Annotated in this window: 200 protein-coding genes and 4 pseudogenes (1 of these 204 running past the window's edge); 99 read left to right on the top strand and 105 right to left on the bottom strand. The window is 73.7% G+C overall.

Features of this window, described 5'->3' with window-relative positions; translation table 11 throughout:
* Window positions 1–59 precede the first annotated feature (59 nt).
* Both IEY37_RS08420 and IEY37_RS08415 read right to left on the bottom strand, forming a co-directional pair.
* On the bottom strand, window positions 60–1,364 hold the full coding sequence (locus IEY37_RS08420) for an ABC transporter substrate-binding protein (RefSeq protein ID WP_229674195.1): 1,305 nt from the start codon (window positions 1,362–1,364) through the stop codon (window positions 60–62).
* A gap of 461 nt (window positions 1,365–1,825) precedes the next feature.
* A complete protein-coding gene (locus IEY37_RS08415) occupies window positions 1,826–3,151 on the bottom strand; it encodes a low temperature requirement protein A (RefSeq protein ID WP_188941091.1) in 1,326 nt (441 codons plus the stop codon).
* Window positions 3,152–3,257: 106 nt separating this feature from the next.
* On the opposite strand from IEY37_RS08415, the gene IEY37_RS08410 reads away from it, so the two are divergent.
* Entirely contained in the window at window positions 3,258–3,884 is a 627-nt protein-coding gene (locus tag IEY37_RS08410; RefSeq protein ID WP_188941090.1) for a TetR/AcrR family transcriptional regulator, read from the top strand.
* A gap of 30 nt (window positions 3,885–3,914) precedes the next feature.
* On the opposite strand, the gene IEY37_RS22790 is transcribed toward IEY37_RS08410, so the two are convergent.
* Both IEY37_RS22790 and IEY37_RS08400 read right to left on the bottom strand, forming a co-directional pair.
* Window positions 3,915–4,544 carry a DUF2218 domain-containing protein gene (locus IEY37_RS22790; RefSeq protein ID WP_373298300.1) on the bottom strand — a complete coding sequence of 210 codons (630 nt, stop codon included), beginning with the start codon at window positions 4,542–4,544 and terminating at the stop codon, window positions 3,915–3,917.
* Entirely contained in the window at window positions 4,453–5,571 is a 1,119-nt protein-coding gene (locus IEY37_RS08400) for a DMT family transporter (RefSeq protein ID WP_229674193.1), read from the bottom strand. Before IEY37_RS08400 ends, IEY37_RS22790 begins: the two co-directional genes overlap by 92 nt.
* A 40-nt stretch (window positions 5,572–5,611) precedes the next feature.
* Between IEY37_RS08400 and IEY37_RS08395 the strand changes: the two are divergent.
* Window positions 5,612–6,118: pseudogene (locus IEY37_RS08395) on the top strand (MarR family winged helix-turn-helix transcriptional regulator); the annotation flags it as partial.
* A gap of 61 nt (window positions 6,119–6,179) precedes the next feature.
* Here IEY37_RS08395 and IEY37_RS08390 read toward each other — a convergent pair.
* The 8 genes from IEY37_RS08390 to IEY37_RS08355 form a co-directional block, all read right to left on the bottom strand.
* Entirely contained in the window at window positions 6,180–7,184 is a 1,005-nt protein-coding gene (locus IEY37_RS08390; RefSeq protein ID WP_188941087.1) for a family 43 glycosylhydrolase, read from the bottom strand.
* A 1-nt stretch (window position 7,185) separates the two neighbouring features.
* Window positions 7,186–8,103: a carbohydrate ABC transporter permease gene (locus IEY37_RS08385; protein ID WP_188941086.1), complete on the bottom strand. Its 918-nt coding sequence runs from the start codon at window positions 8,101–8,103 to the stop codon at window positions 7,186–7,188.
* Window positions 8,100–9,047: a carbohydrate ABC transporter permease gene (locus IEY37_RS08380; RefSeq protein ID WP_229674191.1), complete on the bottom strand. Its 948-nt coding sequence runs from the start codon at window positions 9,045–9,047 to the stop codon at window positions 8,100–8,102. Before IEY37_RS08380 ends, IEY37_RS08385 begins: the two co-directional genes overlap by 4 nt.
* A gap of 110 nt (window positions 9,048–9,157) precedes the next feature.
* Window positions 9,158–10,459 (bottom strand): ABC transporter substrate-binding protein, encoded by a 1,302-nt coding sequence (locus IEY37_RS08375; protein WP_188941085.1) that lies wholly within the window; start codon window positions 10,457–10,459, stop codon window positions 9,158–9,160.
* A gap of 105 nt (window positions 10,460–10,564) precedes the next feature.
* Window positions 10,565–11,584 (bottom strand): LacI family DNA-binding transcriptional regulator, encoded by a 1,020-nt coding sequence (locus IEY37_RS08370; RefSeq protein ID WP_188941084.1) that lies wholly within the window; start codon window positions 11,582–11,584, stop codon window positions 10,565–10,567.
* Between the two features lie 251 nt (window positions 11,585–11,835).
* Entirely contained in the window at window positions 11,836–12,564 is a 729-nt protein-coding gene (locus IEY37_RS08365) for an SDR family oxidoreductase (protein WP_229674190.1), read from the bottom strand.
* A gap of 43 nt (window positions 12,565–12,607) precedes the next feature.
* Complete coding sequence (locus IEY37_RS08360) at window positions 12,608–13,342, bottom strand: SDR family oxidoreductase (protein ID WP_229674189.1); 735 nt, start codon at window positions 13,340–13,342, stop codon at window positions 12,608–12,610.
* Window positions 13,343–13,445: 103 nt separating this feature from the next.
* Window positions 13,446–14,225: a class II aldolase/adducin family protein gene (locus tag IEY37_RS08355; RefSeq protein ID WP_188941081.1), complete on the bottom strand. Its 780-nt coding sequence runs from the start codon at window positions 14,223–14,225 to the stop codon at window positions 13,446–13,448.
* 155 nt (window positions 14,226–14,380) lie between these two features.
* On the opposite strand from IEY37_RS08355, the gene IEY37_RS08350 reads away from it, so the two are divergent.
* The gene (locus IEY37_RS08350; protein ID WP_229674188.1) at window positions 14,381–15,364 is read left to right on the top strand and encodes an alpha/beta fold hydrolase; all 984 of its coding nucleotides are present in this window, start codon (window positions 14,381–14,383) and stop codon (window positions 15,362–15,364) included.
* Window positions 15,365–15,392: 28 nt separating this feature from the next.
* On the opposite strand, the gene IEY37_RS08345 is transcribed toward IEY37_RS08350, so the two are convergent.
* From IEY37_RS08345 to IEY37_RS08325, 5 genes are all read right to left on the bottom strand, one after another.
* Window positions 15,393–16,433 (bottom strand): DNA polymerase IV, encoded by a 1,041-nt coding sequence (locus tag IEY37_RS08345; RefSeq protein ID WP_188941495.1) that lies wholly within the window; start codon window positions 16,431–16,433, stop codon window positions 15,393–15,395.
* Window positions 16,434–16,773: 340 nt separating this feature from the next.
* Window positions 16,774–17,844: a Gfo/Idh/MocA family protein gene (locus tag IEY37_RS08340; protein WP_188941080.1), complete on the bottom strand. Its 1,071-nt coding sequence runs from the start codon at window positions 17,842–17,844 to the stop codon at window positions 16,774–16,776.
* Window positions 17,845–17,908: 64 nt separating this feature from the next.
* Entirely contained in the window at window positions 17,909–18,751 is an 843-nt protein-coding gene (locus IEY37_RS08335) for a GntR family transcriptional regulator (protein WP_229674186.1), read from the bottom strand.
* A 101-nt stretch (window positions 18,752–18,852) separates the two neighbouring features.
* Window positions 18,853–20,115: an MFS transporter gene (locus tag IEY37_RS08330; protein WP_268238000.1), complete on the bottom strand. Its 1,263-nt coding sequence runs from the start codon at window positions 20,113–20,115 to the stop codon at window positions 18,853–18,855.
* Between the two features lie 19 nt (window positions 20,116–20,134).
* Window positions 20,135–21,088 (bottom strand): zinc-binding dehydrogenase, encoded by a 954-nt coding sequence (locus tag IEY37_RS08325; protein ID WP_188941078.1) that lies wholly within the window; start codon window positions 21,086–21,088, stop codon window positions 20,135–20,137.
* 156 nt (window positions 21,089–21,244) lie between these two features.
* On the opposite strand from IEY37_RS08325, the gene IEY37_RS08320 reads away from it, so the two are divergent.
* The 17 genes from IEY37_RS08320 to IEY37_RS08240 are packed head-to-tail and all read left to right on the top strand — an operon-like array spanning window position 21,245 to window position 41,110.
* The gene (locus tag IEY37_RS08320; RefSeq protein ID WP_188941077.1) at window positions 21,245–22,312 is read left to right on the top strand and encodes a Gfo/Idh/MocA family protein; all 1,068 of its coding nucleotides are present in this window, start codon (window positions 21,245–21,247) and stop codon (window positions 22,310–22,312) included.
* A 30-nt stretch (window positions 22,313–22,342) separates the two neighbouring features.
* The gene (locus IEY37_RS08315) at window positions 22,343–23,320 is read left to right on the top strand and encodes an ABC transporter permease (RefSeq protein ID WP_188941076.1); all 978 of its coding nucleotides are present in this window, start codon (window positions 22,343–22,345) and stop codon (window positions 23,318–23,320) included.
* Between the two features lies 1 nt (window position 23,321).
* Window positions 23,322–25,382 (top strand): dipeptide/oligopeptide/nickel ABC transporter permease/ATP-binding protein, encoded by a 2,061-nt coding sequence (locus tag IEY37_RS08310; protein ID WP_188941075.1) that lies wholly within the window; start codon window positions 23,322–23,324, stop codon window positions 25,380–25,382.
* The gene (locus tag IEY37_RS08305) at window positions 25,379–26,548 is read left to right on the top strand and encodes an ABC transporter ATP-binding protein (RefSeq protein WP_188941074.1); all 1,170 of its coding nucleotides are present in this window, start codon (window positions 25,379–25,381) and stop codon (window positions 26,546–26,548) included. The genes IEY37_RS08310 and IEY37_RS08305 overlap by 4 nt, the downstream gene beginning before the upstream one ends.
* Window positions 26,545–28,218 carry an ABC transporter substrate-binding protein gene (locus IEY37_RS08300; RefSeq protein ID WP_188941073.1) on the top strand — a complete coding sequence of 558 codons (1,674 nt, stop codon included), beginning with the start codon at window positions 26,545–26,547 and terminating at the stop codon, window positions 28,216–28,218. The genes IEY37_RS08305 and IEY37_RS08300 overlap by 4 nt, the downstream gene beginning before the upstream one ends.
* Entirely contained in the window at window positions 28,218–28,910 is a 693-nt protein-coding gene (locus IEY37_RS08295; RefSeq protein ID WP_229674185.1) for a ThuA domain-containing protein, read from the top strand. The genes IEY37_RS08300 and IEY37_RS08295 overlap by 1 nt, the downstream gene beginning before the upstream one ends.
* Window positions 28,907–29,716, top strand: a complete 810-nt coding sequence (locus IEY37_RS08290) for a sugar phosphate isomerase/epimerase family protein (protein WP_229674184.1) — start codon at window positions 28,907–28,909, stop codon at window positions 29,714–29,716. The genes IEY37_RS08295 and IEY37_RS08290 overlap by 4 nt, the downstream gene beginning before the upstream one ends.
* 2 nt (window positions 29,717–29,718) lie before the next feature.
* Entirely contained in the window at window positions 29,719–30,690 is a 972-nt protein-coding gene (locus tag IEY37_RS08285; RefSeq protein WP_229674183.1) for an NAD-dependent epimerase/dehydratase family protein, read from the top strand.
* Window positions 30,687–32,651, top strand: a complete 1,965-nt coding sequence (locus IEY37_RS08280; protein ID WP_188941072.1) for a primary-amine oxidase — start codon at window positions 30,687–30,689, stop codon at window positions 32,649–32,651. Before IEY37_RS08285 ends, IEY37_RS08280 begins: the two co-directional genes overlap by 4 nt.
* The gene (locus IEY37_RS08275; RefSeq protein WP_188941071.1) at window positions 32,648–33,385 is read left to right on the top strand and encodes a sugar phosphate isomerase/epimerase family protein; all 738 of its coding nucleotides are present in this window, start codon (window positions 32,648–32,650) and stop codon (window positions 33,383–33,385) included. The genes IEY37_RS08280 and IEY37_RS08275 overlap by 4 nt, the downstream gene beginning before the upstream one ends.
* Complete coding sequence (locus tag IEY37_RS08270; protein WP_188941070.1) at window positions 33,382–34,497, top strand: Gfo/Idh/MocA family protein; 1,116 nt, start codon at window positions 33,382–33,384, stop codon at window positions 34,495–34,497. The genes IEY37_RS08275 and IEY37_RS08270 overlap by 4 nt, the downstream gene beginning before the upstream one ends.
* Window positions 34,494–35,555, top strand: a complete 1,062-nt coding sequence (locus IEY37_RS08265) for an SIS domain-containing protein (RefSeq protein ID WP_229674182.1) — start codon at window positions 34,494–34,496, stop codon at window positions 35,553–35,555. Before IEY37_RS08270 ends, IEY37_RS08265 begins: the two co-directional genes overlap by 4 nt.
* A complete protein-coding gene (locus tag IEY37_RS08260) occupies window positions 35,539–36,504 on the top strand; it encodes an N-acetylglucosamine kinase (protein ID WP_229674181.1) in 966 nt (321 codons plus the stop codon). Before IEY37_RS08265 ends, IEY37_RS08260 begins: the two co-directional genes overlap by 17 nt.
* Window positions 36,501–37,910 carry an aldehyde dehydrogenase family protein gene (locus tag IEY37_RS08255; protein WP_188941069.1) on the top strand — a complete coding sequence of 470 codons (1,410 nt, stop codon included), beginning with the start codon at window positions 36,501–36,503 and terminating at the stop codon, window positions 37,908–37,910. The genes IEY37_RS08260 and IEY37_RS08255 overlap by 4 nt, the downstream gene beginning before the upstream one ends.
* A 25-nt stretch (window positions 37,911–37,935) precedes the next feature.
* Window positions 37,936–39,093, top strand: a complete 1,158-nt coding sequence (locus IEY37_RS08250) for a Gfo/Idh/MocA family protein (protein ID WP_188941068.1) — start codon at window positions 37,936–37,938, stop codon at window positions 39,091–39,093.
* Window positions 39,090–40,265, top strand: a complete 1,176-nt coding sequence (locus IEY37_RS08245) for a dihydrodipicolinate synthase family protein (protein ID WP_188941067.1) — start codon at window positions 39,090–39,092, stop codon at window positions 40,263–40,265. The genes IEY37_RS08250 and IEY37_RS08245 overlap by 4 nt, the downstream gene beginning before the upstream one ends.
* Entirely contained in the window at window positions 40,262–41,110 is an 849-nt protein-coding gene (locus tag IEY37_RS08240; RefSeq protein ID WP_188941066.1) for a sugar phosphate isomerase/epimerase family protein, read from the top strand. The genes IEY37_RS08245 and IEY37_RS08240 overlap by 4 nt, the downstream gene beginning before the upstream one ends.
* Window positions 41,111–41,542: 432 nt before the next feature.
* Here IEY37_RS08240 and IEY37_RS08235 read toward each other — a convergent pair whose 3' ends face one another.
* Together IEY37_RS08235 and IEY37_RS08230 are read right to left on the bottom strand one after the other, a co-directional pair.
* Window positions 41,543–42,046: a hypothetical protein gene (locus tag IEY37_RS08235; protein ID WP_188941065.1), complete on the bottom strand. Its 504-nt coding sequence runs from the start codon at window positions 42,044–42,046 to the stop codon at window positions 41,543–41,545.
* 672 nt (window positions 42,047–42,718) lie between these two features.
* On the bottom strand, window positions 42,719–43,774 hold the full coding sequence (locus IEY37_RS08230) for a hypothetical protein (protein ID WP_188941064.1): 1,056 nt from the start codon (window positions 43,772–43,774) through the stop codon (window positions 42,719–42,721).
* 402 nt (window positions 43,775–44,176) lie between these two features.
* On the opposite strand from IEY37_RS08230, the gene IEY37_RS08225 reads away from it, so the two are divergent.
* Both IEY37_RS08225 and IEY37_RS08220 read left to right on the top strand, forming a co-directional pair.
* A complete protein-coding gene (locus tag IEY37_RS08225) occupies window positions 44,177–44,560 on the top strand; it encodes a nuclear transport factor 2 family protein (RefSeq protein WP_188941063.1) in 384 nt (127 codons plus the stop codon).
* Window positions 44,557–44,763 carry a hypothetical protein gene (locus IEY37_RS08220; protein WP_188941062.1) on the top strand — a complete coding sequence of 69 codons (207 nt, stop codon included), beginning with the start codon at window positions 44,557–44,559 and terminating at the stop codon, window positions 44,761–44,763. Before IEY37_RS08225 ends, IEY37_RS08220 begins: the two co-directional genes overlap by 4 nt.
* Before the next feature lie 118 nt (window positions 44,764–44,881).
* Here the strand turns inward: IEY37_RS08220 and IEY37_RS08215 are convergent, their stop codons facing one another.
* The gene (locus tag IEY37_RS08215; RefSeq protein WP_188941061.1) at window positions 44,882–45,370 is read right to left on the bottom strand and encodes an ester cyclase; all 489 of its coding nucleotides are present in this window, start codon (window positions 45,368–45,370) and stop codon (window positions 44,882–44,884) included.
* A gap of 103 nt (window positions 45,371–45,473) precedes the next feature.
* A complete protein-coding gene (locus IEY37_RS08210; protein WP_188941488.1) occupies window positions 45,474–45,680 on the bottom strand; it encodes a DUF4267 domain-containing protein in 207 nt (68 codons plus the stop codon).
* A gap of 287 nt (window positions 45,681–45,967) precedes the next feature.
* On the opposite strand from IEY37_RS08210, the gene IEY37_RS08205 reads away from it, so the two are divergent.
* From IEY37_RS08205 to IEY37_RS08180, 6 genes are all read left to right on the top strand, one after another.
* Window positions 45,968–47,236, top strand: a complete 1,269-nt coding sequence (locus IEY37_RS08205; protein WP_188941060.1) for an MFS transporter — start codon at window positions 45,968–45,970, stop codon at window positions 47,234–47,236.
* A 163-nt stretch (window positions 47,237–47,399) separates the two neighbouring features.
* Complete coding sequence (locus tag IEY37_RS08200; RefSeq protein WP_229674179.1) at window positions 47,400–48,425, top strand: methylenetetrahydrofolate reductase C-terminal domain-containing protein; 1,026 nt, start codon at window positions 47,400–47,402, stop codon at window positions 48,423–48,425.
* On the top strand, window positions 48,406–49,203 hold the full coding sequence (locus IEY37_RS08195) for a class I SAM-dependent methyltransferase (RefSeq protein WP_229674178.1): 798 nt from the start codon (window positions 48,406–48,408) through the stop codon (window positions 49,201–49,203). The genes IEY37_RS08200 and IEY37_RS08195 overlap by 20 nt, the downstream gene beginning before the upstream one ends.
* A gap of 263 nt (window positions 49,204–49,466) precedes the next feature.
* Window positions 49,467–49,985, top strand: coding sequence for a SigE family RNA polymerase sigma factor (locus IEY37_RS08190; RefSeq protein WP_188941059.1), 519 nt, complete (start codon window positions 49,467–49,469; stop codon window positions 49,983–49,985).
* Window positions 49,982–50,650: a hypothetical protein gene (locus tag IEY37_RS08185; RefSeq protein WP_188941058.1), complete on the top strand. Its 669-nt coding sequence runs from the start codon at window positions 49,982–49,984 to the stop codon at window positions 50,648–50,650. Before IEY37_RS08190 ends, IEY37_RS08185 begins: the two co-directional genes overlap by 4 nt.
* Window positions 50,651–50,715: 65 nt before the next feature.
* Complete coding sequence (locus tag IEY37_RS08180; protein WP_229674177.1) at window positions 50,716–51,156, top strand: VOC family protein; 441 nt, start codon at window positions 50,716–50,718, stop codon at window positions 51,154–51,156.
* Between the two features lie 50 nt (window positions 51,157–51,206).
* Here the strand turns inward: IEY37_RS08180 and IEY37_RS08175 are convergent, their stop codons facing one another.
* The 4 genes from IEY37_RS08175 to IEY37_RS08160 all read right to left on the bottom strand — a co-directional run bounded on the left by IEY37_RS08175 (window position 51,207) and on the right by IEY37_RS08160 (window position 54,242).
* The gene (locus IEY37_RS08175) at window positions 51,207–51,629 is read right to left on the bottom strand and encodes a GNAT family N-acetyltransferase (RefSeq protein ID WP_229674176.1); all 423 of its coding nucleotides are present in this window, start codon (window positions 51,627–51,629) and stop codon (window positions 51,207–51,209) included.
* Between the two features lie 90 nt (window positions 51,630–51,719).
* Window positions 51,720–52,316 carry a DinB family protein gene (locus tag IEY37_RS08170; RefSeq protein ID WP_188941056.1) on the bottom strand — a complete coding sequence of 199 codons (597 nt, stop codon included), beginning with the start codon at window positions 52,314–52,316 and terminating at the stop codon, window positions 51,720–51,722.
* Window positions 52,306–53,598, bottom strand: a complete 1,293-nt coding sequence (locus IEY37_RS08165; protein WP_188941055.1) for an MFS transporter — start codon at window positions 53,596–53,598, stop codon at window positions 52,306–52,308. Before IEY37_RS08165 ends, IEY37_RS08170 begins: the two co-directional genes overlap by 11 nt.
* Complete coding sequence (locus IEY37_RS08160) at window positions 53,595–54,242, bottom strand: ArsR/SmtB family transcription factor (RefSeq protein WP_188941054.1); 648 nt, start codon at window positions 54,240–54,242, stop codon at window positions 53,595–53,597. The genes IEY37_RS08165 and IEY37_RS08160 overlap by 4 nt, the downstream gene beginning before the upstream one ends.
* A gap of 809 nt (window positions 54,243–55,051) precedes the next feature.
* Here IEY37_RS08160 and IEY37_RS08155 point away from each other — a divergent pair.
* A complete protein-coding gene (locus IEY37_RS08155) occupies window positions 55,052–55,468 on the top strand; it encodes an ANTAR domain-containing protein (RefSeq protein ID WP_188941053.1) in 417 nt (138 codons plus the stop codon).
* Between the two features lie 21 nt (window positions 55,469–55,489).
* On the opposite strand, the gene IEY37_RS22015 is transcribed toward IEY37_RS08155, so the two are convergent.
* The 7 genes from IEY37_RS22015 to dnaA all read right to left on the bottom strand — a co-directional run bounded on the left by IEY37_RS22015 (window position 55,490) and on the right by dnaA (window position 66,612).
* A complete protein-coding gene (locus IEY37_RS22015) occupies window positions 55,490–56,035 on the bottom strand; it encodes a DUF3566 domain-containing protein (protein WP_229674175.1) in 546 nt (181 codons plus the stop codon).
* A complete protein-coding gene (gene gyrA, locus IEY37_RS08145; RefSeq protein WP_373298299.1) occupies window positions 56,032–58,575 on the bottom strand; it encodes a DNA gyrase subunit A in 2,544 nt (847 codons plus the stop codon). The genes IEY37_RS22015 and gyrA overlap by 4 nt, the downstream gene beginning before the upstream one ends.
* A 169-nt stretch (window positions 58,576–58,744) precedes the next feature.
* Window positions 58,745–60,778, bottom strand: a complete 2,034-nt coding sequence (gene gyrB / locus IEY37_RS08140; protein ID WP_229674174.1) for a DNA topoisomerase (ATP-hydrolyzing) subunit B — start codon at window positions 60,776–60,778, stop codon at window positions 58,745–58,747.
* A gap of 284 nt (window positions 60,779–61,062) precedes the next feature.
* Window positions 61,063–61,680 (bottom strand): DciA family protein, encoded by a 618-nt coding sequence (locus IEY37_RS08135; protein ID WP_188941051.1) that lies wholly within the window; start codon window positions 61,678–61,680, stop codon window positions 61,063–61,065.
* Window positions 61,677–62,804 carry a DNA replication/repair protein RecF gene (recF, locus tag IEY37_RS08130; protein ID WP_188941050.1) on the bottom strand — a complete coding sequence of 376 codons (1,128 nt, stop codon included), beginning with the start codon at window positions 62,802–62,804 and terminating at the stop codon, window positions 61,677–61,679. Before recF ends, IEY37_RS08135 begins: the two co-directional genes overlap by 4 nt.
* Window positions 62,805–62,837: 33 nt before the next feature.
* The gene (gene dnaN, locus IEY37_RS08125) at window positions 62,838–64,070 is read right to left on the bottom strand and encodes a DNA polymerase III subunit beta (protein WP_188941049.1); all 1,233 of its coding nucleotides are present in this window, start codon (window positions 64,068–64,070) and stop codon (window positions 62,838–62,840) included.
* A gap of 985 nt (window positions 64,071–65,055) precedes the next feature.
* The gene (gene dnaA, locus IEY37_RS08120; RefSeq protein WP_188941048.1) at window positions 65,056–66,612 is read right to left on the bottom strand and encodes a chromosomal replication initiator protein DnaA; all 1,557 of its coding nucleotides are present in this window, start codon (window positions 66,610–66,612) and stop codon (window positions 65,056–65,058) included.
* A 625-nt stretch (window positions 66,613–67,237) separates the two neighbouring features.
* Here dnaA and rpmH point away from each other — a divergent pair.
* The 8 genes and pseudogenes from rpmH (at window position 67,238) to IEY37_RS08080 (ending at window position 77,313) form a co-directional block, all read left to right on the top strand.
* Window positions 67,238–67,375 (top strand): 50S ribosomal protein L34, encoded by a 138-nt coding sequence (gene rpmH, locus IEY37_RS08115; RefSeq protein ID WP_010849920.1) that lies wholly within the window; start codon window positions 67,238–67,240, stop codon window positions 67,373–67,375.
* Window positions 67,376–67,403: 28 nt separating this feature from the next.
* On the top strand, window positions 67,404–67,787 hold the full coding sequence (gene rnpA, locus IEY37_RS08110) for a ribonuclease P protein component (protein ID WP_188941047.1): 384 nt from the start codon (window positions 67,404–67,406) through the stop codon (window positions 67,785–67,787).
* 50 nt (window positions 67,788–67,837) lie between these two features.
* Window positions 67,838–68,173: pseudogene (gene yidD / locus IEY37_RS22785) on the top strand (membrane protein insertion efficiency factor YidD); the annotation flags it as partial.
* Between the two features lie 92 nt (window positions 68,174–68,265).
* Window positions 68,266–69,447, top strand: a complete 1,182-nt coding sequence (gene yidC, locus IEY37_RS08100) for a membrane protein insertase YidC (RefSeq protein ID WP_188941046.1) — start codon at window positions 68,266–68,268, stop codon at window positions 69,445–69,447.
* A gap of 153 nt (window positions 69,448–69,600) precedes the next feature.
* Window positions 69,601–70,179, top strand: coding sequence for a Jag family protein (locus IEY37_RS08095; protein ID WP_188941045.1), 579 nt, complete (start codon window positions 69,601–69,603; stop codon window positions 70,177–70,179).
* Between the two features lie 11 nt (window positions 70,180–70,190).
* Window positions 70,191–70,937, top strand: coding sequence for a 16S rRNA (guanine(527)-N(7))-methyltransferase RsmG (gene rsmG / locus IEY37_RS08090; protein ID WP_188941044.1), 747 nt, complete (start codon window positions 70,191–70,193; stop codon window positions 70,935–70,937).
* A gap of 4,493 nt (window positions 70,938–75,430) precedes the next feature.
* Window positions 75,431–76,246, top strand: coding sequence for a ParA family protein (locus IEY37_RS08085; RefSeq protein WP_188941481.1), 816 nt, complete (start codon window positions 75,431–75,433; stop codon window positions 76,244–76,246).
* Window positions 76,243–77,313 (top strand): ParB/RepB/Spo0J family partition protein, encoded by a 1,071-nt coding sequence (locus tag IEY37_RS08080; RefSeq protein WP_188941043.1) that lies wholly within the window; start codon window positions 76,243–76,245, stop codon window positions 77,311–77,313. Before IEY37_RS08085 ends, IEY37_RS08080 begins: the two co-directional genes overlap by 4 nt.
* A 62-nt stretch (window positions 77,314–77,375) precedes the next feature.
* On the opposite strand, the gene IEY37_RS08075 is transcribed toward IEY37_RS08080, so the two are convergent.
* The 3 genes from IEY37_RS08075 to IEY37_RS08065 all read right to left on the bottom strand — a co-directional run bounded on the left by IEY37_RS08075 (window position 77,376) and on the right by IEY37_RS08065 (window position 82,149).
* A complete protein-coding gene (locus IEY37_RS08075) occupies window positions 77,376–78,212 on the bottom strand; it encodes an HAD family hydrolase (RefSeq protein ID WP_188941042.1) in 837 nt (278 codons plus the stop codon).
* On the bottom strand, window positions 78,209–80,881 hold the full coding sequence (locus IEY37_RS08070) for a phosphoribosyltransferase domain-containing protein (protein WP_188941041.1): 2,673 nt from the start codon (window positions 80,879–80,881) through the stop codon (window positions 78,209–78,211). The genes IEY37_RS08075 and IEY37_RS08070 overlap by 4 nt, the downstream gene beginning before the upstream one ends.
* Window positions 80,882–80,985: 104 nt before the next feature.
* Window positions 80,986–82,149 carry an HpcH/HpaI aldolase/citrate lyase family protein gene (locus tag IEY37_RS08065; protein WP_188941040.1) on the bottom strand — a complete coding sequence of 388 codons (1,164 nt, stop codon included), beginning with the start codon at window positions 82,147–82,149 and terminating at the stop codon, window positions 80,986–80,988.
* 404 nt (window positions 82,150–82,553) lie between these two features.
* Here IEY37_RS08065 and IEY37_RS08060 point away from each other — a divergent pair, with 404 nt between their 5' ends.
* Window positions 82,554–83,648, top strand: a complete 1,095-nt coding sequence (locus IEY37_RS08060) for an ATP-grasp domain-containing protein (RefSeq protein WP_188941039.1) — start codon at window positions 82,554–82,556, stop codon at window positions 83,646–83,648.
* On the opposite strand, the gene IEY37_RS08055 is transcribed toward IEY37_RS08060, so the two are convergent.
* Window positions 83,573–84,817 carry a hypothetical protein gene (locus tag IEY37_RS08055; protein WP_188941038.1) on the bottom strand — a complete coding sequence of 415 codons (1,245 nt, stop codon included), beginning with the start codon at window positions 84,815–84,817 and terminating at the stop codon, window positions 83,573–83,575. The genes IEY37_RS08060 and IEY37_RS08055 overlap by 76 nt on opposite strands.
* A gap of 154 nt (window positions 84,818–84,971) precedes the next feature.
* Here IEY37_RS08055 and IEY37_RS08050 point away from each other — a divergent pair, with 154 nt between their 5' ends.
* From IEY37_RS08050 to IEY37_RS08035, 4 genes are all read left to right on the top strand, one after another.
* A complete protein-coding gene (locus IEY37_RS08050; RefSeq protein ID WP_188941037.1) occupies window positions 84,972–85,364 on the top strand; it encodes a PPOX class F420-dependent oxidoreductase in 393 nt (130 codons plus the stop codon).
* 129 nt (window positions 85,365–85,493) lie between these two features.
* On the top strand, window positions 85,494–85,874 hold the full coding sequence (locus tag IEY37_RS08045; RefSeq protein WP_188941036.1) for a BatC protein: 381 nt from the start codon (window positions 85,494–85,496) through the stop codon (window positions 85,872–85,874).
* A 5-nt stretch (window positions 85,875–85,879) separates the two neighbouring features.
* On the top strand, window positions 85,880–87,190 hold the full coding sequence (locus IEY37_RS08040) for a cupin domain-containing protein (RefSeq protein WP_373298298.1): 1,311 nt from the start codon (window positions 85,880–85,882) through the stop codon (window positions 87,188–87,190).
* 26 nt (window positions 87,191–87,216) lie between these two features.
* Entirely contained in the window at window positions 87,217–88,125 is a 909-nt protein-coding gene (locus IEY37_RS08035; RefSeq protein ID WP_188941035.1) for a ferredoxin family protein, read from the top strand.
* Between the two features lie 67 nt (window positions 88,126–88,192).
* Here IEY37_RS08035 and IEY37_RS08030 read toward each other — a convergent pair whose 3' ends face one another.
* From IEY37_RS08030 to IEY37_RS08015, 4 genes are all read right to left on the bottom strand, one after another.
* Window positions 88,193–88,405, bottom strand: coding sequence for a hypothetical protein (locus tag IEY37_RS08030; RefSeq protein ID WP_188941034.1), 213 nt, complete (start codon window positions 88,403–88,405; stop codon window positions 88,193–88,195).
* Window positions 88,406–88,548: 143 nt separating this feature from the next.
* Window positions 88,549–88,848, bottom strand: coding sequence for a hypothetical protein (locus IEY37_RS08025; RefSeq protein ID WP_188941033.1), 300 nt, complete (start codon window positions 88,846–88,848; stop codon window positions 88,549–88,551).
* 293 nt (window positions 88,849–89,141) lie between these two features.
* Window positions 89,142–90,155: a phosphotransferase enzyme family protein gene (locus tag IEY37_RS08020; RefSeq protein ID WP_188941032.1), complete on the bottom strand. Its 1,014-nt coding sequence runs from the start codon at window positions 90,153–90,155 to the stop codon at window positions 89,142–89,144.
* Window positions 90,152–91,627, bottom strand: coding sequence for a DHA2 family efflux MFS transporter permease subunit (locus IEY37_RS08015; RefSeq protein ID WP_229674172.1), 1,476 nt, complete (start codon window positions 91,625–91,627; stop codon window positions 90,152–90,154). The genes IEY37_RS08020 and IEY37_RS08015 overlap by 4 nt, the downstream gene beginning before the upstream one ends.
* Before the next feature lie 230 nt (window positions 91,628–91,857).
* Between IEY37_RS08015 and IEY37_RS08010 the strand changes: the two genes are divergently transcribed.
* Together IEY37_RS08010 and IEY37_RS08005 are read left to right on the top strand one after the other, a co-directional pair.
* The gene (locus tag IEY37_RS08010; protein WP_188941031.1) at window positions 91,858–92,457 is read left to right on the top strand and encodes an NUDIX domain-containing protein; all 600 of its coding nucleotides are present in this window, start codon (window positions 91,858–91,860) and stop codon (window positions 92,455–92,457) included.
* 48 nt (window positions 92,458–92,505) lie between these two features.
* Entirely contained in the window at window positions 92,506–93,024 is a 519-nt protein-coding gene (locus tag IEY37_RS08005; protein WP_188941030.1) for a DUF6328 family protein, read from the top strand.
* Window positions 93,025–93,116: 92 nt separating this feature from the next.
* On the opposite strand, the gene IEY37_RS08000 is transcribed toward IEY37_RS08005, so the two are convergent.
* On the bottom strand, window positions 93,117–94,151 hold the full coding sequence (locus IEY37_RS08000; protein ID WP_188941029.1) for an aldo/keto reductase: 1,035 nt from the start codon (window positions 94,149–94,151) through the stop codon (window positions 93,117–93,119).
* Between the two features lie 111 nt (window positions 94,152–94,262).
* Here IEY37_RS08000 and IEY37_RS07995 point away from each other — a divergent pair, with 111 nt between their 5' ends.
* On the top strand, window positions 94,263–94,559 hold the full coding sequence (locus tag IEY37_RS07995) for a hypothetical protein (RefSeq protein ID WP_188941028.1): 297 nt from the start codon (window positions 94,263–94,265) through the stop codon (window positions 94,557–94,559).
* An 88-nt stretch (window positions 94,560–94,647) separates the two neighbouring features.
* Here IEY37_RS07995 and IEY37_RS07990 read toward each other — a convergent pair whose 3' ends face one another.
* Both IEY37_RS07990 and IEY37_RS07985 read right to left on the bottom strand, forming a co-directional pair.
* Window positions 94,648–95,376 carry a DUF72 domain-containing protein gene (locus tag IEY37_RS07990; protein WP_188941027.1) on the bottom strand — a complete coding sequence of 243 codons (729 nt, stop codon included), beginning with the start codon at window positions 95,374–95,376 and terminating at the stop codon, window positions 94,648–94,650.
* A 119-nt stretch (window positions 95,377–95,495) separates the two neighbouring features.
* Entirely contained in the window at window positions 95,496–96,674 is a 1,179-nt protein-coding gene (locus tag IEY37_RS07985) for a YihY/virulence factor BrkB family protein (RefSeq protein ID WP_373298272.1), read from the bottom strand.
* Between the two features lie 223 nt (window positions 96,675–96,897).
* Here IEY37_RS07985 and IEY37_RS07980 point away from each other — a divergent pair, with 223 nt between their 5' ends.
* Together IEY37_RS07980 and IEY37_RS07975 are read left to right on the top strand one after the other, a co-directional pair.
* Window positions 96,898–97,386, top strand: a complete 489-nt coding sequence (locus tag IEY37_RS07980; RefSeq protein WP_188941026.1) for a pyridoxamine 5'-phosphate oxidase family protein — start codon at window positions 96,898–96,900, stop codon at window positions 97,384–97,386.
* Between the two features lie 123 nt (window positions 97,387–97,509).
* A complete protein-coding gene (locus IEY37_RS07975) occupies window positions 97,510–98,403 on the top strand; it encodes a glucose 1-dehydrogenase (protein WP_308426368.1) in 894 nt (297 codons plus the stop codon).
* 22 nt (window positions 98,404–98,425) lie between these two features.
* On the opposite strand, the gene IEY37_RS07970 is transcribed toward IEY37_RS07975, so the two are convergent.
* Entirely contained in the window at window positions 98,426–100,294 is a 1,869-nt protein-coding gene (locus tag IEY37_RS07970; RefSeq protein ID WP_229674170.1) for a putative nucleotidyltransferase substrate binding domain-containing protein, read from the bottom strand.
* 181 nt (window positions 100,295–100,475) lie between these two features.
* Between IEY37_RS07970 and IEY37_RS07965 the strand changes: the two genes are divergently transcribed.
* Window positions 100,476–101,996: an amino acid permease gene (locus IEY37_RS07965; protein ID WP_229674168.1), complete on the top strand. Its 1,521-nt coding sequence runs from the start codon at window positions 100,476–100,478 to the stop codon at window positions 101,994–101,996.
* 127 nt (window positions 101,997–102,123) lie between these two features.
* Here the strand turns inward: IEY37_RS07965 and IEY37_RS07960 are convergent, their stop codons facing one another.
* The 4 genes from IEY37_RS07960 to IEY37_RS07945 form a co-directional block, all read right to left on the bottom strand.
* On the bottom strand, window positions 102,124–102,669 hold the full coding sequence (locus IEY37_RS07960) for a hypothetical protein (RefSeq protein WP_188941025.1): 546 nt from the start codon (window positions 102,667–102,669) through the stop codon (window positions 102,124–102,126).
* 184 nt (window positions 102,670–102,853) lie between these two features.
* Entirely contained in the window at window positions 102,854–103,690 is an 837-nt protein-coding gene (locus IEY37_RS07955; protein ID WP_373298297.1) for a carbohydrate ABC transporter permease, read from the bottom strand.
* A 118-nt stretch (window positions 103,691–103,808) separates the two neighbouring features.
* Window positions 103,809–104,786 (bottom strand): carbohydrate ABC transporter permease, encoded by a 978-nt coding sequence (locus IEY37_RS07950; RefSeq protein ID WP_188941023.1) that lies wholly within the window; start codon window positions 104,784–104,786, stop codon window positions 103,809–103,811.
* Entirely contained in the window at window positions 104,786–106,003 is a 1,218-nt protein-coding gene (locus IEY37_RS07945) for a type 2 periplasmic-binding domain-containing protein (RefSeq protein ID WP_188941022.1), read from the bottom strand. The genes IEY37_RS07950 and IEY37_RS07945 overlap by 1 nt, the downstream gene beginning before the upstream one ends.
* Between IEY37_RS07945 and IEY37_RS07940 the strand changes: the two genes are divergently transcribed.
* Window positions 106,002–106,316 (top strand): hypothetical protein, encoded by a 315-nt coding sequence (locus IEY37_RS07940; protein ID WP_188941021.1) that lies wholly within the window; start codon window positions 106,002–106,004, stop codon window positions 106,314–106,316. The two genes, IEY37_RS07945 and IEY37_RS07940, sit on opposite strands and share 2 nt — an antisense overlap.
* A gap of 167 nt (window positions 106,317–106,483) precedes the next feature.
* Here IEY37_RS07940 and IEY37_RS07935 read toward each other — a convergent pair whose 3' ends face one another.
* The 8 genes from IEY37_RS07935 to IEY37_RS07900 all read right to left on the bottom strand — a co-directional run bounded on the left by IEY37_RS07935 (window position 106,484) and on the right by IEY37_RS07900 (window position 114,525).
* Complete coding sequence (locus IEY37_RS07935; protein ID WP_188941020.1) at window positions 106,484–108,292, bottom strand: glycoside hydrolase family 15 protein; 1,809 nt, start codon at window positions 108,290–108,292, stop codon at window positions 106,484–106,486.
* A 61-nt stretch (window positions 108,293–108,353) separates the two neighbouring features.
* A complete protein-coding gene (locus IEY37_RS07930; RefSeq protein WP_188941019.1) occupies window positions 108,354–109,145 on the bottom strand; it encodes an SDR family NAD(P)-dependent oxidoreductase in 792 nt (263 codons plus the stop codon).
* A gap of 89 nt (window positions 109,146–109,234) precedes the next feature.
* The gene (locus IEY37_RS07925) at window positions 109,235–110,200 is read right to left on the bottom strand and encodes a TIGR03557 family F420-dependent LLM class oxidoreductase (RefSeq protein WP_188941018.1); all 966 of its coding nucleotides are present in this window, start codon (window positions 110,198–110,200) and stop codon (window positions 109,235–109,237) included.
* Between the two features lie 29 nt (window positions 110,201–110,229).
* The gene (locus IEY37_RS07920; RefSeq protein WP_229674166.1) at window positions 110,230–111,000 is read right to left on the bottom strand and encodes a glycosyltransferase family 2 protein; all 771 of its coding nucleotides are present in this window, start codon (window positions 110,998–111,000) and stop codon (window positions 110,230–110,232) included.
* Entirely contained in the window at window positions 110,997–112,469 is a 1,473-nt protein-coding gene (locus tag IEY37_RS07915) for a bifunctional PIG-L family deacetylase/class I SAM-dependent methyltransferase (protein WP_229674165.1), read from the bottom strand. Before IEY37_RS07915 ends, IEY37_RS07920 begins: the two co-directional genes overlap by 4 nt.
* Entirely contained in the window at window positions 112,463–113,440 is a 978-nt protein-coding gene (locus IEY37_RS07910; protein ID WP_188941017.1) for an acyl-CoA dehydrogenase family protein, read from the bottom strand. Before IEY37_RS07910 ends, IEY37_RS07915 begins: the two co-directional genes overlap by 7 nt.
* A 197-nt stretch (window positions 113,441–113,637) precedes the next feature.
* Window positions 113,638–114,204 carry a type 1 glutamine amidotransferase domain-containing protein gene (locus IEY37_RS07905; RefSeq protein WP_188941016.1) on the bottom strand — a complete coding sequence of 189 codons (567 nt, stop codon included), beginning with the start codon at window positions 114,202–114,204 and terminating at the stop codon, window positions 113,638–113,640.
* 120 nt (window positions 114,205–114,324) lie between these two features.
* Window positions 114,325–114,525 (bottom strand): hypothetical protein, encoded by a 201-nt coding sequence (locus IEY37_RS07900; RefSeq protein ID WP_188941015.1) that lies wholly within the window; start codon window positions 114,523–114,525, stop codon window positions 114,325–114,327.
* Between the two features lie 278 nt (window positions 114,526–114,803).
* Here IEY37_RS07900 and IEY37_RS07895 point away from each other — a divergent pair, with 278 nt between their 5' ends.
* Window positions 114,804–115,379, top strand: coding sequence for a TerD family protein (locus IEY37_RS07895; RefSeq protein WP_188941014.1), 576 nt, complete (start codon window positions 114,804–114,806; stop codon window positions 115,377–115,379).
* 638 nt (window positions 115,380–116,017) lie between these two features.
* Window positions 116,018–116,695 (top strand): TerD family protein, encoded by a 678-nt coding sequence (locus IEY37_RS07890; protein ID WP_188941013.1) that lies wholly within the window; start codon window positions 116,018–116,020, stop codon window positions 116,693–116,695.
* A gap of 250 nt (window positions 116,696–116,945) precedes the next feature.
* Here IEY37_RS07890 and IEY37_RS07885 read toward each other — a convergent pair whose 3' ends face one another.
* Window positions 116,946–117,893, bottom strand: a complete 948-nt coding sequence (locus IEY37_RS07885) for a D-alanine--D-alanine ligase family protein (protein WP_188941012.1) — start codon at window positions 117,891–117,893, stop codon at window positions 116,946–116,948.
* A 150-nt stretch (window positions 117,894–118,043) separates the two neighbouring features.
* A complete protein-coding gene (locus IEY37_RS07880; protein ID WP_188941011.1) occupies window positions 118,044–119,351 on the bottom strand; it encodes an aminotransferase-like domain-containing protein in 1,308 nt (435 codons plus the stop codon).
* Window positions 119,352–119,682: 331 nt separating this feature from the next.
* On the opposite strand from IEY37_RS07880, the gene IEY37_RS07875 reads away from it, so the two are divergent.
* The 3 genes from IEY37_RS07875 (at window position 119,683) to IEY37_RS07865 (ending at window position 122,416) form a co-directional block, all read left to right on the top strand.
* A complete protein-coding gene (locus IEY37_RS07875; RefSeq protein WP_188941010.1) occupies window positions 119,683–120,516 on the top strand; it encodes an MBL fold metallo-hydrolase in 834 nt (277 codons plus the stop codon).
* Window positions 120,517–120,613: 97 nt separating this feature from the next.
* Window positions 120,614–121,333 (top strand): GNAT family N-acetyltransferase, encoded by a 720-nt coding sequence (locus IEY37_RS07870; RefSeq protein ID WP_188941009.1) that lies wholly within the window; start codon window positions 120,614–120,616, stop codon window positions 121,331–121,333.
* Between the two features lie 57 nt (window positions 121,334–121,390).
* Window positions 121,391–122,416 carry a hypothetical protein gene (locus IEY37_RS07865; protein ID WP_229674163.1) on the top strand — a complete coding sequence of 342 codons (1,026 nt, stop codon included), beginning with the start codon at window positions 121,391–121,393 and terminating at the stop codon, window positions 122,414–122,416.
* Here the strand turns inward: IEY37_RS07865 and IEY37_RS07860 are convergent.
* Entirely contained in the window at window positions 122,332–123,303 is a 972-nt protein-coding gene (locus IEY37_RS07860; RefSeq protein ID WP_188941008.1) for a DUF1353 domain-containing protein, read from the bottom strand. The two genes, IEY37_RS07865 and IEY37_RS07860, sit on opposite strands and share 85 nt — an antisense overlap.
* A gap of 160 nt (window positions 123,304–123,463) precedes the next feature.
* Here IEY37_RS07860 and lon point away from each other — a divergent pair, with 160 nt between their 5' ends.
* Both lon and IEY37_RS07850 read left to right on the top strand, forming a co-directional pair.
* Window positions 123,464–125,860: an endopeptidase La gene (lon, locus tag IEY37_RS07855; protein WP_229674161.1), complete on the top strand. Its 2,397-nt coding sequence runs from the start codon at window positions 123,464–123,466 to the stop codon at window positions 125,858–125,860.
* 292 nt (window positions 125,861–126,152) lie between these two features.
* A complete protein-coding gene (locus IEY37_RS07850; protein ID WP_188941006.1) occupies window positions 126,153–127,565 on the top strand; it encodes a M17 family metallopeptidase in 1,413 nt (470 codons plus the stop codon).
* 22 nt (window positions 127,566–127,587) lie between these two features.
* Here the strand turns inward: IEY37_RS07850 and IEY37_RS07845 are convergent, their stop codons facing one another.
* The 11 genes from IEY37_RS07845 to IEY37_RS07795 form a co-directional block, all read right to left on the bottom strand.
* Complete coding sequence (locus IEY37_RS07845) at window positions 127,588–128,019, bottom strand: hypothetical protein (RefSeq protein WP_188941005.1); 432 nt, start codon at window positions 128,017–128,019, stop codon at window positions 127,588–127,590.
* Between the two features lie 128 nt (window positions 128,020–128,147).
* Window positions 128,148–129,107, bottom strand: coding sequence for a glycoside hydrolase family 88 protein (locus IEY37_RS07840; RefSeq protein ID WP_188941004.1), 960 nt, complete (start codon window positions 129,105–129,107; stop codon window positions 128,148–128,150).
* Window positions 129,108–129,129: 22 nt separating this feature from the next.
* On the bottom strand, window positions 129,130–130,407 hold the full coding sequence (locus IEY37_RS07835) for a glycoside hydrolase family 6 protein (RefSeq protein WP_188941003.1): 1,278 nt from the start codon (window positions 130,405–130,407) through the stop codon (window positions 129,130–129,132).
* 339 nt (window positions 130,408–130,746) lie between these two features.
* Window positions 130,747–131,922, bottom strand: a complete 1,176-nt coding sequence (locus tag IEY37_RS07830) for an N-acetylmuramoyl-L-alanine amidase (RefSeq protein WP_188941002.1) — start codon at window positions 131,920–131,922, stop codon at window positions 130,747–130,749.
* A gap of 338 nt (window positions 131,923–132,260) precedes the next feature.
* Window positions 132,261–132,584: a thioredoxin gene (trxA, locus tag IEY37_RS07825; RefSeq protein WP_188941001.1), complete on the bottom strand. Its 324-nt coding sequence runs from the start codon at window positions 132,582–132,584 to the stop codon at window positions 132,261–132,263.
* A gap of 91 nt (window positions 132,585–132,675) precedes the next feature.
* On the bottom strand, window positions 132,676–133,728 hold the full coding sequence (trxB, locus tag IEY37_RS07820) for a thioredoxin-disulfide reductase (protein ID WP_229674159.1): 1,053 nt from the start codon (window positions 133,726–133,728) through the stop codon (window positions 132,676–132,678).
* 259 nt (window positions 133,729–133,987) lie between these two features.
* Entirely contained in the window at window positions 133,988–135,013 is a 1,026-nt protein-coding gene (locus tag IEY37_RS07815; protein ID WP_188941000.1) for an RsmA family anti-sigma factor, read from the bottom strand.
* Window positions 135,010–135,702 (bottom strand): RNA polymerase sigma factor SigM, encoded by a 693-nt coding sequence (sigM, locus tag IEY37_RS07810; protein WP_188940999.1) that lies wholly within the window; start codon window positions 135,700–135,702, stop codon window positions 135,010–135,012. Before sigM ends, IEY37_RS07815 begins: the two co-directional genes overlap by 4 nt.
* 218 nt (window positions 135,703–135,920) lie before the next feature.
* Complete coding sequence (gene murJ / locus IEY37_RS07805) at window positions 135,921–140,057, bottom strand: murein biosynthesis integral membrane protein MurJ (RefSeq protein WP_188940998.1); 4,137 nt, start codon at window positions 140,055–140,057, stop codon at window positions 135,921–135,923.
* Window positions 140,054–142,960, bottom strand: a complete 2,907-nt coding sequence (locus IEY37_RS07800; RefSeq protein ID WP_188940997.1) for a DUF6049 family protein — start codon at window positions 142,958–142,960, stop codon at window positions 140,054–140,056. The genes murJ and IEY37_RS07800 overlap by 4 nt, the downstream gene beginning before the upstream one ends.
* The gene (locus tag IEY37_RS07795; protein ID WP_188940996.1) at window positions 142,957–143,421 is read right to left on the bottom strand and encodes an NUDIX hydrolase; all 465 of its coding nucleotides are present in this window, start codon (window positions 143,419–143,421) and stop codon (window positions 142,957–142,959) included. The genes IEY37_RS07800 and IEY37_RS07795 overlap by 4 nt, the downstream gene beginning before the upstream one ends.
* A 322-nt stretch (window positions 143,422–143,743) precedes the next feature.
* Here IEY37_RS07795 and IEY37_RS22010 point away from each other — a divergent pair, with 322 nt between their 5' ends.
* Both IEY37_RS22010 and IEY37_RS07785 read left to right on the top strand, forming a co-directional pair.
* Entirely contained in the window at window positions 143,744–145,321 is a 1,578-nt protein-coding gene (locus IEY37_RS22010; protein WP_229674157.1) for a tRNA nucleotidyltransferase/poly(A) polymerase-related protein, read from the top strand.
* 175 nt (window positions 145,322–145,496) lie between these two features.
* Window positions 145,497–146,315: a hypothetical protein gene (locus tag IEY37_RS07785; protein WP_188940995.1), complete on the top strand. Its 819-nt coding sequence runs from the start codon at window positions 145,497–145,499 to the stop codon at window positions 146,313–146,315.
* Window positions 146,316–146,475: 160 nt separating this feature from the next.
* Here IEY37_RS07785 and IEY37_RS07780 read toward each other — a convergent pair whose 3' ends face one another.
* The gene (locus tag IEY37_RS07780) at window positions 146,476–147,822 is read right to left on the bottom strand and encodes an MFS transporter (protein ID WP_188940994.1); all 1,347 of its coding nucleotides are present in this window, start codon (window positions 147,820–147,822) and stop codon (window positions 146,476–146,478) included.
* Between the two features lie 104 nt (window positions 147,823–147,926).
* Here IEY37_RS07780 and IEY37_RS07775 point away from each other — a divergent pair, with 104 nt between their 5' ends.
* The gene (locus IEY37_RS07775; RefSeq protein WP_229674156.1) at window positions 147,927–148,595 is read left to right on the top strand and encodes a YqgE/AlgH family protein; all 669 of its coding nucleotides are present in this window, start codon (window positions 147,927–147,929) and stop codon (window positions 148,593–148,595) included.
* 65 nt (window positions 148,596–148,660) lie between these two features.
* On the opposite strand, the gene IEY37_RS07770 is transcribed toward IEY37_RS07775, so the two are convergent.
* Window positions 148,661–149,128, bottom strand: a complete 468-nt coding sequence (locus tag IEY37_RS07770; protein ID WP_188940992.1) for an SdpI family protein — start codon at window positions 149,126–149,128, stop codon at window positions 148,661–148,663.
* A 167-nt stretch (window positions 149,129–149,295) separates the two neighbouring features.
* On the opposite strand from IEY37_RS07770, the gene leuS reads away from it, so the two are divergent.
* The 5 genes from leuS (at window position 149,296) to IEY37_RS07745 (ending at window position 155,130) form a co-directional block, all read left to right on the top strand.
* Window positions 149,296–152,307 carry a leucine--tRNA ligase gene (leuS, locus tag IEY37_RS07765; RefSeq protein ID WP_188940991.1) on the top strand — a complete coding sequence of 1,004 codons (3,012 nt, stop codon included), beginning with the start codon at window positions 149,296–149,298 and terminating at the stop codon, window positions 152,305–152,307.
* A gap of 49 nt (window positions 152,308–152,356) precedes the next feature.
* On the top strand, window positions 152,357–153,169 hold the full coding sequence (locus IEY37_RS07760) for a class I SAM-dependent methyltransferase (protein ID WP_188940990.1): 813 nt from the start codon (window positions 152,357–152,359) through the stop codon (window positions 153,167–153,169).
* Window positions 153,170–153,233: 64 nt separating this feature from the next.
* The gene (locus IEY37_RS07755) at window positions 153,234–154,052 is read left to right on the top strand and encodes a carbon-nitrogen hydrolase family protein (protein ID WP_188940989.1); all 819 of its coding nucleotides are present in this window, start codon (window positions 153,234–153,236) and stop codon (window positions 154,050–154,052) included.
* Between the two features lie 87 nt (window positions 154,053–154,139).
* Complete coding sequence (locus IEY37_RS07750; protein WP_188940988.1) at window positions 154,140–154,574, top strand: PGPGW domain-containing protein; 435 nt, start codon at window positions 154,140–154,142, stop codon at window positions 154,572–154,574.
* Between the two features lie 154 nt (window positions 154,575–154,728).
* Entirely contained in the window at window positions 154,729–155,130 is a 402-nt protein-coding gene (locus tag IEY37_RS07745) for a DUF5318 domain-containing protein (protein ID WP_188940987.1), read from the top strand.
* A 143-nt stretch (window positions 155,131–155,273) separates the two neighbouring features.
* Here the strand turns inward: IEY37_RS07745 and IEY37_RS07740 are convergent, their stop codons facing one another.
* Window positions 155,274–157,913, bottom strand: coding sequence for a protein kinase domain-containing protein (locus tag IEY37_RS07740; protein WP_188940986.1), 2,640 nt, complete (start codon window positions 157,911–157,913; stop codon window positions 155,274–155,276).
* Between the two features lie 71 nt (window positions 157,914–157,984).
* Window positions 157,985–159,463, bottom strand: a complete 1,479-nt coding sequence (locus IEY37_RS07735) for a peptide MFS transporter (protein ID WP_188940985.1) — start codon at window positions 159,461–159,463, stop codon at window positions 157,985–157,987.
* Window positions 159,464–159,639: 176 nt separating this feature from the next.
* Here IEY37_RS07735 and IEY37_RS07730 point away from each other — a divergent pair, with 176 nt between their 5' ends.
* Together IEY37_RS07730 and IEY37_RS07725 are read left to right on the top strand one after the other, a co-directional pair.
* Window positions 159,640–161,481 carry a glycosyltransferase family 87 protein gene (locus IEY37_RS07730; RefSeq protein ID WP_229674154.1) on the top strand — a complete coding sequence of 614 codons (1,842 nt, stop codon included), beginning with the start codon at window positions 159,640–159,642 and terminating at the stop codon, window positions 161,479–161,481.
* Between the two features lie 2 nt (window positions 161,482–161,483).
* Window positions 161,484–162,170 (top strand): YoaK family protein, encoded by a 687-nt coding sequence (locus tag IEY37_RS07725; protein WP_188940984.1) that lies wholly within the window; start codon window positions 161,484–161,486, stop codon window positions 162,168–162,170.
* A gap of 74 nt (window positions 162,171–162,244) precedes the next feature.
* Here the strand turns inward: IEY37_RS07725 and IEY37_RS07720 are convergent, their stop codons facing one another.
* A complete protein-coding gene (locus tag IEY37_RS07720) occupies window positions 162,245–162,730 on the bottom strand; it encodes a VOC family protein (RefSeq protein ID WP_188940983.1) in 486 nt (161 codons plus the stop codon).
* Window positions 162,731–162,894: 164 nt separating this feature from the next.
* On the opposite strand from IEY37_RS07720, the gene IEY37_RS07715 reads away from it, so the two are divergent.
* The 6 genes from IEY37_RS07715 (at window position 162,895) to rplI (ending at window position 166,364) form a co-directional block, all read left to right on the top strand.
* On the top strand, window positions 162,895–163,278 hold the full coding sequence (locus tag IEY37_RS07715; protein WP_188940982.1) for a DUF8129 domain-containing protein: 384 nt from the start codon (window positions 162,895–162,897) through the stop codon (window positions 163,276–163,278).
* Window positions 163,279–163,324: 46 nt separating this feature from the next.
* Window positions 163,325–164,539, top strand: coding sequence for a metal-dependent hydrolase family protein (locus IEY37_RS07710; RefSeq protein ID WP_188940981.1), 1,215 nt, complete (start codon window positions 163,325–163,327; stop codon window positions 164,537–164,539).
* Between the two features lie 164 nt (window positions 164,540–164,703).
* Complete coding sequence (rpsF, locus tag IEY37_RS07705; protein ID WP_188940980.1) at window positions 164,704–165,009, top strand: 30S ribosomal protein S6; 306 nt, start codon at window positions 164,704–164,706, stop codon at window positions 165,007–165,009.
* A gap of 4 nt (window positions 165,010–165,013) precedes the next feature.
* Window positions 165,014–165,535 (top strand): single-stranded DNA-binding protein, encoded by a 522-nt coding sequence (locus IEY37_RS07700; RefSeq protein WP_188940979.1) that lies wholly within the window; start codon window positions 165,014–165,016, stop codon window positions 165,533–165,535.
* A gap of 101 nt (window positions 165,536–165,636) precedes the next feature.
* Window positions 165,637–165,897 carry a 30S ribosomal protein S18 gene (gene rpsR, locus IEY37_RS07695; protein WP_188940978.1) on the top strand — a complete coding sequence of 87 codons (261 nt, stop codon included), beginning with the start codon at window positions 165,637–165,639 and terminating at the stop codon, window positions 165,895–165,897.
* A 14-nt stretch (window positions 165,898–165,911) separates the two neighbouring features.
* Window positions 165,912–166,364: a 50S ribosomal protein L9 gene (gene rplI / locus IEY37_RS07690; protein WP_188940977.1), complete on the top strand. Its 453-nt coding sequence runs from the start codon at window positions 165,912–165,914 to the stop codon at window positions 166,362–166,364.
* 76 nt (window positions 166,365–166,440) lie between these two features.
* On the opposite strand, the gene IEY37_RS07685 is transcribed toward rplI, so the two are convergent.
* The 4 genes and pseudogenes from IEY37_RS07685 to IEY37_RS07670 all read right to left on the bottom strand — a co-directional run bounded on the left by IEY37_RS07685 (window position 166,441) and on the right by IEY37_RS07670 (window position 170,445).
* Window positions 166,441–166,914, bottom strand: coding sequence for a universal stress protein (locus IEY37_RS07685; RefSeq protein ID WP_188940976.1), 474 nt, complete (start codon window positions 166,912–166,914; stop codon window positions 166,441–166,443).
* Window positions 166,911–167,378 (bottom strand): universal stress protein, encoded by a 468-nt coding sequence (locus IEY37_RS07680; protein WP_188940975.1) that lies wholly within the window; start codon window positions 167,376–167,378, stop codon window positions 166,911–166,913. Before IEY37_RS07680 ends, IEY37_RS07685 begins: the two co-directional genes overlap by 4 nt.
* A pseudogene (locus IEY37_RS07675) lies at window positions 167,375–168,875 on the bottom strand (amino acid permease). Before IEY37_RS07675 ends, IEY37_RS07680 begins: the two are co-directional and overlap by 4 nt.
* A 232-nt stretch (window positions 168,876–169,107) precedes the next feature.
* Entirely contained in the window at window positions 169,108–170,445 is a 1,338-nt protein-coding gene (locus tag IEY37_RS07670) for an MFS transporter (protein ID WP_188940974.1), read from the bottom strand.
* A gap of 600 nt (window positions 170,446–171,045) precedes the next feature.
* Here IEY37_RS07670 and dnaB point away from each other — a divergent pair.
* Window positions 171,046–172,434 carry a replicative DNA helicase gene (gene dnaB / locus IEY37_RS07665; protein WP_188940973.1) on the top strand — a complete coding sequence of 463 codons (1,389 nt, stop codon included), beginning with the start codon at window positions 171,046–171,048 and terminating at the stop codon, window positions 172,432–172,434.
* Window positions 172,435–172,518: 84 nt separating this feature from the next.
* On the opposite strand, the gene IEY37_RS07660 is transcribed toward dnaB, so the two are convergent.
* Together IEY37_RS07660 and IEY37_RS07655 are read right to left on the bottom strand one after the other, a co-directional pair.
* Entirely contained in the window at window positions 172,519–173,085 is a 567-nt protein-coding gene (locus IEY37_RS07660; RefSeq protein WP_188940972.1) for an NYN domain-containing protein, read from the bottom strand.
* A 97-nt stretch (window positions 173,086–173,182) separates the two neighbouring features.
* Window positions 173,183–174,010: a serine hydrolase domain-containing protein gene (locus IEY37_RS07655; RefSeq protein WP_229674148.1), complete on the bottom strand. Its 828-nt coding sequence runs from the start codon at window positions 174,008–174,010 to the stop codon at window positions 173,183–173,185.
* A gap of 72 nt (window positions 174,011–174,082) precedes the next feature.
* Between IEY37_RS07655 and IEY37_RS07650 the strand changes: the two genes are divergently transcribed.
* The 3 genes from IEY37_RS07650 to IEY37_RS07640 all read left to right on the top strand — a co-directional run bounded on the left by IEY37_RS07650 (window position 174,083) and on the right by IEY37_RS07640 (window position 176,831).
* Window positions 174,083–174,796 carry an SIMPL domain-containing protein gene (locus IEY37_RS07650; protein ID WP_188940971.1) on the top strand — a complete coding sequence of 238 codons (714 nt, stop codon included), beginning with the start codon at window positions 174,083–174,085 and terminating at the stop codon, window positions 174,794–174,796.
* A gap of 84 nt (window positions 174,797–174,880) precedes the next feature.
* The gene (locus IEY37_RS07645; RefSeq protein ID WP_188940970.1) at window positions 174,881–175,318 is read left to right on the top strand and encodes a VOC family protein; all 438 of its coding nucleotides are present in this window, start codon (window positions 174,881–174,883) and stop codon (window positions 175,316–175,318) included.
* Window positions 175,319–175,403: 85 nt separating this feature from the next.
* Window positions 175,404–176,831: a peptidoglycan-binding domain-containing protein gene (locus IEY37_RS07640; protein WP_188940969.1), complete on the top strand. Its 1,428-nt coding sequence runs from the start codon at window positions 175,404–175,406 to the stop codon at window positions 176,829–176,831.
* A gap of 39 nt (window positions 176,832–176,870) precedes the next feature.
* Here IEY37_RS07640 and IEY37_RS07635 read toward each other — a convergent pair whose 3' ends face one another.
* A complete protein-coding gene (locus IEY37_RS07635; RefSeq protein WP_188941469.1) occupies window positions 176,871–177,410 on the bottom strand; it encodes a TetR/AcrR family transcriptional regulator in 540 nt (179 codons plus the stop codon).
* Between the two features lie 86 nt (window positions 177,411–177,496).
* On the opposite strand from IEY37_RS07635, the gene IEY37_RS07630 reads away from it, so the two are divergent.
* On the top strand, window positions 177,497–178,402 hold the full coding sequence (locus IEY37_RS07630; RefSeq protein ID WP_188940968.1) for an aldo/keto reductase: 906 nt from the start codon (window positions 177,497–177,499) through the stop codon (window positions 178,400–178,402).
* Between the two features lie 217 nt (window positions 178,403–178,619).
* The gene (locus tag IEY37_RS07625; RefSeq protein ID WP_229674144.1) at window positions 178,620–179,585 is read left to right on the top strand and encodes an SIMPL domain-containing protein; all 966 of its coding nucleotides are present in this window, start codon (window positions 178,620–178,622) and stop codon (window positions 179,583–179,585) included.
* Window positions 179,586–179,651: 66 nt separating this feature from the next.
* On the opposite strand, the gene IEY37_RS07620 is transcribed toward IEY37_RS07625, so the two are convergent.
* The 3 genes from IEY37_RS07620 to pdxY form a co-directional block, all read right to left on the bottom strand.
* Entirely contained in the window at window positions 179,652–183,650 is a 3,999-nt protein-coding gene (locus IEY37_RS07620) for a S8 family serine peptidase (protein WP_188940967.1), read from the bottom strand.
* A gap of 139 nt (window positions 183,651–183,789) precedes the next feature.
* On the bottom strand, window positions 183,790–184,248 hold the full coding sequence (locus IEY37_RS07615) for an SRPBCC family protein (protein WP_188940966.1): 459 nt from the start codon (window positions 184,246–184,248) through the stop codon (window positions 183,790–183,792).
* Window positions 184,249–184,354: 106 nt separating this feature from the next.
* Window positions 184,355–185,215, bottom strand: a complete 861-nt coding sequence (gene pdxY, locus IEY37_RS07610; RefSeq protein WP_188940965.1) for a pyridoxal kinase PdxY — start codon at window positions 185,213–185,215, stop codon at window positions 184,355–184,357.
* A 189-nt stretch (window positions 185,216–185,404) separates the two neighbouring features.
* Here pdxY and deoC point away from each other — a divergent pair, with 189 nt between their 5' ends.
* Window positions 185,405–186,175, top strand: a complete 771-nt coding sequence (gene deoC, locus IEY37_RS07605) for a deoxyribose-phosphate aldolase (RefSeq protein WP_229674143.1) — start codon at window positions 185,405–185,407, stop codon at window positions 186,173–186,175.
* An 813-nt stretch (window positions 186,176–186,988) separates the two neighbouring features.
* Here the strand turns inward: deoC and IEY37_RS07600 are convergent.
* The gene (locus IEY37_RS07600) at window positions 186,989–187,279 is read right to left on the bottom strand and encodes a hypothetical protein (protein WP_229674141.1); all 291 of its coding nucleotides are present in this window, start codon (window positions 187,277–187,279) and stop codon (window positions 186,989–186,991) included.
* Between IEY37_RS07600 and IEY37_RS07595 the strand changes: the two genes are divergently transcribed.
* The 5 genes from IEY37_RS07595 (at window position 187,245) to xylB (ending at window position 193,381) form a co-directional block, all read left to right on the top strand.
* The gene (locus IEY37_RS07595; protein ID WP_229674139.1) at window positions 187,245–188,243 is read left to right on the top strand and encodes a sugar ABC transporter substrate-binding protein; all 999 of its coding nucleotides are present in this window, start codon (window positions 187,245–187,247) and stop codon (window positions 188,241–188,243) included. The two genes, IEY37_RS07600 and IEY37_RS07595, sit on opposite strands and share 35 nt — an antisense overlap.
* Before the next feature lie 215 nt (window positions 188,244–188,458).
* Window positions 188,459–189,244 carry an ATP-binding cassette domain-containing protein gene (locus IEY37_RS07590; protein WP_188940963.1) on the top strand — a complete coding sequence of 262 codons (786 nt, stop codon included), beginning with the start codon at window positions 188,459–188,461 and terminating at the stop codon, window positions 189,242–189,244.
* On the top strand, window positions 189,241–190,602 hold the full coding sequence (locus tag IEY37_RS07585) for a sugar ABC transporter permease (protein ID WP_188940962.1): 1,362 nt from the start codon (window positions 189,241–189,243) through the stop codon (window positions 190,600–190,602). The genes IEY37_RS07590 and IEY37_RS07585 overlap by 4 nt, the downstream gene beginning before the upstream one ends.
* Window positions 190,603–190,678: 76 nt before the next feature.
* Entirely contained in the window at window positions 190,679–191,923 is a 1,245-nt protein-coding gene (locus tag IEY37_RS07580; RefSeq protein ID WP_229674137.1) for an ROK family protein, read from the top strand.
* A 66-nt stretch (window positions 191,924–191,989) separates the two neighbouring features.
* On the top strand, window positions 191,990–193,381 hold the full coding sequence (xylB, locus tag IEY37_RS07575; RefSeq protein ID WP_188941466.1) for a xylulokinase: 1,392 nt from the start codon (window positions 191,990–191,992) through the stop codon (window positions 193,379–193,381).
* Between the two features lie 58 nt (window positions 193,382–193,439).
* On the opposite strand, the gene galK is transcribed toward xylB, so the two are convergent.
* The 6 genes from galK to IEY37_RS07545 all read right to left on the bottom strand — a co-directional run bounded on the left by galK (window position 193,440) and on the right by IEY37_RS07545 (window position 201,147).
* A complete protein-coding gene (galK, locus tag IEY37_RS07570; protein ID WP_188940960.1) occupies window positions 193,440–194,672 on the bottom strand; it encodes a galactokinase in 1,233 nt (410 codons plus the stop codon).
* Complete coding sequence (gene galE, locus IEY37_RS07565) at window positions 194,669–195,694, bottom strand: UDP-glucose 4-epimerase GalE (RefSeq protein WP_188940959.1); 1,026 nt, start codon at window positions 195,692–195,694, stop codon at window positions 194,669–194,671. The genes galK and galE overlap by 4 nt, the downstream gene beginning before the upstream one ends.
* Window positions 195,691–196,974 carry a galactose-1-phosphate uridylyltransferase gene (galT, locus tag IEY37_RS07560; RefSeq protein WP_229674129.1) on the bottom strand — a complete coding sequence of 428 codons (1,284 nt, stop codon included), beginning with the start codon at window positions 196,972–196,974 and terminating at the stop codon, window positions 195,691–195,693. Before galT ends, galE begins: the two co-directional genes overlap by 4 nt.
* A gap of 35 nt (window positions 196,975–197,009) precedes the next feature.
* Entirely contained in the window at window positions 197,010–197,891 is an 882-nt protein-coding gene (locus tag IEY37_RS07555; RefSeq protein ID WP_188940958.1) for a DeoR/GlpR family DNA-binding transcription regulator, read from the bottom strand.
* 102 nt (window positions 197,892–197,993) lie between these two features.
* A complete protein-coding gene (locus IEY37_RS07550; protein WP_188940957.1) occupies window positions 197,994–199,013 on the bottom strand; it encodes a DUF3533 domain-containing protein in 1,020 nt (339 codons plus the stop codon).
* A gap of 727 nt (window positions 199,014–199,740) precedes the next feature.
* On the bottom strand, window positions 199,741–201,147 hold the full coding sequence (locus IEY37_RS07545) for an FNR domain-containing protein (protein ID WP_188940956.1): 1,407 nt from the start codon (window positions 201,145–201,147) through the stop codon (window positions 199,741–199,743).
* Between the two features lie 330 nt (window positions 201,148–201,477).
* Here IEY37_RS07545 and IEY37_RS07540 point away from each other — a divergent pair, with 330 nt between their 5' ends.
* The 3 genes from IEY37_RS07540 (at window position 201,478) to IEY37_RS07530 (ending at window position 205,321) form a co-directional block, all read left to right on the top strand.
* On the top strand, window positions 201,478–202,902 hold the full coding sequence (locus IEY37_RS07540) for a serine hydrolase domain-containing protein (protein WP_188940955.1): 1,425 nt from the start codon (window positions 201,478–201,480) through the stop codon (window positions 202,900–202,902).
* Between the two features lie 153 nt (window positions 202,903–203,055).
* The gene (locus IEY37_RS07535) at window positions 203,056–204,417 is read left to right on the top strand and encodes an FNR domain-containing protein (protein ID WP_188940954.1); all 1,362 of its coding nucleotides are present in this window, start codon (window positions 203,056–203,058) and stop codon (window positions 204,415–204,417) included.
* Window positions 204,418–204,568: 151 nt separating this feature from the next.
* The gene (locus IEY37_RS07530) at window positions 204,569–205,321 is read left to right on the top strand and encodes an aspartate/glutamate racemase family protein (protein ID WP_188940953.1); all 753 of its coding nucleotides are present in this window, start codon (window positions 204,569–204,571) and stop codon (window positions 205,319–205,321) included.
* A 222-nt stretch (window positions 205,322–205,543) separates the two neighbouring features.
* Here IEY37_RS07530 and IEY37_RS07525 read toward each other — a convergent pair whose 3' ends face one another.
* The 3 genes from IEY37_RS07525 to IEY37_RS07515 all read right to left on the bottom strand — a co-directional run bounded on the left by IEY37_RS07525 (window position 205,544) and on the right by IEY37_RS07515 (window position 208,393).
* The gene (locus IEY37_RS07525) at window positions 205,544–205,870 is read right to left on the bottom strand and encodes a cupin domain-containing protein (protein ID WP_188940952.1); all 327 of its coding nucleotides are present in this window, start codon (window positions 205,868–205,870) and stop codon (window positions 205,544–205,546) included.
* A gap of 320 nt (window positions 205,871–206,190) precedes the next feature.
* Window positions 206,191–207,786 (bottom strand): flotillin family protein, encoded by a 1,596-nt coding sequence (locus IEY37_RS07520; protein ID WP_188940951.1) that lies wholly within the window; start codon window positions 207,784–207,786, stop codon window positions 206,191–206,193.
* 46 nt (window positions 207,787–207,832) lie between these two features.
* On the bottom strand, window positions 207,833–208,393 hold the full coding sequence (locus IEY37_RS07515; protein WP_188940950.1) for an NfeD family protein: 561 nt from the start codon (window positions 208,391–208,393) through the stop codon (window positions 207,833–207,835).
* Window positions 208,394–208,512: 119 nt separating this feature from the next.
* Here IEY37_RS07515 and IEY37_RS07510 point away from each other — a divergent pair, with 119 nt between their 5' ends.
* The 4 genes from IEY37_RS07510 (at window position 208,513) to IEY37_RS07495 (ending at window position 212,906) form a co-directional block, all read left to right on the top strand.
* Complete coding sequence (locus IEY37_RS07510) at window positions 208,513–209,694, top strand: serpin family protein (RefSeq protein WP_188940949.1); 1,182 nt, start codon at window positions 208,513–208,515, stop codon at window positions 209,692–209,694.
* A gap of 74 nt (window positions 209,695–209,768) precedes the next feature.
* Window positions 209,769–210,695, top strand: a complete 927-nt coding sequence (locus IEY37_RS07505) for a hypothetical protein (RefSeq protein WP_229674127.1) — start codon at window positions 209,769–209,771, stop codon at window positions 210,693–210,695.
* A 46-nt stretch (window positions 210,696–210,741) separates the two neighbouring features.
* Window positions 210,742–211,791: a zinc-dependent alcohol dehydrogenase family protein gene (locus tag IEY37_RS07500; protein WP_188940948.1), complete on the top strand. Its 1,050-nt coding sequence runs from the start codon at window positions 210,742–210,744 to the stop codon at window positions 211,789–211,791.
* Window positions 211,788–212,906 carry an alcohol dehydrogenase catalytic domain-containing protein gene (locus tag IEY37_RS07495; protein WP_188940947.1) on the top strand — a complete coding sequence of 373 codons (1,119 nt, stop codon included), beginning with the start codon at window positions 211,788–211,790 and terminating at the stop codon, window positions 212,904–212,906. The genes IEY37_RS07500 and IEY37_RS07495 overlap by 4 nt, the downstream gene beginning before the upstream one ends.
* Before the next feature lie 103 nt (window positions 212,907–213,009).
* On the opposite strand, the gene IEY37_RS07490 is transcribed toward IEY37_RS07495, so the two are convergent.
* Together IEY37_RS07490 and IEY37_RS07485 are read right to left on the bottom strand one after the other, a co-directional pair.
* On the bottom strand, window positions 213,010–213,624 hold the full coding sequence (locus IEY37_RS07490; RefSeq protein WP_188940946.1) for a Dps family protein: 615 nt from the start codon (window positions 213,622–213,624) through the stop codon (window positions 213,010–213,012).
* A gap of 96 nt (window positions 213,625–213,720) precedes the next feature.
* A pseudogene (locus IEY37_RS07485) lies at window positions 213,721–214,763 on the bottom strand (glycosyltransferase 87 family protein).
* A 585-nt stretch (window positions 214,764–215,348) separates the two neighbouring features.
* Between IEY37_RS07485 and IEY37_RS07475 the strand changes: the two are divergent.
* From IEY37_RS07475 to IEY37_RS07460, 4 genes are all read left to right on the top strand, one after another.
* Window positions 215,349–215,594, top strand: a complete 246-nt coding sequence (locus IEY37_RS07475) for a hypothetical protein (protein ID WP_188940943.1) — start codon at window positions 215,349–215,351, stop codon at window positions 215,592–215,594.
* A 63-nt stretch (window positions 215,595–215,657) separates the two neighbouring features.
* A complete protein-coding gene (locus IEY37_RS07470; protein WP_188941463.1) occupies window positions 215,658–216,419 on the top strand; it encodes a beta-ketoacyl-ACP reductase in 762 nt (253 codons plus the stop codon).
* Between the two features lie 76 nt (window positions 216,420–216,495).
* Window positions 216,496–217,668 carry an acyl-CoA dehydrogenase family protein gene (locus IEY37_RS07465; protein ID WP_188940942.1) on the top strand — a complete coding sequence of 391 codons (1,173 nt, stop codon included), beginning with the start codon at window positions 216,496–216,498 and terminating at the stop codon, window positions 217,666–217,668.
* Window positions 217,665–218,129, top strand: a complete 465-nt coding sequence (locus IEY37_RS07460) for a MaoC family dehydratase (protein WP_188940941.1) — start codon at window positions 217,665–217,667, stop codon at window positions 218,127–218,129. The genes IEY37_RS07465 and IEY37_RS07460 overlap by 4 nt, the downstream gene beginning before the upstream one ends.
* Before the next feature lie 78 nt (window positions 218,130–218,207).
* Here IEY37_RS07460 and trmB read toward each other — a convergent pair whose 3' ends face one another.
* From trmB to IEY37_RS07430, 6 genes are all read right to left on the bottom strand, one after another.
* The gene (trmB, locus tag IEY37_RS07455) at window positions 218,208–218,981 is read right to left on the bottom strand and encodes a tRNA (guanosine(46)-N7)-methyltransferase TrmB (RefSeq protein WP_188940940.1); all 774 of its coding nucleotides are present in this window, start codon (window positions 218,979–218,981) and stop codon (window positions 218,208–218,210) included.
* 115 nt (window positions 218,982–219,096) lie between these two features.
* Window positions 219,097–219,846, bottom strand: coding sequence for a hypothetical protein (locus tag IEY37_RS07450; RefSeq protein WP_188940939.1), 750 nt, complete (start codon window positions 219,844–219,846; stop codon window positions 219,097–219,099).
* A complete protein-coding gene (locus IEY37_RS07445) occupies window positions 219,846–220,955 on the bottom strand; it encodes an ABC transporter ATP-binding protein (protein ID WP_188940938.1) in 1,110 nt (369 codons plus the stop codon). The genes IEY37_RS07450 and IEY37_RS07445 overlap by 1 nt, the downstream gene beginning before the upstream one ends.
* A gap of 322 nt (window positions 220,956–221,277) precedes the next feature.
* Window positions 221,278–221,460 (bottom strand): hypothetical protein, encoded by a 183-nt coding sequence (locus IEY37_RS07440; protein WP_188940937.1) that lies wholly within the window; start codon window positions 221,458–221,460, stop codon window positions 221,278–221,280.
* 182 nt (window positions 221,461–221,642) lie between these two features.
* On the bottom strand, window positions 221,643–222,416 hold the full coding sequence (locus tag IEY37_RS07435) for a hypothetical protein (RefSeq protein ID WP_188940936.1): 774 nt from the start codon (window positions 222,414–222,416) through the stop codon (window positions 221,643–221,645).
* Window positions 222,413–222,736 carry a hypothetical protein gene (locus tag IEY37_RS07430; protein WP_188940935.1) on the bottom strand — a complete coding sequence of 108 codons (324 nt, stop codon included), beginning with the start codon at window positions 222,734–222,736 and terminating at the stop codon, window positions 222,413–222,415. The genes IEY37_RS07435 and IEY37_RS07430 overlap by 4 nt, the downstream gene beginning before the upstream one ends.
* Window positions 222,737–222,914: 178 nt before the next feature.
* On the opposite strand from IEY37_RS07430, the gene IEY37_RS07425 reads away from it, so the two are divergent.
* The gene (locus IEY37_RS07425) at window positions 222,915–223,745 is read left to right on the top strand and encodes a P-loop NTPase family protein (RefSeq protein ID WP_188940934.1); all 831 of its coding nucleotides are present in this window, start codon (window positions 222,915–222,917) and stop codon (window positions 223,743–223,745) included.
* Window positions 223,746–223,815: 70 nt separating this feature from the next.
* On the opposite strand, the gene IEY37_RS07420 is transcribed toward IEY37_RS07425, so the two are convergent.
* Window positions 223,816–224,475: a haloacid dehalogenase type II gene (locus IEY37_RS07420; protein WP_188940933.1), complete on the bottom strand. Its 660-nt coding sequence runs from the start codon at window positions 224,473–224,475 to the stop codon at window positions 223,816–223,818.
* A 210-nt stretch (window positions 224,476–224,685) separates the two neighbouring features.
* Between IEY37_RS07420 and IEY37_RS07415 the strand changes: the two genes are divergently transcribed.
* The 3 genes from IEY37_RS07415 to IEY37_RS07405 all read left to right on the top strand — a co-directional run bounded on the left by IEY37_RS07415 (window position 224,686) and on the right by IEY37_RS07405 (window position 227,421).
* Window positions 224,686–225,021 (top strand): WXG100 family type VII secretion target, encoded by a 336-nt coding sequence (locus IEY37_RS07415; RefSeq protein WP_188940932.1) that lies wholly within the window; start codon window positions 224,686–224,688, stop codon window positions 225,019–225,021.
* Between the two features lie 109 nt (window positions 225,022–225,130).
* A complete protein-coding gene (locus IEY37_RS07410; RefSeq protein WP_188940931.1) occupies window positions 225,131–225,424 on the top strand; it encodes a WXG100 family type VII secretion target in 294 nt (97 codons plus the stop codon).
* A 263-nt stretch (window positions 225,425–225,687) separates the two neighbouring features.
* A complete protein-coding gene (locus tag IEY37_RS07405) occupies window positions 225,688–227,421 on the top strand; it encodes an amylo-alpha-1,6-glucosidase (protein WP_188940930.1) in 1,734 nt (577 codons plus the stop codon).
* On the opposite strand, the gene eccCb is transcribed toward IEY37_RS07405, so the two are convergent.
* Window positions 227,418–229,516: the 3' portion of a type VII secretion protein EccCb gene (gene eccCb, locus IEY37_RS07400; protein ID WP_188940929.1), read on the bottom strand. Its footprint extends 2,089 nt past the window's final position; only the last 2,099 of its 4,188 coding nucleotides appear in the window; its start codon lies off the right edge, out of view — the gene reads right to left on this strand; the stop codon is at window positions 227,418–227,420. The genes IEY37_RS07405 and eccCb overlap by 4 nt on opposite strands.

Raw genomic sequence — 229,516 nt, 5'->3', positions numbered from 1 at the left:
GCGTCGGGACGCCGCGGTGCGGACGGGATTCCGTCCGCACCGCGATGTCGGTCGAACCGTCAGCTGGTCGGCATCTTCTGCTGGGCGTCGGACAGCGCCGACTTCACCGTGTCGGAGTCGACCTGGTTTCCGGTCGCGGCCTGTGCGATCAGTCGGACGACGGCGCCGCCGACGTTGGCCTGGAAGGCCTGGACCGAACTGACCAGCGGCAAGGGCTTCGAGTAGTTGTTCAGGATGTCCGACCAGACCGACAGTTGCTCGGGCGCGGCGTCGAAGGAGGCCTTGAGACCGGCTACCGGTGGGATGGTGGTGTAGGACTTGTTCAGGATGGCCTGTTCCGCGTCACTGGTCATGAACTTCACGAACTGCAGCGAGGCGTCGAGGTTCTTGGTGTTCTTGAAGACCGAGATGTTGGTGCCGGCGACGAAGCTGCTGATCTTCGTGCCGTCCGCCGGCGCCGGGATCGGCACGATGCCGTAGGCGTCGGGGTCCATGCCGTTCTGCCGCAGGACGTTGATGCCCGAGGTCTGCGTCATGTACATCGCCGCCTTGCCCTGGGCGAATGCCGCCGGCGCCTGCGAGTTGTCGCTGTCCTGGGCGAGACTGGGGTTCACGACCTTGTCCTTGCCCATCAGGTCGACGTACTGCTGCACGCCCTCGACCATGCCGTCACTGGTGAAGGTCGGCTGTCCCTTGGCGTCGAACGGCGCGCCGCCGTTCTGCGAACCGAAGATGAACGAGTAGTGCATGCTCACGTTCACCGTGCCGCCGGGGATGGCGACCCCGTAGACGCCCTTGCTGGCGTCGGTCAGCTTCTGCGCGGCGGACACCAGCTCCGCCCAGGTCTTCGGCGGCTGCAGACCCGCGGCGGCGAACATCTTCTTGTTGTAGTAGAGCGCGTACACCTGGCTGTAGAGCGGCAGCGACGTGACCGGCTGCCCGGCGACACCCGCGGTGGCGAAGGCGGAGTCGACCCAGTGCTGCTTGCCACCGAACTGCTGCAGGGCAGCATCGTCGAACGGGTAGAAGGCGCCCGTCGACTGGAAGGTCGCCGCGTTGGTGTTGCCGATGTTCAGGACGTCCGGGCCCTGCCCGCTGACCGCTGCGGACAGCGTGTTGTTGGTCAGGTCCGACCAGGGGACGACCTCGAGGTTCACCTTGATCCCGGTCTGCTGGGTGAACTTGTCGATCTCGGGCTGCAGCACCTTCTTGTCGTTGTCCAGTGAGGAGCCCTGGTTGCTGGCCCAGTAGGTGATCGTGGCGCCGGCGCCCGAGCCGCCGGAACCGGAGACGCTGCCGGCGCTGCTGCTGGCGGCGCCGTTGTCGGAGCTGCCCGAGCAGGCGGCGAGCGCGAGGAGGGCCACGGCGGAGGCGGTGACCGCCAGGCCTCTGACTGTGGATCGCGGGGTCCGGATCTTCATTGAACGACTCCCTGGAGACATGGCTGACACGGAGCAGGGCCGGTGGCGCGTACCCGCCTGCCGGCTGAGTGCGGCCATTCCAACATCGGGCAAGGTTGGTGTCAAGCGAACATTTTCTGATCTGTTCCTATCAACCTACTCGTGATCGGCCCGGTCGACCGCACGCCGCCGCGCGGGCTGTCCCGTTGGGAACAACCTGCAGCGCTCGCCGAGAACAGCCGGACGGGTCGGCCTCCGGCGGCCGTACGTCCGGGTGTCGGCGACCGTCGCACCCCGGCGACCGTCGCACGTCGGTCGGTGCGGGCCGCCTCGCACCCGGGCGGCCGTCGCCGGCCGTGCCGCTGCCGGGACCGCTCCGTCACCGGCCCCGGACACCACGGACGGGCCACTGCGCTCCTGGCGGGTCAGCTGCGGGCGGCCTGGTCCTCGACGGCGCGCACGGTGTGCCGGTAGCCGACGATCTCGTGCCCGACCACCTCGACGACGGCGCTCAGCGCCACCAGGCCGATCACCACCACCAGCAGCGTGGGCTCCGACGAGGGCACGGAGCCCGCGGTGCTCCCGACCACGACCGCCGCGACGAGCGGGAGCACGGCACAGAGCAGCAGCGGGACGTGCGACAGGTCGTACGAGCGCATCAGGATGCTCCACGTCACGAAGATCATCAGGACGACCGCCGCGACGGGGACGGCCAGCGCCACGGCGATCAGCGTCAGGTCGTACGTCTCCTCCTCCACCGCGGCAGCGGCGACCCGGAGCCCGGCGCCGATCGCCGCGACCGCGCCGAACATCGGCAGGTGGGCGTACCGCCACAGGAAGGTCCGGCCGGGGTGCTGCTCGAGCATGGTCCTGGAGGGGATCAGGAAGTACGCCCACCACAGGGCCGCGGCCAGGACGAGGCCGGACGCGGCGATGGCCGCAGCGGCGGCCGACCAGCCGTGCGACTCGACCAGGGCCGCCACCGCACCGGTGGTGGCCGCCACCACCTCCCCGAGGGTGATCAGGGTCAGCAGGCTGAACCGCTCCGCGATGTGGCCGGCGTTCCACGGCGCCCTGCCCAGTGCTCGCTCCAGCACCACCGGCGCGGTCATCTCGGCCAGGGCCAGCGCCACGAGGACGGCGACGGTGACCGGCACCGGCAGCGGGAGGACGGCGCTGAGCACCCAGCCGGCCTGCGCCACCGCGATGGTCGCCGCGTACGCCAGCGCTGTGCGCCGGCGTCCGGGATCGGCCCGGGCGGCGCGCAGCCAGAGCCCCACCAACGGCACCCGCATGATCACGTACCCGATGACCATCACGGCGTTGTTGGGACTGCCGCCGTGCTGTGCCGACGAGAAGCTCAGTGGCAGGCCGAACGTCAGGACGACCACACCGATCATCTGCACGATGGTGGCCGTGCGGAACAGCGCGTCGTCGTTGCCGTAGGCCGAGGCGAACCAGGTGAAGTTCATCCACGCCCAGCTGATCGCGAACACCGCGAACAGGTACGCCCCGATCGCCGGCCCGGTGGACCCTTCGCCGAGCTGGCGGGCGAGCTGCTCGGCCGCCGCTCCGAAAGCGATCACGTAGGTCAGGTCGTACAGCAGCTCGACCGGCGTGGACGACCGGCCGCGTTCGTGCGGGTTCCGCCCGGACATGGGCCGCAGCCGGTGACGCAGGTCCGACTCCAGGCGGCGGCGCAGGTCGGCCGGGACGGTCGGCGCGCGGTCGGGTGCCGGCGTCGTCGTCATCCGTAGGCCTCTCTCCGTGGCAGTCTGGAGCCGGACTCTAGTGACTGGACCACGGGTGCACCAGAGCCCGCGGGTTGGTCCCCGACCGGCAGAGAGAGGACGAGGCGTGACCGAGCCAGCTCCGACGGCGTCCCCGCCGAGCCGCCGGGACGAGTACGCCGCCGCGACCCGGCAGGCCGTGGTCGACGCCGCCCGGAGGCTGTTCGCCGAGCGCGGCTACGTGCGCACCAAGGTCGACGACATCGCCCGGGCGGCACGGGTGTCACCGGCGACGGTCTACGCGCAGTGCGGCGGGAAGCAGGGGCTGCTGCAGTCCCTGATGGACCAGTGGACGACCGGCCCGCGGGTGGAAGAGGCGCTGGCGGCCAGCCGCCGCGCGGCGACCGCGGAGGACAAGCTCGGGGCACTCGGCACGGCGTTCCTGGTGATGTCCGCCGACGTCGGGGACATCATCCGGCTCGTCCACCAGACGGCGCCGCACGACGCCGACGCCGCCGGTCACCTGGCGGTGGCGCGCCGGCGGCAGCGCGAGGCGCTGCGCAGAGTGGTCCGGGACGTGCGCGGCACGGGCCGGCTGCAGGACGGTCTCGACGACGAGCGTGCCGTGGACATCGTCCTGTTCCACATGCGGCACCAGCAGCTGTCGCTGCTCATCGACGACCTCGGCTGGCGGCCCGAGGAGGCCATGGACTGGATCCAGCAGCGCCTGCGGTCGGCCCTGCTCACGTTCTGACCGGGAGGAGCCGAGGAGCGGCCCGGTCCGTCAGCCGGCCACCCAGCTGACGACCAATTCCTGCCGCTGGCCGAAGCGCTCCAGGTGACTGCCGAGCACGTGCTGCACCCGCTCCAGCGACTCGGCGTCCGGCGCGTGCGCCTCCAGCACGACGGCCGCCGCGGCGACCCGCACCACCGCGGTGCTGCCGGCGATGTCGGCGGTCGACGTGTCGCCGTCGACGTGCCACTCCAGCCGGCGCCCGAGGTGGAAGACGAGCTGCTTGGCGTACCGCTCGGGGGTGGCGGTCGCGACGTCGGCGCGCGAGCTGAGCACGGTGGGTCCTCCGGTCCGTTTCCTGGCACGCCGTCGGAGCTGCGTGCCCGCTCGATCGTGCCTCCGCAGGCCGGGTACCGGCCTGTCGTCCCGGTCACACCGGACCCGTGGCCGACGACCGTGCGGGCCGCGGACCGCGCAGGCGTCACCGGATCCGTCCGTCGCGGCCGTGCCTGCCGGCGGGGCGGGATCGCCGTCCTGTCGCGCGACGGCCTCGTCCCGTCCGGGTCGCCAGGTCGGGGTCGGCCGGCCTTCACCCGGCGGGGTCTCGGTGTCCAGGCGGAACGACCGCGAGATCAGCTCCACCCGGCCGGCGTGCGGAAACCGGGCGAGCGCGGACTCCAGCCGGCGCTTGCCGATGGAGCACCACGGGCAGATCACGCGGGACCACACCTCCAGGCGCAGCGTCGGTGTGGCGGTGCGGGCGGGCGAGGTCATCGGGTCGGTCCTGTCCGGATACGTCGGGCTCCGGCGCTGGGGCGCCGGCGCACTGCACGGTGCCGGGTCGCCTCCCTCGCCGGAGTGCCGCCCGCAGCACCGGCTGGCCGGCCAGGACGCCGGCGAGCACGAGGACCAGACCGCCGACCTGGCGGGCGGTGAGCAGTTCGCCGGCCAGCGCCGTGCCGAGCAGCACCCCGGTCACCGGGTTGAGCAGTCCCACCAGCCCCACGGTGCCGGCCGGCAGGTGCCGCAGGCCGGTGAACCACGCGGCGAACGCCACCGCTGTCGCCACCACCGTGACGTAGCCGAAGCCGGCGACCGCAGCGCCGTCCAGCGCCGGCGGCGCGCCCTCGACCAGCACCGCGGCGGGAAGCAGCACCACGGCGCCGGCGACGAGCTGCCAGGAGGTCAGCGACAGCACGTCGACGCCCGCACCCCACCGCTTGGTCAGCACGTAGCCCAGGGACGACAACGCCATCGCGCCGACCGACGCCGCCACCCCGGCCGCCGGGATCTCGCCCGATCCCGTCAGCAGCAACAGCACTCCCGCGATGCCCAGCGCGGCGCCCGCCAGCTGGCCGACTGCCGGCCGCTCGGACACGAGAATCCAGGCCAGCAGCATCATGACGACCGGCGAGGTGGCCATCACGGTGGCGGCGACGCCCGACGGCAAGAGCTGGGCGGCGACGAAGATCAGCGCGAAGAACGCGCCGACGTTGAGCGTGCCGAGCACCGCGGAGCGCCACCACCAGGGGCCGGACGGACGCCGGCGGCGGACCGCCCACAGCAGCACGCCGGCGGGCAGGGCGCGCAGCACGCCGCCCCACAGCGGGTGTCCGGCCGGCAGGAACTCGTGCGTCACGTAGTAGTTCGAACCCCAGGCCACCGGCGCGATCGCGGTCGCGGCCACCCACCGCACGGTACCTTCCATGGAAGCTACAATAGCTTCCGCGGAAGGTACGCTGTCAAGCATGCCCCGTCGCGAGCCCGCCGGCGGCGACCATGTCGCCCGGATCCAGCAGCAATGGGCCCGCGAGCGGCCGGACGTGGACGTCTCACCGCAGGCGGTCATCGGCCGCCTGCACCGGGTCGCCAACCGGCTGACCGAACAGCTCTGCGTCGTCTACCGCCGGTACGGGTTGTCCGAGGGCGAGTTCGACGTGCTGGCCACGTTGCGCCGCGGCGGTCCGCCCTTCGAGCGGGCACCGGGCGAGCTCGCCGCGCACACCATGGTGACGACCGGGGCGATGACCAAGCGGATCGACCGTCTCGAGCGGGACGGGCTGGTGACGCGCGGCCGCAGCGACCGGGACGGCCGGGGCCGCGTCGTCGCGCTGACCCCGGCCGGCCGCGACCTCGTCGACCGCGCGTTCACCGACCACATGCGCAACGAGCGCCGCTTGCTCGATGCCCTGGACCCCGCCGATGCCGCCCGGTTGGAGCAGGTGCTCACCACCTGGCTGGCCCTCCTGGAACCGCAGGACACGTCGCCCCCGCGGGCGTCGAGGGCGACGGGACCGTCCGCGGAGGGCTCCGACGTCAGCGAGCGTTCGCCGATACCGCCAGGGTCCGCCGGACCGCCGGGCCCTGTCCGACGAATTCGAGCCGCCGGCCGTCCCACCGGACCGGCCACGGATCGCTGATCCCGCCGACGAACGAGCCGTCGCGCGGATCCGAGTGTCGGAAGGCCAGCAGGACCCAGGAACCGTCCCGTCGACGGACGAGACGGCCGCTGTACCACTCGTCGTCGGTCAACTGCTGGGCCTGGTCGATGCCGTAGGGCCCGAGCAGGGAGGCGGCCGGGGCGCACCAGACGCCGCCGGTGGTGCCGGTGCCGACGCGGGCCGCGGAGACGTCCGAGGCCAGGCATGAGAAGAGCAGGATCGGCCGGCCGTCGACGATCTCGACCTGGGTGACCTCGAGCTGGCCGAATCCTGCGCCCGGACGGCTGAGCGGTTCCCGCAGGTGCCACTCGCGCAGGTCCGGTGACCACGCATGCCCCACGACGCCCCGGTCGTCCGCCGGTCCCTGCGGCGTCCGGGCGGTGATGAGCATGTGCCACCCGTCGCCGTCCGGATCGGCGAAGACCCACGGGTCCCGGAAGGCCTCGTCGTGCCAGGCCCCGAGGGACAAGGTCTCGTACCAGGGCGCCTGGGCCACGGCGACCGGGTTCGCCGGGTTGCGGGTCCAGGTCATCAGGTCCGGCGAGCTGGCCCAACCGATCCGCTGGATGTTCGTCGTCCCGTCCGGGCTGAGCGAGCAGCCCGTGTAGAAGAGGAACCAGGTCCCGTCCGGGTGCCGCACCACGGACCCGGTCCAGGTGGCGACGTCGTCGAACGACGGTCCGTCGTCCCGGACGAGCGCATCCCGGACCCGGGTCCAGTGCACGAGGTCGTCGGAGACCGCGTGCCCGATCGACGCACGGAAGTGCCGCCGGTCCGGCTCGCCCACGGCGGTCGAGGCGTAGAGGAAGAACAGGTGGTGGCGATCGCCGTCGTCGGCGAACCAGAAGTCCCACACCCACGCTTCGGGGAGGGTGAACATGTCAGCCTTTCACGCCCGAGGAGGCGATCGAATTGATGAACGCCCGCTGGAAGGCGATGAACAGGGCCAGCACCGGGACCGTGATCATGGTGGCGTAGGCCATGATCTGGCCCCAGGAGACGTTGAGCTGCTTGAAGTAGTCGATGCCCACCATGACCGGGCGCAGGTTCTCGGACTGGACGACCATCAGCGGCCACAGGTACGAGTTCCACGCCGGCAGGAACGTCAGGATGGCGACGGTCGCGATGGCCGGCCCCGACAGCGGCATCACGATGGTGCGGTAGATCCGGAAGAAGCCGGCACCGTCGACCACCGCAGCCTCGTCGAGCTCCTTCGGGATGGAGTCGAAGTACTGGTAGAACAGGAAGATCGAGAACGCGTTGGCGACGAACGGCAGGATCTGGACCTGGTAGGTGTCGAGCCAGCCGAGCGAGAACCCGTTGGCGTCCAACCACGGCAGCTTGTTGACCCACCACAGCAGTGGCAGCGCCAGGACCTCGAAGGGCACGATCAACGTCGCGAGGATGACCGCGAGGATGACCTTGCGTCCGCGGAACCGGAGTCGACCGAGCGCGTAGGCGGCCATCGAGTTGACGACCAGGCCGAGGGCAACGGTCACCACCGAGATCAGCACCGAGTTGAACAGGAACTGCCAGAACGGCACCCGGTCGAAGACGCCGGTGTAGTTGTCCAGGGTCAGGTGGCCGACGGGCAGGAACGCCCGGACCGAACCGACGTCGGCAAAGATCTCGAGGTCGGGCTTGAAGCTGGAGAGGATCATGAACAGCAGCGGCAGGCCGAACACCAGGCAGAGCACGATCCGCAGGGCGTAACCGCCGACCGTGCGACCGGCCGACGCCCGCCGGCCGACGGCGAGAGCGCTGTGACGACCGATGTTCTCGGCGACGTGGGCGGTCATCGGGCGACATCCTTGTCTCGGGTCAGGTAGCGCTGGACCAGCGACACCGCGAGGACGATGACGAAGAACACCAGGGAGATCGCGGAGGCGTACGCGGTCTGCTGCTGCGCGAAGCCGGTGTGGACCGCCTGGTAGACGACCGTCGAGGTGTGGTCGAGAGGGCCGCCCTGCGTCATGATGTTGACCTGGGTGAAGAGTCCGAACGCCGCGATCGTGATGGTGATCAGGATGAACGTGCGGGTCTGCCGCAGTCCGGGCCAGGTGATGAAGCGGAACTGCTGCCAGGTGGTCGCGCCGACCAGGGACGACGCCTCGTACAGCGACGGCGAGATGGTCTGCAGGCCCGACAGCCAGATCACCATGTGGAAGCCGACGTTCTGCCAGATCGACATCAGGATGATTGCGCCGAGTGCGGTCCTGGTGTCGCTCAGCCAGTCCGGGCCGTGCACCCCGATCTTCGCCAGCAGGCCGTTCAGCAGGCCGTTGGGCTGGTAGATGAACAGCCACAGCATCGAGATGACGACCATCGAGGTGACGACGGGCAGGAAGTACACGGTTCGGAAGAAGTTGACACCTCTCATCTTCACGTTGATCAGCAGGGCCAGACCGAGCGCGAGACCCGCCTGCACCGGCACCACCACGATCGTGAAGATGACGGTGTTCGCCAACGACGTCCAGAACGTGCCGTCGCTGAACAACCGGGTGAAGTTGTCGAACCCGACGAACTTCATCGGCTCCGGCGAGACCAGGCGCGCGTTGGTGAACGCAAGCACGAAGGTCAGCGCGATCGGGACCAACAGGAAGACGGTGCCGAGAACCGCTGCCGGGGTGAGCATCCAGGCGGCGACCGCGCGCTGGCTCCGACCACGTCCGGACCTCGGTGCCTTGAGCGGTGCGACGACGTCCGGCGGCACCGGCGGACGCATCATGGTGGACTGCGACATTGTCGTCTCCGAGGGGTGGCGGGATGGGTGTGCCGTCGGGCACCGTGCGCGGTCCCTCGGCCGCGCACGGTGCCGTCCGGGCAGGGGGCCGACGGACGACCCCGGGCCGGTCAGGCGAAGTAGTTGTTGGACTTCTGGTTGGCGTCGATGTCCGAGACCGCCTTGTCGAGAGCCTGCTTGGGGTCGGCGCCGTTGAGGATGTCCTGCGAGGTCTTGGTGAACTCCGTGGCGATGAACGGGTAGCCCGGTGTCGGCGGCCGCACCTCGGCGAACTTCTTGCTGAACTGGCGGAAGATGTCGTTGTCCCCGCCCGGCTCGTAGCCCTTGACCATGGCGGCCGCGGCGTCGGTGGCCGGGATGGTCCCGGCGGCCTCGGAGATCGACGCGACGTACTTGTCCTGGGCCAGGAACTTCATGAAGGCCATGGCACCGTCCTGGTTGCCGCAACCGGACGAGACCGCCCACTGCCAGGACCCGCCACCGATCTTGGGGCCGCTGCCGAAGTCCGGCGGCGGCACGAACACGACGTCCTTGCCGAGCTTCGCCCGCGCCTGCTCGGCGCCCCACGATCCGTTGTAGAGGATGGCGGACTTGCCGTTGAGGAAGTCGGCCTCCGGGTCCGCCGACGACTTCAGCGGCGTGTACCCGTCCGTCACCAGGCTGCGGAACCAGGTCGCCCAGGCCACGGCCTTGTCGCCGTTGAGCGCGCCGTCGGCCGACTTGTAGTCGGACCGGTTGATCAGGTCCCCGCCGAAGCTCTGCAGGAACGGCGAGTAGGCGTAGGGCCACCACTCACCGGTGTTGCCGGTCGCCAGGTCGAGGACCACCGGGTACTTGCCGGTCGCCTTGAGCGCCTTCAACCCGGACGCGAACTCCGCCGCCGTCCATGGCTTGTCGATCGACGGGACGCGGATCTTGGCGGCCTGCAGGGTCGACGGGCGAGCGTACATGGCCAGTGCCACGTCGTAGTGCCCGAACGAGTAGGTCTTGTCCTGGTACTTGCCGACGACCGACGGCAGGAACTTCGACAGCGTGTCGTCCATCCCGGTCAGCGGGCTGAGGTAGCCCGCCCACGCCCAGTTCGGGACGTTGGGGCCGTCGACGTCGAGGATGCACGGCAGCTTCTTCGACGCCGCGGCGGCAGTCACCGACTGGTTGTAGGAGTCCTGCGGGAACGACTGCACCGTCACCTTGTACTGGCTCTGGCTCTTGTTGAAGTCGTCGACGACCTGCTGGTCGGCCGCCAGCTCCTTGGCGTTGCCGGCGTTGTGGGTCCACAGCGTCAGGGAGCCGTTGTCGCCGCCCCCCGCGCTGCCGCCACCACCGCCCTTGCCGCAGCCTGCCAGTAGGCCCAGAGCCGCGACGGCTGCCAGACCTGTCGCGCCGAGGCGCGAAAGAGTACGCGAGACCACGTGTTCCTCCTCGTCGAGGGTCCGGCGGGCACGCCGGACCGAGGATCCGACCGATCGGACCCTGTGCTGTGGTGCGGGTTTGCGTGGGACGGGATACGGTCCGGGTCAGCCCCGGGGCGAGCCCACCGATGCGCGTCGCACCAGTGGGCAGTCGAAGTGGACCGGGTCGTACGGTCCGTCGGACGGCGCGTCGATCAGCGACAGCAGGGTGCGGATACCCCACTGACCCATCTCGTAGTGGGGCAGCCGCATGGTGGTCAGCCCGGGATGCACGCCCTCGGAGATGATCTCCTGGTCGTCGAAGCCGATGATTGAGACGTCCAGCGCGACCGCGAGGCCCAGGTCCTGGACCGCGAAGTACGCACCCAGTGCCATGCGGTCGTTGAAGCAGAACAGGGCGGTCGGTCGATCCGGACGATCGAGGACGGCACGGGCCGCCCGGTACCCGCCGGTGCTCTCCGACGCCTCGGCGACCTCCCAGGCCGGCTGCCACGGCAGTCCGGCCTCCGCCAACGCCTGGCGGTAGCCGGCCAGCCGACCGGCAGTGGCGGGGATGTCGTCGACGTTGCCGAGGTAGCCGATCCTCCGGTGACCGGCCCGCACGAGCTCGGCGACCGCTGTCCGGGCGCTGCCCACCTCGTCCGGGACCGCCGAGGGGTACTCGGCGGCGTCGGTGCGGGCGTCCAGCAGGACGGCCGGCCGGGCACGCAGCGATGGAGGCGGCGTCACGATCCGGTGGTACGTCGCCGCGTAGACGATGCCGTCGACCTGTCGGTCCAGGAACGCGGTGATCCCACGCTCCTCGAGCTCGGGGCGACCGTCGGTGGACACCAGTAGCAGCATCGACCCCGCCTCCGCCGCGGCGTCCTGAGCTCCCGAGATCACCTTGTGCGCGTGCGGTGTGGTGAGGATCGAGTCGGCCAGGAAGCCGATCGTGCCACTGCGCTGCCGGCGGAGTCCCTGCGCCAGCTGGTTCGGCCGGTAGGCCAGCTCGTCGGCGACCCGCCTGATGGTCTCGCGGGTGTCCGGCGCGATGCGCTTGCCGGGTACGTCGTTGAGGACGTGCGACACGGTGGTGATGGAGAAGCCCGAGCGCTCCGCCACGTCCCGCAGTGTCGCCTTCATCTGCACCCTTGCATGTCGTGGGTGGGTCCGGGGATCTCCGTGCCCAACCGTTTTGCCAACCGCTGCGCAGATCGTGCAGGCATCGCCGCGCCGCCGTCCAAGGGGTCGTTCGACGATCACCCGGATGGACCAAAACGTTTTGGCGGCCGATTTACGCATCGCCCGCACGGGTCCGTGGCGTGTCCCGCGCCGGCGGCGCCGGGCGGATCGGGCGACGACCCGCGGGCCGGGCCGGCCGAGGGGACGGCGGGTCAGATCTCCTGGGCGGCCGGGAGGATCACCAGGTCGCGGATCGTCACGTGTCGGGGGCGGGTCAGCATGTAGAGCACCGCGTCGGCCACGTCCTCGGACGTGATGCCGCGTCCGGACTCGATCTCGGCCGCCCGCTCCGGACTGCCCTCCGGGTAGCCCCACAACTCGTTGAGCACGATGCCCGGTGCGATGCCGCCCACCCGGACGCCGGTACCGGCCAGCTGGCGGCGCACGGTGTGGACGAAGGAGTCCACGGCGTGCTTGCTGGCCGAGTACACCGGCTCCCAGTGGATGTCCTGCGCGCCGGAGACGGAGCTGGTGAGCACCACGTCGCCGCGACCCTGGGCCAGCAGGTGCGGCAGCGCGGCGCGCACCACGGCGAAGGCGCCGAACACGTTGGTGGACAGCAAGGTGTGCATGGCCGTCACGTCGACCTCGGCGAAATCCCCGCCCAGGTACAGCCCGGCGTTGGACAGCACCACGTCCAGCCGCCCGAACGCCTCCAGCGTCCGGGTGACGACGTCGTCGGCGCGGCCGGGCTCGCCGAGATCGGCGGCCACGGTCAGCGTCCGCACGCCGTCGAGACCGTCGGCCACCGCGGCCAGGCGCTGCCCGTCCCGGCCGACCAGGACCACGTCGGCCCTGGCAGCGGCCAGGGCGCGCGCGAGCGACCGACCGATCCCTGAGCTCGCGCCGGTGACGACGGCGACCTTTCCCTGCAGCGACACGGCCACGGGACTCCTCCGGATCTCCTGGGACGGACGGTGTCCGTCAGATGAGCGTGTATCCGCCGTCGATGACCAGCGTCTGGCCCGTCATGTACGACGACCCCCGGGAGGCCAGGTACAGCACCAACTCGTGCAGGTCCTCGGGCTCGCCCATCCGCCCCGCCGGGATGCGGGAGACCCAGTCCGCGGCCAGGTCCGGGTTGGCCTCGGTGAACTGCCGGGTCATGTCGGACAGGAAGTAGCCGGGCGCGATCGCGTTGACCCGGATCCCCGCCGGCGCCCATTCCACGGCCAGGGAGGCGGCGAGGTGCGCGACGGCTGCCTTCGAGGCGTTGTACGACGCCTGGAACTGCGGCACGTTGACCACCGAGCCGGACATCGACGAGATGAAGACCGCTGCGCCGTCGCGCTTCTCGGCGAGCAAGCGGCGGGCGAAAGCGGTGGCCGAGAAGAACGTGCCGTCGAGGTTGATCTGCAGCACCCGCCGCCACTCCGGGCTGCGGATGGCCACCGAGTCGTTCCACACCGTGATGCCCGCCGCGGTGAGCAGCAGCGTCGGTGTGCCGAGCTGCTCGGCGACGGTGTCGAACGCCGCGTCCACCGCGTCCTGGTCGGTGACGTCCACGCGCACGGCGGCGGTGCGCACGCCGTGCTCGGCGGCGAGCCGCTCGGCCGACTCCGGCACGGACTCGAGCAGGTCGAGCAGCGCGACGTCGGCGCCGCTGCGGGCGAGCGCGCCGGCGAGCGAGTAGCCGAGCCCGCGAGCCCCTCCGGTCACCACGGCGACTGCTCCGCTGAGATCTGCTGGCACGGCTGTCCCTTTCGACTCGGGTCGGTCACGGAGTGGGTGGGCGCCGGCTCGGCACCCGCGGTGGATGCGGTCAGCCGGTCGCGAGATCGCCGCGGCGCTCGGCGATGTCGGCCCTGGCGAAGAAGCGCTCGACCGAGGCGGCGGGCAGCGCGGCCACCCCGCCGACGGAGTACGCGGCGATCCGCACCCGGGCGCCCTTGACCGCCATGGCCGAGACCGCTTCCACCCCGGCCGCTGTCGGCGAGACCGCGACGATGCCGTGGTTGCCGAGCAGGATCAGCTGCGGCATCTCGCCGGTGTCGTCCAGCCGACGCCGCAGCGCGTCGTAGTAGACGCGGCCGAGGTCTATGCCCGGCTGCGCGTAGGGCACGTACAGCGGACGGCCGACCACGACCGCCTCGTCCGAGTAGACCCACTCCGACCATGCGTGTTCCGCCACGACCGACGCCAGCAGCCCCAGGACCGGCGTCGGGTGCGTGTGGCCCACGTACAGCGGGCGGTCGGCCGGCGCCAGCGCGTGCACCGCCGCGTGCACCAGGGCCTCGATCGAGCCGCGGCGGTGCCGCCCGGCCACCACCCCGGCGTCCAGGGCGGCCGTCAGGTCCTCCTGGGTGCTGCCCGGGTCGGTCATCAGGTCCACCAGCGGCGGCACGTCGACGACGACGAAGTCCTCGGCGGTGGCCGAGGCCAGGTTCGAGCCCGACGCCTTGACGACGACCCGGCCGTCGCCGAGCCGCGCCGACGTGTTGCCCTCGGCCAGGATCGCCAGGTCCGCCGCCGGATCGCCGAGTGCGTTGGTCAGCCGGACCAGGTCCGGGTGCACCAGCGTCGGATCGTGGACGGCGACCATCGGGCACCTCTCTGCGGACTGCCGGGGGACGTCCAGCATGCCAGCCGGGCCGCTGTCGCCAACCACCCCCCGGCGCCCCGGTGCGGTGCCTAAGGTGCAGGCGGGCAGCAATCGGTCGGCACCGGACCCGTCGGGTCCGCAGCGAGGGAGACTCCGTGGACCTAGGTGAGCAGGCACACAGCGTCGGCGCGGCGTCGCCGGCCCGGCGGGTACGGGTCAACGGGATCGAACTGGCCTACGAGACCTTCGGCGACCCCGCCGGCACCCCGCTGCTGCTGGTCATGGGCCTGGGCACGCAGATGCTGGGGTGGCCCGACGAGTTCTGCCGGATGCTGGCCGCCGAGGGCTTCTGCGTCACCCGGTTCGACAACCGCGACATCGGGCTGTCCCAGCACATGACCGGCGCGCCGGTGCCGAACCCGGTCGGCGCCTACCTGCGTCGCAGCCGGCCGCCGTACACCGTCGCGGACATGGCCGACGACGCCGCCGGCCTGATCGATGCCCTCGGTCACGACTCGATGCACGTCGTGGGTGCGTCCATGGGCGGGTTCATCAGCCAGGAGCTGGCGATCCGGCACCCGCGCAAGGTCCGCAGCCTCGGGTTGATCATGACGTCGACCGGGTCCCGCCGCGTCGGCCGCACCGCTCCGCGGGTGGCCCTCGCGGTGCTCAAGCGGCGGGTGGTGACCGACCGGGCCGGCGCCGTCGAGGCCTCCCTGGCCACGCAGCGGCTGATCGGGTCGCCCGGCTTCCCGCTGGACACCGACCGGGTCCGGGCGGTGTCCGGGGCCGCCTACGACCGCGCGTTCGACCCCGAGGGCGTGCGGCGGCAGCTGGCTGCCGTGACCGGCCAACGCGACCGCACCGCGGACCTCCGACGGCTCGACGTCCCGACCCTGGTGGTGCACGGCCTGGCCGATCCCCTGGTGTCGGTGTCCGGCGGCCTGGCGCTGGCCCGGACGATCCCGGGCGCCAAGTTCCTCGGTTACGCGGGGATGGCGCACGACCTGCCGGCACCGCTGTGGACGGACCTGATCGGGGAGCTGGTGGCGCTGACCCGGCGGGCCGGACAGCCGGGGCCGGGCGTCGCGACCGCGGGACCGGCCGACGCGGCGACCCCCGACGTCCTGGGCGTCTGACCCGTCGGGCGGCCTGGGCGGCGGGCCGTCAGTCGCGGTCGAACTCGGCCCGGACGCCGAGCAGCCGGACGGGGCGGTCGTGCTCGAACCGCTCCAGCACGTCGAGCGCGGCGGCCGTCAGGACGGCGGGGTCGGCCGTCGGGCCGGTCAGGGTGACGCTGCTGGTCCGGGTGAAGAACGGCACGAACCGCACCTTGACGGCGACCCGGACGGCAGGACGGCCGTCCTCGGCCACGTCGGCGGCCACCCGCTGCGCCAGCTCGGCGGTCGCCGCCCGCACCTGCGCCCAGTCGAGGAGATCCTGCTGGTAGGTCGTCTCCCGGCTGCGGGACCGCGGGACGTAGGGCTCGCCGATGACGTGCCGGCGGCCGAGACCGCGGGCCAGGCCGACGTACCAGGGGCCCATGGTCGGGCCGAGCGTCGCGGCCAGGACCGCCGGGTCGGCGTGGGCCAGCTCGTCGACGGTGCGCAGTCCCCACCCGTCGAGCAGCTTCCGCGCCGTCTTCGTGCCGATGCCCCACAGGTCACCGGTCGGCCGGTCACCCATCACCGCCGTCCAGTTGTCCGCGGTGAGCCGGAAGACGCCGCGGGGCTTGGCGAACCCGGTGGCGGTCTTCGCGCGGATGGTGGTGTCGCCGATGCCGATCGAGCTGTGCAGGCCGGTGGCGTCGAGGACCGCGGCCTGGATCCGCCGCGCCGTGGCCTCCGGGTCGTCGGTGTCGGCGCCGAGGAAGGACTCGTCCCAGCCGAGGATCTCGACGACCAGCGGTGGCCGGTCGAACGCGCGCAGGGCATCGACGACCTCCGCGGACGCCGCTTCGTAGGCCTCCCGGTCGTGCGGGAGGAACACCGCGTCCGGGCACCGGCGGGCCGCCACCCGCAGCGGCATGCCGGACCGCACGCCGAACGCCCGGGCCTCGTAGGACGCCGTCGCCACCACCGCGCGCTCGGAGGGGTCGCCCCGGCCCCCGACGACCACCGGCCGCCCGGCGAGCTCCGGCCGCCGCCGCACCTCGACGGCGGCGATGAACTGGTCCAGGTCGATGTGCAGGATCCAGGGTGTCGACAGGGTGTCGCCCACGGCCTGCCCGTCGGCGGTGGCCCGGGACCCGCCGGTCGCCGGGGCGACCTCGTCGACATTCCGTGCCGGCGACGCCGCCCGTCCGCCGACGCCGCCCGTCCGGGGTTCGGTCACCCGGCGAGTGTGCCGCGCCTTGCCCCGTCGTGGGTCCTCGACGGCCGTTCCGTCCGCGGCCCCCGGGCCCGCCGGGCGGGTCGACGACCCGAACCGCCACTCCACGACCAGGACCAGCCGCAGCCCGAGCCGCCCTACGGCGTCGGGTGCGCCGCCGGCCCCGCCGGCGCCCGCCTCGACAGGTCGACCTGAGGCCGACAGCCGACCGGGGCGGTCACGCCCCCAGGTACACCGGGGATCCGGGCACCGCGGAGTAGTCGACCGGCTCCCACTGGCGGGTCCGCATCGACCGGTAGCAGGCGTCGAGCACCACGTTGACCACCCAGCCGTCGACGAACGTCTCCTTCGGGGACGTGCCCGTGCGGAAAGCGTCGACGAAGTGCCGCATCAACTGCGAGAAGCCGTACACCCGGGTCTCCTCCGGGACGGGGTAGACCCACCCGGTGTCGGAATCTGCCTTCTCGACGAGGTAGCCGACAGGCTTGCCGAGAAAGCCCCACACGCTGGTCGACGACGAGTCGGTGACGATGCGCCCGTCGGTTCCGACCATTTCGTGCCGCAGCTGCATGCCGCCCTTCTCGATCCAGGACGACTCGATGGATGCCATCCCGCCATCGGCGAACCGGAGCAGCGCCAAGGCCGAGTCCTCGCCGCTGGTCCGGCCCTGGTGCACCAACGTGCCGCCCCAGGCCATCACCTCGGTGATCGGGTTGTCCTTGCCGAACAGCGTCCGGGCGGATTCCACGGTGTGGCACCCCATGTCCAGCAGTGCACCGCCGCCGGCCGTGCCGGCATCCCAGAAGTGCGGTGCGTGGGGACCGGAGTGGGCCTCCCTGGCGCGCATCCAGACCAGATCGCCGATCCCGCCACGCTCGACCATCTCGTGGGCCTTCGCGACGTTGGGCGAGAACACGCTGCTCTCGGCGTAACCGGCGAAGACGCCGCTGTCGACCACCAGACGCACCATCTCGGCCGCTTCGTCCGCCGTCCGCGCCAGCGGCTTCGTGCAGATCACCCCTTTGGCGTGGGCGGCAGCGGAACGGACGGCCTCGAGGTGAGCCTCGTTCGGGAGCGCGATCACCACCAGGTCGACGTCGTCCCGCGCGCAGAGTTCGTCGACGGACGCCACGGCCGTCGACCTGGGCGCCCACTTCGCCGAGAACTCGTCGGCCCGGGCCGCGGACCGCGAGAAGTGAGCGACGATCTCCGCATCCCGCACGTCCTGCAGCGCCTCGGCGTAGGAGGCAGCGATGAATCCGGAACCGAGGATTCCGACGTTGACCACGACGTCCGCCCTTCTGGCAGATGGAGGGTGAGTCACACGGCGCACTCCGGCCGGACCGGCCGGTTCAGGGCGCCGTGCGGTCGAAGCGGGGTTGGCGCGTGAACGAGGTGCGCAGTCGGTACCGCGCCCCGCTGTACTTGACCAGCGAGGACAGCACCGGTCGGCCGGACTCGTCCAGCACCACCTGGTGGAGCAGGAGGATCGGCTTGCCGACATCGAGGTCCAGATAGGGGGCATCGACCGGGTCGACCTCGCGGGACTCGATGGTCGAGTCGGCCCGGACCAGGTTGAGCCCGGCATCCAGGAGCACCTGGTACAGCGAAGCGGTCTCGAAGTCGACGGCCGGTAGGTCCGGTGCCATTGCCAGTGGGACCGCGCTGATGTCGATGGCGATCGGCACGTCGTCCAGCAGCCGTACGCGATCCAGGTGGAACAGCGGGGTGCCGGGTGCGATCGAGAGCAGCTCCGCCTCGTCCAGGCTGGCGGGCTGGGCCGCTGCCCGCAGCACACGGGAGTGGGGAACGAGGCGCATGCGGCGCGCGGTCTCGGTGAAGGACTCCAGGGTGTGCGGCCATTCCCGCTCGGTCGCTGTGCCGGCACCGGAGATGTACCAGCCGCGACCGTGGGTCGCGCTCAGCGCCCCCTCCTCGACCAGCTTGGCCAGCGCCTTGCGCAGGGTGACCCGGCTGATGTTCAGCTGGGCGCACAGTTCTCGCTCCGGCGGTAGTCGGGTCCCGGGCTGGAGCGCACCCTTGTCGATCTCGGACCGGATGACGTTGCTCGCCTGGATCCAGAGTGGTTCGGGAGATGCCGTGAGCAGTGCGGCCGCCGCCGGCTCGGTCCCCGGACCCGAGGACGGGTCAGCAGTGCCGACCGCCGTGGCGATGGACGGCGCAGGAGATCGCACCCCGATCACCTCCCCTGTCGCGCTGAACCACTTGTGTACCAATTAGACCACGGAGGTTGCATCCGTGTCGCAGTACTGCCGCGGCGTTCCCGCCGCTCCGCTCAGGACGTCCGTCGATCTTCGGAACCGCGGTCGGCGGGCCGCTGCGGCTCCGGAGGCTGCGCACCCAGTCCTGACCAGGTCAGCACCACGCAGAGCAGCAGCGTCACGGCGACGGCCGCGAGGCCGGCGCGGCCGCCCAGCACACTGGTGATCCACCCGACCAGCACGCCGGTGACCGGGGTGCTCCCGGGCAACGACATGGACCACAGCCCCATCACCCGCCCGCGCATCGGTGGCGAGGACAGCAGCAGCAGCCCGGCATTGGCGATCGCCACGAACCAGATCGACACCGTGCCGGTGACGGCCTGCAGCACCAGCTCCCAGCCGAGGGTCGGCATCGCCACGGACGCGAGCAGCAGCAGCGCCGTCAGCAGGGCGAGCACGCGTGCCCGCCGCGCTCCGGGCGCCCGGTCCGCTGCCGCGACACCGGCTCCGACCAGCGCCCCGGCACCGAAGGCGGCCACCATGAGTCCGTAGCCGCGTGCTCCGGAACGGAAGCCGGACTCGGCCAGGACGGGCAGCGCGACTCCGAAGTTGAAGATCATTGCCGAGGCTCCGGCCAGCACCAGGAGACCGCGCAGGTCGGGCCGCCCGCCGACGTACCGCAGACCGTCCAGAAAGGCGGCGAGCGCGCCGGCCATCCGTCTGCGGCGTCCGCCTTCGACGAGCCCCGCCGCCGGATGCGGCGCCCGGTCGAGCTCTGGCTGCGGGTGGATCACGAGCAGCACCCACAGCGCCACCAGGTAGGTGAGGGCGTTGACCAGGAAGCACGGTCCGGGACCCCAGGCGGTGAGCAGGATCCCGCCGACAGCCGGGCCCAGGATCCGGGCGAAGTTGATGGTGACCTCGTTGAGGCTCACCGCGTTGCCGATCAACTGCGACCCGACGAGGTCGAAGACGAGCACCTGACGGGCCGGGCTCTCCACCGCTCCGACCAGCCCGAGGAACAGTGCCAGCGTGAAGATCACCGGTACGGTCGCCGTGCCGGTGAGGGCCAGCAGGCCGAGCAGTGCGGCGTCGAGCAACCCCAGGGTCTGGGTGATCAGCAGGAGCCGGCGCCGGTCGATGCCGTCCACCAGGACCCCCGCGGTGGGACTCAGCAGGAGCAGCGGCAGGAACTGGACGGCCGTCACCAGACCGAGGTCCAGCGCCGAGCCCGAGAGCTCGAGCACCAGCCAGGCCTGGGCCAGGATCTGCATGAAGTTGCCGGTCTGCGAGAGCAATTGGCCGGAGAAGAACAACCGGTAGTCGCGGACCCGCAGAGCGGCGAGCGCCCTGATGTCAGCTCCCCAGGACGACGACGGACTTCACGAAGTCGTCGGGACGGTTCTCCATCAAGGCGTAGGCCGCGTCGACCTGGTCCAGCCCGAAGCGATGGGTGAGGAGCGGCCGGTAGTCCACACTGCCGTCGGCGACCAGAGCGAGCGCCGCCCGCATCGCCACCATGGTGCGACGCCGATCCGGTGAGAAGCCGTTCACCACGGTCGCACCCTTGTACCAGAGGCGCATGTCGAACTTCGCGGTGCCGGCGTGGTGGTAGCCCACGACGCACAGTCGGCCGTAGGGACGCACCAGCCGGCCCGCGAGCTCCAGGCCCGGCGTACTGCCGGTCGCCTCCAGCACGAGGTCGAGGCGCCGGTCGTCGGTCGACGGGAGGTCGTCGGCGACCAGTTCTTCCGGAAGGTTCTCGGGCTGGAACACCCGGTCGCAGCCGTTCCGCAGGCCGTGCCGACGAGCAGCCGCGGACGGGTCGACCCCCACGATCTCCACCGGCATCTCGTGACGGAGCAACTGCACGCAGGCCAGTCCCATGAACCCCAGGCCCACCACACCGACCCGGTCGCCCGGACGCGTGCCGCTCCGGTCGATGGCTTCCTTGAGGCACGCCAGGGGCTCGCCGATGGACAGCAGCGGATCGATGCCGGACGCCACCGGCGTCACCGCCGTCCGCTGCATCAGCATCCGGGTGGCGAAACCGGGGCTGCCCAGGCCGGTGACCAGCGCACCGACCGGCACACCGATGTCCTGAGCCCCGAGACGAACTACCCTGCCGACGATCTCGTGCCCGAGGCGGACGGGCTTCTCCGGCGTCCCGCCGCGCTGCCACGGTCGGAGGTCGGACGTGCAGACGCCACAGGCGAGCACGTCGACCAGCACCTCGTCGGGACCCGGATCCGGGTCGGCCACCTCCCGCACGACCGAGGTCCGTGGTGCGACGACCTCACTGATACGCATGCGCACTCCTCCCACGTCCGGCGGTGTCCCGTCGTGGCCCGGGTCTTGTCCCGCGCCGGCCGCTAGCGTACGGTCTTGGATCACCGTGGTACACGTTGGTTTGTAATTGTCTCCTCTCGGATTGAGCTTGCCTCGTCGCAACCGAACAGAGGGTCCGTGAACGATCTGCACGCAGCGGTGGTGGCGGTGGGTGCGCAGGGCTCGGTGCACCTGCACGGCTACCGGCGTCTCGCCGGCGTCCGAGTCGTCGGTGTGACGGACTCAGAGCCGGATCGAGCGACTGCCGTCGCGAGCGGGATCGGCGCCACCACCTACGCCGGGGTCGCCGCGCTGCTGGAGAGCGAGACCGTCGACGTGCTCAGTGTCTGCACGCCCCCGGCGCACCACGAACGCATCGTGCTCGACGCGCTGGACGCCGGCGTCCCGGCGGTGCACTGCGAGAAGCCCATGGCACTCACCTTCGGCGGCGCGCGCCGCATGTCCGCGGCGGCCGACAGCCGAGGAGCGCTGCTGACCGTGAACCACCAGCGTCGGCTCGACCCCGCGTACCGGTCCGCGCGGGAGGCGGTCCGTGCGGGTGAGATCGGTGACGTGCAGTCGTTCGAGGGCTACTGCGCCAACCTCTTCGACTGGGGCAGCCATGTCGTCGACCTCATCCTCTTCTTCGCAGGCGACGAGGGTCCGGCACAGGTCTTCGGATCCATCGATGTCACGGAGCGACGGCATGTCTACGGCGCGCTGGTCGAGACGGCTGCCGTCAGCCACCTGTACTGGGCCGACGGCCGACACGCGACGATCTTCACCGGCCACGTCGAGGCGCTGAGCAGGGAACCCCGGAACATCGTCGTCGTGCACGGCACCGACGGCCGGCTCGAGGTCCGCGGTTCCGAGGTCGTCGTCCGTCGCTTCGACGGCGGCGGGCGTCGCATCGCCTGCACGGTCGACGCCGAACACCGCGTCGACCTCCACGGCGTGGATCCGGCCGTCATCCAGGGCACCGCACTCGCCCTGCAGGACCTGGTGCAGTGCCTGCGCAGCGGTGCGGAGCCGGTGCTGGCCGCCCGGCACGGGCTGGCGGCGGCCGAGGTCGTGTTCGCCACCTACCAGAGCAGTGCCCTCCGGGCACCCGTCACCCTGCCCCTGACCAGCACCGACAACGCTCTGCTGCGCGGGCTGGAACTCGGCTACTGGACACCGATCGGAGAGAGCCATGGGACCAGTTGACCGCCGGCGTCCCCGGGTCGGCAGAGCCCGATGAGGGCTTTCTCGCGGCGCGCGCTGTTCTACGTGCTCACGGCGTGGGCGGCCATCACGTTGAACTTCCTGCTGCCCCGACTGATCCCGGGCGATCCGGTCTCCCGGATGCTCGATCGGTTCCGCGGACAGCTCGGACCGGAGGCCGTGTTCGCGCTGCGCGCCCTTTTCGGACAGACCAGCAACAACATCTTCGCGCAGTACCTGCAGTACTGGGGGCGGTTGCTGCACGGCGATCTCGGTGTGTCCTTCACGTCCTACCCGACGCCCGTGGCGACGATCCTCGGGCAGGGGCTGCCCTGGACGCTCGGCCTGATCGGCGTCTGCACCGTCCTGTCGTTCGTCATCGGGACCGCGCTCGGCGTCGTGGTCGGGTGGCGGCGAGGCACGTGGGTGGATGGGTTCATCCCGGTCACCACATTCCTGACATCCATTCCCTACTTCTGGTTCGCCCTGATCGTGGTGTATTTCTTCGCGCTGCAGATGCACTGGTTCCCGCTGTCCGGTGGCTACCGACCGGGTCTGCGGCCCGGGTGGAACGGCAGCTTCCTCACCTCGGTCGTCGAGCACGCCGCCCTGCCGGCGCTGGCGATCGTGGTGTCGTCGATCGGCTACTGGCTGCTCGGCATGCGCAACATGATGGTGACGACGCTGGCCGAGGACTACGTCCTGCTCGCACGGGCGAAAGGCCTGTCCAGGGGCCGGATCATGACCACCTACGCGGCGCGGAACGCGCTGTTGCCCTCGCTGGCCGGCTTCGCGCTGTCGCTCGGGTTCATCGTCGGCGGATCCATCATCACCGAGGTCGTCTTCAACTACCCCGGGATCGGATATTCGCTCTTCCAAGCGGTCCAGGGCCAGGACTACCCGTTGATGCAAGGAATCTTCTTCGTGATCACCATGACCGTGCTGGCCGCCAACCTGCTGGCTGACCTGGCCTACGTGCTGCTCGACCCGCGGACCAGGGTGGCGGTGTGAGATGACGACCAACCTGTTGGCCGACGTCGAGTCCGGCACCACCGGACAGGAGGATCGGCCCGCCAGTCGGTTCGGGTGGCTCCGGGGGTTCCGGTCGGCGCGCACCCTCACCGGCGTGGTGCTGATGGTCCTGTTCGTCCTGATGGCCCTGCTGGGCCCGGTGTTCGTCCGGACGGATCCCTCGGCGGTCAGTGACGACGTCCTGTCGCCGCCGTCCGGTGCGCACCTGCTGGGCACCACCCACACCGGGCAGGACGTCCTCGCCCAGCTGATCGACGGTTCCCGGATCTCCCTGCTGACGGGCTTCGTCGCCGCCGCGCTGGCCACCGTGTTGTCGTTGCTGATCGGCCTGGCCGCGGGCTATCTCGGGGGACTGTCCGACGAGCTGCTCTCGCTGCTCTCCAACATCTTCCTGGTGATCCCGAGCCTGCCTCTGGTGGTCATCCTGACCGGTGCGCTGCCGGAGGCCGGATCGTTGGCGATCATCATCGTGATCTCGCTGACGTCCTGGGCATGGGGTGCTCGGGTGCTGCGCGCCCAGACCCTGTCGCTGCGGAAACGGGATTTCGTCGAAGCGGCCCGCGCCAGTGGCGAGAGCACCTGGCGGATCATCTTCCGCGAGATCCTGCCCAATCAGACGGCGATCGTCGCGGCCACCTTCCTGTCCACGGTGATCGGTGCCATCCTGACCCAGGCCTCGCTGGCCTTCCTCGGGCTGACGGACGTCACCCAGTGGTCCTGGGGCGGCATGCTCTACTGGGCGCAGAACAGCGCGGCGTTGAACTACGGTGCCTGGTGGTGGTTCGTGCCACCCGGACTGTGCATCGCGCTCGTCGGCACCGCGCTGTCCCTGATCAACTTCGGCATCGACGAGTTCATCAACCCACGACTGCGGTCGGCGCACATCGCAACCAAGAACGCCCGCAACAAGCCGATGGCACGCCGGTTGCCGTCGGACGAGGCGGAGAGCGACGACACCGGGGCCAGCAGCCCGACCCACGGTGACGTGGTGCTGGAGATCCGGAACCTGACGGTGGAGTACCAGACCGGAGGCGACCCGATCCGCGCGGTCGACGACGTGTCGCTGCAACTGCGCCGGGGCGAGGTTCTCGGCATCGCCGGTGAGTCCGGGTCCGGCAAGTCGACCCTGGCCTACGCGATCACCCGGCTGCACCAACCCCCGGCCCGGATCACCGGCGGGCAGCTGCTCTACACCCACCCCGACGGCAGTCGCACGGACCTGCTGACCCTGTCCGGCAAGGCGCTCACCGCGTTCCGCTGGGAGGAGATGTCGATCGTCCTGCAGTCCGCGATGAACGCACTGAACCCGCTGCTCCGCATCGGTGTCCAGATCGACGACGCCCTCCAGGCACACCGGCCGGCGATGGGTGCCGGGGCCCGGTCGGCCAGGGTGCGCGAGCTGCTCGAGCTGGTGGGCATCGACCCGCAGCGCTCCGCGGCCTACCCGCACGAGCTCTCCGGTGGCATGCGGCAGCGGGTGATGATCGCCATCGCCCTGACGTTGGACCCGGACGTCATCGTCATGGACGAACCCACGACGGCGCTCGACGTCGTCACCCAGCGACAGATCCTGCAGCGCATCGTCTCGCTCAAGGATCGGCTCCACTTCGCCGTCATCTTCATCACCCACGACCTGTCGATGCTCATCGAGCTGTCGGACCGGATCGCCGTCATGTACGCCGGACGGGTCGTCGAAGAGGCTCCGGCCAAGCACTTCTACGCCCGCCCCCTGCACCCCTACAGCCAGGGGCTCCTCGCCTCGTTCCCCACGCTCTCCGGAGCGAAGCGCGTCCTGACCGGGATCGCCGGAGCCCCACCGGACCTCGGTGCCCTGCCGAGCGGATGCTCCTTCCGTCCGCGCTGTCCCAGAGCCTTCGACCGTTGCCCGGTCGTGGAACCGCCGCTGCTGCTGCTCGCGCCGACCGGCGGGTCGGAGGACGTCGCCGGGCGACGCCAGGTGGCCTGCCTGCTCTACGACGGCGCCGATGCCGGCAGGTCCGGCACCGGAAGCACCGGGATCCCGGAGAAGGTGCAGGTATGACCGCCCTCGGCACGACGGTCGACAGCGCGGTGACGCCGGTGCTGCGAGCGCGCGGTCTGACCAAGAACTTCACCCTCCGGGGCGGGCTGTTCGGTCGCAGACGCACGCTCAACGCGGTCGACGACGTCGACCTGGACCTGTTCGCCGGCCAGGTCACCGCGATCATCGGCGAGTCGGGGTCGGGCAAGTCGACCGTCGCTCGATTGCTCGCCCAGCTCCAGAGGCCCACCGCCGGCTCGATCGAGCTCGACGGCGCACCGGTGTCGGTCCGCGGGAACAAGGAACTGCGCCGGTACGTCGCGCGGGTGCAGTTGATCCTGCAGGACCCCTTCGCCTCGTTCAATCCGGTCCACACCATGGGCTATCAACTTCGCCGCGCCGTCCGGATCCACTCCCCCGAGCTGACACCGCACCAGGTCGAGGAACGCGTCGGACAGGTGCTGGCCGAGGTCAACCTGACCCCGGCGCGGCAGTACGTCGACCGGTACCCGCACGAGCTGTCCGGCGGGCAGCGGCAACGGCTGTCCATCGCTCGCGCGCTGACCGCGAGCCCGTCGGTGATCCTGGCGGACGAACCGGTCTCCATGCTCGACGTGTCGATCCGGCTGGGCGTGCTGAACCTGCTGGCTCGACTGGCGGCCGAGCGGAACATCGCTCTGCTGTACATCACGCACGACATAGCCTCGGCGCGCTACTTCGCCGAGGTGGCTGCCGTGATGTACGCCGGCGAACTGGTCGAGGGCGGATCGGCGGAGGAGATCACCCAGCACCCGACGCACCCGTACACCCGTCTCCTGATCTCCGCCGCCCCCGATCCGGACCGGCCGGCGGCATCCGGCCCGTTGCGGGACGCCGGCGCTCCGCCCAACCTGGCCGACCCGCCCACCGGCTGTCGTTTCCACCCGCGCTGCCCGTTCGTCATGGACAAGTGCCGCACGACCCCACCGCCGGTCTTCCCCACCGGGCAGGCCCACTGGTCCCGCTGCTGGCTGCACGAAACGCCGGCGGGGACCGCCCGTCTCGCTGCAACACCGTTGAACGACCCGGATCCGGCCGTCGCCGGTCCTGCAGTCCAGGCGCCGGCCCCGACCGGCGCGCAGCACACCCAGACCTCCCAGGCCTCACCGACCTTGCCGTCGGACGGCAAGAAAGGACTTCGGTCATGATCCCACGCACCCGCGTACGCCTGCTCGGCGCTCTGACCGCCACCGTGCTCGCCGTGACCGTTGCTGCCTGCTCCGACGAGGGCAGCGGCAGCACCACGACGACCGGGACCGGCGGGGGCGCCGGACTGATCGTCAACACCGCCATCTCCGGCGGAGACCTGCAGGACGTCTTCAACCCGTACCTGCCCACGAGCGGCACGCAGGCCAACCGCTTCATGATCTACGAGCCGCTCGTGCAGGTGAACAAGATCAAGGCCGAGGACTACAAGCCCTGGTTGGCCAAGAGCTGGACCTGGTCCTCGGACAGCAAGACCTTGACCCTGCAGCTGCAGACCGGGGTGAAGTGGTCCGACGGGCAACCGTTCTCCAGTGCGGACGTGGTCTACACCTACAACCTCCTCAAGCAGACGCCCGCGTTGAACCTCAACGGCCTCGAGTTCCAGACGGTGACGGCCCAAGGCGACTCCACGGTCGTGATGACCTTCAAGGCGAACGGCCGCCCGGCCTTCCCGAAGACCGTCAACACCGAGATCGTCCCGCAGCACATCTATTCGAAGCAGGGCGACCTGACCAAGTACAACGATCCGGACCCGATCGGCACCGGCCCGTTCACCCTCGACAAGGCGCAGTTCAGCCCGCAGAGCTACACCATGGTGAAGAACCCGAACTACTGGCAGGCCGGCCTGCCCAAGATCGGCGGCATCCGGGTGATCAGCTACAAGGACAACGCCGCGGTGCTGTCCGCGCTGCTCCAGGGTGATGTCGACTGGTCCAGCGCCTACATCGCCAACGTCGATCAGTCGTTCGCCAGCAAGAGCCCGCACAACAAGTACTTCTGGCCGGTCATCGGATCGGACGGGCTGATCACCAACAACGCCGCGGCACCCTTCGACGACCTGCAGGTGCGCAAGGCGACCAGCATGGCGATCAACCGCAAGCAGGTGGCCGACTCGGCCAACCGTCCCGCCGCGACGAGCATGACGGGCCTGCCCTTGCCGCTGTTCCAGTCCGTCATCGCGGACAAGTACAAGAGCTCCACCTACACCTACGACGTCGCCGGCGCCAAGAAGCTGCTGGAGGCCGACGGCTACACGATGGGGTCCGACGGCTACTACGCCAAGGGCGGCAAACCCCTCGAGTTCACGATCACCATCCCGTCCGCCTACACCGAACAGATCGCAGCCGCCCAGGTCATCCAGGCCAACCTGAAGCAGGCGGGGATGAAGGTCGACGTGAACGGAGTGTCGGTCGACGCGATCGACCCGATCACGACCAAGGGCCAGTACCAGGCCACGATCGGGTACCCGATCGACGAGTACACCACCGTGTACGGGCTCTACAACGCCTGGATGAACCCCAAGTACTCGGTCCCGGTGGGCACCGTGGACCAGACCAAACAGAACATCGAGCGTTGGAACGACCCGCAGACCGCCAAGTACTTCGCCGACTACGAGAACGCCAGCACCGACGACCAGCGCAACGCCGCGGTCGAGGGTCTGCAGGGACGCTTCGTCGACGGCATGCCGTGGCTGATCCTGAGCTACTACCAGGGCTACGGCGACTGGAACGACAGCAAGGTCACCGGGTTCCCCACCACCGACAACCCCTACTGGACCGCCAATCCCAGCGAGGTCGTGGCGCTCCAGCTCACCCCGGTCACCGGTAGCTGATGACCGTGACCATCACCTCACCCACGACGAGCCCGCGCGCGATGGTGCTGGTCAGTGGTGACGACATCCATCACGACCTGCTGAGCGCCGCACCGTACCTGACCAGGCTGGCTGCCGATGCCGGCTTCGTCGCCCGGGCCGCCATCGGTATGCAGCGGTTCCTCGACCCGCACCCGCTGACGGCGGCCCAGGACGTGTTCTGTGTCTACAAGGCCGGGGGGGAGTTCTCCGCGGCACAACAGGCGGCACTGGCGGATCGCGTCCGGTCGGGCGCCGGCCTCGTCGCGATCCACTCGTCCAACGTCCTCGGCACGACGGCCGACGGGGGACTCGACGAATCGTTCCGCCCGTTCTTCGACCTGCTCGGCAACCGGTACCTCTCGCACGGGCCGGGGCACCACGAGGGACATCAGAAGGTCGCGGTCGTCACTCGCCACCCCATCACCGACGGGGTGTCGGACTTCGAGCTCTTCGACGAGTTCTACGAGTTCGAGTTCTCCGACGACGACCACGAGGTGCTCGCCGAGCGGACCCGCGACGACGGCGTGGTGATCCCGGTGCTGTACGCCCGGCACTACGGCGCGGGCCGCGTCGTCTACCTTGCGTCCGGACACGATCTCCGGGCGTGGGGGGAGCCACCGTTCATCCGGTTGGTGCAGCAGAGCCTGCAGTGGGCAGCGGGTCTGCGATGACCACACCGCAGTCGCAGATGGTCCCGGTGACACCGAGGACGGCGCCACGCCTGGGTCTGATGGCGTACACGGTGCTCCCGCAGCTGCTGGCCGACCTGCCCGGCGCCCTGGCGCGCACGGCCGAGATCGGGTTCAGCGGCATGGAGACCTACGGCCTGCTCGAGCACTATCCGGCCGCTCGGCTGCGGAGCGAACTGGCCCGGGCAGGACTCGAACTCACCAGCTCGCACACGCCGTTCCCGGCGGGCGCGGACGCCGACCGGCTCCTGGACGAGAGCGCGGAACTCGGCGCCGGCACGCTGGTGTGGAGCATGGAACCGGAGGAGTTCGACAGCCCGGCCCTCATCCTCGCCGGGGTCGAGCGGGTGAACGAGGCTGCCCAGCGATCCGCCGACCGCGGGATGCAGATCGCCTACCACAACCATTCTGCCGAGTTCAGCAACGTGTTCGACGGACGGCAGGCGTACGACATCCTGCTCGAGGCCCTCGACCCCCGGGTCGTCGTCGAGCTGGACATGTACTGGGCGCGGCGCGGTGGCGCCGATCCTGCCGAGGTGGCCGGCCGTCTCGGTGACCGACTGCGATTCGTCCACCTGCGCGACAGCCGTCGCGAGTCCTCCGGCGCCACGGTCCAGGTGCCCATCGGTGAGGGCGACATCGACTGGCGGCGCGCACTCGCCGCCAATCCTGCCGCCGTCTGGCATCTGATCGAGCTGGACGACCTGCCGGGTGATCCGTTCGACGGTGCCCGTCGGAGCTTCGAGTACCTGACCGCCCAGCGCCGGTCCTCCGAGGAGGTGTCGTAGCCGTGCGCGTCCTCTTCCTCGGCGGTGCCGGCATGATCGGGTCCGCCGTCGCTGCCGCCCTGTGCGGTCGCGGCGACCAGCTCACCGTCGTCACCCGCGCCGAGCCCCGTCGCGAGCTGCCGGCCGGGACGGAACTCCTGCGCGGCGACGTCCATGACGCCACGGCACTCGGCCGGCTGGTCGGGGACCGGACCTTCGACTGCGTCGTGCACTGGGTCGGTTTCACCCCGGACCAGGTGAGCACCGTGGCCGACGTGGTCGGCACTCGGACCGGTCAGTTCGTCTTCGTCAGCACCTGTTCGGTGTTCCAACGGCCGAGCCCGACACTCCCGATCAGGGAGAGCAGTCCACGTCACCAGCCGCGCTTCGACTACGCGCGGAACAAGCTGGCCTGCGAGCTCCTCCTGGAGGACCGTCACCGCAGCACCGGTCTACCGTTGACCATCCTGCGGCCGGCGCACACCTACGACCGCACCACGGTGCCGCTGCTCGCCGGCTGGACCGCCGTCGAGCGGATGCGATCGGGCCGGCCGGTCGTCGTGCACGGTGACGGCACGTCGCTGTGGACGTTGATGCATGCCGACGACCTCGCCAGAGCGGCGCTGCCGATCCTGGGCAACCAGCAGGCGGTGGGAGAGTCGATCAACGTCGTACCGGCCCGGTCACTGACCTGGGACCAGATCCACCAAGAGCTCGCGCTGGCCGCGGGAGTGCGCGACCCGCTGCTCGTGCACCGCTCGAGCGAGACCATCGGACGCCACTGGCCCGCCTGGGACGTGGTGCTGGCGGACGACTTCCGGCACTCGCTGCTGTTCGACACCGCGGTGCTCCGCCAGTTCTCGCCGGGCGTCGAGCCCACGATCACCTTCTCCGAGGGCGCACGTCAGATCGTCGACTGGTTCGACGCCGACGACAGCCGCCGCGCCACGAACCCCGACCTGGACGCAGCCTTCGACCGATTGGCGGCCGCATGAGTACCACCGCAACCACCGACGTCGACGTCGCGCTCCGGACGATGTCGGCGGACGAGGTCGACCGGGTGTGCGAGATCCTCCGCGCCAGCGGTGACCTCGGAGAGAACAGCGTCGTCTCGTACCTCGGCCTGGCCGAACCCGATCGCCGAACGATCGCCACGGATCCGGGGCCGCGCCGGTTCCGCGGGTTCCTGCTCGACCTGTCCTCCGGTGAGTCCCGCGACGTCCTCGTCTGTCCGGCGGACGACGAGGTGCTCTCGTCCCGGGTCCTCGATCCGATGACCGACGGCGCGGTGCCGGTTGTCCTCCGGGAATTCTCGCTGGTCGAGGAGGTCGTGCACGCGAACCCGGACTGGCGGGCGGCGATGGCCCGGCGCGGCCTGACCGACCTGTCGACACTCCGGGTGAACCCGCTGTCGGCCGGTGTGCTGGCCGACGGGGAGTCAGGACGGCGGATCCAGCGCTGCTTCACCTTCGTCCAGCGCACCCCCGACGATCTGGGCTGGGCCCATCCGGTGGACGGCGTGACGGTGATGGTGGACGTGATCTCCGGCACCGTGCTGGAGGTCGTCGATTATGCGGAACTACCGGTGCCGGCGGAGGACGGCAACTTCCACCTGGCGTCCTGGCGTGGCCCGGACCGCGACGACCTCAGGCCCATAGAGATCACGCAACCGGACGGTCCCAGCTTCACGATCGACGAGCTCGGCGTGCTCCGTTGGGCCGGCTGGCGGCTGCAGGTCACCTTCGACCAGCGCGAAGGACTGGTACTGCGGAACATCGCCATCCAGGACGGACAGACGCTGCGGCCGGTGCTCGCCCGCGCGTCCCTTGCCGAGATGGTCGTCCCCTACGGGGATCCGAGCCCGCAGCGATGGTTCCAGAACTTCTTCGACGGCGGCGAGTACCTGCTCGGCGGCTTCGCCAACTCGCTCGAGCTGGGTTGCGACTGCCTCGGCGAGATCACCTATCTCGACGCGGTCGTCTGTGACAACGCCGGGCGCAGCCGCACGGTGCCGCAGGCGATCTGCATCCACGAGGAGGACACGGGCATCCTGTGGAAGCACACCGACCACTGGAACGGCTCGTCCGAGAGTCGACGGAACCGGCGGTTGGTGGTCAGCTTCTTCGTCACCGTCGGCAACTACGACTACGGCTTCTACTGGTACTTCGGACTCGACGGCGCCATCGAGCTCGAGGTCAAGGCCACCGGCGTGGTGTTCACCTCCGCCTTCCCGGGGACCGGCTACCAGTTCGCCACGGAGGTGGCCCCCGGGCTGGGCGCGCCCATCCACCAGCACCTGTTCTGCGCCCGGCTGGACGTCACGGTGGACGGCCCCGTCAACGCGGTCGACGAGATCGACGCGGTGCCGTGGCCGATCGGCCCGGACAACCCACGGGGCAATGCCTTCGGGCAGACCGTCACCAGACTGCGCCGGGAGGGCGACGCGCAACGGACCGCCGACAACACCAGGTCACGGATCTGGCGGATCAGCAATCCCGGCCGGCAGAACCGTCTCGGACAGGACGTCGGCTGGGCGCTCCACCCCGAGGGACTCCCCGTGTTGCTGGCCGATCCGCGGTCGGACATCGCGCGACGCGCAGCTTTCGCCACCCGCAACCTGTGGGTGACCGCCTACGACCCGGCTCAGAACTACCCGGCCGGTGACTTCGTCAACCTGCATCCCGGAGGTGCCGGACTGCCCGCGTGGACCGCCGACGACCGTCCGGTGGACGGCACCGACATCACCCTGTGGCACACCTTCGGTCTCACCCACTACCCGCGGATCGAGGACTGGCCGGTCATGCCGGTCGACCGGACCGGTTTCGTGCTCCGACCGCACGGCTTCTTCGACCGCAATCCGGCCCTGAACGTCCCCCCGACCACCGGCTCCGGCTGCCATCCCGGTCACCACCAGGCGGGGCACCCACACGACGACCACCACGGAGGCGACCAGTGACCCGCACACTCGGGGTCCAGCTCTACAGCGTCAAGGACCACCTGGGTCCGGACACCGGTGACACCCTGCAGCGCCTGTCGGAGATGGGCTACACGACGGTGGAGCCGTACTCGGTGCTGGAGGACGTCCGGCCCCTGGTCGACGCGCTGTCCGCCACCGGACTCACCGCGCCGACGGTGCACGTCAAGGTCACGGCGGAGAACGTCGACCACGTCGTCCGCTCCGCGAACGCGGTGGGCGCCTCGACCGTCATCCTGCCGTCCGCGGACCGGGAACTCTTCCGCACCCGGGAGGGTCTGGACGCCCTGGGGGCCACGGTGCTCGACCTGGCCGCCCGGCTGACGGATCACGGTCTGCGGCTGGGGTATCACAATCATGATTTCGAGTTCGAGACCGTCGTGGACGGCGTGCCCGCTTGGGAGATCTTCGCGGACTCCCTCGGCGACCGGGTCGACCTGCAGCTGGACACCTACTGGGCCAGCATGGGCGGCGCAGACGTCTTCGAGCTGCTGCCCCGGTACGCCGACCGGGTGCGCTTCCTGCATGTCAAGGACGCGGCTCCGGAGCCGGAGGATCCCCCGGCCAAGGGAGTGGACATCACCGGGCGGATGGCCGAGGTGGTCGGCCTCGCGGGACCCGCGACCGAGGCGCTGATCGTCGAGGTGGTGACCGACGACGTGTTCCCGCTGCTCGCCGAGAACGCGGCGTTCTTCGGGAAGCTGCTGTCGCCATGACGGTCACCGCCACGGGGCCGGTCCGCGTGGGCATCGTCGGAGCGGGGGACGTCTCCGCTCAGTACCTGGACTCGCTGCGGCAGTACCCGGACATCGAGGTCACCGCGATCGCCGACCTGGACACCGAACGCGCCCGGGAGCGCGCCGAGACGTACCGGATCGAGCGGACGGACACCGTCGACGGCCTGCTCGGCGACCAGGACCTCGAGCTGCTCGTCAACCTGACGCCGCCGGCCCAGCACGTGCCGCTGTCGCTGGCGGCGGTGAAGGCCGGCAAGCACGTCTGGTCCGAGAAGCCGCTGGGCACCGACCGGGCCGGCGCCGAGTCGCTGCTGCGGGCAGCCACGGATGCCGGCGTGCTGGTCGGCTGCGCCCCGGACACCATCCTGGGCCGTGGTATCCAATCGTCGGCGCGGCATCTGGCCGACGGCCGCATCGGTGCACCCCACACGGTGCTGACCTTGATGCAGGGTCCCGGACCGGAGAGCTGGCATCCCCGTCCGGAATTCTTCTACCGGGCGGGCGCCGGCCCGCTGTTCGACATCGGTCCCTATTACGTGGCCACCCTGGCCATGTTGCTCGGATCCGTCGCCAGGGTCACCGCGAAGGGCCACCGCGCCTCCCCGACCAGGACCATCGGGTCCGGGCCGGACGCCGGACGCACCTTCGATGTCGAGGTGTCCAGTCACGTCAGCGTCCTCACGGAGTTCGAGTCGGGGGTGGTGGGCACTTCGATCTACAGCTTCGATTCCCCGGTCCGCCGACAGCTGTTCGAGGTGACCGGCGCGGCCGGCACGCTGACCGTGCCGGTGAGCGGGTTCGACGGGGTCAGCGATCTGGTCGCGGCCGGCGGACCCAGGGAAGCCGCCGCCGTGGCTCTGCCGCCCGAGGGCACCGAGCGGGATCGCGGCGTCGGCGCTCTCGACCTCGCCCGTGCCATCCGATCCGGTGCCGGTCCGCGGTGCAGCGGTGACCTGGCGCGCCATGCCCTCGACGTGCTGCTGGCCATCGAGGAGTCCATCGCGTCCGGCGGCAGCGTCCCGGTGACCAGCATGGCGCCGCCCGTCGAGCTCGTGGACAGCACCTGGGACCCGAGGGAGCAGACCCTGTGACCGGACCGCAGACGTCGCGGATGGCGGAGAACGCCGGTCCGCCACCGGAGCACATCACCTTCGCCGACGCCCGGGCACTCCAGCGGACAGCCATCGAGAAGGCGGTCGGCACACTCCCGCAGCGCGTCCGCGAGCAGCAGGCCGACGGCCGCTTCACGGGTGCCGGCCCGGTCTTCCTGGGGATCGGCGCCAGCCTGGCAGCCGCGTGCCCGGCGGTCTGGACGTTGCGCTCGCGCGGGATCCACGCCTGGAGACTGTCCGCCGGGGACTTCCCACTGCCCTTCCCGCTGTCCACCCACCCGCTCGTCGCGGTGTCGCAGGGCGGGCGGAGCGCAGAGACGCTGGCCGCCCTCACCTCCGTTCCGGTCGGGCAGCGGTACGCCGTGGTGAACGCCGACCGCTCGCCCATCGGTGACGCGGCGGCGCATCGGCTGGCGCTCGGCCACTTCGCCGACAGCTACGCCTCCACCATCGGTTTCACGGTCACCGTCACCGGCCTCGGGATGCTCGCCGACGCCTGGGACGGAGGCCAGGTCGACTCCCGATGGCGGGAGCTCCCGCGACTGCTCGGCGACGTCGAACGGGCCGCGGCGGACTTGGCGACGGCTGCGGCACCCCTCATGGCTGATGCCCGGTGCATCGACTACGTGGCCGGTGGCGCGTCCCTGGGTGCAGCCGAGGCCGGTGCGCTGCTCTGCCGTGAGGTGGCACGGATTCCCGCCACCGCGTTGAGCACCCGGCAGTACCTGCACGGAGCCATCGAGTCCGCTGCAGGTGCCAAGGTGGTGCTGATCGGTGACGACCGCGAGGCCGACCTGGCACAGACGCTGGCCGTCAGCGGCATCCCGGTCCTGCTCCTCACCAGCCGGACGCCCGAGGTGCACGCCAACCTGCGGTCGATCACCGTGCCGGACGTTCCCCCGGCCATGCGGACCGTCCTGGAGACCGTCACGCTGCAGGCGGTTGCCGGGATGCTCGCGCAGACCCGCGGCGTCGAGATCGAAGAGTTCGTCTTCCACTCCTCCGATACCAAGGTGACCAGTGCCGGCGTCTCGTGAGGTGGACCCGGGGGCCGATGCGCTGGTGGTCGGGCTCGACGTCGGAGGCACCAAGACGGCGGTGCGGGCCGAGCGCGCGGACACGGTCGTCGTCGACACCACCGTGCCGAGTGCGGAGTGGACCGCGGAACCGGTGGCCGAAGCCGCCGCGTGGCTGCACCGGATCGTGCAGGAGACCGTCACCGACGACGGTGCCGGCGGGACACCGGCCGCGATCGCCGTCGGCGCCCAGGGCTGCGACGACGAACAGCACTGCGTCGAACTCGGCGAGGCCCTGGCGCGGCTGTCCGGCGTACCGACCGTGGTCACCAACGACGCCGCGCTGCTCCTACCCGCGGCGGGCCTGGCCCGCGGGGTCGGGGTCATCGCCGGGACCGGATCGATCGCCGTCGCCGTGACCGCCGGGGACGGGCTGATGTTCGCCGGTGGATGGGGGTGGGTGCTCGGCGACGAGGGCAGCGCACCCGCTCTCGTCCGGGAAGGCACCAGAGCCGTGCTGCGGCTGCACGACTCCGGCGGGTCCGATCCGCTGCTGACCGAACTGCTGCAGGCCTTCCATGTGCCGGACCCACCACGCCTGGCCCGTGCGGTCAACGACGACCCGAGCGTACAGAACTGGGTCCGGGGCACCGTCCCGCTGTTCCGGGCCGCCGCACGGGGTTCGGTCATCGCCCGTGACGTCATCGCCGCCGGTGCCCGTGCACTCGCCGAACTGGTGCTGCAGCTGCACCGACGCGGCGCGGACACCGGCACCGTCGTGGCCGCCGGCACGGTGATGACCCGACAACCCCTGCTGTACGACGGCTTCACCGCCGCAATCGGCGAGCTGCTGCCGGCGAGCCGCACGGTGCTGCTGACGGCGGCCCCGGTCACCGGCGCCATGGCGTTGGCCCGCCGATTGCTGTCCCCCGTGTTCAACGCCGAACAACCTGAACGGAGACCCGCATGAGCACCATCGAGATCGACCGGATCGTGGTCCGCGACAAGGCGACCGGCGAGTCGCTCGGCGACACACCCGCCGGCACTGCGGACGACGTGGACGCCGCGGTCCGCACCGCGGCCGCGGCGCAATCCGGCTGGGCGGAGTCCGCGCCGGCTGCCCGGGCCGCCGTCCTACTGGCGGCGGCGGCGGCCTTCGAGGCGGACCGGGAGCGGCTGCGCAGGTTGCTGGTACGCGAGACCGGTTGCATCGCCGGCAAGGCCGACTACGAGATCGATGCGGCGATCTCCGAGCTCCACGAAGCCGCCGCGCTGACGTCGCAGCCGCTGGGTGCGGTGCTGCCCACCTCCCATCCGGGTCGGCTGTCCTACAGCCGGCAGGTCCCGGTCGGCGTGGTCGGCGTGCTGACCCCGTGGAACTTCCCGCTCGTACTGGCGATGCGGGTCGTGGGGCCGGCGCTCGCCCTGGGGAACGCCGTCGTGCTCAAGCCGTCACCGGAGACGCCCCTGTCCGGGGGCTCCGCCATCGCCGACGCCTTCGCGGTCGCCGGTCTGCCCGACGGGTTGTTGAAGGTCCTGCCCGGGCGCCAGGAGGCCGGCGAGGCCGTCGTCGCGCACCCTCTGGTCTCCATGGTCCACTTCACCGGATCGACCCGCGTCGGCAGGGAGATCGCCGCCACCTGCGGACAGTTGCTCAAGAAGGTCTCACTCGAGCTCGGCGGGAACAACGCGCTGGTGGTGCTGGAGGACGCCGACATCGACACCGCGGCGATGATCGGCGCCTGGTCCAGCTTCCACTACCAGGGACAGACGTGTATCTCCGCCGGCCGTCACATCGTGCACCGGTCGGTCCTCGACGCCTACGTCGCCGATCTGCAGCGCCGCGCCGAGTCGATCGCGGTCGGGGATACGACGGACCCCGCGATGGGCCTGGGTCCGATGATCAACCGGACGCAGTTCGACCGGGGTGCGCAGCTGCTGCGCGATGCCGAGGCCGCAGGAGCGACGGTCCACACCGGCGGCCCGGACACGGCGCCGTTCTTCCGGCCGGCCGTGGTCACCGGCGTGACCCCGGACATGGCGCTCTGGCGGGAGGAGATCTTCGCTCCGGTCGTCGCCGTGCTGCCCTTCGAGACCGACGACGAGGCCATCACGCTGGTCAACGACACCTCGTACGGACTGGTCAACTCCATCGTCACGCGGGACGTCACCCGTGGGCTGCGGATGGCCGACCGCCTGCACGCAGGGATGGTGCACATCAACGACGCCACGCCCCAGGACGAGGCGATCGCGCCGTTCGGCGGCATCGGCCACTCGGGTCTGGGCGGACGGTCGGGCGGGGTGGCGAACGTCGCCGAGTTCACCGAGACCCGTTGGTACACCGTGGCGACCGCTCCGGTGCACTACCCCTACTGACCCTCCCGGCGGGAAAGGCGCATCGATGACGGAACCGCAACGCCGCCTGACCATCGCGATGAACGGCGTCACCGGGCGGATGGGCTACCGGCAGCACCTGCTGCGCTCGGTGCTGGCCATCCGAGCGGACGGCGGGCTCGAACTCCCGGACGGCTCCAGGGTGCAGGTGGAGCCTGTGCTGGTGGGACGCAACGCCGAAAAGCTCGCTGCGATCGCCCAGCAGCACGACGTCGCGGGATGGTCCGTGGATCTGGACGCGGTGCTGGCCGACCCGGCCGTCGACGTGTACTTCGACGCCCAGGTCACGGACCGTCGGGTGGCGGCGACGAAGAAGGCACTGGCCGCCGGAAAGCACGTCTACATGGAGAAGCCGACCGCAGAGACGTTCGACGCTGCCGTCGATCTGGCCTCGGTGGCCGATCAGGCCGGGGTCACTGTCGGAGTCGTGCATGACAAGCTCTTCCTGCCAGGCCTGGTGAAGCTGCGCCGGCTGGTCGACCAGGGCTTCTTCGGACGCATCCTGTCGCTCCGCGGGGAATTCGGCTACTGGGTGTTCGACGGCGAGGTGCAGCCGGCGCAGCGGCCGTCGTGGAACTACCGGCTCGAGGACGGCGGCAGTATCACCATCGACATGTTCTGCCACTGGAACTACGTCCTGGAGTCGCTGCTCGGGCCCGTCCGGACCGTGGCGGCGACAGTCCGGACGCACCTGGCGGAGCGGTGGGACGAGCGCGGTCGACCGTACCCGGCCACCGCCGACGACGCCGCGTACGGCACCTTCGAGATGGACGCGGGGGTGGTCGCGCAGATCAACTCGTCGTGGTGCGTCCGGGTGCACCGGGACGAGCTGGTGGAGTTCCAGATCGACGGCACCGAAGGGTCCGCGGTCGCCGGACTGACCCGGTGCGTGGCGCAGCACGGCGCCCAGACACCGAAACCGCTGTGGGATCCGGATGTCCCGACGTCGGAGAGGTTCCGCGACCAGTGGCTGGACGTCCCGGCCAATGCCAGTCTGGGCAACGGTTTCCGTACCCAGTGGGAGCAGTTCCTGCAGGATGTGCTGGCCGGCCGGCCCCACCGGTACGACCTGTGGTCGGGTGCTCGGGGCGTCCAGCTGGCCGAACTCGGACTGGAGTCGGCGAGATCGGGGCGCAGGCTCGCGGTGCCGGAGGTTCGGCGATGACGTCGATCGCGCTGCCCACCGCGGATGGCGGCTGGAGCGAGCTGGAGCTGCGAGACCCGGTCCGCTGGTCCCGCCCGGCGGCGCCGTTGCGCAGCCGGGTGGCCTACGCGGCAGTGCACGTGGTCCCCGACCGTTGGTCGGACACGACGCCCGGCGCACCGGCCGAGATCGACTGGGACACCACGATGGCGCTGCGCCGAGGGATCTGGGAGTACGGCCTCGGCGTCGCGGATGCCATGGACACTGCCCAGCGTGGCATGGGTCTGGACTGGCCGGCCGCGCGCGAACTGATTCGGCGGAGCGGCATCGAGGCCCGGAACGTCGGTGGCGCGCTCGCCTGTGGCGCGGGCACGGATCAGCTGTCACCGGCCGGCCTACCCACCGGCCGCGCCGGGCTGCAGCGGATCGTCGACGCGTACCGCGAGCAGGTGGACGTGATCCGCGACGCCGGAGCGACCGTCGTCCTGATGGCCTCGCGCGCCCTGGCGGCGACCGCACGCACGCCCGGCGATTTCGCCGACGTCTACGGCACGCTGCTGGCCGAGCAGGACTCACCGGTCATCCTGCACTGGCTGGGCCCGATGTTCGATCCGGCTCTGGCCGGCTATTGGGGCAGCACAGACGTCGACGCGGCCACCGACGCCTTCCTGGCCGTCGTGGTCGCCCACGCCGAGAAGATCGACGGGGTCAAGGTGTCGTTGCTGGACGCCGACCTCGAGAGATCGCTGCGCGCGCGGCTTCCGCACGCGGTCCGGCTGTACACGGGCGACGACTTCAACTATCCGGAACTTGTCGTCGGTGACGGCGGCGGCCACTCCGACGCACTGCTGGGGGCCTTCGCTGCCATCTATCCCGCTGCCTCGGGAGCCCTCCAGGCGCTCGATGCCGGTGATGCTGCGGCAGCACGCGCGATCCTGGAGTCGACCAGGGACCTGTCCCGCCACCTGTTCGCGACCCCGACGATGTACTACAAGACCGGCATCGCCTTCGCCTCCTGGCTGGACGGCCGACAGCCGGCGTTCCTCATGGCAGGCGGTCTGCACGGTGCGCGACCGATGCGACACCTGATCACGGCTTTCCGGTTGCTGGACCAGGCCGGCCTGCTGTCGGACCCCGACCGCGCCGCCCACCGCATGCGCACCCTCCTGGCCACCGCGGGATGGGAGCGATGACCGACCCCGACCGTCTGGCACTGAACACAGCGACGACCAAGCAGTGGACACTGCAGCAGGCCATCGACGGAGCGGTGCACGCGGGGATCCGCGGGCTCGGGGTCTGGCGGGACCGGGTCGCGGAGGTCGGTGCGGTGCGGGCCGGCCGGATGCTGACCGAGGCGGGGTTGACTGTGACGAGCCTGTGCCGGGGCGGTTTCCTGACCGCGGCCGACGCCGGCGGGATCGGCGACTGCCTCGCGGACAACCGGTCGGCGATCGAGGAGGCGGCCGCAGTCGGCACCTCGGAGCTGGTCCTCGTGGTGGGCGGCCTGCCGCCGGGCGACCGTGACCTGGCGGGCGCGCGGCTCCGGGTGGCTGACCGGATCGCCGATCTCGTCCCCTTTGCCGCCACGCACGGCGTCCGGCTGGTGCTCGAGCCGCTGCACCCGATGTACTGCGCCGACCGTGCGGTGCTGTCCACCGTCGCGCAGGCGTTGGACCTGGCCGACCCGTTCCCGGCGGAGACCGTGGGAATCGTCATCGACACCTTTCACGTCTGGTGGGACCCGCAGCTGCCCGGGCAGATCGAGCGTGCGGCTGCCGCCGGCCGTCTGGCTCTCTACCAGGTCAACGACTTCCTGCTGCCGATCGCCGCCGACGCGCTGCTGTCCCGCGGGATGATGGGTGACGGCTGCATCGACCTGGCGGACATCAGCACCCGTGTGACCGCTGCCGGCTACACCGGTCCCGTCGAGGTCGAGATCTTCAACGCCGACATCTGGCAGCAGGACGGTGCGGAGGTCGTCCGGACGGTGATCGATCGGTATCGACGGCTGGTGCTGCCGTTCCTCGGCGGGTCCTGAGGCGGCCCGTCCGGCGGCGATACCGCGCCGACGGTTGCGTGGGCTCCGGCAGACGTCCGCGGCCCCAAGGGCCCTGGCGCCGCCCGGCCGGTCATGACACTGGTTGCAGCCCGATGGTGGTCAGCAGGAACGCCCGGGTGTTCGCCGGCGCCGGCGCGGCGACCAGCGACACGGCCGCCCGGCCTGCCGCCTCCGCGGTGAGCGGTTCGCCCAGTCCGGCGAGGAACTGCGCCTCCGTCCGCCTGCTGCGGGCCGCGTAGCCGCGGATCCGCAGGGCTGCCGGCTCACTTGGGGCCCGGTTCTGACTGCATCCTGTTCCACGGTTGGCAATCGGCGCTCAGCCTGGGTAGCAGTCGTCGCGGCGGCCGGCCTTCCACCCGGGTCTTGCAGCGTTGCTCCGGGCTACGCAGGCCTGGGTACTTCTTGCTCGCATCAGCTGGCCGGCCCGATCGTGGCGGTGGCGACCGCGTGGTCCCAGACTCCGGCGGGCAGGCTGACCGAGGCTGCGATGCTCAGGTCGGTAGCGGGGAGGCCGTTCGACTGGGTCACTTCGGTGCCTGTGGTGCCGTTGTCAGTCCACTGCTGGGCCTGGACGTCGAAGGCGGCGAGGTCACCGGACGCAGTTGTGTAGTTGATCGCCATCGACAGGGGATCGGTGAGGACGTGGCTGTATCCGGTGACCTCCTCGGAGGCGCCCTTAGCCAGGACCTGCTGGGGCTGCTGGTCCCAGTGGTCGTCCGTGCCGGTCAGTCCGTCCCATTGGAGGGTCATGGGGGCGCCGCTGTTGTTGGTGATGGTGAGGTCGATGTTCACGGCCCCCTGGCTGAAGTTGGCGGGCGTCGGGGTGGCCGCGCTGGCCACGCCACCGGCACACAACAGCAAGGCGGTGGTCGCTGCGCTGACGCTGACCGCAGCCACAAGGCGGTTGAATTTCATGGTGGTCTCTTCTTCCTGATGCTGACCGCGGGCTCGTTGTCCGCTCCTCCCATGCTTCGCCTGGGTGGTGCAGTCGGGGGTGGGTCGACGGATGGAAGGAGTGGCTGAGGTGGACCCCCACCGAACGGTGGACAGTTGCTGGGCGCTGCGGTGACCGGGGAACGGCTGCATGTCGCTGCGGCGGGACGGGCGGCCGTCGCGGATTGTCGGGACGGATGCCGCCGTCCGCGCCGGCCGACCGATCGGCTGTGCAGACCTCTCCCGCCGGATCCGGTGATCGGACAGCTGGCCTCGGGTGGCTGCAGACCGTCACGTTCTCGGCTCCACCGTGCACGGACGCAGCCCGAGCGACAGCGCCGACGCGGGCAGCTGCGCCATCGCTTGCCGACGGCTCCGGCGCGGGTCCGGCCTCGGACGTCGTGCGCGGACGCTGGTGCTCGGTGTTCCGAGCGTCACGTCGACTCCGTCAACCCACCGCTTTCGGGGACCGAGCAGTCGGGACACCAGCCGTCCGCCGGAAGCGACCCCGGGGGCTCGCGAACTGGACTGGGCCGGTGAAGAAGGTGTTCGTCGAGCGGCGACGACCCCTGTGCAGGCAGGTGAAGCGCGAATGCCGGCGTCGCCGCGGTCCCGGTGATGGTCAGGACCGCAGCGACGCCGTGCTTGCCGCCATCAGACGCCGATGAATCCGTAGGTGCTGACGGTGGTGTGCTGGTTGCCGGTGATGCTGGGCGCGGACGCGGCCTGTGGTGTCGTGATCGGCCGTTCCTTCCAGGTCACCGAAGCGTGGCCGTTGGGGTTCGCGGTCTGCAGGTAGACGTTGGTCAGGTGCCAGGTGGTGTTGCCCATGGTGATGGTGAAGTCGCCGGTGTAGCGGGTCATGGGATCCACACTGACGGGCCAATAGAACGTGTGGGGCTGCAGGGTCAGGGTGGTCTCGTCGGTGAACTCATACTCGCTGACCCACGTCTTGCCGTACTTCGCGTTGACGGACATCTCGACGATCCTGGCGATGCTGGCCTGGGTGGATGCGTTCACCTCGACGCTGTCGGTGACCCCGACCTTCTCGGTCGTGGTGAGCTTCTTGGTGATCGGTGAGCTGGTGTCGTTGCCGTAGCCGGGACCCGACTGGTGGGACTCGGTGAGAACCGACTCCCTGGACTTGATGTCGAAGGTGCACTTGGCGACCGTGCTCTCGTTGCACCACTGGTTGAGCACTGCGGCCTGTGCCTGGCCGTCGGTGATGGTCTTGACGGTGCCGGCGTCGTTGAGGAAGGTGATGTTCTCGTCGTCGTGGGTGCAGGTGCCTGTGGTGGACGTGCAGTCGGTGTACCGCTTGGCGGCGCCCCAGAAGTCGTCCGCGGACATGACGCCCATCTTCGCGGTGAAGGACCCGACCGTGGTGGATCCGTCCAGGACGTCGTAGACGGCGTCGTCGCGCTGGTTGCTCAGGTACTTGTAGAGCACCTCGAAGCGTTGGCTCTGTCCCGGTGAGATGGTCGTTCCGATGTCGGGTCGCCCCTCGAACTTGTTGTCGCCGTCGATCCGGACGAGCTTGAGCGTGTAGTGGCTCATGTTGCGGACGTTGAACCCGCGGCTGGACTCGATGTGCATGCCGCCCTCGGGTCCCGCCGATGCGGTGACCGCTGTGGCTTGGACGGTTTCGGCGCTGGCGCCGCCCGCCCCCGCCAGGCACGTGCCGAGCACGGTCGCCGAGAAGGCTGCCACCAGGACGGCACGCCGTCCTCGACGCCGCCACGGGCGATCAGCCGCGGGCGGAAGTGATGTGTTGGTCATGGGAGTCGGCTTTCTTGTCGGCTGGGCACCGGGCCGGTACGTCCGGTTGCACAGCCGATGCTTCGCCGTCGGAACAGCACACCTCGTAGGACGAACGGGCCATCGTGCGACGGACGCCGAATTCCACCAGACGGTGGACATGGGCCCACGGACACCGGCACGGGCGGGCAGCGCGCGGACGGTGCGCTGCCCGCTACCGATTCACCGCCTTGGGGCCGGGACTTCGACGAAAGGGCCACCAGACGTAGCGCGGACGGGCGGACAAAATGTGGCTTGTCAGCAGGCAGTATTTGCTCGAACGACAGAGTCGACAAGGGTGAAGGGCGGCATACGGTGAGCGTGGCGCGGCTACGGCAGATGTTCGACGAGATGGTGGTGGGCAAGGACGCCACCGCGGTCGCGGACTTCTATCATCCCGACTTCCAGATGGTGAGCAATGGCGTTGTCCAAGGCTTCGATGCCTTCGCAGAGTCACACAGCAGGGTCTACGACACTCCGATCAGCTACCAGGTCCGCTACGACGAACAGGCCTGGGTGGAAACTCCGGACCGCATCGCCGGCCGAGTCTGGATCACCACTGCCCGGCCCGGCGAGCCGGCCACCGAGATCGAAGTTGTGCTGATCGCCACCTACCGGAACGGGCTCATCCACCGACTCTGGGAGCTGACCTGGCCGGACTGGTCCCGACTCGGAGCCTTCGAGCACTACGACAGTTGACATCCACGACGCCGGAGCCGGGCGACGGCGCAGTCAGCCACACCCTATACCGGCGACCGCGCGGCGCCGGCCTGCTGGTGCTGACCCTGGACGGCGACCGCATCGCCGCCCTCACCCGCTTCGACAGCGACGTCCTCGCCCGGTTCGGGCTGCCGTCCTCGCTGCCGCCGCGTCGCGCCGCGGACGGTACAGGTGTTCCGTGACGTCATCCGGCGCACGCCGTCGGTCAGAGCCGCGCGGTGGGGATGTCGTGCAAACCCGGTGCAGCGGGCCGCGCTTCGGCCCTATCGGGCGTCCTGGTCGTCGGATCGGACAGGTGTGTCAGCTCCACGCCCGCCGAACCGGTTCGTCCGAGGCTACGGAGAGCTGGGCCAGGAGCCCGGCAGAGTCCTCCAGGTGCCACGTGACGACGATCCTGTGGTCGCGGACCAGGTGCATGTCCATCGTGCGCATCTCGATGCGTCGACCGGTGGGCTGGTGCCCCAGGAAGGCACCCTGGTGCGTCCCGCTGACCGTGTTGGGGACGGCGACCCGGTCACCGTCGATGAGGAGATCCTCGTGGGTGACGGCGTAGTCGGGCATGGCCCGGCGGAACAGCGCGATCTCTGCCGCCATCCCTGCCGGTCCCTGCACCTGCCCGGGCGCCAGCGGGACGCCCAGCCAGTCCTTGGCGAGAAGGCCGTCGTATACGGTTGTGTCGCCAATGCGGAACGGTTCGTAGAAGGCTCGGACGACGTCACGGATGTCGGTGTCCGAGCGATGTGCCGCGGCTGCAGCTCTCGGCGAGTCGGGGATGTTCGGCGTGCTCATGGCAGTGGTTCCTTCCGGTGGTGGGATACGACAGGTGCTCAGAGCCGGCGGGTGTCGGCGAGTCGGGGTGCCGGCGGGTGGGTGACCGCTGACGCGCGGGGGCTCACCGCAGGATCAGAACCACGCCGACGACGACGAGCACCACGGCGGTCGCGACATGGACAGTCAATGTATGGTGCAGCGTCCCGCCGTTGGTTCGCACGATGACGGTGTCCCCGAGCGGAGTGATCGCAGCCGTGAGCAGCGCCCATCCGAAGGCGTGCGAGCCCGCCGCGGCCAGCACGACGACCGGCACGACACCCGAGGTGATGTCGCGGACACCGCCGTTCCTTCACGCCCGCGCAGATGCACACTCTGCACCACTGCTCACAGACTTCCGATCGGCGCACAACAGACCCGGTCGACGCTGGCCATGGCTATCGGCCTGCTGGTCCCGTGCGCCGGGCGGCGACCCTGCACATGACCTTGGTGCGGAGGTCCGTTGTCCGGAGCGTGCCGCGCGGCGTGGCCGATCCGGCCGAGGGTCAGCAGATCGCCGTTCCCGTGGCGGTCGTCGCGGTGCTGCCCACCGTCCTCCGTTCCCGAGCCTGAGCCGCCGTGGCCGGAGTGTTGGCGCAGTCGGCGTTCCGTCGGCTGTGGACGGCGAACCTCGCCGGTGGTTTCGGCGGCCAGTTCGCCACGTTCGCCATGTCCGTCACCGCCGTGCTTGTCCTCGGGGCCGGCGCCGGCGAGGTCGGCGTGATCGCCGCAGCCGCGCAGGTCGGGTGGTTGTCCAGCCTTCTGGTGGGGGTGTGGGTCGATCGGTGGCGGCGACGGTCGACCCTGCTGTGGGCCAGCTGGACACGGTGCGTGGCGCTGTTGTCCGTGGCGCTCGCCTACCTGACCGGCGTCCTGACGGTGACCCACCTTGCCGTCGTCGCGCTCGTCCTCGGCCTGTGCGACGTCTTCTTCTTGACTGCCCACGATGCCATCGTGCCCGTTCTGGTCGGCCGGAATCGGGTGACCGAGGCCCGTGCGCGACTCCAAGTGGGTGACCAGGCGGTCCAGGCCGGCGGTGCCGGAGTGGCCGGCCAGCTGTTGCGCTGGCTTCCCGGTCCCCTGCTGTACCTGGTGTCCGCCGTCCTGGAGCTGGTGTCGGGCGTCCTGCTGCTGTCGGTCCGCGTCGACGAGCAAAAAGCGGACCGGGTCGGTCGTGAGCCGTTTGCCGTGGCCCTTCGCGTCGGACTCCGCCACGTCGTGCGGCATCCGGTGCTGCGCGCCCTGCTGGTGCGCAACGCCGTGGTCAACAGCGGCGCAGGCATGTTGATGGCTCTGCTGCCGGTGTACGTGCTCGACGACCTGCGGGTGTCCGCACCGGCCTACGGACTGGTGGTGTCGATCGGTGCCGTCGCCGGCATCCTGGCCGCTGCCCTGGCACTGCGAGTGGTCGCCACGGTCGGTGACCTGCGGGTCGTGGTGGTGGCGACGGTGGCGCTGCCCCTGGGGGTTGTGGTGATACCCGTGGCTGCGGTGGTGCCGTCGGCGGCGTTCGTGCTCCTGTCGGGTGCGGAGTGCTTGATCGCCGCGGTGCTGACAGTGAGTCAGGTGGCCACCAGCGGGGTGCGAGCCGCCGTCACACCGGACGCGGTGATGGGGCGGGTCAGCGCGGCCAGCCGGTTCGTCACGCTCGGGGTTCTGCCGCTGGCGGCGTTGGCCGGCGGGTGGCTCGGCAGCTCCGTCGGGCACATCGGCACGCTGTTCGTCGCCGCCGGGCTCATGGTCGTCGCCGGAGGGCTGACGGTGGCCTCGCCGCTGCGCGCCCACCGCCGGTTGCCCGACGCCTGGCGGGTGCCCGACACCGTCGAGCCCCGACCTGGATTGCTCTGACGCTGCCTCCGGCAGTCGACCTCCGCACCGCGGGCGCGCCGGACAGCGCGCCCAAAGATCGGCGTCGGTCCTGCAACCGGCACCGGTCGCCGCACACGGCGACCAGCTCGCCGTCCGCGGGAGCCGGCGCCGGGCCGCCTCGCCCGGGTGGCACGCTGGAACCGTGGTCACGGCCGTCGACAGCAGCACCCCTGTCGCCGGCTGCCCCAAGCGCATGGTCTTCGGCCCGTGCGGCGGTGTCCGGTCCGCCGGTGGCTGCGAGATGGCCGACCAGCTCTGCGTCTTCCTCGAGCCGGGGCGGACGCTGCCCGAGTGGCAGCAGCCCCAGCGACCCGGCGAGCTGCGGGCGCCGCTGGTGCTGACCGACCTGAGCGTTCCCCCGGGTGACGCGGCCACGCTGACCGCCACCACGCGACTGCTTGCCCCGGCGTGCGACGCGATGCTGGTCGGCGACCACCAGGACCGGCCCGACTTCCCGCCCAGCCAGCTGGCCGCGCTCATCGCGGCGGCGGGCGGGCGACCGTGGGTGACGCTGGCCTGCCGCGACCGCAACCGGGTCGTCCTGGAGCAGGAGTTGCGGGGGTTGCAGCTGGCCGGCGCCGCCGCGGTGCTGTGCGTCACCGGTGACGGCCGGGCGTTCGACGTCCGGCCGGACGTGACGCAGGTGTTCGACCTGGACGGCACCCGGCTGGCCGCACTGGCCGCGGCGATGGGCCTGCCGGCCGGGGTGGCCGAGACGCCGACGGCGCCACCGGTGGCCGCGCGGCCGGCCCGGCTCGTCCAGAAGCAGCGTGCCGGCGCCGCTGTCGCCGTGCTCAACCACGTCAGCGACCCGGCGTCGGTGGCCCGGTTCGTCGCCGCTGCACGGGCACAGGGACTGACCATCCCGGTGATTGCCGCGGTCGCGGTGTTCACCGACGCCCGGTCGGCGGCCGTGCTCGACGCGCTGCCCGGGCTGGAGATCGACCGCGACGTGGTCGCCGGGGTGCTGGCCGCTCCCGACCCGGTGGCCGCGGGCATCGACGCCGCGCTGGCCGAGGCCCGGGCGTTGCTGGCGATCGACGGCGTGCACGGGGTCAACCTCTCCGGGATGGCGTCCGCGCGTGGTGTGCGGTTCGCCGCCGAGGTGCAGGCCGAGATCGGCCGCCGGATCAGGGAAGAGGTGCCGCATGAACGTGCCGCCGGCTGACGGACCGGGCAACCCGCCTCCGGACGACGGCACCGCCATGGACGCCGAGTTCGACACGGTGGCCCGGTGGACGGCGGATGCCGCGCTCGACCTCGGCCCCGACCACCACGCGCCGGCCGCCTGCCGGGGCAGCGGGAGTCCGGGAGCCATGCGCTGGCTGCTCGACCGGCTCGCCGTCGGCCGTCAGGACACCATGCTGGATTGCGGCGCAGGCCTCGGCGGCCCGGCGGCCTTCGCGACCGGGGAGACCGGTGCGCGGCTCCTGCTGTGCGATCCGGAACCGGGAGCGTGCCAGGGCGCCGTCCGGCTGTTCGGGCTGCCCGCCGTGCAAGCCGACTCGCGGCTGCCGTTCCGGTCGGCCGCGGTCGACGTCGCCTGGAGTCTCGGGGTGCTCTGCACGGTCGACGACCAGCCGCTGCTGCTCTCCGAACTGCGCCGCGTGCTCCGCCCCGGCGGTCGCCTGGGGCTGCTGGTGTACGTCGCGGCGCACCCGCCGCTGCCCGTCCAACCGGAGGGCAACGACTTCCCCACCGACGCGGCCGCCCGGTCGATGATCGAGGCCGCAGGTTTCACGCTGCACGACAGCGCAACGACCGGCGACATGGCGGCCGCCCCACCGGAATGGACCGAGCGCGCCGCGGCCGTGCAGGAGCTGCTGGAGCGTCGACACGGCGACGATCCGCGCTGGCGGACGGCCGCCCGGCAGTCCGGGATCATCGGGCAGCTGCTCGCCGACGGCGACCTCGTCGGCACGCTGTACAGCGCGACCGCGCGCTGACCGGGAACGCGCCCGCGCAGACGTGCGCCGCACGAATCCATCTCGTGCGTGGCGCGCGGGACAGCGCCACCCGAATCCGTTCACGCAGACGGACCCCGAGGAACTGACGCTGCGATCGGGAAGCGAACGACTGGTGCTCCGCTCGGCGCCGTGGGCTGTAGGAAGAGCCAGTGCGTCGTCGCCCGCCGCCACAATGCTCTGGACTGCATCCCGCCGCCTCCGCGGTCTCAACATCCGCCCGGCCTGATGCGTCTGGACAGGACATGAGCACCGTGCGCTCCCAGGACTTCGAGGCGTACGTCGACGCGCGCGGCCGGGCGTGGGAGCGCAGCGCCTACGCCCTGACCCACGACCGCCACGCGGCGCAGGACCTCGTGCAGACGGTGCTGCTGAAGGTCTTCCGGCACTGGTCGCGGATCGTCGCCGTCGAGCAGCCGGACGCCTACGTTCGCCGCATGCTCGTCCGCACCTACCTGGACCAGCAACGGCGCCGGTCGTCCGGGGAGCGCCCGGCGGCCGGTCCGCTGCCCGAGGCGCTGGCGCCCGACCCGGCGGTCGGCGTGGTGCAGCGCGACGAGTTCCGCCGGGCGCTGGGCGCCCTCACCCCGATGCAGCGGGCGGTGCTCGTGCTGCGGCACGTCGAGGGACTGCCCGACGACGAGATCGCCGGGGTCCTCGGCTGTACGGCCGCCACCGTCCGCACCCACGCGTCCCGCGGTCGCGACCGATTCCGCGACGCCCTCGACGGCGCCGCCCACGGCACGGAACAGGAGCAACGGTGAACGACACGCTGCACGACCGGACCGACGCCACCGACGACTACCTGCACCGGGCGCTGCTCGACCTGGCCGACGACGCACCCCACGACCCGCAGCTGGCCGCGACGATCCGACGGCGTTCCGGGTGGCGGCGGATGACCACCGCGGCACCGGTGGCCGCCGCGCTGGCCGTGCTGCTCGTCGTGGCGGGCATGCTGCTGTTCCGGCCGGCCCGTCCCGCTCCGACCCATCCGGCCAGCGCCTGCCAGCCGGTGCAGACCTCGGTCCTGCCCAGCTGGGCCCGCGTCGGGTTCACCGACCCGGAGCCGGAGATGCCCTCGGTGCTCAGCGACCACGGCTTGTTCCTGGCCATCGTCTTCGTGCCCGCGCTGGTCTCGCCGCCGGCCGCCGACTACAACAACAAGATCCTCTGGGCGGCACGGCCAGCCGACCCGCGGCAGACGTCGATGTCGGCGGGCGACCGCGTCGACCTGTCCTTCCACATCGACGGCCGGCTCGAGGGCACGTCGACCACCATGAGCACCACTGTGCCGGGCGGGCCCGGCCCGTCCATCGTCGACGTCCCGGCGCCCGGTTGCTGGGTGCTGCGGCTGACCTGGGGTCGGTACACCGACACCGTCGCGCTGCCCTACGCCGACCGTGCCTCGGCCGGCAGTACGACCGGCTGACCCGGCCCGCACCCCGGCCGCGTCGGTCCGTCCCCGACCGGCGCGTCGAGCGGACGGTCGGCAGTATGACCACCATGACGACTCCCACCCCGGCCACCGCGGTCTTCCGGCAGGTCGTGCTGGACACCATGGACGCCCGCCGGCTCGCCGAGTTCTACCGGGAGCTCCTGCACTGGGACTACCGGCCCGGCGACGAGGCGCCGCCCGCGGGGGAGCCGGATCCCCGCGGCACCGACTGGCTGGTGCTGCGGAACCCCGGCGGTGGCATCGGGCTGGCGTTCCAGCAGGTGGACGATCTGCCCGAGCCGACCTGGCCGGAGGGACCGCACCCGCAGATGGCGCACCTGGACCTCACCGTCCCGGGGGTCGCCGAGCTGGGCGCGGAGGACGAGCGGGTCCGCGGTCTTGGCGCCCGGCTGCTGCTGGACCGGTCCGACGACGACGAGGAGCCACTGCGCGTCTACGCCGACCCGTCGGGCCACCCGTTCTGCATCTTTGTCGGCTGAGCACCACGCCCCGTCGGCGGGCACGGGACACCGGCGCCGGGCGACGCCGCTCAGCCGAGCAGCGGCTTCACCATCACCAGACACGGGTTGCCCTCCCAGAGCCCGTGCAGTTCCTCGACGGGCAGGAAACCGCGGGCACGGTAGAAGCGCCGGGTGGCGTCGTACCCCGGATCCGGTCGGGAGGGGCCGAGCGTCTTCACCGACAGCAGCACCGCCCCGTCCGCACGCACCGCGCGCTCCGCCGCAGCGATCAGCGCCGTGCCGATGCCATGGCGGTGCAGGCGCCGGTCGACCGCCAGCAGATGGATCTCGGCCGACTCGGCGTAGTGCCGGTCGAGCAGCAGCGCACCGACCACCACGCCCGTGCGGTCCCGGGCCAAGACCGTCGGCAGCCGGCCAGCTGCGGCGACGTAGTCCTCGACCGCCTGCGGGATGCCGAACCACTCCGGCAGCCCGGCCAGCAGGCGACGCACCCCAGGCGGGTCCGGGGGTCCGGCCGTGACCACGACGTCCCCCCCGTCGCCGACATCCCCGGCTCCGTTCGGCGCGCGCGCCACGGCGTCCTACCGGCCGCCCGCCTGGCGGGCGGCGTCCTCGACCTGCGCGCGGTAGTCCGCCCACCACTGCTCGTCGCCCTCGGGCAGGTTGCTGTTGTCCGGGCGGACGCCGGTGGCCCCGTCGATGAACTCCCGGACGATGTCGGCGTGGCCGGCGTGCCGCTCGGTCTCGGCGATCATGTGCACCAGTATCCGGTGCAGCGTCACGGTGCGGCGCTCCGGCGGCCACCACGGCACCTCGCCGGTGGCGCCGAGGTCGAGCTCCCGCACGGTGGCGTCGGAGTGCTCCCACACCCGCCGGTACAGGCCGACCAGCTCCTCGCGCGACTGGTCCGCGGTGGCCCACATGTCGGCGTTCGGCTCCGCGTCGTCGGCGAACCACGGCAGCGGGTCCGGGAACGGGCGGCCGAAGACGTCGCCGAGGTAGCCGGCCTCCACGCTCGCCACGTGCTTGACGACACCGAGCAGGTTGGTGGCGGTGGGGGTCATCGGCCGCCGGACGTCGTACTCGGACAACCCGTCCAGCTTCCAGAGCAGCGCCTCCCGGGCCCGCTGCAGGTACGTGTGCAGGTGGTCCTTCGCGCCGGGATCGTCAGCCGTCATGGGCCCACCCTGGCACGTCACCGCCGGCCGGATCCGCCGGTGCCGCCTGGTCCCCGTCCGCGCCGCCGCGCCGCACCGCCGGGATCGCGACCGCGGACACGACGGCCACCAGCGCCGCGCTGGCCAGGAACACCGCCGGCACCCCGGCCGCACCGGCCAGCGCTCCACCGGCGAGCGACCCCAGCGTCATGGCACCCAGGCCGGTCACCCGGAACGCGGCGCTCACCCGTCCCTGCAGCTCCTCCGGCGTGCGGCGTTGCCGCAGGGACAGCGTGACCACGTTCCAGGTCAGCACCCCGATGCCGTTGAGAGTCAGCAGCGCCACGGCCACCGCCACGTCACGGGTCAGGCCGAGGCCGGTCGCCACCACCGTGACCACCACGGCGGCCAGCGTGACCGCACCCACGGTGCCCAACCGGCGGCGGACGAGCGGCGCGCACAGCGCACCGACCAGCGAACCGCCCGCGCCGAGGGCCAGCACCACGCCGTACCAGCCGGCCGGCACGCCGAGCACCGAGGTCACGTACAGCGCGATCACCGCCCAGTACGCCCCCGAAGCCGCGCCGAGCGCGGCCAGCAACCCCAGCAGGGTCCGCAGCACCGGGCGGCCGACCAGCCAGCGGACGCCCTCGGCCACGTCGGCCAGGACGTGCCGCCGGCCGTCCGCACCAGCCCCAGGCGACGCACCGGGCCGGCGGACGGCGCGCCGCAACCGACCGACCAGCACGGCGGCGACCAGGAACGCCGCAGCGTCCACGACGACCGGCACGGCCGGTCCCAGCACGAACAGCGCGCCGCCGAGGCCCTGGCCGGCGAACTGCCCGGCCACCGTCTGCCCCGCGGACAGCCGGCCGTTCGCCCGGTCCAGGCCGTCCGCGCCGACGACCCGCGGCAGCACCGACTGGGCGGCGCTGTCGACGAAGGTCTGCCCGATGCCGAGCAGGAACGCCGCACCGGCCAGCACCCACACCGACGTCGCACCCGCCACCAGCAGCGCGGCCAGCGCCGCGGCGACCAGCGCCCTGGCCAGCGACACCACCGCCATGGTGCGGAGCCGGTCCCAGCGGTCGACCAGCGCACCGGCGACCAGGCCGGTGGTCAGCCACGGCAACGACCCGGCGGCAGCCACGGTGCCGACGAGGACGGGATCGTCCGTCGAGGACACCGCCAGCAGCGGGAAGGCCACCAGCCGCACGCCGTCGCCCAGCGCACCGACCGTGGATGCCGTCCACAGCACCGGGAACGCCCGGAATCCGGGGAGGCCGGTGCTCGGCTCGCTCACCCCGCGCCACCCACGTTGCCGTCCGGGATGCCGTCCGGGATGCCGTCCGTGATGTCGTCCGCGATGCCGTGCTCGGTGTCCTCCGCGCTGTCGTCCGGGACGTCGGTGCCGCCGCGTCTGGCCGTCCGGAACAGCGCGACGCTGATCGTCACCGGATCCCCGGCCGGGTCGGTGCGACCCTGGAACTCCGCCACCAGGTCGGCCAGCCGTTCGCCCAGCAGCCGGTAGTCCTCGGGTCGCAGCCGGAACCGCGCCACCGTCAGGGAGGGGTCCGCCGCGCCGGCCGCGGCCTCCAGCTCCTGCGCGACGGTGCGGAGCAGCAGTGCCCGGTCGTGGTAGGCGGGATTGTCCGGCGCGACCTCGAAGGACCGTGCCGTCCGGCCCCAGTACCGCTCGGTGCCACCGCGGACGGTGCGGGTGCGCACGGGACGGACGAGCCCGGCGGCGGCCAGCACCCGGAGGTGGTGGTCGGCGCTGCCCTTGCGGATGCCGAGCGCCTCGGCCAGCCCGCTCAGCGTCGCCGCACGGTCGGCCAGGACGCCGAGCATCCGGTACCGGGCGAGGTTGCCCATGGCCCGGACCTGGTCCTCGCCGTGCAGGACCAAGAGGTCGTCGAGCGGGTAGTCCGGCCGTGCGGTGCCCACGACGCCAAGTGTCAACTGAACCCGACGCTTGACCCAGCGTTCTCGCCGACGGCGAACGCCGAACGGCAGCGACCTTCGGTGAGAGGACCCGGGCGCCGGTCCCCCCGGCCGCCTCGCCTCCCGGGTCGGAAGGGTCAGGAGGGTCAGCTGGGCCGGGCCGGTCGGCCGCGCCACCGCGCCCCGCCACCGGTCATCGTGCAGAGCCTGCTCCGCGACGTCGGACGCGCGGCTGCGCACGCGGGCGCGCTCGACGTCCGGGCCGTTCCTTGTGACAGGATCAGACCGGGTTCGACAAAGAGCCCGGGTGTATGCACGCGTGCGTGCGTGCGGCAGCAGCCGCGCGGTCCTCCTGGGCGACGACCCCCGGCCGCCGACCGTCCCGTGGGCGGCGGTACCTGTCCGGGACCGTCGCGCAGTCCCGGACCCGGCACGCGGGCCACCGCACACCCGGTCGACCGCCTCGACGGGAGGATCCCCGTGTCGGACACCATCGACGGTGACCGCGACATCGCCGACGCACTGGCCCTGCTGGTGAACCACCTGTCCGACGACCCGGACGCGCCCGGCTCGGCGGTCAGCGGCGGCTCCCTGCAGCAGCTGGCGCACCTGGGCGTCCATAGTGTTCTGGGCGCCGAGGACGCTGCGGTGACGCTCGTCGACCTGCGGCGCGGACCCCGCACCGTGGCCAGCACAAGCACCCTCCCGCAGCGGGTGGATGCCCTGCAGTACCGCTTCGGCGAGGGCCCGTGCCTGCAGGCGATCGACGCGAGCGACTGGGTGCTGACCGAGGACCTGGCCGCGGACCTGTCGTGGCCGCGGTTCAGCAGCGCGCCGTCCGGGAGACGCCGGTGCGGTCGATGCTCAGCTTCCGGATCCGCCAGAACAAGCCGCGGGAGGGTGCGGCCCTCAACTTCTACGCCACGCGGACCGGCGTCTTCGATGACCGCTCGGTAGCCACCGGCTCGCTGTTCGCCGCCTGCACGGCAATGGCACTGCGGGTGGACGAGCTCCAGGGCCGCGTCGTCCACCTGGAGCGCGCGCTACAGAGCAACCGGCAGATCGGAACGGCGTTGGGCATCCTGATGGCCCGCGAGCTGTACACCGAGGAGCACGCCTTCGACTTGCTGCGCGAGGCGAGCCAGCGCCTGAACCGCAAGCTCGCCGACATTGCCGACGAGGTCACCGTTACGGGATTGCTGCCGCACTTCGACAGACCCCAGCACTGACCGCCGCAGCGGCCGGCCGGGTCAGTCCCGTTCGCCCAGGGTGATCTCCACGCCGCCGGACATGCCGGCCGCCGCGTTGTAGACGAACGCGGCGATCGTGGCCAGCGCGGTGAACAGCACGATGTTGATGGCGCCGATCACCGCCGTGACGCTGAACACGGCCTGCGGGGTGACCAGGTCCGACGGGTTCCCTGAGGAGTCCGCGCTGGTCAGTGTCTGCCAGGTCTGGTTGATCTTGCTCCAGACGTCGAGCGACCCCAGCGACAGGTACAGCACGCCCACCGCGATCATCCACACGAAGAACATGACGATCGCGACGATCAGGCTGATCTTCAGCACCGTCCACGGGTCGACCCGCTTGAGCTGCAGCGACGCCAACCGCGGTGGTCGCCGCTGGCCCCGGCCGCGCCGCCGGGCGGCGTCGGCGCGATCCGCCCGCCCGCCGGCCGGCACCGCCGCCGGCCGGCCCACGGCCGAGCCGTTGATGCCGGCGTGCCCGGTCGGGGTGGGCGCCGCCACGGTCGACGGCGAGCGCTGCGCCGCCGAGGTGGCTCGTGGTGTCGTCACTCGGTACTCCCGTCGGCCCCGTCGGGCTGGTCGGTCGGTTCCGTGCTGCGCGCGCCGCCGGTGCCGCCCTCGGATCCTGCCGGACCACCGTTACCCGTGGATCCCGTCGCCTGCACGGACGGATCAGGAGCAGGGACGTCGTCACCCGCGTCGGCGTTGCGCGCGATCGCGACCAGACTCTCCGATTCGGCCAGGTTCATCAAGCGGACGCCCATCGTCTGCCGCTTGGCCTTGCGGACCTCCTTGGCCGACGTGCGGATCACGCCGCCACCGGAGGTGATCGCGTACACCTCGGCGTCCAGGTCGACGATCAGCGCCCCGACCAGCTTCCCGCGGCGGCGGTCGTACTGGATCGTCAGCACGCCTTTGCCGCCGCGACCCTGCACCGGGTACTCGTCCATGGCGGTCCGCTTGGCGTAACCCCGCTGGGTCGCCACCAGCACGAACATGCCCTCCCGGGCGACGTCCAGGGACAGCAGCTCGTCACCGGAGTTGAACCGCATGCCCAGCACGCCGGAAGTGGCCCGGCCCATGGGCCGCAGCGCCTCGTCGGTCGCGTGGAACCGGATGGACTGGCCCTCGGCCGAGATCAGCAGGAGGTCGTCGTCCGCGGAGCACAGCACCGCGCCGACCAGCTCGTCCTCGTCCCGCAGGTTGATGGCGACGATGCCGCCCGAGCGGTTCGAGTCGAACGCCGACAGCTCGCTCTTCTTCACCAGGCCACTCTTGGTGGCCAGCACCAGGTACGGGGCCGCCTGGTAGTTGCGGATCTGGATGACCTGGGCGATCCGCTCGTCCGGCTGGAACGCCAGGAGGTTGGCCACGTGCTGGCCGCGGGCGTTGCGGTTGGCCTCCGGCAGCTCGTACGCCTTGGCCCGGTAGACGCGGCCCTTGTTGGTGAAGAACAGGATCCAGTCGTGCGTGGAGCACACGAAGAAGTGGGCGACGATGTCGTCCTGCTTCAGCGCCGCGCCCTGCACGCCCTTGCCACCGCGCTTCTGCTGCCGGTACAGGTCGGTCTTGGTGCGCTTGGCGTAGCCGGTCCGGGTGATCGTCACGACGACGTTCTCGTCGGCGATCAGGTCCTCCATCGACACGTCGCCGTCGTAGGGGACGAGCCGGGTGCGCCGGTCGTCGCCGTAGCGGTCGACGATCTCGGAGAGCTCGTCGCGGACGATGGCGCGCTGCCGGGACGGGGTGGCCAGGATGTCCCGCAGGTCGGCGATCACCCGCTCGATCGAGGCCAGCTCGTCGACGATCTTCTGCCGCTCCAGGGCGGCCAGCCGGCGCAGCTGCATCTCGAGGATGGCGTTGGCCTGGATCTCGTCGATGTCCAGCAGCCCGATCAGGCCGGTCCGCGCCACCTCGACCGTCTCCGAGGCGCGGATCAGCGCGATCACCTCGTCGAGCGCGTCCAGCGCCTTGACCAGGCCGCGCAGGATGTGCGCGCGCCGCTCCGCCTCGTCGAGCCGGAACTGCGTCCGGCGGACGATGACCTCGATCTGGTGCGCGACGTACAGGCTGACCATCTGGTCCAGCCGCAGGGTGCGCGGCACCCCGTCCACGATGGCGAGCATGTTGGCGCCGAACGTGGTCTGCAGCGCGGTGTGCTTGAACAGGTTCGCCAGCACCACCTTGGCGACGGCGTCGCGCTTGAGGGTGATGACGATCCGCATGCCGACCCGGTCCGAGGACTCGTCCGCGATGTCCGCGATGCCGGCGATCCGGCCGTCACGGTGCAACTGCGCGATGGACTCGACCAGGTTGTCCGGGTTCACCTGGTACGGAAGCTCGGTGGCGACCAGGGTGGTCCGCCCGCGGCTGTCCTCCTCGATCTCCACGACGGCCCGCATGCGGATCGTGCCCCGCCCGGTCCGGTAGGCGTCGGCGATGCCGTCCCCGCCGACGATCAGCCCGCGGGTGGGGAAGTCCGGCCCCTTGATCCGCTCCATCGACGCCTCGAGGAGCTCCTCCGCGCTGGCCTCCGGGTGCTCCAGCGACCAGATGACCGCGGACGCCGCCTCGCGCAGGTTGTGCGGCGGGATGTTCGTGGCCATGCCGACCGCGATCCCGGAGGACCCGTTGACCAACAGGTTCGGGATCCGCGACGGCAGCACCACCGGCTCGGTCGTCTTGCCGTCGTAGTTCGGGATCATGTCGACGGTGTTCTCGTCGATCCCGGCGAGCATGGTCATTGCCAGCGGCGACATCCGGCACTCGGTGTACCGCATGGCGGCGGCCGGGTCGTTGCCCGGCGAGCCGAAGTTGCCCTGCCCGTCGACCAGCGGGTACCGCAACGACCACGGCTGCGCGAGCCGGACGACGGTGTCGTAGATCGGGCCGTCGCCGTGCGGGTGGTAGTTGCCCATGACGTCGCCGACAACCCGGGACGACTTCACCCGGCCCCGGTCCGGGCGGTAGCCGGAGTCGTACATGCCGTACAGCACCCGCCGGTGGACCGGCTTGAGACCGTCCCGCACGTCCGGCAGCGCCCGCGAGACGATGACGCTCATCGCATAGTCGATGAACGACCGCTGCATCTCCTGCTGGATGTCGACCGGCTCGGTGCGGTCGTGCTGGTCGGTGGGTCCGGTGGGTCCCGTCACTTCAAGTGACCTCTCGTGTGCTCGGCGTGCGGCAGCTGGGTGACGGATCTATCCACATGTGGATGATCTGTGTGAGTAAACAACGCTCGGTGACCGATACGGCCTAGAAGTCGAGGAACCGGACGTCCCGTGCGTTCCGCGCGATGAAGGAACGGCGCGCCTCGACGTCCTCGCCCATGAGCACGCTGAACAGCTCGTCGGCGGTGGCGGCGTCGTCCAGGGTCACCTGCAGCAGCAACCGGTGCGCCGGGTCCATCGTGGTCTCCCACAGCTCCTTGGCGTCCATCTCGCCCAGGCCCTTGTAGCGCTGGATGCCGTCCTCCTTGGGCAGCCGGCGTCCCGCCTCGTTGCCGATCTTGATCAGGCCGTCGCGCTCCCGGTCGGAGTAGGCGAACTCGTGGCCGCCCTTGGTCCACTTGAGCTTGTAGAGCGGGGGGCAGGCCAGGTAGACGTAGCCGGCCTCGATCAGCGGTCGCATGAAGCGGAACAGCAGCGTCAGCAGCAGCGTGCGGATGTGCTGGCCGTCGACGTCGGCATCCGCCATCAGGATCAGCTTGTGGTACCGGCACTTGGCGAGATCGAACTCGTCGTGGATGCCCGTGCCCAGCGCCGTGATCAGCGACTGCACCTCGGTGTTCTTGAGCACCCGGTCGATCCGGGCCTTCTCGACGTTGATGATCTTGCCGCGGATCGGCAGGATCGCCTGCGTCATCGAGTCCCGGCCCGCACCGGCGCTGCCGCCGGCCGAGTCGCCCTCCACGATGTACAGCTCGGACTTGCTGGGATCGGTGGAGCGGCAGTCCTTGAGCTTGCCGGGCAGGCCGCCGATCTCCAGTGCACCCTTGCGCCGCACCAGCTCCCGCGCGCGCCGCGCGGCGTCCCGCGCCTGCGCCGACTGCACGGCCTTGCTGATGATGGTCCTGGCCTCGGACGGGTTGCGCTCGAACCAGTCCGCGAGCCACTCGTTGCAGGCCCGCTGCACGAACGACTTGGCCTCGGTGTTGCCGAGCTTGGTCTTGGTCTGGCCCTCGAACTGCGGTTCCCGGAGCCGGATCGAGATGATCGCCGCCAGGCCCTCGCGGATGTCGCTGCCGTCGAGCTTGGGGTCCTTGTCCTTGAGCAGCTTCTTCTCGGTCGCGTACCGGTTGACCGTGGTGGTCAGCGCCGACCGGAAGCCCTCCTCGTGGGTGCCGCCCTCGTGCGTGTTGATGGTGTTGGCGAAGGTGTGCACCGACTCGGAGTAGGAGGAGTTCCACTGCATGGCGACCTCCACCTCCATCGTCTCGCCCTTGGACTCGAAGCCGATCACCGTCGGGTGGATCGGGTCCTTCGTGCGGTTCAGATGCCGCACGTAGTCCATCAGGCCGCCGGGGTAGTGGAAGGTGCGCTCCATCGGCACGAAAGGCTTGTCGATCGCCGGGGCGTCCCCTTCCTGCGCGGCGTCCTCGGCCGTCGGCGCCGCGACCCCGTCCTCGGCGTCCGGGCCCTGGACCGCCCTGCGGCGCTCGTCCCGCAGGTGGATGGTCAGGCCTTTGTTCAGGAAGGCCATCTCCTGCAGTCGCCGGCTGATGGTCTCGACGTTGAACTCGACGGTCTCGAAGATCGACGCGTCCGGCCAGAAGGTCACGACGGTGCCGGTGCGCTTGCTGGTGCCCAGCCGCTCCAGCGGGCCGGGCTTGGAGTTGGTGTAGACCTGGTGCCAGTGGCCGCCGTCGCGCTCGATCTCGACCTCGAGCCGGGTGGAGAGCGCGTTGACCACGGAGACACCGACGCCGTGCAGACCGCCGGAGACGGCATACGAATCGGAGTCGAACTTGCCGCCCGCGTGCAGGATCGTCAGGACCACCTCGACGGTCGGGCGCTTCTCCTTGGGGTGCATGTCCACCGGGATCCCGCGACCGTTGTCGACCACCGAGACGCCGCCGTCGTCGCGTAGCACCACCGTCACCGTGTCGGCGTAGCCGGCCATCGCCTCGTCGACGGAGTTGTCGACGACCTCCTGCACCAGGTGGTGCAGGCCGCGCTCACCGGTCGAGCCGATGTACATGCCGGGACGCTTGCGGACCGCCTCCAGTCCCTCGAGCACGGTGATCGACGACGCGCCGTACTCGCCGCCGCCCTTCTTGTTCGCTGCCACCCACGGGTCCTGTCCGTCGTGCGTCCCAGGGCGCGGCAGGTCCGTTCCCGCCGTCGGACGCGACGGTGGGACTCCAAGCGCTCGGGTGTCGGATCCGCACCCCCCGACCATCACCCTGGCGTGCTGCCTGTCCCGGCAGCGGGCGCGTCAGGGACCTCTACGGCCCGACCGTATTCCAGTCTACCGCTGCAAGCCGAGAACAGGACGTCACTGCGGTACCTGTGACGGCCGTGGCGCCACGGCTCGGACCGAAGACGGGTCCCGGGTCCGACCGGCGACCCCGGTCAGCCGTACGTGTCCCTGGGACCCCGACCGGGGACGTGCCGGTTGCCGAAGCGCCAGGACGGACCGGACGGACCCTGCGCCCGGACCCGGCGGACCGCCCGGGTGCCCAGCTCGGTGTTGATCCGCTGGACGATCTGCGGCGCCAGCATCCGCAGCTGCGTCGCCCACGCCGTGGACTCCGCCTGCAGCACCAGGTCGCCGTCCACCAGCGAGACCGGGCGGCAGTGCTGAGCCAGGTCCTCGCCGACGATCTCCGTCCAGCGGCCGAACACCGTAGCCCGGGAGAGCTCGTCCGCGCTGCCGTGCTGGCTGACCCAGCGGCGCAGCACGGCACCCAGCGGCGCCGGGTCGCGGCCGTCCGGACCGGCCCCCGACCAGCGGCGACGCCGCAGCGCGGCCGACCCGCCGGCGCGCCGGCCCTTGGGGTTGCGGGGGTCGCCGCCCCGTCCGGCACCCTCGCCCCCGTCACCCGCGGCGGTGCCGCGCCGGGCCGCGGCCCGCCGCTCGGCGCTGCGCGCCCGGGCCGCCGCGAGCGCCTCGCGGGCCAGGTCCGCGCCGGGGGACCGCGGCGGGCCCGCCGGCGACGCATCCGGGCGGTCGTCCAGACCGTCGCTCACGCCGTCGCCCCGACCGGGACGACCGCGCCGTCGGCGACCTGCAGCACCGAACCGTGCAGCGGCTCGGGCACGTCGTCGGTCACCGCGGCGGTGATGACGACCTGGTCCGCGTCGGCCACCCGGGCCGCCAGCCGGTCGCGGCGGGAGCTGTCCAGCTCCGCGAAGACGTCGTCGAGCACCAGCACCGGGTCCACCCCGTCCGACCGCAGCAATCCGAACGCCCCGAGCCGGAGCGCCAGGGCGAACGACCACGACTCGCCGTGCGAGGCGTAGCCCTTGGCCGGACCGCCACCCAGCAGCAGGTCGAGGTCGTCCCGGTGCGGGCCGACCAGGCACACACCGCGGTCGAGTTCCTGGGGACGCAGCCGGGTCATCTCGTCCAGCATGGCCTGCTCGATCGCGGCCGGCTCGGCGGCGGGCAGCACGGCGCCGAGCGAGCTGCGGTACGCCAGGTCGACCGGCGCGGACGCCGGGGCCAGATCGGCGTACGCCGCGACCGAGTGCGGGCGGAGCCCGTCGACCAGTTCGATCCGCGCGGCGGTGAGCACCGACCCGGCAGCGGCCAGGTGCTGGTCCCAGACGTCCAGGGTGGACAGGTCGCCGCCGCGGCGGGCTGCGCCGGCGGATTTCAGCAGCGCGCTGCGCTGCTTGAGGATCCGCTCGTAGTCGCTGCGCACCCCGGCCAGCCGGGGGGTACGGAGCACCAGCACCTCGTCCAGGAACCGCCGCCGGTCGGACGGGTCGCCGCGGACCAGGGACAGGTCCTCCGGTGCGAACACCACGGTGCGCAGCACCCCGGTCAGATCACGCACCCGGGGCAGCGGCGACCGGTTGATCCGGGCCCGGTTGGCCCGGCCGGCGTTGATCTCCACCTCGAGCAGGAGCTCGCGGCCCTGGGAGACGACGGCGCCGCGCACCACGGCCTGGCCGGACCCGCGACGCACCAGCGGGGCGTCGCCGGCCACCCGGTGGCTGGACAGGGTCGCCAGGTAGCCCAGGGCCTCGACCAGGTTGGTCTTGCCGGCGCCGTTCCGCCCGACCAGCACGTTGACGCCGGCCTGCAGCGGGACCTCGGCGTGCGGCCAGGACCGGAAGTCGGCGACGGACAGGTGTCTGAGGTACATGTCTGCGGTGGCCGGGAACCCGGCGCGGGTCCGTCAGCCCGGCAGGCGGGCCGGCATGACCAGGTAGCGGTAGTCGTCCAGGGCCGAGCGCGCGGCGGAATCCTTCCCGTCCTTGCCGCCGCCGCCGCCGCCGCTCCCGCGCTTGCGACCGGCGGCGGCCGTCGGCTCGGTGCCGTCGTCGGCGTCCGGGCCGCCCTCGGCCGGCCCGGCCTCCGGGTCCACCGGCAGCAGCAGCGCCGGACGCGACGGGGTGGTGAACGCCAGCCGCACCCGGTCGGTCCGCAGCACGCCCAGCCCGTCGAGCAGGTAGCTCGGGTTGAAAGCGATGAGCAGCTCGGCGCCGTCCGCGGTGACCGGCAGCTCCTCCTCGGCACGGCCCTCGTCGTCGCCGCCGGCCGTCAGGGTCAGCACCCCGTCGGTGACGTGCATCCGCAGGTGGTGGCCGCGGTCGGTGACCAGGGCGACGCGACGGATGGCCTCGGTGAGCTCGCCGACCGGGACGTCCACGGTGGTGGTGTGGGTGGTCGGCAGCAGCGACCGGTACTTGACGAACTCGACGTCCAGCAGCCGGACGGTGGTCCGCCGCCCGGCGAACTCCAGGCCGAGCAGGCCCTCGCCGAGGCCGACGGTGACGGTGCCGGCGCTGCCCAGCGAGCGGGCGGTGTCCGCCAGGGTCCGCGCCGGGACCAGCACCGCCGTGGACAGGCCGGTCCGCTCCGGCGTCCAGGCCAGCTCGCGGACGGCCAGCCGGAAGCGGTCGGTCGCCGCCAGGGTCAGCTTCTCGCCCTCGATCTCGACCCGGATGCCGGTGAGCATCGGCAGCGTGTCGTCGCGGCCGGCCGAGACGGCGGTCTGCGCGACCGCCTCGGCGAAGACACCGGCCGGGACCGTGCCGGCGCTCTCCGGCATCTGCGGCAGCGCGGGGTAGTCCTCCACCGGCATGGTCGGCAGCGTGAACCGCGCAGAGCCGCCGGTGATGCTGACCCGGGCGCCGTCGGTGGCGATGTCCACGGGCCGGGCCGGGAGCGCGCGGGTGATCTCGGCCAGCAGCCGGCCGGACACCAGGACGCGTCCGCCGCGCTCGGCGTCCACCGACACCTCGGCCCGGGTCGAGACCTCGTAATCGAAGCCGGCGACGACCAGGGTGTCGCCCTCGACCTCGAGCAGGATGCCGCCGAGGACGGGCACCGGAGGGCGGCTGGGCAGCGACTTGGCGACCCAGGCCACCGCGTCCGCCAGATCCTCGCGGGCCACCCGCAGCTTCATCGATCCTCCGCGGTCAGCGGGCGCGCTGCGCCCTGGTCGGACGGGTCACGCGGCGGCCGCGCGGCGGCACACCGGAGGACCCGGAGCAGGCATGGTCCGGTCCGGGCGGAACCCGGTCACCGGCGGTGGTCCCCGGCGCGCTCGGCGACCTCGTCGTCGGCGGGCCCGGTCGGGGAGTTGTCACCGTACGGCCTCGGGAGGGTGCCGTCACGCACCGGTCCGGCCGGACGGCCGGTCGACGTCACCGCTGTCCCGCCGACGGGGGCGGCCTGTCCCCACACCGACGAGCTTCTTTCTCTCTCCTTGGAGAGACAACAGCAACAGCAGTAGGCGCTGTGGACGGTGTGGATGGCGGCACAGCGCTGCAGGACAGGGCGCGTGGCGCGGTGTGGACGGCGGCGTGCGTCATCGCCGGACAAGGCTGTGCCGGTGTGGACGGGACGACGCTGGAGCCGGTTGTCCCCCGTCCGTCCCCGGGTGTCCACACAGTTGTCCACAGCCTGTGGAGCACCGGGGACGATCATGGGCGCGTCCCTGGGCGCCGTCGCGGACCACCGCCCAGGGGTCGAGCGCGACTTGATGGTTGATGCCGCCGCGGCCGGTGTGACGAGCGGGTGGAGCGGGTACCTGTGCCGATTGCGCGCCGACCGGCCGGGCGTCGGCGGACCCCCGCCTGGAGTCGTCGTCGCCCCGACGGCGTCGGCTCGATGGCGGGCTTGCCGGGCGTGGGGACCGCTGCCGCAGGTCGTCCCGGCGGTGGGGTCGCTGCGTCGCCCGCGAGGCGCTGGGGCACCGAGGCGGCGGCGTCGGTCGGCGACTCGGCTCGACAGCGTGGATCGTGCCGCGCGGATCGTGCCGGGTGGATCGGGTGGATCGTGCCGCGCGCGCCGGCGAGCAGGCCCGGACGAACCCGGACATCGCAGCGACGGGTGGGAGCGGTGCCGGGGGCGGTCGATGCCGGACGCTGCAGCCGGCAGCCCTCGCGTCAGCCCCGCCGGCGGGTGCGCTCGCGGATGCGGGCCGAAAGCTCCTGCACGTGGTCGTAGGTCTGCTGGCGCTCGGCGATCTCGGCGCGGATCTTCTTGGCCGCGTGCATCACGGTCGTGTGGTCGCGGCCGCCGAACGCCTGGCCGATCTTCGGCAGGGTCAGGTCGGTGAGCTCGCGGCACAGGTACATGGCGATCTGGCGGGCGTTGGCGATCGACCGCATCTTCCCCGGGCCGCGCAGCTCGTCCATGCTGACGCCGAAATAGTCGCAGATCACCGCCATGATGGTGGCCTCGTCGATGTCGCTGGACGAGGCGTCGCGGATGAGGTCGCGCAGCACCACCTGGGCCAGCGCCAGGTCCACCGGCTGCCGGTTCAGCGAGGCAAAGGCGGTGACCCGGATCAGCGCCCCCTCGAGCTCGCGGATGTTGCGCTCGATCCTCGAGGCGATGAACTCCATGACGTCGTCCGGCACCGCCAGGCCGTCCATCGCGGCCTTCTTGCGCAGGATCGCGATGCGGGTCTCGAGTTCCGGAGGCTGGATATCGGTCGTCAGGCCCCACTCGAAGCGGGTCCGCAGCCGGTCCTCCAGCGTCTCCAGCCGCTTGGGCGCCCGGTCCGAGGAGATGACGATCTGCTTGTTGGCGTTGTAGAGCGTGTTGAAGGTGTGGAAGAACTCCTCTTGGGTGCCTTCCTTGCCTTCCAGGAACTGGATGTCGTCCACCAGCAGCACGTCGACGTCCCGGTAGCGCCGCTGGAAGACGATCTTCCGGTCGTCCCGCAGCGAGTTGATGAAGTCGTTGGTGAACTCCTCGCTGGAGACGTATCGCACCCGGACGCCGGGGAAGAGCCGCTGCGCGTAGTGCCCGATGCCGTGCAACAGGTGTGTCTTGCCCAGGCCGGAGTCGCCCCAGATGAACAGGGGGTTGTAGGCGACGGCCGGGTTCTCAGCGACCGCCACCGCGGCGGCGTGGGAGAACCGGTTGGACGAGCCGATGACGAAGGTCTCGAAGTGGTACTTGTCGTTCAGCCGGGTCTGCGACGGGTTCGGCGGGACGGGATCCCGCCGCAGGGACCCGTAGGCCGGCCACGAACCCTGACCCGACGCGGCCGAGGACTCCTCCTCCTCGTCCTCGTCGACCTCGTCGACAGCGGTGTCCACGACACGCGGCCGCAGGTCCTCCGCTGCCGGCCCGGGACGGCGCTCGGACCGGCCGGAGGGCTCCGTGGGCTCGACCGGGTCGGGATCGGCGGTCCGCAGGCCTGCACCGGGGTCCAGCGGGCCGTCCGCGACGCTGACGGCGAGCGACACCGGACGGTCGAGCAGCTGGGACAGGTGCCCGGCAAGGGTGTCCCGCAGCGAGCGCTCCAGGTAGTCCCGGGCCGAGCTGGTGGGTGCGGCGATCAACGCGGTGTTGCCGACGAGGCCGACCGGCCGGGTCAGGCTGAGCCAGGCCTTCTGCTGGCCGCGAAGGGAGTCGGCGACGGTCCCGACGACGTCGTGCCAGGCCGGTGTCAGTTCGTCCGGCGTGCCGTCGGTGACCACAGCCGGCATCTCTCCCTGCATCGCACCCCCGGACAAATGATCCACAGAGTTGTCCACACTAGGTGGACAACTCGTACGGCCAGGGACCACCCCCGGGCGCGGGTGGACCTGTCCGGATGCACCTGCCGGTCTCGGACTGGCAACAGCGGCGGTGCGGGTGGTGTGCTGGCGCGGAACGCTAACAACACCTCCGGCCCTTCCACAAGACGGGAGGTCGAAGCAAGAACCTCCGTCGGCGTGTCGCGATCGTGATCGAGCGAGTCACGATCGGTGGACGCCTCGTTGCTCACCGCAAGCAATCGGCAGGTGAGAGCCCGGCGTCTTCACAGCAACCGGACGATCCGGTCACCGGCTCACCCGGTCGGTGGGCACAGCCCCGTGATCTCCGCGAGACCTGCGGGGCGGCCGTCCGCGGCCGCCCGACGGCGCCGGTCCGGTGGGCTCCGCGGGGCCGTCGGGACACCGGCGGGACGGGTCCGGTCACCGCTGTTTGACCCATCTGCCGGACGTCCTTACTCTGGACGGAGATCCGTCCTGATGTGGCTGTCGCGTGCCCGCACTCGGGATGGCGGTTCACCGCCGCGGAAGTACGCCCCTTTGCCGTCCAGCCCTGCCAGCACCGTTCGGAGTAGCCGTGAGCAAGCGCACGTTCCAGCCCAACAACCGTCGCCGGGCGAAGACCCACGGCTTCCGCCTGCGCATGCGCACCCGCGCGGGCCGCGCCATCCTGGCGGCCCGGCGTCGCAAGGGACGTGCCGAGCTGTCGGCCTGACAGCCGACCTCTGTCGCTCCGCACGGTCGTGCTGCCCACCGGATCGCGCCTGCACACGGCCGCGGACTTCGCTGCCGTGTTGCGTCATGGGCGGCGGGCCGGTGCGGGCACCCTGGTCGTGCACCTGTGGAACCGGGCGCCGGGCGGCGTCCCGACCGGCACGGCCCGCGCGGGCTTCGTCGTGAGCCGCAAGACGGGCAACTCGGTCGTCCGGCACCGCATCACCCGGCGGTTGCGGCCCCTGGTGCGCCGCCACCTGACCCACCTGCCGAGCGGTGTGGACCTCGTGGTCCGCGCCCTCCCTGCTGCGGCGAACGCGTCCTCCGCCGACCTGGGGCACGACCTGGACGCCGCCCTGCGTACCGCCGCCCGGCGCGCGGGTACCCCGGTCGGTCACGGGACCCGTCCGTGACGCCCCCGGCGGCAACGGCGTCGGGACAGTTCCGGGACGGCGGGGCGACCGTGGGGACCGGCGCCCGGAGCGGGTCACCGGCGGCCCGGCTGCTGATCGCTCCGATCCGCTTCTACCAACGCTTCATCACCCCGTACACGCCTGCCACCTGCCGCTACTACCCGACGTGCAGCAGCTACGCGGTCTCCGCACTGCGTGAGCACGGCGCCGTCCGGGGCAGCTGGTTGACCGTGCGGCGGCTCGGTCGGTGCAATCCCTGGAGCACCGGCGGGATCGACCGTGTCCCGCCACGGATCCGGCCCCGCCGGGAACGCAGGACGGCCGCCGGCAGTTCTGTGTCCGTGGTGTGTGCCGGGGGCGAGACCCATGACCGTGCGATCGGCGTGCCACCCGCGGGCACCTCCCTGCCTGTCGGCCCGACGCCGACGATCACCTGTGCGGGGTCGCCGGCCCCGATGACCGACCGGAGCAACGCCGCGTGACCTTCAACTTCTTCTCCCTGGACTACATCTACTACCCGGTCTCCGGGATCATGTGGGTCTGGCACAAGGTGTTCGGCTCCTTCCTGGGTCCCTCGAACCCGTGGGCCTGGGTGCTGTCCGTCGTGTTCCTGGTCTTCACCCTCCGGGCCATCCTCTTCAAGCCGTTCCTGAAGCAGATGGACAGCCAGCTCAAGATGCAGGCCGTCCAGCCGGAGATGAAGAAGCTCCGGGAGAAGTACAAGGACGACCGGCAGCGTCTCGCCGAAGAGATGATGAAGTTCAACAAGGAGGCCGGGGTCAACCCGCTGGCCTCGTGCCTGCCGGCGCTGATCCAGGCGCCGGTCTTCATCGGTCTCTTCCACGTGCTGCGCTCGTTCAAGCCGGGCTGGGGCCAGGTCTACTTCTTCGGCGCCAGCGATGTGAACTCGTTCGTCGAGGCCAAGCTGTTCGGCGGTGCGCCGCTGTCCTCGTTCATGACCATGCCGGCCGACCAGCTGGCGGTGCTCGGTGGTGTCCGGTCGACCATCATCACCACCGGCATCCCGTTGACCATCCTGGCCGGCATCGCGACGTTCCTGACCAGCCGCAGGTCCGTGCTGCGGCAACGGGAGCTGAACCCGGAGTCGGCGGCCAACCCGCAGGCCGCGATCATGAACCGGCTCATGATGTACGTCTTCCCGCTGTTCGTCGTCCTCGGCGGGCCGTTCTTCCCGCTCGCGATCCTGTTCTACTGGCTGTCCAACAACTCGTGGACGTTCGGCCAGCTGTTCGTCGCGCACCGTCTGCAGGACCGCAAGAAGGCGGCCGAGACCAAGGTGGTCGAGGAGGCCAAGCAGGCCGCCAGCTTCACCAAGCCGCTGCCCGGCGCCCGACCGCGCCCGGGCGCACGACCGGACCCGCGTCGCCCGGTGATCCAGCCGACGTCGCTGCGCAAGGACGGACCGTCCGCTGGGACGAGCGCGAGTACGAACGGCAGCAGCAACGGCAGGACCACGGCCGGCAGCGCACCGGTACGGCCGGCGACGTCGGCCGACGCTGCCACCAACGGGACCGCGTCGCCCGGTACGCCGGGTCCCGTCGACGGGGCCGACGGGGCCGCCGTCCGGGGACCGCGACCCGGCGCCCGACCGCAGAACCGACCGTCGCCGTCGAGGAAGAAGAAGTCCGGCAGGCGCTGACCGGCGCTCCGCGAGGCGCCCGGCCGGACCGCCCGGTCCGCAGCCCGTGCCCGGCCACCTGAACCGACCCGCAGCAGTCCCGCTCCCGGCACCCGGCCGGATGGGGGAAACGCCCGGCCCGCCCGGGCACGACGTGCACACGAAGGGGAACCGATGAGCGAGCAGTTGACGGCCGTCGAGCCGGACGAGGTCGACGCGGCGGACGAGGGCGCCGACGACGCGACCGAGACGCCGGCCACGGGCGGCCCGTCGCGCCGCAAGGCACAGCACGACCTCCTGGTCGCCGAGGGCGATGCCGCCGGCGACTACCTCGAGCGGCTGCTCGACATCCTCGACTTTGACGGGGACATCGACCTGGACGTCGAGGGTGAGCGGGCCGTGGTGTCCATCCTGGGCGAGGGTGACGTGACCAAGCTCGTGGGTGACCGCGGCGAGGTGCTCGACGCGTTGCAGGAGTTGACCCGGTTGGCAGCGACGGCCGAGACGGGGGCCCGGTCGCGGCTGATGCTGGACGTGGCGGGTTACCGCGCCCGTCGTCGCACCGAGCTGTCGGAGCTGGGCATCAGCACCGCGCGGCGGGTGGCCGAGACGGGTGAGCCCGTGCAGCTGCCGGCCATGAACCCGTTCGAGCGGAAGATCGTCCACGACGCCGTGGCCTCCGTGGACGGCGTCCAGTCGTCGAGCGAGGGCGAGGAACCACGGCGCCACGTCGTGGTGAGCCCGGCGTCCTGACCGGGCCGCAGGTGGCCGACCCGGACGGTGTCCCGCCGACCGAGCCGGATCCGGTGCTGCTGGCACGGGTGTTCGGGGACGGTGCTGCACAGGCCCGGCGGTACGTCGAGCTGCTGCGCGGTCCCGGCATCGTGCGCGGTCTGCTCGGACCCCGCGAGGCCGACCGGCTGTGGGACCGCCACGTGCTCAATTCGGTGGTGGTCCAGGAGTTGGTCCCTGCCGGTGCGACCGGCGTCGACGTCGGATCGGGTGCGGGACTGCCTGGGATACCGGTGGCCATCGCGCGACCGGACGTGCGGGTGACGCTCGTCGAGCCACTGGAGCGGCGCACAGTGTTCCTGGCGGAGGTGATCGCCGAGCTCGGGTTGGCCAACTGCCGCGTGGTCCGCGGACGGGCCGAGCAGGTGGTCGCCGAGGTCGGCGGCGCGGACGTGGCGCTGTCCCGCGCGGTCGCTCCGCTCGGCCGGCTGGCCGGATGGTGCGCACCGCTGCTGCGGCCGGGCGGTCTGCTGCTGGCGCTCAAGGGATCCTCGGCCGGGGACGAGATCGACCGGGACCGGGACGAGGTGGCCAGGACCGGCCTCCGGGACGTCGAGGTGGTGACGGTCGGCGCCGACGTGGTGGTGCCGGCGGTCCATGTCGTCCGGGCCGTCCGGGACGAGCGGTCGCCGGCCGGGGGCGCGAAGCGACACCGGCGTGCCGGTCGTGGCTCCACCGGCGACCTGGGCCGCGGGCGAGGAAGCGGGCGCACGGCCTGACCGGGCCTGTCTCGACGGACGTGCCGAGGTGGGCTTGGTCGGCGCGGGAGACCTGCCTCCGCCAGGGCGGCCGGTGTCCAGGGTGTTGCAGGCGCCAGCCCTGCCGCGGTCGGCCGTGTCAGCGAGGGCGGCGGCCCTTCCGCCGACGCGACCCCGGCGGCGGCCCCATCAAGGGTCCGTCAGCCACCCGGCACATCGACAACGCCCGCCGCTCCGTCGCCGTCAGCCGCGAGCCGCGAGCCGCGAGCCGCGAGCCCGCCACCCGACGCCCCGCGGGCCGCTCGGTCGGTGCGGTTGTCGATACAGCCGATGCCTCGACTGCGGCCGTCCGTGACCCGCGGCTACAGCCCTGGTCGGAGCTCTTCGCTTCCTGACCGCGGGCGGCCGGGTCGGTGTCCGGTGGCCGGACTCCTGACGATCGGCGCTCGGTCGCTCGTACGGTGTGCTGTGGCCCGGTGATCGCACGGTCGGACTCCCGATGACGGGGCTGCAGTTGCTCCGGTCGGCCTGGTTGGCCTCGGCTGGCGTCGGTGAAGTCGCCGGTCTCTCAGCCCGTGTCGAGCGGTCGCGACAACGTCGACATCGGCCGCACGGACCGGTGGCTCGGCTGTTCGGGGTGATGGGTGGCGGTGCAAGCGGCCCGGCCGCCGAGGTCACTGTCCGGCTGCGACCAGCGTGCGGTGCGTCGTCAACACTCGGTGTGGCGTCGGCAGTCTTGTCCGGAGATCAGCGGCGTCGGGGCCCGTGGCGTTGCGGCGCCGCTGTGCACCGTCCACGACAGTTCGCACCGGGCGACAACGACTCGGGTCTCGGGAATCTCATGGTGAGTTCGATGAGAGCCGCGGCGACGCCTGCCTACCCGCAGGGGTCGCCCTCGCCGGTCCGAGCGGACGAGCGTCGGCACCGTGGATACCCGGTGCCGTCCGTGGATGACGTGACGTCCGCCCTTCTGGAAAGCTCTTGCCAGGAACATTTCTCGGTTCCACGTCAGCGCTCCGCTGCGGTGCGTCACGGTGCGGGGACGAGACGCGGCTGGACCCGCGTCCTGGAGACCACCCATGGATGACGGAATGTCGGCGCGCTGCGGTGGGTGGTCTGGTGGCACGACGCGTCGGTGACCGCGTCGGAGGTGCATCGGCTTCCGACTTCGCATGCGCGAGCGAATCTGCGGTGTGTGCGTCTGCGGAGGCGCCGCACCGGCGTTGTTACCGGTGCGCCGAAGTATCGTGAATGGCCCGACGACAGGAACGGTCGGCTCGCGGTCGCATCTGCGTCGAGGGCAGGACGCGGGACGTCCGTCGCCGGCGGCGGTGCACATCCGCCAGCCGCCGGCCGCTTGCTCACGGCCGGCGTCAGCGACACCGTGGGTCAGGACGGTCGAGCAGGTCGGTCGTGTCTCCCGGAGTGCTCGCGAGGGGTTCCCCGGACGGGACGGGTCTTGCGGCGTTCGGTCACCGTCGTGACCGGCGGGCGGACTGCTGGTTCCACGTGGAACCGTCCGGACCCGCTGTCGCGAGGTCTACGGGGTCGGCGAGGATCAGAGCGATGCCGACGTGAGGGCGCAGCCCTCGGTCAGCGCGCTGAGCGTTGCTGCCCGCACCCGCCCGGGTGGTGATCGGTCGGTCCGGCGATCGTCGGTCGGGTGCTGCCGAACGACGCCGGTAGACGAATCCGAGGGGCATGCGTCGGTGGGTGTCGGGCGCGCGAGGGAGCCTCGTCCGGCGTTCAGTGTCGGCGTCCGGATCGGGTGGCGCCGATACCGGGCTGCACGACGTCGGAGCGCCTCAACGTCGTCAAGCCGCGGACGTCGCCGCCGGTGAGTGCAACGCGAACGGCACATCGTCGCGCAGGCGCGTCCGGCATGGCTGATGGAGAAGTGGTCGGAGCCTGGCGTCATCCATCAAAGACCGCAGCAGCTCTCGCCGGTGGATGAACATTACGCCTTACAGTGCAGTGAGTCTGCACCGAGCAGGCATCGGAGTTGTTGCGCAACAGAGGGTCTCGTGCAACTACAACCGCAGACATCGCCTTGCGTTCGGCCTTGGCCGCGTATTCGCCACCGCGGCAATCGAGCGCTCGGCGGAACCGGGAACCGGGACCCCGGCTCTATTCGTCACAGTACGGAACCTCCATGCCGCTGGCCCGCGGGAGGAGCTTTCCGGTCGCGCAGGCGATGACTCGAAGCCGACCCGGCGGGACGTTGGTCCGGCCGCCGGCGTCCGTTCGGGGCGTCGGAACGCTCCGGGGACGACAGTCCGAGCCGGCTGGCGACCGGCACGCCGGTGCCACCACGACGAACCGCAACCCGGACCTCCCTGCTTGAGTTGACTCGCCGGGGTTCGAGGTCGGCGTCCGGACCTCGCCGGCGTCGTGCTCTCTGCCGCCCGTGTCTGCGACCTGAGCGCATCTCGGAAAGCCGGGTTGCGCACAAGTCTCACAACCCTGACCCCGCTGGCGCAGGCCGCCCGGACCGCGGCGTCCTGAGCGCGCGCAGTCAGGTCAGTCGTGCCTCGGTGGCTCGCTCCGTGCCGAGCTCAGGGGAAATGGACATCCGCTCAGGCATTCGCTGCCAGGCGCCGGCACCATATGGGTCGGCGGTCCGGCTACCCGTTTCACGTGGAACACGCGGTGCGACTTCTGGATACCTACCGCGGATCAGAGGATTGGAGAGCGGCGGCTCGCCGCGTGGTGCTCAGAGGCGGATCACCGGCATCAGCCGCCGTACGGCGGACACGAGAACCAGCCAGTCCGTTCGCCACCGAGGTCCGTCGGAGTCATGGTCGGCGGCCGAACGTGCGGCCTCCCGCACGCACCATGCATGACATGTCGGGGTTGTGGGACGAGCGGTACTTGTCCGGTCGTCGCCGGGGCGCGCCGCCGAGCCGTCCAGCGGTTCGGCCCGAGCGCCGTCGCCCTGTCTGAAACGGACGTCCTGGGTGAGTGAACCGCCAGCCGCGTCGACCGCCGGAGACGGCGCCGGCGTGGCCATTCGGTGGTCCGGGAGTGCGCTGATCCTCCTCGTTCCGACTCTCGGCGGCCGAAAGGTCTCTGTGTCGTCGCTGACGTCGTGCTGCGACAAGGTGCCGACTGTTCCACGTGGAACTGCAGGAGCAATGAAGCCAGCTGGTCGTGCGAGCCGTCTGATTTCGGAGCCGTCGCTCAACTCTGCGGTGCGGCGCAACGATCGGACGGCGGCACCGACGGCAGTCACTGGCAACGTGTACGTCGTTCAGGGAGACGTCCGGCGCACGGCTCCGTCCTCGGCGAGGTGGCCGCGGTCCCTACGGCCAAAGCACCGTGAAACGAGGTTGCGACGGTTGTTCTACGTCAACTAGCGGATCTGCGCCTGTACCGTCCCCGGTCGCGACGGGTGCGGCGCCCGGCCTTGCTGGTGCCGAGCCCGACAGTCGCTGCCGCCACAACCCAGTTCCACGTGAAACGGCGTCACCCCACAGATCCGGCCCGGCATGACGGTTCTTTGTGCTGTGCAGCGCCGCTGCTGACGGACCATTGAGGCGCACCCTACGAAGGGTTGGGAAGTGTCGCAGCCGAACAGCTGTCGGTGCATTGCCCAGCTCGCAGCTCAGCAGAATCGGCACACTTGCGATCCAGCGCCTGTGGTTTCCCCGTCGTACAGCCCGTTTCACGTGGAACACGTGATGGCCCTGAAGGGTCCGTGAGTGTGTCACCGACACACCAGCGGGAGGAGTGAGCTGGGATCCGTGACCCTGAGCGGCACGTAAGGCAGCACGCCCGTCCCTCACCGGAGCTACGCGTGGGGGCAAGCTCCACGACGCATCAAGTAGAAGACATCCGCGGGTCGGGGTCCGACACGGCTTACCCTGCGACGGCGCCGCGACGAATCAGCGCCGCGTCGATTCACGCCGACGTGCGCCGCCGCAGCCATTACGCCCGCGACCGGACGTTCACGCCTGCTGGACCGCGGATGGAGATCCCAACCGTGGAGGACAGACTTCCCCTTGCCGTCGGGCAGCATGACAAAGTTCCTCTGTCGCCCATCCAGAACGCCCTCGAACCGGCACCGGCCACTGCGCTCGATGACTGCGCTGTTCCACGTGGAACGTCTCGACCGAGGCGTAGCGACCAGGTCGGTGAAGTTCACGAACTCGGCGATCCGGTCGATCCGCTGCCGCGACGGGAGGTCGGGACAGCCGAGCACGCCAGCCGAGCGCCCGGATCCGCCCAATGCCGACAGCTGCAGCGCGGACCGCGCTTGCCAGCTCGGGCCGTCGTGCGGTCACTCCGACACGCCGTCGATCGTGGACGGCGCAGCGTGTCGGCGTCCGACATCCCCGATGCACCTGCAGCGGTCGCGCAGACTCAAGAGCGGGTTCAGTGCCGCTGGAACAACGGCACTCACCGTTCCACGCGGAACATGGAGCAGCGGAGGAAGCATCATCGACACCATCACCGGCGGTATCTCGGTGCTGGAGGACACGCCTATCGCGCTCGCCGCCCGCCAGGCGATCGAGATGCGCAACGGCGACCTGACCATGCCGCGGCCGCGGCAGCGCCGGATCTTCAGCGTGGCCAACCAGAAGGGCGGCGTCGGCAAGACGACCACCACGGTGAACATCGCCGTGGCGCTGGCGCTCGCCGGCCTGCACGTGCTGGTCATCGACCTCGACCCGCAGGGAAACGCGAGCACGGCGCTCGGCGTCGAGCGCACCGTCGGCACCCCCTCGATCTACGAGGTGCTGCTGGGCGAGTTCTCCGCCGCCGAGGCGATCCAGACCTGCCCGGACGCGCCTCGACTGGGCTGCATCCCGGCCACCATCGACCTCGCCGGCGCGGAGATCGAACTGGTGACGATGGAGGACCGGGAGACACGCCTGAAGCGGGCGATCGACGGCGTCGACGCGGAGTACGACTACGTCTTCATCGACTGCCCGCCCTCGCTGGGCCTGCTCACGGTGAACGCGATGGTGGCGACCCGTGAGGTGCTCATCCCGATCCAGTGCGAGTACTACGCGCTGGAGGGCCTCGGCCAGCTGCTCCGCAACATCGACCTGGTGCAGCAACACCTGAACACCGAGCTCTCGGTGAGCACGATCCTGCTGACCATGTACGACGGGCGGACCCGCCTGGCCGACCAGGTGGCGCAGGAGGTGCGGAGCCACTTCCAGCAGAAGGTGCTCACCACGGTCATCCCGAGATCCGTGAAGGTGTCCGAAGCGCCCGGTTTCTCCCAATCCGTCATGACCTACGACCCTGGATCCCGCGGCGCCAAGAGCTACCTGGACGCCGCCCGAGAGATCGCCGACCGTGGCGCGCGAGGTGTGCAATGACCCGATCCCGAGGCGGACTCGGGCGCGGCCTGGCCGCGCTCATCCCGACCGGCCCCCTGACGACCACCGTCGCCGACGTGCTGATGCCGCCGGCCCCGGCGGACCGCGCACCGGACGTGCCCGCGGTCGTCCTCCCGCTGCCCAACGCGACGCGACAGCACGCCGGACGCAGCACCGATGCCGAGACACCCGACGTGGCAACGGCCGTCGACCCGGGCGGTCCGCGGTTCGTCGACCTGGCGGTGGACCGGATCCGGCCCAACCCCCGCAACCCGCGCACCAACTTCGACGAGGACTCGCTCGCGGAGCTGGCGCACTCCATCCGGGAGTTCGGGCTGCTGCAGCCCGTCGTCGTCCGGCCCGCCGGTGACGACTACGAGCTGGTCATGGGTGAGCGGCGGTGGCGGGCGGCGCAGCGCGCCGGCATCCCCACCATCCCGGCCATCGTGCGCCGCACCGAGGACGCCGCGCTGCTGCGGGACGCGTTGCTGGAGAACATCCACCGGGCCAACCTCAACCCGCTCGAGGAGGCCGCCGCCTACCAGCAGCTGCTCGCCGAGTTCGACGTGACGCACGACGAGCTGGCCACTCGGCTGGGCCGCAGCCGCCCCGTCATCTCGAACACCATCCGGCTGCTCAAGCTCCCGGTCGCCGTGCAGCGCCGGGTGGCGGCGGGCGTCCTGTCGGCGGGCCATGCCCGCGCGCTCTTGTCGCTGGACGATGCCGATCAGCAGGAGGAGCTGGCCGCGCGGGTCGTCGCGGAGGGCCTGTCCGTCCGCGGCACAGAGGAGGCCGTCGTCCTGCTGTCCACGGCCACCCCGCGCCGGCGGCGCACCGTGCCACGGCGCAACGCGCCCCCCGGGCTCGACGGGCTGGCCGGTCGTCTCTCGGACGTCTTCGACACCCGGGTGCGAGTGGAGCTGGGACGGGCCAAGGGACGGATGATCCTCGAATTCGCGACCGTGGAGGACCTGCACCGGATCGTCGCCGTCATGGCGCCGGCGGCCCTCGGCGACGGCGGCGATGCGGACGCGGCGGACCAGGGCACCGACCGGTCGGCGGAGTAGCGAGCGCGCGGACCGCGATCACCGCGGGTCGTGCCTGGTCCCACACACTCGGCAGGCTTCCGTCACGGTGACGATGGCCGGAGCTGGTCCTCGAACCACGCGGTGATGTCGTCCGCAGCCAGGACCCCGGCGCGGCCGGACACCTCGACGCCCGGGTGGGCCCATCCGGTGGCGTCCAGCTCACCGTGGGGCGGCCGGATGGACCGGTCGGCGGCGACCAGCACCCCGGCGTCCAGCGCACCGTCCCCGGCTGCCACCGTCCGGTCCGTGCCGGCCCGTCGCGCGACCTCCCGCACCGCGGACTCCTTGGACAGCGACCGTGGGATGGCGTAGATCTTGCGTCCCTGCATCGACACCGACCAGTTCCGCTCCGTGCACCACTGCCGCCACTCCGGCACGAACCCGGGCGGCAGCGCCTCCACGTCCACCACGAGATAGCAGAACAGCTCGTCGCCGACCCGGCGCTTGAGCACCCAGTCGCCGTCGGCCCGCAGCTTGAGCTCGGCGATGACCTCCGCGAGGTCGGTCCCGTCCCCGGCGATCGCCTGCCGGACGTGCCGGTTCCACGCCGGGTCGACCCGGCCGTCCTCCAGCAGGTGGCCGCCGTTGCTCGTCACCGCCCACCGCGGGCGGATGCCGGGAAAGTGGACGCGCCGGTACTGCGCCACGGTGCGGGTCGTGGTCGGCACGAAGACGGCTGCGCGGTGGATCCGTCCCAACGACTCGGCCGCGGCCAGGGTGAGGAAGGAGTGCGGGCGGCCGTCCACCACCTCCACGCAGACCAGCGTGGGCGCGTCCTCGTCGGGACCCGCCAGCTGCAGCGCCGAGGGACTGTAGATCAACGTGCGGTCGAGGTCGCTGACCACCAGGGTGCGGCGCGGCGACGTCGTGCCGGTCATCCCTCGCCCCGATCACCGGCGCCGAGCGGGCGGATCAGGCCGACGCACGAGTAGGGCAGGTCAGGTCGGATCTCCACCGGTACCCCCCGGTCGGCGGCCAGCAGGCGGAGGTGCTCGTGGTCGGGATTGTCCCGCTCGCGCAACAGGATCCGCCACGGGATCCGGCGGAGCAGCACACGTGTCGTTTCTCCCACGCCCGGCTTGACGAAATGCACGTCCTCGATACCGAACTCGCGCTGCAACTCCTCGACGGCCGCCCACCCGGCGAACGTCACCGTGCGGTCCCCGGCCCGGATCGCGGCGCACTGCCGTGCCACCTCGTCCGCGACACCGTCGAACCCGGCGGCCACCGTGTCGACGAGCAGCTCGGACACGTCGTCACCGGCCAGCTCCCGGTAGAACTTGGCTCCGTGGAACCCGTCCGGCCGCAGGTAGGCCGGGTTCAGCACCGTCCGGGAGACCAGGCCCGAGACGGTGGAGTTCAGGCAGGCGGACGCGATGAGGAAGTCGTCCCGGGTGCCGAACGTCCGCACGCAGCGGCCAGGGTCGGCCAGCACTGCGAGATCGTCGTCGAAGGCCAGGCCTTCGGACTCGCGGACGGCCCAGAGCGCCTCGGTCAGTTCCCGCGCGATGGCGCCCTTGCCCGTCCAACCGTCGACGAACACCACCCGGGCGGGATCATGTCGGTCGGCGAGGAAGCGCAGTGCGACACGGTCGATGCCGCGACCGCGGACGATGGAGACCGCGTAGTGCGGTAGGTCGAGCCCGTGCCGGTGAGCGGCCCAGCGGCGCATCAGGATCCCCACCGGAGTTCCCGCCCGCGCCAGGGATGCCAGCACGACGTCGGATCCGCGCTCGGCGAGCACCAGCTCGGTGACCACGCCCACCGCGGTGGCCAGCCGGGTCGCGGTTGCGATCATCGTGCGCTGGAACAACTGTCGGTACGCCGCGTCCGGGACGTACTCCCTGGGCAGGGATTCCGCGTAGTGACCCAGACCGGACTGGACCAGTCGCTCGCGCTGCTCGAGATCTCCCTCGAGGTCCAGGTGGGACAGGTCGGTGACGAGCCAGCCGACGTCGTCGGCAACATACGACCCGAACTCGGGACCGCGCAACGGCTCCGGAGTACGTGCGACCGGGCCGGGCGTCGCTGCGACCCGGACGGCGAGGACCGGGATGCCGGCGGCGGCCAGCGCGCCGGCCGGGCCGGACGGGGAGCAGGCCAGGTCGACGTCCGTTCCGGCGTCGGCCACCAGCACGACCACGTCGGGATCGGTGACCGTCGACCCGCCGGGCCAGCCGGCGTTGTAGAGGAACCGGGGTGCCGTGTCCGGCGGGCCCGACGGGGCTGCGTCGGGCCGGTCCGTCGCCGCGAACCGCCAGCGGCGCCGCACCGGGTAGTCCGGCCGGTCGACCGGGTGCACCGGGGAGCGGGTCGTCGACTGGTACCGCACGTCCCAGGCCGGGCCGCCCGACGCGGGACGTGCCAGCTGCCGGGCGAGCAGCAACGGCAGGTACATGAACTCCTCGACGCCCAGGACCAGGACCCGCGGGGGCGGCCCTCCGGGCGGCGCCACCGGAAGCGCCCCCCGGACCGCGACGGCCGCCGCGGCCGCGGCAGCCGACAGCCGTGCCGAATCGGCGGGATGCACGCCGTGCCGGGCACCGTCGGCGGTGGCGCGCGGCCACCCGACGTCCAGCCGCCGCAGTGCCGCCGGCCCACCGGTGGCCCGACCGGTCGTCGTCCCCGACGGGTCGTCGTGGGACGCCACGGCCGGCTCGCCCGCCGGAGGGACCGGATCGCTGCCGGCAATGGTCCGGGCCAGGTACCCGGCGACCGCGGCGGCCAGTCCCGGCGGCAGGTCCACCCGGCCGCGGACCAGGCTCACCGCATCGATCCGCGCCCCGAGCTCGGCCGCCAGGTCGTCGAAGGCCCGCACGTCGTCCGCCGACCGGAGGTCCACCAGGCTGGCCACGACGTACCGGTCGCGGGGCCGGGCGGCCTGCAGCGCGCGGATCGTGGCCAGCGCCGTGGCGCCGGTGGACAGCTCGTCGTCCACCAGGACCAGGGGCCCGTCGGCGTCGAGGATGGCCGGCGGCTGGGGCAGCAGCAGGTGCGTCGTGGCGTGCGAGTGCGCCTCCTCGAAGCTGGCCGTGGCCGCCACCCCGGGCACGGCCCGGCGGGTCGAGTGCAGGTACCACTCGGCGTGCAGCTGGTCGGCCACCAGGTGGCCCAGCGCGGTGGCCGTCTCGGCGTACCCGAGCACGAGCGCCGGCCGCGGCCGCGGCGGGGGCGCCGGCAGCGCGGCGAGCAGGACGGCGGGATCGGCGCCCTCTCGCAGCGCCGAGCGCACCGCCGCACGGACGGCTGCGTCCACCGTCGCGGTCCAGCCCGTGGACCTCGTGGCCGGCTCGGCCGTGGCGACCGCCGACCCACCGCCGGATCCCGGGTCCGGGTCGTCGAGCTCTCGGGCGACCAGGGCGCCGAGCAGCCGCCCGGCCGCCGTGACGAGATCGGGGTGCACCGGCAGATGCTTGCCGAGCACCGTGGACACCAGCAGGTGCGCGCGGCGGGGGTTGTGGCGGAGCGCCAGCCGCACCAGGTCGTCCACCGCCAGCCCCACCGGCGATCCGGTTGTCTGCAGCCGGACGCCGAACGTGGTGCGCACCCAGCACCCGGGCGCCGCCTGCCCGACCGGCTCAACGGCGCCCGCCGGCCGGGACCGGTCCGGCGGCCACGGGGCCGCCGGGGACCCGTCGATCGTCGTGGCCGTCACCGCAGCGACCCGTTCAGCAGCGCCCGCAGCACGTCCACGTGCGAGATGCCCTCCCGCGCGACGCCGAAGGCCGCGGCACGTTCCGCCGTCCGCTCGGCCCAGCGGCGGTGCGGGCGCATCTCGTTCATCTTGTTGCGGTAGCCGGAGGCCCGGACCCCCGCGTCGGCCGTGCTGAGGATGTCGGTGGCGTCGCTGAACTCCTCGTGCGGCACCACCGACAGGGCGTGCACCACCGCCACGTGCGAGGGGTGGATGACCGTCTTGCCGGTGAGGCCGTTGGCCCGGTCCAGCACCGTCTCCCGCAGCAGTCCGTCGACGTCCCGCAGGACCATCCGCTGTCGCAGCGGCCCGGCCGACCGGTCCTCGAACGGCGTGGACCGCAGCTGCGGACGGAAGATCCGCTCGTGGCCGGCCCAGTACTCCCAGACCGGACCGCTGATCGCGTAGCCGGTGCCGTCGGCGCGGCCGAGGTGGTTGACGACCTCGGCGATCAGCTCGGCCACCACGCCGACGTCGTAGATGGTCAGGTCCCGGTCCCGGCGGATCCCGAACAGGCCGCACAGGTCGGTCGCACCGATCCGCACCGCCAGCACGTACTCGCGGTACTGGGCCAGCAGGTCGCGGATCGCCGACAGCGCCTCGTCGCGGGACTCGCGGTACAGCACGTCCGGCGTCTCCAGCACCGGCATCACCAGCAGTCGCTGGCCCAGCCGCTCCGACGCCGCGGCGACCTCGGCCAGGTAGCGGGCGCCGGTGGCCGCCGAGAACTTCGGCACGACGAATCCCGCGAGCGGCACCTGCCCCGGGCACAGGTCGGCGGTGACCACCCGGATGTGCTCGGGCGTCCGGACCCGGACGAAGACCAGCGCGGGCACGGGGTCGCCGGTCAGCTCGGCGAGCGCGTGCCGGACCCCCGCGACTGCGTCGTCGACCTGGTCGTCGGCCACCGCGTCCTCGAGGTCGACGACCATCGAGCGGGTGCCCTCCGCGGCGCGGCGCCGCAGCGTCCCGGTCAGGTCGGTCCGGACGCCGGGGACGTAGAGCGTCGCCCCGAGGGCCTGCGCGAGCACGGCGCGCGGGCTGGCCGCCGTCCACTCGGCCGGCGGGCGTTCGAACAGCCGGTCCTGCACGGCCGGCGCGAGGTGGGCGAAGTGGCGCACCGAACTCCTGTCGACGTCGGGGCTGCCGGCGCGGACCCGAGGGTTCCGGCCAGCCGCCCGGCGGGGCTGGGCACTGCGATGGAGCGGCGGAGCGGCACCGACCCACGGACCCCTCGACGACGGGACGGCGAAGGGTGCCACCGTGCGGACGGCGCCACCCGCACGGCGGTGGGACGCCGGCAGCGGCCCGACGGATCCCTCGCCGCGGCCGGCAGCCGCACAACGGCCGGACCGGCCCGTGGGTTCCGCACCACGCACGGACGGAGGTCGCACCGGCCGGGCGCCCCAGCGCAGTACCGGGTGAACACTTCCACATCGAAGCGGTTTGCGGAGCTGACCTGGATACACTCCCGTCGACCGCCGGCAGCCGGCGCCCCCGTGACCGGATCCGTCAGGAGACCGCCGTGCCCGGAGTCCGCATCTGGCTGAACCGCAACTACGGCACGAGCGTGCACCTGGCCCGCCAACTGCGTGCCAACCCGGCGGGAACGGCGGTCGAACTGTTCGGGTCCCATCCCGACCCGGCGTCCCCGCTGCTGGCCGAGTGCGACCAGGTACTGCCCGAACCGGAGCCCGGTGCTCCCGGCTCCGTCGACCTCGCCGTCGAGCTCTGCCGGCGGCACCGCATCGACGTCTTCCTGCCGGTCGCCGGCCAGGAGGAGTACGCCGAACGGCAGGCGGACTTCGCCGCGGTCGGCACGGCGCTGCTCTGCTCCCCGCCGGCGGCCGTCCGGGTGCTGGCGGACAAGGCCGACACCTACACGGCGCTGCACGGATCGCCCCTGGTGCCGCCGTGGCGGCCGGTGCGCTCCGTAGCCGACTTCGACCGGGCGTGCCGGGAGCTGGCCGAGCACCGGACGCCGGACGCACCGCTGGTGATCAAGCCGGCCAGGGCCGTCGGCGCCGACGGGGTGCGGTACCTGACCACCGACCCGCCCGGCCTCGGCGACCTGCTCGGTCAGGTGGACCTGGCCGTCCCCGCCGCCGGCTACCGCGCCGCGCTGGCCGCCGCGGACCCGTCCGCGGTGCCGCTGCTGCTCGTCTCGGCGTTCCTCCCGGCCCCGGAGACCAGCGTCGACGTGCTGGCCGACCACGGCACGACGGTGGTCGCCGTGCCGCGGTCCAAGGACGGGCGACGCCGGTGGATCGGCGGCGACCCCGAGCTGGTGCCGCTCGCCGCCGAGCTGGTGGCCCGGTGGGAGCTGCACGGGCTGGTCAACGTGCAGTTCCGCAGCTTCCGGGGCCGCCCTGCGCTGCTGGAGGTGAACACCCGCCCGGCGGGCGGCATGTACCAGTCGGAGCTGGCCGGGGTGAACCTGTCCTGGGCCGCCGTCGAGCTCGCCCTCGGCCGCCGGCCGGCCGTTCCCCGGCCGCGGCTGGGCCGGGAGTACCGGACGGTCTCGTCCGTGGTCGGCGTCGCCGGTCAGCGGCTCTCGCTGCGCACCCGCTCCACGACACCCTTGACGAAGGACTCGACGGCGGCGAGCGCCTGGAGGTAGGCCCAATAGTCCGGGTGCGGGCCGGTCAGCTCGGCGACCGCCCGGTCGATGCGCGCGACCTGCGCGTCCAGCACGCTGCCCCACTCGCGCACCAGGCCGCGGTCGACCACCAGCAGTTGCGCGTCGCGCAGCCGGAAGCGTGCCGACTTCGCCGCTGCCTCGGGGTCGTCCCGGGTGCGGCGCAGCACCCGCAGCCGCTCGACCAGCGACTGTTCGAGGCCCTCGGCCTCGGTCAGCGCGGCCCTGGCCGCCGTCAGCCGCTCCGCCGCCTCCTCGGGCCGCCCGCCGTCGAGCGCCGTACCGGACCGGCGCCACTCCTCCTCGGCCCGGTCGACGGCGGCCCTGGCCCGCCCGTCGACGCCGGTCAGGTCCCGGGAACAGGCCGCCGAGAACTCCCGGAGCAGCGCCGACCTGGTGGCCGGCAGGCCCTGCAGGCGGGTGGTCACCGCCTCGATCCGGGTGCGGACGCTGCTGCGGGAGGCCCGGACCGCCGGGAGCAACCCGCGCGCCGTGCTGATCCGCTCCTGCACGTCGGCGGCGGCGGACTCGACGGCCGCCGCGGCCGTGCGGATCGGGCCGGTCCGGCCCGCCGGCTCCGCGAGGTTCAGGGCAGCCAGCGCGGACACCAGCTCGCCGGCCGCGGCGAGCACGCTCGGGTAGGCGACTTCGTCCGCCTCCGCGCCGGTCAGCGCCCGCTCGGCGGCAGTTGCGGCCGCCCTGGCCTGCTCGGCGATCCGCGGCGTCGCGGCCCTGGCGCTGCGGCCCCGTTCCAACTCGGTGGCATGCGACCGGTAGAAGGCGTCGACCGCCGCGGCGGCATCGGCGAGCTTGCGGTGCGCCTCGACGAAGGCGTGCTGCGCGGCCGCCGGGTCGACACCGGTGGGCCGGCCGTCGGTCGAGGTCATCGAGTACCGGTCGGACACCGACAGGTACTGGGCCGTGGCGTCCAGGCACTGCTGGGCGGTGGCGGCCCAGGCCCGGGTGAGGGCCGCCTCGGTCCCCGCGACCTCCGCGGGCCCGGCGACCTCGGCCACCGCGGCGATCGCGTCGGCGACGTACGACTGGCGGGTGTCCAGGTCCAGGAAGGCGGCGACGGCACCGTCCTGGGCCGCCTGTGCGGCGGTGTCCGCGGGCCGTCGTGAGACGCGGCTCGCCCAGCTCCTGGCCATCGACACCCATGCTAACGACGCGGCTCCGGAGGACCCGGTGTCCGCGGCCGTCTCCCGGCCCGTCTCCCGGCCGTCTCCCGGTCCGCATCCGGGCGCATGATCGACGGGGTACCCGGTGCCGGACGGACCCGGCATCGACGACGAGCGGAGAACCATGAGCCTGAGCCCGGAAGTGCTGGACCTGCTGCGCGCCCCGAGCCCGTGCTTCGTCTCGACGGTCATGCCCGACGGCGCGCCGCAGGTGACGCAGACCTGGGTCGACACCGACGGCCAGCACGTGCTGATCAACACGGTGGACGGCTTCCAGAAGGTCCGCAACATGCGGCGGGACCCGCGGGTGGCGCTGGCCGTCGCAAACGCCGAGGACCCGTCGCGGTACGTGCAGATCCGCGGCCGGGTCGTCGACATCACCGCGGAGGGCGGGGCGGAGCACATCGAACGGCTGGCGCAGCGGTACCTCGGCACGGCCTACCCGTGGTTCGGCGGCCGCGACCAGACCCGGCTGATCGTCACCATCGCCGCCGAGTCGGTGTCCGGGATCCGCTGAGCGGCGCACCGGCCGGACCACGCGGCGGGCAGCACCCCGGAGCCGCCCGATCGGCGCACTCTAGGGTGGGAATCGACCAGGCCACCGACGCTCGGGACCACCGCAGCGTCCGACGTCAGAGAGGTGCGCATGAGCGTCAGCGACGATGACATCACCACGACCCCGGAAGGCAGCGAGGGTCCCGCGGACGGAGGTGCGTCCGGCACGCCGGGCGTGCACGACGGCGGTGCCGACGGGGGCGCGGACAGCGGTGCCGAGGGTCCGGCCGACGGGGGTGCCTCGGGAACGCCGGGTGTGTCCGACGGCGGTGCCGACGGCGGTGCGGACAGCGGTGCCGAGGGTCCGGCCGACGGGGGTGCCTCGGGGACGCCGGGTGTGTCCGACGGCGGTGCGGACGGCGGTGCGGACAGCGGTGCCGAGGGTCCGGCCGACGGGGGTGCCTCGGGGACGCCGGGTGTGTCCGACGGCGGCGCGGACGGCGGGGCCGACGGCGGGGCCAACCCTCAGTGAGCCTGCTGGACCAGCGGTCGGGGGCGGCCGGGACCACCGGCCGCCCCCGGTCCGGCGCCGCGGGCGGCCGGGACACCGGACGGACGGCCGACGCCGACCCGTTGTCCCGGTGCATCGACGTCCCCGCCGCGCGGTTCGCGGAGCAGCTGTGGGGCCGGGCACCGCACTACACGCCCGCCACCGACCCGCAGGCCTTCGACGACCTGTTCTCGACCGAGGCGGTCGACGAGCTGGTGTCCCGCCGCGGCCTGCGGACGCCCTTCCTGCGGATGGCCAAGGACGGCTCCGTGCTGCCCGAGCGGCTGTTCACCCGCGGCGGCGGCAGCGGTGCCGGCATCACCGACCAGGTCAGTGACGACCGGGTCCTCGGCCAGCTCGCGGCCGGCGCGACCCTCGTGCTGCAGGCCCTGCACCGGACGTGGCCCCCGCTGGTCCGGTTCGGCAGCGCCCTCTCGGCCCAGCTCGGCCACCCGGTGCAGATCAACTCGTACATCACCCCGGCGCAGAACCAGGGCTTCTCCGCCCACTACGACACCCATGACGTGTTCGTCCTGCAGATCGCCGGCACCAAGCGCTGGGTCATCCACCCGCCGGTGCTCGAGCACCCGCTGCCGGACCAGCCGTGGGACCAGCGGCGCGGCGACGTCGCGGCGGCCGCCGCACAGGCACCGCTGCTCGACCAGGTACTGGCCCCCGCTGACGCGCTCTACCTCCCCCGGGGCTACCTGCACGCCGCGTCCGCCCAGGGCGAGCTGTCCATCCACCTGACCGTCGGCATCCACCCGGTCACCGGCTACCGCGTCGCCCAGGCGCTGGTGCAGGCGCTCCGCGAGGACGCCGGGATCCGCCGTTCGCTGCCGGTCGGGGTCGACCTGACCGATCCGGGGACGCTGGCCGGCGTGCTGCGCACGGTCGCCGACCGGCTCGCCGACGTGGCCGCCCGGCCGGAGACCCGGCTGCCGGCCGTCGCCTCGGCCCTGCGGGCCGAGCTGACCTCGGCGACGCGGCCGCAACCGCTGTCGCCGCTGGCGACGCTGGCCGCCGCGGACCGCCTGCAGGGGTCGGACAGCGTCCGGCTGCGGGGCGGCCTGCGCTGGGAACTCGGCGACGGCGCGTCCGGACCCGTGCTGCGGACCCTGGACAAGTCGATCGGTCTGCCCGCGGTGATGGCGCAGGCGCTGCGCCGGCTGCTCGACGGCGCACCGCACCGGATCGACGAGCTGCCCGGGTTGGACGCCGACGAGCAGCTCGTGCTCGGTCGCCGACTGCTGCGCGAGGGGGTCGTCGTCCCGGCCCCCGCCCGGCCCGGCGGGTGACCGAACAGCAGCACCGGTCGCACCCCGTGCCCAAGGAGACCCTGGCGCGGTGCTCGGTGCGGGCCGAGCGCCGGGCGGACCCCATGCTGGGTACCGCCTTCCCCGCCGCGCGGCTGCTGCTCGTCGAGCAGCCCGGGCCCTGGGGACGCGACGGCCTGCTCCGGTCCCGCTTCGACCCGGGCGTCGCCCGGGAGGTCGTGCAGCGGGCGGAGCGGCTGGGCGTCCGGGTGCTGGCGATCCGCCGTCCCGGACGGCCGGTCGGCGAGCGGCGCCGGTGGGCGGTCGCCGACTGCCGGCCGGGTCGGGAGCAGATGGTCTGGGGGTCCTTCGCAGAGGACGCCGAGCTGCTCGAGCTGTCCCTGGACCGGCCGCCGGGTGTGCCGCTGACCGACCCGGCGGCGTCGGTGTTCCTGGTCTGCACGCACGGCAGCCACGACGCCTGCTGCGCCCTGCGCGGCCGACCGGTGGCCGCGGCACTCGCCGGGCTCCGCCCGGACCGCGTGTGGGAGTGCAGCCACGTGGGCGGCGACCGGTTCGCGGCCAACGTCCTGGTGCTCCCGTCCGGACTGCTCTACGGCACCGTCCACACCACCGAGGCGACCGACCTGGTCGCGGCCACGGAGCGCGGCGAGGTGCTGGCCGCACCGCTGCGCGGCAAGGTGGGCCTGTCGCCGGAGTCGCAGGCCGCTCTGGCCCACGTGCAACGGCAATGGGCAGGGACGGCGGACGGCTACCGGGTGCTGTCGTCCGTGCGGACGGGTCCGGCGTCCGCGCGCGTCCGCATCGAGCACCGGGGGGTGGTCCCGGCCCGGCTGCTGGACGTGGACGTCCGCTGGCACCGGTCCGAGGTGCACCGGTTGACCTGCCAGATGACCTCACCGGCGACCGTGCTGGTCTACGAGCCGGTCGGGATGGTCGAGGTCTCGGCGGCCTGACCGGACGGCGTGCCGGCGACCCGGGGACGGCGGGTGGCCGCGGTCCCCGGGTCGCGCGGACGGCGGGTCAGCCGCCGAGCTTGCCCAGCAGGCCACCGAGGCCGCCGCCGCCGCCGAGCTTGGCGATCAGGTCGGCCGGGTTGAGGCCGAACTTCTGCAGCAGGCCGGCGTGCTGGTTGGTGTCGACCTGGTCGGGCAGCTCCTGTTGCGCCTGCTCCGCCTCGGCGTGCTGGCCGTTGCCCTTGAGCAGGTCGAGGATCGTGTTCTTGTCGATGTTCATCGGCGTCTCCTGTCGGTGTCCGGCGGGTGCGTGCCCGGACCCGGTTCCCCGATCCGGCCGCATCGCGCAGGTCAGGGACGACCGATGCCCGGGCAGCCGCGGAGCGACCGAGCCGTCGCTCCGGTCGCGCCGGCTCGCCGCGGTCAGGGACGACCGAGGATCCGTCCCGGATTGTGCACCCGCACGCCCTGCGCCTCGTGCAGGTCCAGTCCGGCGTCGAGCCGCGCCAGCACGGCGCGGACCATGCGGCCGGCCAGACCGCCGGGACCGCGCCCCGGGCTCGAGGACGTGTGGTGGGGGGGCTGCTGCGGGACGGCAGCCGGCGCAGCCGCGCGGACCTGCACCGAGCGGCGGCCCTGCGGCGGCAGGGCGCCGGCGACGAGGCGGGCAGTGGCCGGCGTGCCGGCCGGCGGCCCCGAGCGGGTCGAGAACGAGACGGACATCGGACTCCATCCGGCGGCGAACCGCGCGAGGCACGGCGTACCGCCCGGAAGACCACGCAGCTGGTTTGTACGTGGCGCCCCACCCGGTCGAGGCCGTGCGTGGCGTCACAGATGCTACGACTTCGCTGCGCAGCGCGTCCATCCGACCACGGACGGTGTAGCCGGATGCCCGACTCGTCCGGAACTGCCATGACGGGCTGTGACGATCGGAGCCCGCGGAACCACTCGGACGGGTGGCGCCGGGCCGCCGGTGGTGCGGCTTCGGTGCGGCGAGCGGCGGGGGGTCGTGCCCGTCAACCGGCCCAGTCGGGCAGCCGGCCGACCCAGGCGTGGGGATCGGCGCGGTCCGACTGCAGCATCCGGCGGCTGTACCCGATCCAGCGGTCGACGTCCGCCTGCGGTCCGAGACCCGACAGTCGGCGGCCGAGGAAGTGCAGCACAACCGCCAGGTACCGGAGGAGCACCAGGTCCGGGAGCGCCTCGGCCTCGGCGGCCGTCGGCGCCACCTCGGTGCGGTAGCCGCTGCCGAAGGCGTCGGCCAGCCGCGCGACGGTCTCCGTGTCGCGGTCGGGCAGGTGCGGGCCGCACCAGGCCGACAGCGCGACAGCCAGGTCCATCGCTCGCAGGTCCAGGGTGCTGAACTCGAAGTCCAGGACGGCCGTGATGCGATCGCTTTCGACCAGCACGTTGCCGGTGTTGAAGTCCGCGTGGGTCAGCTGGCGCGGCAGTTCCCGGTACAGATCCGGAAGCCGCTCGCGCAGCCGGTCGCACAGCCGCAGCAGGTCGTCCCTGGTGCCGGGGTCGGTGTCCAGCCGGGCCAGCGCCGCGCGCGGGTCCGGGACGGCGGGGTGCGCGTGGTCCAGGTCGCCGTAGGGCGGCAGCAGTCGTGCCGCGCGGGCCGGGTCGACGGGCGACTCGGCGAGCACCCGGGTGAGCAGGCCCAGCGTCCGCCCGGCGCTGCGTGCCAGCGCCGGCGTCACCGTGTCCACCGGCCGGCCGGGCGCCAGCGGCCACAGGGTCGCGACCAGGCCCGGCATCCCCACGTGGGCGGCGCCGTCCCGCGTCGGCAGCGGCGCCGGCACGGCGAACGGCAGGTCCGCTGCGGCCACCGCCGTGACGATGTCGGTCTCCAGGCGCAGGCGTTCCGGGTCCTGGTGGTTGGTGACGATGCGCAGCACCCAGCCGGTGCCGTCCGGGCCGTCCACGCGGTGGACACCGCTGTTGGTGCCGCCCGGCAGCGCGACCGGCCCGCTCCGTGCCGGCAGGTCCCAATGGGCGAGCAGGTCCTCGGGATCGGCGGCGGTCATCGGACGGGTTCCGGCGTCGCCAGCGGGTTGCGGATGGTCAGTGCCGCCAGCAGGCCGCCGGCGGCGCACAGGGCGCCGGCGATGAGGACGGCGTGCCGGAACGCCGCGGAGAGCGACGCCGGGTCCTGGTAGGCCTCCGGGGTCAGTCCGGCGAGGCCCGGCAGCACCGCCACCGCCAGCAGCCCGGCCACCCGGGCGACGTCGTTGTTCACCGCCGACGCGATGCCGACCCAGTGCTGCGGCGCGGCGGCCAGCACGGTGGCCGTCAGCGGCGCCACCGTCGTCGACAGGCCGAGCGCGAAGACCAGCAGGGCCGGCAGGACGGCGCCGAGGAAGCCGCTGCCGGGACCGACCCGGGCCAGCAGCGCCAGCCCGGTGCCGGCGACCAGCGGGCCGACCGTCATCGGCAGCCGGGGCCCGATGCGTGCCGCCCAGCGGCCCATCCGGGCCGAGAGCAGCAGCATCACGGCGGTGATCGGCAGGACCGCGGTCCCGGCCTGGACCGGGGTGTAGCCGAGCACCCGCTGCAGCTGCACCGGCAGGAGGAACAGGGCGCCGGACAGCGCGGCGTACACGGCCAGGGTCACCAGGTTGGCGGCCGCGAACTCGCGGTCGCGCCACAGCGACAGCGGCATCAGGGGATGGCGCAGCCTGCCCTCCAGCGCGACGAACCCGGCCAGCAGCAGCACGCCCGCGGCCACCGCCACGACGGGCACCGGACCCCACCCGTGGGCCGGCCCGTCCGTCAACCCGAGCACCACGCCGGCCAGACCGAGCGCTGCCAGCACCGTCCCGCCCACGTCGACGCGGCCGCCTGCCTGCTCGTCCCGGGTCTCCGGGACGAACCGGACGGCCAACAGCACCACCACCGCGGCCAGCGGCACGTTGATCAGGAAGGCCAGCCGCCACCCCCACCCGGCCAGCCCGACGAGCAGTCCGCCCAGGACCGGACCGATGGCCGACGCCACGCCGCCCAGGCCGGACCAGGCGCCGACGGCCGTGGCGCGGTCGGCCGGTCGGAACACCGCCTGCAGGATGGCCAGCGAGCCGGGCGTCAGCAGCGCCGCACCGACCCCCTGCAGCGCCCGCAGCGCCACGAGCGCCGCGGCCGTGGGCGCTGCGGCGCAGCCGATGGAGGCCACGGTGAACCACAGGACGCCGAACAGGAACACCCGCCGCCGGCCGAGCCGGTCCCCGAGGGACCCGCCGAGCAGCAGCAGTCCGGACAGCGTCAGGGTGTAGGCGTTGACGGTCCACTGCAGGGCCACCAGCCCGGCGTCCAGGTCGGTGCCGATGCGCGGCAGGGCGACGGTGACCACCGTGGCGTCGAGCTGGGCGACGCCGCTGCCCAGCACCGTCGCCCACAGCACGCCGCGGCCGCGCCGGGTGCCGAACGCCACCGCGCCGCCGTCGGAGCCGCCTCCGGCCGCGGGCTCGACCGCCGCGTCCCCGTGCCCCGTCCGGTCCGTCACGGCCGCTCCTCTCGATGTCCGCCCGAGCCAGGATCATCCTCGCCCGCGGGAGGCCGCCGGCCCGTGCTGGTAGGAGGGACGTGCCGGCGGGGAACCGTCCTCCTCGGACGGCCGGCGGGGTCGCGCCGGGCGGCCCGGGCGTCGGACACCGGTCGCGACCGGCGGAACGGAGCGCGACCGGCAGGTGCAGCACGGCCAGCGGGGACAGCAGGGACAACACGGAGGCGGGCATGGCGGAGGCAGGAGTCACCGCGAGCGAGGTCCGGTACGACGGCGCGGTGGTGCGCGTCCGCGAGGACACGGTGGAGCGGGACGGGTCGACGTCGCACCTCGAGGTGGTCGAGCACGCCGACTCGGTCGCCGTCCTGGCCCTGGACACCGACGACCGGGTCCTGCTGATCCGCCACGACCGGCATCCGGCCGGCGGCGAGCTGTGGGAGCTCCCGGCCGGCCTGCGCGACCGGGCCGGCGAGGACCCGGTGGACACCGCCCGTCGCGAGCCGACCGAGGAGACCGGCTGGGCGGCCGCCCGCTGGTCGACCGTGGTGGACCTGCGCCCGTCGCCCGGCGTCAGCACCGAGACCTGCCGCGTCTACCGGGCGACCGACCTGTCGCGACCGGGCGGTGCCGAGACCGGCGGCGACGAGGCCGGCATGCCGCAGCGCTGGGTACCGGTGGACGACGCGGTCGCCGAGGTGCTCGACGGCCGCATCACCAGTGCGCTGGCCGTCGCCGGCCTGCTGGCCCTGGCCGTCCGTCGGGCGTCCGGAGTGGCGGATCGGCCGGCGGCCGCTCCATGGCCGTCGACCGGCACGGACACCGCGTCCTGATCCCACCCGCACCGACCGCCCCGACCGGACTCACCGAGAGCAGCCGCGATGACCAGTCCCGACCATCCCGACCGCGACCAGGAGTGGGACCGCGAGGAGCGAGACGAGTCGCCCCTCAAGCGTCTGGACCGCAACTGGTCCGACCTGCTGCAGGAGCTGCGCGTGGTGCAGACCGGCGTGCAGCTGCTGACCGGCTTCCTGCTGACGCTGCCGTTCCAGGCGCGCTTCGCCCAGCTGGACCGCGGTCAGGTGACCATCTACCTGTGCACGGTGGTGGCGTCGATCATCGCCACGACCGTGCTGATCGCTCCGGTGATGCTGCACCGGCTGCTGTTCCGCCGGCACGCGCGCAAGCTCATGGTGACGCTCAGCCACCGGCTCGCCATCACCGGCACGGCCTTCTTGGGCCTGGCGATCCTCGGCGTGGTGCTGTTGATCTTCGACCTGCTCCGTGGGCCGGTGGCCGGGACGGTCGCCACCGTGCTGGTCGGGCTGCTGCTGCTCACGGCGTGGGCGGCGCTGCCGCTCAGCCGGCGCGGGGACGCCGACGCGGCCGACGGCGACTGACCCGGTTCGGTCACCGCGTCAGGGTGGGCGTCCGACCGGGCGCCGCGCCGCCGGCGGCGGTGGGCGCCCGGACCTCCGTCACGGCAGCCCGGTCAGCGACCGCCCTGGATCTTCCGGCTGCGCTGCTCGACGCCCGGGCCGCCGTACGGGTAGTCCGCCGGCGCCGGGTCGCTGGCCGCGTCCAGCCGCTCGATCTCCGCGGCGTCCAGGTGCAGGTCCGCCGCCCCGAGGTTGTCCCGGAGCTGCTCGGTCGTGCGGGCGCCGAGGATGACCGAGGTGACCGTCGGCCGGTCGGCCAGCCAGGCCAGCGCGACCTGCGCCATCGACACCCCGCGGTCGCCGGCCACCTGCTGGACCGCCTCGACGACGTCCCAGGTGCGCTGCTGCACGGACCTCCGGTCGTAGGCCTCGACGCCGCGGTCGGGCCGCTCGCCGAGCCGTGTCGCGCCGGTCGGCCGCTCGTCGCGGGTGTACTTGCCGGTCAGCCAGCCACCGCCCAGGGGTGACCACGGGAGCAGTCCGAGCCCGGCCTCCTCGCAGGACGGCACGATCTCCCACTCGATCTCGCGGACCAGCAGGTTGTACTGCGGCTGCAGGGTCACCGGTACCTCCAGCCCCTCGGCCTCGGCGACGGCGACCGCCTTCTGCACCTGCCAGCCGGTGAAGTTGGACAGCCCGATGTAGTGCGTCTTCCCGGCGCGCACCAGGTCGGTGAGCGCGGACAGCGTCTCGGCGATCGGGGTGTACGGGTCCCAGGCGTGCACCTGGTAGAGGTCGACGCAGTCCACCTGGAGCCGCCGCAGCGACGCGTCCAGCGCGTGGTGCAGGTGCCGGCGGGACAGCCCGACCTCGTTCGGGCCGTCGCCCATCGGGAAGCGGCCCTTCGTGGCCAGCACCACGCGCTCCCGCGCCTCGGCACCGCGGTCGGCGAGCCACCGGCCGATGATCTGCTCGGAGACGCCGGTGCTGTAGACGTCCGCGGTGTCGACCAGGGTGCCGCCCGCCTCGAGGAAGACGTCGAGCTGTTCGTGGGATCCGGCCTCGTCGGTCTCGTCGCCGAAGGTCATCGTGCCCAGCGCGAGACGGGAGACGCTGCAGCCGCTGCGGCCGAGGGTGCGGTGTTCCATCCGGCCATCGTGCACCCCGCCCGCGGCGGGTGTTTCATCGGCATGGCCGTCGGAAATCTGCGACGACACGCTTTCGACCAGCCCACCGGGCCCTGCAGCGAGGAGCCAGCGATGACCGAGACGAACACCGGCGGCGAGGACAGCCTGGCCCGGGCGGCCGCGCAGGGGCCGATCAACCACGGCGACGACGCCGCCGACGAGACCTACAGCGCGCCGGCCGAGGCGCACGACAGCAACGGTGCCGCGGACGAGCTCGCCGCCTCGGACCCGGACGCCGGGTACGAGGGCGACGGGTCCGGCCTGCGCGACGACGCACCCTCCGCCGGCGTCGCGCAGGACGTCGAGAACCCGCAGCTGAGCACCATCTACGGGCAGTCGGCGGCGCAGCGCCAGGAGAACGACCGCTGATCCCGGCCCGGCCCGCCGGCCCGGGTCCGTCCCGGCCGGCAGGCCCCGGCCGCACCGTCGCCCGCCGGCGGCTGGGCGGCCCGGGCGGTCACCGCCCCAGGAACATCTTCAGCGTCCGGGCGTTCCGCACCGCGTTGCCGTCACCGTCGTTGTTGAAGTAGGCGAACACCTGCCGGCCGTCCGCCTCCCACTCCCGGATCCGGTCGGCCCACCAACGCAGGTCGTCGTCGGAGTAGCTGCCCGCGTACAGGTACCGGTCGTCGGGGCCGTGGAACCGCACGTACACCTCCGGCGCGGTCGCCCGCAGCACGCACGGCAACCCGGCGCCGCTCATCACGCAGTACGCGACCCGGTGCGCCTCGAGCTGCTCGAACACCGCCTCGTCGGTCCAGCTCGGGTGGCGGAACTCGACGGCCGACCGGATCCACTTCGGCAGCCGCCCGAGGAACCAGGCCAGCCGGGCGTCGTCCCGCTCCTGGTCCGGCGGCAACTGGAAGAGCAGCATGCCGCGGCTGTCGTCGAGCTCGCCCCAGCCGGCCGCGATGCGCTCCAGCCATGGTTCCGGCTGGTGCAGCCGGCGGCCGTGGGTCAGCCCGCGCGGAGCCTTGACCGAGAACCGGAAGCCCGACGGCAACCGGCGGCGCCACGCGGCGAAGGCGTGGGGTGAGGGCCACCGGTAGAACGACGAGTTGAGCTCGACGGTGCGGAACTCCTGCAGGTAGCGGTCGAGCCTGGCCTCGGGCACGGTGCCGGGCGGGTAGAGCACCCCGTCCCAGTGCGGGTAGGTCCACCCGGAGGTGCCGATCCAGGCGCTCATCCCGCACACCCCCGTTCCAGATTTCGGCGCGGCCCCGGTCCGGATCGGCCCACCGCGATCGTCGCAGGGCGGTCCGCACGTGACGAGGACGGGTGTGCCGAGGACCTGGCCGCCGCAGGTCAGCGGCGGCGGCCGGCCGCCCGCTCGGCCCTTGCCTCGGCCCTGGCCTTCGCCTTGGCGATGCGCTCGGCTCGCTCGGCCTTCGCCTCCTCGATCCGCTCGGCCTCCTGGGCCTGCTCGGCCTGCTGCCGGATCTCCCGACCCTGCTCGATGTCCTGCTCCTCCTTGGCCTGCTGCTTGTCGCTGGCCTTGGTGTCCCGGGGCGGGAGCTGGAGCGTCTCCTCGGCGGCGATGCCGGCCTGCAGCTGCCGGCCGCGCTCGGTCTCCGAGTCGATCTCCGCGCCGAAGAGCAGGGCGAGGTTGGTGATCCAGAGCCACAGCAGGAGCACGATGACGCCGGCCAGGGTGCCGTACGTCTTGTTGTAGCTGGCGAAGTTGGCGACGTAGAAGCCGAACGCGACGGACGCCAGGATCCAGACCAGGACCGCCACGGCCGCGCCGACGCTGATCCAGCGGAACTTGGGCTGCTTGATGTTGGGAGTGGCGTAGTACAGGATCGCGACGATCAGGATCACCACGGCCAGCATCACCGGCCACTTGACGATGTTCCAGACGGTCACCGCGGCACCGCCCACGCCGATGGCGTTGCCCACCGCGCTCGCGACCGGCCCGGAGATCACCAGCGCCACCGCGACCAGCGCCGCGAGCACCACGGCGACCAGGGTCACCAGCAGCATGACCGGGCGCAGCTTGTAGAACGGCCGACCCTCGTCGATCTCGTAGATGCGGTTCATCGCGCGCCCGAAGGCACCGATGTAGCCAGAGGCCGACCACAGCGCGCCGAGCAGGCCGATGACCAGGCCGAAGCCCGAGGCCTGGCTCTGGCTCAGCTGGGTGACGACGCCGCCGATCGTGTCGGCGGCGCTGGGGGCCAGGCTGCGCACGATGTCCAGCAGGGCGTCGGTGCCGCCCTGGCTCTGGCCGACCAGCCCGAGGATCGACACCACCGCCAGCACCGCCGGGAACAGCGCCAGGACGGCGTAGTAGGTGAGGGCTGCGGCGAGGTCGGTGCACTGGTCCTGGCTGAACTCCCGCATGGTCTTGCGCAGGATGTACTTCCACGACCGGCCGGTCAGGTCCGTGAGGTCGTCGGGCTTGCGGGCGTCGTCGGGGTGCGGGGCGGTCCGTGCCCGCTGCTGGCTCGGCTGCTCGGTCGTGTCGCTCACCGGGGTCTCCATCCTCTGCGGCTGGCCGCGTGGACACCGGCCGCGCGTCGCCCGGGTGCGACGAGGCCGGCGGCGTCCCGCGGTGGGGGCCTCGACGCCACAGGTGCCCCGGCCGACGCGGGACAAACGCCGACCGGGCGGTGACCGGTGCGCTCCGGCCGACCACGGTGCAGCGGGGCCCGATGTGGGTACCGGGCGGCCGACACGACAGCGGCAGCGACGAAAGGACCGTGCGATGAGCGAGCAGCAGCAGGCGGACGTGCGCAAGGTGGCCGAGCTGGCCAAGGACATCCGGATCGGGATGCTGACCACGGTGGACGCCGGCGGTGAGTTCGTCAGCCGCCCGATGGCCCAGCAGGAGGTGGAGTTCGACGGCGACCTCTGGTTCTTCGCCGAGCGCGACTCCCGCAAGGTCACCCACATCCGGGCCAACCCGCACGTCGGCGTGACGCTGACCTCCAACGACACCTGGATCTCGATCAACGGCACCGCCGAGGTGGTCACCGACACTGGCAAGGCCCGGGAGCTGTGGAACAGCTGGGTCGAGGCGTGGCTGCCGCAGGGTCCGGAGGACCCGACCACCGTGCTGATCAAGGTCTCCGGGGAGACCGCGGAGTACTGGGACACCCCGGGCGGGCGGGTCGCGTCGGTGCTCAGTTTCGTCAAGTCGAAGGTGACGGGGCAGCGGTACGACGGCGGGGAGAACGAGAAGGTCGAGCTGTAGCGGGCGGACCGGCCGCCGCGCGGCGGCCGCCCGTTCCGCGTCCGACATCCGCCCGACCGATCCGCCGCGTGGCTGGGCCCCGGCGGCGACGGGCGGCACCACCGTGCAGCACCAGGAGGATCCGTGACCGACCAGTACACCTTCCGCAATCCCGTCGACCAGTACCGCCAGGAGGGCATGCCGGAGCAGCACCAGGAGGGCCCCGGTCTGGCGAGCGAGCTCGGCCCGAAGCCGGACCACGGCGAGGACACTTACCGCGGGTCCGGCCGGCTCACCGGCCGCAAGGCGCTGGTGACCGGCGCCGACTCGGGCATCGGCCGGGCCACGGCCATCGCCTTCGCCCGTGAGGGCGCCGACGTCGTGCTCAACTACCTGCCCGAGGAGCAGAGCGACGCCGAGGAGGTCGCCCAGCTGGTCCGGGACGCCGGCCGGACGGCCGTGCTGCATCCCGCCGACATCGCGCAGGAGTCCGCCGCCCGAGAGCTGGTGCGTGCGGCCGTCGACGAGCTGGGTGGCCTGGACATCGTCGCCAACATCGCCGGGAAGCAGCAGTACGTCGAGGATCTCGCCAACCTGACCACCGAGCAGCTGGACGAGACGTTCCGCACCAACGTGTACGCGCTGCTGTGGATCGTCCAGGAGGCGCTGCCGCACCTGCTCGCCGGGTCGTCGATCATCAACACCAGCTCCATCCAGGCCTACCAGCCCAGTCCCGGCCTCGTCGACTACGCCTCGACCAAGTCGGCGATCAACACGATGAGCAAGGCGCTCGCACAGCAGCTGGCACCCAAGGGCATCCGGGTGAACGTCGTCGCACCGGGGCCGATCTGGACGCCGCTGCAGGCAGCCGGCGGCCAGCCCGAGGAGGCCCTGCCGGAGTTCGGCCAGCAGACACCGCTCGGCCGGGCCGGCCAGCCCGCGGAACTCGCGCCGGCGTACGTGTTCCTGGCCTCCCCCGAGTCCAGCTACGTCAGCGGCGAGACGCTCAGTGTCAACGGGGGCATGCCCACCCCGTGACGCGGCGGGTTCCCCCGCCCGGTCAGGCCGGGTGGGGGGACCTCACCCATTCCTCGGGATCCAGCAGCTGGGCCAGGTTCGCCACCCGTCGCTGGATCGCCGCCACCTCGCGCACCGCCTGGGCGATGAGGCTGCGGTCCAGCGGCGAGAGCCGGTGCATGGACAGCACATCGGTGGCCGGGTCGCCGCGCTCCAGCTGGGCCAGCTGGTAGCTCAGCCGGATGCGCTGCAGCACCTCGAACACCTCGATCAAGGTGTGCGCCTGGTCCGGGTCCAGGATCGGGGAGCCGGCGGCGGCCGCCAGCCGGGCGCGGGTGGACAGCTCGGCGGACCGGACGCTCAGCGCGGCGCACCGGGCCATGTCGACGACCGGGGCCAGGGCGTGGGTCTTGATGTCGAAGGTGCCGCCGCGCCGGACGAGGACGTCCCGCATGGTGCGCAACCTGGCGCGCCGGGCCAGTGACTCCTGCAGCATCAGCACGAACGTCCGCGGGTGCGAGCGGATGTCGCCGAACACCTCGACCACGACCGGCAGCCCCGGGTCGCCCAGGATGGGGCGGGCGTCGAGCAGCAGCGACGTCATGATGAGCGCCTGACCGCTCAGCGGGTCCGCCAGCCACCGGCGTGCGGCCCGCCGCCACTGCTCCCGCGTCCGCGCGAACGACGCGGCGCCCGGTGTGGCGTGGTGCTCGTCGACGTGCAGGCCCACCCGTCCGAGCAGCCCGTCCACCTCCGCGAAGGCCCGGCGGTAGGCCGCCACCCTGGCCGGCGTGTCGACGGAGTCGGCCAGCACGGCGGCGGAGTCCACGTCGGAGGACAGCACCGGTTCCCGACGGCCGTTGCTGCCCAACGCCAGCCAGGTGATCTCGTCCTCGCGCAGGTCGGGATGCCGCTCCAGCACCAGGGACAGCGCCCGCCGCTGGACCGCGTCGGTGATGGTGGACCGGACCGCGGTGATCTCGGCGGCGGTGCGCCCGCGGTGCAGCATGTCCCGCACCAGCGGCGGCACCCGGCGGCCGAGCGAGATGAGCTCGGCCGCGCTGCCGGCCCGGGTCACCTGCTCGCGGAGCGGGACGCCCGCCGCGGACGGGGAGACGACGAAGTCGTCCGGCACCACGACACCGCGTACGCCGCCGGCCCGGTCGGTGACGACGAGGTAGTCCAGGCCGCGTTCGGTCAGCTCGATCAATGCGTCCGCGGCGAGCGTCTCGGACACCGTGGTGGCCGGCGTCGTGACGACCTCGACCACCGGGGTGTCCGCGGGCCGGCCGGCCGCCAGCACCCGTTCCCGCAGCAGCGCGTCGGTGACCAGCCCGTAGGGGGCCGGCGCCGCGCTGCCGTCGCCGAGCGGGATCACCGCGTACCGCGACCCGTGGGCCGTCATCAGCCGTGCGGCGTCCGCCACCGTCATCCCCGGGTCGCCGATCACCGGCGGGGAGACCACGAGCTGGTCGACCGTGCTGTACGCCGGCACCGGCCCGGGCCGGTTCGACGGTGCGGCCAGGTTGCGGACCAGGAACCGGACCCCGGCCGACGACGAGAAGACCGGCGCCACCACGGACCCGGGCAGGCGCAGCAGCCGCGCCGGCCCCTGCGCGATGGCCCGCGGACCGATGGCGTCCCGGGTCAGCAGCGCCGAGAAGCCGAACACCCCACCGGGAGCCAGTACCTCGTCCGGCCCCTCGACCAGCGTGCCGGAGTCGTCCCACAGCTCGACCTCTCCGTCGAGCACCACCCACAGCACGTCGGCGGGCGCGGCGAAACCGTCCCACACCAGCTGCCCGGGCTCCGCGTCGACCAGGCGGCCGGCCGCCGCCAGCCGCTCGAGCTCCGCGGTGGTCAGCGTGTCGAACGGCGGATGACGGTGGAGGAAGCCGACGAGGTCGTCCACGCCGTCCACTCTGCCAGCGGCCGGGCCTGCCGCCGCGGCCGGTCCCCGGCGCCACGATGACGGCCCGTAACAGGATGTTCACAGTCATGCCGGAACCTTGCCCGCGGAACCGGTTTGCCCCGGCAAGGAACCGGTGATTCCTCCGCTTTCCGGCGGGTTCGGCCGACGACAGGGGACGCAGATGTCGGACACGGTGGTACGGCACGAGGGACTGGACGCCGAGCAGGTCGGCTACAAGCAGTCCCTGGGCCGGCGGCACGTGCAGATGATCGCCATCGGGGGGGCCATCGGCACCGGCCTGTTCCTCGGGTCCGCGTCGCGGCTGAACAGCACCGGACCGGCCCTGCTGTTCAGCTACGCCTTCGTCGGCGTCATCGCCTACTTCCTCATGCGCGCGCTCGGCGAGCTGGTGCTGCACCGTCGCACCTCCGGGGCGTTCGTCTCCTACATGCGCGAGTTCTTCGGCGAGCGCGCGGCTTTCATCACCGGGTGGATGTACTGGCTCAACTGGGCGCTCAGCGGCATCGCCGAACTGTCCGCCGTCGGCCTCTACGTCAAGTACTGGGCGCCGAGCATGCCCGCATGGCTCACCGTGCTGCTCGCGCTCGCGGTCGTGCTGGCGATCAACCTGCTGTCGGCTCGGGCGTTCGGCGAGTTCGAGTTCTGGGCCGCCATCCTCAAGGTCGGCGCGATCGTGATCTTCCTGGCCGTCGGCCTGGTGGTCGTGCTCTGGCGCGTGCACATCGGCACCCACCAGGCCGGTTTCCAGAACCTGACGTCGAACCCCGGTGGCTTCTGGCCGACATCCGGCGGGTTCCACTGGTACGGGCCGATCCTGGTCATGTCGGGCGTGATCTTCGCCTACGCCGCGATCGAGATGGTCGGGGTGGCGGCCGGCGAGATGGAGAACCCGGAGCGCGAGGTGCCGAAGGCGGTCAACTCCGTCATCTTCCGGATCGGCGTCTTCTACTGCGGGTCGATCCTGCTGCTGGTCAGCATGCTGCCGACCAGCCAGTACAAGAGCGGGACCAGCCCGTTCGTCACGGTGTTCGGCGCCATGGGCATGGGCTGGATGGGCGACGTGATCCAGGCGGTGCTGATCGTCGCGGCGATGTCGAGCCTGAACTCTGGGCTCTACTCGACGGGCCGCGTGCTGCGCAGCCTCGGGATGAGCAAGCAGGCGCCGGGTTTCACGCTGTCGATGAGCGGATCCGGCGTGCCCTGGGGCGGAATCATCATGACGTCGGTGGTGTACGTCTTCGGTGCCGTGCTGAACGCCATCGACCCGGACGCCTTCGAGACCGCCCTCGAGGCCGCCTCGCTCGGCGTGATCTTCACCTGGAGCACGATCTTCCTCAGCCAGCTGCGACTGCGGAAGCTGGTGAACCGCGGCGTGATCCCGCGGAGCCCGTTCCAGATGCCGGGCTCCCCCTACACCAGCATCATCGGTCTGGTCTTCCTGGGGCTGGTGATCATCGGCATGGCCGTGTCCGGCTGGCAGAGCGCCGACCGGTTCTGGGACAAGACCGACTTCCTGGTCGTCGTCCTCGGCATCCCGATCCTGGCGGTCGTGCTGACGATCGGCTGGCAGCTCGTCAAGCGCCGGGTGGCCGAGCACACCGGCGGCAGGATGGAGTCGGTGTGGACCGACGACGGCCCCCGCTACGGCACGGCCGGGCAGGCCCAGGAGTCTCGCGGCTGAGCTGTGCCGCACCGCGGACGGTCGGGCACGGCACACGGTGGCCGCCGGTCGGAATCGGCCCGTCCCGCCCGTCGGGCCGGGAGCCGCGGCCGGCGGGTCCCGGCCCGCCGGCCGCAGCGTGCACGGGTCAGTCGGTGATCTTCTGCACCGCACCGGCCAGCACGCTGGTCGGCCGCTGCTGCTCACCGGCCAGCGAGCTGACGACGACGAGCGCGCCGGTCACGGCCGGGACCGCCCACTGCAGGGCGGACAGCTGCTTTTGCGCCGACGCCACCTCCGGCGGGGTCGCCGGGTGTGGGCTGGTGCCGTCCTGCACTGGAGCGCCGGAATGCTGGTTCACCTTCTTCCCGAGCGCCCTGGACCAGGCCGTGATCCCGAGCGCGACGACTGTCAGACCCGTCTTGACCAAGGTCACCGTGCCGGCGCCGGACTGGGTGGCGATGCGGGACTTGTTGCCGAGCAGCTGCCCGACGCTGCCGGCCAGGTGCAGGCCGATCGCGGCGGCGTTCACCGGCGTCCACCGGTTCCAACCCTCGTTGGTGACGCTGCCGCTGTCCGACGGGCTGCCGGCCACGCCGGCCGCCCGGTTCAGCGCCACCGCGTTGGCCAGCGTGCCGCCGAACCAGGCGGACAGTCCGACGTCGTGCAGTGCCCGGCTGATGGTGTTGGGCATGTCGTGCTCCTCTCGTCCGAACCCGAAGGTCTTGTGAGAAGGCCGATTCCCGCGCCGGTGCCGCGCCATGCGGCGCCGCCGGGGTGCGGCAGATCTCGTCGGCGGACGGGTGAAGACGGGCGCCCGCTGCATCCGCAGGGCGGTCAGCCACGACGACTTCGCCGTTAGCCCCGTGACCCCGCCGTCAGCCCTTGCGGGCCTGCGAGGCGATGCCCTCGATGAAGAACCGCTGGCCGAACAGGAAGATCAGGATGAGCGGGACGGCGGAGATCAGGCTGGCCGTCACGATGTACTGGAAGTCGCCCTCGCCGCCGGCGATGGGGTTGTACTTGACGAACAGCGAGTTGAGCCCGATCGGCACCGTGTACAGGTCGGTCTTGTTGCCCAAGTAGATCAGCGGCTTGAGCACGTCGTCCCAGCTGGCCTGGAACTCGAAGATGAACACGATGATCAGCGCGGGCCGGGACAGCGGCGCGGCGATCCGCCAGAACAGCCCCCAGTAGCTGCAGCCGTCGACCCTGGCCGCCTCGAACAGCTCGCGGGGCAGGCCGAGGAAGAACTGCCGCAGCAGGAAGATGTAGAACGCCGAGCCGGTGAGGTTCTGCGCCCACAGCGGCACCTGCGTGCCGACGAGACCGACCTCCTTCCAGATGAGGAAGACCGGGATCATCGTCACCATGCCCGGCAGCATCATCGTCGACAGCACCAGGCCGAAGAGCAGGTTCTTGGCCGGGAAGCGGAAGTAGGCGAAGCCGAAGGCCACCAGCGCGCTGGACGCCGTGACGGTGCCGGCGGCCAGCAGGCCGACCAGACCGCTGTTGCCCAGCCAGGTGAGCAGCGGGCTCACCCGCCACACCTGGCCCCAGTTGTCGAGCGTGAACGTCGCCGGGATCAGCCGGTTGTCGAAGACCTCGCCGCGCGGCTTGAACGAGGCGGACACCAGCCAGATGAACGGGTAGATGAACAGCACGGCGAAGAACGACAGCAGGATCCAGAACGGCACCTGGTGCCAGCCGTGCACGCCCCGGCCGCTGTCCCGGCCGGCGGGCGTGCCCCCGGAGGTTTCTGCGACGTCGTCGACCACCCGGTCGGCCGCGGCGACGGCGCTCACCGGGGATCCCGGGCGGTGATGGGGGACGTCACTTGCGCTCGCTCTCGTAGTACACGAACCGGTTGCCCACCTTGACCTGGATCACCGTGATGACCATGACGATGACGAACAGCAGCCAGGCCAGCGCGGAGGCGTAGCCCATGTTCAGCTTCTGGAACGCCTGCTGGAACAGGTACAGCGTGTAGAACAGCGACGAGTTGCCGGCGTAGGTCTGGCTGCCCGGGTTGCCGAACAGCACGAACACCTTGTCGAACATCTGCAGGGCGTAGATCGTCAGCACGATGACCTGGAAGAAGACCGCGCTGGAGATCATCGGCAGGGTGATGCTGCGGAACCGCCGCCACGACGAGGCACCGTCGATCGAGGCCGCCTCGTAGAGCTCCCTGGGGACGTTCTTCAGCGCCGCCAGGAAGATGACGATGGCCCCGCCCAGGCTCCACAGGCTCATCAGCACGATGCTCGGCTTGATCCACGCGGGATCGGTGAGCCACTGCGGTCCCTGGATGCCGATCACCGACAGGGCCCGGTTGACCAGCCCGTAGTTGCCGTTGAGCAGCAGGCTGAACATCACCGCCACCGCGACGCCCGGCGTCATCACCGGCAGGTAGTAGGCGGTGCGGAAGAACCCGGCGCCGCGGGTGACGCGGTCCAGCAGCATGGCCAGGCCCAGCGCCACCACGATCGCCAGCGGCACGTAGAGCACCGCGTAGACGAAGGTGTTGAACAGCGCGGTGGCCACCCTGGGGTCCTCGCCCAGCATCCGCTTGTAGTTCTTCAGCCCGACGAACTGCGGTGAGTCGACGAGGTTGTAGCGGGTCAGCGACAGGTAGAGGCTCCAGATCATCGGGCCCAGGGTGAAGACCAGGAACCCGATGATCCACGGGGTCAGGAAGGCGAAGGCGGCGCGGGTCTCGCGGGGGTCGTACTTGCGGCGGCGCGCGGCCCGCGCCCGGGTCCGGCGGGGGTCGTCCCCCAGCGCCGGACCCGCGGCGGAGACCGTGGCCATCAGCCGACGGCGTCGTCGTAGGCGTTCTGGGCGGTCTCCTGCGCCGCGTCCAGAGCCTGCTGCGGGTCCTTGCCGCCCAGCGCGTCCGTCACCGCCTGCTCGTAGGCCGACTTGATGTCCTGGCCGACCGGCGACGGCGGCACCGTCTTCGCGTAGCTCAGGGCGTCGTAGTAGACCTTGATCACGGCGTCGATCTTGCTGTTGCCGCTCGGCTTGACGTACTGCTTCTGCAGCGCGTCGTTGGCAACCTTGTTGGCGCTGAACAGGCCGGTGAAGATGCCCTTCTTGGGCGCCAGCGCGGCGGCCCGGGCGGCGCCGGCCGCGGCCCACGCCTCCTTGGACGTCACCAGCTTCATGAACTGGCACATGCCGCCCGCGTTCGGGGAGTCCTTCGGGAGGGCGAACGCGCCGCCGGTGGCGGTGGACAGCGGCTGGCCGTCACGGCCCTTGAACGGCACCGCGGACAGGTCCGAGGAGGCCGGGAACCCGGCCAGCACGTTGACGTACCACTGCTCGTAGTCCATGGCGCCGATCTGGTTCTTGGCGAACTCGTTGCCGGCCCCGAAGAAGTCCCAGGTGTCGCGGAACGACTTGAAGTTCGCCCACCCGCCCTGGGCGTTCACCAGCGAGACGGTGTACTTGAGCGCCTCGACCACCTTCGGGTCGTTGAGCGTCGGCTTGCCGTCGGCGCCGATGATCGACCCGCCGTTGGCCATGGCCCAGAGCGGCAGGTACTCCGGCAGCTTGGGGTCGTACCCGATGACGGACGGCTTCCCGCCGGACGCCTTGTACATCTTGGTGGCCGCGGACGTCAGCTTGTCCCAGTTCGACGTGTCGATGTCGGCCGTGGTCAGGCCGGCGCCGGAGAGCACCTTGTTGTTGATCAGCACGGCGCGGACCGTGTAGAAGTCCGGGATGCCGTAGATCTTGCCGTTGTACGTGGCTTCCTTGACCGCGTCGGGGTAGTACTGCGACAGGTCGATGCCGTCGGCCGAGATGCAGTCGTCCAGCGGCTGCAGAAAGCCCTTCTGGGCGTAGGTGGCCAGCAGCTCGCGGTCCATGTAGACGCCGGCGGGCGCGGAGCCGCCGCCCATCGCGGTGGCGAACTTCTGGGCGTCGAACCCGTTCTGGTCCACCTGGACCTGCAGTGACGGGTCCTGCTTCTCGGCGTAGTCGACGCGCGAGGTGCCGACCTCGTCACCGGTGCTGAACCCCATGATGTCGATGGTCTTGCCGGTGTTCGGCAGGCCCGCACCCGTGGCGCCGGTGCCGGTGCCGGAGCCCGACGAGGCGGTCGCCGACCCGGAGTCGGAGCCGGCCGAGCCCGACGCCCCGGCGGTCGAGGATCCCCCCGACGACGAGGTCGCGGCGGAGGAGTCGGCGGACGACGAGCTCGCGGAGGACGAGTCGGCGGACGACCCCGCGGCGGCCGACGAGGTGGAGCTCGAGGAGCTGGACCCGGTGTCGCTGCCCGATCCACAGGCGGAGACGACCAGGAGGAGGCTGGCGGTTGCGGCCAGCACGGCATGACGACGGCGCACGGCGCTGTCCCCTTTCGGCAGGGCTCCCCACGGTGGGAGCCGGCGCGCGGGCCGCCCGTCACTTCACGCGTCGAAGCGTCCGCGCGCTCAGGGTAAGACGGCCGCGGGGTGTCCGCGCGACAGGCACGGCGTCCGGACGGTCGCCGTGCGGTGGCGCTAGAGCTCCGGGTGGTCGGCCAGCGTCAGCGCGGCGTCCAGGTGCGCGAGGTGGGACAGCGCCTGCGGCAGGTTGCCGAGGAACTCGCCGGTGTTCGGGTCGATCATCTCGGCGAACAGGCCGACGTCGTTGGCCAGCGGCAGCAGCTGTGCCATCAGCTCCTCCGCCTCGTCCCGCCGGTCCAGCTTGACCAGGGCGGTGACCAGCCAGAACGAGCACGCGACGAAGCAGCCCTCCTCGCGGTCCATGCCGGCGTACCGGTACAGCAGCGGCCCCCGTCCGAGCCGGGCGCGGACCGCGTCGACGGTGCGGTGCATGCGCTCGCCGCGGTCGAAGTCGTGGCCCAGCAGCACCGACGCGTCCAGCTGGTCCGACCCGGCGTACCCGGTGAACGCGCCCGCGGCGTCCGACCAGCACTCCCGGTGAATGAACTCCGCGACGGCGGCGGCCTCGGCGCGCCACCGGTCCGCCGCCCCGGACAGGTGTCCCGCGTCGGCCAGCCGCGCCCCGACGGTCAGCGCGTGCCAGGCGCCCATCTTCGAGGACGTGTAGTGCCGGCGGTGGGGCAGCTCCCAGATCCCGGCGTCCGGGTTGCGCCAGAGGTCGCAGCACCGGTCGAGCATCCGGGCGACGGTCTCGGCGCTCACCGCGTCCAGGACGTGGCCGGCGGCGAGGTACGAGTCCACCAGGGACAAGAGGTCGCCGAAGACGCCGAGCTGCAGCTGGTGGGCGGCGTCGTTGCCGATGCCGACCGGGCCGATCCCGCACCAGCCGGGCAGGTCGGTCTCCCGCCGGCCGCCCGGCGCGGTGCCCTGCAGGGTGGTGAACGGCGGCGGCTCGGGACCGTCGTCGGTCACGGTCGCCAGCAACCGGGTGGTCGCGGCGTGCACCTCCTCGCGGACGCCCAGCCGCTGCAGCGCGGCGACGGTGTAGGCGGTGTCGCGGAGCCAGGTGTAGCGGTAGTCGTAGTTCTTCGCGACAATGCGGGACTCCGGCAGCGAGGTGGTCGCAGCAGCGGCGACGGTCCCGGTCGGGCTGTGGATCAGGAGCTTGAGCGCCAGCGCGCTGCGCAGGGCGTCCGGCGGGATCTCCCGCCCGCGGCTGCAGCTGGCCGACCAGCGCTGCCAGCTCTCGACGGACAGGTCCAGCCGGTCCTCGATGTGCACGGCGCCGGGCAGCGGGACGGGCTGGTCGTCGACGCCCACCACCGCGAGCAGGTGCCGCGACCCCGGCGCCGTGGTGAAGGCGCCGGTCACCGACCGGTCGTCGGTGCGGGGTTGGTGACCCTCACCCCGCACCGCCAGCTGCACGGTGCCCACCCGCAGCACCGGGTCGTCGCCACGGCGGGCGGCCCAGGGCGCGCTGGTGCGCCACTGGTCGCCGGGCCGCACCGCCCACCGCATCGGCACCGTGCCGTCGACGCCCTCGACCCGGCGCGCCAGCTCCGTCCACGGCAGCCGGCCAGCGACGCCGGAGTTGAGCGAGTCGGTCACCCGGACGGTCCCGGCGGCCGTGCGGAAGGTGGTCTCCAGCACGTTGGTGCCGTCGACATACCGGCGCTCGACGACGGCCGGTGCCTCCGGCGCCATGCCGATCCACCCGCCGCGACCGGCGTCCAGCAGGGCGGCGAACGCCGGCTCGCTGTTCAGGTCAGGGACCGGCAGCCAGTCGATGCGCCCGTCGATCCCGACCAGGCCGACGGTGCGCCCGTCACCGATCGCCGCGTAGTCCCGCAGCGGCAGGTAGCCGTCCGGGGACCGCCGGCCCGTGAGCGGGATGCCGGGCCCGGGCGCACACGTGTCGGTCATCGGCAGCGACGCTACCTGCGGGCCCGGACCGGACGCCGGTGGCCGGCCGCCGGCGCGGAGATCAGATGGTGGCCACCGAGCCGCCGTCCACCCGGTAGTTGGCGCCGTTGACGAAGCTCGCCCGGTCCGACACCAGGAAGGCGATGACGGCGGCCACCTCCTCGGCGCGGCCGCGGCGGTGCAGCTCCAGGTAGGGCCGCTCCTCGTCGAGGAACGACTCGATGGCCTTGTCGACCGAGGTGCCGTTCTGCTCCGCGCGCTTGCTCATCATGGCGTCCGTCATCGGCGTCGCGATGAACGCCGGAGACACCGCGTTGACCAGCAGGCCCTCCCGCGCGTACGACCGGGACAGGCCCTTGGCCAGCGCCAGCACCCCCGCCTTGGCGGCGCAGTACGGCAGCTCGTCGTCGTACGGTTGGACGGCGTCCTCGGACGCCAGGAACACCAGCCGGCCGCGGCCGCAGGCGCGGAGGTCGGGCAGGAACGCCCGGGTCACCCGGACCGGCGCCAGGAGGTCGGTGGCGATCGTGCTGGCCCAGCCGTCGTCGTCGATCTCGTCGAAGGAGCCCTGGGCACCGGTGACGCCGGCGGCGTTCACCAGCGCGTCGACCGGCCCGACCAGCTCGTGCACCCGGTCGACGAGCTTCCGCACCTGCTTCGGGTCGGTCAGGTCCGCCGGGACGCCCTGCACGTCGCCCGCGGACCCGTCGACGGCGTCGCGGAGCCGGTCGGGGTACTGGTCGGTCAGGACGACCCGGGCGCCCTCGGCGGCGAGCAGCCGCCCGGTGGCCAGCCCGATGCCCGAGTCGCCACCGGTGACGACCGCGACGCGGCCCTGCAGTCCCAGGTCCATGACAGCCTTTCAGCACGACGGGTGGGCCGGGCCGGCCACGGTGGTCGGCACGGTGGCCGGCCGGCCCGGAGGCGCGGACGGACGGCGGCTTACAGGGCGCGCAGCGCCGACAGCAGTTCCGAGCGGGCGGCGTCGAAGAAGGTGTCCTGCGCGTCGTCGCCGACCTGCACCAGCGCCAGGTCGGTGTACCCGGCGTCGAAGAACTCCTTGGCGGCGGAGACGACCGCGTCGACGTCCGCACCGCACGGGATGTTCTCGGCGACCACGTCCGGGGTCGCCAGCGAGGACGCGGCGTCGAACCCGGCAGTGCTCGGCAGCTCGGCGTTGACCTTCCAGCCGCCCACGCTCCACCGGAACAGCCGGTGCGCCCGCTCCTTGGCGGCGTCGACGTCGGTGTCCCAGCTGATCGGCAGCTGCGCCACCTTGCGCGCCGGGTTCTCGCGGGCGCCGTCCCACCACTGGGCCAGCTGGGGCTCCGGGTCGATGCCGACCATCACCTCGGCCAGCGGGCTGAACAGCTCGCACGACTGGCGGCCGGAGACGGCCAACCCGATCGGCACGCGCGTGTCGGGCAGGTCCCACAGCTTGACCGAGTCGACCGGGAAGTGCGGGCCGGCCGTGCTGACGTAGCCGCCGTCGAAGAGCGCGGAGATGATCTGCACGGCCTCGACCAGGCGCTCTTGGCGCACGTTCGCGCCCGGCCAGCCCGACCCGACGATGTGCTCGTTCAGCGACTCACCGGCACCCAGCCCGAGGGTGAAGCGCCCGCCGGACAGGATCTGCAGCGTCGCCGCCTGCTGCGCCACGACGGCCGGGTGGTACCGGAAGGTCGGGCAGGTCACGTAGGTCATCAGCCCGACGGTGTCGGTGGCCTGCGCCACGGCGCCCAGGGTCACCCAGGCGTTCGGCGCATGGCCCATCTCGTCGAGCCAGGGGAAGTAGTGGTCGCTGGACACGAGGAAGTCGAAGCCGACCTGCTCCGCCTGCTGCGCGAAGCGCACCAGGTTCGTCGGTCCCGACTGCTCGGTCATCAGGGTGTATCCGATGGAGGCCATGCCCCACCGGTACCCCGCTCGGGCGCCCGTCACCCGTCGGCGGTGACCGGCCCGGGTTGCGCGGCGACCACCGGCGGGACCGGCACGGTGAGGGCGCGGAGGTAGCCGGCGAAGCCGCCCGGCGTCCGGCCCGTCGTCCGGCCGCTGGTCGTCACCGGGTCGCCCGCGGAGGCGACCGCCAGGCCGCCCCGGGCCCGGACCTGCTCGACGAGCCGGACGTCCTCGTGCTCGGCGACGTCCGGGAACCCGCCCGCCGCCACGTAGGCCGATCCCCGGACGCCCAGATTGGCGCCGTGCACGCGGGGATGGCCGTCGGTCGCCGGGTGCCGGGCCCGCCAGGCGGCCAGGGCCGGCGCGGGGAGGTCGGCCGGCTGCGGCCGGACCGTGCCGAGCAGGAGGTCGGCGCCGCCGTCCGCGGTCCCCAGGTGGTGCAGCAGCCAGGACGCCGGCACGAGACTGTCGGCGTCCGTGTTGGCGATCCATGTGGCAGCCGCCGCGTCCCGGCCGGTCCAGCGGGCCAGCGCCCAGCCCACTCCTTGCGCCCTCGCCGCACCCACCTGCCCGTGGTGGGACACCAGCACCTGCACGCCGGGCGCCGCGGCCGCGATCGCGGCGCTGCCGTCGGTGCAGCGGTCCAGCACCACGACCACCGTCGACCGGACCTCCGGGCGGTGCTCGGCGAGCCGGCCCCGGGCGACCGCCACCGACTCCAGGCAGGCCGCCAGCAGGGCCTCCTCGTCGCGCACCGGGATCACCACGGCGACGGCGCGCACGGCCGCCGGCGGCACTGTCCGGGTCACCCGAGGAGCCCGGTCTCGGCGGCCACCGACCGCGCCCGGCCGGTCCCGAACACCTCGAGCAGGAAGTCGTCCTCGCGGTGCTCGACCGTGCGCTGCAGGAGGGGATGCCGGTGCAGCGCGTCGTGCACGGCGTCCCCGGTCAGCGGGTACTCGGCCACCGGGTGACGCCAGTGGCAGGCGACCAGCGTCCCGTCCGGGGTCAGCGCCCCGGCCGCGGCGTCGACGAGCCGGTCCAGGTCGGAGGGCGAGCAGTAGTACCCGACCTCGGACAGCACGACGAGGTCGAAGCGTCCGTCCGGCCAGTCGTCCGGTACGGCGCCCTGCACGACGCGGACCCGCGGGTGGCCGGCCAGCCGGCGCCGGGCGCTCCCGACCGCCGCCACGGCGAGGTCCATGGCCAGCACCTGGTCGCACCGGTCGGCGAGCTCGGCGGTGAGCACACCGATCGAGCAGCCCGGTTCGAAGGCGGACCGGTACCGCGGGCGCGGCAGCGCGGCGAGCGTCGCCGCGCGCTTGCGGCGCTCGTACCAGCGGTCGGCGAAGCCCCACGGGTCGTCCCCGTTTGCGCGGTAGAAGTCGTCGAAGAACGCCGCCGGCAGGCTCCGGTCCGGGGGGCCGGCGCCGTGGTCGGCGCCGTGGTCGGCGCCGTGGTCGCTGGCGTCGCCGCCCTCTCCGCCGGTGAGGAAGAACTCGACGGGCCGGCTGAAGTGCTCGAGGAAGGTGCTGCCGAGCAGGGCCTCGTCACCGGGCGAGCCGGACAGCGGCCGGTGCTGGCTGGCGTGCCGGTCGACGGCCCGCAGCTTGGCGCGGTGCTCGGCAGGGTCGAGGGCCACCCGGCGCAGCCGGTCCCTTGGGATGTCCTCGGAGTCCGGGTCGGCCCAGTGCCAGGCCCAGACGGGGTACTCCCACAGCCGGGCGCCGCCGGCCCGGGCGACGCGCGCCGCGGCCTCGCCGGCCGCGGCGTGGTCCGGGTGACCGTCACCGCGCCAGGGCGCGACGACCACCGTGTCGCGATGCACCAGCGGCCGGACCGCGGCGACCAACCGGTCCAGGTGCGCGGCCAGCTCGCCGTCCGGGAGCCCGAGCAGCTGGACCGCCGCCGTCGGGGCCAGGTCGTCGACGGCCGCGCGGACCTCGCCGCGGCGGCGGGCCGCGAGGTCGCGGGGCGTCACGGTGGTGGACCGCGGGTGCGAGTGCTCGCCCGCGGTCGCGACGACCACCGTGACCGGCAGGTCGGCGGTCCGGGCGCGGGCGATCAGGCCCCCGGCGCCGAGCGTCTCGTCGTCCGGGTGCGCGGCCAGGACCAGCACGGACCCGACGCCGGCGAGGTCGAGGTCCGCGACACCGCCGTGCAGCGCGCGGTCCCAGGAGTCGGCGGGCGTCCCGGGATCGCGGTGGTCGAACCGCGGCGGCGGCCGTTGCCCGTCGGCACCACCGGGCACGGCGTCCGGCGGCCCGGCCGTCACCACGGCGCGACGGGCGAGTCGGCCACCTGCGAGCCGCGGGCGGCGAGATCCCGTTCGGCGTGGTGCTGGCGGACGTAGACGGTCAGGTCCGCCACCCGCCGGGCGTGGTCCTCGTCGCCGGTGAGCGGTCCAGGGCCCAGGGCGTGCCCGGCCCGCTGCAGCAGCTCCTCGGCGGCATCGGCGACCACGGAGCGGACGCGGAGCGCCAGCGCGGTCCCCTGCGTGCCGTCCGCCGCGCCGGCATCGACCCGGCGGGCGGCGTCGTCGAGCACGCACCGGCAGCGGTGGACGGCGATGTCGGCCGCGCCGAGGTGCAGCAGCGCGATCTGGTCGGGCGGTCGCCGCCGGGCCGCGCGGTGCAGCGACCTCGCCAGCGCGAGCAGACCGCCGAACCAGCAGGCAGCGACGCCGATGCCGCCCCAGGCGAACCCCGGCCGCTGCAGGTACCAGTCGGTCCCGCCGACCGGGACGGCCGGTACCCGGTCGAACACCACCGGGCCGGACGGGACGTCGGCGAGACCTCGGGACACCCAGGGATCATCGGTCACCCGGACGCCGGGGTGGCGCAACGGCACCGCGAACAGCCGGCGGCCTCCCTCGACGTGGGCGGTGACCAGCGCATGGCTCAGCCGACCCGCCAGCGAGCACCACGGCTTGACCCCGGCGAGCTCCCAGCCGGTGTGCTCGGCGTCTCCGCCGGCCGGCCCGTGGGCCTGGCAGGCGGCGGCGGTGAGCCGGGCGCCCGGCGCCTCGGCGGCGAAGACGCCCCAGGTCGAGCCGGCGTCCACACCGAGCGGGAGCAGGTCACCGTCCGGGACCTCGCCCTCCTCGAGGATGGCGAGGGCGTCGAGGTGTGCCTCGGCGACGCGGCCCGCCGTCAGGTCGGCGGCGGAGAGATCGGCCAGGACCTGCCAGCGCTCGGCCGTCGCGCCGGAACCGGGTGCCGGCACCAGAGCGCCGAGCGCCCGCGCCACCTCTATCGACCGCGACGCGCGGTCTCCGGGACCGGAGTCGAGCGCGCCCAGCAGCGGTGCGACGCCCGCAGCGGTGCCGGCGCCCGGCGAGGGAGGTCGGATCCGGGCTCCGGGGGACGGGGTCGGTGGCGTTCGCACACCGGCATCCTCGGTCGCCGGTCCGCCGGGATGCACGGCGGACCGGCGGGCGCGCCCGCTCAGGCCTGGGCGAACTGCTCGACCAGCGCCGGGCAGAAGGCCTCGAGATCGTCCGGGTCCCGGCTGGTGACCAGGGGATAGCGGTCCGGGCAGACCGAGACCTGCTGGTCCACCCAGGTGCCGCCGGCGTTGCGGATGTCGGTCTGCAGGCTCGGGTAACTGGTCAGGGTCTTGCCCCGCACGGCATCGGCCTCGACCAGCGCCCACGGCCCGTGGCAGATCGCCGCCACCGGCTTGCCGGCGCCGGTGAAGGCGGAGACCAGCGCCACCGCGTCCGACTCCATCCGCAGCTTGTCGGCGTTCGTGGTCCCGCCGGGCAGCACCAGGCCGACGTAGTCGGCCGCGTCGACGTCCGAGATCGCCAGTTCGGCGGTGAAGGTGTCGGCCTTCTCGACGTCGTTCGTGAACGCCTGCACCTCGCCGGCCTCCGGGGCGGCGAGCACCGGCTGCCCGCCGGCGTCGAGCACGGCCTGCCAGGGGGCGGTCAGCTCGGGCTGCTCCACTCCGGAGTTGGCGACGACGAAGAGCACCTTGCGGCCGGAGAGTGCGTTCCCGGGATCTGTCATGACTGTTCGGTTGCCGGTCCCACCATCGGCGAAACGGGCGGCTGCACCACCCGGCCGGAGCAGCGGGAGCGGGACACCGGTCGCCCGCAGGTCCTGGGTGCTCGGCCGCCGATGGCACGGTCAGTCGTGGACGGTCCAGTCGGCGAAGTAGTGGCCGTCCGCGGCGGCCGGCACGGCCGCGGCCGGAGCCCCGGGAGCCCCGGGCGCCACGGCCGCCAGGTCGCGGGCCGGATCGGCGGCGACGGCCGCATCCGGGTCGGCGGCACCGTGATCGCCACCGCCGTCCGGCTCGACGCGCGGACGGGGAATACCTTGCACCATGTCGGCTCCTTCGCGGGCGGTCTCGTCGTCGGGACCGCCTGACCACGACGGTACCTGCGGTGCCCGATTGCGGGCACGGATGTCCGTTTCCACCGGGTCCGGCCGCCCGCGGGCCGGTAGCGTTGCCGCACGGGCTCGGCCGGGAACGCAGGACGGCCGGCGCTCGTTGAGGGGTCGACAGCCGGCGCGGGGGTCACGGCGGGACCGTGGGGCGCGCGCCGCCCGGCGTGGCCGGGACGGACAGCAGGAACGAGAGCACAACGGACAGGAGCAGCACGATGGGCGTCAGCCTGAGCAAGGGCGGGAACGTATCGCTGACCAAGGCGGCACCGAACCTGACCGCGGTCACCGTCGGACTGGGCTGGGACGCCCGAGCCACCACCGGGACCGAGTTCGACCTGGACGCCAGCGCGCTGGCGCTGGGTGCCGACCACCGGATCGTGTCGGACCAGCACTTCGTCTTCTTCAACAACCTGCGCTCGCCCGACGGGTCGATCGAGCACCTCGGCGACAACCTCACCGGCGAGGGCGAGGGTGACGACGAGCAGATCAACGTCAACCTGGCGGCCGTGCCGCCGGAGGTCTCCTCGATCGTCTTCCCGGTCTCGATCTACGAGGCGGACTCCCGCGGCCAGTCCTTCGGTCAGGTCCGCAACGCCTTCATCCGCGTGGTCAACCAGGCCGACCAGAGCGAACTGGCCCGGTACGACCTGACCGAGGACGCGTCCACGGAGACCGCCATGGTGTTCGGCGAGCTGTACCGGAACGGCGCGGAGTGGAAGTTCCGGGCCATCGGCCAGGGCTACGCCAGCGGGCTCGCCGGGATCGCGCGCGACTTCGGCGTCAACGTCTGACGGTGGCACCGGCGCCGGCCGCCGTTCGGGTCCCGACCCGACGGCGGCCGGCCGGCTCCGCCGCCCCTCGCCCGACCCGGGAGGTTCTCGTGCCCATCGACTACACGCGTCGTCCCAAGTCCCCGCAGGGCGGCGGTACGCCGGAGCCACCGCCGAAGCCGGCCAGCTCCGGGCCGTCCTGGTACCGGCCGCCGGAGGAGGACGAGGCCGCGCAGGAACAGGCCCACGGTGGACCGGTGACCCCACCGGCCGCGTCGCCGCCGCCGGCACCCGCGGTGGCACCGTCCCCGGCGCCGGCCAGCGGTCACCCGGGCGCGGCAGCCGCACCGGCCGGTCACCCGGCCCCGGGCGGTCCGGCAGCCGGCGGCTACCCGGCCCCCGGTGCGCCGGCACCCGGGGGGTACCCGGCGCCCGGCGGTTATCCGGCCTCTGGTGCACCGGCTTCCGGCGGTTACCCGGCCCCTGGCGGTTACCCGGCCCCCGGTGCACCGGCTTCCGGCGGTTACCCGGCCCCTGGCGGTTACCCGGCCCCCGGTGCACCGGCGCCCGGTGGCTACCCGGGTCAGGGTGGCTACCCGGGTCAGGGTGGCTACCCGGCCCCCGGTGCACCGAGCGGTCCTCCGCCGGCCGGACCGGGCATGCAGCAGCCACCGGCTGCGGCACCGGCATCACCGGCCGGGCCGGGTGTCTCGCTGCGCAAGGTGTCGCTGACCACGGCCGCGCCGTCGGTGTCGCTGAGCAAGACGGGCGGCTCGAGCGGCATCATCCGGGTCAACCTCAACTGGTCCTCGGGTGCCCCGGCCACCTCCGGTGGCGGCGGCTTCTTCAAGCGGCTGGCCGCGGCGGCCGGCGCTCGCGGTGTCGACCTGGACCTGGGCTGCCTGTGGGAGCTCGCCGACGGCAGCAAGGGCGTCGTGCAGGCGCTCGGCAACTCGTTCGGATCGCTGGACCGCCCGCCGTACATCCAGCTCGACGGGGACGACCGGTCGGGGTCCGTCGCCACCGGCGAGAACATGTCGATCAGCCTGCAACCGGGCCGGTTCCGCCGGATCCTGATCTTCGCGATGATCTACGAGGGTGCCCCGAACTGGGCCGCGGTCGACGGTGTCGTCACGCTGACCCCGATCGCCGGGCCGCAGATCGAGGTACGGATGGACGCGACGTCGAACCAGTCACGGATCTGTGCGGTGGCCCAGCTCCTCGACCAGCGCGGGGACCTCGTCGTGCAGCGCGAGGTGCGGTACATCGACGGCGGCCAGTCGGTGCTGGACCGGCAGTACGGCTGGGGTATGAACTGGACGCCCGGGCGCAAGTGACCGGCCGGTCCGGACGGAGCGTCCGCCGGCCAGCGGCGGCGGGCGTGCCGACGTCGGGATGACGCCGGGCGGCGCGACCGGGCGACCCGGACACACGCCGGGGACCCCTCGAACCCCGGGTGCGACGACCTGGTCGAGCCGTCCGGATCGCGCCGTCCGGCGGCAGTACTGTCGCCACAGCGTAGCAAAAGGGACTCGAACTGATTACGTGGCGTTCGTCCCGTTGACGGCCCGTCACTCGGGCGGCAGCTCAGCCGCGAGCGATGGCCTGCTCGACGAGCCCCAGGTACAGCCCGCCCAGGTCCTCGCCGGCAGCTTCCACCGACATCGGCAGCAGCGACGTCTCGGTCAGCCCCGGTGAGACGTTGACCTCCAGGAACTGCACGCGCCCGGACGCGTCGACGATCGCGTCGGTGCGGGAGACGTCCTGCAGGCCCAGCGCCTGGTGCGCCGCGACGGCCAGGTCGGCCGCCGCCGCGGCGGTGGCCGCGTCCAGCCGCGCCGGTGCCCAGTACGTGGTGAGCCCCGCGGTGTACCGCGACTCGTAGTCGAAGACGCCGCTGTCCGGGACGATCTCGACCGCCGGCAGGGCCCGCGGGCCGTCCGCCGAGTCGACGACGGTCACCGCGATCTCGGTGCCCTCGACGAACTGCTCGACCAGCACGACGTCGCCGTAGGCGAACGCCTGGACCAGCGCGTTGGGCACCTCGGCGGCGGTGCGGGCGACCGAGGCGCCGAGTGCCGAGCCGCCCTGGTGCGGCTTGAAGATCAGCGGCAGGGCCAGCGCGCCGATCAGCGCGTCGATCACCGCGGCTGCACCGAGGTCCCGAAAGGTGTTGTGCGCCAGGGTGATCCAGTTCGGGGTCGGGAACCCGACGCGTTGCACCAGGGTCTTCGCGGTGGGCTTGTCCCAGGACAGCCGGCAGTCGTGCGACCGGGTGCCGACGTGCGGGATGCCGGCCATCTCCAGCAGTCCCTGCACCGCTCCGTTCTCGCCGCGCCCGCCGTGCAGGGCGATGACCGCGGCGTCCGGCCGGTGCTCGGCCACCCAGGGCAGCAGGCTGGCGTCCGCGTCGCGGAGGGTGACCTCGGTGCCCTGGCGGCGCAACGCCTCGGTGAGCCGGGAGCCGGAGCGCAGCGACACCTCGCGCTCGTGGGTCAGTCCTCCGGCGAGCACCAGGACGTGGCGGTCGGACATCACAAGGCCTTTCGATCTGCGGAGGCGGCGCGGGCGGCCGGTCGTGGCCGGGCCGCCGCCCCGGGTGGGCGGTGTCCCGGGTGGGCGGTGTCCCGGTCGGGTGGGTCCCGGGTCGGGCGGGTGCGCGGGTGCGGTGCCGGCCGGTGCCGGTCAGGCGGTGTCCGGCGAAGGGGACGCCGGGCCCCGCACCTGGCGCGGCGCGACCGTGCCGCCGGCGCCGCCGGTGCCGAACGTGCGCATGACGTCCAGCTCGGACTCGAGCACGCCGGCCAGCCGCCGCACACCCTCGACGATGCGCTCGGGGGTCGGGTAGCAGAACGACAGCCGCATCTGCCGGGCCCCGAGGCCGTCGTGGTAGAAGGCGGTCCCGGGCACGTACGCCACCCGGGCGGTGACCGCGCGGGGCAGCATGGCGGCGGTGTCGAAGCCTTCGGGCAGCGTGACCCAGACGTAGAAGCCACCCTCCGGGTGCGTCCATGTGGTCCCGGCCGGCATGTGCGCCGTCAGCGCCCCGATCATGGCGTCGCGCCGCTCGGCGTAGGTCTGCCGGTACGCCTTGATCTGTCCCTGCCAGTCGAAGCCGGCGAGGTAGCGGGAGATCAGCATCTGGTTGAAGACGGGCGGGTTGAGCGTCGCCGACTCGTTGGCCAGCACCAGCTTCTCCCGCACGGCGTGCGGCGCGAGCACCCAGCCGACCCGCAGGCCCGGGGCGAAGGTCTTGGAGAACGAACCGAGGTAGATGACGTTGTCGGCGTCGTCCGCGCGGATGGCCCGGTGCACGGTGTCGTCGAAGCCGAGCAGCCCATACGGGTTGTCCTCGAGCACCGGGATGCCGGCCTCCCGGCACAGCTGGGCGATCCGGACACGCCGCTCGGCGGACAGCGTCACGCCGGCCGGGTTGTGGAAGTTCGGGATGGTGTACAGGAACTTCGCCCGGCGTCCGGACCGCCGCACCGAGTCGATGGCCGCCTCGAGCGCCTCCGGGACGAGGCCGTCGTCGTCCATCGCGACGTGGACGACGGTGGCCTGGTAGGCGGTGAACGTGGACAGGGCGCCGACGTACGACGGCGCCTCGGCGAGGATGACGTCGCCGGGATCGCAGAAGATGCGGGTCGTCAGGTCCAGCGCCATCTGCGACCCGACGGTGACGACGACGTCGTCGGGGTGCGCGACGATGCCCTCCAGGGACATGACCTGGCAGATCTGCTCGCGCAGCTCGGCGATGCCCTGTCCGGACCCGTACTGCAGGGCGACCAGCCCGTCCTGCGAGACCAGGGCCGCCGCCTCCGCGGCGACCGCCTCGAGCGGCAGCGACTTCAGGTAGGGCATGCCGCCGGCGAGCGAGACCACCTCGGGCCGGTTGGCGACGGCGAACAGCGACCGCACCGCCGAGGCCCGCATGCCGGCCGTGCGTTGGGCGTAGAGCGGCACGTGGCGGTCGAGGCTGTTCCCGGTCATCTGCGTCCCTGTGTCGGCGTGCGGAGGTCCCGCGCCGGCCGCGGTCCCACCGATGGACGCACGACGGCGCCCGGGGTGCCCACGTCCGTGGGGACGGCACGGGATTCCCGAGATGGTAGCGGCGACCGGCCGGCCGGACGGGGCCGTCGACGGGAACGGCCCGGTGTCCTGCCTCGCCGACGGGTGGCGCACGGCTCGCGCGGCGACCGGCCCGGCCGCGGTCGCGGACTGCGCGGAGCCGGTGCGCCCGGGGCAGGCCTCCGACGGGCGGGCGGCGGCCGTCCGGTGCAGGCTGGGTCGCGGCGGAGCGGTGTGCGAGGGAGGCGTCGAGGTGACCGTCTGGATCTGCCGGACCTGCGGTGTCGAGCAGGCCGACACCACGGCGCCGCCCGAGCGGTGCCCGATCTGCTCGGACGACCGCCAGTACGTCGGCCCCGGCGGACAGCGCTGGACCTGCACCGACGAGCTGGTCGCCGAGGGGCACCGCGGCCTGTTCGAGCCGCTGGAGCCGGGGCTGACCGCGGTGCGGGTGGAGCCGCGGGTGGGCATCGGCCAGCGTGGGCTGCTGCTGCGGACCTCGGAGGGCTCGCTGCTCTGGGAGCCGCCGGGCCACCTGGACCGCGACATGGTGGCCCGGGTCCGCGCCGGTGGCGGGTTGACCGCGGTGGCCGCCAGCCACCCGCACCTGGTCGGCGCGGCCGTCAGCTGGGCCCGCGAGTTCGGCGTCCCGTTCTTCTTCGCCGAGCACGACCGCCGGTGGCTGCGCCGGCCGGATCCGCTGGTCCGGTGGTGGTCGGGCCGGGCGGAGCCGGTCCCCGGGCTGCACCTCGTGCAGTGCGGCGGCCACTTCCCCGGCAGCGCCGTCCTGCACTGGGCGGCCGGCGCGGACGGCCGCGGCGCGCTCCTGGTCGGCGACACCGTGATGGTCGACGCCGACCTGGCCACGGTGTCGTTCATGCGGAGCTACCCGAACCTGATCCCGCTGCCGGAACGGCTGGTGCGGCAGATCGCCGGCCGCCTCGGCGAGCTGCGGTTCGACCGCATCTACGGCGGGTTCCACGGCAGCGTCGTCGACCGCGGCGGCGCGGCCGCGGTCCGGTACTCGGCCGACCGGTACATCGGGTGGCTGCGCGACGAGATCACCGACCCGGACGAGGTGCGCTGACCGCCACCTATCCTGGGACCGGCGCCGGCCGACGGCGCGGTACGGCCGCAGGCAGGGACCGGCGCCGGCGGCAGGCGAGTGGACGGGCGGGGGCGACGTGACGCGAGCCATCGCCCCGCTGTCCATGTCGACCATCGACGAGCTGCCGGAGCCGTGCCGCTCCTGCGTGCACTGGGAGGTCGGGGCGCCGCCGGTCGATCCGGCCCCGGCCGACGACCCGGAGGACCCGGATGCCCCGGCCGCGTCCCGCGACCCGTTCGCCGACGACGGCGCCTTCGAGAAGGAGGTGTGGCTGTCCGGCGTCACCCTCACCTGGGGCAGCGCCGGCGCCATCCTCAGCGTCGACGACCGGCCGACCGGGTTCGCCCTGTTCGCCCCGCCGACCACGGTGACCCGCGCGGCTGCCTTCCCGACCTCGCCCGTCTCGCCCGACGCGGTGCTGCTGACGTCGCTGCGGGTGCTGCCGGAGGTGCGCGGGCAGGGGCTCGGCCGGGCGCTGGTGGCCTGGGTGACCGCCGAGCTGACCCGCCGCGGCGTGCGGGCCCTGGAGGCGTTCGGCGTCGAGGAGGCCACCGGGCGCCGGGGCCGCCGCCGGCCGCTGCCCGCGGACGCCGGGTGCATGCTCCCGGCCGGGTTCCTGCGGTCCGTGGGGTTCACCGAGGTCCGTCCGCACCCGGTGTTCCCGCGGCTGCGGATGGAGCTGGAGACCGGGCTCGGGTGGAAGGCGCAGGTCGAGGCCGCGCTCGAGAAGCTGGTCACCGTGATCACCGTGCCGGCCGCGCCGGCGCGCGACCGGGAGCTCGTGCCGGCGCCCTGACCGGCCGGCGGCGGAAGTCACGCCGCAGCACCTCCCGCGGACGTACAGTCACCGCCTATGAGGGCTGCGACGGCCGCTCCGCGGGCGGCCCCGGAGATCCACATCGAGACGGACTTCGTCGTCCTGCACCCGGTCATGTGGATGTTCCTGGCCGTCCTGGTCACCTTCGTGCTGACCCGGACCATCACCCGGCGGATCCGCGCCAAGCAGCGCGAGGCCGAGGTGCGGGCCGCGGCCGGGGACCCGGAGAGCGGCGGCGCCGGCGTGCTGCGGAACATCTCCGTCGGCGGCGTGCACGTGCACCACCAGGTCCTCGGCATCCTGCTGATGTCGGTGATCGGCATCATCGTGTTCGCCAGCACCCCCGACGGCGTGGGCTTGAACATCTGCGCGGCGCTGTTCGGCGTCGGCCTGAGCCTGGCGTTCGACGAGTTCGCGATGTGGCTGCACCTGGACGACGTCTACTGGAGCGCCGAGGGCCGCCAGTCCGTGGACGCCATCTTCGTCGTGCTGATGGTCACCGGGGTACTCATCGGCGGCGCCGATTTCCTCACCGGCGACGTCGGCACCGCCACCTGGTGGGGCAGCGTCGGCGGCCTGCTGGTCGTCCTGGTGCTGGCCGTCGTCTGCCTGCTCAAGGGCAAGGTCATGCTCGGCGTCATCGGCATCGTGGTGCAGCCCCTGGTGATCATCGGCGCCTTCCGGCTCGGCAAGCCCGAGTCGTGGTGGGGCCGTCGCTACTACCGCCGGCAGCCGCGGCGGCTGGCCCGCTCGCGCAAGCGGTTCGGCCCGCGTTACGACGCCCGGTGGAACCGGGTCCGCGACTTCTTCGGTGGCAAGCCGGACCCGACGGCGGCGCCCCTGGCCGCGCCGCTCGGGACCGCGCCGCCGGCACCCGCAGCATCGTCAGCGCCCGCATCACCCCCGGTACCGGCGGCACCCGTGGCATCGTCAGCGCCCGCCGCGCCGGCGGCGTCCGGCGAGGCGGTGGATCCGGGTCAGCGGACGACGGTCGGCCGCGGGTCGGCCGGCACCCCGCCGGCGGCGGACCGCACCGCGTCCGGCGCCCACAGCACCAGCTGACCCACCAGGGTCAGCAGGCCGACCGGCAGGGCGACGGGCAGCGCCGCCGCAGCGACCACGGGCAGCCACCGGTCGTCGCGCGGCAGCAGGAACTCCGCCAGCACGGCGAGCGCCCCACCGGCCGCACAGCAGGCGGCCGGCAGCCGGGGATCGACGCCGGCGAACGGCCACCACGGCGCGCCGGCCCAGACGGCGAGCAGCCCCGCCGCTCCGGCCGCCAGGACCAGACCCGCCGCCGCGCGCCGGCCGCCCGCGGTGGGGACGGCCCGCTGCAGCGCGGCGGCCGCGGCCAGCACCACGACCGCGACCACGGCGAGGACCCAGGCCGGCCACGGCTGCGGCCAGACCCGCTGCAGCGGCGCCGCGCCTCCGAGCACACCGACCGCCGCGACCGCCGTGGCCCACAGCACCAGGATCTCCAGCAGCACCACGACGAACCCGCCCCGCCGGACGGTGGCGTAGCGACCGAGGCCCAGACCGGCCCACAGCAACCGGGCCCGGAATGCCGGAACCCGGGCGTCCCCGAGGTCGGGATCGGTCAGTGCCCGCAGGAACACGCCGTCGGCCAGGTCCTTGGCCGCGCGCCGCGCGCGGGGATCGGCGGGCAGGTCGGCGTACAGCTGGTCGTGGACCAGCGCCGCGGGGAGCTGGCGGCCGTGCGCCGCGATCAGCCCCCACAGCGGCGTCGGCACCGACACCAGGTCGGTGACGCCCTCCGGGCCGGGTGGGTCGTTCCCGGCGTCGCCGGCCACGTGCACCTCGGTCCCGGTGACGGTGTCCCGGTAGCCGAACGGCGTGAGCACCTGGAACCGGGTCGGGTCGTACAGGCGGAGGGCGATGCGCTGGATGCCGACGCCCGGGACGCCGGCCGGCCACAGGTACGGCATGACCGCAGTATCCGGGCCTGCCCCCACGGTGGGGCGGCCGGCGCCGTCGTGCCCCCGGCGCACCTCGGTTCGCCGTCGGCGAACCGGGGTCAGCCACCGGAACAACGGGCCGGCCGTGCGCATTGAGTGGGTCAGACTCAACTCTCTCGAGGAGACCTCTGTGAACACGGTGAACACCGAAACCCTGCACCTGCCTGTCCTGCCTGTACCGGACCAGGCGGTGCTCCCGGGCATGGTCGTCCCGGTCGAGCTGTCCGACGCTGCCGATGCGGCGATCAGCTCGGCCCAGGCCGGCTCGGACGGGCGGCTGCTGCTCGCCCCGCGGCTTGCCGACCGCTACGCCACCTTCGGCGCCGTCGCGACCGTCGAGCAGCTCGGCCGGCTGCCCGGCGGAGCCCGGGGCGCCGTGCTGCGCGCCGAGTCCCGTGCGCGCATCGGCACCGGCGTGACCGGTCCCGGGTCCGCCCTGTGGGTGGAGGCGGAGATCGTCCCGTCGACCACGTCGGAGCGCACCCCGAAGCTGGCCGCCGAGTACAAGGCCCTGGTCGTCGCGACCCTGCAGAAGCGGAACGCGTGGCAGATCATCGACACCGTCGAGGCCATCGACGACCCGGCGCTGCTCGCCGACACCGCCGGCTGGGCTCCGTACCTGTCGGCCGAGCAGAAGCGGCAGCTGCTGGAGACCACCGACGTGGACGCCCGGCTGACCGTCCTGATCGAGTGGACGCGGGACCACCTGGCCGAGCAGGAGGTCGCCGACAAGATCGCCGGCGACGTCCGGAAGGGCATGGAGAAGAGCCAGCGCGAGTTCCTGCTGCGGCAGCAGCTGGCGGCCATCCGCAAGGAGCTCGGGGACAGCGGGCCCGAGGGCGCTGACGGCGCTGCGGACTACCGGACCCGCGTGGAGGCCGCCGACCTGCCCGAGGACGTCGCCAAGGCCGCGCTGCGCGAGGTCGGCAAGCTCGAGCGGGCCAGCGACCAGTCCCCGGAATCCGGCTGGATCCGGACCTGGCTGGACACCGTGCTGGAGATGCCGTGGGGCGTGCGCACCGACGACCGGACCGACGTCGCCTCGGCCCGGCAGGTGCTGGACGCCGACCACCACGGCCTCGAGGACGTCAAGGACCGCATCGTCGAGTACCTGGCGGTCCGGTCCCGGCGCGCGTCGCGCGGCCTGCAGGTCGTCGGCGGCCGCGGGTCGGGTGCCGTGCTGGCGCTCGCCGGTCCTCCCGGAGTGGGCAAGACGTCGCTGGGCGAGAGCATCGCCCGGGCGCTGGGACGGACGTTCGTCCGGGTGTCGCTGGGCGGCGTCCGGGACGAGGCGGAGATCCGCGGCCACCGGCGCACCTACGTGGGCGCGCTGCCCGGCCGCCTGGTCCGGGCGCTCACCGAGGCCGGGTCGATGAACCCGGTGGTCCTGCTCGACGAGATCGACAAGCTGGGCTCGGATTATCGGGGCGATCCGTCCTCCGCACTGCTGGAGGTGCTCGACCCGGCGCAGAACCACACCTTCCGGGACCACTACCTGGAGTTCGACCTCGACCTGTCCGACGTGCTCTTCCTGGCGACGGCCAACGTCGTCGAGAACATCCCCGGGCCGCTGCTGGACCGCATGGAGCTGGTGCAGATCGACGGCTACACCGAGGAGGACAAGGTCGCCATCGCGCGCCAGCACCTGTGGCCGCGCCAGGTGGAGCGGGCCGGCCTCACGGTGGACCCGGCCGAGGTCCTCGTCGACGACGACGCGCTGCGCATGGTCGCCACCGAGTACACCCGCGAGGCCGGCGTCCGCCAGCTCGAGCGGGCCCTCGCGAAGCTGCTGCGCAAGGCGACCGTGCGGCTCGCCGACGGTGCTGCCGCGCCCCTGGCCATCGGCACGGCGCAGCTCCGGGACTACCTCGGTCGGCCGCGGTTCACCCCGGAGACGGCGGAACGGACAGCGGTACCCGGGGTGGCCACCGGCCTCGCGGTCACCGGCATGGGCGGCGACGTCCTGTTCATCGAGGCCACCACCGTCCCGCCGGCCGACACCGCGACCGGCGGGCACGGCGGCCGCGGCGGGCTGACCCTCACCGGCCAGCTGGGCGACGTGATGAAGGAGTCGGCGCAGATCGCGCTGTCCTACCTGCGGTCGCACGGCTCCGCGCTGGGTCTGGACCGCGACGCGCTGTCGGCGCTGGAGGGCACCGTGCACCTGCACGTGCCCGCGGGCGCGGTCCCGAAGGACGGCCCGTCCGCCGGCGTCACGATGGTGACGGCGCTGGCGTCGCTGGCCACCGGGCGACCGGTCCGGTCGGACGTCGGGATGACCGGTGAGGTCACCCTCAACGGCAGGGTGCTGCCCATCGGGGGCGTCAAGCAGAAGCTGCTGGCCGCTGCCCGGGCCGGGTTGACGACCGTCTTCATCCCGCAGCGCAACGAGCCGGACCTGGACGACGTGCCCGCCGAGGTGCTGGCGGCGCTGGACGTGCGGCCGATGACCGACGTCGCCGACATCGTCGCGGCGGCCCTCGAGCCGGCGGTCACCGCGGAGTCGTCCGCGGCGCAGGCGGCCTGATCCGGCAGGTGGGATCGGAGTCCGGCGCCCGGCGGTGACCCCCGGGGCGGCAGGACGGCAGGACGGCCCGACGGCAGCACGGCAGGACAGCAGGACGGCGGCCGCGCCACCGTCGGGTCCCTGTCGGCGTCCCTGTCGGCGTCGGCGTCCAGAGCTCCACGCGGCGCTCCACGCGCCGCCGGTGACGGCCGTCGCGTCCCTCCGCCCTGTCCCGACGTGCGCGCCGCACAGGCCAGGGCGCGACGACGGTGCCCGGCGGTCCGGGCGCGCGGCCGGTGGGGAGACTGACCGGGTGAGCAGCGCGCGGGACTGGCCCGCCGAGATGGACCGGGCGGCTGCGGCCGCGGTGGCGGGCGACCCCCAGGTGCGCCGGGCGGAGGACGATCCGCGGCCGGCGCGGCGGATCCGGGCCGTCGACCAGCGGCCGCCCGGGGCGGCGTCCTGGCTGCCGTTCGGCGGCGGGCTCGGCGAGCTGGCCACGGACCCGGACGACCCGTCCGTGCTGCTGGTCGGCGTCGGCCCGGCGGACGGCCGCACGCCGGAGACCTTGCTCCGCGCCGGGCGGGCGGCCGGCGCTGCGATCACCGGGGACGACCCCGTGCTGGTCGAGGCCCTCGCCGGTCCCGGCGACGCCGCGACGCTGACGGCCGCCTGGATCGACGGTGTGGTGTCCGGCCGGACCACGGCGGCCCCGCTGGTGCTGCCGGCCGCCGACGGCCTGGCGACCGCGGTGGAGGCCGGCGTCGCCGCCGCGCAGGCGACCGCGCTCGCCAGGGTGCTGACCAACGCCCCGGCGAACGTGCTGACCCCGGCGGAGGCCGCCGAGCGGGCGGCGCGGGTGGCCGCGGACGCCGGGCTCGAGGTGGAGGTGCTCGACGAGGACGGCCTGCGCCGCGCCGGCTGCGGCGGCATCCTCGCCGTCGGGGCCGGATCCACGCACCCGCCGCGGCTGGTCACCCTCACCTACCGCGGCCAGGCGCCCTCCCGGACGGTGGCGCTGACCGGCAAGGGCGTCACCTTCGACAGCGGCGGGCTGTCGTTGAAGTCGCCGGCGGCGATGATGCCCATGCGCAACGACATGGCCGGGGCCGCGGCCGTGCTCGCGGTCATGGCGGTCCTGCCCCGGCTGGCTCCCCGGCTGACCGTGCATGCGGTGCTGCCCTTCGCGGAGAACCTGCCCGGCGGCCGCGCCACCCGGCCCGGGGACGTCGTGACCGCCGCGGACGGCACGGAGATCCAGATCCTGGACACCGACTTCGAGGGCCGGCTGCTGCTCGCCGACGCCCTCGTGCTGGCTTCCCGCACCCGCCCGGACCTGCTGGTGGACCTGGCGACGCTGACCTACCAGGTGATCATCGGACTGGGCCCGGAGATCGGCGGTCTGGTCGGCCGGGACGGGCCGCTGACCGACCGGCTGCTGCGGGCCGGCGCCGAGGCGGGCGAACCGTGGTGGCCGCTGCCCTTCGACCGCCGCTACCAGGCGCAGATGCGGACGCCGTCGGGCATGCGCAACCACCCGCTACACGACTCCGGCCGGGCGATCACCGCCGCGCTGTTCCTCGACGCGTTCGTCCCGCCGGAGATCCCCTGGGTGCACGGCGACATCGCCGGGCCGGCCTGGGTCGGGGACGCCTCCGGGGACGGCGCCACCGGGTTCGGCGTCCGGACGCTGCTGCGGCTGCTCACCGGGCTGGCCGGGGACTGAGACCCGGCGGTCGGCGACCGCGTCAGTCGGGATCGCAGGTGTAGCTGGCCGTCGCGGTCTCGGCCGAGAACGGGTTCCAGTTGCGCAGGGTCGCGGAGAGGCTGTTCACGGCCGGCCGGAAGCTCTCACCGCCGGGGATGCCGGTGCCGCCGGAGACCGCGCCGCCCTCCCCGGTCACCCAGGACCCGCTGACCGTCAGGGGGGCCGCGGTGGCGTACAGGTTCTCCTGGCCGCCGGCGTACCCGGCGAGGTGGTAGCCGGGCCGGCACTGCAGGGTCAGGTCGACGGTCGAGAACCGGCCGAGGGTGTAGGGACCGGCGGTGACCTGGTACGGCGCCGCGGCGGCGACCGGCGTCGCGTCCCCCAGGGCCACCCCGCTGCCGGCCAGCACCAGGCCCGCGGCCAGCCCGGCGGCCGCCGTCGTCGACGCCATCCGGCGCAGTGTCCCGTTCATGTCCCGACTCCCGTCCTTCGCCCTGTTGCCGACAGCAGCCTCTCCGGCGGCGTCGCGCAGACGGGTCGGCCGCTCGATGGACGCGCTGGCGGACGACGCTGTCCACCGATCGGCGGAACTCGGCGCGCTCAGCTGTCGAGACGTCGGACGGCGGCGGTGGCGAGCAGATAGAAGGCCTGCCCCTCCGCCGACGTCCCGGGACGGTCGAAGTGCGGAGCGCCGCAGACCGGGCGGACGAAGCCGTCCGGGTCGACGTGCCGGCGGCCGGTCTCCAGCAGGGACCGGGCGGTGTCCGCATACCGGGACGGCAGCCAGCCGTCGGCCGTTCCGGTGGCGGCCGTGTACGCCAGCTGCAGCGCCAGCGTGCACTCCTCGAAGGTGGTGTCGTCGTCGACGACGTCGTGGAACAGTCCGGACGCCGCCCGGTGGGCCAGGCAGGCGTCGACGACCGTCCCGGCGTGTGCCGCGGCGTCCACCGTCCAGGTCCGGTCCCGGTGGCCGGCGGTGTGCAGGGCCCGGGCCAGCCCGGCGGCCACCCAGCCGTTGCCCGTGCCCCAGTGGACCGGCCGGCGCAGCCGGGCGCCGTCCTCGTCCCAGACGTGCGCGCACAGGCCGGCGACCTCGTCGAACAGCCGGCGCCGGTGGCCGGCCAGCTGCCGGGCCGCCTCGTCCGGGCGACCGCCGGACACCAGCGCCGGAACCAACATGTACACGCTGTCGACCCACACCTGGCGCCCGACGTGGAACACCGTGCCGTCCGCGGCCCGCGGCGCGGTGTGCAGCAGCCAGTGGAGCTGGCGGGCGGCGGCGCGGGCGGCCTGGGCGTCGCCGCGGGACGCGGCGAGCCACCGCACCGCCTCGAGGTTCGCGGCGCCGTTCACGGCGTTGTCGCCCACCTCGCCGAGCCGGCCGTCGACCGACTGCAGCGCGACGGCGTCCCGCGCCATCACGACCGCCTCGTCCCACCGCTCCAGGTCCAGCAGGGCGTGCGTGGCGACGCCCTGTTCCCAGGAGCGGCGCTGGACGGACAGCAGCGCGAGCAGGACCCGGAAGGTCGGGTCCTGCTCGCGCTGGGGGTCGTCCGTCACCGCCGGACGGACCGGCGCCGGGTCAGCTCGACCGCGGGTTGGCCAGCCGGACCAGCTGCAGGGCCTGCTGGCCGAACCAGGCACCGGCGGCGGGGTCGGTGATGCCGCCCCACTCCGGATCCGTGGTGCTGCCCGCGACGCCGCGGTTGCACTGGCCGTCCGACTGCCCCGGGGTCTTGATCCACAGGTAGGCGTCGATCCAGGCGTGTCCGGTCCGCGCCGTCGGCCGCAGGCCGAGCCCGCGTCCCGGCGGGTTGCACCAGGTCTGCGGGTCCGGGTAGTTCGCGGTGGCCGGCGGCGTCCAGGGGCCCTGGCCGTTGCGGCTGGTGTCCAGGACGGCGTGCGCGACCTGCGACGCGCTGGTCGGGTGACCGGCGGCCTTGTCGACGTTGGCGGCGTACCAGGCGTCGGTCAGCTTCCAGGTGCCGTAGTCGTTCGGGCTGGCCGGGTAGTACTGGCTCGCGCAGTTGCCGTACTGGCCGACGTTGGCGCCGTTATTCGGGGCGGCGTTGTGCACGTAGTAGATGCACTTGGAGATCCACGACGCGTACTGGATCAGCTGCGGTGTCGGCTGGTAATTCGAGACGTTCAGCGAGAAGCCCTGGAACTGCCGCACCCCGGCCTGGTCGAGCCGCTGCGAGATGTCACCGACCGAGTGCCACGCGCTGTGCCCGGCGTCCAGGTAGACCAGCGCCTTGCTGTTGGCCTTGAGGATGCGCTCGCCCGCGTACTTGATGTCCGCGATGCGGCCCTTGGTCAGTGCCGCCACGTCCTGGCCGGGGTACGCCGCGGGGCAGTCCGACGGCAGGTTGGCCAGCCCGTCGGGCTCGACGACGACGATCACCCGCTGGTCCTTGCGCAGCCCGGCGGCGAACCCGTCGATCCAGGCCCGGTAGGCGGCGTCGCTGCCGGCGCCGCCGGACGAGTACTGGGAGCAGTCGCGACCGGGGACGTTGTAGACGACCAGGGTCGGGACGGCGTGCTGCGCGGTGGCCTGGGCGACCGTGCTGTGGACCGCCTTCCGGACCTCCTTGGGGGTCCCCGAGGTGAACCAGACCGCCTGCGGAGTGGCGATCATGCGGGCGATGCCGATGGCGTCGCCGTAGCGGCCGGCGCGCAGCAGGTCGGCGACCTGCTCGACCGACCCGGGTGGCGGCTTGGGGGTGAAGAACCGGGTCGACGAGGCCAGCGGGTGCGCCTGCGAGGCGGCCGCGCTGGTGGCCGTGGCGACCAGCCCGACGGTCACGACGGACAGGACGACGCCGAGAGCTCCGAGGCGTCGGCGGAGCAGAGAGGTCATACGGCTCCCTTGGGACGGGCAGCACCGGAGGCGGCGCTGCGACCGGGGCGGCGCAGGTGGATCCACGCGCGCTGGTCCCGGTCAGCCGGCGGACTGGGTCGCCTGTGACCCGGACCACAGTGTTCGTACCCCAGGCCACCGACAGCCAATCGTCGGAGCGTGGACAGGAACCGCGACGCGCCTCGGTCCACCCGGTCGCCCACCAGGGTGGGCGGCCCGGCGTCGCGATGTTGCAGGAGTGGACGGCCCCGGACGTCGCGATGCTGCAGGAGCGGGCGGAGGCGGCCGCCGCGCCTCACCGGTCGCGCCGCGGGGCGGCCGGCGGGCGCCCGCCCGCAGTCAGGCCCCGCGGACGGACTGCTCGTGCGCGAGCAGGTCGGAGAAGGTGAAGGTGCCGGTGTGCGGGTCGTCGCGGCCGTCCATGTACAGCCGCTTGACGGCCACCAGGATGCCGTCGGCCAGGGTGTTGCGGAACTCGTCGGTGCACAGCCGGGCCCGGTCGTCGGGGTTGGTCAGGTAGCCGAGCTCGACCTGGATCGCCGGCATGCGGGACATCCGCAGGATGTCCCAGGTCTTGTGGTGCACGCGGCCGTCGGTCATCCGGGTGCGGGCGACGAGCTCGCGCTGGACCAGCTCGGCCAGGGTCTCGCCGACCGTGGACGTGCGCCCGGAGTCGGAGCCGAAGTGGAAGGTGGCCAGCCCGGAGGCCAGCGGCGACCCGTGCCCGTCGATGTGCAGCGAGATGAGCAGGTCCGCGTCGACGGTGTTCGCGATGCCGGCCCGGTCCTCCGGTGACGGGTTCTGCTGCGGCCCGCGGGTGAGGAACGTGCTCATCCCGGTGGCCTCCATCCGGCCCTCGAGCCGCCGGGCCAGGTCGAACAGCAGGTCGGCGGCGCGCACCTCGCGGTCGCCGTCGCGGACGGTCCAGCCCGGGTCCGCGCCGCCGTGGGCGGGGTCGATGACGATGCGCTTGCCGCGCAGCCGCGGTCCCGACTGCCGCACGGTGTGGTGCTCGCGCAGGTAGACGGGCCGGCCGCCGGTCGCCTTGGGACGCATCCAGGACAGCTCGCGCAGGGTCTCGGCGCCGAAGACGCCGTCCGGGACGATGCCCCGGTCCCGCTGGAAGGCCCGGACGCCGCCGTCGGTGGACGGACCGAACACGCCGTCGGGCCGCCCGACGTTGTAGCCCATCTCGGTGAGCCGTACCTGTAGGGCCATCACGTCGTCGCCGCTCATCGGCGAGGACAGGGTGTAGGTCAGCGTCCGGTCGCCGAGGGACCACCGGGCGTCGGTGAGCGAGCGCGTCGTGGCCGGGCCGACGATGCCGTCGACGATCAGCCCGCGCTGCTGCTGGAAGGCCCGCACCGCGCGATCCACCTCGTCGTCGAACACGGCGGCATCGGGATCCGGCCGGTGCAGCGACCCGGGGACGGTGTCCAGCGACAGGTAGCCGAGGCTGGCGAGGGCGCTGCGGACGTGGGCCACGGCTTGACCACGGTCGCCTCGTCGCAGCATCGCTCTCCTCTCACTCCGTCGTCCGCCGGACGGCGGGGTGCTGGGCAGTGCGGCGACCCTACCGCCGTCCGCCGCACGGCGCGGGCAGGCACGGGTCGGCACGGCTCGGCACGGGTGTGCATTGGCGGGTGGGTGCGGGCTGGCACTGCGGGTGGTCGCGGGCCCGTGAGCGCCCCCGACCGCAGTCCTTCATTCTGCACGACGCACGGGGTCGATCCGGCCGTCCGCGGCCTGTCCGGACAGCACGACGGCCGGGTCCCGCGGGGGACCCGGCCGTCGTGACGGAGCCGGAGGGACAGGGCGGCCGGTCGCCCGGCCGCCGAGTCCGGCGGTGTGCGTCAGGCCAGGACGTCGGCGAACTCGGCCAGCAGCGCGGCCTTCGGCTTCGCGCCGACGACCTGCTTGACCGGCTTGCCGCCCTGGAAGACCAGCATCGTCGGGATCGACAGGATCTGGTACTGCTGGGCGATCTGCGGGTTCGCGTCGATGTCGAGCTTCGCGACGGTCACCTTGTCCTGATGCTTGTCGGCGATCTCCTCGAGGATCGGGGCGACCATGCGGCACGGGCCGCACCAGGTCGCCCAGAAGTCGACGATGACCGGCTTGTCGGAGGCGAGGACGTCGCTGGCGAAGCTGGCGTCCGTCACGGTCTTGGTGCTCATGGCGGTTCCTCTCGGTGGGGCTGGGACGGGGCTGGGACGGATCCGGACGGGTGGTCGTGCGGCGGCCGCGGGGCGGCCGGAGGTGCTGCGGTCAGACTCCGGCGCCGACCGCGTCGGCGGGCGCGGCGTCCGGGATCGGGTCGGTGACGTGCTCGCCGGGCGCCGGGTGGGCCGCCAGGTAGTGCTGGGCGTCCAGCGCGGCCGAGCATCCCGATCCGGCCGCGGTGATGGCCTGGCGGTAGGTGTGGTCGACGACGTCGCCGCAGGCGAACACCCCCGGCAGGGTCGTACCGGTGCCGGCGTGGGCGCCCGCGCGGGACCCGGTGAGGACGTACCCCTCGTCGTCGAGCCCGACCTGGCCGTGCACGAGCGCCGAGCGGGGATCGTGGCCGATGGCCAGGAACAGCCCGGTCACGGCCAGTTCCCGCTGGTCCCCGGTGCGGGTGTCGGTCAGGGTCAGGCCGGTGACCGTGTCGGTCCCGTGCACGGCCGTGACCGCCGCGTCGGTCTCCCAGCGGATCTTCGGGTTGTTCCGCGCGCGGTCGAGCATGATCGCGCTGGCCCGGAAGTCGGACCGCCGGTGGACGATGGTCACCGACCGCGCGAACCGGGTCAGGAAGGTGGCCTCCTCCATCGCGGAGTCGCCGCCGCCGACCACGGCGATGTCCTGGTTGCGGAAGAAGAAGCCGTCACAGGTGGCGCAGGCGGACACGCCGCGGCCGACCAGCCGCTGCTCGTCGGGCAGGCCGAGATAGCGCGCGGCCGAGCCGGTGGCCAGCACCACGGACCGCGCGCGGAACACCTCGCCGTCCACGGTGACGGTCTTGACGGGCCCGGTCAGGTCGACGTGCTCGACGTCCTGCGCCCGCAGGTCCGTGCCGAAGCGGCGCGCCTGCTCGCGCATCTTCTCCATCAGCTCCGGCCCCTGGATGCCCTCGGGGAAGCCCGGGAAGTTCTCGACCTCGGTCGTCGTCATCAGGGCACCGCCGTACTGGTAACCCTCGAAGACCAGCGGAGCCAGCTCGGCGCGGGCCAGGTAGACGGCCGCGGTGTACCCGGCCGGTCCCGATCCGATCACGATGACGTCGCGCACCGCGGACTCGCCGCTGCCGTTGGTGACGGTCGTGGTGGACGTGTCGCTCACACCGCTCCGATCTGCTCGCCCGGGCCCGCGGCGGGCCGCGGGACCTGTGTCGGTCGTCCTGGCCGGCGGGCCGATCGGGAGCCGACCGGCCGCCACTCGGCGGACGTGAGGGGGAACGCCAGCCTACGGGCCGGCATTCCCCGGCGGCAGCACACCGACGCGGCGCGAGCCGGGACGGGCGACGAGCGCGGGGCCGCCGGTCGACGGCCGGGACCGGTCCCCGGCGTCCGTCGGCCGGGCCGAAGTCCGTGGGCGCCGGTCAGCGCGGGATGGAGCCGCTCCGAGCCAAGAGCTGGGCACCCTGCGGGCCGCACGTCTGCCCGACCACCAGCACCTGGGCGGTCGACGGCCCGGTCGCGACGACGATCGCGGACGCCGGTTTGCCCTGGTAGGTCACGTCGGAGACGCCCAGCACGTCCGCCTGCGCCAGGCTGTTCGCGGCCAGGCAGGACGCGTAGGCGAGCGGGTCGGCCAGCGTTCCGGAGTGCTGGCCGTTGATCCGCTGGTAGGCGGTGCCGAAGTCGTCGGGGTCGACCTCGAAGGCGTTCACCGGCGAGCTGTTGGGCGCAGGGGCGCCGGTGGCGGCGGCGGTCGAGGCCGCGACGCCCTCGCCGGCGGTCCGGCCGCCGTTGATCGAGACGCCGATGACGACGAACGCGGCCACGGCGGCGGCCAGGCCGATGATCGTGCCGGTGAGGGTGCGCCGGCGGCGGCGGGCCTGGTCGAGGGAGTGGACGGTGCCGCCCACCGGGCCGGGTCCGGCCGGCGGCGTGGCCGGGGCGGGGCGGGCACCGCCGAACTGCACGGGCCGGACGGGCGGCGGGCCGGGAGGCGGTGCTGCGGGACCCGCCGGCGCCGGTCGCACGGCGCGCAGATCGGGGCCGGGACGGGAGCCGGGCGGTGCCGGAGCCGTGCCGGTCGGCCCGCCGGTGCCGTCCCGGCGTGCCGGGCGGGCGCCCGGTGCGCTCAGCAGGCTGGACAGCTCCCCGGGGATGACCGGCGGTGCGGTGCGCTGGCTGGGGAAGGAGCGGGCCGAGGCCTCGGCGGCGATCGCCGCGTCGAGCCGGGAGGCGTACCGGTCCGGCATGCGCAACGGCGGCAGCCCGGCCAGGTCGTCGATGACGGCGTCGAGCGCGGCCAGCAGCGCCCGGGCGTCCGGGTCGCGGTCGATCTCCGCGCGCAGCCGCGCCTCCTCGTCCGGCGGCAGCACGCCCGCCTGGACGTCGGCGACGGCATCGAGCGTCCACACGGTGCCACCACCGCGTCGGCCGTCGAGCTCGCTCATCGTCCACTCCCCGTTCTCGGTCCCCGCGCCGTACCCGGCGGCGCATGCGGCTGGTGCGGTCCGGCCCTGGTGCCCGCTCGCGCGGGATTGGGGTCGGCTCGCCCACTGGGGGGTTCGACGGACGGAGCCTCGTCCGGGTTCCGCAGATGTCCGAGAAGAACCGCGAGCCGGGCGCGCCCTCGCGCACACCGGCTCTTGACGGTGCCCTCGGCGACGCCGAGCGCCACTGCGGCGTCCGCCACGGAGTAGCCCTCGACGTCGACCAGCACGATGGCCGCCCGCTGCTCGGCCGGCAGCGTGCCCAGCGCCTGGTCGATGTCCATCCGCAGCTCGCGGTCGGCCATCGCGTCGCGCGGGGCCACCGGCTCGCCGGGCCCCTCCTCGGGCAGCGGCACCGTCGGCCGCACCTGGCGGCGGCGGATCCGGTCCAGGCAGGCGTTGACGACGATGCGGTGCAGCCAGGTGGTCACCGCGGACTCCGCGCGGAACCGGTCGGCGGCGCGGAACGCCGAGATGGACGCCTCCTGCACCGCGTCCGCCGCCTCGTCGGGGTCGCGCAGGGTCCGCAGGGCGACGGCCCACATGCGGTCCCGGTGTCGGGTGATCAGTTCGCCGAAGGCACGCGGATCGCCCGCTGCGTGCGCGGCGATCAGCTCCGCGTCACTGCGACCGGAGTCGGAGGCTGCCACCCGAAGAGCGTAACGGGCGCAGGCCGCCGATACCGGCCTCGACCTGCGGACCCCACGTCCGCCACCTCTGGCCGCTGAAGCTGTCAGCGGCCGCTGCCGGCGGCTGGATGTCAGCTGCCGCTGACGGCGGCTGGATGTCAGCTGCCGCTGACGCAAGCCGGATGTCAGCTGCCGCTGACGCCGGCCGGATGTCAGCTGCCGCTGACGCAAGCTGGATGTCAGCTGCCGCTGACGGCGATCTCCGTGAGGCTCGACTGGAATCCCGAGCCCTGCGGCGCCAGCTGCGTCACGAACACGATCAGGTACTTGGACCGCGGGGCCCCGTCGAGCTTGATCGTCACCGGCGCCGCGCCGTTGAGCAGGCCCGTGCCGACCACCCGGGTCGAGGCCAGCGGGACGTCCGATCCGGTGGCCGTGCGGATCTCGACCTTGGTGCCCGGGGTGTCGCTCGACACCGTCACCGACGTCGGCACCGCCTCGCGCTGCAGCTCCAGCGTCAGGCCGACACCCTGCTTGAGCGTCGGGAACTGCTGCTTGTACACGAAGGTGTTCCAGCCGGAGCTGGGGTCGTTGTCGAAGGCCCGCTCGACCTGCCCGATGTTGTCCTTGTTCCCGTCGCCCTGCGGGTCGTAGACCGTCGCGGACGCCACCGGTACCGGCGCGGCCGGCGGCACCGTCGTGGTGCTCGTCGAGGTCGTGCTCGTCCCGGTGGTGCGCGAGGCCGGAGTGGTCGCCTTGCTGGGCTGGCTGCGGGTCGACCGGGTGGTCCGGGACGCCCCCGCGGACGACGACGGGGCCGGGGCGCTGCTCACCGCCGGGCGGCCCACGTCCGACACGGTCGGGTCCTGCACCCCGGCCAGCGCCTGCTTGGCGAGGCTGGCGACGACGATCACGATCAGCGCCGAGAACGCCACCAGCATGGTGGCGCCGATGGCCAGCTTGACCCGGCGCTCGCGGATCAGCCGGCGCTCCGCGGGCCGCAGCGACTCGGCGGGCTCCGGCTCGAGCTCCTCGGCCGGCGCGGCCGCGGTGTCCGGGCTGCGCAGCAGGGCTGCGATCGCGCCCACGGCATGGATGCCGTCCGGGTCCTGCGGATGCAGGGCGCGCTCGGCCAGCGCCGACAGCGCCTCGGGGATCCCGGGCCGGACCTGGGAGGCCGGCAGCTCGCGGCCCAGCCGGGTCGGCGCGGCGGGCAGTGGCGCCGACGGGTCGTCCACCGGCGGTGCCGGCGCGGCCGCGGCCGGCTCGGCGTCCGCGGCGGCCCGACGGCCGAACCGGCGTCCGCGGGCTGCGTCGTCGGGCGGCGGGGTGACGACGGTCGCGGCGTCCTGCTCGGCGCCGGTCCCGGACCCCGGCGCGTCGGGACGCGCGGCGGCCAGCGGCCAGGTGCCGGTGAGCATGGCGTAGAGCAGCGCGCCGACGGCCTCGATGTCCTGGTCGGGCGTCGCCCCGCCGTGGGCGATGACGTGCGAGAGCGCCACCTGCCCGTCGAAGTTGACGCGGACCAGCGACGGGTGCAGGGCGCCCAGCGCGATGCCGTTGCGGTGTGCCTCCGCGACCGCTTCGGCCACCTTGGCGGTGATCGAGGTGGCGACGTCCGGTTCCAGCGGGCCGGCGGACAGCAGGTCGGTCAGCGTGGCACCGTCCATCCACTGCCCGGCGATGAACGACTGCCCGTCCGGGGTGGTTCCGACGTCCAGGGTCTGCGGCAGGCCCGCGTGGTGCAGCCGGCCGACGCGCAGCGTGCGGGCCACCGTGGCGGAGGCGGCTCCCGGATCGGCGAGCAGGGTGATCGCCATGTCCCGGGGCAGCACCGTGTCCTTGGCCCGCCAGAAGTGGTTCCCGGCCCGGTCGGTGAGGACGAGGCTGACCAGCCGGTAGCGCTCGCCGACCGTGGCGCCGGGGGACAGGGCCGGTGGCCGGTCGCCGTCGGCACCGCCGGTGGTGCCGGCGGTGCCGGCAGTGCCGTCCCGGGGACCGCCGTTCGCGGACGTCACGCGCGTCGTCACCTCTGTCACTGGTTCTGTGGTCGCCGGGTGCGGGGTGCTGCCGGGCCGGTGGCCGCCGGGGGCGGGCGCCGCCGCCGGGACCGTCGTCGGATCCACCGGACGCCCGGCCGGGCCGGCGAATTCTCCCATCGACGGACGTCCGGCCGCCGCCTCGGTGCCGCGAGCCGCGCGATCGGCGGCGTGGTGCCGGACACCTTCGGCCGGGATCGCCGGGGCCGGTCTCGCGGGGGCGGGCGCGGCCGGGGTCGGGACAGCGGGCCCGTCCGGGTCACCGCCGCGGGAGTGCGCCGCGCCGGCGGCGGTCCGGGCGTCCTCCCGAGCATCGCTCGCCCGTCCGCGGCCCAGCAGGCGGAGCAGCCGGCGGCGGACCGGGACCAGCTCCTCGACCCGCAGCAGGACGGCCAGCACCGCGATGACCACCACCCCGATCACCGCGGCGACCACGCAGATGGCCAGGGCGTCCAGCAACGACGTGGGCCGGAGACCGGTCACGGCGCGGGTGCCGAAGTAGGCGGCGACGCCGCCGCCCGCCGACGCGACGGCCATCTTGCCCACGGTCGCCAGCGTCCGGCGGGTGCCCATCGGCCCGAACCGGGCTCGCAGCCAGATCTCGCCGACCACGGCGCCGACCAGGTAGCTGGCCGCGGTGGCCACCGCCAGTCCCGGGATGACCAGGCGCGGGGACAGCGACGCCGCGGCGAACAGCAGCGGCACCCGCACGGCGACCATCACGGCATTGATCACGACCGGCGTGCGGCCGTCCTTCATGGCGTAGAAGACCCGCATCTGCACCAGCGTCATGGCCAGCGGCAACAGCCCCACCGCCATGCCGCCGAGCGTGCCGCCGACCAGCAGCGCCGACTCGCGGTCGAACTCGCCGTGCTCGAACAGCAGCACCGACAGGGCGCCGCCGACGACGAGCAGCCCGGCCGAGACCGGCAGCAGGGCGACCGCCGACAGCCGGTTGGCCAGCGACATGTCCTGCTTGAGCTCCACCAGCTGACCGGCGGCAGCGTGCCGGCTCATCCGCGGCATGATCGCCGTCAGCACGGCGACGCCGAGGATCCCGTACGGCATCTGGAACAGCAGCGACGCCGTCTGGAAGATGACGACGCCGCCGGTGAGGTCGTCACCGGAGGCGATCCGGGTCGTGGCCACCACGCCGACCTGGGAGACCAGCACGTAGACGACGGCCCACGCGACCAGGCCGCCGGCCTCGCCGAGCCGCCGGTCCCACCCCCACCGCCAGCGGAAGCGGAACCCGCTCCGGCGCAGCGACGGCAGCATGACGGCGGCCTGCGCGACGATGCCGAGGGTCGTCCCGACCCCGAGCAGCAGGGCGTCGGCGCGGGAGAGCGTGTCGGCGCCCGACGTGATGCCGGAGCGCAGCAGCACCACCGCGACCGCGATGACCACCAGGTTGTTGACGACCGGCGCCCAGGCGTTGGCCGCGAAGCGCTCGCGGGTGTTCAGGATCGCCCCGAACATCGCCGCCAGGCCGTAGAAGACGATCTGCGGCAGCAGCAGCCTGGCCAGGTCGGTGGCCAGGCCCACGTTCACGGCGTCGCTGGAACCGCTCAGGTACAGCCGGGTCAGCAGCGGCGCCGCCGCGACCGACAACGCCGTCGCGGCCACCAGCCCGACCAGCACCAGGGTGACCAGGCGCTGGGTGTACTCGGCGCCGCCGTCGGCATCCGAGCGTTGCGCGCGGGTCAGCAAGGGGATCGCCACCGAGGTGAGCACACCGCCGATGAGCAGCTCGAAGACGATGTTCGGCAGGGTGTTGGCCAAGGTGTACGAGTTGTTGACGACGGCGGCGCCCAGGGCGGCGGCCAGCAGCACCTTGGCCAGCAGCCCGGTGATCCGGCTGACCACCGTCGCGACGGCCATCAGGGCGCTCGCCCGCACCACGCCCGAGGTCCGCGCCGTCCGCATGCCGGCGACCGCGTCCGCCCCGGCGGCGGTCACGACGGTGGTGCCGTCGCCGGTGCTGACGGTACGGGCGGCGTCCGGCGCGGCCACCACGGTCTCGGCCGCCGACCCGGGCAGGACGGTGGCGGCACCGGACCCGGTCACCACGGTGTCCGCACCGGACCCGGTCACCACGGTGTCCGCACCGGGCCCGGTCACCACGGTGTCCGCGTCGGTGCGGCCGGCCGGCCGGCGGTCCCGTTCGGGGAGTGCCTCGTCGGTGATCTGCTGGATCAGGACGGTGCTGTCCTCGGTGCCGGCGAGCAGCGCGGGCGCGCCGGGCCCGAGGCCGCCGGTGCCCCCCTCGTCCCGCCGGTCGGCGACGGCTCGGCGGAACCACTCCGGCGGTTCGTCGGGGTGGTGCTGCCGGGTCATCGGAGGCCTTTCGCGGTGCCGGCGGGTCGGTCGGCCGGGGTGGGAAGGGGCGGGCGGGCGGCCGGCAGGGCGCCACCGGCGCGGGCCGGGTCGGGCGCGGAGTCCGCCGTCGCAGCGGTATCGGAGCCCGAGCCGGACGCGGAACTCGGACCGGAGCCGGCCGGGGTGCCGGCCGCGTCCTCGTGGTCGTGGTCGTGGTCGTGGTCGTGGTCGTGGTGGTGGTCGCCGGCCGGCGTCCGGTCGTGCCCGGGGTCGCCGGCGTCGGGCGCCGGCTCGACGATCCGGTCCGTGGGGTCCAGCCGGGTCCGGCCCCGGACCCGCTGGGTGATCCGCACGGCGACCATCAGCAGCAGCACCGCGCCGGCCACGGCGATGACGACCAGGGTCACCGTGCCGTAGACGCTGGACCGGACGGTGATCGGCACCTGGCCGCCCAGCGCCCGGCCGTCCGGCGTGAACAGCTGCGCCGACACCGCGAACGTGCCGGACCGGGACACCTCGGCCGGCAACCGCAGCTGCAGCGACCGTCCCGCCGGCACCGTCTGCAGCCCGGGGTCGGTGACGTCCAGACCAGCCCGCTGACCGCCGCTGATCACCAGCCGCACCCGGGCGGCGTAGGGAAGGGTGTTCCGGATGGTGACCAGCAACGGCGAGCTGCTGGAGGCCAGCGTGTAGGGCCCGGACGGCGGCGCGATCGTCAGTCCGGCGCCGAGCAGCCCGAGCGTCGAGGTCACCGTGGCCAGCACGGACGACGGCGGCCCGAGGCCGCTGCGCCAGGCAGCGGAGAACGAGGTGCTCAGCGCGCCCGAGACCGGCCGGAGGAGGGCGGCCGGGTCGGCCTGCTCCGGACCCGGCTCGCGCACCAGTGCCCGCTGCATCGACGCGACCCCGCCGCCGGCGTCGCGGACCTGGGCGAGGTAGTCCGACCCGAGTTCCGCGGCCCGCGCGGACTCGGGGTACCGCAGTCCGGTGACCGGTGCCGTCGCCGACGTCAGCGCCGACAACGGGCTGCCGGTGACGGCCCCGCCGGCCGCCAGGTCGGTGAGCAGCCGGTCGAACGCCGCGACGCCCTGCCCGTTGGGCGTCCAGCGGCGGTCCGGCACGACGACCAGCGGCGTGCCCGTGCCGGACACCCACTGCTGGGTGAGCAGCGCGGCGAGGGCGTTGACCTGCAGCGGGCCCGAGGCGCTCGGCGGGCCGCCGATCATGGACCGCACCGCGGGCCGGAGGGTCGAATCCGCCACCGCGGTGCCCAGGTCCGGCAGTTGCCGGACTCCGCTGGGCACCGCCAGCTGCCCGACCGGGGTGGTGCGCTGCAGCGAGGCGGCGTCCAGGACGGCCGTCCGGTAGCCGGCCTGCGCCAGCACCGCCAGCGTGGCCGGGTCGACGACCCCGTCGACCGGCAGCGCGACGGTGGTGAGCTGCCGAGACCCGGGCAGCAGCTGCCGTGCCACGGTGATGCCCTGCCGCACCAGCGCCACCAGCCGCTCCGGCATCCCCGCCCGCACCATCGCCACGGCGTCGGGGTCGGAGTACGGCAGCACGGCCACCGGATGCTCGGCGGCCAGGACCCGGACGCGGGACAGGAACGTGGCCGCGGCGGCGGCGCCCCGGCCCGGGACCGTGTCCGGGGGAGTGGTGACGATCCCGGCCGGGGTGGCCGGGGTGGCCGGGGTGGCCGGGGTGGTCGGGGTGGTCGGGGTGGTCGGGGTGGCCGGGGTGCCGGTCGCCGCGGTGCCGGTCGTCGGGGTGGTCGCCGCGGTGGCCGTGGCGCCCGCAGCACCGGGGGTACGCGAGGTAGCAGCGGGAGCACCGGCCGTGCCGGTCGTGCCGGTCGTGCCGGTCGTGCCGGTCGTGCCCGCCGTACCGGCCGTGCCGGCCGTGCCGGGCGTCCCGGTCGCGCCGGTCCCGGTGGCCCGGGACGGTGCGCTCGCGGTGCTCGATGTCCGGCTCGACCCGGTGGCGCCCGGAACCGGTGTCAGCGCGGGCTGCGGGACGCCGGTGTCGGCCCGCACCAGGTAGCCGTCCTGCATGCGGTGCAGCTCGTCCAGCAGCTCGGGATCCACCACCAGGGTCTGCGACTGGTCACCGGACGACGTCCCGGACAGGCCGTCGAGCACCGCCCACAGGCGGCCGCCGGGGGAGATCGCGGGCAGCAGGTCCTCGTCGAGGAACACCGGACCGACGCTCAGGTGCGGCCGGTCCACCAGCGGCCAGAGGGTGCTGACCTGCAGCGGCCGGGCGCCGGCCGGCACCGTCGGTGCCGTCGTCGCCGGTCCGGCCGGTGTCGCCGGTGTCGCCGGTGCCGTCGCGCCGACCGCGGGGAGCGACACCACCGCCGCCACCAGGTGCAGCTCGCCGACCCGCGCGTGCACCGAGTCGTCCGTGTTTCCCACCAGGCCGTTGACGTTGAACATGACCGGGTAGGCGCCGGGCACGTCGAGCGCGAGCGAGTCGCCGTCCTGGCCGGTGAGCGGCACGGACATGGTGAACGCGGTGGAGGCCCCGGCGGCCAGGTCCGTCGTCAGCGGTTGGAAGCGGTCGGTCACCACCGTCGACGGCTGGCCGGGCGACGACAGCTCGCCGCGCAGTGCCGTCTCGTCGGCGAAGGGGTCGCCGCGCTGGACCCGGTACTCCAGGTCGGACACCGGCAGCGCCCCGGTGTTGGTCGCGGTGCCGCGCACGGTCAGCGTGGTCGGGCCGCTCGCCGTGACGACGTCGGGGGTGATGGCGTCGACGGTGAAGGACAGCGTCCCGGCGTACTCGCCGAGCGGGGCCGCGACGGCCGGCGGAGCGCCGGCCAGCGCCGCGGCGAGCAGCAGCACCGCGGTGACGAGCCCCGCCGTGAACCGGGGGATCGTGGCCGCGCGGCGCCGGCGCGGGCCGGACCGCGAAGGCCTCACGCGCTCTCGGCCAGCAGCCGCGCCGCGCGCTGGACCAGCCGGCGCTCGCCGGCGTACGCCAGCCGCTCGCCGATCTCGGTGAGCGGCACCCACGCGACCTCGGTCACCTCGACGTCGGCGTCCGAGAGCTCCCCGGCGACGGCCTCCATCAGGAAGTGGTGCACCCGCTTGTGGATGCGGCGGCCCTGGGCGGTGAAGGTGTACTCGACGCTGCCCAGCCGGGCGGTGATCCGCCCGCAGATGCCGGTCTCCTCGGCCACCTCCCGGACGGCGGCCTGCTCGGTGGTCTCGCCGGCCTCGACGTGCCCCTTGGGCAGCGACCAGCGCAGCCGCCCGCGCCGGTCCAGCCGGCCGATCAGGGCGGCGGCGCTCACCCCGTCCTCGGTCCGCACGACCAGGCCACCCGCGGACGTCTCGTCCGCGTGGCGGCGCCGGGCCGGCGGCGCGGGGGACGGGGACATGCGCCCGATGGTAACGGCCGGGTGCGCCCGGCCGAGGTCCTCGCGGTCTCCCGGCACGCCGCGCCGACCTGGCACAACAGCGCCACATCCGGGCTTCACACCCCCGGCGCGGCGGCCGGCGCGTGGTGGCCCCGGCGCCGCACCCCTAGACTGGCTCGTCGTGTCCACCGCCGCCCGACGACCCCGCGCCACCCGTCCCGCCGGGCCCCGGACGCCGGCCACGGTGTCGGGCCCAGCCGAGGCCCCAGGGTCGGGCACACGGTCGGGCACGGCGCCAGCCGGTCCCGTCACCGGCGAGCTGTCGGCCTTGCAGCGCGAGGCCGTGACGACGCTGCTGCGGATCTCACCGGTGGCCGACGAGCTCGGCGAGCTGTTCCGCCGGGCCGGGCACGAGCTGCACCTGGTCGGCGGGTCGGTCCGGGACGCCCTGCTGGGCCGGCTCGGCAACGACCTGGACTTCACCACCGACGCCCGCCCGGACCGCATCCTCGAGCTGGTCCGGCCGTGGGCCGACGCCGTGTGGGAGACCGGCGTCGAGTTCGGCACGGTCGGCGCCACCCGGTCCGGCTGGCGCATCGAGGTCACCACGTTCCGGGCCGACCAGTACGACGGCGAGTCGCGGAACCCCGAGGTGACCTTCGGCGAGTCGCTCGCCGACGACCTCTTGCGGCGCGACTTCGCGGTCAACGCCATGGCCGTGTCGGTGCCGGACCACCGGTTCACCGACCCGTTCGGCGGGCTGCAGCAGCTGGCCGAACGGCTGCTGGACACCCCAGGTCGACCGGAGGACAGCTTCCACGACGACCCGCTGCGGATGATGCGGGCCGCCCGGTTCACCTCGCAGCTCGGCTTCCGGGTGGCGGACCGGGTGACGGAGGCGATGACGGCGATGGCGGGCGAGATCCGCCGGATCACCGTCGAGCGGATCTCGGCCGAACTGTCCGGCCTGCTGCTCGGCGCCCACCCGCGGGCCGGGCTGGAGCTGCTCACCCGCACCGGGCTGGCCGCCCACGTCCTGCCGGAGCTGCCCGCGCTGATCCTCGAGCGCGACGAGCACCACCAGCACAAGGACGTCTACCAGCACTCGCTGACCGTGCTGGAGCAGGCGATCGCGCTCGAGGACCCCGTGCCGGCGGGGCCGCTCGGCGGGAGCGCAGCGGGGACCATCACCGACCCGCCGTCGAGTCCCCACCGGACGGCGGGCCTGGAGAACCCGGCGGGCACCGACGGCAGCAAGCGCAGCGACGGCACCGATGGCACCGACGGGACCGTGCCGGGGCCGGACCTCGTCCTGCGGCTCGCGGCGCTGCTGCACGACATCGGCAAGCCGGCCACCCGCCGGTTCGAACCCGGCGGCGGCGTCAGCTTCCACCACCACGAGGTGGTCGGCGCGCGGCTGGTCAAGCAGCGGCTGCGGGAGCTGCGCTTCCCGGCGCACGTGGTCAAGGACGTCGAGCAGCTGACGTTCCTGCACCTGCGGTTCCACGGGTACTCGGGCGGCGCCTGGACCGATTCGGCGGTGCGCCGATACGTGCACGACGCCGGGCCGCTGCTGCCGCGGTTGAACAAGCTGGTCCGGGCCGACTGCACCACCCGCAACCCCCGGCGGCGGCAGGCGCTGCAGCGCTCCTACGACGACCTCGAGGCGCGAATCGCTGCCCTGGCCGCCGACGAGGACCTGCGCCGGGTGCGGCCGGACCTGGACGGCAACGAGATCATGCGGCTGCTCGGCATCCCGCCGGGGCCGATGGTCGGCCGGGCGTGGGCGCACCTCAAGGACGTCCGGCTGGAGCGCGGTCCGCTGGACCGGGTCGAGGCGGAGGCCGAGCTGTTCCGCTGGGCGCGGGAGCAGGGCCTGCTGCCGGAGCAGCCGCGCGAGCAGGGTCTGCTGCCGGAGTAGCCCGTCGGATCGGTCCGGTGTCCGAGCGCACGCGGTCCGGGCGGGAGACCGTCACGCAGCGTGCTGATCCGTGCCGGAAAAACCGTGAAGGACCGGCGGAACCGCACGCCGGAAGGCGGCGTCCGATCCCCCGAAAGCGGCACGGAGGCCGCACCCAGTCACGGAGGAACCCCCGATGAGCACCCTGACCTACTCGTTCGGCAACGACACCACCCCCACCCAGACCTACACGTCTCCGGCGGACGTCGACGTCAACGGCGACGGCACCCCCGACGGTGTCGCGCTGGACTTCGACGGCTCGGGCCACAAGGACGCCATCGCCTGGGACTCGGACGGGGACGGACGCGTCGACACCATCCTGGTGTCCACCAACCACGACGGGCACTACGACACCGCCTACTACGACCCGGCCGGCAACGGCCACTGGAACAGCGCGGAGCAGATCGACGCCCACTGGGTGACCGCGGACAGCTCCTCGAGCACCGACGACTCGGCGCCGGCCGACGTGGCGGCTCCCGGCCAGCTGACGTACGCCTTCGGCGACAGCCACACCCCGACGCACGTCTACACCGGCACCCCCGACGTGGACGTCGACGGCGACGGCCGGGGCGACGGCATCGCGCTGGACTTCGACGGCTCGGGCCACAAGGACGCCATCGCCTGGGACTCCAACGGCGACGGGCGGGTGGACACCATCCTGGTGTCCACGAACCACGACGGCCACTACGACACCGCCTACACCGACCCGGCCGGCAACGGCCACTGGAACAGCGCGGAGTCGATCGACGCGCACTGGGTCACCTCGGACGGGACCAGCACCGCCAGCACCGACGGCACCGACAGCACCGACGACTCCTCGACCCCGGACGCCTGGGTGCAGGACCAGATCGACGACGCCGACCAGTCCGGCTCCACCCCGGACCCGTGGGTGCAGGACCAGATCGATGCGTACTCCGGCAGCCACGCCACCGCGGACGTGCACGTCCACGGCTGATCCGAGAGCACGGTGCGCCGGCCGACCCGGCCGGCGGCACCGGGCGACCGTCGCGCGCGCCCAGGCGCGAGGGGTGCGGCGGCTGCCCTGTCGCCGGCCGGGGCACCGGGACCCGCAGCCGTCGGGGAGCGGGCCCGGTGCGGCGGCCCGGCGACCGGCGTCAGCCGGCCAGTTCGGGCCGCCGTCGGTGCACGGCGCGCATCCCGGCGCCGTAGCCGACGGCCGTGAGCAGGTACAACGCGGCCACCATGATCACCGGGGCGAGGCCGCGGCCGTCCCAGGGCACCAGGCCGACGCCGAGCGCGAAGGCGGCGACGTAGAAGACGTTGTTGGCGGTGTCGTAGAGCGCGAAGACCCGGCCGATGTAGGCGTCGCCGGAGTCCCGCTGCACCACCGAGTCGGCGCAGACCTTGGACGACTGGTAGGAGAAGGCCAGCACCACGGCGGTGATCAGGGTGGACAGCTGGGTGAACTGCGAGCCGGCCGCGGCGACGACCACCGCGGACAGCAGCAGCAGCAGCACGACGTACCGGGTGCGGCCCAGCAGCGCCACCATCGGCGCCGTCGCCACCGCGCCCAGGAACAGGCCCACCGCGGACACGCCCAGCACCTCGGCGATGCCGGCGATCCCCGACCGGAAGATCCCGTGGTGCTCGGTGAAGTGGTGCTGGAACAGCAGCAGCACGACCAGCGTGGACAGCCCGAAGCAGAACCGGACCAGCACCACCATCAGCACCGACAGGCCGGCGGACGGGCGGCGGACCAGCTGCCGCATGCCGGCGGCGAAGCCCTCCAGCACCGCTCGCAAGGGCTGCGGCGGCTCGTCGGTCTCGTCCGGCCCGAGCGACCAGCGGGTGAACCGCCCCGCCAGCAGGGCGGAGCCGACGTAGAACAGGATGACCGACCCCGTCACGACGGCGATCGGCACGTTGCCGGTGCCCAGGACCGTCCGCAACCCGATGGCGTAGCCGCCGCCGACGACCGTCGCGACGGAGCCGGCGGTGGTGGCCAGCGCGTTGGCGCCGACCAGCGAGTCCGGCGCGATGACGTGCGGCAGCGACGCGGACAGCCCGGAGCCGACGAACCGGCCGCAGCCCATGACCACGAGCGAGACGGCGAACAGCATCCACAGCGGCAGCCCGAACGCCAGCAGCACGGCCAGCACCGCGATGATCGCCGACCGCACCAGGTTGGCCAGCACCAGCACCTGCCGGCGGCTCCACCGGTCCAGCAGCGCGCCAGCGAACGGACCGATCAGCGAGTACGGCAGCAGCAGCACCGCGAAGCCGGCTGCGATGGTGGCCGCCGTGGACTGCCGCGACGGGTCGAACAGCACCGCGTTCGCCAGCGCGCCCTGGAAGGCGCCGTCGCCGAAGGACGCCAGCATCCGGACCAGGATCAGCCGCCGCAGCTGGGGCACCCGCAACAGCGGGCGCAGCCCGTGCACCGACGGCGGCGACGGCGGCACGGCGTGCCCCACCGTCCGCTGCCCGTGCGTCGAGGTCACGAGGGAACGGTACGTGCGCAGGCCGTGACCGCGTACCCGGGATTGATCGAATCGTCACTGCGCCACCCGGCCGGGTGCGCGGGACGTGGACCACAATGGGTCCGGTGAGCACCGAGCGACCGGGCGATGCCCTGTCCGGGGGTGGCCCGGGCGACGAGCCGGACCCCTCGCAGGTCCCGGGGAGGGCCGGCGCCGGTCGCCGCGCCGGTCGCGGGCGGCTCGCCCCCGGGTCGCTGCTGGTGGCGACGCCGGCCCTGGTGGACCCACACTTCCACCGCACCGTCGTCTACGTGGTCGCGCACGGCGCCGACGGCACCGCCGGCCTGGTCATCAACCGCCGCACCGAAACGGCCGTGCACAACGTCCTGCCGGCCTGGAGCGGCCGGGTGGCGCGGCCGCAGGCGGTCTTCGCGGGCGGCCCCGTGCAGACCACCGGCGCGATGTGCCTGGGTGTGTGCCGGCAGGGCGTCAACCCGGTCGAGGTGGCCGGCACCGTACCGATCTCCGGGCCGGTCGTGCTGGTGGACCTGGACGGCGAGCCGGAGCGGATCGGCCGGGACCTGACCGGCGTGCGGATCTTCGCCGGCCACGCCGGCTGGTCCCCGGGACAGCTGGCCGAGGAGATCGCCGGCGGGGCCTGGCACGTGCTGCCCGGCCGGCCCGCGGACGTGCTCGCCGGGCCGCGGGTGGACCTGTGGTTCCAGGTGCTGCGCCGGCAGGGCTTCCCGCTGGCCTGGCAGGCGTACGTGCCCGCGGACGTGCACGAGAACTGACGGCCGCCCGCGGGACCCTCGTGGGACCGGCTCGGAGGCGCCGGGTCCGCCGTGCGGGCGCCGGATCAGCCCTGCGCCGGGAGCGTGCTGCGGCGGGTCAGCGCCGCGCACCCGCCGTCGCCGCACCCGCAACCGCCACAGGCGCCGCCGCCGACCGGACGGCGGGCCGGCACCGGCAGCGTCCGGGCCGCCCGCTCGCCGAGGGCCGTCCCGGCCACGGCCAGGGCGACCACCGCCACCAGGCCGATCACCGCGACGACCACGGTCGCGGCCACGGGCAGGCTCGCCAGCAGCACGACGGCGGCGGCGACCAGCCCGGCCACCGCGGCGCCGGCGAGCACCGGTGCGGCCACGCGGTTCGCGGTGGCGAAGGCGGTGTCGTTGTCCGAGGCGGCCGGCGTCCGCACCCCCCAGCGTCCGGTCCGCCGCAGCCGGCCGGTCCACCCGGCCCACGCCTGCACCGCCGCGCCGCCGGCGAGGAGCACGAGCAGCAGTCCCAGGGGGAGGCTGAGGGCCAGAGGCGTGCCGGGCATACCCCGCATCGTAGGCGGAGGACTAGACTCGGGCTCATGACGGCTTCGCTGCTTGCCGAGCCGCGCTGACCGGATCCCTCCGGCCGCGCGGCGTTCCCTCCTGAGACCAGGAGGGTTTTTTTGTGCCCGCAGCGCCCCAGCAGTCCCGCAGACGACGAGAGAGACCGATGACCGGCGATCAGGACAGCATCGACACGGGCGGCCCGGCGGCCCCGGACGCGGGCGTCGCCACGGACGTCGACACGGACGCCGCCACGGACGTCGCCACGGACACGCGTCCCGCCGGGGACGTCCCCGCCCACCGGTACACCGCGGAGCTGGCCAACCGGATCGAGGCCCGGTGGCAGGACCGGTGGGAGGCCGAGGGCACCTTCCGGGCGCCCAACCCGGCGGGGCCGCTGGCGCCCGCGGACCCGGCCCGGGTGCCGGCCGACAAGATGTACGTCCTGGACATGTTCCCGTACCCGTCCGGGGCGGGTCTGCACGTCGGCCACCCGCTGGGCTACATCGGCACCGACGTGCTGGGCCGCTTCATGCGGATGACCGGCCGGAACGTGCTGCACACCGTCGGCTTCGACGCTTTCGGGCTGCCGGCCGAGCAGTACGCCATCCGTACCGGGACCCACCCGCGGGAGACGACGGCGCAGAACGTCGAGCGGTACCGGTCGCAGCTGCGGCGGCTGGGGTTCGCCCACGACAGCCGGCGGAGCGTCTCGACCACCGACCCGGAGTTCTTCCGCTGGACCCAGTGGATCTTCCTGCAGCTGTTCGGCGCCTGGTACGACGAGCGTGCCGGCCGGGCCCGCCCGGTCGCCGAGCTGGCCGCCGAGTACGCCGCCGGCGAGCGGACCACGCCCGACGGCCGGCGCTGGGCGGAGCTGAGCCACGCCGAGCAGGAGGCCGTGCTGGCCGGCCGCCGGCTGGCATACGTGGCCATGGCGCCGGTCAACTGGTGTCCGGGGCTGGGGACCGTGCTGTCCAACGAGGAGGTCACCGCGGACGGCCGGTCCGAGATCGGCAACTTCCCGGTGTTCCGCCGCAACCTGCGCCAGTGGATGATGCGGATCACCGACTACGCCGACCGGCTGATCGACGACCTGGACCGGCTGGACTGGCCCGAGTCGGTCAAGGCCATGCAGCGGAACTGGATCGGCCGCTCCACCGGCGCCGAGATCCGTTTCCGGGTGCTGCCGGCGGACCCGGCAGCCGGGCGGGACGACCGGTCCCCGGTGCCGGGTGACGACGACCTGCCCACCTTCACCGTCTTCACCACCCGGCCGGACACCTTGTTCGGCGCGACCTACGCGGTGCTGGCGCCGGAGCACCCGCTGGTCGGCGACCTGACCGCGGACGAGTGGCCCGCAGGCACCCCGGAGTCGTGGACCGGCGGGGCGCCCACGCCGGCCGAGGCCGTCGCCCGCTACCGGGCGGCCGCGGCGCGCAAGAGCGACCTGGAACGCCAGGAGAACCGGGAGAAGACCGGCGTCTTCACCGGGTCCTACGCGGTCAACCCGGCGAACGGCGCGCGGCTGCCGGTGTTCATCGCCGACTACGTGCTGACCGGGTACGGCACCGGGGCGATCATGGCCGTGCCCGGGCAGGACGTCCGCGACTGGGACTTCGCGAAGGTCTTCGACCTGCCGGTGGTGCGGACCGTGCAGCCGGCCCCCGGTCACCCGGACGACGAGGCGTTCACAGGCGAGGGACCGGCGATCAACAGCGCCAACCTCGAGCTGGACCTGAACGGCCTGCCGGTCGCCGAGGCCAAGGCGGCGATGATCGACTGGCTGGTGGCCCGCGGCGCCGGCCGCGCCCGGACGCAGTACAAGCTGCGCGACTGGCTGTTCAGCCGCCAGCGGTACTGGGGTGAGCCGTTCCCGATCGTCTACGACGACGAGGGCACGGCCATCGCGCTGCCGGACGACCAGCTGCCGCTGACGCTGCCGGAGATGGTCGACTTCGCGCCCGCCGCCGCCGACCCGGACGACGCCACGTCCGACCCGCAGCCGCCGCTGGCCAGGGCCACCGAATGGGCCACGGTCGAGCTGGACCTGGGCGACGGGCCGCGCACCTACCGCCGCGAGCTGAACGTCATGCCGCAGTGGGCCGGCTCCTGCTGGTACGAGATGCGGTACCTGGACCCCACCAACGACGAGGCGTTCTGCGACCCGGTGGTGGAGCGGTACTGGATGGGCCCGGACCCGGCCCGGCCCGGCGACCCGGGCGGTGTCGACCTGTACGTCGGCGGCGTCGAGCACGCCGTGCTGCACCTGCTGTACTCGCGCTTCTGGCACAAGGTGCTGTACGACCTGGGGCACGTCTCGAGCGAGGAGCCGTTCCGCCGGCTGTTCAACCAGGGCTACATCCAGGCGTACGCCTACACCGACGACCGCGGCTTCTACGTCCCGGCCGAGGAGGTGACCGAGGGCACCGGCGAGACCGCCGGCCGGTTCTTCCACGACGGCCAGGAGGTGCACCGCGAGTACGGGAAGATGGGCAAGTCCCTGAACAACGTCGTCACCCCGGACGACATGTGCCGCCGCTACGGCGCCGACACGTTCCGGATGTACGAGATGGGGATGGGCCCGCTGGACGTGTCCCGGCCCTGGCAGACCCGGGACGTCGTCGGACCGCAGCGGTACCTGCAGCGGCTGTGGCGGATCGTCGTGTCCGAGGAGACCGGCGAGACCGTGGTGTCCGACGAGCCGGCGGACGAGGCCACCCGCGCGCTGCTGCACCGGACGATCGACGGGGTCCGCACCGACCTGGCGGGGATGTCCTACAACACCGCGATCGCCAAGCTGATCGTGCTGGCCAACTACGTCACCAAGTCGGCGGCGCCGGCCTCCCGCGAGGTGGCCGAGGCCCTGGTGCTGATGACGGCACCGCTGGCGCCGCACATCGCCGAGGAACTGTGGCAGCGGCTGGGCCACCGGACGTCGCTGGGTCACGGGCCGTTCCCGGAGGCCGACCCGGCGCTGCTGGGCGTCGCGGAGGTCGAGTACCCGATCCAGGTCCGGGGCAAGGTTCGGGCCCGGGTCACCGTGCCGGCGGACGCCCCGGTCGAGGCGGTGGAGAGCGCCGCGCTGGCCGAGCCGCGGGTGGTCGAGCTGCTGGAGGGGTCGCGACCGCGCAAGATCGTCGTGGTCCCCGGGCGGATGGTCTCGATCGTCCCCTGACACCGGGCCGTCCCGTCCCGCGGGCGGCCCCACCGCGGAGGAGGACGCCGTGCCGGAGCAACGCCCGCAGCAGCTGTCGGTCGGTGGGTTCGACGACGCCGCCGACGACTTCCTCCTGCTGGCGCCGCTGCTGTGGGACCCGGTGAGCCTGGGCACCGTCGAGGTCACCGCCCCGGCCACCGGCGAGCGGGTGCTCGACGCCTGCTGCGGCGTCGGCTCCTCGGCCCTGCCGGCCGCGGTGGCGGTGGGCGGCGCCGGGCTGGTCGACGCCGTCGATCTGTCGGGTCCGCTCGTCGAGCGGGCGGCCGCCCGCGCCGCCGACCTGCCGCAGCTGCACGCGCACACCGCCGACGTGACGGCGTGGCCGGAGGACGGCTACGACCTGGTGCAGTGCGTCCTGGGCGTCTTCTTCTTCCCGGACATGGACGCCGGCACCCGGCACCTGGTCGGCCGGGCCCGTCCCGGCGGGCGGGTCGGCATCACCGTCTGGCGGCGGGGGGCCGTGGTCGCCGCCGGGCGCGCTCTCGCCGCCGCCGTGGGACGGCAGCGCGGCGCGGAGGTGCCGGCGCCCGAGGCGTCGGCGCGGCTGGACGCCGTCGCGGACCCCGAGGGACTGGCCGGGTGGCTCGCCGGTTGCGGCGCCGCCGACGTCCAGGTCACCACCGTCGAGCACGCCCTGCCCACCGACCCGGTCTCGCTGTGGCTGCTGGTCACCGGGTCCGGATACCGCGGCCTGCTGTCCGGGCTGTCCGCCGAGGCGGTGGAGGCCGTCCGGTCGGACTACCTGGACCAGCTGGCCGGCGGGACGCCCGTCGACACCACCACGCTGGTGGCGCTGGGCCGGGTCGGCGGCCGCCGCTGATCCCGGCGCCGGCCGCCGCACCGGGTCCCGGTCGCGTCCGGCGCCGGAGTGGGAGGATCGGGGCATGCGGATCGCGGTGACCCAGTTCGACCCCCGGCCGGATCCGGCCGCCAATGCCGGCCACATCGCGTCGGCCGCGGCGCGGGCCGCGTCCGACGGCGCGGATCTCCTGCTGGCGCCGGAGGGTTCGCTGGTCTCGTTCCTCACGGACCCGTCGGCGCCCGGTCGCGCCGCGCAACCCCTGGACGGCCCGTTCGTCGGAGCGCTGGCCGAGGCGTCCCGGCGGCACGGGCTGGCCATCGCGGCCGGGACCTTCGTCCCCGACCCGGACTCGGACCGGGTCCACAACACCCTGGTGGTGCTCGTCGACGGCGAGCTCCGCGCCGCCTACCGCAAGATCCACCTCTACGACGCCTTCGCCTTTGAGGAGTCGCGGTCGGTCGCACCCGGCGCGGACGCCGCGCCGGTCGTGGAGCTCGGCGGGGTCCGCGTCGGCTTCGCCACCTGCTACGACCTGCGCTTCCCGGAGCTCTTCCGGTCGCTGTCCGCGGCCGGCGCGGACGTGCTGGCGCTGGCCTCGGCGTGGGTGCGCGGACCTCTCAAGGAGGAGCACTGGTCGACGCTGCTGCGCGCCAGGGCGATCGAGAACACCTGCTATGTCGTCGCGGCGGATCAGATCGGGCCGGCCGGCATCGGTCGCTCGGCCGCGTTCGACCCGTTCGGGTTGCCGCTGCTGGACCTGGGCACCGCCACCCCGGGCTACGGCTGCGTCACCGTAAACCCGGAGCGGATCCGCGAGGTCCGGGACATCCTCCCGAGCGGCCGGCACGGCCGGCTGCGTATCGACCCCGTGCCGGCACCGGTGGCCCTGCCGGTGTCCTGACGGACATGCCAGACCGCCGGGCCGGCGCGGCACGTCCGGGCGGGGCGCCGTCGGTACCGTCGAGGTCATGTCGGTGGAGGGTGCCCCGTGAAGACCGTGGTCGTCGCCGTGCTCGGCGGCCTGCTGACCCTGGCCGGCATCGCGCTGCTGGTGCTGCCCGGCCCCGGGTTCGTGCTGATCGCCGTCGGCCTCGCGGTGCTGGCCACCCGGTTCTCCTGGGCCCGCAAACCGCTGGACTACGCCAAGGACAAGGCGCAGCAGGGCATGGACGAGGTGACCAAGAGCCCGTGGCGCGCGGCCCTGGCCCTGCTCTGCGCGCTGGCGCTGATCGCCCTCGGGGTGCTGCAGCTGGCGGGGGTGGACGTGCCGCTGGTCACCACGATCACCGCGGTGGTGCTCGTGCTGTCCGGCCTGGCGCTCATCGGGACCCTGGTCTACGCCCAGCGTCGCGCCGGCTGCGGCTCGCGGCGCCCGGCCCGCACCCTGCTGCCGTCGTCGTCCGGACGCGCCGGCCGCTCCTGACCACCGGGTCCGACACCGCCGCCACTGGGTGACACACCCCACGGGTCGGCCCGGCCGTCGGATGGTCCTGCGGCGTTCCGCGCACCGGTGCCGGGCTCCGGGATGCCGGGCGCTGCCCGGGGCGTCCGGAACGGCCCGGCGTACCCTTTTCCTGATGCGGACGCAGAGAGGGCTGGTCGACTACGCGTTGCAACGCAGGGCGCTGCTCGCGGAGGTCATGGCTGGTCGCACGGGGGTCAGCGAGGTGTGCGACGCCTCCCCGTACCTCGTCCGCGCGGCCAAGTTCCACGGCGTCCCGACGGACGTCAGCTGCCCGGTGTGCCGCAAGGAGAACCTCACCCACGTCTACTGGGTCTACGGCGACGAGATCAAGCACCTCGCCGGCTCCGCCCGGGTGCCGGCAGAGCTGGAGAAGATGGCCGGGGTCTTCGGCGAGTTCTCCGTGTACCAGGTCGAGGTCTGCCGGACGTGCGAGTGGAACCACCTCGTCGCGTCGTTCGTGATGGGCACCAAGGGCGACCAGGCGCCCCGCGCCCGCCGCCGGGCCGCCAAGTAGCCGCGCCGGCACGTAGCCGCGCCGGCAGCCGCCGGCCGGGCCGGCCGGTGTCGCCGCCCGCTCCCTGCTCGCGCAACGACAGCTGCATCGCCGGCCACGTCACCGTTCAGGGCAGAGCCGTCCAGCCGGCGTGGTCGGCGCGGTCAGCGACTCGTCCACGCCGGTGAGCCGACGACGGCGCCCGGTCCGGACAGCCGCCGGGCCGGTGCCCCGCCCGCCACGTCGACCACCCAGATCTCCGGCGCACCCGGGTCGTCGCCCGCGGCCGGCCGGGTGCTCTTGAACGCCAGCCGCCGGCCGTCCGGGGACCAGCTCGGTCCCTGGTTGGTGAAATCGTCGAAGCCGTCCTCGCCGGTGCCGGCGGCCGCTCCCGGTGCCGCGACACCGCCCGCGCCCGCGCCGGCGGTGTCGACGACCAGGATCCGGGACCGGCGGCGGCCGTCGACCCGGTCGGTGCGGCTGAACGCCACGCGGTCGTCGACCGGGGAGAAGACCGGATCCACGTCGGCCGGCCCGCCGGTCACCCGGACCGGCGCGCCGCCGTCGACGGGCTGGACGAAGACCGAGCCGCCGCCGGCCCCGGCCGTCGCGGAGCCCCAGTACGCCAGCCGCCGGCCGTCCCGGGAGAACGACAGGTCGTCGACGACGGCCAGCCCGGTCCGCAGCGTGGTCAGCGTCCGGCCGGCGGCGTCGACCAGGCGCAGCTCGAGACCCGCCGCGGTGCGGCAGGTCACCGCCCACCGGTCCGGCCGGACCGGGTCCCACGCCGGCCGGCCGATCGACAGGCAGCCGGCGGGCCTGGTCACCGGGCGGTCGCCGGTGCCGTCGGCGGCCACCGCGCGGACCTCGCGCCCGCCGGCGACGTACAGGACGGTCCGGCGGTCCGCCGACAGCAGCGGGTTCACCGGGTCGCCGCGCGGCGCGGCGAGGACGGCCGGGGTGGGGCCGGCGCCGGTGTCGGCGTCCATCCGGACCAGGGTGTAGCGGCCGCCACCGATCGCCCGACCCACCACGACGGTGGCGTCCGGCAGCGGTCGGGGCGACCGCGGCAGGTCCGCAGCCGGGCGGCCGGCGCCGGATGCCGGCGTCGCGCTGCCGGACGCCGAGGACGCCGAGGAGGCGGACGCCACCGACGACCCTGTCGGGCCCGTGGACGCGGAACCCGCCGGCCCCGATCCGGCCGGCTCGGTCCCTGCCGTGCGGGTCTCGGCGTCGATCACCGCACCGGTGCCGGTCACGGCCGCGGTGCTGCCGCCGGTCGCCGGGGTCGCGCTGGTGCCGGTGGCCGCCGTGCTGCGGGGCGGGCCGACGACGCCGGTGGCGAGCAGGGTGATCGCCGTGGCGATCACCGCCAGCAGCACCACGGCACCCACGACGAGTCCGCGCCGCCGCCGACCCGCCGGGACCGGGTCGCCGGCATCCGGCCAGCTGGGGTCGAGGGTGGTCGGCTCCGGGCCGGCCGAGCCGGGGGGCTGCGTGGGTGGCTGTGCTGTGGGTGGCAGAGCTGTGGGTGGCCGTGCTGTGGGTGGCTGTGCTGTGGGTGTCGGCGTGACGGGCGCGGCGACCGGCACGGGTGACACGGCCGGTGCGGACCACACCGGTGCGACCGGTCGCGCCGGCGCGGGTCCGGCCGGTCGGATCGGACCGCCCATCCGGCGGGGGTCCGCCACGGTCGGCGCTCCGGCGCCTCCCGGGGCTGCGGCGGCTGCGGCGCCTCCCCCGCCTCCGAATACTCCGCCGCCTCGCCCGCGCTGGCCGTGATCCCCGGCGTCGCGGGCGTGGTGGTCTTCTCTGGCGCCCATGGCGCTGCCCGGGCTGCCTGTTCCGCCGGTGCTGCCGGCACCCGGAGGTGGAGCGACGGTCCGCGGGGCCGAGCCGAGCGCCCGCCGCGTGGCCGCGGCCAGGGCCCGGGCGGTGGGGTAGCGCTGGTCCGGATCGCGGGCGAGCGCCGTGGCGATCACCCGGTCGATGTCCGCCGGCAGTGTGGGCACCAGGTCGGTCGGGGCCGGTGGCGGGAGGTGCAGGTGGGCGTAGATCTTCGCCGGCACGGTGTCCGCGGGGAACGGCACCCGCCCGGTGAGCAGCTTGAACAGCACGCAGCCCAGCGCGTAGACGTCGCACCGGCCGTCCAGCGGACGGTTCTCGATCTGTTCCGGTGCGGCGTAGTCCAGGGTCGCGACCACCGCGCCGGCCATGGTCAGCGCCGTCCGCTGCGCCTCGAGCTCGCCCATGGCCTTGACCACGCCGAAGTCGGACAGGTAAACCCGCTCGCCTCCGGCCGAGTCCCCGGGCCACCCCTCACCGTCCGGACCGTCGGCGTTCCCGGCACCGTCGGGCTCGTCGCCGGGTGCCAGCAGTATGTTCGCCGGCTTGACGTCGCGGTGCACCAACCCGTGCCGGTGCGCGAAGTCCAGCGCCGCGGCCACTCCGGTGACGATGTGCACCGCCCGGGCGGGCGGCAGGCCGGCCGGTGCGTCGGCGACCGCGCGCTCGGCGGTCGTCCCGTCCACGAACGGCATGGACAGCCAGACCCTGCCGTCCTCGGCACCGACGTCGAGCACCGGGACGATGTGCGGGTGGTCCAGCCGGGCGACCGTCTCGGCCTCGCGCCGGAACCGGCCGACGAACGACTCGTCGGCGACCAGGTCCTCGCGGAGCAGCTTGAGCGCCACCCGGCGGGGCAACCGCGGATGGCGGGCCAGGTAGACCTCGCCCATCCCGCCGGCGCCGATCTGCCGCTCCACGACGTGGCCGGCCACGACGGCGCCGGGTTCGAGCGGCATGAGCGGATTGTGTCAGCCGGCGCGGCGGCCGGGGGCGGTCCTGCGGAACCCGCGGAACCCGCCGGTCCGGCTCACCGCACGCCGCTCATCAGCCGCAGGATCGGCCGGGAGAAGGCGAAGACCGCCAGCCCGACGACGATCGCCGCCGCGCCGAGGATGCCGAAGTACGGCACCTGGTCGTCGCCGTCGTAGTAGCCGGACAGCACGCCGGACATGGCCGTGCCCAGCGCGACGGACAGGAAGAACAGCGCGACCATCTGGGTGCGGAAGATCTGCGGCGCCAGCTTCGTCGACAGCGACAGCCCGATCGGCGAGAGCAACAGCTCGGCGACGGTAAACGCGAAGATGATCAGCGCAATGTACACCAGCGGGGTCCCGGCCCGGCCGGCGTGCGCGTAGGGCAGGAACAGCAAGAAGGCCACGCCCATCACGGCGGTCCCGGCGGCGAACTTGAGCGGTGTCGGGGGCTGCCGGTCGCCGAGCTTGGTCCAGATCGCGGTGAAGACGCCGGCGAAGATGATGATGAACACCGGGTTGATCGAGTTGACCCACTCCGGCGGCATCTGCCAGCCGAACAGGCTGCGGTTGAGCTGGTCCTCGGCGTAGAGCGGCACCACGGTGAACTGCTGCTGGTACAGCGACCAGAAGGCGGCGCTGGCGATGAACAGCGGGATGAAGGCGAGCACCCGCCGTCGTTCCACCGCGGTGATGCGCCGGCTGGACAGGATGACCGCGAACAGCGCCACGGTGGCCGCGATGGTCAGGTAGACGACGATGTCCGGGAGGTTGTCGGCGTCGATGACACCGGTGAGCACCAGCACCACGACGACCACGAGCGTCCCGACGCCGATCGCCACCCAGCGCAGCCGTTCGGGGCGGGGCAGCGGGTTCTTCACCTGCCGGGCCCGCGCCGGGAAGTTGCGCCGCCCGAACGAGTACTGGACGAGCCCGAGCGCCATGCCGACGGCGGCCGCCCCGAACCCGTAGTGGAACCCGTACCGGTCACGCAGGAACCCGGTGACCAGCGGGCCGAGGAACGCACCCAGGTTGATGCCCAGGTAGAACAGCGAGAACCCGGCGTCCCGCCGCGGGTCGCCCTCCTCGTAGAGCGTGCCCACCACGGACGTGGCGTTCGCCTTGAGGCCGCCGCTGCCGAAGGCCACCGCCAGCAGGCCGACCACCACGCCCGCGACGCCGGGGATCACGGCCAGCGCCAGGTGCCCGAACATGATCAGCACCGCGCTGTAGAACAGCACCCGCTCGCTGCCCAGCAACCGGTCCGCGATCCAGGCGCCGAGGATCGTCGACAGGTACACGCCGCCGCCGTAGGCGCCGATGATGCCGGTGCCCACCTCGTTCGAGATCCCCAGCCCGCCGTCGGCGAGCTCGCCGGTCAGGTAGTAGAGCAGGACGATCTGCATCCCGTAGAACGAGAAGCGCTCCCAGGCCTCGACGCCGAAGAGGTTGGCCAGCGCCCACGGCTGGCCGAAGAACCGGCGCCGGGAGCCGGCGGGGGCCGCGTCGTCGTTGACGGACGGATGGGTGACCACGGTGCGTCAGGATGACAGCTCGGGCCGTCCCGAGGAAGGGTTCCGCCCGGCGGCACTGCATCGATCGGGTCACGGCGTCCTCCGACCCGGCGAGGGGTGCGGGCGTCCGGAGGGCAGTGGCGGACGTCCGGCCGTGCCGGGCGGCGGGAACAGGGCCGGCCAGTAGCATCGCGCGCGTGACCGACCTGCCCGCCGATCCGGGGTCCGAACGCCCGGAGGCGCGGCAGGGCCCGGTGTTCGCCGAGCACGAGGTGGCCGGCTCGGCCCGGCCCCCGTCGCCGTCCGGATCCCGGTCCGAGCAGCGGTCCGGGACCGTCGCCGTGGCGGACCCGGTGGCCGAACCGGCGCCGCACGGGCGCCGCGCGCGGCGGGCGGCCGTCGGCCGCGCCGACTCGCTGGGCCCGCGGGACCGGGTCGTGCCGACGTGGACGGACCCCACCGTGCGGCGCGCCAGCGACCTGGTCGGCGGCCCGCTGGGCCGGCACGCCCTCGTCGGCCGGGCCCCGATCCTCACGCCGCTGCGGGTCTGCCTGGCCATGGCGATCGTCGTGCTGATCTGCGGCTGGCTGTACAAGGCGGCCTGCATCCAGCAGACCTCCGACGGCAACGGCGGCGTGGTCCTGGACCAGGGCGGGCAGCGCCCGTGGATCACCGGTTGCTACAACGACGTGGTCCCGCTCTACGGCAGCCACAAGCTCGACACGCTCAGCAAGCCGTACGCCACGTCGTGGGACGAGGACGGGCAGGCCCGGTACATGGAGTACCCGGTGGTCACCGGGTACTGGATGTGGGGCGTGGCGGAGGTGTCGCACTGGTACGGGCAGCTGGCCGCCCAGATCGGGTTACCGGTCCCCTTGAACGTCGCCGGCTACTTCACCATCAACGCCGTCCTGCTGGCCCTGCTCTACCTGCTGGCCGTCGCCTGCACGGCCCGCATGGCGCGGCGGCGCATCTGGGACACCGCGATCATGTGCCTGTCGCCGCTGCTCGTCGTGCACGCCTTCACCAACTGGGACCTGCTCGCCATCGGGCTGACCGCGGCGGCGATGTGGGCCTGGTCCCGCGGGCGGTGGGACCCGGACCGGCCCAACGCCGCCGTGGGCTGGGCCGTCGCCTGCGGGGTGCTCGTCGGCGTGGGCACCGCCGCCAAGCTGTACCCGGTCCTGCTGCTGGGCCCGCTGCTGGTGCTGTGCGTGCGGACGGGCCGGCTGCGGCCGTGGTTCGCGGCGGCCGGCTCGGCGGCGGTGGTCTGGCTGGTGATCAACGTGCCGGTCGCGCTCGCCTATCCGAGCGGCTGGTACGAGTTCATCCGGCTCAACTCCGAGCGGCCGGCCGAGTACGACTCCTGGTACTTCCTCTTCTCGACCTTCTCCGGCAGCCGGGTGTTCGACGCGGCGCCCGGCGCCACGTCGCCGACCTTCCTGAACTGGTTCTCGCTGCTGCTGTTCGGCATCGCGTGCGTGGCGATCGGCTGGTTCGCGCTGGCGGCCCGGCGCCGGCCCCGCGTGGCGCAGCTGTTCTTCCTCGTCGTGGCGGCGTTCCTGCTGACCAACAAGGTGTGGTCCCCGCAGTACTCGCTGTGGCTGCTGCCGCTGGTCGTGCTCGCCCTGCCCCGCTGGCGGCCCGTGCTGGCCTGGCAGTTCGCCGAGTGGGCGGTCTGGATCCTGCTGATGCTGACCTTTGACACCGACGCCGGCAAGAACCTGCCGATCTACCCGTTCGCCGGCGCGGCGGTCATCCGCGACGTCCTGCTGCTCGCGCTCGTGATCCGGGTGGTCCGGGAGATCCGGCGGCCGGACCGGGACCTGGTCCGGCTGGCCGGGGACGACGACCCCACCGGCGGCGTGCTCGACGGGGCGCCCGACCGCAGGACCGTCCCCGGGCTGGTGCTGGCCGGACCGCTGGGCCGGGTCCGGGCACTGCGCGGAGCCCGGGGCCGGTCCGCGGCCGGCGACTGGGACGACCCGGGGGACCCGGACGTCCCCGCCGCGGTGGGCCCGACGCCGGCCCGCGGCTGACGGTGACCGCCGCCGGCACCGGAGCCGCCCCGGACGTGCTGTCGGTCCCGGCGGGCCTGCTGCTGCTGGTCGGCACGGGCTACGTGGACGCCTACACCTTCCTCGAGCACGGCGGTGTCTTCGCCGAGGCGATGACCGGCAACCTGGTGCTCATCGCCGTCGGCGCGCTCCGTCCCGAGGTGGTCGCGTTCTGGCGGCCGCTGGTGGCCTACCTCGCGTTCGTCGCAGGGGTGGCGGCGCTCTGGCTCTCCGCCACCCGTCCGGCCCTGCGCGGCCGTCGCCACCCGCAGCTCGCCACCCTGCTGCTCGAGGTCGTCGTGCTCCTGGCGGTCGGGGCGCTGCCCGGGGACGCGCCGGACGTCCCGGTCATCCTGGCCATCGCGTTCGTGTCCGGCCTGCAGATCGCCGCGTTCCGCACCGTCGGCCAGGCCGCCTTCACCACCACGGTGATGACCACCAACTCGATGCGGGCGGTGGTCGCCGCGCTGGAGGCGGTCGGCGCCCGCTCCGCCGAGGCGCGCCGGCGCGCGGTCGGCCAGGCGCTGCCCCTGGTGGCGTTCGTCGCCGGCGCCTTCGCCGGGGCGGCGGCGAGCACGGGGCTGGGCGGCCGGGCGGCGTTCCCGGCCGCGGCGGTGTTCGCGGTGACGGCGCTGCTGTACGTCCGGCAGCGGCGGCGCCCGGCGCCGTAGGGCGCTGCCGGCGCGGCCCGCTCCACGTCCGTCCCGGACCGCGACGGACGCCGGGTCGGATTCGTGCGGGACGGTCAGCTCAGCTGGACGGTGCCGTCCGCGGCGACGTGCCACGTCGGGTTGTGCGCGATTTCCCACAGGACGCCGTTCGGGTCCGCGACGTGCGCGTGGTAGATCCCACCGAAGGCACCGTCCTGCGGCGGGGTGTGGACGGTGGCGCCCGCCGCGACCAGGTCGGCGACCGTCCGGTCGACCGCCTCGCGGCTGTCGACGTTGTGCGCCAGGGTCACGCCGGACACCCCGCCGGTGCGGGCGGCCGCTGCGGTGCCCGCGGTGTCCGGGCCAGTGGTCTCCGCGCCGGTGGTGTCCGGGCCGCCCAGGTCCCGGTCGAACGACCTCGACTCGAACAGCCCGAGCAGCAGGCCCGGCGCCACCTGGAAGAACAGGACCTCGCCGGGCACGTCGACGGTGGGCGTCCAGCCCAGCCCGTCCCGGTAGAACCGCCGCGCCGCGTCCAGGTCGGGCGTCGAGAGGGTCAGGAAGTGCAGCTGCGGGTGCATGGCCGGCCTCCGGTCGTCGGGACCCGCCCACTCTGTCAGGCAGCACCGACAGCGGCGCCCGCCGCCGGGCGGGCCGCATGCGGCCGGGCCGGGCCGGGTACCTGACCCGGACCGGGGCCGGCCGGTCCGCGACCGCCGACCCGTCCGCCAGCGAGAGGAGTGCCATGACGGCCACCGACGTGCCGGGTGGGACCGACGACCGCAGCGCGCTGCCCATCCCCGACTACGACCACCTGCCGATCGGCTCGCTGGGCAGCCGCATCCGGGCCCTGGACCTCGGTCGGCTGCAGACCCTGCTGGCCTACGAGCAGGCCCACGGCAACCGGTTGCCGGCCGTGCAGCTGATGACGGCGCGGCTGGCCGAGCTGGAGCAGGAAGCGCAACCCTCGGGCGGGGACCCGGCGGCGGCACAGCCGGAGTCGTCGTCCGGGGCGACCGGGTCCGCGGTCGGCCCGCAGACCAGCGGCCCGACGCCGGACGTGCAGTTCCAGGGCGTGCCCGGCGAGCCGCGGCGACCGCACTCCGGCCGCTCGGCGACCTCGAAGTAGCGGCCCACCGGCGGCGCGTCCCCGGGGCGGGGCTACCGTCCGGGGGATGAGCAGGACGGTCTTCACCGGCGGCACGGTCTACGACGGCACCACCAGCCTCCCCGCAGTCGGGGACGTGGTGGTGGAGGACGGCCGCGTCGTCGAGGTCGGCACGGACCTGGACGGCGACGAGGCGGTGGACTGCACGGGCGCGTACGTCTCGCCGGGCTTCTTCGACTGCCACGTGCACGTCACGATGGAGCGGCCCAACGTGCTGCAGACCATCGCGACCCCGTTCAGCCTGCAGTTCTACCTGGCCGCCGCGAACCTGAAGAAGACCCTGGACGTGGGCATCACCACCGTCCGGGACGCCGGCGGGGCGGACCAGGGCGTCAAGGAGGCCGTCAGCCGCGGGCTCATCCCGGGGCCGCGCATGCAGATCGCGATCATCATGCTGAGCCAGACCGGCGGGCACGGCGACGACTGGGAGATCTGCGGGGCACCTGCCCCGTTCTTCGTGCCGCACCCCGGGCGGCCGAGCGGTGTCGTGGACGGCCCGCTCGAGGTCCGCCGGCGGGTCCGGGAGCTGATCCGGGCCGGTGCCGACGTGATCAAGGTGGCGACCACCGGCGGCGTGCTGTCGCCGCGGGACGACCCGCGCCACCCGCACTTCCGCGACGACGAGATCGCCGAGATGGTGGCCGAGGCGACGGCGGCCGGGCTGCACGTCATGGCGCACGCCCAGGGCGCGGGCGGCATCAAGGCGGCGCTGCGCAACGGCGTCCGGTCCATCGAGCACGGCATCTTCCTCGACGACGAGGCGATCGACATGATGCTGCAGCGCGGCGCCTGGCTGGTGCCGACGCTGCACGCGCCGCGCGCCGTGCTGGCCGCCGCCGACGAGGGCATGCCGCTGCCGCAGGCGGTGGTGGACAAGGCCCGGTCGGTCTCCGACGCCCACCGGGACAGCGTCCGGCGCGCCCACGAGGCCGGCGTCCGGATCGCCATGGGCACCGACTGCGGTGTCGGCCTGCACGGCACCAACCTGGACGAGCTGGAGCTGATGACCGGCACCGGCATGTCGCCGCTCGAGGCGCTGCACGCCACCACCGGGTCCGCGGCCGAGCTGCTCGACGTGGCGCAGGACCGCGGCACCCTGGCGCCGGGGCGCCGGGCCGACCTGGTGGTGGTCGACGGCGATCCGGGTGACGTCACGGGGCTGGCCGGCCGGGTCCGCGCGGTCTACCTGGACGGCGTGCGGGTCGGCGGTCGCGAGGCCTGACCCGGCCGTCAGCGCTGGTAGACTTGCCGGGTTGTGCCGCCCGCCGGCAGGATCGGCGGGCTTTTCCGTGTGCGGCCCCGGCCGATGCCGTCCGCACGGGCACGGCGAGCACCACCCTCCTGCCGCGGAGAGACCGCGGCCGAACGAGTCCACAGGAGGTGCACGTGAGCGTTTCGACCGCTGCACGTCACTACGAGCTGTTGCTCATCCTCGATCCCAGCCTCGACGAGCGCACCGTCGCCCCGTCGATCGACACGTTCCTCAACGTGGTCCGCCAGGGCGGCGGCACCGTCGAGAACGTCGACGTGTGGGGCCGCCGCCGGCTGGCCTACGAGATCGACAAGAACGCCGAGGGCATCTACGCCGTCATCCGGCTGAACGCGGCCAGCCCCGTGGTCAGCGAGCTGGACCGCCAGCTGAACCTGAACGAGTCGGTGCTCCGCACCAAGATCACGCGTTCCGGGAAGTGACCTGATGGCCGGCGAAACCGTCATCACGGTCATCGGCAACCTCACCGCCGATCCGGAACTGCGCTTCACCGCATCGGGCGCCGCGGTCGCGAACTTCACGGTCGCGTCCACCCCGCGCACGTTCGACCGCACCACCAACGAGTGGAAGGACGGCGAGGCGCTCTTCCTGCGCTGCAACGTCTGGCGGCAGATCGCCGAGAACGTCGCCGAGTCGCTCACCCGCGGGTCGCGCGTCATCGTCTCGGGCCGGCTGCGCCAGCGGTCGTTCGAGACCAAGGAAGGCGAGAAGCGCACCGTCATCGAGATGGAGGTCGACGAGATCGGCCCCTCGCTGCGGTACGCGACGGCCAAGGTCAACCGGGCGAACCGCGGTGACTCCGGCGGTGGCGGCGGGTACGGCAGCGGCGGCGGTGGCGGCTACAGCGGCGGCGGCGGTGGCAGTCGCGGCGGGAGCTCGGCGCCGTCCGACGACCCGTGGGGCTCCGCGCCGGCCGCCGGCGGCTACTCCGACGAGCCGCCCTTCTAACGGTCGCCGTCGCACCGGCCGCCGCGAGCGCCGGTGCACCGCCGTCCCGGACCGGGACCCGGCCGACCGTCCACGACAACCCTCGAAAGACCTGTGAAGCGATGAGAGAACGACGCCAGTCCAGCAAGCCAGCCGCCGCCAACCGCAAGGTGAAGAAGAAGGTGTGCGCGTTCTGCAAGGACAACGCGCAGCCGATCGACTACAAGGACCTGAACCTGCTCCGCAAGTTCATCTCCGACCGGGGCAAGATCCGTGCCCGCCGGGTCACCGGCAACTGCACCCAGCACCAGCGGGACGTCGCCACGGCCGTGAAGAACGCCCGTGAGGTCGCGCTGCTGCCCTACACCAGCACCGCCCGCTGAGAGAGGGACGAGACATGAAGCTCATCCTGACCGCGGACGTCGCCGGCCTCGGCGCGCCCGGGGACGTCGTCGAGGTGCGGGACGGCTACGGCCGCAACTACCTGCTGCCGCAGCGCAAGGCCATCGTCGCCACCGCCGGTGCCGAGAAGCAGGTCGCCACGATCAAGCGGGCCCAGCAGGCCCGGGAGATCCGCGGCACCGAGCACGCCAACGAGGTCAAGCAGGCCCTCGAGCGGCTGTCCGGCCTGACGATCACCGCCCGGACCACGGGTGACGGCCGGCGGCTGTTCGGCTCGATCACCGCGGTGGACGTCGCGGCGGCGATCAAGGCGGCCGGCGGCCCGACGCTGGACAAGAACACCATCAAGACCGACGGGCACATCAAGACGGTGGGCACCCACCCGGTGTCCGTCGCGCTGCACCCGGGCGTCACCGCGACGCTGCAGGTCACCGTCTCCGGCGGCTGACCCACCCCGCACCGGCCACGGCCCGGTCCCGCCACCGCGGGGCCGGGCCGTCGCCGTTCCCGGCGCCCGGGTCCGGTCAGCCGGGCTCCGGGGCGCGGGCCAGGACCTCCGCGGCGCTGTCGGCGTCCGGCACCATCAGGGCCGGCACCGGAGCGTGCCGGACCAGCTGCACCGCGCGGGAGCCGAGGAACACCTGCGCCACCGGCCCGATCCGGGTGGAACCGATGACCAGGATCTCCCGCGCGTCCCAGTCGAGCCGGTCCACCGCGTCGGCCCAGCCGTCCCCGGCGGCGACGGCGGTGGTGACCTCGCGCAGCGGCCCGTCGGCGGTCAGCGCGGCGACCGCGGCCTCCTGTTCCCGGCGGGCCTGCTCCAGCCAGGCCGCCAGCACCATGTCCTCGGCGTCCAGACCGGCCTCCGGCGGGTACATGGTGCGGCCGCGCACCCCGAGCGTCACCACCCGCAGCGGGACGTCCAGCCGCCGGGTCCAGGCCGCCGTCGCGCGGAGCACCGCCAGCGACTCGCGGGTCCCGGAGAACGCGCACGTCACCCGGCTGACCCGGGTGCCGGGCTGACCCGGTACCCGCGCGGAGCCACGGCCACCGCCAGGGGCGAGGAGTGCAGCAGCGGCTCGGAGGTCGAGCCCAGCACCAGCCGACCGAGCGGGCCGTCACCGGACGACCCGAGGACCAAGAGGTCCGCGACCGCCTCGGCGGCCGCCGCGAGCAGCGTCCTGCGGACCGAGGACCCGGCGACGGTCCGGTAGGTCACCGTGACGTCCGGCCCGGCGGCGGCCACCTGCTCCCCGGCCGCCGCGAGCGCCCGCGCCCCCTGCTCGGCCGCCCAGGCGGCGAACTCGGCGTCGACCCTGGCGGGCGAGGGCGTCCGCCAGCCGGCGGAGACGACCGTCACCACGGCGACCGGTTCGGCGGTCCCGGACCGCGCGAGCTGCAGGGCCAGGTCGAGCGCGGCGCGACCGCCCTGCCCGGGGACGAACCCGGCCGCGATGGTCACGGCAGCGGCCGGTCGCCGGCCACGACGTCGGGCAAGGCGTTGAGCGCGGAGTGCCGGCGCCCCCACAGCAGGTAGAAGGCGAGCACCACGGCCACCCAGCAGGCGAACACCAGCCAGGTGATCCAACTCAACCCGTGCAGGACGTACAGGCACGCCAGCACCGTCAACACCGGGTGACCGGGTACCCGGGCACCCGGAACCCGCGGGGCAGGTCCGGGGCGGTCCGCCGCAGCACCATCACGCCGATCGCGACCACGATGAACGCCGCCAGCGTGCCGATGCTCGTCACGTCGGACAGGACCGACAGCGGCACCAGCGCCGCCAGCACGGCGACAGCGGCGGCCACCACCACGGTGTTGAACGTCGGCGTCAGCGTGCGCGGGTCCACCCGGGCGAACCGCTGCGGCAGCATCCCGTCCCGGCCCATCGCGAACAGGATCCGGGTCTGCCCGTAGAGGGTGACCAGGGTGACCGAGAAGATCGACACCACCGCGCCGGCGGCCAGCACGATGCCGGGCACGGTGCTGCCGGTGACGTGCTGCAGGATCAGCGCCAGCCCGGCCTCCTGTCCTTCGAAGTCCGTCCAGCGCTGCGCCCCGATGGCCGCCCCGGCCACCAGCAGGTAGAACACGACGACGATGCCGAGCGCGGCCAGGATCGCCCGCGGCATGGTGCGCTGCGGGTCCTTGACCTCCTCGCCGGCCGTCGACACCGCGTCCAGACCGATGAAGGAGAAGAAGATCGTCCCGGCCGCCGCCCCGACGCCGGAGAAGCCCAGCGGCAGGAACGGGCTGAAGTTGCCGGCCCGGAACGCGGTCAGCGCGATCACCACGAACAGTGCCAGCACGCCGAGCTTGACGATCACCATGACCGCGTTGGCCGCCGCCGACTCGCTCGCGCCGCGGACGAGCAGCAGCGCACAGAGGCCGATCAGCACCACGGCCGGCAGGTTGACGACGCCGCGGACCCCGGCGTCGGACACCGAGTCCGGCGCGTGGGACAGCGCGTAGGGCAGCTCGAACCCGAACAGGTCGTGCAGCAGGGTGTTCAGGTAGCCGCTCCAGCCGACCGCCACCGCGGCGGTGGAGACGCCGTACTCCAGCAGGAGGCAGGCGGCGATGCCCATGGCGGCCAGCTCGCCGAGGGTCGCGTAGGCGTAGGAGCAGGTCGACCCGGAGACCGGGATCGTCGATGCCAGCTCGGCGTAGCAGATGGCCGAGAGGCCGGCGGCCAGGCCGGCGATCAGGAACGACACCAGGACCCCGGGGCCGGCCTTGGGGACGGCGGTGGACAGCACGAAGAAGATGCCCGTGCCGATCTCGTCGAGCCGACACCGAACATCGTCAGCTGGAACGTGCCGATGGAGCGCCGCAGTGCCGGGCCGTCGTGGCCGCGGCCGGTATCCGTCCCGGGCGCCGCCGCGCCGCCAGGGCCGGCGCCGCCGGTCGGCCGCCGGCGCAGCAACTGGTGGGACAGGGTCGGCGGGGGAGCTGTCACCGGGCGGCCTCCTGGCGCGGGCGACGGGGACGGTCCGCGGCGACGCCGCGTGCGTGCATGATCCACCCACCGTGTCCGGCGCGGTCACCCGGGCCGTCCGTGAGCCGCCGGACGGTGACGTCAGGACCGGTGCACCGACCCGCGCCCCGCCCTCGCCGACCTGCACGTCCCGCCCTCGCCCGGACGGCGACGTGCCCGGCACCCCGCGGGGCGCCGGGCACGTCGGCCGAGGTCAGTGGGCGGCGGCGATGCGGCTCAGATGGCGCCGGGCCGGGCCGAGCAGCACCACGAGCCCGACGGCGACGCAGATGCCGCCGAACCAGAACGGGGCCGCGTGGCCGATCGATTCGCCGAGCTTGCCGCAGACGTACGGCGACACCGCGCCGCCGAGGAACCGGATGAAGTTGTAGCCGGCGCTGGCGACCGGGCGCGGCACCGGCGAGACGTTCATGGCCGTCTCGGTGAACAGGGTGTTCAGCACGCCCAGCGGCGCCCCGCAGGCGATCACCAGGACCGTCACGGCGGTGGGGTGCGCGACCGACAGCGCGACGGCCACCAGCAGCACGGCGAACAGGCCCAGGGCCGCCCCGAACGCGGCCGGCAGGCCGATGCGCCGGCGCAGCCACGGCGCGACCCAGACCGCGCAGATGCCGAGCAGCACGCCCCAGCCGAAGAACATCCCGCCGATGCCGTAGGCGCCGTAGGGCAGCACGAACGGCACGTAGGCCAGCACGGCGAAGAACCCGCCGTTGTAGAGCAGGGCGGCCAGGCCGGTGAACAGCAGTCCGCCGTGCGACAGGGCGCGCAGCGGGTCCGCCGGCCGGATGGAGTGCGCGACGGTCACCCGGTCCTTGAGCAGGAACAGGATGGCCAGCAGGGCCAGCGCCATCAGCACGCCGACGCCGAAGAACGGCAGCCGGAAGTTCAGGTCGCCCAGCACCGCCCCGACCAGCGGCCCGAGCGAGATGCCGATGCCCAGCGCCGCCTCGTACAGCGTGATCGCCTTGGAGGCGCCGCCGCGGGCCACCGCGATGATGGCCGCCAGCGCGGTGGCGATGAACAGGGCGTTCCCCAGTCCCCAGCCGGCGCGCCAGCCGACCAGCGCGGCCACCGACGGGGACGTGCCCGCCAGGCTGGCGAAGACGATGATCACGCAGAGCCCGATGATCAGCGTGGTGCGGCCGCCGAGGCGGCTGGAGAAGAACGAGGTGACCAGCATGGCGATCGAGGTCACCAGGAGATAGCTGGTGAACAGCAGCGACACCTGGCTGGGCGTGGCGTCGAAGTTGGCGGCGATCGACTTGAGGATGGGGTCGACCAGCCCGATGCCCATGAACGAGACCATCGCGGCGAAGGCCAGCACCCAGACGGCGATCGGCTGGCGGCCGGGTGCCTCCGGCTCGGCGTCGACGGCGTCGAAGGCCGGGACGGCCGAGCCGGCCTCCGCGGCGGCGTCGGCCCAGCCGGACGGGGCGACCGGCGACGGGGCGCCCGGCGACGAGATTCCCGGGGCGGACGGCGCCGGGACGGGGACCCCGGGCTGCTCGGTCGGGACGCGGCTTGCGGTCATGGCACGGTCACTTTCGGCGGACGGGTGGGACGGCCCGGGCGGTGCCGCGACGGTCCTGCGACGGCGGCGCGCCTCCGGGCCATGTACTTAGCAACGTTAATCGACTGTCCGGGCTTCCGCGAGCCACGGTGGCGGCCGTCGCGGCAGACCGCCGGACGAGGTCACGGCCAGGTCACGACGGCGACACGCCGACGGCGCGCCGGGGTGCGGACGAATTCTGCTGTCCACACCACCCGAGCCGGTCCCGAGGCCGCCGACCTGCGACGACGGGTTGCGCGGCGGGATATTTCCCCAACCTGTCCACAACCGGTGTGGACGAGACCGGACCGTCACCTGCGGGGACGCCGGCCTGTCCCCAGGTCATCCCCGGCCGGTGCACAGCGGCTCCTGGCCGACCGGCGGCGAACCCCCTAGCGTCCTCGCGACGCCTCGCGCGCCGCGGTCCGCGGGGACTGTCGGTGCCGCCGGGTAGACAGGTGTTCGAACCCGTCGCCGGATCGCCGGCCGGAACCGGACCCGACCGCCCCGCACGGGCCGCCCTCCGGCGGCCCGTGCGGGGCGGACGGTCGAGAGCACGGCGACAGCCGGAGGAGGTCGGGTATGGCGGTCGTCGACGACCGGTGGCAGTCCGCGCCGCCGCGGGATCCCGCCCCGTTCGAGCGGCAGCCGCCGCAGGACCTGGCGGCGGAGCAGTCCGTCCTGGGCGGGATGCTGCTGTCCAAGGACGCGATCGCCGACGTCGTCGAGGAGCTGACGGACGCCGACTTCTACAAGCCGGCGCACGCGCTGGTCTTCGACACCGTCGTGGGCCTGTACGCCCGCGGGGAGCCGGCCGACGTGGTCACCGTCGCGGCGGAGCTGGACCGGGCCGGCTCGCTGTCCCGGGTGGGCGGTGCGCTGTACCTGCACACCCTGACCTCGTCGGTGCCGACGGCCGCGAACGCCTCGTACTACGCCCGGATCGTCGCGGAGAAGGCCGTGCTGCGCCGGCTGGTCGAGGCCGGGACGCGGATCGTGCAGCTGGGCTACGGCGGCAACGAGGGCCAGGTCGGCGGCGGCGAGGTCGACGAGATCGTCGACCGGGCGCAGGCGGAGATCTTCGAGGTGACCGAGCGGCGGACCAGCGAGGACTACGTGGTCCTCGAGGAGCTGCTGCAGCCCACCATGGACGAGATCGACGCCATCGCCTCGCGCGGGGGCATGTCGTCGGGCGTGCCGACCGGCTTCGCGGACCTGGACTCGTTGACCAACGGCCTGCACCCCGGCCAGATGATCATCATCGCGGCCCGGCCCGGCGTCGGGAAGTCGACGCTGGCGCTGGACATCGCCCGCAACGCCTCGGTCCGGCACCGCAAGACGGCGGTGATCTTCTCGCTCGAGATGAGCAAGGCCGAGATCACCATGCGACTGCTGTCGGCGGAGGCGCAGATCCGGCTCTCGCACATGCGCGCCGGGACGATGAACGAGCAGGACTGGCAGCGCATCGTGCGGCGGATGAGCGAGATCTCGGACGCGCCGCTGTTCATCGACGACTCGCCCAACATGACGATGATGGAGATCCGGGCGAAGGCCCGCCGGCTCAAGCAGCGCCACCAGCTCGAGCTCATCGTCCTGGACTACCTGCAGCTGATGAGCTCGGGCAAGAAGGTCGAGTCGCGCCAGCAGGAGGTCTCCGAGTTCTCCCGGCAGATGAAGCTGCTGGCCAAGGAGCTCGAGGTGCCGGTCATCGCCATCTCGCAGCTCAACCGTGGTCCCGAGCAGCGCACGGACAAGCGCCCGATGCTGTCCGACCTGCGGGAGTCCGGCTCGCTCGAGCAGGACGCCGACATGGTCATCCTGGTGCACCGCCCGGACGCCTGGGAGGCCGACGACCCGCGTGCCGGCGAGGCGGACCTCATCATCGCCAAGCACCGCAACGGCCCGACGACCACGGTGTCCGTCGCGCACCAGCTGCACTACTCGCGGTTCACCGACCTGGCGCCCCAGTGACCGGGCGCCGGGCCCGACCCGGCGTGCCGGGCGGGCGCGGACCGGCGCGTGCTGCCGGCCCGGCGGCCGCGGTGCGGCCCGGGGCTACAGGAAGCGCTCGGGGTCGAACAGCTCGATCGGGATGATCCGGATCCGCGGCAGCACCACGTTGAAGGCCTTGACGTGGTCCTCGAGGTCGAACACGGTCAGCCCTGCGGCGGCGAGCTCGCCGTACGCGCCGCTGACCAGCTCGGTGAAGGCGATCAGGCCCAGCCGGCGCCGGCCGTCCTGCAGGGCGCGCACGTCGGCGACGAAGTCGGCGTCGTGGCTGAGCAGCATCACGTCGCCGGTGCGGTGCAGCAGCGCGCCGAGCGTCTTCTGGATCGCCGCGTCGACGACCTTGATCTCCGGCGGGCCGGCGACGGGGATGACGGTCCAGCCCAGCGAGACCAGGGCCTGCACGAACCCCGACGGCAGGTGGCCGGACGAGGCGTTCAGGAAGAACAGTCCCTTGACCGGGTTGCCCCACTGGGACCGGGCGAACTCCAGCACCCGCTCCCAGCGCGGCCGCTCGGCGGGCTCGGGGCGCCGGTTGAGCAACGACCCCCCGAGCGTCGCGTCGATGTTCTCGCCGTCGACGAGGACGTAGGTCTGCTCGCTGCCCGCGGTCACGGCCGCAGGGTAGCCGGGCCGTGCCGCAGCGGCGCGGCGGCCACGGGCTGCGGAGCCGGCGGCGGGTGGTCGGGCGGCTTCGGGAGCCTCGGGAGCCCTACGGAGCGGCGGCGGCGAAGGCGTGCAGCACCCGTGTCGACAGCTCCGGCCACCGCTGCACGGCCCACGGCCCGAACGCGGTGTCGCACAGCCACCCGCAGGCCAGGCCGGCGTCCGGGTCCACCCACAGGAAGCTGCCGGACTGCCCGAAGTGGCCGAAGGTCCGCGGGCTGTTCTCCGGGCTGGTCCAGTGCGGGTCCTTGTGGTCCCGGATCTCGCAGCCCAGCCCCCAGTCGTTGGCACGCTGCCGGCCGAAGCCGGGCAGGATGCCGGACAGCTCGGGGAACGCCACGGTGCTGGCCAGCGCCACCACTTCGGGACCGAGCACCCTCGGGGCGAGCAGCTCGCCGGCCAGCCGCAGCAGGTCGTCCAGCGGTCCCCGGGCCCCGCGTGCTGGGGACCCGGCGAGCACGGTGCCGGTCATCGCCAGGGGCCCGAGCACCCGGCCGGCCAGCTCGTCGGCGAACGGCCCGCCCGCGGCGGCTGCCAGCCGGTCGGCGAGCACGTCGTACCCGGTGTTGGAGTAGATCCGCCGGGTCCCGGGCGCGGCGGCCGGTTCGGCGCCCTCGAACGGCAGCCCGGACGTGTGCGCCAGCAGGTGTCGCACGGTGGCGCCCGGCGGCCCGGCCGGGGCGTCGAGGTCCAGGGTGCCGTCGAGGCAGGCGTCCAGGACGGTCAGGCAGGTGAGCAGCTTCGTCACCGAGGCCCAGTCGAACACCGTGTCCGGTCCGCTCCGCGCGCGCACCCCGCCGGCGTCGAGCACCCCGACGGCCCGCTCACCGACCGGCCAGCCGGCCGTGGCGCTGACCAGGTCGAGCTCCGGCACCGCGGGCTCCTCTCCGCCGGTGTGCCGGCCGGTCCTGTCGCGCCCGTCGCGGGGCCTGGGCAGACTGGCAGCATGCCAGCCGACGACCCCGCCGCTCCCACGGGTCCGGGTCGGCTGCCGGCCGATCCGGCCGGCGCGGCGCCGGCGCCGGTCGGTGACCCGGGTGGGGTGACGGTCTCCGGCACAGGTACCGCGGCCACTCCGGTCGACCGGGTCACCGTGTCGTTCGGAATCAGCGAGACCCGGCCGGACGCGGGCGAGGCGTTCCGGGCCGCGGCGCAGACGGCGACGCTCGTGCTGGCCATCCTGGCCGACGACGGCGCCGACTCGCGGTCGGTGCGGACCGCCGACCTGACGCTGGGGCCGCAGACCCAGTGGCGGGGCGACCGGGAGGAGCTGCTGGGCTACCAGGCCACGCAGCGGCTGATCGTGCAGATGGAGGGGCTCAGCCGCATCGAGCGGATCCTCTCGGACGTCGCGGCCGGCGGCGGCAACGGCGTCCGCATCGAGAACGTGTCGCTGACCGCCAGCGACCCGCGGACGGCGCTGGCCCAGGCCCGCGAGGCGGCGGTCGCCGACGCCCGGGAGCGGGCCGAGCACTACGCGCGGCTGGTCGGGCGGCGGCTCGGCCGGGTCCGCTGGGTCGACGAGCGGACCGGTCCGCGCGCGGCGGACCACGGCGTCGCCTTGTCCGCAGCGGCACCGCGGGCGGCGCGGATGCCGATCGCCGGTGGCGACGCCACCGTCAGCGCGTCCGTCGACGTGCGCTGGGACTGGGCCGACTGACCCCGGTGCCCGCGACCGGGGCGGCATGGGCGGACAGCCGACGGTGCCCCGGCCGGGTCGGGCGGGCCGGCGTACGGTCGGCGGATGGCTCTGGTGACCAGCTCCGGCTACTCCCACGTGCGCCTGACGGTGACGGACATCGCCCGGTCGAGGGACTTCTACCAGCGGGTGTTCGGGTGGCCGGTCGCCGTGGACACCTCCGACCGGGTCGACGAGCCCGGCGTCCGGGAGTCCCCGGAGACCTTCTACGGCGGCGTGGTGTTCGCCGTTCCCGGCGGTGCGCTGTTCGGGCTGCGGCCGGTCGCGCCGGAAGGACAGCGTTTCGCGTCCGAGCGCACCGGCCTGGACCACCTGAGCTTCGCGGTCGCCACCCGGGACGACCTGGTCGCGGCCCGCGAGGCGTTCGAGCGCGACGGCGTACCGCACGGCGACGTCAAGGACCTGGCGGACGCGGGCATCGCGATCCTGAGCTTCAGCGACCCCGACGGCATCCATCTCGAGCTGACCGCCCCGCTCGGCTGAGTCCCCGGCCGCGGAGGCACGACCGGCTTCGACGGCCGCATCCCGGGGGACCGGGACGGCGCAGCGCAGCGAGGAGGTGCGACAGGTGCCCGACGAGCCCGCCCGGACGTGTCCGTCCTGCGGCGCGCAGGTCGCCGCGCGGTTCTGCGGCGTCTGCGGGACCGACCTCGGTGTCCCGCCGGCCGCCGCGGCCGGGGACGTGCCGCTGCTCACCCACGGCGCCGCCTCCGGTCGCGGTGGGCCGGCAGCACCGTCGGCCGGTTCCGACGACCCGGCGACCCAGCCGCTCCGGCCGGTCCGGCCGCGCACCGAGGGTCCGGTGGCGGCCACCCCGGGCCTGTTCCCGACGGAGGCGCTCCGGGCGCCGGGAGCCCGGGCCTGGTCGCAGGTCCCGGACCGGCCCGCCGCGCCGGGCCTGTTCCCCGGCTGGACCGGCATGCAGCCGGCGGTGCCGGTGGCGCCACCGGCCGGGTCCCCGCGGCGGCGCGCCCTGGTCACCGTGCTGGCGGTGGCGGCGGCCACGGCGGTCGTCGTGCTGGTGGCACTGCTCGTCGCCCCGCGGTGGAGCGGCAACACGGCCCAGCCCGATCCGCAGGTGACCGCGGTGCCGGCGACGTCGCCGGCGCCGTCCACCGCACCGCCGCCCACCGTCGCCACGACTCCGGTCACGTCGCCGAGCCCGTCCGCGACGCCGTCCACCCCACCCTCCGCGACCGCCGGGTCCACCGCGTCGGGCGCGTCGGCGCCGTCGACCCCGGCGCCGACCGGGACGGGCGGGACCGGCGTGCCGCCGGAGACCACGGTGACCGTCACGGCGACGGCGACGGCCTCCGGCACGGGCAGGGCCCCCGGGTCGGGGACCGCCGGCTCGCGCACCGCACCCGGGACCGCGCCGGCGCCGCGCACGCCGGCCGCGAGACCGACCCGGCCGTCCGGCCCGGCGGTGCTGCCGCTGGGGGTGCCGCGGCGCGACATCGGCTGCGGGTCGGGCTGGGTGGTGCAGCTGGCGTCGGAGCTGACGCCGGAAGCCTTCCGCGAGCGCGTCGCCGCCCTGCGCGCCGCGGGTCAGCTGCCGGCCGGGGCGCGGGCGGCCGTCTCCACCGCCTCGTGCCGGATCTTCAGCAACCAGGCCAACACCTACGTGCTGTACGCGGGGCCCTTCGGCAGCCCCTACGACGGGTGCGCCGCCCGGCTGGCCGGGCCGCCCGACGCCTACATCAAGGGCGACGACCCGCAACGGGCGCTGGACTACGTCTCCTGCCTGTGCCCGGCGGACACCGCCCGGCTGCCGGCGGTCGTCGCGTCCGGCCAGCGCGGGGTGTGGGTCGGTGAGCTCCAGCGGTCGCTGGCCGGGCACCTCGGCTACCGGATCGGCGACCTGCAGGGTCACTGGGGGACCTACACCGCGGGCACCCGCGCGGCGGTCGTCCGGTTCCAGGCGGCGGCCGGCCTGCCGCCCACCGGGCGGGTCGACGGGTCGACCTGGCGGGCGGTGCGTGCGGCGCAGTGCTGACCGCGGCGGCGTCGACGCTCGGGACGCCGCTCGCTGCGGTCACCGCGCCCGGAGCCCGTCGACCAGGAGGTCGAGCATGCGGTCGGCCTGGTCCCGGGTCGCCGGGCCACCGGCCACCATCATGACCCCGGCCATCAGCGCGATGACATCCTGCGGGTCGACGTCCTGACGCAGCGCCGTGCCGGACAGCAACGTCCGGACCGCCCCGTCCAGTTCGGCCCGGGTCGACCCCGGCGTGATGACGCCGCCGGCGACGATCTCGCGCAGCGTCTCCGCCATCCCGCGCTTGGTGGTCACGAAGTCGGCGTACCGGCCGAGCCAGGTCCGCAGCGCGCGTTCGGCCGGCAGCGTCCGGGACAGCGGCTCCGCGTCGGCGCACAACTTCGCCAGCTCGGCGCGGTACACCGCCTCGACCAGCGCCTGCCGCGACGGGAAGTGGCGGTACAGGGTGCCGATCCCGACGCCGGCCTGCTGGGCGATCGACTCCAGCGACACCGTGTCCGAGCCCGTCGCGAAGGCCGTCGTGGCGACGTCGAGCAGCCGCCGGCGGTTGCGGACGGCGTCCGTCCGTCGCGCCACCATCCGGAGGCACCTCCGCTTCTGCTACCGTCCGTTGAAGCGGAGGAACCTCCGCTTCAACGGCATCCTAGCGAGAGGTGGCCGGCATGACCGGTGACGGGACGGGCAGGGACGGGCGGCTGGCCGGGGCCGCGGTGGCGCGCGTCGGGTTCGGCGCCATGCAGCTCGAGGGCCGGGGACGGCCGCTGTCCGACCAGGACGCCGTCGCCGTGGTGCGTCGAGCCGTCGAGCTGGGGGTCGACCACTTCGACACGGCGGAGTTCTACGGTGGCGGCACCGTCAACCGCCGGCTGCACGCCGCCCTGGCACCGTACGACGACGTCGTCGTCGTCACCAAGGTCGGCGCGGAGACGACGGACCGCGGTCTGGCCCTGGCGCAGCGGCCGGAGCAGCTGCGTGCCGCCGTGGAGGCGAACCTGCGCAGTCTGCGGATGGACCGGCTCCCCGTCGTGAACCTCCGGCGGGCGGACCAGCCGCCGGGCCTGGTCGCCACCGGCGACCAGGTCGTCGACCTGGACAGCCAGCTCGCCGAGCTCACCGCGCTGCGCGAGGCCGGCAAGATCGCGGCGATCGGGCTGTCCAACGTGGACCTCGGCCAGCTGCGGGCGGCGCTGCCGGCCGGCATCGTCTGCGTGCAGAACGCCTACAGCGTCCTGCACCGCGACGGCGAGCCGCTGCTGCAGGAGTGCGAGCGTCACGGCATCGCTTGGGTGCCGTACTTCCCGCTCGGATCCGCCTTCGGCGGCGACGCGGCCGGACCGCACTCCTCCGCCTCGCGCCCGGTGCCCGCGGATCCGGTCGTGCGCGCCGTCGCCGGTCGGCTGGGCGCCACGCCGGCGCAGATCGGCCTGGCCTGGCTGCTGCAGCACAGCCCCGTCACCCTGCTGATCCCCGGCACGTCCGGTGTCGCGCACCTCGAGCAGAACGTCGCCGCCGGGCGGGTGCGGCTGGACGCGGCGGCCGTCGCCGAGCTCGATCGGCTCGCCGGCTGAGCCGTTCGGGCACGCGCCGGAGACCGCGGCCCCGCCACGCCGCCCGTGAGTCCTGTGCGGCCGAGGGCCGGTGCGCCGCCAGAGGGCGTCGCCCGACAACGAGACGGCCCGACGACACAGCCCGACGACACAGCCCGACGACACAGCCCGACTCGGCGGGCAACCCCGCCGCGCACCGGTTCCGTCCTTGGGGGCACCCACGCCCCTGGAGGACACCATGACCGCAGCGACGCCCGTCCCACCAGCGACACCGGCGCCAGGAGCGACACCTGTCGCGCCGCCGTCCCGGGCCGTCCCGTCCCGCCACCGGCTGCCGGCGGCCGTCGCCGCCGCCGTCGCGACCGTGCTGGCGGTGGCGGCGGGCTGCTCCACCGGTACGGCGGCGGGGGACACGCCTGCCCGGGCCGCCGGCGAGTCCGCGACCGGGCAGGCGCCGGTCACCGTCACGGTCACCGAGACGGCCCCACCCGCTGCGCCGACCACTGTGACGACCGCTGCGCCGACCACTGTGCCGACCACCGCACCGCCGGCCGGCCAGGCCGTCGGCGGGTCGACGCCGGGACCCGCCTGGGTCGTCACGGCGCAGGCCGTCGGCACGGCGACCGGCGCCCCGGACACCCTGACGGTGCAGCTCGGTGTGCAGACCCGGGCGAAGTCGGCCAGCGCCGCCCTCGCCGACAACAGCACGCGGGCGGCGGCCGTCATCGCCGTGCTCAAGAGCAGCGGCGTGAAGCCCGCGGACCTGCGGACCGCGCAGCTGTCGATCAACCCGGTGCGGAACCGGGCCGGCGCCGTCGCCGCCTACGACGTGCAGAACGTGGTCGTCGCCACGCTGCACGACATCGCGCGGGCCGGCGCGCTGATCGACGCCGCGCAGCGGGCCGCCGGCAACGCCATCCGGGTCGACTGGATCGGCTTCTCGATCGCCGACGACAGTGCGGTGCGCGCCGCGGCGCGTGCCGACGCCGTGCGCCGCGCCCGGGCGCAGGCCGAGCAGATGGCCGCTGCGGCCGGCCTCGCCCTCGGACCGGTGCAGTCCATCACCGAGAACCCGCGCACCGACGGTTACAACCCGGCATACGGGTACGCCAGCGGAGCGGCGTCGGCCGGCGCCGCCGCACCGATCGAGCCCGGCAGCCAGGACCTCTCCGTCACGGTCGAGGTGGTCTTCGCGCTCGGCTGAGCCCCGCCCGGGGGTGCCGCGGTGGCCGCCCCCCGGCAGCAGCCGCCGGGCCGGGTCGACCGCCCGTCAGGTCCGGCGTCGCCGGCGGCCCAGCGCCAGCACGACGAGCCCGGCGGCCAGCAGGCCCAGCCCCGGGCCGGCCAGGTCGCCGACCGCGACACCGGTGGCGGCCAGCTCCGGCGCCTGCGCGACCGGCGGGGTGCCGGCACCGCCCGCCGCCACCGTCGACGTCACCGTCGTCACCGGCGTGGTCACCGGCGTGGTGGTCGGGGTGGTGGGCGCGGGGCCCGGGGCCGCGGAGGTCGGCGTGGTGGTGGTGGGTGCGGTCGGCGTTGCCGAGCTGCTGGTCGGCGGCTCAAGCGCGGCGGCGACGGTGTAGCGGTAGGGGAACACCGCCAGCACGTCGCCGCTGTTGCTGGTGATCGGCCCGTCGGCGTCGTCCTCCTCCGCGCCCTGCACGGCGGTCTCGACGGCCAGCAAACCCTCAACCGTCGAGCCGACCGTCGACGGCACGTGCAGCACGGCGGTGACCGTCGCCGTCGCGCCGGGTGCCACGACGACCGGTGCGCCGGTGGACACCGTCCGGTCCCGGGCAGGCGTCCGGACGGTGGCCCGGACGGTCGCCGTCCCGGACGGGCTCGGGGTGGTGCCGACCGGACCGGGCGGCCAGAGGTTGAGCCGCCAGAGACCGGGTGCCAGGTCCTCCGGACCGATGGTGAGGGTGGACACCCGGCCGGTGGTGCCGAGCAGGTCCGGCGCCTGCGTCGACGTGATGGCCTCGAGGATCGTCGGCACGGTGGCCGTCGCCGTGACGGTCATCGAGCTGCTGAAGGCCGGGACGACGACGGCCGGCGGGTTCGAGGCGTCGGTGAACGGCAGGGTCACCGACGGCCCGCCCTGCACGGGCAGCTCCACGGTGGCCGGCGTCGCCGACCGGGGATCGGCCAGGACCTGCAGCGGGGACGGTCCGGGGTTGCGCAGCTGCAGGCGGACGGTGCGGGTGGTGCCGGCGGGCAGCGACCCGCCGTCCGGCAGGCCCGACGAGGACGGGTGCAGGGCGTCGAGGGCGACGGTGATGTGGAAGCCGGCCGTGTCGGTCGGGACGGGCAGCAGCGCGCCCCACACCGACACCACCAGCCGCCAGCGTCCCGGTACGGGTTCGACCACCGTGCCCTGCAGGGCACGGCCGGGGTCACCGTTGCCGGGCGAGGCGTTGGTGAACACCGACCGGGGGGTCCCCGACGGGTCGACCAGCACGCCGGTGACCAGCGCCAGCGCGGAGAGGTCGATCGTGCTCGACGCCGTGACGGAGGACCGCCCGGCCGGGACGTCGAACTCCCAGGTGCCGACCTGGCTGGGGGCGCCGCCGCGGCCGTTGCCCGGACGCAGCCGGCCGTCGGCGGAGGCGGCACCGGAGGTCAGGTCCAGGGGGCGCCGCAGCAGGACCGGTGCGGCCAGCGCGGCGCCGACGCGCAACGTCGCGGCGGTGTCGCCGGGCGTGTCCGGCACCGGCACCCGGACGGCCAGGTCGGTGCTGGCGCCCGGCGCCAGCGTCCCGGACGACGTCGTGGCCAGCACCTGCCGGCGGCCGACGTCCACGGTGAGCCGGCCGGTGAACGGCATGCCGGTGTAGGCCTGGACCTGGATCGTCCAGCGCCCGCCGGCCGGGTGCGGGATCCAGATCTGGCCGCCCAGGGTCGAGGTCGAGATGCCCCAGGCCGCCGCCGTGCCGTCGGGGTCGAGCGCGGTGAGCACGGCGACGGTGTGCTGGGCGGCCGGGGTGCTGAACAGCTGCACGTGGGCCCAGGCGGCGCCGGCCGGGACGTCGACCTCGTGGGCGGAGGCGACCATCGGGACGCCGATCAGGCCGTCCTGGTAGCTCGGCAGCCGGCCGGCCGCGGACAGGTCGACGTCCTCGACGATCCGCTCGGGAGCGTCGTCCGCGGTGACGGACACGGAGTCCAGCGGTACCGGGTCCGGGCCGGTGTTGGTCAGCCGGGCGCGGACGTCCGCCGTCGCGCCGGCCAGGGTGGCGGTGACCGGGCCGGCCACCAGCGACCCACCGGCCGGGACGGGCGGTGTCGCCGCGGCGGCAGCCGCTGGTGTGACGGCGGCGACAGCCGCTGGTGTGACGGCGGCGACAGCCGCTGGTGTGACGGCGGCGACAGCCGCTGGTGCCGCCGCCGGGGATGCTCCGGCGGCGCGGGTTCCGGCACCTGTCGCGGCGGCTGTCGCGGCGCCTGCCGCGGCGCCTGCCGCCGGTGTGGCGGAGGTGGCCGTCGGTGTACCGGAGGTGGCCGCCGTACCGGAGGTGGCCGCCGCACCGGAGCCGGTCGGCGCGGCTACCGAGGTCTGGGCGGTGCCGCCCGGTGCCGCCGGGCTCGCCGTTCCGGTGCCGGCCCCGGTGCCGGCGGTGCGCTGCGTCGCCGGGGCGCCACCGTCCAGCGTGCGCGCGGCCAGCACCGCGGCGTGGGCGTCGACGAGGCCCCAGCCCTGCTGGTCCGACGGCAGCCCGAGGTCGGCCGAGGTGCCGGTGAGCAGCCGCTTGACGTCCGCGGGACTGGGGTCGCGCCCGTCGTGACCGGCCCGGTACGCCTGGATGACCAGGGCGGCCGCTCCGGCGACCAGCGGCGCCGACTGGCTGGTGCCGGCGAACGGGATGATGTCCGACGGCCGGCCGTTCGGCAGCGTGCACTGCTGGTAACGCGGGTCGGTCGAGCAGGCGCTCCAGCCGTAGTCGCCGGGCGCGACCACGTCGATGGTCCGGCCGTTCATGGTCGGCCCGGCCGACGAGATGGCCGAGGTGGTGGCGTCGCTCCAGGTGCCGTTGCCGAACCGGGTGATGCCCATGCCGCCGACCTGGGTGGCGAGCCGGCCGGCGACCGTGGCACCCACGGAGATCACCGCGGGGTCGGCGGCCGGGCTGCCCACGGTCGAGTTGCCGCCGGCGTCGCCGGAGGACACCACCACGGTCACCCCGGCGGCCACCGCGGCGTCGTCGGCCGCCTGGACGGCCATCCGCAGCGACGTGTCGGGGATCGAGTTGGAGCCGAACGACTCGCTCAGGATGTCGACGTGGGCGACGGCCACCGAGTAGTCGATCGCCTGGACCGCCGCGGCGGTGCTGACCGTGCCGGCGTCGTAGACGTTCGTGACGACCATGTCCGCGGCCGGGGCCATCCCGACGAGTCGGACCCAGCAGTGCCCGTCCGGGAGCCGGACCGCGGTCGGGTCGACAACCGCGGCCAGGTCGTGAGCGACGGTGCCCTGGGCGCCGATGGCGGAGACGTCGCCGAAGGCCTCGGCGGCCTCGCCGCTGCCGTCCAGCCCGTCGTGGGTGTAGCTGCGGTACTCGACCACCGCCCGGCTCCCGTCCGGGCGGACGAGGTCGCGCTGGGCCGGGTCGAGATAGGTGGTGACGACGCCCACCCGCAGGCCGCGGCCGTCGTAGCCCAGCGCGGCGGCGGTCGGTGCCGCGGGATCGTCCGAGCGGGCCCGCAGGATCTGCACGGCCTCCGGCTCCAGCTGCGGGTCCTCGCGGGTGCCGGTGCAGACCTCGGCGGGCGCATCCGTGGGCGGCAGCGTGGCGGCGGCCGGCCGGCTGCCGCCGGTGGCGGCGGTGCCGGTGGAGCGGGTCCCGCCCGGGAGGCCGCGGGGGGCCGCGGTGCCGCCGATGGCCGTGCCGCCGGCCCCGCCGGACGCGGCACCACCGGCCGGGACGGGAAGCGGCGCGTCCACCGCCACTCCGGCGACCCGCGGATCCGCGGCGAGCCGGGTCCGCTGGGCGGCGGTCAGCGCGGCGATCACGACGTTGGCCGTCCGCAGGTGGCGGACCCGCTGCGGGGCCGGCCCGGGCAGGGCGGCCAGCACGGCGTCCTGCTGGGCGGCCAGCCGGTCGGCGCGGCGCAGCACGGGCACGCCGGCGAGCTGGTCCCGCAGCGTCACCACGGTGTCGGCGGCCGGCCCGGTGTCGGCGGCGGCGGCCGGCACGGCCGTCACCACCGGACCCAGGGTCAGCACGGCGCCGACGAGGACGAGGGCGCCGAGGCGGCGCGGACCACGCATGCCGAGCAGTGTTACAGATGGTGTCCGAGCCTGCGCGGAGAGTCAGACGAATCCGCGGAGGGCGCGCAGTGACAGGCCCCGGACACGGACGACGCCCCGGCGTCCGCAGGGACGGCCGGGGCGTCGGGCAGCGCCGGGATCAGCTGGGCCGGGGGACGTCCCCGCGCCACTGGCCGGTCTCGCCGCCGCGGCTCTCGATGAACTCCTTGAACCGCTTGAGGTCGGCCTTGACCTGGTGGTCGTCGACCCCGACGACCGAGCCGACGGTCTCGAGCAGGCCCTCGGGCTTCCAGTCGATCTGCACGGTGACCCGCGTCTTGGCGTCGTCGAGCCGGTGGAAGGTCACCACGCCGGCGTGGGTGGTGCCGTCCGTGCTCTTCCAAGCCACGCGCTCGTCGGGGTGCTGCTCGGTGATCTCGGCGTCGAACTCGCGCTCGACCCCGCCGATCGAGGTCTTCCAGTGCGTGTGCCGGTCGTCGGTCTGCGTGATGCTGTCCACGCCGCCCATGAAGTTCGGGAACGACTCGAACTGCGTCCACTGGTTGTAGGCCGTCCGGATCGGGACGTCCACGTCGATGTACTCGGTCACGTTCGCCACGGTGGTCTCCTCGCTGATGGTGTCAACGGTCGACGGCCCGGTACCACGGGGGACGGCGGCCGAAACAGCCTCGACCGGTGCGGCCGCACCGACGCGAGCCTGCCGGTCAGTCGGCCCAGAGCTGCTCGACCGGGAACTCGCACGCCGGGTGCGCCAGGGCCTCCTGTGCCTGGACCAGCCGGATCTCCCGGGCGCCGTCGCGGTGGGTGCGCTCCATCACGGCGAACACCGACGACGCGACGCGCGCCAGCGCTGCCGGCACCCCGGCGGACAGGTGCGCCAGGAACAGCGCTGCGGTGACGTCACCGGCGCCGTTGACGTTCAACGGCAGGCGCGGCGTGCTCACCAGGTAGCCGCCGGAGCCGTCCACGGCGACCATGCCGATCCGGTCGTCGGGCAGGCCGGCGTGTTCGACCGAGGTCACCAGCACGGTGCCGGGACCCGCCGCCCGCACGGCGGCCGCGGCCCGCCGCAACCCGTCCGGAGTGGCGACGTCGGCCAGCTCGACACCGGCGAGGAAGGCCAGTTCGAACAGATTCGGGGTGACGACGTCCGCCTGCGGCACCACCCGGTCACGCATGAGCTCGGGCAGGCCCGGCAGCACGAACATGCCCCGCCCGACGTCGCCCAGCACGGGGTCGCAGCAGTAGACGGCGTCGGGGTTGAGGGCGCGGACCCGGCGCACGGTGTCCAGCACCACCTCGGCGACGCCCGGCGATCCCTGGTACCCGGTGAGCACCGCGTCGGCGGTCCCGAGCACGCCCCGTTCGGCGATGCCCTCGACGACCTCCGCGACGGTCTCGGCGGGGAAGACCGGCCCACGCCACTGCCCGTACCCGGTGTGGTTGGAGAAGTGGACGGTCAGCACGGGCCACACCTCGTGCCCCAGCCGCTGCAGGGGGAAGGTGGCGGCACTGTTGCCGACGTAGCCGTAGGCCACGGACGACTGGATGGACAGGACGCGCATGCGGGCAGAGCCTAGGCGGCGCGGCGCGGCCACCGGCGCGCCGTGTATACCGTGCGGGTCGTCGGGAACAGCCCGGCTCGGGCACCGGAGGCAAGCACCGCGCAGGCGATGCCCCCGGCCGGCGAGGGCGCCGGTCCTGCGCACCGGGGCCGGCGCCGACGAGGATCCGCGGGCAGCGAGGAGGCGAGCGTGGTGGGCTCACCCGTGTGGCCGGACGCCGTGGCGCGGCTGCTGCGCGACGACCCCCCGGCGTCGGACGTCCACCCGGCTCTGGTCCTGCCGCCGGCGCAACTGGCCGGCCGCATCCAGCACGCCCTCGTCGGCGAGGCCGTCACCGAGCGGCAGGTCCGGGCGCACGTCCGGGAGGCCCTGGAGCACGGCTTCGACGCGGCCGTCGTGCCCCCGTGCTGGGTGTGGGCGGCGCGCGACGAGATGCGCGGCACCACAGGGCGCGTCGGGTCCTTCATCGACTACCCGCACGGTTCGTCGACCACCGCGGGGCGGGTGGGGGAGGCGGCGTCCCTGGTCGACGCCGGCGTCGACGAACTCGACTGCACCGTCAACGTCGGGTACCTGCTGTCCAGCCGGTTGCCCGAGTTCGCCGCGGACCTGGCCGCGGTGGTCCGGGCCGCCGCACCGGTGGGCGTCAAGCTGATGCTCGAGCTGCCGCTGCTCGATGCCCGGCGCCGGGAGCGCGCGGTGCAGGCGGCGGTCGACGCGGGTGCAGCGTTCGTCGTGAACGCCTCCCGCGGGGCCGTGGGCATCGCCGACCCGTCGACGGTGTCCTACCTGCGCCGCTCGGTCCCGCCGTCGATCGGCGTCAAGGCCGCCGGCGGGATCAAGACGATCGAGCAGGTGCGCGCCGTGCTGGCGGCCGGCGCCGACCTGGTCGGCACGGCCGCCGGGGTGCAGATCGTGACCGGACGCGGCCAGGTGCCCGGGTCGCTGTACTCGTACTGACCCACTGCCACTCCCGCGGGCTCGTCCGCGGGCGATCCCGGACGCGCCGGATGCGGAAGCCGTCGTCGTGCCGGCTGCGTGGGGATCCGGGACGGCAGCCGCCCGGAACCGGGCGACGTTCGTCCCAGGGCGCCGGTGCCGGGTCCCGGCGCCCCGGCCGGGTGGCGGGCAACCCGGTCCGCCGCCACCCTGTGCCCACGCCGTCGACGGGGCGACGACCGCGGCTCCCGCGGGTCCTGGCGGCGCTCACCGCGTCGGGCGACAGGGCGGCCGGATCCAGAGTGGTGTGGAGCGATCCGAGGACCCGGCCGGCCGGTCCGGTGCCGGTGGCCGCCGCGGCTGCGGTGCCACCGGCGATGTTTCGGCATCGTGACCAATTCGGTGAGACGGTGACCTAACAGAGACCTTCGACCACGAAAGAGTGCCTTGACACGGTCGTTCGGGCTTCCTTACTTTGTGTGGTCGCTGACCTTTCTCCCGTGCCGCGTCCGGTCGGACGGGCTCGGAGGGGTGGCGACACCAGTGCCGGCACGCCCGCCGGCCCTACGTCAGGGGACATCGATGTCGGCAGCGGTCGCGCACCCGGGTCTGGTACCCGTGGCTGCGGTCCGACCCGCTGCACCTCTGCCCGCCCCTGTCCTCCGCCCCGCCCCCGTGGACCCCCTGTCCCGGTCGGCGGGCACCGCTCCCGACGCCCGCCGCTCCAGGCGGACGCGCACCTGAGCGTCCCGTCACCGGCGGCTGCACGGCGTCCGGTGCCGAGCTCCACCCCCGCCAGGCCGTCCGGCCCGGCGTGCAGAGAACGAAGGGAAACTAGATGCGGCTCAAGACCTCCGCCGGGGTAGGCCTGCTCGTGGCCGGCGCCCTGGTGGTCGCGGCCTGCGGCAACAGCACCAACTCGTCCGGCTCCTCCAGCTCCTCGTCGAGCTCGTCCTCGGAGAGCTCGTCGGCGTCCTCGGTGGCGTCGTCGTCCGCCACGGGCGGCTCCGACAGCTCCACGGCGATGTCCTCGGACACCGGCTCGTCCTCGATGAGCTCCGGTGCCAGCTCGTCCTCGATGAGCTCGGGGATGAGCTCGGGCAGCACCAGCTCCGGCGGCGGCACCGTCTCCGGCAAGGTCGGCGTCATCCTCCCGGACACCAAGTCGTCCGCCCGGTGGCAGACCAAGGACCAGCCCACCCTCGAGGCGGCCTTCAAGAAGGCCGGCGTGGACGCCATCGTCCAGAACGCCCAGGGTGACGCGGGCCAGATGACCACCATCGCCGACCAGATGATCACCCAGGGCGTCAAGGTCCTGGCGATCGTGAACCTTGACAACAACTCCGGTGCGGCCATCGAGAAGAACGCCGCCAGCAAGGGTGTCAAGACCCTCGACTACGACCGGCTGACGCTCGGCGGCAGCGCGGACGCCTACATCTCGTACGACAACATCAAGGTCGGCGAGCTGCAGGGCCAGGGTCTGGCCGACTGCCTGGGCCAGGGCGACAAGAACATCGTCTACCTGAACGGCTCGCCGGACGACTCCAACGCCACCGACTTCGCCAAGGGCGCGCACAACGTCCTGGATAAGATCACCAGCTACAAGGTCGTCGCCGAGCAGGCCGTCCCGAAGTGGGACAACCAGCAGGCCGCGACCATCTTCCAGCAGATGATCACCAAGACCGGCGGCAAGATCGACGGTGTGCTGGCCGCGAACGACGGCCTGGGCAACGCGGCGATCTCCCAGCTGAACGGCGCCAAGATCCCGGTCACCGGCCAGGACGCCACCGTCCAGGGTCTGCAGAACATCCTCGCCGGCACCCAGTGCATGACGGTGTTCAAGGACGCGAACAAGGAGGCCCAGGCCCTGGCCGACGCCGCCATCGCGCTGCTGAAGGGCGAGAAGCCGGCGACCACCGGCACCATCAAGGACTCCAAGTCCGGCCGTGAGGTGCCCGCCGTGCTGCTGACCCCGGAGTCGATCACCATCAAGAACGTCCAGGACGTCATCAAGGCCGGTGGCCAGACCGCCGCGGACGTGTGCAAGGACCAGTACGCCGCGCTGTGCAAGGCCAACGGCGTCAGCTGATCCCCGGGCCGCCGGCCGGGTGAGCGGTTCCCGCCACCCGGCCGGCCGGCCACCGCGGGGGGGGACACCTCCCGCCGCACCGGAACGGCGCGGAACCGGCGGCTCCGCCGCTTCCGCGCCGTTCAGCGCCGTTCAGCGCCGTTCAGCGCCGTCCAGCGCACCGCACGTCCCTCCGCCGTCACCGGCGCCGCGACATCCGAGGAAGGGCACCACAGATGACGTCAACCCAGGAACCCATCCTCGAGTTGCGGGGGGTGAACAAGAGTTTCGGTGCGGTGCAGGTGCTGCACGACGTCCACCTCGCGCTCTACCCCGGCCAGGTCACCGCCCTCGTCGGCGACAACGGCGCCGGCAAGTCGACCCTCGTCAAGTGCATCGCCGGCATCCACCAGATCGACAACGGCGACTACCTGTTCAACGGGTCGCCGGTGCACGTCACCGGTCCGCGCGACGCCGCAGGGCTCGGCATCGAGATCGTCTACCAGGACCTCGCGCTGTGCGACAACCTGGACATCGTCCAGAACATGTTCCTGGGCCGCGAGATGAAGAGCGGCGTCGTGCTGGACGAGGCCCACATGGAGAACCGGGCCAAGGAGACGCTGGCCTCGCTGTCCGTGCGGACCGTCTCCAGTGTCCGGCAGCTGGTGTCCAGCCTGTCCGGCGGCCAGCGGCAGACCGTCGCGATCGCCAAGGCCGTGCTGTGGAACTCCAAGGTCGTCATGCTCGACGAGCCCACCGCCGCACTGGGTGTCGCGCAGACCCGGCAGGTGCTCGACCTGGTGCGCCGGCTGGCCGACAACGGCCTGGCCGTGATGCTCATCAGCCACAACATGAACGACGTCAAAGAGGTCTCCGACCGGATCACCCCGCTGTACCTCGGCCGGGTGGCCGCGGACGTCGCCGCCGCCGACGTGACGACCGGACAGATCGTCGAACTGATCACCACGGGCCGCAGCGGCGACATCGGCCTGTCCCGAGCACTGGCCCAGGAGTCGGCATGACCACCCCCGACGGGCAGCAGAACGCGGCCGCGGCTTCTGGCGACACCGCGCTGGGCGAGAACGCCTCCGAGGGCACCGGCGGCTACGACGGCGAGGCCGCCACGCTGTCCACCGCGCTGGAGGCGCGCACCGCCTTCTCCGGCGACCGGTCGGCCGTCTCGGTCGGCGAGTACTTCCAGGCCTACCGGAACCGCATCCGCGGCGGCGACCTCGGCGCGCTGCCGGCCCTGGCCGGCCTCGTCGTGCTGGTCGTCGTCTTCGCGGCCCTGCGCTGGAGCACCTTCACCAGCGCCAGCAACTTCGCCAACCTGCTCACCCAGGCGGCGTCCATCACCGTGCTCGCCATGGGCGTCGGCTTCGTCCTGCTGCTCGGTGAGATCGACCTGTCCGCCGGCGTGATCGGCGGCGTCGGCGCGTCCATCTCCGCCCAGCTGATCGACAAGCAGGGCATGCCCTGGTGGGTCACCGTCATCATCGCGGTGGCCGTCGGCCTGGCGATGGGCGTGCTCACCGGCTTCCTGGTGACGATCGTCGGCATCCCGTCCTTCGTCGTGACCCTGGCCTTCTTCCTGGCCTGGCAGGGCGTGCTGCTGGCGATCGCCAGCGAGGGCGGTTCCATCCCGGACACCAACCCGGTCATCTTCGGCCTGACCCACAGCTCGGTGTCCCTGCTGTGGAGCTGGGTCATCGTCATCGCGGCCATCGTGGTGTGGGCGGCCTACGTCGCGGTCACCGCGCAGCGGCGGGCCCGGCAGGGCCTGGCGCAGCCGCCGCTGACCGTGCAGCTGCTCAAGGTCGGCGGTGTCGGGTTGCTCGCCGTGCTGGCCACCGCGGCGCTGTCGATCAACCGGGCGCTCATCGGCAAGCCCGACCAGGGCATCCCGTGGATCGTGCCGATCGTCGGCGTGCTGCTGGTGATCTGGACGTTCGTGCAGAGCCGCACCCAGTTCGGCCGGTTCGTCTACGCGGTCGGCGGCAACAAGGAAGCGGCCCGCCGGGCCGGCATCCGGGTGCCGCGGATCATCATCGCCTGCTTCGTGATCAGCTCCGGCATGGCCGTGTTCTCCGGCATCATCGAGGGCTCGCGCATCGGGTCGGTGACGGCCAGCTCCGGTACCGGCAACCAGCTGCTGTTCGCCGTCGCCGCGGCGGTCATCGGCGGCACGTCGCTGTTCGGCGGCCGCGGCAAGGCTCGCGACGCCATCATCGGCGGCCTGGTCATCGCCCTGATCCCCAACGGGCTCGGCCTGATCACCGACAGCTCGGTCTGGACCTACATCATCACCGGCGCCGTGCTGCTGCTCGCCGCGAGCGTGGACGCCATCACCCGCCGCCGGCGGGCCAGCTCCGGCCGGTGACCGGCCGGCAGCTCCTCGCGGGATGAGCGCCCCGGCCCGACGACGGCCCGGGCGTCCGACACCGTCGGCGCCCGGCGTGCGGACGGCCGGCGTCCGTCCCGCGCCGGACACCCCCGCGGACCAGGCCACGGTCCGCCGGCTGAACCTCGGGCTGCTCATGCGCAGCCTGCTGGCCGGCGGGCCGCGCTCCCGGGCGCGGCTGGCGCAGGACACCGGGCTGACCAAGGCCACGGTGTCCGCACTGGTCACCGAGCTGGCGGCGCGCCGGATGGTCACCGAGGGCGCGGTCGACCGGGGCGGCGTCGGCCGGCCCGGCCGGATGGTCGAGGTCGACACCTCGGTCGTGCGCTGCGTCGGCCTGGAGGTCAACGTCGACCACGCGCAAGGGGTCGTCGCGGACCTGACCGGCCGGATCCTGGCCCGCCGCCGGCTGGCCATCCCGCTCGCCGACCTGGGCCCGGCGCTGGGCATCGCCCGCGCCGCGGAGCTGGCCGGCGCCCTGATCCGCGATGCCGGGTGCGATCCCGAGCAGATCGAGACGCTGTTCCTGTCGGTGCCGGGGATGATCGACCAGGACGCGGGCATCCTGTCGTACGCCCCGAACCTGCACTGGCGGCAGGTGGACATGGCGCACGCGCTGATGGGCCGGCTGCGCTGGCCCAGGGCCAGGGTGGCGGTCGACAACGACGCGAACCTGGGCGCGATGGCCGAGTACGCGATCGGCGCCTCCGCGGGCAGCAACAACCTGCTGTACCTGGTCGGCGAGATCGGGGTCGGCGCCGGCGTCATGCTGGACGGCACCATCGTCCGCGGCCGGATGGGGTACGCCGGCGAGGTCGGGCACATCCCGATCGGGCCGCCGGACACGGTGTGCGGCTGCGGGCGGCGGGGCTGCTGGGAGACCGTCGTCGGGCTGGCGGCGCTGGTACGGAATGCCATGCCGGGCGGGGTCACGGCCGGCGAGGCGCTGCCGCGCCTGGACATGGCCCAGCAGCTGGGCGCCATCCGCGAGCGCGCGGGGCGCGGCGACCCGGTCGTGCTGGCCGCGCTGGCCGACGTCGGCCGGTGGATCGGCATCGGGGCGTCCGTGCTGGCCAACGTGCTCGATCCCGAGGTGATCATCCTCGGCGGCTACTTCGCCGAACTGCAGGAGTGGCTGCGGCCGGCGGTCACCGCCGAGATGGCCGCGCGGGTCGTCGCCGAACCGCAGGCGTGCCGGCTGGAGTTCTCGCTGCTGGGTTTCGAAGCGCCCGCCATCGGGGCCGCGCACGCCGGTATCGACCTGCTCGTCGGCGACCCGTCGCTGGTGGCCGTGGCGTGATGCCGGCGCGGGCACGGTGATTCGCGGCGCGGGCGCGCCGCGGGGGAGGATGGGCCGGTGACTTCCGTGAACGAGACTCTCGTCGCCGGCATCGACTCCTCGACCCAGTCGGTGAAGGTGCTGCTGGTCCGGGCGGACGACGGCGTCGTGGTCGACGAGGCCTCGGCGCCGCATCCGAACGGTACCGAGGTCGACCCGCAGGCCTGGTGGTCGGCGCTGCAGACGGCCGGGTCCGGGTTGCTGGAGCGGGCGTCGGCCATCGGCGTCGGCGGCCAGCAGCACGGCATGGTGGCGCTGGACGCCGACGGTCAGGTCGTGCGGCCGGCGCTGCTGTGGAACGACCTGCGGTCGGCGCCGCAGATCGCGACGGTCGTCGACCACCTGGGTGGTCCGCAACGGTGCGCCGACACGATCGGCTCCGTGCCCGCCGCGTCGTTCACGGTCACCAAGCTGCGCTGGATGGCGGAGAACGAGCCCGAGCGGGCGGCGCGCACCGCGTCGGTGGCACTGCCGCACGACTGGCTGACCTGGCAGCTGGCCGGCGGTGCTGCCGCGGGGTCCGCCCCGACCACCGACCACGGCGACGCGTCGGGGACCGGCTACTACTCGCCGGCCCACCGGGACTGGCTGCCCGACGTGGCGGCGTGGGCCCTGGACCGGGACGTCGCCCCCGAGCTGCCCCGCCTGGTGGCGCCCGGCGCCGTCGCGGCGCACACCCCGGCCGGGGTGCCGCTGTCCGCCGGCACCGGCGACAACATGGCCGCGGCGCTGGGCCTGTCGATCGGCGACGGCGACGTCGTGGTGTCGATCGGCACGTCCGGGACGGCGTTCTGCGTCGCCGACGCACCCACCGCGGAGCCGACCGGTTCGGTGTCCGGTTTCGCCGACGCCACCGGCCGCTACCTGCCGCTGGTCTGCACCGTCAACGCCTCCCGCGTGCTCGGGGTCGTCGGGCGGCTCCTGGGCGTGGACCACGCCACGTTCGCCGAGCTGGCGCTGGCCGGGCGGCCGGGTGCCGGCGGGCTGACGCTGCTGCCCTACCTGGACGGCGAGCGGACCCCGAACCGGCCGGACGCCACCGGCGTGTTCCGCGGCCTGACGTCCGCGGTGACCCGCGAGGACCTGGCGCGGGCGGCGGTCGAGTCGCTGCTGTGCTCGCTGGCCGACGCGGTCGACGCGCTCGGGATCACCCCGACCCGGATCCTGCTCATCGGCGGCGCCTCGCGGAACCCTGCGGTGCAGCAGCTGGCCCCGGCGGTGTTCGGGCAGCCGGTCGAGGTCATGCAGCCCGGCGAGTACGTCGCGCTGGGCGCCGCGCGGCAGGCGGCCTGGGCCCTGTCCGGCGCCCCGACGCCGCCCGAGTGGCCGGCCGCCCCGGCCGAGCGGTTCGAGGCCGAGCCCACCCCGCAGGTGCGCGAGGCGTACGCGGCGCTGCGCGAGGACACCGCCGGCTGGTGACCCGGGCGGTGCCCGCGCCGCTCGGGCGGCACCTCCCGCGCTGCGACACCCCGGCCGGTCAGCCGTCGGCGCCCGCGCCGTCGGCCGGGGAGACCAGCCGGAGGACCGGCGCGGTGAAGCCGGCCCGGGCGAAGGCCCCGGTGACGGCCGCGCCGACCTCGTCGACCCGGTCCCGGTCGACCAGCGCGATGACGGACCCGCCGAAGCCGCCGCCGGTCATCCGCGCCCCGGCGGCGCCGGCGGCCAGGGCCGCGTCGACGGCGACGTCCAGCTCGGCGCAGGAGACCTCGAAGTCGTCGCGCAGGGACGCGTGCGAGGCCACCATCGCCGGGCCGATGTCGCGGACGGCGCCGGTGCGCAGCAGCTCCACGACGGCGCGCACCCGCTCGTTCTCGGTGACCACGTGCCGGACCCGGCGGCGGGTCTCGTCGTCGCCGAGCCCGGCCAGCGCGGCGTCCAGCTCGCCGGGTGCGATGCGGCTCAGCGAGTCCACGCCGAGGGTCTCCGCGGCCGCCTCGCAGGTGGCCCGCCGGCGGGCGTACTGGCCGTCGGCCAGCGAGTGGTGGGCCCGGGTGTCCACGAGCAGGGTGACCAGCCCGGCGGTGGCCGGGTCGAAGGGGATGTGCTCGGTGCGGTCCGCGCCGACGTCGAAGAACAGCACCGTGCCGGCCCGGCTCGCGGACGAGGCCATCTGGTCCATCAACCCGCACGGCACGCCGACGAACCGGTTCTCGTCGAGCTGCGCCACCCGGGCGAGCTCCTCCGGTGCCAGCCGGTCGCCGGCCAGCGTGGCCAGCGCCAGCGCGGTGGAGCACTCGACGGCCGCCGACGACGACAGCCCGGCGCCGACCGGCACGGTCGAGTCCAGGGCGAGGTCCGCGCCGGCCGCCCGGTGGCCCCGCTCGGCCAGCGCCCAGGCGGCACCGGCGACGTAGCCGGCCCAGCCGGTGACCGCGCCGGGCTCGAGGCCGTCGAGATTGACCTCGACGGTCTCGCCCGGCTGCTGGCCGGAGACGACGCGGAGCCGGCCGTCGTCCCGCGCCCGGACCGCGACCTGGGCCCGTGCGTCGATGGCGAACGGCAGCACCAGGCCCTGGTTGTAGTCGGTGTGCTCGCCGATCAGGTTGACCCGCCCCGGGGCGCTGAACACGGCGTCCGGCGCGCCGCCCAGCACGCGCCCGAACAGCTCGGCGGCCCGCGGGACCGCACCCCCGGACGCTCGGGAGGACGGGTCGTCCGGGTCGGCGGCCGCTCCCGCGGCCGATCCGGTGGCCGATCCGGGGGCCGTCACCGGGCAGTGGTCGGCGCAGTGGCCGGTGCGGTGGCCGGTGCGGTGGCCGGCGCAGTGGCAGGAGCACTGGCCGCCCGGTCCTGCGCGAAGGCCCAGGCGTCGGCGACCATCCCCCGCAGGTCGCGCTCGGGCGTCCAGCCCAGCCGCTCGCGGGCCCGGTCGCCGGAGGCCACCAGCCGGGCAGGGTCGCCGCTGCGGCGCCGTGCCACCTCGACCGGGACGGTCCGGCCGGTGACCTGCTCGATGCAGGCGATCACCTGCCGCACCGAGTAGCCGCTGCCGTTGCCCAGGTTGCAGATCAGGTGCTCCCCGGGCGCGGCGGCGGTCAACGCGAGCACGTGCGCCCTGGCCAGGTCGGCGACGTGCACGTAGTCACGGATCGGCGTGCCGTCCGGTGTCGGCCAGTCGTCGCCGAAGATGCTCAGCCGCTCCCGCCGGCCGGCGGCGGCGTCCAGCGCGATCGGAATCAGGTGGCTCTCCGTGCTGTGCCGCTCGCCGGCGCCCCACGCGGCGCCCGCGACGTTGAAGTACCGCAGCGAGACGGCGGCGAGCCCGGTGGCCGTGCACTCGTTGCCGATCATCATGTCGACGGCCAGCTTGGTGGCGCCGTAGGTGTTCGTCGGCCGGGTCGGCGCCGTCTCCGGGATCGGGACCTCGTCCGGGTCGCCGTACACCGCGGCGGTCGACGAGAACACCAGCCGCGGGATCCGGTGCTCGGTCACCGCGTCGAGCACCGCCCGGGTGCCCATCACGTTGGTGTGCCAGTACAGCGCCGGCTGCTGCACCGACTCGCCGACCAGCGACTTGGCGGCGAAGTGCAGCACCGCGTCGAAACCGCCGCGGGCCAGCACGTCGCCGGTCCGGCCGATGTCCTCGCGGACCAGCTCGGCGCCGTCGGCGACGGCGTCCTCGTGGCCGGTCGAGCAGTCGTCCAGGACGACCACCTGGTGGCCCTCCTGCAGCAGCAGCCGGGTCACCACCGAGCCGATGTACCCGGCCCCGCCGAGCACCAGGGTCTTCACCGTCGTTCCTCCTCGTCGCGAGGGGTCTCCGCCCGCCCGCCCTGCCCGTCCCGCACGGGTCCGTCCGGTCCACCGCCACCCACGTCCGCGCCGCCCACATCCGCGCCGCCCACGTCCGCGCCGCCCGAGTCGGCGCCGTCCACGTCCGCGCCGTCGACCTCGGGCGCCGGGACGACGACCTGCCGCAGCCGCTCCGCGGCGGCCTCCGGTGCGATGTCGTTGATGAAGGCGCCCATCGCCGACTCGGAGCCGGCCAGGTACTTGAGCTTCCCGACCGCCCGCCGGATCGAGAAGATCTCCAGGTGCAGGCCCCAGTCGTCGCGGCCCTGCCGCACCGGCGCCTGGTGCCAGGCCGAGATGGCCGGCAGGGTGTCGGCGAACACGCCCTCCATGCGGCGCAGCACCTCCAGGTACAGCAGGGCGAGCGCGTCCCGCTCCGCGTCGTCGAGCGCCGCGAGGTCCGGGACCCGGCGGCGCGGGTACAGGTGCACCTCGACCGGCCAGCGGGCGGCGAACGGCACGAAGGCCGCCCAGTGCCGGTTCCCGGCGACCACCCGGGAGCCGTCGGCCAGCTCGCCGGCCAGCACGTCGTCGAACAGGTTGCGGCCGGTCCGGCGGCGGTGCTCGGCGACCGTGCGCAGCATGGCCGAGGTCCGCGGGGTGACGAACGGGTAGCCGTAGATCTGGCCGTGCGGGTGGGCCAGCGTCACGCCGATCTCGGCGCCGCGGTTCTCGAAGCAGAACACCTGCTCGATGCCCGGCTGCGCCGACAGCGCCTCGGTCCGGTCCACCCAGGCCTCGATCACCGTGCGCACCCGCCGCGGCGGCAGCCGCGAGAACAGGGCGGTGTGGTCCGGGGTGAAGCAGACGACCTCGCAGCGGCCGTTGCCCGGCGCCGCGACGAACGAGCCGCGGTCCTGCGGGTCCGCCGGCACCGGTTCGCCGGCTCCGCCGAACGACGGGAAGCGGTTCTCGAAGACCACCACGTCGTAGTCGGGCGACGGGATCTCGCTGGCGTTGGCCGGGGTCGACGGGCACAGCGGGCAGGCGTCGGCCGGCGGGTGGTACGTGCGGGTCTGCCGGTGCCCGGCGATCCCCACCCAGTCGCCGGTCAACGCGTCGTACCGGGCCTGCGACGCGGGCACCACGACCGGCAGGTCGCGGGGGTCGTCGAGCACGCGGACCGGGTCGGCGGTCTCGTCGAAGTACACGATCTCCCGGCCGTCGGCGAGCCGGGCGGGCAGCCGGTGCAGGTCCGGAGAGCGGAGGCTGGCGGTCACGGGGGCTCCTGCGTCGGCGGCGGCCGGGGGCGGGGTCACGACGCCCGCCCGCCGGAGGTGGCGGGGTCGGCGTCCGGGTCGGCGCCGGCCGGGTCGGACCGGGGCTCCGGCGTCGGGATGATGACCACCTCGCCGACCTGGTCGGCCAGCACGGCGGCCGCCTGCTCGTCCAGTCCCTCGTCGGTCAGCAGCGTGGACACCGCGCGCAGCGGCGCGATCTGCGCCAGCCCGACGACGCCCCACTTCGTGTGGTCGGCCACGACCACCAGCCGCCGGGCGGACTCCACCAGCGCCCGGTTGGTCTCGGCCTCCATGAGGTTCGGCGTGGTGAGGCCGGCGTGCTCGTCCATCCCGTGCACCCCCATGATCACCATGTCGACCCGCAGCGACCGGATCGCCTGCACGGCGATCGGCCCGACCAGCCCGTCCGACGGCGTCCGCAGCCCGCCGGTGAGCACGACGGTGAGGTCGGACCTGGAGTGCTGTTCGAGCACGTCGGCCACCTTCAGGGAGTTGGTGACCACCGTCAGGTCGGGGATCTCGGCCAGGTGGCGGGCCAGGGTCCAGGTGGTGGTGCCCGCCGTGATGCCGATGGCCATCCCGGGGCGGACGAGGGTCGCCGCCCTGGCCGCGATGGCCTCCTTCTCGAGCAGTTCCCGGACCCGCTTGACCTCGAAACCCGGTTCCACGGCGCTCGCGGTCTCCACCGCGGTCGCGCCGCCGTGGACCTTGGTGACCAGCCCCTTGCGGTCCAGGACGTCCAGGTCGCGGCGGACCGTCATGTCCGAGACGCCGAGCAGCGCCGTGAGTTCGGCGACCCGGACGCCGCCGGCACGGCGGACCTGTTCCAGGATGCGGGCCTGCCGCACCTGTGCCAGCACGGCCACCTCCGGAGCGCCGCATCCGGTACGCGGCATCCCGGACAGGATCGCACACCGTCCGACAACGAGCCCGGCCTCGGTGTGAGGTTCTGTGCGGATCCACAGCCGGTCGGCGCGAGGCCCGGGTGGGCGGCCGGGTCAGAGCACGGCGGTGCGGGCGCCGCCGCGGCGTTCCCGCAGCACGGCCGCCACCACGGTGAGCAGCACCCCGGCGACCGCCCAGGCCGCGAGGACGAGCAGCGGGCCGGTCACCGAGGCGCCCCCGAAGTAGGTGAGCTGCCGGACGGTCGTGGTCCCCGCGCCGTTGGGCAGCACCGGGCTCAGCGCCCGCCAGAACGGCGGCAGCACGGACGACTGGTAGGCGCCGCCGGCACTCGGGTTGCCCAGCACGACGAAGACCAGCACGGTGACGCCGATACCGATGACGCCGAACAGGATCTGGAACGCCATGGTCACCGTCGCCGCGGCCGCGACGACCAGCGCGCCGACCCAGGCCAGCGCCCAGAAGTGGCCGGTGAGCGCGTGCAGGGCGGTGTCCACCACGAGCGCGCCGCCGATGCCGGACGCGATGGCGTACGGCACCACCGCGCCGAGCCGGAACCACGCCCGGCGCAGGTTGGCCGGCCGGCTGCCGCGGGCGACGCCGAGCAGCGCCGCGAGGAGGTAGCCGCCGACGATCCACCCGATGACCAGGTAGAAGCCGGTGAGCCCGCGGGCGTCGCCGGGCTGCAGCGGCACGACGTCCTGCACCTGGACGGTCCGCTGCTGGGCCGCATCCACCCGTTCCACCACCGTCTGCACCGCGGTGACCACCGACGCGCCGCCGCCGGAGGCGACGAGCAGGGTGTCCCGGGTGCCGCCCGCGTCGTAGAGCAGCACCGCGGAGGTGTCGCCGCGGGCCAGCCGCGCCCGGGCGGTGGCCTCGTCCGGTGCGGCGCTGGCGTCCAGCGGGTCGCCGGCCAGGCCGTTGAGCTGCCCGACGAGCTGCGGTGCGGCCTGGGCCGGTGCCACGACGGCCACCGGCACCCGGTGCGGAGTGGGGGCGTGGAAGGCACCGACGTAGCTCAGGATGAACCCGAGCTGCAGGAGCAGCACGCCGACGACCAGGGCCACGGTGCGCAGGCCGATGGCGTCGCGGAGCTCCGCGCCGAGCGTCATCCGGGTGGCGTCGCCGGCCGCCGTCCGCGGGCGGTCGCCGGAGTCCCGGCGGCGATCGGCGACCGGACGTCCGGTCTCCTGGGCCTGGGCCTGGGACCGCGGAGGCCGGCCCTGAGCGGGCGCGCCCCCCGGGTACTGCGGGTCCTGCGGGCGGGGCCAAGGCTGCTGGGCGCGCGGGTCCGGCCGGTACTGCAGTCCCTCGGGCCGGAACTCCGCGGTGTCGGGTCGGTACTGCTGTCCCTGTGGCCGGTACCCCGCGGTGTCGGGTCGGTAGTGCTGCTGCCGGGGATCGGCCGCCGGCCGGGGCTGGGAACCGGCGGGACCGCGGTGTCCCCAGCCACCTCCGGGTGCACCGGACCCGCCGGGCTGCGGCGTCCGCCCGGTCCCGGGCTGCGGCGGGTGGCCGGCCGGGCGGTCCGTGCCCGCTCCCCGCGACTGCCCCCCGGTACGAGGTCCGCCAAGCCCCCCGGTCGGAGGTCCGGCCTGCGATCCGGTGCGAGGTCCGGCCTGCGACCCGGTGGCGGCTGCGGCCGGCGACCCGCTCGGCGGTGTCCCCGGTGTCCCCGGTGTCCCCGGTGTCCCCGGTGCGCCGGGCGGCGGGGGAACGGCGGCGGGCCGGCCGCTGGGCGGCCGGCCCTGGTCGTCGCCGGAACGTGCCGAGGGGTCCTCCGGGTTCATGCGGTCGATCTTCGCGCACGTCCGGCGGCCCGTCCCGGCCGCCGCGCGATCAGGAGTCCCAGATCGGGCCGAAGGCCGCGACGCCCCGCTGGTGCAGCTGGCTGACCACCCGCAGCGTCGTCCTCTTGTTGGAGATGACGATGACGGCCTCGGCGCCGGCGGCCATCGCGGTGCGGTAGGCCAGATCCGCCAAGTCCGGCTTGCCCTGGGCGTCGGTGTCCCACAGCACGGCGTCCGGCTGGGCCGCGAAGATCTCGCCGACCAGCTCCCGGCCGTACGTCCGCTCCGGGTTCCGGGTGACCCAGACCAGCTGGGCGGGAGTCTCGTCGTTGAGCAGGTGCGGCAGGCACGGCGCGATCCCACTGCCGGTGGCCACCCACACCACCTTGGTGAACAGCCGGGCGACGGTGCCGACGCCGGTGGTCGGGACGCCGCGCACCCACACGTGGTCGGGACGGTCGTCGATGAAGCGGGAGGTCCAGTCGCCGGCGCGGGAGACGGCGAGCCGGTAGCCGGTGCCCTCGCGGGCGGTCATATTGGCGAAGGCGTGCCACTCGCCGAGCGGCCGGCGGGCGATCCGGCTGGCCGACCCGGTACGGATCCGGATGCCGCGGTCGATAGAGACCAGCGCGACGTGCGACGACGGGGTGACGACGTCGACCGGCACCCGCCGCAGCTGCAGCCAGGGGATCAGGGCGAATACGGCGACAGTGGCCAGGATCCAGGTGTTCGGGGAGACCAGCACCGAGTCGATCACCGCGGCCGGGCGGGTGGCGGCGACCAGCACGGTCAGCACCGCGAACAGCACCAGGGACAGCCAGCCGCCGTACCGGTGGGTGGCCTCGAAGGTGTCGTGGTGCCGCTCGCGCATCTGCGGGCGGGCGCAGACCGCCATGACGACCAGGTCGGCCACGATCGCGCCGGCCACGGCCAGCACGGCGATCCAGAGCCCGTCGCCGGAGCCGGTGAGGACGTGCTCGCCGACCAGTGCGGTGAACGCGGAGAACCACAGCACCGCCGCGATGGCGCAGCCGACGTGGACGCCGGCGGTGACCTGGTAGACCCGGGCCAGCGCCACCCGGACCCGCAGCGGCCAGCGGGTGGGGGCCGACGTCGCGGCGGCGAAGACGAGGTTGACGAAGTACTGCTGCCGCACCAGCGCCGCGATCCCGATGTCCACGGACGCCGCGGTGATCGTCGCGGTCAGCGCGGTGGCCCAGGACGGTGCGGTCGCCAGCAGGACCACGGCGGCGGCGGCGTTGAGCGCCAGCACTGCCAGCAGCAGGTGACGGAACGCCACGAACGCGGGACGGGTCGAGACGTGCGGCCGGGTCGCCGGCGCCGCGCCGACCGCCGCTGCCGCAGGCACCTCGCGGACTGCCGGTGCGGCCTCCGTGGCCGGTGCAGGCGTGGAGACCGCTGCGGCTGGTGTGTCGGTGATCAGTGCGGTGCTCATGGCGTCCACCTCGACGGGCCCCGCCCGGCCGATCCGGGCTACAGCAGGAGCCTCCGTCCGGCGCGACCCGGTCCCTGTCGTCCGGGACGGCGATCCGGAGGAGGAACCGCGCTCCACCGATCGGCGGACAGGACGGTGCCGCCGGTGCCGCCGATCCCGGCTCGGAACGCGTCACCGGGGCGACCGGCGTCGTCCGGGCGTCGGGCACCGACCCCGGTGGGCGGCCGACACGTACGGCGCGCTGGATGATCAGGTAGACGATGGCCGGCACCACGACGCCGCCTGCCACGTCGCCCACCACATCGACCCGGCCGAGGAGTCGCTGCCCCGATGACGCAAGCCCCCCACCCGCTGCCCGACGACGAGTCGCTGGCCGAGGCGCTCGACTACGCCGGCCGGTACCTGGAGTTCCAGCAGCGGTACCAGCGCGTCCCCGGTGTGCAGGTCGCGGTCTTCGCCCGGGGCGGCGTCCGGTTGTCCGCGGCGTTCGGCCTCGCCGACACGGCGTCGGGCACCGCACTGACCACCGGCCACCTGTTCCGGATCGCCTCGCACTCGAAGACCTTCACCGCCACCACGGTGCTGCAGCTGGTTGAGCAGGGCCGGCTGCGCCTGGACGACCGCGCCGCGGCCTGGATCCCGGAGCTGGACGGCCACCCGGCCGGCGACTGGACGGTGCGGGAGCTGCTCAACCACGCCGCGGGTGCCGTCCGGGACGGGACCGACGGCGACTTCTGGCAACTGCGGCTGCCGTTCCCCGACCGGTCCGGCCTGCTGGACGTGCTGCGGTCGGCGGGGGCGGCGGTGCTGGAGCGCAACGAGCGCTTCAAGTACTCCAACATCGGGTTCGGGCTGCTCGGGATGGTCGTCGAGGCGGCGTCCGGCAGGACCTTCGCCGACCACGTCCGCGACGACATCGCCGGCCGGCTGGGCCTGGCGGACCTCGGCGCGGAACTCGACCCGGATCGGGCAGGGGAGTACGCGACCGGCTACTCGGCACTGTCCTACGCGGACCACCGCGTGGCCATCGACCACGTCGACACCCGGGCGCTGGCCGCGGCCACCGGGTGCTGGGCCACGGCCGAGGCGCTGGTGCAGTACTTCGCGGCGCACTTCCACGGGGACGAACGGCTGCTCACCGACGGGTCCAAGCGGCTGCTGCACCGCGGCTGGTGGCCCGTCGACGGTGAGAAGGACGCCCGGTACGGCCTCGGCTTCTCCCTGCGCGCCATCGGTGACCGCTCGCTGCCCGGGCACGGCGGCGGCTACCCCGGACACATCACCAACTCGGTGTTCGACCCGGAAGCCGGCTTTGCCGTCTCCGTCCTGACCAACGCCATCGACGGTCCCGCCCAGGCGTTGGCCACCGCCGTCGTGCAGCTGATGGACCTGGCCGGGCGGGAACCGCGTCCGGCGCCGGACGGCCGGCTCGACGGGTTCACCGGCCGGTACGCCTCGCTGTGGGGCGTGGTCGACATCGCCGTGCTCGGCGGTCGGCTGTACCTGCTCCCGCCGTCCGCCGCCGACCCCACCGACCACGCGGCCCCGCTCGACGTGGTCGACGACCGCAGGCTGCGCATCGCGGGCGGATCCGGTTTCGGCTCCTACGGCGAGGAGCTCGTCTTCGACGTCGACGCGGCCGGATCGGTCCGTTCCGTGCGCGCCGAGAGCGGCATGACGCGCTGGCCGATCGACGCCTTCCCGCTGCTGGACGGCGACCGCGTCACGGTGCCGACGCAGCAGGGAGCGGGCTGAGCCGACGGAGCAGGGCGCGCGAGGCCGGCCTGCCGTGGCCGGTCCGGTGCAGCACCGCCGACCTGGTGCGACTTCGGCCGATCGGCCCCGCCGGATGCCGGCCGCAGGCTAGCGTCGGGCGTTGCTCCCGGCGTTCGAGACCAGAGGACCACCATGGCGACACGGCTCGACGGCCGGGCACCGGGCAACGCCGGCACCGGTCCCGCGGAGCGGGACCTGCCGCCGCTGCTGACCGGGATCCGGTTGCGCCTGGCGGGCGGGCGGCTGTCCCCGTTCCACCGGGTGCTGTGGCTCATCGCCGCCGCGAACGTCGTGTTCGGCGTGGTCTTCCTGCTGACCCGGCCGTCGTGGAACCTGTGGCTCGGCGGCCTGCTGACCGCGGCCAGCGTCGACATCGGCCTGGCGGCGCTGATGCGCCAGCAGTACTTCGTCAACGCGCTGTTCTCCGTGGCGACCTCGGCCCCGCTGCGCTGGCCGCTGCGGATGCGGGCCGCCCTGGCGCAGGTGCACCACCTGCCGGGCGGGGTGCACGTGGGGGCCGCCACCTCGGCCACCGTGTGGTTCGTGGTCTACGCGGTGTGCGTGGTCGTCACGCCGCCGCCGGCCGCCGGCAGTGCCCAGCACGTCGCCATCCTCGCCGTCGTCGTCGCCATCGCCCTCGACCTGCTGGCGATGTCCTGGTGCGCCCGCCCCGCGATGCGGCACCACCACCACGACCTGTTCGAGATCACCCACCGGTACGGCGGGTGGCTGTCCATCGCGTTGTTCACCGCGCTCACCGTGCTGCACGCCGCCGCGGACGTCGGACCGGCCGGCAGCGACATCCTGCGGTCGCCGAACACCTGGATCCTGGCGGTGCTGTTCGTGTTCGCCGCCATCCCGTGGCTGCAGCTGCGCCGGGTACCGATCACCATCACCGAGCCCTCGAACCACGTCGCCCTGGTCTCCTTCCGGCACGGCCGGGTCCGCGTCGGATCGGCCAGCAGGATCGCGCGCCACCCGCTCGGCCAGTGGCACGCCTTCGCCAACATGACGACGCCCGGTCAGCAGGGTTTCCGGATCGCGGTGTCCCGCGCGGGCGGTTGGACCGGCGACTTCATCGCGGACGCGCCGGCACACGTGTGGACCCGTGGCGTTCCGACCACGGGTGTCGGTTCGGTGAGCCGGCTGTTCACCAAGGTCGTCTGGATCGCCACCGGCAGCGGCATCGCGCCGGCCCTGCCGCACCTGCTCAGCGACCCGACCCCGGCCCGCCTGGTGTGGGTGACGCGCAGCCCGGAGCGGACCTACGGCGCCGGCCTGGTCGGCGAGATCCTGGCCGCCCAGCCCGATGCCGTGCTGTGGAACAGCGACGAGAAGGGCAAGCCCGACCTCAGCGTGCTGGCCTACCAGGCCTACCGCGACTTCGGCGCCGAGGCCGTCATCTGCATCTCCAACAAGGACGCCACGCTGCGCCTGGTCACCGAGCTGCGCCGGCGCGGCGTCCCCGCCTACGGTCCGATCTGGGACTCCTGACGGCGCAGCAGGTCCGGCGCCGCGCGCGCCGACACCCGCGACTCGGTGGTTCGGTCCGGTGGGCAGCAGCCGGTGCCGCTCCGACGTGGATTTCCCGCCGCCGGCGAAGACCCCCACCGGACCGGCCGGTGCGCCGGGCAGGATGCTCTGCATGACGACCACCGGCAGCCCCGACGCCCGCACGAGCGCGACCGAGCCCGTCCGCCAGCGACTCCTCGGCCTGATCGGCGGGATGAGCTGGGAGTCGACGGCGCAGTACTACCGCACGGCCAACGAGCTGGTGCGGGACCGGCTGGGCGGCTTCCACTCGGCGCGGCTGGTGCTGACCTCGGTGGACTTCGCCGAGATCGAGGCGCTGCAGGTCAGCGGCGACTGGGACGGCGCCGGACCGATCCTGGCCGCCGAGGCCGCGCGGCTCGAGGCCGCCGGCGCCGAGCTGCTCCTGCTGTGCACCAACACCATGCACAAGGTGGCCGACCGGATCGAGGCCGCGGTGTCCGTCCCGCTGCTGCACCTGGCCGACACCACCGCGGCAGCGGTGCGCGCCGCCGGGCTGACGACCGTCGGGCTGCTGGCCACGGCCTTCACCATGGAGCAGTCCTTCTACCGCGACCGGCTCGCCGCGCACGGCCTGCAGGTGCTCGTCCCCGAAGCGGACGACCGGGCGGAGGTGCACCGGATCATCTACGACGAGCTGTGCCAGGGCAGGTTCCTGCCCGAGTCCCGCCGCACCTACCAGCAGGTCATCGACCGGCTGGTGGCCGCTGGCGCCCAGGGCGTCGTCCTGGGCTGCACCGAGATCGAGCTGCTGATCGGCGCGGAGGACAGCCCCGTGCCGGTGTTCGCGACCACCCGGCTGCACGTCGAGGCCGGGCTCGCCGCGGCGCTGGGCGCGGTGGACTGATCGGCGGACGCCGCAGTCGGTCCGTCACCTGCTCGTGGAGCCGGCGTTCGGCCACGGTGTCCGGCGTGTCGCTGCGGCCCTGCGCGCGTTGCCCGCTCCGGCCGCCTCGGTCCCGATGGCGGCCACCCTGAGGGGCCGACCCGTCGGCGAGATCCCGCCCGACCCACGGATCCACGGGCCGGACCGCGTTCCCGTCCAGTACGGCCGGCCGGCGCGGCCCGGTCAGTTCATCGAGCAGGCCGGCGGGTTCGGAACCATGGAGTGGACGGTGCCGGCCGGGACGAAGCCCAGCTTGCCGCCGGTCGCGATTCGGTACCACATCGGGTTGCCGGACAGGCTCTGCCCGCGCGCCCAGCACTGGAGGTACACCTCGGTGTCGGCGCGGAGGTCGACGTGCACCGGCGTGGATCGATCGGTGGGCAGCATGTACGACGTCGTCGTGGTCTTGACGACGCCGGTCGGCTCCCGGTCCGCGGCGGCGGCGGCGGTCGCGGTTCCGACGGCCAGGATCCCGAAGGCGGCGGCGGCAACGGCGGCGAGAGTGCGCATGACGGAACCTCTTCCTCTGGTCCGGCCGGGCGGGTCCCGGTCGGTGCCGGGTCTCCCCGGTGCTGTGACCAGTCTCGGAGCGACCGGCGCGCGGCCCCGTCCACCGATGAACCCCTCCGTCGAGGGATCGGGGATCCCCTGATCGGGGGACGGGCGCGTCCCGCCCGGTGCGGCGCCCGCCCGGTGCAGCGCCCGCTTGCTCCAGGGCTGTCGCTGGAGGGCGGCGAGCAGCGCACCGCGATCACCGGACGCCTGCACCCGCCAAGCTCGTGCACCGACCCGCTGTCCGACCCGCCCGATGCGCCTCCGGCGGTCGAGGCTCAGCGGTCGCCGCCACCGTCGATCGGGATCTTCGTCGCCCCGCCGTTGACGGTGCCGTGGTCGGCGGCCACCGCGGCGACCGAGCCTGCAGGGGTGACGGCCTGGCCGCCGAGCCGGGCGAGCAGGGCCTTGAGGTCGACGCCGGTCAGGTCGCCGGCGATCTGCATGCCCTGGGTGACGCCGCTGGCCACCGACCGGCTCAGCGTGCCCGGGCCGTCCGCCGAGATGACCGTCATCTTGTCCACCGAGGACAGCGGCGCGGCCGCGGCCTGCACGATGTCCGGCAGCACCTTGACGAGCAGGTCGAGCACGGCAGCCTCGCCATAGGTCGCGAACGCCTTCGCGCGCAGGTCCATGGCACCGGCCTCGGCCTGGCCCTTGGCGGTGATGGCCGACGCCTCCGCGGCGCCCTCCCGCTCGACGGCCTCGGCGACGGCCTGCCGGCGCAGCCGCTCGGCCTCGCCCTTCTTGGCGCCCTCGATGGCTTCCGCCTCCGCCAGCGCGGACCGGCGCGACCGCTCGCCCTCACCGGTCAGCCGCGCCTGCTCGGCCGCCGCCTGTGCCGCGGCGATCGTCGCCTGGCGGTCGGCCTCGGCGCGGGCGATGGTGGCCTGCTGCTCGGCCTGAGCGCGGGCGATCGTCGCCGACTTGTTGCCCTCCGCCTGCTGCACGATCCGGTACCGGTCGGCGTCCGCGGGCTTGCGCACCTCGGTGTCCAGCTGACGCTCCTTCAGCGCCGCGGTGCGTTCGGCGACCTTCTCCTGCTCGGTGAGCACCCGCTGGTCCTGCGCCGCCTTCGCCAGCGGGCCCGCGGCCGCCGATTCGGCCTTGGCGGCGTCGATCTCGGCGGCGATCTGCGCCTGCTTCAGGGACAGCTGCCGGTTCGACACGGCGATGGCCTCCTCCGCCAGCAGCCGCTCCTGCTCGGCGGCCTGCCGGGCGCGGGCCTCGGCGATCGCGGCCTCCTTCACCACCCGGGCCGCCTCCGGCCGGCCCAGGTCGCGCAGATACGTTCCCTCGGCCTGAATGTCCTGCAGCTGGAAGGTGTCCAGCACCAGACCCTGTCCGGTCAGCGAGGTCTCGGCCTCCTCGGCAACCGCGGAGGCGAAAGCAGCGCGATCGCGGATGATCTCCTCGATGGTCAGCCGGCCGACGATGGACCGCAGCGCACCGGCCAGCACCTCGGAGGTGAACACGTCGATGCCGGTCTGCTGGTTCAGGAACCGCTGCGCCGCCGCCCGGATCGAGGTCTCGTTGCCGCCGACCTTGACGATGGCCACGCCCTCCAGGTCGCACTTGACGCCCTGCTTGGACACCGCGCCGCGGATGCCGACCGGGATCCGGCGGCTGGACAGGTCGATCGAGTGCAGCTTCTGGACCACCGGCAGCACGAAGACGCTGGCGCCCATCACCACCTTCTGGCCGGAGCTGTCGGTGGAGATCTCACCGGTGGACGAGGTCACCGCCCGGCCGCGCCGCCCGGTCACCAGGAACGCCTGGTTGGGTCCCGCGACCTTGATCCGGGACAGCACCAGCAGCACGACCAGCAGGACGAGCACGACGATGCCGCCGATGGCGATGACGATGGGGGACATGGGTCTCTCCGCAGCAGGGTGGTGATGGGGTCCGGTGACCGGTCGGTCACCGGGGGTCGGTGGCGGTCGAGACGACCTCGACCGAGGTGGCGGACGGCGTGCCGACGACGTACACCGGCGTGCCGGCGGGCATCGGGCCGTCGGCCCTGGCGTGGTACTTGAGCAGCTGCCCGGCGACCGACAGCCGGACCTCGCCGTAGCCGGCGGCCGGGATGGCCGTCACCACGACGCCCTGGCTCCCCAGCAGGTCGGTGTCGGTCAACGTCGGGTCCGTGCGCATGTGGAACAGCGCCGACGAGAGCCGGACCGCGCCGTAGGCCAGCGGGAGCGCGGCGACCAGACCCACCGCCGCGGCCAGCAGCGCCCGGCCGGCGGCGGGCCAGTCGCCGGGCACCAGGGCGGCGACGATGGCACCGACGAACCCGGCACCGCCGACGAGCGCGGTCAGGGCCGGCAGCGAGAACGGGCCGTCGGCGTCGGGATGGCCGACGTGCAACAGGTCGCCGAGCACCAGGGCCAGCACGAGCAGCACCAGCCCCGCCCCGCCGACGAGCAGGAACGCCAGCGTCACCGGCTCCATGCCCCCATCGCCCCTCTCGTGTGGCATCCGCACTGTAGGCCCGATCCGTCCCGCTCGTCCGAAGATCACCCGACAGTGATCCGAGGGCCGTGGGAGCTGCCGCGATGCCGGCGCCGCGGTGTCACTGCGCTGCCAGACTCGCCGGCATGAGCAGCGACACCGACCCGTCCGAGCGCCCGGCCGACCTGCGGCACGCGGTCGCCCGGTACGCCGACCGGCTGCACGGTGGGATCGGAACCGGGCACCACGTCGCGTCGCCGCTGGGTGCCTGGCTGCTGCTGGCGGTGGCGGCATCCGCCGAACCGGGCGCCGGGGAGCTGGCCGGCGCCCTCGGCATGCCGCCGGACCGGGCCGCGGCCCACGCCCGCGGGCTGCTCGCCGCACCCCCGACCGCCGTGGCGGCCGCGGCCGGGTTGTGGACCCAGCTGGATCCGGACCGGGTCGGACGCTGGCGGTCGCGGCTGCCCGCCACGGTCCCGGTCGGGCCGGTGCCCGGCCAGGCGGCGCTGGACGCGTGGGCCGCAGAGCGCACCGGCGGGCTGGTCGAACGGTTCCCGGTGCAGGTGGACGCGACGACCGTGCTGGTGCTGGCCACGGCGCTGGCCACCCGCATCGCATGGTGGTCGCCGTTCGACACCGCGCCGGGCGCCGAGCTGGGCGGCCCGTGGGCGGCCCGGCTGCGGCACGTGCTGCGCACCCCGACCCGGGGACACCACTGCTGGATCGGCACGCACCCGGTGGCCGGGGACGTCGCCGTGCACGGCACGACCGGGGACGGGCTGCGGGTGACCTCGGTGATCGGCGCGCCGGACGTACCGGCCGCCGCCGTGCTCGCCGCGGCGCACGACGCCGCCGCGGGGTCCCTGCCGGCCCGGTCGCTGTTCGACCTGCCGCTGGGCGACGGGCCGTGCTGGACCGTCACCCAGGACCCGACCGGACCGTCCGGCGAGCAGTGCACCGCGCTGCTGCCGGCCTGGTCCGCGAACTCCCGGCACGACCTGTCCCGCCCGGAGCTCGGTTTCGGCGCCGCCGCCGCGGCGCTGGTACCGGAGGTCGACCGGTGGACCGCGGCGCAGGCGGCGGTCGCCCGGTACGGCCGCCGAGGGTTCGAGGCGGCGGCGGTCACCGGCATGGCGGTGATGATGAGCGCCCGCGTCGAGCAGTCCGGTCCGCGCCGCGACGCCGTCCTGCGGTTCGGCCACCCCTATGCCGTCGTCGCGACCGTCACCGATCGCGGTCCCTGGCACGGCCTGCCGGTGTTCTCCGCCTGGGTCGCCGAACCCGAGGACGCGGACGACGCGGAGACCGGACCGGGCCCGCGGCGATGACGGAGTGAGGACGCGGCGAGGACGGGGCGGGGACGCGGTGAGGACGGGGCGAGCGGCGGGGCCAGGATGACCGGGTGACCGCGACCCCGCCGCCGGCCCGCGCCGTGCTCGACGCGCTGTCCTACGCCCGTGGCCGGACCGTGCTGGTCGCCGACGAGCCGGGGCCCGGGGTGTGGGTCGGGGCACCCAGCGTCGCGGTCGACGGCGACCGGTTCCTGCTCGCCTACCGCGAACGACGACCGGGGGACCGCGGGCAGGCGGTCGTCGTCGCCGGGTCGACCGACGGGCAGCGGTGGACCCCCCTCGCCCGGCTGCGCCGCGAGGACCACCACTGCGACTCGCTGGAGCGCCCCTGCCTGGTCCGGACGGACGCCGGACGGTGGCGGCTCTACCTGTCCACGGCCACCCCCGGGACCAGGCACTGGCAGGTGGTGGCCGTCGAGGCCGACTCGCCGGCGGACCTGCCCGGGGCGGAGCCGGTCGTCGTGCTGCCCGGCGACCCGGAGCGGCTGGCCGTCAAGGACCCGGTGATCCGCCGCGACGCGGACGGCTGGCACCTGTGGGCCTCGTGCCATCCCTTGGAGGACCCGGACGCCACCGACCGGATGCGCACCGACCACTTCGTCAGCGCGGGCGGGCTGTCCTGGACGGCGCGCGGCACCGCGCTCGCCCCCGCCGCGACGGGCTGGGACCGGCGCGGCGTCCGGTTCACCGCCGTGCTGCCCGTTGCGGACGGGTTGCTCGCCCTGTACGACGGCCGCGCGGACGCCGCCGAGAACTTCGAGGAGCGCACCGGCGCGGCCCTGGGTGCCGGCGCGGCAGCGACCTTCGAGCGGCTGGCCGGCCGGCCGGTGCTCGTCTCGCCGCACGGCCGCGGCGGCCTGCGCTACCTGGACGCGGTCCGCGGACCCGACGGTGCGCTGCACGTCTTCTACGAGTCCTCCCGCGACGACGGCGGGCACGAGCTGCGCCACCAGGTGCTGCCCGGACCGGGGTGGTGACCACCCGGCGGGTGGGTCGCCGGCCGCCGCCGGGGATGATGTCGGGGTGAGAGCTGCGATCTTCCAGTCCCCCGGGTCCGTCGTCACCCAGGAGGTCCCCGACCCCGGCGTGGTGCTGCCCACCGACGCCGTCGTCCGGGTCACCGCGTCCTGCATCTGCGGATCGGACCTGTGGCCGTGGCGCGGCATCAACAAGCGCGGCGAGGGCCGGATCGGTCACGAGTTCCTGGGTGTCGTCGAGGAGACCGGCGACGAGGTCTCCGGCATCCGCACCGGCGACCTGGTCATCGCCCCGTTCGTCTGGTCGTGCGGCGAGTGCGTGCACTGCCGCGCCGGGTGGACGACGTCCTGCCTGGTCGGCGGCGGGTACGGCAGCGACGACCGGGACGGCCACCTGGTCGACGGCGGTCAAGGCCAGTACGTGCGGGTCCCCCGCGCCGACGGCACCCTGGTGGCCGCGCCGGTGGCCCCGGACGACGCGCGGATCCCGGCGCTGCTGACGCTGTCCGACGTCATGGGCACCGGGCACCACGCCGCGGTGTCGGCCCGGGTGGCGCCGGGCGGCACGGCCGTCGTCGTCGGGGACGGGGCCGTCGGGCTCTGCGCGGTGCTCGCCGCCCGCCGCCTCGGCGCCGAGCGGATCATCGCCCTGTCCTCCCACGAGGACCGCGCCGCCATCGCCCGCACGTTCGGCGCCACCGACGTGGTCGCCGTCCGCGGCGAGCAGGCCGTCGCCCAGGTCCTGGAGCTGACCGACGGAGTCGGCGCCGACAGCGTGCTGGAGTGCGTCGGGATGACCGCGTCCTGGGACACCGCGCTCGACGTGGTGCGACCCGGCGGCACGGTCGGGTACGTCGGCGTGCCGGCCGGCGTCGAGGGGGGCCTCCCGCTGCGCAAGCTGTTCGGCCGGAACATCACCGTCGCCGGCGGCGTCGCCCCGGCCCGCACCTACCTGCCGGAGCTGCTCGAGGACGTGCTGAACGGCACCATCGACCCCGGACCGGTCTTCACCTCCGAGGTCGCGCTGGAGGACATCGCCCAGGGCTACGACGACATGGACCAGCGCCGGTCGATCAAGGTGCTCGTCCGGCCGTGAAGGCCGTCCGGTACACCGCCGCGGGCGTGACGCCGGAGCTGGTGGAGATCGACGAGCCGCGGTGCCCGGACGACGGCGTCCTCGTCCAGGTGCACGCGACCGGCGTCTGCCGGTCCGACTGGCACGCCTGGGTGGGTCACGACCCGGTGCCGCTGCCGATGGTGCCCGGGCATGAGTTCTCGGGCGTGGTGGCCGCCGTCGGGCCGGAGGTCCGCCGCTGGTCCGTGGGCGACCGGGTCACCGTGCCATTCGTGCTGGGGTGCGGGCACTGCGAGTTCTGCCTGGCCGGCGACGGCCACGTCTGCCCCACCCAGGAGCAGCCCGGGTTCACCCGCGACGGTTCGTTCGCCGAACTGGTCGCGCTGCCCCGGGCGGACTTCAACCTGGTGGCGCTGCCGGCGGAGGTCGGCGACCTGGCCGCCGCCTCGCTCGGCTGCCGGTTGGCGACCGCCTACCGGGCGCTGACCGTGCACGGCCGGCTCCGGGCCGGCCAGTGGGTGGCGGTCTTCGGCTGCGGCGGCGTCGGGCTGTCCGCGGTGATGATCGCCGTGGCGCTGGGCGGCCGGGTCATCGCCGTCGACCCGGACCCGCGGGCCAGGGCCGCCGCCGCGGACCTCGGCGCGGAGCACCTGCTGTCCGACCCGGCGACCGCGCCCGACGAGATCACCGCGCTGACGGGCGGTGGCGCGCACGCGGCCGTCGAGGCCATCGGGCGGCCCGAGGTGGCCGCGGCGTCCGTCCGGTCCCTGCGCCGCCGCGGCCGGCACGTCCAGGTCGGGCTGCTGCTCGGCGACGACGCCTCGACCGCGTTGCCGATGGACCTGGTGGTGGCCCGGGAGCTGACCGTCGTCGGCTCGCACGGCATGCCGGCCGCCGACTACCCCGGCCTGCTGGCGCTCGCCGCCTCCGGTGCGCTGCGTCCGGACCGGCTGGTGGGCCGGGTCATCGGCCTGGACGAGGCCGGCGCCGCGCTGGTCGCCGCCGGCGGGCGGCCGGTCACCGGCGAGCCGGGCAGTGCCGCGACGGCCGGCCGGCCGGGGATGACCGTCGTGGACGTGGCGACCTGGGTGGCGTCCGCCGCGTCCGTCGCGGGCTCTGACGGCGTCCGGCGCTGACTTCCGCCCGGGATCCGGCGTGGAACTCGACGCAGCACCCCGGACGCGGACCGGCCCGCCGACGGAGGCGTCGGCGGGCCGGGAGGTGCTGGGACCGGAATGGTCAGGACTCGTCGGTCGAGACCGCTCCGACCTTGGTCTCCTCGTCGGTGAGCTCCTCCGCGCCGGCCTCGCGGGCGGCGTCGCGCTCCGTCCGCTCCTGCTCGGTGACCAGGGAGCCGGAGGCGTTCTCCAGGTGGGCCCGGATGAACCAGTGGAACTGCTCGAGCGAGTGCAGGTGCCCGATGAGCATGTCGTTGCTGACCGGGTCGGCCTCCTCGACGGCCTCGGCGGCTTCCCGGTGGCCGGACACCACGCCCTGGTACACCAGGTCGAGCGCGCCGAGGTGGGCGATGGCGTCGCCGCGGCCGATCGAGTAGTCGTCCCAGCTGCGCTCCTTGACCAGGGCGCCGGGGGTGCCCCGGACCGGGGAGCCGAGCGTCGCGATGCGCTCCGCCGTCTCGTCGACGAACCCGCGGACCGCCTCGACCTGTGGGTCGAGCATCTCGTGGACGGCGATGAAGTGCGGTCCCACGACGTTCCAGTGCACGTGCTTGAGGGTCAGGGCCAGGTCGTTCAGGGCGTGCACCCGCTCCTGCAGCACCTCCGCGACCTGTGCCCCCTCCTTGGGATCCAGGGTCGGGACGGTGAAACGGGGCAGCCGGGTTCGGCGCGCCATGCGTGGCTCCTCTCGTCGTCGGATGATCGCTCCCGACGGTACCCAGTCCCGTGCGGGGCCGAACCGTGCAGCGCGGAGCGGTCGGAGCGCGTCGGCTCAGCCGGCGACCGCGGCGGCCGGCCACCGGCCCGGCCCCGGCGCGGCGGGGGCGGCGGCCGTGGACACCGGCAGGAGCAGCACCGCCGCCAGGGTCCACAGCATGGGCAGGCTTGCGGCGAGCGCGGCCAGCGGTCCGGCGTCCGCGTAGTCGGTGAAGGGCAGGCTGAAGGCCCGGCGGACGTCGAACCCGAGCGCAGGGATGCCCGACACCACCAGCACCGCGGGGACGACGGCGCGGCGGGCCCGGCGGCGGACGTCGTGCAGCGACGCGCTGGGCGCCGCGACCGCGGCTTGCAGCATCCGCACCAGCCGGGTGGCGATCACCACCGCGGCCGGGATGACCCACACGATGTGGTGCACCCACGTCACCGGGCTGACCAGCGCGCCGAGCAGCCCGGTGAGGGTCACGGCGGCCAGCAGGTCGCCGGCGTCGAGGGCGCTGCGGATGCGAGGTACCGCCACCGCCAGGACCGCGACCGTGGCCGCCAGCCACAGCGCGCCGCTCGGCGCGCTGGGATCGGCCAGCCGGTGGAGCAGTCCGTTGAGCGACTGGTTGTCGGAGCTGCCGACGAAGCCCACCCGGTTCGGGTCCCACACCAGTGATGTCCAGTACTGCCAGGTCTCGACCGGGGCGAACACGGCCGCCACCGCCGTGGCCCCGATCGCCGACAGCAGGGAGACCACGGCGGCCCGCCACTGCCGGGCGAGCAGGAAGTACAGCAGGAAGACGCCGGGAGTCAGTTTCACGCCATCGCCAAGCCGACGCCCAGTCCGGTCCACCGGCTCCGCCGCCGCCCCAGCACGAGCAGGTCACCGAGGACGAGGACGGCGAGGTACAGGTTGATCTGGCCGTAGGCCAGAGTCTGCCGGACCGGCTCCAACGTGAACAGTGCGGCCGTCGCCACACCCACCGTCACGGCCAGTCGGCCGCCGCGCAGGGCGAAGCGCTCGCGGACGCACAGGAGCACGGACAGTGCGGCGGCCGCCACGATCGCCGCCACGCTGAGCACGACCGTCGCGGGCAGACCGAGCAGCAGCATCGGCCGCATCAGGACGGCCGCCAGGGGCGGGTAGGTGAACCCCAGCGAGACGTTCACCGGGTCGTACTGGGCGTAGTCGTACAGGTGGTTGCCGTCCGCCCAGAACCGCACGGCGTTCCAGTAGATGGCCAGGTCGAACTGGCCGTGGTGCGGACCGGTGTAGTCGTGCGCCCACAGGTAGGCGAACAGGGCGGCGAGGACGACGCCCGCGGCTCCGACGGCGACCGCCCGCGGGCGTCCGGGGATCGTCGGCAGTCGCTGCAACCACGTCCGTCGGTGGACGGCGGGACGGGACGTGGTCGCGGGCATCGACGGCCATCGTGCCCAGGGCTGTGTTGGTCCCTGGTTGGCCGCGGGTCCGTGGTCCGACCGCCGCGCGGCGCGCACCGCCCGGCGGTCGAGGAGATCCTCGGCGTGGCACGGGGAGTCGGCTCCGTGCGGCAGGATCCGCAGCAGGGCGACCGCCGGAGCACGTGACCGGTCTCACGGCGCGGCGGGGACCCGGCGGCAGGAGCGGACCGGCGAGGCCAGAATGGCGGCAAGGGTTCGTGGCCCGGCGCCGCCGGCCGGCAGGAGGAGATCGCCATGCAGGACTCGACCGGCGCCAACGCGCAGGGCTACGGCGGCATGCACCGGCCGCCGGGTGCCGAGCCGGTGCCCGACGAGGGCGTCCGTGCCGACGAGGTGGATGCGGGGGAGGCCGAGGCGGAGGCGGCAGAGCTGGTCGCCGAGCGGTCCGAGGGCCCGGCTCTGTCGGACTGGACCGCCGAGGACGACCGGCATGCCGCGGCGGCCAGGGCCGCGCTGCCGGACCCGGACACCCGGGGCTGAGCCGGGCGGTACCTTGGCCGCGAGCGGCAGGGTGGCCGCAGTCGGGAGGACGCGGTGGCCAGGGTGCAGGAGCGGTTCACCGGTCGGGTCGCCCTGGTGACCGGCGCGGCCCAGGGGATCGGCGCCGCGACCGCCGAGCTGCTGGCCGAGCAGGGCGCCGCCGTGGTCGTCGCCGACCTGTCGGGTGAGCGGGCGTCTCGCACCGCCGCTGACATCTCGGCCGCCGGCGGCCGGGCCGTGGGCATGGCCGCCGACGTCGCGGACGCCGACTCGGTGTCCGCCATGGTGGACCGGGTCGTCGACGAGTTCGGCCGGCTGGACATCCTGGTCAACAACGCCGGCATCACCCGGGACGACCTGCTGCACAAGATGCCGCGCAGCAACTGGGACGCCGTGCTCGCCACCAACCTGACCGGCATGTTCCTGTGCTGCCAGGCGGCCGGCCCGCACATGGTGCGGGAGCGCTACGGCAAGATCGTCAACCTGTCGAGCCGGTCCGCGCTGGGCAACCGCGGTCAGGTCAACTACGCCGCGGCCAAGGCCGGCGTGCAGGGGCTCACCGCGACCTTGGCCATCGAGCTCGGGCCGTTCAACATCAACGTCAACGCGGTGGCGCCCGGGTACATCGCCACGGCGATGACCGATGCGACCGCCCACCGGGTGGGCTACGACCCGGCGGAGTACCAGCGGCTGGCCGCGGAGCAGACGCCGCTGCGCCGTGTCGGGCAACCCGGCGACGTGGCCGCGGTGATCGCGTTCCTGGCCAGCGACGAGGCCTCCTACGTCTCGGGGCAGACGATCCACATCAACGGCGGCGCCCGCTGAGCCGTCCGGGCCGCCGGCGTCCCCCGCGCCGACGGCACCACCGCCCCGCCACCCACCGACGAGGAGCCCGGAGCACATGGACTTCGCCCTGACCGACGAGCAGCGCGCGATCCGCGACACCGCCCGGGAGTTCCTGCGCAACGAGGTCATGCCGCTGGAGGCGGAGGCGCTGCGCCGGGAACGGGCGCACCGGCCCGGGCTGGAGCCGGACGAGCTCCGGGAGCTGCAGCTGCGGGCCAAGGCGTTCGGGTTCTGGGGGCTGTCCACCCCGGAGCGGTACGGCGGCATGGAGCTCCCCGCCGTCACGCAGTCCCTGCTGGCGACCGAGCTGGGCCGGACGTGGGTGCAGTTCGACTTCGGCGGCGAGGCCGACAACATCCTGTACCTGGCCGACGAGCGCCAGCAGCAGGAGTACCTCCTGCCGACGATCGCCGGCGACCGTCGGTCCTGCTTCGCGATCACCGAGCCGGGCGCGGGCTCGGACGCCGCCAACATCCGGTTGACCGCGCGGCGGGACGGCACGGACTGGGTGCTGGACGGCGAGAAGACCTTCATCACCGGCGGCGACCACGCCGACTTCGCGATCGTCATCGCCGTCACCGACCGGGACAAGGGCGTGCGCGGTGGCGGCACCACGGCGTTCCTCGTCGACCGCGAGATGGGCTGGCGGTCCGAGCCGATCCCGACGATGGGGGAGGGCGGCCCGGCCGCGCTGGTCTTCCAGGGCGTGCGGGTTCCCGAGCGCAACGTCCTCGGCGAGGTCGGTCAGGGCTTCCAACTGGGGATGCAGTGGATCGGCCGGGGGCGGTTCCTGATCCCGTCGCGCGGGCTGGGCATCGCCGAGCGGGCGCTGCAGATGGCCGTGGACCACGCGACGACGCGGACCACGTTCGGCCGGCCGATCGGGGACAACCAGGCCATCGCCTGGATGATCGCGGACTCGGAGCTGGAGCTGGAGGCCTCGCGCTGGCTGGTGCTGCGCGCCGCCTGGGGCATCGACCAGGGCGAGGACGCGCGGCACCCGTCGTCGATGGCCAAGCTGTCCGGCGCCACCATGGCGAACCGGGTCGTCGACCGGGTGATGCAGATCCACGGCGGCATGGGCTACACCCGCGAGCTGCCGATCGAGCGGTGGTACCGCCAGGTCCGGCTGTTCCGGATCTACGAGGGCACCGACGAGATGCAGCGGCTGATCCTGTCCCGCGACCTGCTGCGCGGGTACACCCGGATCGGCCAGTGGCTGCGGTGACGGAGCCGCGGGTCTTCGCCGGGCCGGACGAGCTCGCCGCCGCGGCGGGCGAGCGACTGGGCCCCGGCGAGGGTGTCGTGGTGTCGCAGGACCGGATCCGGGCGTTCGCGGACGCCACCGGGGATCACCAGTGGATCCACCTGGACGCCGACCGGGCTGCCGCCGGTCCGTTCGGCGGCACCGTGGCGCACGGCTACCTGACGCTGTCGCTGCTGCCGGTGCTCGTCCGCGGGCTGTACCGGGTCGACGGTGCGGCCCTGGTGATCAACTACGGGTTGGACCGAGTGCGCTTCCCCGCGCCGGTGCGGGCGGGCAGCACCGTGCGGGCGACCGCAGTGCTGGGCGCCGCGACACCGGTGGCCGGCGGCTGGCAGCTCGTCGCCACGGTGTCGGTGACCGCGGACGGGGCCACGAAGCCGTGCTGCGTCGCGGAGACGGTGAGCCGGTACCTCGCCGGCTGACCCGGTCGGCGAGCGGTTGCTCCTGCGGTCCGACCGCGCCGGTGCCGGGAGGGCGGGTCGGGCGACGCCGGCGCCGGCTCAGCGGCGGACGAACACCAGGTCGTGGATGGTCCGGCCTTCCGCGAGGCCGCGCCGTTCGAACCGGGTGCGGGGGCGGAAGTCCGGCCGCGGCGCCCAGCCCGGGTGCGCGTTGCGCAGGCCGCGGGCGGACGAGCAGACGGCGAGCATCTGCTCGGCGTAGGGGGTCCAGTCGGTCGCCAGCCGCAGCACGCCGCCGCGCCGGAGCCGCCCGGTCACCAGCTCGACGAAGTCCGGGGTGACCAGCCGGCGCTTGAGGTGGCGGGTCTTGGGCCACGGGTCCGGGAAGAACACCCACACCTCGTCCAGCGAGGCCGGCGCGATGTGCTGCTGCAGCACGTCGACGACGTCGGCGCGGAGCAGCCGGACGTTCTCCACGCCGGTCCTGGCCAGGTGGTGCAGCGTCTGGGCGACCCCGGGCTTGTAGACCTCCACCGCCAACAGGTCGATCCCCGGACGGGCGGCCGCCATCTCGGCCGTGGACTCGCCCATCCCCGATCCGATCTCGAGCACCAGCGGTGCCCGCCGCCCGAACACGGCCTGCGGGTCGAGGTGACCGGTGGGCCGCTCCAGCAGCCACCGGTCCCCCTGGCTGGCCCAGGCGCGACGCTGGACGTCGTTCAACCGCCCGCTGCGCGGGCTGAAGCTGACGATGCGGCGGAAGTGTGCCGGGCGGTCACCGAGGTCGACGGCCGGCCGGCCCTCGACGTCTCCGGTGACCGGGTCGTCGTCGACGGGACGGGTGCCGTCGGTCGGCGCGTCGGCGGGCTGCACGGTGGTCGAGGGTAGTCACCGGGCGCGGCGTGGGGCGTCCCGGGCCCGGGGAGGACGGGGGAGGGCGGACCGCACGCCGGGTGTCCGGCATGCCGGGTGTCCGGTCCGGTCGGGGTCAGGCGTCGCGTCGGCGGAGCACCACCGCGGCCACCGCCCAGAGCACCACCGCATAGCCGATGAAGGCGAGCAGCCCCTGCACCGGCGTCGGCCCGTTCGACGACAGCACGTCGCCGATGCTGGAGGCCCTGGTCGGCGAGACGAACGCGGCCCCGGCCTGGAACGGAAGCCACGGCTGGATTTTGGGTCCGACCGTCGGGATGATACCGATGAGCTGCTCGATGAGCAGCGGCCAGATCAGCAGGATGCTCACCGCTCCGGCGGACTGCCGCAGCAGCGTTCCGACGGCGACAGCGATCACCGCGGACACGGCGAACAGTGCCGCGAAGCCGGTGACCTCGCGCCAGACCTCGCCCTGCAGCACCAGCGAGCTGGGCGGGTCGGATGCCAGCGCCTTGCTGAAGAAGAAGGCGGCGAACGGGCAGATCACGCCGACGACCGCGCCGATGACCGCCAGCAGCACGGTCTTGGCCGTCAGCACCGAGGTCCGCCGCGGCGCGGCCAGGAACGTGGTCTTGAGCGTGCCGAAGCGGTACTCGGTGGTGACGGCCAGCGCCGCCATCACCATGAAGATGTCCTGTCCCAGCCCGACGCCGCTGAGGACCAGCCGCGGCTCGGCGTTCCGGCCGGCCTCGACGAGCCCGAACAGCAACGCGAACAGCAGGGAGGCGGCGAGCACCGCCGCCAGGCACCAGTACGGCGACCGGGTCGAGAAGAGCTTGATGCGCTCGACGGTCAGCAGGGACATCAGCGGGCTCCCGTCGGGGTCGTGTGGCCGGCGTGCGGCGGGGGCGGACCACCGGGCGGCCCGGCAGGACCGGCGGGGCCGGAGCCGGCCGGTGCGCCGGGATGCATCCCGCCGAACGGGCCGCCGGGACCGGGACCGCCGTAACCGGGACCGCCGTAACCGGGACCGCCGTAACCGGGACCGCCGGGGCCGGGACCGCCCGGCACCGCGGAGTGCCCGCCGTACTCGACGGCATCCCCGGTGAGCTGCATGAAGGCCTGTTCCAGCGAGCCGGTCACGCTGGCCAGCTCGTGCAGCACGATCCCGGCACGCCCGGCCAGCTCCCCCACCTGCTCGATCGGGCTCGCGGACACCGAGAGCGCACCGTCCTGCTCGCTGACCCGGATGCCCTGGCCGCGCAGCAGCTCCGCCAGCTGCGGCAGCTGCGGCGACCGCACCCGGACGGTGGTCTCGGTGGCGGCGGAGATGAACTCCTGGGTCGAGGCGTCGGCGATGAGCCGGCCGCGACCGATGACGACCAGGTGGTCCGCGGTGACGGCCATCTCGGACAGCAGGTGCGAGGACACCAGCACCGTCCGCCCGGCGGAGGCCAGCGACCGCATGAACTGGCGGATCCAGAGGATGCCCTCGGGGTCCAGGCCGTTCACCGGCTCGTCGAAGAGCAGCACCCGCGGGTCGCCGAGGATCGCGCCGGCCAGACCCAGTCGCTGCTTCATGCCCAGCGAGAACTTGCCCGCCGCCTTGCCGGCCACCGAGGACAGCCCGACGATGTCCAGGACCTCGTCGACGCGGCGACGCGGCAGCCCGTTCGAGGCGGCCAGCCAGCGCAGGTGGGACCGGGCGGTGCGGTTCGGGTGGATCCAGGTGGCGTCGAGCAGGGCGCCGACGACGGTCAGCGGGCGCTGCAGGTCGGCGTAGCGGCGGCCCTCGATGAGCGCCTGCCCGGACGACGGGTTGTCCAGCCCGAGGATCATCCGCATCGTCGTGGACTTGCCGGCGCCGTTCGGGCCGAGGAAGCCGGTGACGGTGCCCGGTCGCACGGTGAAGGAGAGATGGTCGACGGCGACGGTCTGGCCGTAGACCTTGGACAGGTCCGAGACCTCGATCATCGGCCGATCCTGTCACGTCACCCCTCCCGGGTGGGGCGAAGTCCGTCGACCGCGCGGCTCGACGCCGGTAACCACCCGGTCGGTCCACGAAGTGCCGGGGCGATCGCTGCAGGCGGTGACGGCGGTCGTCGCATCGACGTCCCGGGCGGCGCGGTGCGATGTCCGGGCGCTCGGCGCGGCGGCCGGCCCCGGTGCGGTCCTGGCCACCCAGCCACCGCTACCCCGGCCACCCGCGGCCACCGCGGCGACGCGAGTACTCGGACCCGCCCGGATCCCCCCGATGGCTCCTCGCCCCGGGTCGCCCGGTCGGTCCGGCGCCGTATCAGCGGCCGAGCAGCATCGAGACCCGGCTGCTGATCACCGCCGCTGCCACGATCACCGCCGCCAGCGCCGTGCCGGCCAGCAGCGCTGACAGGGGTCGGTGCGCCTCGCGTGGTCTGCGGTCGTGGCCGTGCAGCAGCAGCGATCGTGCCGTCGCGGACCGCACGGCATGGGCCTGCAGCACGGCTGCCGGCCGCGGCGGTATGCCTGCTCCGCCGCCCTGCGGCCCGGTCGCCACGCCGCCGCCCGTCGGTCCGGTCGCCACGCCGCCGCCCGTCGGTCCGGTCCCGAGGGCGCCGCTCGTCGGTCCGGTCCCGAGGGCGCCGCTCGTCGGCCTGGTCCCGACGCCGCCGCTCGTCGGCCTGGTCACGAGGCCCCCGCTCCGGGGCGGGCGGGGTCGACGCCGAGCACGACGGTGCCGAACCCGCGGCGGGTACCCGGTGGATCGGCCCGTGTCGGCCGCGGCCCGTTCCGTCCCGGCGGTCGGCCCGCCCCTGTCGGCGGAAGGCCTGCATCGGTCCCGTCGCCGGCCGGGTCGACCGTCACGCTGCGGCCCACGGACAGCACGACGTCGGTCACCGTGTCGGTCAGCGCGGCGTGGCCGACGGCGGACGCGACGACGACGGTCCAGGCCGTGCCGGGCAGCGGGACGAACAGCTGCAGCGTGGTGAGCCCCGTGCGCCGGCCGGTGTCCGGGGCGACGGCCGTGGTGCGGTCGGTGTGCAGCACGGCCGGCCCGGCCACGGCGGCGACGTCGCATCGGGTGCCGGTGCGCGGCAGCAGCCGGTGGACACGCGTGAGTGTCGCGGGCCGGTCGCCGCCGGCGACGGCGACGTGCAGCCCCGCCGTGGCGACGTCCCCGCCGGCCAGCCGCTGCACCGTCAGCAGGCTGAGCACCGCACCGGCCCGCTGGCACCGGGCGACCAGGTGGTCGAGGGCCGACACCGCGGAGCGGCGGTCCGCGGCCGGCAGCCGTCCGGCACCGAGCAGCCGGTCGACCAGCGCCTCGGCGCTGCGCCGCCACGTCGTCGGCGAGGTGTCCAACCGCGGCCAGTCGTCGGGCACCCGCAGCCGGACGGTCGGCGGTCCGGTCTCCCGCGGTCCGGTCTCCGGCCGGGAGACCGCGGCAAGGCCGGTCACACCGGACCTCCGGGCCGGATCGCGGGCGTCCCCGGGGCCAGAGCGGCGGCCAGCGCCCCGTCGGTCTCGGCGGCCAGCCGACCGATCCGGCCGCTGACCACGCCGAAGTCGCCGATGCTCTCGCCGAGCCGGCGCACGCTCGCCTCCCACTCGTCCCGGAACCGCTCCACCGCCACGCGGATGCGGTGCTGGTCGGCCGCCAGTCCGGTCACCTCGCCTGCGCCGTGCAGGCCGGAGCGGACTTCGTCGGCGACGGCGGTCAACCCGATGCCGACGGACTGCAGACCGTCGGGCGGGTACTGCGCGAACGGGGATCCCATGTCGCCTCCTGGGCCGTGCGGAGCGGTGGACCGGCGGCGCCGCGGCCGCCGCCGGTCGCTGCCGACGGTAGGAGGACCGGGAGCGGGGACGACGGAGTTGTCCACAGGCGGCGACCGGCGCGGTCGGTGTGCGGCACGATCGGTCCCCGGTCCGGCAGGCGAGACGACGGAGGTACCCGTGCGGCCGTTGGCGCGGATGCTCGGCGCCGTGTTCGCGCCCGGGCTGGGTGGGCAGGTGTCCCGCTTCCGGGCGGCCCAGTCGGCGGCCACCCGTGGGCAGGCCGTGCGCAGCGTCGCCGTCGTCGGGCTCGAGCCAGGGGAAGGACGCAGCACCGTCGTCGCCGTCGCGGCGGTGGCGGCCACGGCGTTCACCGACCTGTCGGTGACGGTGCTCGACGCGGTGGCAGCGGGCGGGCCGCGGCCGTCGGTGACGGAGTTGCTCGGCGGCGACCCGCAGCGGGCGGGGCTGGCCCGGTTGCTGCCGGAACCCGGCGAACCCGGCGGGCCGGTGTCCCGGGCCGCCGTGCGGGCGGCCCGCACCCCGGGTGCCGCGGTGCCCGTGCTCGGCGTCGGGCCGGCGGACGGCCCCGTCACCGCCACGGCGCTGCGGGCCGCGCTCGTCCGGTTGGAGCAGCGCACCGACCTGGTGCTGGTGGACACGCCGTCGGTGGCCAGCGACCCCGATCTGTTCGCCGGCGTCCTGGCCGTGGTGGAGCACGTCGTGGTGGTCGCCGGAGCAGGTGCGGACGCGGGCCACCGGGTGGCGGCCGTGCGGGACCGGATCGCACGCGGTCCCGCGCCCCTGGCGAACCGGGAGGTGTCCGTGGTGCTGGTGGACCGGGCCGGGCCGTCGCTCCGGCGCGGCCGGACGGATCCGTCGGCCACGGTGCTGCGCCGGGCGGCAGCGCTGCGGGACGGCCGGATCGACCGGATGGGGCGGGGCTCGGTCGTCGACGGGCTGGTGGTGGTGGCGACCCTGCTGCAGCGGGCGGGCGCGTCGGGGTCCTGACGCGGCGCCCGGCCTGCCGGTGCCTGCCGGTAAGCCGGTGCGGTCGGTGACCCCGGGGCCGGCGGTGCGGTCAGTCGCGCAGGGCCGTCGACAGCTCGACCAGGTCGCCGACGGACCAGTCCCAGTCGTCCCGGCCGTCCGGCTCCCCGTCGGGACGCCGGACGTAGGCGGTCCGCAGACCCTGCTCGGCGGCGGCCCGCAGGTCCCACGGGTGCGCGGCGACCATGACGACCTCCGCGGGATCGAGACCGAGCTGGTCCAGCAGGAAGCCGTAGACCTGCGGGTCCGGCTTCGTGGAGCGGACCATGCCGGCCGACAGCACCGCATCCCAGGTGATGCCCGCCGCCCTGGAGCAGTCGACGAGCGGCAGCAGCCCGGCGTTGGACAGGGCGACCACCCGGCACGTCCCCCGCAGCGCGGCGATGCCGCGGGCGCTGTCCGGCCACGCGGGCAGGCGCCGACCGACGGTCGCCAGCTCGCGACCGTGGTGCCGGTGGACCTCGGGTGCCACCTCGGCCAGCCCCTCGTCGATCAGGTCCTCCCACGGACGCCAGCCGGCCGTGCCGGCGGCGATCGCCGCCACGCGCGCGCTGATCCGGTCGAGCCAGCGGTCGACGAGACCGTCCGGGTCGTCGAGCCGGGCGTCGACCGCGGTGAGTGCGGCTCGGAATCCGCTGCGTTCGTCGAGGACCGTGCCGAGCACGTCGAAGACGGCGACCTGTGGTGCCACCGCCCCACCTTGTCAGGTGCCCTCGCGACGAGCGGGCCCGACCCCGGCGTGCGCGACGTGGCCCGAGTCCTCCCGGGACCGCCCCCGACGGCACCTGCCGGCGCTGTGGACAACCCCGACCCGGGCGCACCCGCGGCTCCTACGGTTCGCCGGTGACCTGCGCGGCGCCAGCCGGCCGCCGGAGGGGCACCCGAGCGAGAGGGGCTGGCCATGGGTCCGAAGTTCGCGGTCCGCGACGACGCCGTCAACCGGCACGCGACCCATCTGGAGACGGCGGAGGCGTCGATGAACGCACAGGCCGCCGCGTTCCTGGCCGCCGTCGAACCGCTGCCGGCCGAGTGGCGCGGCTCGTCCTACGCGAGCTGGAGCCGGCTCACCGAGGCGTGGAACGCCGCGGTCGCGGACCTCAACCGGGCGCTCGGTGCCATCCGGTCCTGCGTCCGCGACGCCGGAGGGCTCTACGACCGCTACGAGTCCCAGCAGACCGCCGCACTGGCCGCGGTGCACGGCGCCTCGGACTGGGACGGCGCGCGGTTCCGCTCCTGATCCGCTGCGGTCCGGCGATCGCGCGCCGTCCGGCCGCGCCGGTCGCCGGCCGCTCCACCCGGCGCCGGCCGCCCACCCGACCCACCCGAGCAGACCGAGGAGATCCACGATGAGCGTTTTCTCGTACAACGAGGCGACGGCCGAGGCCGCCGGCACCGACCTGGCCGGCGTCGTCCGTGGCCTCGAGGTCTCCCTGGCCGACCTCGGCGGTTTCGTCGCCGGAGTCCGCTCCCAGTGGGACGGCGACGAGCAGGAGACCTACGCGGCCGTCCAGGCCCGCTGGGACCGGGCGGCCGGGACCGTGCAGGAGATCCTCGGAGCCGTGACGCGGGCGCTGGAGTCCACGACCACGTCGGTGCGGGACATGCGGGCGCAGGTCCGGGGAGCGCTGTCGGTGCACTGAGTGGGCGGCGGTCGCCGGCCGGTCGGGCGTCCGCCCGACGACGCGCCCGGTCCCAGGCGTGGAGCGAGGCGGTCCTGCGCCGGACGGACGGGTCGGAACCGGCCGGGGTCCTCGGCCTGCCGCTGTCCGCCGGACGCACCCGCACGTCGGCGCCTCCCCCCGCCGGGACGGCCTGCGGCACGGTGGTCACCATCGAGGTACCGGGGACGACCACGCCGCCCTCGGCTCCCGATCGGACGCGCCGAGCGGAAGGCCAGGCAACCGTGACCGACACCGTCACCTACTCGATCCTCGAGACGCCCTTCTCCCTCTCCGGCTCCTGGCTCTGCCTGTCCCCGGTGGTGGCGGAACACCGCACGGAACGGGACGTCCACCTGGTCAGTCACCGGATCGGGCTGCACCCGGTGCTGGCGCTGAGCCCCCACCTCGACGGCCGCCGCGTCGACACGGAGATCGTCGCGACGCCGGAGTCCCTGACCTGGCGGGCGGACGGGGTCCGCATCGAGGCCGCCTTCGAAGCGGTCGACACGATCCGGATCCGTGGGCGCGGCGCGAGCCTGCACCTGGATGCGGCCACGTCGACGCTCACTCCGTTCAGCGGCTCCTACTCGTTCGTCGACCCCGTCGACGGGTCGCTGGTGCACACGTCGTACGAGACCGGACACCGGTACCGGATCACGACCGTGGCCGGGCGGACACACGTGTCGGGTGACCAGGCCCTGGGCAGCGCGGACCGCCGAGCGGTCGTCGCGCCGGACGGATCCGGTGACTGGGAGATCGCGATCGAGGAGTTCGCCACGTCGCGGGAGCCGTACGTACCCGCGAGCAGCTTCGACGAGGTCCGGCACCGGATCGGCGGCGAGTTCTCGCGGTTCCTCGACGACGTGGCCCCGTGGCGCAGCGACCGCACACCGGCCGCCGCCCTCGCGGCCTACGTGGTGTGGTCCGCGACCGTCGACAGCGCCGGCTTCCTGCGCCGACCCGCGGTCCTGATGTCCAAGCACTGGATGGACAAGGTCTGGAGCTGGGACCACTGCTTCAACGCGCTGGCCCTGGCCGGCGCGCGTCCCGAGCTGGCGCTGGGCCAGTTCCTCACGCCCTTCGACCACCAGGAGCCCGGCGGTGCGCTGCCGGACTCGGTGACCCACTCCGAGGTGCTCCACAACTTCGTCAAACCACCCGTGCATGGATGGGCGCTGCGGGATCTGCGCCGGCGGCTGCCCGGCGACCTCACCGCGGACACCCTGCACGAGGTGTACCGGCGGCTCTCCCGCTGGACCCGGTTCTGGCTCGACCGCCGGCGGGCGCCGGGCCACGCCCTCGCGCACTACCAGCACGGCAACGACAGCGGCTGGGACAACGCCACGGTCTTCGACGCCGCCAGAGTGGTCGAGACCGCCGATCTGGCCGCGTTCCTGGTGCTGCAGCTGGAGGTGCTGGCCGGACTCGCCGCCGAGCTCGGGCTCGTCGCGGACAGCGAGGAGTGGACCGGGCTGGCCGACGGGATGTTGCAGGCGCTCGTCGAACAGCTGTGGGACGGCGACCGTTTCGCGGCCAAGGACGCGACGACCGGAGCGCTGTCCCACGCCGACAGCCTGCTCAACCTCCTGCCCCTGGTGCTGGGGGAGCGGCTGCCGGCGCACATCGCCGGCCGGCTGGTCGCTCGACTGCCCGCCCATCTCACCGACTGGGGCCTGGCGACCGAGCCGGTCGGGTCCGCCCGGTACCTGCCGGACGGCTACTGGCGCGGACCGGTCTGGGCGCCGTCCACCGTGCTGCTCGAGGACGGCCTGCGGCGCGCCGGGTACGCCGAGCTGGCCGACGAGGTCGCCGACCGGTTCCTGCGGCTGTGCGAGAGGTCCGGCTTCGCGGAGAACTTCGACGCCGTCAGCGGCGCGGGGCTGCGGGACCGCGCCTACACCTGGACCGCGAGCGCCTACCTCCTGCTCGCCGGAGACCGGGAGGTCCGCGCCCGAGCGGCGGCCTCGCGGGGCTAGGGCGCGGTGCTGTCGGCGGCGCCCGGGTAGGCGAGCTGCACCGGCTGCGGAGGGCGCCCGCGGCGGGCCAGCAGCCCGCGGCCGGCCGGCTGCGGCGACAGGTGGACACCGGGGTGGATCGGCCCCTCCTGGCGGTCCCCGGACAGCAGCACGGCCGTGGCGCCAACGTCGCGCAGGCGCTGCAGCAGCGGTTCGTAGAGGGCCCGGCCGACGCCTCCCGAGCGCCGGCACACCACCAGGTGCAGGCCGAGATCCCGCGACTGGGGCAGGAACTCGATGAGCGGCGCCAGCGGACCCGGCCCCCCGGACCCCAGCAGGTCGAGGTCGTCGACGAGCACGTAGATGTCGGGACCGCTCCACCACGACCGGGCGCGCAGCACCGCGGCGGGGACGTCGTCCGGTGGTAGGCGCCGGCGGAGCTCGTCGGCCAGACCGAGCGCCATCCCGGCTGCCGCCTGCACCGTGCCGGCGTAGGCGCCGAGGTAGGCCTCGGGCACCGCGTCCAGCAGCGTCCGGCGCACGTCGACCACGGCGAGGACGGCCTCCTGGTCGGACCACCTCCGGGTGACCTCGTGGACCAGCAGCCGCAGGAACGAGGTCTTGCCGGCCTCGGCGTCCCCGACCACCAGCAGGTGCCGATCGGCGCCGGTCGGGTCCAGCAGCACCGGGCTCAGGTCGGTGGCGTCCACACCCAGCACGAGGCCGTCCGGGACATCGGGCCGGCCGGCCAGCTCGGCGAGGTCGACCACTGTCGGGACCAGCCGGACGGGCGGGACGGGCGGACCGGTCCAGGCGTCGGCGACCGCCGCGACCAGGGCGGCGGTGTCCCGCGGCCCGGTCGCCTCGCCCGGCGGGCCGCCGGCGACCACGGGCAGGGCCACCTGGGCCTGCAGGCCGCCGGCGATCACGCACCGGCCGGGCGTACCGGGTCGGACAGCGGCGGCGGACCTCCGGTCGACGACCGAGTCGCCCGGGTCGTTCAACCGGAACTCGATCCGGGTGCCGATCGCCGCCTGCAGCTGCATCCGCAGATCGGACCAGCGACCCGCGGCGACGACGACGTGGATCCCGTAGCCGGCGCCCCGCGCGGCCAGCTCCTGCACCGGCTCGACGAGGTCCTCGAAGTCGGCGCGCAGCACCGGATGGTCGTCGACCACCAGCACCAGGTCGGCGACCGGCAGGTCGGGCAGCCGGCCGCTGCGCCAGCGGTGGCGCAGGTCGTCCACCGACTCGATCCCGTGCTGCGCGAACAAGGACTCGCGCCGGGCGAGCGCGGTCGTCACCTCGGCGACCGTGCGGCGCACCCGCTCCGGGTCGGTCCGCGGTGCGACACCGGCCACGTGCGGCAGTCCGGCCAGCAGTCGCAGCCCGCCACCGCCCAGGTCCAGGCAGTAGAAGGCGACCTCGCCGGGCCGGTGCGACAGCGCGGCCGACAGCACCAGGGTGCGCAGCGCCGTCGACTTCCCGGTCTGCGGCGCGCCGAGCACGGCCAGGTGCCCGGCCGACGCTGCCAGGTCGAGCACCAGCGGTTCCTGCCGCTGCTCCGCGGGCCGGTCGACCAGTCCCAGCGCCACCCGCAGCCGACCCGTCCGCGGCGCGGTGGCGGTGGTCGTGTCGCTGACCCCGGGCATGTCGCTGACCCCGGCCGTGTCGCTGACCCCGGCCGTGTCGCTGACCCCGGCCGTGCAGTGGGTCTCGGGGCGGGGCAGCGACCCGGCGAGCCGCAACCCGTACCCGGGTTGTCGCGCGGGTGCGCCGACGACGGCGTCCAGCGGCAGCGCGGCGGGCAGCGGTGGCAACCAGATCTGCGGCACCCGGCCGGCGGCCTCCGCGAGCCGGCGCACCACCACGTCGAGCACCGTCGGGGCAGGGTCGTCCACCGGCGGCAGGTCCACCGGCCGGGGTGTCGCCGACCCGCACAGCGCGGCCAGGTATCCGGCGGTGTCGTTGAAGTAGGGGTAGGGCATCGCCACCGGTGGCGTGTCCGCGGCGGGACGCACCTCGGCCGGCGGCCGGTACCGAGCCGAGACGTAACCCGACCGGAAGCGCTGGAACACTGTGGTGTCGACCTTCAGATAGCCCGTGCCCGGCTCGG

Source organism: Nakamurella endophytica (assembly GCF_014646215.1).
In the GTDB taxonomy this organism is placed as follows: domain Bacteria; phylum Actinomycetota; class Actinomycetes; order Mycobacteriales; family Nakamurellaceae; genus Nakamurella; species Nakamurella endophytica.
Note: the sequence above shows the minus strand (reverse complement) of the source record. Positions and strands in the feature narration are given on the sequence as shown.

What these genes read in the sequence shown, in the direction of transcription:
- IEY37_RS08415 (WP_188941091.1), bottom strand. Translation starts at nt 3,151, where the DNA reads ATGACGACGACGCCGGCACCCGACCGCGCGCCGACCGTCCCGGCCGAC.
- IEY37_RS08400 (WP_229674193.1), bottom strand. Translation starts at nt 5,571, where the DNA reads ATGGAAGGTACCGTGCGGTGGGTGGCCGCGACCGCGATCGCGCCGGTG.
- IEY37_RS08390 (WP_188941087.1), bottom strand. Translation starts at nt 7,184, where the DNA reads ATGTTCACCCTCCCCGAAGCGTGGGTGTGGGACTTCTGGTTCGCCGAC.
- IEY37_RS08385 (WP_188941086.1), bottom strand. Translation starts at nt 8,103, where the DNA reads ATGACCGCCCACGTCGCCGAGAACATCGGTCGTCACAGCGCTCTCGCC.
- IEY37_RS08380 (WP_229674191.1), bottom strand. Translation starts at nt 9,047, where the DNA reads ATGTCGCAGTCCACCATGATGCGTCCGCCGGTGCCGCCGGACGTCGTC.
- IEY37_RS08370 (WP_188941084.1), bottom strand. Translation starts at nt 11,584, where the DNA reads ATGAAGGCGACACTGCGGGACGTGGCGGAGCGCTCGGGCTTCTCCATC.
- IEY37_RS08355 (WP_188941081.1), bottom strand. Translation starts at nt 14,225, where the DNA reads ATGGTCGCCGTCCACGATCCGACGCTGGTGCACCCGGACCTGGTCCGG.
- IEY37_RS08325 (WP_188941078.1), bottom strand. Translation starts at nt 21,088, where the DNA reads ATGCGTATCAGTGAGGTCGTCGCACCACGGACCTCGGTCGTGCGGGAG.
- IEY37_RS08315 (WP_188941076.1), top strand. Translation starts at nt 22,343, where the DNA reads ATGAGGGCTTTCTCGCGGCGCGCGCTGTTCTACGTGCTCACGGCGTGG.
- IEY37_RS08310 (WP_188941075.1), top strand. Translation starts at nt 23,322, where the DNA reads ATGACGACCAACCTGTTGGCCGACGTCGAGTCCGGCACCACCGGACAG.
- IEY37_RS08305 (WP_188941074.1), top strand. Translation starts at nt 25,379, where the DNA reads ATGACCGCCCTCGGCACGACGGTCGACAGCGCGGTGACGCCGGTGCTG.
- IEY37_RS08300 (WP_188941073.1), top strand. Translation starts at nt 26,545, where the DNA reads ATGATCCCACGCACCCGCGTACGCCTGCTCGGCGCTCTGACCGCCACC.
- IEY37_RS08295 (WP_229674185.1), top strand. Translation starts at nt 28,218, where the DNA reads ATGACCGTGACCATCACCTCACCCACGACGAGCCCGCGCGCGATGGTG.
- IEY37_RS08290 (WP_229674184.1), top strand. Translation starts at nt 28,907, where the DNA reads ATGACCACACCGCAGTCGCAGATGGTCCCGGTGACACCGAGGACGGCG.
- IEY37_RS08280 (WP_188941072.1), top strand. Translation starts at nt 30,687, where the DNA reads ATGAGTACCACCGCAACCACCGACGTCGACGTCGCGCTCCGGACGATG.
- IEY37_RS08270 (WP_188941070.1), top strand. Translation starts at nt 33,382, where the DNA reads ATGACGGTCACCGCCACGGGGCCGGTCCGCGTGGGCATCGTCGGAGCG.
- IEY37_RS08255 (WP_188941069.1), top strand. Translation starts at nt 36,501, where the DNA reads ATGAGCACCATCGAGATCGACCGGATCGTGGTCCGCGACAAGGCGACC.
- IEY37_RS08250 (WP_188941068.1), top strand. Translation starts at nt 37,936, where the DNA reads ATGACGGAACCGCAACGCCGCCTGACCATCGCGATGAACGGCGTCACC.
- IEY37_RS08245 (WP_188941067.1), top strand. Translation starts at nt 39,090, where the DNA reads ATGACGTCGATCGCGCTGCCCACCGCGGATGGCGGCTGGAGCGAGCTG.
- IEY37_RS08240 (WP_188941066.1), top strand. Translation starts at nt 40,262, where the DNA reads ATGACCGACCCCGACCGTCTGGCACTGAACACAGCGACGACCAAGCAG.
- IEY37_RS08235 (WP_188941065.1), bottom strand. Translation starts at nt 42,046, where the DNA reads ATGAAATTCAACCGCCTTGTGGCTGCGGTCAGCGTCAGCGCAGCGACC.
- IEY37_RS08215 (WP_188941061.1), bottom strand. Translation starts at nt 45,370, where the DNA reads ATGAGCACGCCGAACATCCCCGACTCGCCGAGAGCTGCAGCCGCGGCA.
- IEY37_RS08195 (WP_229674178.1), top strand. Translation starts at nt 48,406, where the DNA reads ATGAACGTGCCGCCGGCTGACGGACCGGGCAACCCGCCTCCGGACGAC.
- IEY37_RS08190 (WP_188941059.1), top strand. Translation starts at nt 49,467, where the DNA reads ATGAGCACCGTGCGCTCCCAGGACTTCGAGGCGTACGTCGACGCGCGC.
- IEY37_RS08180 (WP_229674177.1), top strand. Translation starts at nt 50,716, where the DNA reads ATGACCACCATGACGACTCCCACCCCGGCCACCGCGGTCTTCCGGCAG.
- IEY37_RS08170 (WP_188941056.1), bottom strand. Translation starts at nt 52,316, where the DNA reads ATGACGGCTGACGATCCCGGCGCGAAGGACCACCTGCACACGTACCTG.
- gyrA (WP_373298299.1), bottom strand. Translation starts at nt 58,575, where the DNA reads ATGCAGCGGTCGTTCATCGACTATGCGATGAGCGTCATCGTCTCGCGG.
- recF (WP_188941050.1), bottom strand. Translation starts at nt 62,804, where the DNA reads ATGTACCTCAGACACCTGTCCGTCGCCGACTTCCGGTCCTGGCCGCAC.
- dnaN (WP_188941049.1), bottom strand. Translation starts at nt 64,070, where the DNA reads ATGAAGCTGCGGGTGGCCCGCGAGGATCTGGCGGACGCGGTGGCCTGG.
- dnaA (WP_188941048.1), bottom strand. Translation starts at nt 66,612, where the DNA reads ATGCCGGCTGTGGTCACCGACGGCACGCCGGACGAACTGACACCGGCC.
- IEY37_RS08095 (WP_188941045.1), top strand. Translation starts at nt 69,601, where the DNA reads ATGAGCGAGCAGTTGACGGCCGTCGAGCCGGACGAGGTCGACGCGGCG.
- IEY37_RS08085 (WP_188941481.1), top strand. Translation starts at nt 75,431, where the DNA reads ATGCGCAACGGCGACCTGACCATGCCGCGGCCGCGGCAGCGCCGGATC.
- IEY37_RS08080 (WP_188941043.1), top strand. Translation starts at nt 76,243, where the DNA reads ATGACCCGATCCCGAGGCGGACTCGGGCGCGGCCTGGCCGCGCTCATC.
- IEY37_RS08075 (WP_188941042.1), bottom strand. Translation starts at nt 78,212, where the DNA reads ATGACCGGCACGACGTCGCCGCGCCGCACCCTGGTGGTCAGCGACCTC.
- IEY37_RS08055 (WP_188941038.1), bottom strand. Translation starts at nt 84,817, where the DNA reads ATGGCCAGGAGCTGGGCGAGCCGCGTCTCACGACGGCCCGCGGACACC.
- IEY37_RS08050 (WP_188941037.1), top strand. Translation starts at nt 84,972, where the DNA reads ATGAGCCTGAGCCCGGAAGTGCTGGACCTGCTGCGCGCCCCGAGCCCG.
- IEY37_RS08045 (WP_188941036.1), top strand. Translation starts at nt 85,494, where the DNA reads ATGAGCGTCAGCGACGATGACATCACCACGACCCCGGAAGGCAGCGAG.
- IEY37_RS08030 (WP_188941034.1), bottom strand. Translation starts at nt 88,405, where the DNA reads ATGAACATCGACAAGAACACGATCCTCGACCTGCTCAAGGGCAACGGC.
- IEY37_RS08025 (WP_188941033.1), bottom strand. Translation starts at nt 88,848, where the DNA reads ATGTCCGTCTCGTTCTCGACCCGCTCGGGGCCGCCGGCCGGCACGCCG.
- IEY37_RS08020 (WP_188941032.1), bottom strand. Translation starts at nt 90,155, where the DNA reads ATGACCGCCGCCGATCCCGAGGACCTGCTCGCCCATTGGGACCTGCCG.
- IEY37_RS08010 (WP_188941031.1), top strand. Translation starts at nt 91,858, where the DNA reads ATGGCGGAGGCAGGAGTCACCGCGAGCGAGGTCCGGTACGACGGCGCG.
- IEY37_RS08005 (WP_188941030.1), top strand. Translation starts at nt 92,506, where the DNA reads ATGACCAGTCCCGACCATCCCGACCGCGACCAGGAGTGGGACCGCGAG.
- IEY37_RS08000 (WP_188941029.1), bottom strand. Translation starts at nt 94,151, where the DNA reads ATGGAACACCGCACCCTCGGCCGCAGCGGCTGCAGCGTCTCCCGTCTC.
- IEY37_RS07995 (WP_188941028.1), top strand. Translation starts at nt 94,263, where the DNA reads ATGACCGAGACGAACACCGGCGGCGAGGACAGCCTGGCCCGGGCGGCC.
- IEY37_RS07990 (WP_188941027.1), bottom strand. Translation starts at nt 95,376, where the DNA reads ATGAGCGCCTGGATCGGCACCTCCGGGTGGACCTACCCGCACTGGGAC.
- IEY37_RS07985 (WP_373298272.1), bottom strand. Translation starts at nt 96,674, where the DNA reads ATGGAGACCCCGGTGAGCGACACGACCGAGCAGCCGAGCCAGCAGCGG.
- IEY37_RS07980 (WP_188941026.1), top strand. Translation starts at nt 96,898, where the DNA reads ATGAGCGAGCAGCAGCAGGCGGACGTGCGCAAGGTGGCCGAGCTGGCC.
- IEY37_RS07965 (WP_229674168.1), top strand. Translation starts at nt 100,476, where the DNA reads ATGTCGGACACGGTGGTACGGCACGAGGGACTGGACGCCGAGCAGGTC.
- IEY37_RS07960 (WP_188941025.1), bottom strand. Translation starts at nt 102,669, where the DNA reads ATGCCCAACACCATCAGCCGGGCACTGCACGACGTCGGACTGTCCGCC.
- IEY37_RS07950 (WP_188941023.1), bottom strand. Translation starts at nt 104,786, where the DNA reads ATGGCCACGGTCTCCGCCGCGGGTCCGGCGCTGGGGGACGACCCCCGC.
- IEY37_RS07940 (WP_188941021.1), top strand. Translation starts at nt 106,002, where the DNA reads ATGATGTCGATGGTCTTGCCGGTGTTCGGCAGGCCCGCACCCGTGGCG.
- IEY37_RS07945 (WP_188941022.1), bottom strand. Translation starts at nt 106,003, where the DNA reads ATGGGGTTCAGCACCGGTGACGAGGTCGGCACCTCGCGCGTCGACTAC.
- IEY37_RS07935 (WP_188941020.1), bottom strand. Translation starts at nt 108,292, where the DNA reads ATGACCGACACGTGTGCGCCCGGGCCCGGCATCCCGCTCACGGGCCGG.
- IEY37_RS07930 (WP_188941019.1), bottom strand. Translation starts at nt 109,145, where the DNA reads ATGGACCTGGGACTGCAGGGCCGCGTCGCGGTCGTCACCGGTGGCGAC.
- IEY37_RS07925 (WP_188941018.1), bottom strand. Translation starts at nt 110,200, where the DNA reads ATGGCCTCCATCGGATACACCCTGATGACCGAGCAGTCGGGACCGACG.
- IEY37_RS07905 (WP_188941016.1), bottom strand. Translation starts at nt 114,204, where the DNA reads ATGACAGATCCCGGGAACGCACTCTCCGGCCGCAAGGTGCTCTTCGTC.
- IEY37_RS07900 (WP_188941015.1), bottom strand. Translation starts at nt 114,525, where the DNA reads ATGGTGCAAGGTATTCCCCGTCCGCGCGTCGAGCCGGACGGCGGTGGC.
- IEY37_RS07895 (WP_188941014.1), top strand. Translation starts at nt 114,804, where the DNA reads ATGGGCGTCAGCCTGAGCAAGGGCGGGAACGTATCGCTGACCAAGGCG.
- IEY37_RS07890 (WP_188941013.1), top strand. Translation starts at nt 116,018, where the DNA reads ATGCAGCAGCCACCGGCTGCGGCACCGGCATCACCGGCCGGGCCGGGT.
- IEY37_RS07885 (WP_188941012.1), bottom strand. Translation starts at nt 117,893, where the DNA reads ATGTCCGACCGCCACGTCCTGGTGCTCGCCGGAGGACTGACCCACGAG.
- IEY37_RS07880 (WP_188941011.1), bottom strand. Translation starts at nt 119,351, where the DNA reads ATGACCGGGAACAGCCTCGACCGCCACGTGCCGCTCTACGCCCAACGC.
- IEY37_RS07865 (WP_229674163.1), top strand. Translation starts at nt 121,391, where the DNA reads ATGAGGGCTGCGACGGCCGCTCCGCGGGCGGCCCCGGAGATCCACATC.
- IEY37_RS07860 (WP_188941008.1), bottom strand. Translation starts at nt 123,303, where the DNA reads ATGCCGTACCTGTGGCCGGCCGGCGTCCCGGGCGTCGGCATCCAGCGC.
- IEY37_RS07845 (WP_188941005.1), bottom strand. Translation starts at nt 128,019, where the DNA reads ATGAACGGGACACTGCGCCGGATGGCGTCGACGACGGCGGCCGCCGGG.
- IEY37_RS07835 (WP_188941003.1), bottom strand. Translation starts at nt 130,407, where the DNA reads ATGACCTCTCTGCTCCGCCGACGCCTCGGAGCTCTCGGCGTCGTCCTG.
- IEY37_RS07830 (WP_188941002.1), bottom strand. Translation starts at nt 131,922, where the DNA reads ATGCTGCGACGAGGCGACCGTGGTCAAGCCGTGGCCCACGTCCGCAGC.
- trxA (WP_188941001.1), bottom strand. Translation starts at nt 132,584, where the DNA reads ATGAGCACCAAGACCGTGACGGACGCCAGCTTCGCCAGCGACGTCCTC.
- IEY37_RS07815 (WP_188941000.1), bottom strand. Translation starts at nt 135,013, where the DNA reads ATGAGCGAGCTCGACGGCCGACGCGGTGGTGGCACCGTGTGGACGCTC.
- murJ (WP_188940998.1), bottom strand. Translation starts at nt 140,057, where the DNA reads ATGACCCGGCAGCACCACCCCGACGAACCGCCGGAGTGGTTCCGCCGA.
- IEY37_RS07795 (WP_188940996.1), bottom strand. Translation starts at nt 143,421, where the DNA reads ATGTCCCCGTCCCCCGCGCCGCCGGCCCGGCGCCGCCACGCGGACGAG.
- IEY37_RS07785 (WP_188940995.1), top strand. Translation starts at nt 145,497, where the DNA reads ATGAGCACCCTGACCTACTCGTTCGGCAACGACACCACCCCCACCCAG.
- IEY37_RS07770 (WP_188940992.1), bottom strand. Translation starts at nt 149,128, where the DNA reads ATGCCCGGCACGCCTCTGGCCCTCAGCCTCCCCCTGGGACTGCTGCTC.
- leuS (WP_188940991.1), top strand. Translation starts at nt 149,296, where the DNA reads ATGACCGGCGATCAGGACAGCATCGACACGGGCGGCCCGGCGGCCCCG.
- IEY37_RS07755 (WP_188940989.1), top strand. Translation starts at nt 153,234, where the DNA reads ATGCGGATCGCGGTGACCCAGTTCGACCCCCGGCCGGATCCGGCCGCC.
- IEY37_RS07745 (WP_188940987.1), top strand. Translation starts at nt 154,729, where the DNA reads ATGCGGACGCAGAGAGGGCTGGTCGACTACGCGTTGCAACGCAGGGCG.
- IEY37_RS07740 (WP_188940986.1), bottom strand. Translation starts at nt 157,913, where the DNA reads ATGCCGCTCGAACCCGGCGCCGTCGTGGCCGGCCACGTCGTGGAGCGG.
- IEY37_RS07720 (WP_188940983.1), bottom strand. Translation starts at nt 162,730, where the DNA reads ATGCACCCGCAGCTGCACTTCCTGACCCTCTCGACGCCCGACCTGGAC.
- IEY37_RS07715 (WP_188940982.1), top strand. Translation starts at nt 162,895, where the DNA reads ATGACGGCCACCGACGTGCCGGGTGGGACCGACGACCGCAGCGCGCTG.
- IEY37_RS07710 (WP_188940981.1), top strand. Translation starts at nt 163,325, where the DNA reads ATGAGCAGGACGGTCTTCACCGGCGGCACGGTCTACGACGGCACCACC.
- IEY37_RS07700 (WP_188940979.1), top strand. Translation starts at nt 165,014, where the DNA reads ATGGCCGGCGAAACCGTCATCACGGTCATCGGCAACCTCACCGCCGAT.
- rpsR (WP_188940978.1), top strand. Translation starts at nt 165,637, where the DNA reads ATGAGAGAACGACGCCAGTCCAGCAAGCCAGCCGCCGCCAACCGCAAG.
- rplI (WP_188940977.1), top strand. Translation starts at nt 165,912, where the DNA reads ATGAAGCTCATCCTGACCGCGGACGTCGCCGGCCTCGGCGCGCCCGGG.
- IEY37_RS07670 (WP_188940974.1), bottom strand. Translation starts at nt 170,445, where the DNA reads ATGACCGCAAGCCGCGTCCCGACCGAGCAGCCCGGGGTCCCCGTCCCG.
- dnaB (WP_188940973.1), top strand. Translation starts at nt 171,046, where the DNA reads ATGGCGGTCGTCGACGACCGGTGGCAGTCCGCGCCGCCGCGGGATCCC.
- IEY37_RS07650 (WP_188940971.1), top strand. Translation starts at nt 174,083, where the DNA reads ATGCCAGCCGACGACCCCGCCGCTCCCACGGGTCCGGGTCGGCTGCCG.
- IEY37_RS07645 (WP_188940970.1), top strand. Translation starts at nt 174,881, where the DNA reads ATGGCTCTGGTGACCAGCTCCGGCTACTCCCACGTGCGCCTGACGGTG.
- IEY37_RS07630 (WP_188940968.1), top strand. Translation starts at nt 177,497, where the DNA reads ATGACCGGTGACGGGACGGGCAGGGACGGGCGGCTGGCCGGGGCCGCG.
- IEY37_RS07625 (WP_229674144.1), top strand. Translation starts at nt 178,620, where the DNA reads ATGACCGCAGCGACGCCCGTCCCACCAGCGACACCGGCGCCAGGAGCG.
- IEY37_RS07620 (WP_188940967.1), bottom strand. Translation starts at nt 183,650, where the DNA reads ATGCGTGGTCCGCGCCGCCTCGGCGCCCTCGTCCTCGTCGGCGCCGTG.
- pdxY (WP_188940965.1), bottom strand. Translation starts at nt 185,215, where the DNA reads ATGCGCGTCCTGTCCATCCAGTCGTCCGTGGCCTACGGCTACGTCGGC.
- IEY37_RS07595 (WP_229674139.1), top strand. Translation starts at nt 187,245, where the DNA reads ATGAGCTCGGGCAGCACCAGCTCCGGCGGCGGCACCGTCTCCGGCAAG.
- IEY37_RS07590 (WP_188940963.1), top strand. Translation starts at nt 188,459, where the DNA reads ATGACGTCAACCCAGGAACCCATCCTCGAGTTGCGGGGGGTGAACAAG.
- IEY37_RS07585 (WP_188940962.1), top strand. Translation starts at nt 189,241, where the DNA reads ATGACCACCCCCGACGGGCAGCAGAACGCGGCCGCGGCTTCTGGCGAC.
- IEY37_RS07555 (WP_188940958.1), bottom strand. Translation starts at nt 197,891, where the DNA reads ATGCCGCGTACCGGATGCGGCGCTCCGGAGGTGGCCGTGCTGGCACAG.
- IEY37_RS07550 (WP_188940957.1), bottom strand. Translation starts at nt 199,013, where the DNA reads ATGACGCTCGGCGCGGAGCTCCGCGACGCCATCGGCCTGCGCACCGTG.
- IEY37_RS07545 (WP_188940956.1), bottom strand. Translation starts at nt 201,147, where the DNA reads ATGAGCACCGCACTGATCACCGACACACCAGCCGCAGCGGTCTCCACG.
- IEY37_RS07540 (WP_188940955.1), top strand. Translation starts at nt 201,478, where the DNA reads ATGACGCAAGCCCCCCACCCGCTGCCCGACGACGAGTCGCTGGCCGAG.
- IEY37_RS07535 (WP_188940954.1), top strand. Translation starts at nt 203,056, where the DNA reads ATGGCGACACGGCTCGACGGCCGGGCACCGGGCAACGCCGGCACCGGT.
- IEY37_RS07530 (WP_188940953.1), top strand. Translation starts at nt 204,569, where the DNA reads ATGACGACCACCGGCAGCCCCGACGCCCGCACGAGCGCGACCGAGCCC.
- IEY37_RS07525 (WP_188940952.1), bottom strand. Translation starts at nt 205,870, where the DNA reads ATGCGCACTCTCGCCGCCGTTGCCGCCGCCGCCTTCGGGATCCTGGCC.
- IEY37_RS07520 (WP_188940951.1), bottom strand. Translation starts at nt 207,786, where the DNA reads ATGTCCCCCATCGTCATCGCCATCGGCGGCATCGTCGTGCTCGTCCTG.
- IEY37_RS07515 (WP_188940950.1), bottom strand. Translation starts at nt 208,393, where the DNA reads ATGCCACACGAGAGGGGCGATGGGGGCATGGAGCCGGTGACGCTGGCG.
- IEY37_RS07510 (WP_188940949.1), top strand. Translation starts at nt 208,513, where the DNA reads ATGAGCAGCGACACCGACCCGTCCGAGCGCCCGGCCGACCTGCGGCAC.
- IEY37_RS07490 (WP_188940946.1), bottom strand. Translation starts at nt 213,624, where the DNA reads ATGGCGCGCCGAACCCGGCTGCCCCGTTTCACCGTCCCGACCCTGGAT.
- IEY37_RS07475 (WP_188940943.1), top strand. Translation starts at nt 215,349, where the DNA reads ATGCAGGACTCGACCGGCGCCAACGCGCAGGGCTACGGCGGCATGCAC.
- IEY37_RS07465 (WP_188940942.1), top strand. Translation starts at nt 216,496, where the DNA reads ATGGACTTCGCCCTGACCGACGAGCAGCGCGCGATCCGCGACACCGCC.
- IEY37_RS07450 (WP_188940939.1), bottom strand. Translation starts at nt 219,846, where the DNA reads ATGTCCCTGCTGACCGTCGAGCGCATCAAGCTCTTCTCGACCCGGTCG.
- IEY37_RS07445 (WP_188940938.1), bottom strand. Translation starts at nt 220,955, where the DNA reads ATGATCGAGGTCTCGGACCTGTCCAAGGTCTACGGCCAGACCGTCGCC.
- IEY37_RS07430 (WP_188940935.1), bottom strand. Translation starts at nt 222,736, where the DNA reads ATGGGATCCCCGTTCGCGCAGTACCCGCCCGACGGTCTGCAGTCCGTC.
- IEY37_RS07415 (WP_188940932.1), top strand. Translation starts at nt 224,686, where the DNA reads ATGGGTCCGAAGTTCGCGGTCCGCGACGACGCCGTCAACCGGCACGCG.
- IEY37_RS07410 (WP_188940931.1), top strand. Translation starts at nt 225,131, where the DNA reads ATGAGCGTTTTCTCGTACAACGAGGCGACGGCCGAGGCCGCCGGCACC.